Source organism: Verrucosispora sp. TAA-831 (assembly GCF_050780145.1).
GTDB lineage: Bacteria > Actinomycetota > Actinomycetes > Mycobacteriales > Micromonosporaceae > Micromonospora.
The window spans coordinates 6069190-6295993 of the sequence record NZ_CP192240.1 but is presented as its reverse complement, the minus strand read 5'-3'; the positions used below and the strand labels follow the sequence as shown (position 1 = coordinate 6295993).

Here is a 226804-nt window from a genome sequence, read left to right as displayed (position 1 = left end):
TCACCGCGATCATCACCACCAATGCCCACCCCGCAGTGGTCATGGCGCTGCTCATGTCCGACTGGCGGGACCGCCAGAGCAGGTAGAGCCCCACGACGCAGAGCGTGACGATGCCGAAGACGCTGAACACCTTCTGGTAGATCGCCTTGGTCGCCTGATCCACCAGGGGATCGGCCCAACCCCACATCGTTCCCGGCTCCCAGGCGCGCTCCCGCAGCGCGTTCGAGGCGCCGATGATCGCCGTGGCCATCATGAACTCGCCGTTGGCGACGGTGTTGGTGAACTTGTAGTCCGGGTGCAGCAGTGTGGTGGCACATCCCGACTCGACCTTGTACGTGCTGTAGCTGTAGCCGGCGTAGCCGTAGTCGGTGTAGTACCCCTTGGGGCCGGGCAGCTTGGATGCCTCGGGGCGGGAGGCGAACCAGCCGGCCATGCCGGAGTCCGGTGCGGTCGGGGTCGGGGGGTTAAGGCAGGTGGCCTCTGTCTCCGCGACCTGTTGGAGCTTCGCGACACAGGCACGGAAGTCGACCTGCCACTCCTGCACCGTGCAGAGGTCGGTGGGTGCCTGGTACGCGACCGGGGCGGCGTACGCGGGTGTGGCGGTGAGCCCGGGCCAACTGATCGTGGCTCCGGCGAGGACGCCGAGTGCCAGCAGGAACGCCGTGATCCTTGCCCGGGCCCTCGCCATGTCACGCCTCCATGTCCGGCAGGACGGTCGGCAGCACCCCGGCGGCGGCGGCGATGGCGGCGGGGGTGGTGTCGAGGTGGCTCAACAGTCCGTCCACGTAGGAGACGTCGACCCGGACCTTCTGCACCCGGCCGTCCACGTCACGCATGACGAACTCACGGAAACCGAGCCGGTGGGCGGAGGTCGCGTCGGCGGTGGAGAGCGAGGCGAGGGTGGCCTCGTATCCGTCGTCCACCGGCACACGCAGCAACCGCAGCGCCTCGGAGGCGATCTCGGCGTCCTCGGCGATCCGGCCGACGAAGACGGTGGAGACGAGGTTCTGTACGTCGAGTCCGAGGATGTCCCGTGGGTTCTGCGAGGCGACCAGCGCGGCGAGGTTCCACTTGCGGGAGTCGCGGGCGAGCCGGACCAGGAAGGACCGACCGGAGCGCCATCCCTCCATGAAGTGCGCCTCGTCCAGGCCCACGAGCTTGCGCGAGGACATCGAGCCGCCGTAGCAGCGCCGTACCGCCAGTCGGTGCGCAGTGTGCAGCATCGGCAGGGCCAACGCCTCCTCGGCCGACCAGTACTCGCGTTCGATCTTGAGGTCGGGCAGCCGGAGGCCGGCCATGGTGATCACGGTGAGGGCCGCGTCCGGACCGAGCAGCCCCTCCGGCGGCCGGCCGAAGAAGAGCATGGCCAGCGGCATCTCGGCGGTGTCCAACAGCAGGTTGGCCAGTTCCCGACCGGCGTCGTCGTCGAGCTGCCCGAGGCAGGTGACCACGTCGTCCAGCGTGGAGGTCTCCTCGGCGGGCACCTGGCGTACGGCGTGCCGGAACAGGGTGGCGGTGGACGCCTCGCGGGCCACCTGCGGCGGCACCAGCATCATGCAGATGTCCTGCACCAGCATGCGTCGTTCGGCGCGGGCGTTGGAGACCGCGATCTCGAACTCGCGGTCACCGGCCGCGCCGCTGCTGAACTCGCTGCGCAGCGGCGTGGGGATCAGCGAGTACGGCGCGAGGGTGCCGTGCTCGGAACCGGTCAGGTTGAGCACCCGCGAGTACGGGCGCAGCTCCGGCATCGCGCAGAGCCGGGCCAACGGGCCGGACGGGTCGAGCAGCGTCACCTGCACACCACGCCGCGCGGCGAGGTAGCCCAGGGCGCCGAGCAGGGTCGACTTGCCACCGCCCGGCTCGGCCACGAAGACCGCGAGCCCGGAGCGTTCGCGGACCTCCATCGGGAAGTGCAGGTCGAGGAAGACCGGCCGACGGCAGGTGCCCGCGGTACGTCCGATCAGGTCGCCCCGGCGGTCGCCGACCGTCGAGGCGGCCTGGGGCAGCGCCGCCGCCAACAGCGGGACCGGCATCCGTCGGACGTATCCGGTGTTGGCGATCGGCTCCCCGGGGATGAACTCGCGGGCCAGCCAGTCCTGGCTCTTCGGGTGCTGGAGGGAGACCCGCAGCTCGCGCGAGTAGAGCTGGATCAGCCGCCGGGCCCGCTCCAGGCACTCCTCCCGGGTACGCCCGCCCACCGCGATGCGGTGCCAGCCGTGCGCCCGGGCCGAGTCGACCGGCAACCCGGTGGTCATCTCGTCGCCGATCACCAGTGCGCGCTTGGCCAGGCGTTCCAGCTCGGGCGGGGCGTCGATACCGTGCTCGGCGTAGTCGAGCTGCTGTGACCGGATCATCCGGAGCCGGTGCTCCAGGTTCCGGAAGGAGTCGCCGGATCCGAGGATGTCGACCCGGGTGGAGAGCTCCATCGGCCACGGCAGCCGCTCGTGGAAGTGCAGCCAGGGCTCGTGTCGTTCGGGGATCTCCAGCGGCTCCATCCGGCCGACGGCGAGCACCGCCACGTGCCGTTCCTCGCCGGTCATCCGGTTGACCAGCTTCACGGTCGAACCGTAGGGGGTGCGGTAGCGCTCGACCTGCTCGGTGAGGGCCAGCAGGTCGCCGCGTTCCCAGCGCCCGTCGGTGATGGGCGAGAGCGCGCCGGGCGGGGCCATGCAGAGCGCCACCGAGCGGTACAGCAGCCATTCCAGCTCCTGCGCGGTGACCCGGCGGCCCCGCATGCCGAACGCGCCCAGGACCTCGTCGAACTGTTCGACGGTGCGTCCGAGCTTGCGGCGTTCGCCTTCGGCCACGCCTCGGCCGAAGGTGCGCAGCACCCGTTCGGTGAGCGAGTCGCCGAGCGAACGACGTGCGAAGGTGACGCCGAGGTAGGTCTGTCCCTCGGCATGGTTGACCGAGAGCAGGTGCCGTTGGGCCGCGACCAGGTGGTCGGCCCAGCTGGGGGTGTCGGGGACGTCCGGCAGCGGCGCGGCGGTGTGGGCGTCGATGGTGCGGGCCCATTCGTCGGCCGGGAAGGGCCGGGTGGTGCGCCGCAGGTGCAGCCGGAACCCGGCGAGGCCGGCGTACTGCTCGGAGATGGCCGAGAGCAGCGCCTCCCGCTCCGCGTCCGGCCGGAACGCCCAGCGCACCTCCGGCAGCCAGTACCAGGCGGTGACGGTGTTGGGGGTGAAGGTCAGGTGACCGGCGATCTCGGTGATGGCGAGTTCGACCGACGGGTCCCGGTCGCCGAATTTGATCTTCGGCGGGCGGACGCGGGCCGGCTTCACCGGGCGGTCGCGCCGCTCCACGGAGCGTTGCCGGGGCGCGGCGGTCGTCCGGGCGGTGGGGGCCGGCGTCCGGCGCGACGGCGGGGCGGTCTCGGCCGTGTGGTCCTCCTCGGTCGGCCGCCGCTCGTCGCGGGGCGGCCGAGGCTCGCGCTGCGGACGGCCGTCGCGGGCCGGACGCTCGTCGACACCGGACCGCTCGGCCCGGGTGGGCTGGTCGTCGACGGGCGGACGGGCGTTCGGGAGCCGGTCGGGGGCCGGTGCCGGCGTCCGCGTGGGTGGCGGCGCGACGGCGGGTGCGGTGGGAGGTTCGACAGCCGGTCGGGCGACGGCCGGGGCCGGGCCGGTGGCCTGCGCGGGCAGTTGCGGTGCGGCCGGACGCTGCGTCATCGGTGCCGGGGGTACGACCGGTGGCGGCGGGGGCGGTGCCTGCTGCGGCACGCTCCGCCCGGGCAGGGCACGCTGGGCGGAACCCGGTCGGGCGTAGGCGCCGCCGAACAGGTCCAGGAAGGGCGAGTCGATGTCGGCTCCGTCGCGGGGGGCCGGTGGCGGCGGCGCGGGTTCGGCCGACACCGAGCGGCGCTGCGGCGGGCGAGGCGCCTGGAAGACGCCGACGCCGCCGTGGCCGGGGGTGGTGGCGAGCGCCGGGTCCAGCTCGGCCTCGTCGAGCTCCCCGGCCTGCGGGTAGTCGAATGATCGCGCACGGTTACCGTGTGGTGCGGCCGGACGCCCGGCCGGGGATCCCGGCGTGGAGGAGGGGCTCATGCGGCCGCCCTGCCCGCGTCCGTGGTGGCCGTCGGGAAGCCGTGTGCCGTCGCGACGACACCGGGGCGGCCCGGCGACCTGTGGGACGGCCGGTACGGCGTGCAGCCGGTCATGCGAGTTCCTCCCGGATCCTGATCCTGCTGCCGACCAGGCGCGGATCGCGCTGTTCGGCGGCCGGCTCCCGGGTGCGTCGCCAGTCGGTCAGCGCGGTACGGATCACCATGCGCGCCGGCCGGTCCGGATCGACGTACCGGAAGACGAACGAGGTGGTCACGATGGCGAGGGCGATCTCCCAGGCGGGGAAGAGCTCGACCTGCAACGTGAACAACCAGTGGATGAACATGTAGAGGGGAACGAGCAGCATGAACAGCCCGTACTGGGCGTACGGCAGGTGGACCGGAAGGGTGTAGCCGGGCGGCCCGAGATAGACCAGGCGGGCCCGGTAGATGTCGTCGTCGGTGCGCAGCCGCATGTCGAGCCCGCGCCTATTCGAAGATCAGGTTGATCAGGAAGTCGCCGATGAAGAAGAGGGTGGCGGCTCCGGCGATGAAGGCCAACCCGACGATCGCGATGGCGGAGCTTGTCAGCACCTTGGAGATCTCGCCCCGGCTGGCGCGGCCGATGAAGATGACGCCGAGGACGGCGAGCAGGATCGGCGCGATCTTGCTGGCGAAGAAGGTGACGACGCCTTCGGTGTTGATCCCGCTCGGCTCGTCGGCGGCGAGCGGGATCGACGACGCCACAGTGGAGAGCAGGTGGGCGGCGTTGCTCGACGCCGTTTCCATCAGCTCGATGGCGATCACTGGAACCTCCCCAAGTCGCGGCCGGCGGTGCCGCGGTGGTGCAGTAGGTAAGCCTTGCGGGATGGGTGCTCGGTCGGTGCAGCGCCCGGGACCCTGCGTGCGTCACTCGCCACGGAAAGTGGCGATTTTTGGGCGAATTACCCCGCTTCGGCCCTCCCCTCCATGCCTCGCCATCTTGATGCTGGGCAATTCCACAGCGTACGGGCCGCCCCCCTTTGCGACAAGCCGCGAAGAGTCTGCCCGAAGTCGCCCGGACGACCGATCGTACACGCGTTCTAATCGCCTTGTCAGTGCCCGGATCCCGGGCCTGCTCAGGGCGGTGGGACGGACCGGTACCGTCTAGTCGTGACCGATCTGGTACGGGCCCCGGCCCCGGTGGTGATGGGCGTTCTGAACGTCACGCCCGACTCGTTCTCCGACGGCGGACGCTACGCCGACGTCGCCGCGGCCGTCGCACACGGCGTCCGGCTGCGTGCCGACGGAGCGGCGTTGGTGGATGTCGGTGGAGAGTCGACGCGGCCCGGCGCCGACCGGGTGGACCCCGAGACCGAGAGCGCCCGGGTACTGCCGGTGGTCCGGGAGCTGACCGCAGCCGGCGTACCGGTCAGCATCGACACCACCCGGGCACGGGTCGCCGAGGCCGCGCTCGCGGCCGGAGCGGTGGTGGTCAACGACGTCTCCGGCGGCCTGGCCGACCCGGACATGGCCCGCGTCGTCCGGGACGCCGACTGTCCCTGGGTGCTGATGCACTGGCGCGGTCACTCCCGGCGGATGAGCGAGCTGGCCAGCTACCGGGACGTGGTCGCCGACGTCCGCGCCGAACTGGGCGAGCGGGTGGACGAGGCGCTCGCCGCCGGGGTGTCCGAGAACCGACTGATCATCGACCCGGGCCTGGGCTTCGCCAAGACGGCGACACACAACTGGCAGCTCAGCGCCCGGCTGCCGGAACTGCTCGACCTCGGCTACCCGCTGCTGTTCGCAGCGAGCCGCAAGTCCTATCTCGGCCTGCTGCTGGCCGGACCGGACGGCACCCCGCGACCCGCCGGCGGCCGGGAGGCGGCCACCGTGGCGACCAGCCTGCTCGCGGTCGCCGCAGGCGCCTGGGGGGTACGCGTGCACGACGTCCGCGCCACCGTGGACGCGCTCGCGGTCTGGCAGGCCAGCGGCGCTCCCCGACTCGGCGACACGCCGCACCCCGGATCGCCCGTCGGCGCGGGCGCGGCCGGAGTCGACCGGGAGGTACGGCGATGACCGACCGGATCGAGCTGACCGGCCTGCGCGCCCACGGCCGACACGGTGTGTACGACTTCGAGCGCGCCCGGGGGCAGGAGTTCGTCGTCGACGTCGTCCTGGAGCTGGACCTGGGCCCCGCCGCGCGCTCCGACGACGTGGCCGACACGGTGCACTACGGCGAACTGGCCGACGGGCTGGTCGCGGTGGTCACCGGCGAGCCGGTCAACCTGATCGAGACGCTGGCCGACCGTCTGATCGAGGTCTGCCTGACCGATCCACGCGTGAGCGCCGCGACGGTGACCGTGCACAAGCCCGAGGCGCCGGTCCCGCACGCGTTCGGCGACGTGGCGGTGACGATGCGCCGGACGCGTACCCGATGACGCGGGCGGTGCTCTCCCTGGGCAGCAACCTGGGTGACCGTCTCGACCACCTGCGTAGCGCGGTGGCCTCGTTCGGCGAGCACGTGCTGATGGTCTCCGGGGTGTACGAGACGCCGCCCTGGGGCGACACCGCCCAGCCGGCGTACCTGAACGCGGTGGTGCTGGTCGGCGATCCGACCGCCGGAGCGTACGACTGGTTGGCGCGGGCCCGGTCCGCCGAGCGGGCCGCCGGGCGGGTCCGCGACCCGCAGCGGCGGTTCGGCCCGCGCACGCTCGACGTCGACGTGATCGCGGTCTGGGACGACGAGGGCGCACCGGTGCTCAGCGACGACCCCGAGCTCACCCTGCCGCATCCCCGGGCGCATCTGCGCGCCTTCGTGCTGCGGCCGTGGATCGACATCCAGCCCTACGGCCGGTTGCCCGGTCACGGCTGGCTGACCGATCTGCTCACCTCGGGGCCACTCGCCGCCGAGGTCGCGGAACTGAGCCCACGGCCGGATCTGACGTTAGAGTCGACGCCATGACGCGGTCCACGCCTCCCGACGACGCACGGATGGGCCCTACCCGCATCTCCACCCTGGTGGTCGCCGCCCTGGCCGCCGCCGCGGCCACCTGGCTGCTGATCAGCAGCTTCTACTACAGCGGGTTGCCGCCGTTGCCCTGGCTGCCGGTGGTGACCCTGGCCGGGCTCGCCGTGCTGGAGGCGTACGCGGCGGTCAACACCCGGGGGCGCATCGACCGTCGACCCGGCCGTGATCCGGTCAACCCGTTGATGGTCGCCCGCTTCGTCGTCCTGGCCAAGGCGTCCGCCCTGGTCGGGGCGATCTTCGCCGGGGCGTACGCCGGGTTGGTCGGTTGGTTGCTGGTGCAGAGCACCCGGGCGGCCGGCGCGGATCGGCCGGCGGCGATCGCCGGACTGGTGGCCTCGGTCGCGCTGGTGGCCGCCGCGCTCTGGCTGGAGCGCTCCTGCCGGGTCCCGGAGCAGCCGGAGGACGAGCAGGAACCGGACGACTGGGAGAGCCGTCCGCCTCGACGCTGAACGCGGGGTTACGTCCGGCTCCGCCGCGCGGGTACGGTGCCTGCGACCAGAAGGTGACGGTCACCGCCGGTGCGTCGATGGGTTCCCGGCGGCTGCTGGGAGGCAACGATCATGGCGTACGACGACCCGGGCCGGAGTCAACTCCCGGAACCGACCTCCGCCGCCCCCGTCGCGGTGACGGACCCCGGTCCCGACGAGCCGCAGTGCGAGACCGGCCCGGACCGCTTCGGTGTGCACATCGTCTGGGAGACGCTCCTGCTGTTCGGCTTCGCCGCGCTGGTCTACCTGGTCTGGCGGGAGGACCCGGCGGTCCTGCGGGGCAGTGGGCTGCGCGTACTCATCGTCGAGGTGGTGGCTCTCGGCCTGCTGGCGCTGGCCGCCGGGGTGAGCCTGCGCACGGCGGCGGTGAACCTGGCGATCGGCCCGGTGGCGGTCGCGGCCGGACTGCACTTCGCCGAGCAGTCGGACCGGGGCCTGGTCGAGGCCGTCGGGCTGGCCGGTGGCGTGGCCGCCCTCGGTGGGCTGCTGCTGGGGCTGCTCGTCGTGGTGCTGCACGTGCCCGGCTGGGCGGCCAGCCTGGCCGGCGCGGCCGGTGTGATCGTCTACATCGAGCGGCGCTCCGCTCCGGTGCTGGTGCAGGGGGACTTCGATCCGCGCGGCGTCGCCGGTCAGCTCTTCGTCGGCTTCGCCGCGATCGCGGTGTTCGGCGCGTTGTTCGGGGCGCTGGGACCGATCCGGCGGCTGGTCGGCCGGTTCCGGCCGGTCGGCGACCCGGCCCGACGGCGGGGCACGGCCGCGGCGGTCGTCACCACCCTCGGGTACGTCGTCTCCACCGTCCTGGCGATGCTCGCCGGTGCGCTGGTCGCCTCCGCCGAGGGCGCGGTGACCCCGGCCAGCGGGCTGGACTGGACGGTGTTGGCGGTGGGCGCGGCCGTGCTCGCCGGCACCAGCGCCTTCGGGCTGCGCGGCGGGGTGTTCGGCACGCTGCTGACGGCCGGCGCGATCGGCCTGTTCCTCGCGTACGCGCAGACCCGGGGCTGGACGGTCAGCCGTTGGGCGGTCGGCGGAGTGGTGCTGGCCGTCGGCCTGGTGGTCACCCGGCTGGTGGAGGCGTACGGGCGGCCGGCTCCGATGTTCCGAGCCCCGCCGCCGCCTCCGCCACCGGACGCCACCAACGGCGGCGGGTGGACGTTGCCGCAGCCGGAGCCGGTCGGTGACTGGCCGCCGATGCCTCCGGCACAGCCGCCGATGAGCAACACCGATCCGTGGGGGCCCCGCCGGTGGGAGACCGGCCCGCGTCCGTGGGACGCCGAGGACCGGTGACGGGCCGTCGTCCCCGTGTGCCGTCGACGCGCCGAATGTGATCTCGGCGGTTAGGCTCGCTTCATGACCGACACATCATCGATCTCCGGCGGCCGGTCGTTCGAGGAGTTGGACGCCCTCTCCACCGAGGAACTGCGCGAGCAGGCGTTCGCGCTCGCCCGGGAGAACCGGGACGTGAAGTTCTTCTGGTCGGTGCTGCGGCGCCTGCCGAACGCGGACGAGGCCGCCGCCCTGGACGGTGCGCCGAACTCGGTGGGCCCGACGGTCGACGAGGCCGTCGCGTTGTGGCGGGAGATGACCGGTCACGGCTACGAGGAGTCCGCTCCGCTGCTGCGTGCCGCCTTCATCGACTACCTGATGAAGCACTGACCGACCAGGTCGGTGCCGGCCGCCGAAGAGGGCGTACCACCATAAAACGCGCCTCGCGTTTGCCCATGTCGATGTGCTGGGAACTAGCGGGGCCATGGCTCTCACCAATCGGTACAAGTCCGCACCGGGCGCCGGCACGCTCGCCGCGCTCATCCTGGTCCTGGTCTTCGGCAGCCCCTGGTACGCCGACTGGGCTCGGGACAACACCGACCCGGACAGCGCCGGCGGCTGGTTCCTGAGACTTCTCGCCTGGCCGGCCTGGCGGTTCGACTCCTCCGACTCGATCCAGGAGATCTTCGCCGCTGATCTCAAGGCGATTCTCGTGGTCGTGATGACCTTCGTCTTCCTGTACCTCCTGCCGGGTTCGCAGCTCGCCCGGGCCCGGGGCACGCTCAGCCAGTTCTTCGCCGGCTGGGCGGCGTACGTCTTCGCGGCAGCCTTCGCGGCCCTGCTCACCGCGCTGATCCGCGCCAACCCGTCGCTGCTCGGCGCGCTCCAGGCCGCCGGTGACGGTGCCGAGTACGGCCTGTTCACCGGCTGGATCATCGGCATCGCCACCCTCGGTGGTTACCGGGGCCGCCGCTGACCTGTCCGTCGACCGGGACCGGGCCTGCCGCACCGGCGGGCCCGGTCCCGGTGCGGACCGAGGTGCGGCGTGGCTCAGCCGGTCGGCGCGCCTCAGACGGTCGGTTCGGCGAGGGTCAGGACGCGTTCCCGGCTGAGCAGGCCGACCGGGCGCCCCTCCTCGGTGACCAGGGCCCGGCCCTGCGCCGAGGTGAGCAGCACCGCCAACGCGTCGTACGCCGAACCGCCCAGCGGTAGCGAGGGCAGGTCCGCCGTACCGTCGGCGGGCAGCGGTTCGAGCACCTCCCGGGTCAGCGGGGTGACCGCCAGCCGGCGGATGCCCCGGTCGGCGCCGACGAACTCGCGCACGAACGGGGTGGCGGGGCTGCCGAGCAGGGCCGCCGGGGTGTCGTACTGCTCCAGCTGGCCGCCCTCGGAGAGCACCGCGATGCGGTCGCCGAGTCGTACCGCCTCGTCCAGGTCGTGGGTGACCAGGACGATGGTCTTGCGGACCTCGGCCTGCAGCCGCAGGAACTCCTCCTGCAACCGGGTCCGCACGATCGGGTCCACGGCGGAGAAGGGCTCGTCCATCAGCAGCACCACCGGGTCGGCCGCGAGCGCCCGGGCCACGCCGACCCGCTGCCGCTGACCGCCGGAGAGTTCGTGCGGGTAGCGCCGGCCGAACTGCGCCGGATCGAGGCCGACCAGTTCCAGCAGTTCGTCGACGCGCCGTTGGGCCCGGTCCCGGGGCCAGCCGAGCAGGCGCGGCACGGTGGCCACGTTGGCGGCCACCGTCTGGTGCGGGAAGAGGCCGACGTTCTGGATGACGTACCCGATCTGCCGCCGCAGCGTGACCGGGTCCACCCGGGTGACGTCGGAGTCGCCGAGCACGATCCGTCCGGCGGTCGGCTCGATCAGGCGGTTGACCATCCGCAGCACGGTCGACTTGCCGCATCCGGAGGGTCCGATCAGTACGACCAGCTCACCCGCGTCGATGCGCAGGCTGAGATCGCGGACGGCCTCCGTACCGTCCGGATACCGCTTGCCGATGCCGTCGAGAGTGATCGACGCCGCGCGCTGACCGTCGTCGGCGACCGGGGTAACGTCCACGTATGTCCTTCCGCCTGAGCTACCGGGCCGACCCGGGTAACCCGTGGTTCTCCTGGCAGTACGTGCGGGACAACTCTGACACGGTGCTGGCCGCCCTGCGCGACCACACCACGCTGACCCTACGGGCGGTGCTGATCGCGGCGCTGATCGCCATCCCGTTGGCCGTCGTGGCGTACTGGTTCCGGCCGTTGACCGGTCCGATTCTCGCACTCACCGGGGTGCTCTACACCGTCCCGTCCCTGGCGCTGTTCGCGTTCATCGCGCCGTACCTGGGCATCGGGGTGGCGACGGTGCTCACCGTGGTGGTGCTCTACGCGCTGCTGGTGATCGTCCGGAACGCCGTGGCCGGGCTCAACCAGGTGCCGACCGAGGTACGCGAGGCGGCCGAGGGCATGGGCTACGGCCGCTGGGGCCGGCTGCTAAGGGTGGAGTTGCCGCTCGCCCTGCCCGGCATCCTCACCGGCCTGCGGCTGGCTACGGTCTCCACCGTCGCGCTGGTCACCGTCGGCGTGGTGATCGGGCGTGGCGGCCTCGGGCAGATCATCTTCGCGGGTTTCCAGAACAACTTCTACAAGGCCCAGATCATGACCGGGACGCTGCTCTGCGTACTGCTGGCGCTGGTGCTCGACCTGTTCCTGGTCGGCGTCGGCCGGCTGCTCACCCCGTGGCTGCGCGGGCGGGTCGGATGAGCGCGGACGCGGCGGGCGACCGGCGGGTCGGCGGGAGGACGCGATGAACCCCGTGGAGCAGGCGGTGCTCTGGCTCAACGACCCGTTGAACTGGACCAACCCGGGCGGGGTGCTGGACCGACTCGGCGAGCACGTGAGCATGTCGGCCGCGGCCGTGCTGCTGGGCTGCCTGGTGGCCTGGCCGCTCGGGCTGTGGTTGGGCCACACCGGCCGGGGCGGCGGGCTGGTCGTACTGGTCTCCAACCTCACCCTGGCGGTGCCCACGCTGGCACTGTTGACCATCCTGCCGTTGACCTTCCTCGGTTTCGGCCGTCCGGCCGTGGTGGTCGCCCTGGCGGTGTTCGCGGTGCCGCCGCTGCTGGCGAACGCGTACACCGGGGTGCGGCAGGTGGATCCGCAGATCCGGGAGGCGGCCCGGGGGATGGGGATGACCGGCGGTCAGGTGCTGCGTCGGGTCGAGTTGCCGCTCGCGGTGCCCTACCTGGCCGCCGGATTCCGGACCGCCGCCGTACAGGTGGTCGCCACGGCGGCCCTGGCGACCTTCGTCAACGGTGGTGGCCTGGGAGAGATCATCCGATTCGGCTTCGGGCTGAGCATCGCGGTCGGCGGCGGCCAGATCCTCGCCGGTGGCCTGCTGGTGGCCCTGCTCGCGGTCAGCGTCGAACTGGTCTTCGCGTGGGTCGAGCGGATGGTCACCCCGCGTCCGTTGCGACGCGTCCGGCGTCGGGCCGCACGGCGCGCTGCGGACGCGGTCACCGGCACCTGAACCGCCCGTCCGCACCGGTCCGGACGGCTCCGCACGCTGGGCGTCGTGGACGGATGGTGACGTTCCGGTGACGAAGTTCTCTCCGAGTTGTCGGTGCCTGCCGCGACGATGTTGGGTGGGACTGCGGGCGGCCGAGGCGGATCGCCCGTCGGACACGCGGCCGGCCCGAGGGGGTCGCGCCGGGACACGGAAGGCGGGCACATGCGCGCAGGTAGAAGACTGTCCATCGCGTTCGTCGGCGCGATCGCCGCCGCGGGCGTGCTGGCCGGATGCGGCGAGGCCGGCTCGTCCGGCACCGAGGCGCCGCAGCAGGGGGCCTCGGGGGAGGGCTGCGCACCGGTGGCCGGCGAGCAGCTCATCGCGCTCGACGACGACAAGTCCCTGCAGAACGCGGACAACATCATCCCGGCGATCAACAGCGAGGTGTCCAACCCGCAGCTCGTCGCGGCGCTGGACAAGGTCTCGTCCGTGCTCGACACCCCCAAGCTGGTGCAGCTCAACAAGGCGGTCGACGTGGACCGCAAGAGCGCCCAGGTGGCCGCACAGGAGTTCGCCACGGCGAACTCGCTGGCCGACGGGGTCGAGCGGGGACCGGGCGGGCGCATCACGGTGGGTGCCGGAAACTTCACCGAGAGTGAGATCATCGCCGAGCTCTACAAGATCCAGCTCGCCGCGGCCGGTTACCAGGTCACCGTCCAGCAGATCGGCAACCGGGAGCTGTACGAGCCGGCGCTGGAGAAGGGCGAGATCCAGGTCGTCCCGGAGTACGCCGCCACCATGGCCGAGTTCCTCAACGGCAAGGCGGGCGGCGGCCAGCCGGTCTCCTCGCCGGACGTGGAGGCCACCGTGACCGCCCTGCGTGGTCTCGGCGAGAAGGCCGGCCTCACCTTCGGTGCCCCGGCCGCCGCGCAGAGCCAGAACGCGTTCGCGGTGACCCAGGAGTTCGCCGACAAGTACGGCGTACGGACCCTCTCCGAACTGGCCGAGAAGTGCTCGGGAACGGCCACCGTGCTGGGCGGCCCGCCGGAGTGCCAGGAGCGCCCGTTCTGCAAGCCCGGCCTGGAGGAGAAGTACGGCCTGACCGTGGGTTCCTTCTCGTCGCTGGACGGTGGTGGCCCGCTGACCAAGACCGGTCTGCGTAACGGCACGATCAGCGTCGGCCTGGTCTTCTCCACCGACGCGGCGTACGCACAGAGCTGACCCGTCGACACCCGGCGCCCTCGGTCGATCCGACCGGGGGCGCCGGGTCGTCGCCGGTCCCCGCCGGGTACGGCGAAATCGGCGCATCGCCCATCGAAAGGTTCTCGGCTGACCGTTCCCACCCACCACAACTCTCGGTAGTGTGGGGACCCATGCCTGCCCCGGTACCCGTCGACGCGCGCAACAAGAGAATGCTCAAAGCGCTCTTCTGGGGCGGTGTGGCCCTGGCCCCCGTCGCAGCCCTGATCCTGCTGGTCGCCGACGGCAACGGCCCGCTCCGCTTCGCCGCGGTGCTGGCGATCATGGCCGTGGTGCTCATCGGCCTCTCCATCGCGCTGCGGACCGAGGGGGACGGTTCGGCGCGGAGCGAGGAACTGCGCACGGAGCTCGACGAACTCCGGCGCGAACTGCGGGGCGAGATCGTGGCCGCCGCCCAGCGCGGCAACCAGGCGCTCGACGAGGCACAGCGGGCCCAGGAGGCGCTGGCCGGGCTGCGACGTCGGCTCGAGGCGAGCGCCGCCCAGTTGGCCGGTACCGACGAGGCGCCCGGCCCGGGGCGGGCCCGGGTCCCGGCGCCCGCCGCGGAGGCGCCGCCCCGGTACGCCGAGCGACCTGCGGCCCCGGCCGGCACGTATGGTGCGGCCCAGGTCGCGGAGCCCGCTGCCGCCGTGGTGTACGGCGCGGCGGCGTCCGCCGAACCCGACGACGCACCGGCTGGCGGATACCACGACGAGCGCCCCGCGTCGCGCGGCGGCGACGAGCGGCCGTCCGGGTACGGCACCGACCGCCCGGCCGGTGGCGCCGGGGTCTACGGCGCGGCGAACCGCCAGGACGCCGAGTACCGCTCGGGTGACCACGCGCACCGCCCGCACGGGGTGGTCCGGCACACCGAGACCGTGCACGTGACCACCCGGCACACCGTCGTGGACGGCGGTGGCGGTGAGTCCGGCGGCCGGTACGGCGGTTACGGCACGAACTGGTCGGAGGAACGGTCCCGGGGCGGGCACGCCGCCGAGCGGGACGACCGGTCGTGGTCCGACGCCGCCGAGCGGTCCCCCCGGGGCGAGAACCGCTCCTGGTCGGCCCCGCCCGGCCGCGAGGAGGAGCGGTCCTGGTCCGGCGCGGCCCGGGCGGACGACCCTCAGCGGCCCGGCCGGGCCCGCGAGGAGGACGCCGCCTGGGGGGAACCACAGCCCGAGCGGTCCTGGACCGGCCCGCGCGACGACCGCGCCGGGCACCGCGACGACCGCGCCGGGCACCGCGACGACCGCGCCGGGCACCGCGACGACCGCGCCGCCTACCGGGACGAGTACGCCGGGTACCGGGACGACCGGGAGACGGGTCGGGACGACCGTGGGTGGGACGGCGGCGCCGGGCGGTGGGAGGCGGCGCCCGAGGCCCCGGCCGCGAGTCGGACGGCCCGACCGGACGACACCGGCGAGTACTGGGCGCAGATGCGTGCCGGCGATCGCTGGGCCGCCGTACGCGACGACGAGCAGGGCCGGGAAGTACGGGTCGGTGAGCGGCGCGCCGAGGTGCACGCCGACCAGACCGGCACCGAGTATCGGATGCAGGACCGCTGGGCCAGCGTGCGGCAGGACGAGCCCCGGCGCGGCGGTGCCCGCGACGAGACGTGGCGGGAGAGTTGGGGCGAGCCGGAGGGCCAGCCGGCGCTACCGCCCGGCGGGGTCCCGGTGCCGCAGGAGTGGCGGCCACCTCGCCAGCGTGGTCAGCAGCAGCCCGAACCGGTCCGTGGGCGGACGGAACCGGAGCCGTACGGGCGGCGGCACCAGGCCGAGGAGCCCGGCTACGACGACCGGCCGGGCTACGAGCCCGACCGGGGCCGCTGGCGCTGACCGATTCCGGCCTACTTGTCGATGTCGCCGACCACGAAGAACATCGAGCCGAGAATGGCGATCAGGTCCGGCACCAGACAGCCCGGCAACAGCGTGGCGAGTGCCTGCACGTTCGCGTACGACGCAGTGCGCAACTTCAGCCGCCACGGCGTCTTCTCGCCCCGCGACACCAGGTAGTAGCCGTTGATGCCGAGCGGGTTCTCCGTCCAGGCGTAGGTGTGGCCCTCGGGCGCCTTGAGCACCTTCGGCAGCCGGGTGTTGATCGGCCCGGTCAGCCGGTCCACCCGGTCCAGGCACTGCTCGGCCAGGTCCAGTGACGCGTACACCTGGTCGAGCAGGACCTCGAAGCGGGCGTGGCAGTCGCCGGTGGTGCGGGTGACCACCGGCACGTCGAGCTGGTCGTAGGCCAGGTACGGCTCGTCGCGGCGCAGGTCAAGGTCCAGCCCGGAGGCCCGGGCGACCGGCCCGGAGGCGCCGAACGCGGCGGCGTCGGCGGCGGAGAGCACCCCCACCCCGACGGTCCGGGCCAGGAAGATGTCGTTGCGCCGGATCAGGTTGTCCAGGTCGGGCATCCGGCGGCGTACCTCGGCGATGGCGGCGCGGGCCCGGCCGGTCCAGCCCGAGGGCACCTCCTCCTTGAGGCCGCCGACCCGGTTGAACATGTAGTGGATCCGTCCGCCGGAGACCTCCTCCAGCACCGCCTGGAGCGTCTCCCGCTCCCGGAAGGCGTAGAACATCGGCGTGATCGCACCGATCTCCAGCGGGTACGAGCCGAGGAACATCAGGTGGTTGAGCACCCGGTTCAGCTCGGCCAGGGCCATCCGCAGCCAGGTGGCCCGCTCCGGCACCTCCATGCCCATCAGCCGTTCCACCGCGAGCACCACACCCAGCTCGTTGGCGAAGGCGGAGAGCCAGTCGTGCCGGTTGGCCAGCACGATGATCTGCCGGTAGTCGCGTACCTCGAACAGCTTCTCCGCGCCCCGGTGCATGTAGCCCACGATCGGCTCGGCGGCGATCACCCGTTCGCCGTCGAGGACGAGCTTGAGTCGCAGCACACCGTGGGTGGACGGGTGCTGCGGGCCGATGTTGAGCACCATGTCCGTGCCGAGCTGCTCGCCGCCGGTGCCCGCCACCAACCCGGCACCGGTGCCGACGGTCAGCTCGCGCAGGTCGCCCGTGGTCATGCCCGCCATCGTGCCATGAACGTCAGGCCCGCAGTGGCAGCCGGTCCACGGCCAGGCCGACCGGCTGCCAGAGCCACAGGTGCCCGCCGAGCCCCGCCGGATCGGTCAACTCGGCCGCCGCCGTCGCCTCGGCCAGCGCCCGCACGTACCCGGCCGGATCCTGGTAGGCCAGGCGCAACGGCGGTCGCCCGCCGTCGGCCCCGAGCGCTCGCAGCCCCTCCCGCTGAGTCCGCAGGGAGTACGCACACCGCGCGACCCGCTCACCGGCAGAGGCGACCGAGTCCATGGCGACGTGTGCGGTCACGTCACACGATCCGTCCGGCACCGGCGGCACCTGTCGCCCATTCCGGTACCCGGTCAGCGAACCCGTGAGGGGCCGCTCCGCGCGCAGGTGCCCGTAGTCCACCGCGACGGCCAGCCCCCGCTCGACGTGGCCCACCGCCGCCGCCCACGCCTCGTCCCGGGTCCGCCCGATCTCGGCCCGCGCGACTTCCGCATTCCGCTCGCTGGGGGTGCCGTCCGTCAGGGTGCCGTCCGTGGGGTGGGGCTGGTTCTGTGGGGGCCACCAGGTGGTGAGCCAGGCGGCGTCTGCTCGGCTGACCGGGTCACCTGTCGTCTCCTCGCCCGACGTCGGGTCCACGAGGAGGTAGCGCCAGCCGTCCTCGCCGTGGACAGCCAGGTCCAGCGGCACGTTGTCCAGCCATTCGGTGGCCAGCAGCAGCCCGATGACGCCGTCGGGGATCTCATCCGTCCAGGCGATCTGTTCGGGCAGCTCATCCGGTCGCGACGCCAACTCGACCGCGGTGAACCGCACCCGCTCCACCAGCGGAACCCCCGTACCCCCGACCTCCGGGGTGAAGCCTCCGGCACGGACGGCGGCCGTGGAGGTCAGGGTTTCCGGGGAGCCCACCCGCGCAGGGATCAAGCCTGACCGCCCGGAGCGGGTGGGCTCCCCGGAAACCTTCACCGCGACGGAAGGCTCCCCGGAAACCCCCACCGCAGCAGCCAACGAAGACAGCAGCTCACCCCGACCAGCCCCCACGTCCACCACGTCGAACCGCTCGGGGAAGCCGAGGGCCGCGTCGAGGTGGTGGATCAACCGGAGCAGTGCCGAGGCGAAGACCGGGGAGGCGTGCACGCTGGTGCGGAAGTGCGCCGCCGGACCGGACCCGGAGACGAAGAAGCCCGACGGTCCGTAGAGCGCCTGGTGCATCGCGGCCCGCCAAGGCATCGACATCGTGGTGCCTCCTCGGCGCCGGTGAACGATTTCACACATCCTTGTTTGAGATCCGTGTCAGCGACGCATACTTGCCCCGACCGGTACCCCATCTCGAGGACTGGATCGTGACATGAGCGCACCGCTGCGCCACCATCCGGCCGCCTTCCGGCGGCCCGCGCCCGGGCCGTCGGCCCAGGTCGCCAAGCTCACCGTCGGCGTCATCGGCGCCGGGCGGGTCGGTGCCACCCTGGGTGCCGCGCTCGCCGCCGCCGGGCACCGGGTGGTCGCCGCCACCGGGCGTTCGGGGGCCTCGAAGGCCCGACTGGCGTTGCTGCTTCCGGCCGCCTCCTGCCGGCCCGCCGAGGCGGTCGCCCGGTCCGCCGCCGACCTGCTGCTGATCGCCGTACCGGACGACGCGCTCGCCGGGGTGGTCGCCGCGCTGGCCGCCGACGGCGCGTTGCGTCCGGGCCAGGTGGCCGTGCACACCTCCGGTGCGCACGGCCTGTCCGTACTGGCACCGGCCGTCCGGGTCGGTGCCCGACCGCTGGCGCTGCACCCCGCGATGACCTTCACCGGTACGCCCGACGACCTCGGCCGGCTGCCCGGCATCTCGTACGGCGTGACCGCCCCGACCGAGCTTCGGCCGCTGGCCGCGCGGCTGGTGGCGGACCTGGGCGGGGTGCCCGAGTGGATCGGTGAGGCCGACCGGCCGCTGTACCACGCGGCGCTGGCGCACGGCGCGAACCACCTGGTGACCCTCGTCAACGAGGCGGCCGACCGGCTGCGGGACGCCGGGGTGGACCGACCCGAGAAGGTGCTGGCCCCGTTGCTGCGGGCCGCCCTGGAGAACGCGCTGCGCCTGGGCGACGACGCGCTGACCGGCCCGGTGTCCCGGGGTGACGCGGGCACCGTCGAGCGTCATCTGGCCGCGCTCGCCGCCACCGCGCCCGAGGCGGTCGGACCGTACCTGGCCCTGGCCCGGCGTACCGCCGACCGGGCGGTGGCCGCCGGCCGACTGCGACCGGTGGACGCCGAGCCGCTGCTCGGCGTGCTCGGTCGGGACCAGACCGGAGTGGCGGCGTGACGCCGGGCGGTGGCCCGGTCGGGCGGACGTCAGGGAGGTGGGCGAGGTGACGGAACTGGTGCACAGCCGGGGTGACCTGGCCCGGGCGCGGTCCGCTCTCACCGGCACGGTGGGGGTGGTGATGACCATGGGGGCGCTGCACGCCGGGCACGAGACGTTGATCCGGACCGCCCGGGACCACGCCGACCACGTGATCGTCACGGTCTTCGTGAACCCGTTGCAGTTCGGGCCGAACGAGGACTTCGACCGCTATCCGCGTACCCTCGAAAACGATCTTGAGGTTTGTCGGCGGGCCGGGGCCGACCTGGTCTTCGCGCCTTCGGTGACGGACATGTACCCGGGTGGCCAGCCGGCGGTCCGGGTCAACCCGGGGCCGCTCGGCGAGGATCTGGAGGGACTCAGCCGTCCCGGGTTCTTCCACGGGGTGCTCACCGTGGTGCTGAAGCTGCTCCAGCTCACCCGGCCGGATCTGACCTTCTTCGGCGAGAAGGACTACCAGCAGTTGACCCTGGTCCGGCGGATGTGCCGGGACCTGGACGTACCGGTCGACGTGGTCGGCGTGCCGACGGTCCGGGAACCGGACGGGTTGGCGATGTCCAGCCGCAACCGGTACCTCTCCACCGAGGAGCGGACGGCGGCGCTGAGCCTGTCGCGGGCGCTGCGTGCCGGTGCCGAGGCCGCCGAGGCGGGCGGTGACGCCGGTGCGGTGCTGACCGCCGCGCACGCGGCCTTCGGCGCCCAGGCCGCCGGTGCCCGGTTGGACTACCTGGTGCTCACCGATCCCGACCTGGCGCCCGGCCCGGTCGACGGTCCGGCTCGGCTGCTCGTCGCGGCCTGGGTGGGCGACACCCGGCTGATCGACAACGCTCCGGTCCGGCTCGCCCCGACCTCCTGACCCCGCATTCCGCGAAAGGCGATCCCGATGTACCGCACCATGCTCAAGTCGAAGATCCACCGGGCCACCGTCACGCAGGCGGATCTGCACTACGTCGGCTCGGTGACGGTGGACGAGGACCTGCTCGACGCCGCCGACCTGCTGCCCGGCGAGCAGGTGGCCATCGTGGACATCACCAACGGCGCCCGACTGGAGACGTACGTGATCCCGGGGCGGCGGGGCAGCGGGGTGATCGGCATCAACGGTGCCGCCGCCCACCTGGTGCACCCGGGCGACCTGGTGATCCTGATCTCGTACGGGCAGATGGACGACGTCGAGGCGCGGACGTACCTCCCTCGGGTGGTGCACGTGGACGCCGAGAACCGGATCGTCGAGCTGGACGCCGACCCGACGACCGCCGCCCCCGGCACCGCCGGCGCTCCCGTCTCCAACCCGCTGACGGTGTAAGGAAGGGCACCCTACTAACGCCTCGTGTATAGCAAGGGTCCCTTCCTTCATCCGAAATCCGGTCTGTCACCGGAAGGTCATTCCTGGTTACCCTGGGGGCGCCGTCGGGAGGCGGTCGCTGGCTGGGGGAGGCGGCGTCATGCAGCGTGCGACGAGAAGCCTGGTCGCGGCCTTCGCCGTGGCGGCCCTGCTGGCGGGTTGCAACGGGTCCGGCGGCCTCGACGATGACCTGACCGACGACTGGGCTGCGCTGCCGCCGCCGGGTCCGTTCACCCCGGCCGCCGGGGTCTGCCACGAGCCCGAGTTCACCCCCACGGTCTCGCTGGCCGCGTACGCGCCGGTGGACTGCGTGCAGCCACACCGGGTGGAGACGGTGCACGTCGGCGCCCTGCCGGCCGAACGTGCCGCGCCGCCCGCGGTGGGCTCCGCCGAGCTGCGTACCGCCTTCGGCGAGTGCGACAAACAGGCCAGCGGCTTCGTCGGTGACAACTGGCGGGCCGGCCGGCTGCGACTCGCCGTGGCGGTGCCGTCCGAGCCGGGCTGGGCCGCCGGCTCCCGCTGGTACCGCTGCGACCTGATGGAGGTCACCACGGCCGAGGCGGCGGCCACGGTGGTGCTGCGTACCGGTTCGCTGCGGGACGCGCTCCGGACACCGTCGCCGTTGCGGCTGGGCTGCCAGCAGACACGTGTCGACCGCAACCGGGTGGTGCAGACCCTGGTCGCGGTGGACTGCGCCACGCGCCACGACGCCGAGTTCGTCGGGGTGTGGCAGTCGCCCGAGCGGGCGTACCCGACGCGTAGCGTCCAGTGGGTGCCCTTCTACGACGGCTGCCGCTCGGTGCTCGCGCGCTACGCCGGCGTACCGGACGACGAATGGCTGGTCTTCCGCAGCGACCTGGTGGTCCGGCCGCCCGGCGCCGGCCGGTGGCGGGCCGGGGACCGCGGTGTGCGCTGCTACCTGTGGCTCGGTGACCGGAAGGTGACCGGGTCGCTCAAGGGCGTCGGCCCGGCCGGTCTGCCGCTCCGGACGAAGTAGCCGGAACCACTCGTCCGGCCCCCGCCGTCCGAGCCGAGAAGCATTCGGGTTGACTGGAGGCATGGAGCTACCGACCGTCGGCCTGCCCACGTTGCCGAGCCTGCTGGCCGCTCCGGCGCCCGGCTGGGTGGAGACCACCGACGTGATCGTGGTCGGCTCCGGGGTGGCCGGGCTGACCGCCGCGCTGCACCTGCGCCAGGCCGGTCTGCACGTCACGGTGGTCACCAAGGTCAGCATCGACGAGGGCTCGACCCGGTGGGCGCAGGGCGGCATCGCGGCGGTCCTCGACCCGGCGGACACCCCGGCGATGCACGCCTCGGACACCGAGATCGCCGGGGTCGGTCTCTGCGACCCGGCGGCCGTGCGGGTCCTGGTCGAGGAGGGGCCGACCCGACTGCGTGAGCTGATGCGCATCGGTGCCGAGTTCGACCGCAACCCGGACGGCTCGCTCATGCTCACCCGCGAGGGCGGGCACCGCGCCGACCGGATCGTGCACGCCGGTGGCGACGCGACCGGCGCCGAGGTCCAGCGCGCCCTGCACGAGTCGGTACGCCGTGACCCGTGGATCCGGTTGGTCGAGCACGCGCTGGTGTTGGACCTGCTCCGTGCCCCCGGCGACGGTCCGGACGGGCTTGGCCCGGCGTGCGGCATCACCCTGCACGTACTCGGCGAGGGCAGCGAGGACGGTGTCGGTGCCATCCTGAGCCGCGCGGTGGTGCTCGCCACCGGCGGGATGGGCCAGATCTTCGCGGCGACCACCAATCCCGCCGTTTCGACCGGCGACGGCGTGGCGTTGGCCATGCGGGCCGGCGCGGCCGTCACCGACGTGGAGTTCGTGCAGTTCCACCCGACCGCGCTGATCGTGCCGCCGACCGCCCGGGTACCCGGTGCCGGGCACGCCCAGCAGCCGCTGGTCTCCGAGGCGCTGCGCGGCGAGGGCGCGTACCTGGTGGACGCCGACGGCAAGCGGTTCATGGTCGGCCAGCACGAACTCGCCGAGCTGGCGCCCCGGGACGTGGTCGCCAAGGGCATCCATCGGGTCCTGCTGGCCACCGGCGAGGACCACGTCCACCTCGACGCCCGGCACCTCGGCGGCGACTTCCTGGCCCGACGCTTCCCCACCATCGTCGCCTCGTGCCTGGCCATCGGCGTCGACCCGGGGGCCGACCTGATCCCGGTCGCGCCGGCCGCCCACTACGCCTCCGGCGGGGTACGCACCGACCTGCACGGCCGGACCTCCATTCCCGGCCTGTACGCCTGCGGCGAGGTCGCCTGCACCGGAGTGCACGGCGCCAACCGGCTGGCCAGCAACTCGCTGCTGGAGGGGCTGGTCTTCTCCCGACGGATCGCCGACGACATCGCGTCCGGCCTGCCCGAGCAGGCCCGCCCGGCGGACACCGGAGCGTGGCGCGGCGGCACCGGCTGGGTGGTGCCCGCCGCGACGACCTCGACACTCCAAGCGGCGATGACCCGGGGCGCCGGGGTGCTCCGGTCCGCCGGGACGCTTGCCGCGACCGCCGCCGAGCTGGTCGACCTGGGCACCGGCCGGGGCACCCCGCGTACCGCCGACTGGGAGGCGACGAACCTGCTCACGGTGGCCGCCACGCTGGTCGCCGCCGCGTACGCACGGCAGGAGACCCGTGGCTGCCACTGGCGCGAGGACCACGGGACGACCGACGAACGATGGCAGGGGCACCTGGTCGGCGCGGTCAGCGCGCAGGGCCGGTTGACGACCCGGTGGGAGGAGAGCTGATGGCGGACACGGCACGGATGCTGCACGAGACCGGCCTCGATCCGGCACAGGTCCGCCGGATCGTCGAGACGGCCCTGGTCGAGGACCTCGGCCCGGACCTGCTCGACGTCACCAGCGTCGCCACCATCCCGGCCACCCAGACCGACACCGCCGACCTGGTGGCGCGGGCCGACGGGGTGGTCGCCGGGCTGGCGGTCGCCGCCGCCGTCTTCGAGCTGACCGGAGAGCTGACCGGGACGGGACGTACCGTCGAGGTGTCCCTGGTGGCCCGCGACGGCGAGCGGGTGGCCCGGGGCGACGTGCTCGCCACGGTCACCGGCCCCACCCGTGTGCTGCTCACGGCCGAGCGGACCGCGCTGAACCTGCTCTGCCGGATGTCCGGCGTCGCCACCCACACCCGGGCCTGGGCGGACGCCCTGGCCGGCAGCAAGGCGATGGTGCTGGACACCCGCAAGACCACGCCCGGTCTGCGCACCCTGGAGAAGTACGCGGTCCGCGCCGGTGGCGGCACGAACAAGCGGATGGGCCTGCACGACGTCGCCATGGTCAAGGACAACCACAAGTTCGCCGCCGGCGGTGTCGCCGCCGCCTACCGCCGGGTCCGTGCGGCGTTCCCGGACGTACCGGTGCAGGTGGAGGTGGACACCCTCGACGAGGCGGTGGAGGCGGTGGAGGCCGGCGCGAGTTTCCTGCTGCTGGACAACATGCCCCCGGCGACACTGCGCGCGGTGGTGGCGGCCGTGGGCGACCGGGCCGAGTTGGAGGCGACCGGCGGGCTGACCCTCGCCGACGCCGCCGAGGTGGGTGCCACCGGCGTCGACTTCCTCTCCGTCGGCGCGCTCACCCACTCCTCGCCGATCCTGGACATCGCCCTGGACCTGCGCACGGACTGAACCCGTCTAGGCTTCGTGCGTGCTGCTCTGCATCGACATCGGGAACACCAACACCGTTCTGGCGACCTTCGACGGTGACAAGCTGGTGCACAACTGGCGGATCAAGACCGACGCCCGATCCACCGCCGACGAGCTGGGCCTGATGTTCCGGGGACTGCTCGCCGGCGACGCCGTCGAGATCACCGGGGTGGCCGCCTGCTCGACCGTCCCGGCCGCCCTGCGCTCGCTGCGGACCATGCTGACCCGCTACTACGCGGACCTGCCGAGCGTCATCGTCGAACCGGGCGTCCGCACCGGCGTGCAGCTCGCCATCGACAACCCCAAGGAGGTCGGGTCCGACCGGGTGGTCAACACGCTGGCGGCCTACACCCTCTACGGCGGACCGTCGATCGTGGTCGACTTCGGCACCACCACCAACTTCGACGTGATCAGCGGGCGGGGCGAGTTCCTCGGTGGCGCGTTCGCGCCCGGCATCGAGATCTCCTTCGACGCGCTCGCCGCCCGTGCCGCCCAGTTGCGCAAGGTCGAGGCGACCAAACCGCGGTCGGTGATCGGCAAGAACACCGTCGAGTGCCTCCAGGCCGGGCTGTACTTCGGCTTCGCCGGTCAGGTGGACCGGATCGTCGAGCGGATGGCCGCCGAGATGGGTGAGCTGAAGGCGGTCATCGCCACCGGTGGGCTGGCGTCGCTGGTGCTGAACGAGTGCCGGACGATCACGCACCACGAGCCGATGATCACGTTGATCGGGTTGCGCATGGTGTACGAGCGGAACGTCTGACTTCTGTTTGGTTCTTGCTGGTGGGGTTTCCGGGCCGCCCGACCGGCTCCGGGCGGTCAGGCTTGATCCCTGCGCCGGTCGGGCGACCCGGAAACCCTCGGAGGGCGGCGTCATCCGTTCCGGTGAGGTGGTCGGCGGGGGTGGGCAGTGGTGGGGTGGGAGCGAGCGGTGTGGCCGTTGGTGGGAGTCAGAGTCGGGGGGTGCGGGCGGTGAGGGTGCGGTAGGGGACGGTTATCGGATCTTGGGCGCTCAGGGCGGGGTGGGTGTCTAGGAGGTGGCGGACCTGGTGGTCGACCTCGGCCCGACGGGTGGGAGTCGCGGTCAGGTAGTGGGAACGGGTCCGGACCAGGCCCAGTAGTTCGTCGCGGGTCAGCGTGGTGGTGTGGGGGAACTCGGCCCACTCCGGTGGGGCGAAGGCGTCGCCGAAGCCGGTGACGGTCTGGCGCAGGTGGTCGACGGTGTCCCCGATCCGGGCGATCCGGCTCAGCTCGGCCACCCAGTCGACGCGCTCGTCCCGGAGGTTCCAGATCGGGGCGAAGATCCCGCCGGGGCGTACCACCCGGGCGATCTCCGCGTGCGCCGACTCCGGGTCGAACCAGTGGTACGCCTGGCCGGCGAGGAGGGCGTCGGCGGACCCGTCGGCCAGCGGCATGGCCTCCGCGGTGCCGGCCTCGGCGCGTACTCCCGGGGTGGTGGCGACCAGGTGGGCGCGCATCTCGGGGTCGGGTTCGACGGCCGTCACCTGGTGCCCGAGGGCGAGCAGGCCGCGGGTGAGGATGCCGGTGCCGGCCGCCAGGTCGACCACCCGGGCGGGCCGGGTCAGCCCCTCCAGCGCCCAGTGCAGTGCGGCCTGCGGATATCGGGGCCGGTACCGGTCGTACTCGGCGGCTGCCGCACCGAACGAGCGGGCCTGGGTGGGATGCGTCATGACCGGCAGGCTATCCGGGGACGGCCGCCGGAGCGCTGAGTACGCTCGGCCTGACCTCGCCCGAAATCTCCTACTGAGGAAGCGTGCCGTGATCCAGCAGAGCCCCGTGCCAGTCGACCCCGCCGACGACCTTCCCGAGCAGATGAAGGTCCGCCGGGAGAAGCGGGACCGGATGCTCGCCGACGGCGTGGAGCCGTACCCGGTCAGCTTCCCCCGGACCAGCACCCTGGCCCAGGTACGGGAGCGCTACGCCGACCTGCCGACGGACACCGCGACCGGCGACCAGGTGTCGGTCACCGGCCGGGTGATCTTCGTACGGAACACCGGCAAGCTCTGCTTCGCCACCCTGCGCGACGGCGACGGCACCGAACTCCAGGCGATGCTCTCGCTGGACCGGGTCGGCCCCGAGCGGCTGGAGGACTGGAAGCGGCTGGTCGACCTCGGTGACCTCGTCGGGGTCACCGGTGAGGTGATCAGCAGCCGCCGGGGTGAGTTGTCGGTGCTGGCGCAGGAGTGGGCGACCACCGCCAAGGCGCTGCGTCCGCTGCCGGTGGCGCACAAGCCGCTGAGCGAGGAGGCGCGGGTCCGGCAGCGCTACGTCGACCTCATCGTGCGCCCGCAGGCCCGCCAGATGGTACGCACCCGGGCGGCCACGGTCCGCAGTCTCCGTGATTCCCTGCACGACACGGGCTTCATCGAGGTGGAGACCCCGATGTTGCAGTTGCTGCACGGCGGCGCGACGGCCCGTCCTTTCGTGACCCACAGCAATGCACTCGACACCGATCTGTATCTGCGAATCGCACCGGAACTGTTTCTCAAGCGCGCCGTGGTCGGTGGTGTCGAGCGAGTCTTCGAGATCAACCGCAACTTCCGTAATGAGGGCATCGACTCTTCGCACTCGCCCGAGTTCGCGATGCTGGAGGTGTACCAGGCGTACGGCGACTACAACACGATGGCCGAACTGACCCGCAATCTCGTGCAACAGGCGGCGGTGGCGGTCGCCGGGTCGACGGTGGTCACCCACGCCGACGGCCAGGAGTTCGACCTCGGCGGTGAGTGGCGTTCGGTGAGCCTGTACGGCGTGCTTTCCGAGGCGCTCGGCGTGGAGGTCACGGTACGCACCGAGCACGCCCGTCTGGTCGAGTACGCGGACAAGGTGGGCCTCGCCGTCGACCCCGGGTGGGGATCGGGCAAGCTGGTCGAGGAACTGTTCGAGGAGTTGGTCGTGCCCGGGTTGGTGGCACCCACCTTCGTGCGGGACTACCCGGAGGAGACCAGTCCGCTGACCCGTGGACACCGCGAGGAGCCGGGGCTGGCCGAGAAGTGGGACCTGTACGTCCGCGGGGTCGAGCTGGCCACCGCGTACTCGGAGCTGGTCGACCCGGTGGTGCAGCGGGAGCGGCTGGTCGCCCAGGCGCAACTGGCCGCCCGTGGTGACGACGAGGCGATGCGGCTCGACGAGGACTTTCTCCGGGCGATGGAGTACGGAATGCCGCCGGCCGGTGGCATGGGAATGGGAATCGATCGGCTCCTGATGGCGCTGACCGGCCTCGGAATTCGGGAAACCATCCTGTTCCCCTTGGTTCGCCCCGAGTAGTCGACACGGAACTTTCCGCCGCGATACCGGATCCTATTGACGCTACAAGCGTCTGACGGACTATTGTGCTCTGGTAAGTGGCAGGTGCACCGAACCCTGCTCGAAAGGAATGTGGGACGTGGCCAAGCAGATCATTCAGAGGCTGGTCGATGACCTGGACGGCGGGGACGCGGACGAGACTGTCAAGTTCGCGCTCGATGGTGTTCAGTACGAGATCGACCTGTCGAGTTCGAACGCCGAGAAATTGCGTGAGGCATTCGCTCCGTACATCGCCGGTGGGTCGAAGGTGGGACGCGGCGGCGTGGTCGTCGGTGGGCGTGCCGCCCGGGGTCGGGGTGGCGCCACGGCGGACCGCGAGCAGAACAAGGCCATCCGGGCCTGGGCCCGCAAGGCCGGCAAGGACATCTCGGACCGGGGCCGGATCCCCCAGGAGATCGTCGACGAGTACCACTCCAAGGCCGGTCACTGAGACCAGGTCGTCCGCCACGCCGGTTCGGAGCGCGTCTCCGGGCCGGCGCGGTCGTCTGGTGGGACGATTCGGGTCGGGTCGGACGTTGTCCACAGCCGGTGGACGCGTTGTCCACAGCCTGTGGACGGCGGATGGGAGGCGACCGTCCGGTGCCGGAAGGGCTCCGTGTGGTGCTCCCGAGGGCCCACGGCCCGTGCTCGAATTTCGCTCTGCGCGTACAGGCGCCATGCCCGGAACACCGGTTGAGCGTGGAGGGTTGTGCAAAACGACGCGTACCGGGCCACCGGCGGAGACACACGAGGTCAGCCGAGTCGGTCCGCGGCGATAGAGTAAAGAGGCGCGGACGCCCGTCCCGGGCGCTCGCGTATCCGGCCCCGCCGAGAGTCTTGACCACCAAGATCGAGTGCGCACGGCACGTGAGGAGCACGAGGGCATGTTCGAGCGGTTCACCGACCGAGCGCGACGGGTTGTCGTCCTGGCCCAGGAAGAGGCCCGGATGCTCAACCACAACTACATCGGTACGGAACACATCCTGTTGGGCCTGATCCACGAGGGTGAGGGCGTCGCGGCGAAGGCCCTGGAGAGCCTGGGGATATCCCTGGAGGGCGTCCGCCAGCAGGTGGAGGAGATCATCGGCCAGGGCCAGCAGGCGCCGAGCGGGCACATCCCGTTCACGCCGCGGGCCAAGAAGGTGCTGGAGCTTTCGCTGCGCGAGGCTCTGCAGCTCGGCCACAACTACATCGGTACGGAGCACATCCTGCTCGGCCTCATCCGCGAGGGCGAGGGCGTGGCCGCGCAGGTGCTGGTCAAGCTGGGCGCCGACCTGAACCGGGTCCGCCAGCAGGTGATCCAGCTACTCTCCGGCTACCAGGGCAAGGAGCCGGCCGCCGCCGGCACCGCCCCGGGCGAGGCGGCCCCGTCGACCAGCCTGGTGCTCGACCAGTTCGGGCGGAACCTGACCCAGGCGGCCCGTGAGGGCAAGCTCGACCCGGTGATCGGGCGGGAGAAGGAGATCGAGCGGGTGATGCAGGTGCTCTCCCGCCGCACCAAGAACAACCCGGTCCTGATCGGTGAGCCCGGCGTCGGTAAGACCGCCGTGGTGGAGGGCCTGTCCCAGAAGATCATCAAGGGCGAGGTGCCCGAGACGCTCAAGGACAAGCAGCTCTACACGCTCGACCTGGGCGCGCTGGTGGCGGGTTCCCGCTACCGGGGTGACTTCGAGGAGCGCCTGAAGAAGGTGCTCAAGGAGATCCGGACCCGGGGCGACATCATCCTGTTCATCGACGAGATCCACACCCTGGTCGGCGCGGGTGCCGCCGAGGGCGCGATCGACGCGGCGAGCATCCTCAAGCCGATGCTGGCCCGTGGTGAGCTGCAGACCATCGGTGCGACGACGCTCGACGAGTACCGCAAGCACCTGGAGAAGGACGCCGCGCTGGAGCGTCGTTTCCAGCCGATCCAGGTGGGTGAGCCCTCGCTGGCCCACACCATCGAGATCCTCAAGGGCCTGCGGGACCGCTACGAGGCGCACCACCGGGTGAGCATCACGGACGCGGCGCTGGTGGCGGCGGCGACGCTGGCCGACCGGTACATCTCCGACCGCTTCCTGCCGGACAAGGCGATCGACCTGATCGACGAGGCCGGTGCCCGGATGCGGATCCGTCGGATGACCGCGCCGCCGGACCTGCGCGACTTCGACGAGCGCATCGCCCAGGTGCGCCGCGACAAGGAGTCCGCGATCGACGCGCAGGACTTCGAGCGCGCCGCCCAGCTGCGCGACAAGGAGAAGCAGCTCCTTGGTCAGAAGGCGCAGCGGGAGAAGGAGTGGAAGGCCGGCGACCTCGACGTCGTCTCCGAGGTCGACGACGAGCAGATCGCCGAGGTGCTGGGCAACTGGACGGGCATCCCGGTCTACAAGCTGACCGAGGAGGAGACCTCGCGCCTGCTGCGCATGGAGGACGAGCTGCACAAGCGCGTCATCGGCCAGGAGGACGCGGTCAAGGCGGTCTCGAAGGCGATCCGGCGTACCCGCGCCGGCCTGAAGGACCCCAAGCGTCCGTCGGGTTCGTTCATCTTCGCCGGTCCGTCGGGTGTCGGTAAGACCGAGCTGTCCAAGGCTCTCGCCGAGTTCCTGTTCGGCAGCGAGGACGCGCTGATCCAGCTCGACATGTCCGAGTTCCACGACCGGTACACCGTGTCGCGGCTGGTGGGTGCGCCTCCCGGCTACGTCGGGTACGACGAGGGCGGGCAGCTGACCGAGAAGGTGCGGCGTCGGCCGTTCTCGGTGGTCCTCTTCGACGAGATCGAGAAGGCCCACCCGGACGTGTTCAACACGCTGCTCCAGATCCTGGAGGACGGTCGGCTCACCGACGGTCAGGGTCGGATCGTGGACTTCAAGAACACGGTCATCATCCTGACCACCAACCTCGGCACCCGGGACGTGGCCAAGGCGGTCTCGCTCGGCTTCCAGCAGTCGGAGGACTCCGAGTCCAACTACGACCGGATGAAGCAGAAGGTCAACGACGAACTCAAGCAGCACTTCCGGCCCGAGTTCCTCAACCGCATCGACGACACCATCGTCTTCCACCAGCTGCGCCAGAACGAGATCCTCCAGATCGTGGACATCATGATCGCCCGGATCGAGACGCAGCTTCGCAACAAGGACATGGGTCTCGAGCTGACCGACAACGCCAAGAAGTACCTGGCGGTCAAGGGCTTCGACCCGGTCCTCGGCGCTCGGCCGCTGCGTCGCACGATCCAGCGCGACATCGAGGACAACCTCTCCGAGCGGATCCTCTTCAACGAGCTGACCCCCGGTCAGATCGTGGTGGTCGACTGCGAGGGCGACCCGAACGACATCGACAAGTCCAAGCTCGTCTTCAAGGGCTCCGACCGGCCGGTCACCGTGCCGGACGCGGTCCCGGCCGAGCTCGGCGGCAGCACCGCTGCGGCGGGCGCGGACGAGTAGGTAACCGGCTGGTCCGACCAGCGGCGGCCGGGTGGCCTCTGCCACCGGGCCGCCGTCGTCTGTCGTCATCCTGGTGGAGCGGCGGAATCGGACATCCGGTCGGTTGGACCGCATCCAGGCGCATTCCATCACTGACGGATCGCGTGGGAGAACCCCGTCACCCGCCGGCGGGGCATGGGCGGGCACCCCGAGCGGTTGTACCGGGGTGGTCGCCGCGGCGCCCTGTGCGTAGCCGCCTCCGGCGGCCTCGCTGTTCCGCAGGGCGACTCGCGTACGCCCGGTAAGCCCGGAATGTGTGGCCCATTCGAGCCGTTGCACCCAGGGCAGGCGGCACCCCACCGATCGTGGTGCCGCCCGCCTCCTCCCTTCCGATGCGGTATCCGCACCCTCCCTGCACTTTCGGGTGTCGTGTCGATCCCCCGAGCTGGAAGGCATGATCATGACGACGTTGATGCGTAAGGCCGCCCTCACCGCCGCCGGTGCCGTCTGTGCCGGCGGGATGATCAGTGGGCCGATGGCTGCGATGGCGGCGACGACGAGCAAGACGGACGCCCTGTCCGTCGTGACGGAGCGCGGCCATGGCAAGGGCGAGCGGCAGTTGAAGGTCCGCTATCAGGCCCAGCCGAACTTCTACTACTGCGGCCCGGCGGCCGTGCGGAACGCCCTCAGCGTGATGGACAAGGACGTCTCCCAGGACGACCTGGCCCGGGAGATGGGCACCACCGAGCGGGGCACCGACTCCGCGTTCGTGATCACCAAGGCGCTGAACGGCAAGGCCGGCAAGGACGTCTACCGCACCGTCGAGATCCCCGGCCAGGTCGCCGACGAGGCCGAGACCGAGCGGTTGCGCGACGACATCGTGCGTACGGTCGACGACGGCCGGAGCGTGGTGGCCAACGTCTTCGGCACCGCGGTCGACACCGGCGGAGGCAGCCACTCCTTCGAGGGCGGCCACTACATCTCGGTGACCGGCTACCGGGACGGCGGCAGCCAGGTGAAGATCGCCGATTCGGCGGATCCCGCCAAGGCCGAGTACTGGATGGAGACCGAGGCGCTGGCGGACTGGATCGCCAGCCGCGGCTACTCCGCCTGACCGAGCCGTCGGCCGTCGCCGGCATCCCGGCGCGGATCTACACCGCGCCGAGGGCCGGGCAGCCCCGCAAGGCAGGACCACGCGGGCCGGCTCCCCAACCGGGGAGCCGGCCCACCTGTCTGTTCAGGCCGCATCCGGGTCAGGTCGGCATCGGCGCCGGTGGGCCGTCGCCGACCAGGCGGAACGCGGCCTCGCCGACCGGCTCGACCAGACCGTCGGTCACCAACCCGGACAGCGCTCGGGCCCGCTGCACGTCGTCGGACCAGACCTGGTCCAGCCGCTGGTGCGGCACCGGACCGGTCGCCTCGCGCAGCACCCCGAGCAGCAGGCCGCGTACCTGCCGGTCGGTGCCGGCGTAGCGCTGCGGTCGGCGGGTCGGGCCGTCCGGTGCGACCTGGCCCGACGCGCGCCACGCACAGCTCGTCTCGACGGGGCAGACGCCGCAGCGGGGCGAGCGGGCGGTGCAGACCACCGCGCCCAGCTCCATGAACGCGGCGCTGGCCAGGGCGGCGGCCGCCGGTTCGACCGGCAGCAACTCCTCGGTGGCGACCAGGTCCGCCGGGCGGGTCGCCGGGCCGGCGTCCGGCTCTCCGGCGATCGCCCGGCAGACCACCCGCCGCACGTTGGTGTCGACCACCGGATGCCGCTGCCCGTACGCGAAGGCCGCCACCGCCCGCGCGGTGTACGTGCCGACCCCCGGCAGGGCGAGCAACTGCTCCAGGTGATCGGGCACCTGACCGCCGTGCCGCTCCACGACGGCGACCGCGCACTCCCGCAGCCGGAGCGCCCGGCGGGGGTAGCCGAGCCGCCCCCACATCCGGATCGCCTCGGCCGGGGTGTCCTGCGCCAACGCCGCCGGGGTGGGCCAGCGGGCCAGCCACGCCTGCCAGGCCGGCAGCACCCGGACCACCGGGGTCTGCTGGAGCATGACCTCGCTGACCAGGATGGCCCACGGACTGACGTCGGGATGGCGCCACGGCAGGTCCCGGGCGTTGCGCTCGTACCACCGGCTCACCAGGCCGGCGAAAGTGGGTTCTGTCATCGCGTCGCCGATCATGTCACGGGCGTCGGATTCCGCCGACTGGACGGTCCGGGCGGGCCGCCACCGTCGGCGGACGTGGATCGGGGAGAATGCCCGGATGAACGAGCTCGCGATCACCGTCATCGGTCGGGACCGACCCGGCATCGTGGCCGACGTCGCCGAGGTGCTGGCCCGACTTGGGGCGAACCTCACCGACAGCACCATGACCCGGCTGCGCGGACACTTCGCGATGACCCTGATCTGTGTGGGCCCGGCCGCCGCCGAGGTGGAGGCGGCACTGGCCACGCTGACCGCCGACGGCCAACTGCTGGCGACCGTACGCGAGGTGACGCCGGACGGGGAGACGACCCCGGCCGGCGAGCCGTACGTGGTGGCGGTGCACGGGGCGGACCGGATGGGCATCGTTGCCGCGATGACCCGGGTGCTGACCGAGGCCGGCGGCAACGTCACCGACCTGAGTACCCGGTTGGTGGGGTCGCTCTACGTGGTGGTGGCCGAGGTCGAGTTGCCGTCCGGTGCGGCCGAACCGCTCGCCGCCCGGCTGTCCGAGGCCGCCACGAATCTCGGTGTCGACGTCACTCTCCGTCCAGCCGAACCGGATCTCCTGTGAGCGGCGACGCGGGTACGCCGGACCTGACCGCCGAGGCGTACGCCGGGTTGGGGGCGTGGACACCCGAGACGCTGGGGGCCGGTGCGGTCCTGCCGGTGGTCTCCGCCCCGCACACCGTGCTCGGTCGGGCCGGCGCGGAGGTCGACCCGACCGACGCGGAGACGATCCGGCTGGCGGCCGACCTGATCGCCACCATGCGGGTCTCGCCCGGCTGTGTCGGCCTGGCCGCACCGCAGGTGGGGGTGGGAGCGCACGTGTTCGCGGTGGACGTGACGGGCCATCCCAAGGCGGTCACGGTGCACGGCACGTTCGCGCTCTGCAACGCCCGGGTGGTGGAGGCGACCCGGTGGAAGGCGGGCCGGGAGGGGTGCATGTCGGTGCCGGACCTGACCGGTGACGTCAAGCGCGCGAGCCGGCTCGTGGTCGAGGGGGCGCTGCCGGGCAGTGGCGAGCTGGTCCGCCTGGTCACCGACGGTTTCGAGGCGCGGGCCCTGCAACACGAGATCGACCACTGCGCCGGGCTGTTGTTCCTGGACCGGGTGGCCGGCGCGCACGCGATCTACCAACGCAAGGTGTATCTCTGACCGAGGGCGGATCGACACGGTGAGTGACGAATCGGCGATGCCGACACCTCGTACCGTCGTGAATGGAGGATGGGTTCCGATGGGTCCGGTCGACCCCGGCGCGTCGCTACCGTCCGTCGTGTGCGACGCCGCTACGGTGGGGGCATCATGCGTCTGACGGTCGGCCCCCTGTCTCCCGCGGTGTACTGGCGGCGTCGTGCCGTCGTGCTCGGCGCGGTCCTGCTCCTGCTGGTTGTCGTGCTCTACTCCTGTAACGGGCAGAGCGGCGAACCCGGTGCGACCGGCGACGGTCAGCCCGATCCCGGTGTGTCGACCGGTACGCCGGGGCCGACCGGATCGGTGCTGACACCGGAGACCGGCTCACCCCCGTCCGGCGACGCCGGGGCCGATCCGTCCACGCCGTCCGGCGGCCCGGCGGCCAGTCCGTCGACCGAGCCGTCGCTCAGCAACGACCCGCCGGTCAACAACACCTCGACCGACGACGGCACCTGCGCCGACAACGAGATCGTGGTGACCGCCCAGGCGCTGCCCGGCGAGGTGGTCCGCGGAGCCGCCGTGGACCTGCACCTCAAGATCCGGAATCGGTCGGAGCGGACGTGCAGCCGGGACGTCGGCGCGGACGCGCAGGAGATCTTCATCAAGTCGGGCGCCGAGGTGGTCTGGTCCTCGGACACCTGCGGTGCGGCCTCCGGGTCGGACCCGCAGACCTTCACGCCCGGCTTCGAGCGCTCCTACCAGGTCGGCTGGAACGGCAAGGACAGCAGCCGGTGCGCCGAGGGACTGGCGAACGGCCCGGTCGTGCAGGCCGGGACGTACGAGGTCTTCGCGCGGGTGGGCACCCGACTGAGCCAGCCGGCCAAGCTCCGGCTGACCGGCTGACCGGGCGGGGAACCGATCCGGGCCGCTGATCGCGGCCCGGGTCAGACGTAGCGTTCGAGGATGGACGCCTCGGCGAGTCGGGACAGTCCCTCGCGGACGCCCCGGGCCCGCGCGTCGCCGACGCCCTCCACGGCCTGCAGGTCCTCGACGGTGGCACCGAGCAGCCGTTGGAGGCTGCCGAAGTGCAGCACCAGCCGGTCCACCACGGCCACCGGCAGCCGGGGCACCTTGGCCAGCAGCCGGAAGCCGCGCGGGCTGACCGCCGCCTCCAGCGCGTCGGAGGCGGCCGGGTAACCGATCGCCTTGGCGACCGACACCAGGTCGATCAGCTCGGTGGCGCTGAGCAGGTCCAGCTCGACCAGGGCCTCGTCGAGCGTGCGGGGCTTGCGGCCGGTGGGCAGGTAGTCCCGGATGACCAGGGTGCGGTCGGCGTCGACGCCGGCCATCAGCTCGTCGAGTTGCAGCGCGAGCAGCCGCCCGTCGGTGCCCAGCTCGACCACGTAGCCGGCGATCTCGTCGGCGATCCGGCGGACCATCTCCAGCCGCTGCACCACGGCCACCGCGTCCCGGACGGTGACCAGGTCCTCGATCTCCAGCGCGGAGAGGGTGCCGGAGACCTCGTCCAGCCGGAGCTTGTAGCGCTCCAGGGTGGCCAGCGCCTGGTTGGCCCGGGACAGGATGGCCGCCGAGTCGTCCAGCACGTGCCGCTGGCCGTTGACGTAGAGGCTGATGATCCGCATCGACTGACTGACCGAGATCACCGGGTAACCGGTCTGCCGGGCGACCCGCTCGGCGGTGCGGTGCCGGGTGCCCGACTCCTCGGTCGGGATCGTCGGGTCGGGCATCAGGTGCACGGCGGCCCGGACGATCCGGGTGCCGTCGCTGGAGAGCACCACCGCGCCGTCCATCTTGCACAGCTCACGGACGCGGGTGGCGGAGAACTCGACGTCCAGCGGGAAACCGCCGGTGCACAGACCCTCGACCACCTTGTCGTACCCGAGGACGATCAGTGCGCCGGTGCGACCGCGCAGGATGCGCTCCAGGCCGTCGCGGAGCGCGGTGCCCGGTGCCATCAGCGCCAGATTCGCGCGCAGCGGGTCACCGGCGCTGCCGCCCCCGGTCACGCTGACGCTGATCGGACGAGCGGGCGAGCCCACGGCACCGGTGCGGGCGTGGGGTGTCGCGCCGGCAGGCTTGGTGGCTTCGCGGTCGATCGGCACGGGCACAGTCTACGGACTGCCCTGCGGTGGGTGCTCCCGTGGTTACTGGGATGTGTCACGATTCGGCCCGTCCCGTCCGTCCCGTCCGCCGGAGACGCGGCTCACTCCGCCGAGGCCCGGGCCGCGGCCTGCAACGCCGCCCGGACGTCGGACACCTCCACCACCCGCATCTGCTCGGGGCCGGCGCCGGTGCTCGCCGGGCCGCAACCCGGTGGCACCAGGGCCAGCCGGAACCCGAGCCGGGCCGCCTCGGACAGTCGTCGCGGCACGGCGCCCACCCGGCGTACCTCGCCGGTCAGGCCGACCTCGCCGATCGCCACCAGATGCGGCGCGATCGCCAGGTTCAGGCCGCCGGAGGCGACCGCGAGGGCGACCGCCAGGTCCGCCGACGGCTCCACCACCCGGATGCCGCCGACGGTGGCCGCGAAGACCTCCCGGTCGTGCAGGGTGAGCCGCTCGGTACGGCGCTGGAGCACCGCGAGCACCATCGCCAGCCGGGCCGAGTCCAGCCCGGAGACGGTACGCCGGGGCGAACCGGCCACCGTGGCGCCGATCAACGCCTGTACCTCGGTCACCAGCGCCCGGCGTCCCTCCATCGCCACCGTCACGCAGGTGCCCGGCACCGGCTCGCTGTAGCGGGTGAGGAACAGCCCGGACGGGTCGGCCAGGCTGCTGATGCCGCCCTCGTGCATCTCGAAGCAGCCCACCTCGTCGGCGGCACCGAACCGGTTCTTGACCCCGCGCACCATCCGCAGCGAGGAGTGCTTGTCGCCCTCGAAGTGCAGCACCACGTCGACCAGGTGCTCCAACACCCGGGGGCCGGCCACCTGGCCGTCCTTGGTCACGTGGCCCACCAGCACGGTGGCGATGCCGCGCTCCTTGGCGACCGAGACCAGGGCGGCGGTGACCGCCCGCACCTGGGTCACTCCGCCCGGCACGCCCTCGGTGCCGGTGGTGGAGATGGTCTGCACCGAGTCGAGCACCAGCAGGCCGGGCTGGACCGCGTCGAGGTGACCGAGGACCGCCGCGAGGTCACTCTCGGCGGCGAGGTAGAGCTGGTCGTGCAGGGTGCCCATGCGCTCGGCCCGCAGCCGCACCTGGCTGACCGACTCCTCACCGCTGACCACCAGCGAGGGGCTGCCCGCTCCGGCGGCCCACTGCTGGGCCACGTCGAGCAGCAGGGTCGACTTGCCGACCCCCGGCTCACCGGCGAGCAGCACCACCGCCCCGGGCACCAGCCCGCCGCCGAGCACCCGGTCCAACTCGCTGACGCCGGTGGGGCGGGCGCGCGCCGGTGCGGCGCTGATGGTGGCGATGGGGCGGGCCGGCTCGGCGGGCATCCGGGAGCTGACCACGCGCCCGGAGACGGTCGGACCGGTGACGGTGCACTCGACCACCGAGCCCCATTCGCCGCACTCGGGGCACCGTCCCACCCACTTGGGCGGCTGGTGGCCGCAGGCGTCGCACTCGTACGCGGGGCGGGGCTCGCGGGCGGCGGCCCGGCCGCGCCCGCCACCCGCTCCCCGGGCCGGGGTCGATCGGGAGATGCTCACCCGAGCGACGCTAACCCCTTGGTACGACGACGGCACCGCCGGCATGGGTGCACCACGCCGACGGTGCCGTCGGAGACTCCGGCGGGACGGGTCAGTGGCCGCCTTCGCCCTCGAACTCGGTGTGCCGTTCGATGATCGGCGACGGCGGCGGGGCCGGGCTGAGCGGCACGGCCACCGGCGCGGGGCTGGTGATCGTGTTGCCGTCGCCGAAGTCGAAGCTGACCGTGATGTTCTGACCCGCGAGCAGGGCCGAGTTCAGCCCGAGGAGCTGGAGCACCTGCTCACCCTCGGTGTTGAGCTGTACGTAGCTCAGCGGCGGGATCTCGATCCGGGCCGGGCCGCCGGCCGGCGACTCGGTCGCCTCGGGCGACGGCGTCTCGTCCGGCGAGGGCGTCTCGTCGGGCGACGGGGAACCGCCCGGGGAGGGGCTGTTCTCCGGTGACGGCGAGCCGGTCGGCGAGGGCGAGGCGGAGGGTGACGGGCTGGTCGCGGCCTGGACCGTGGTCAGCACCACCTCGCGGGCGTCCGACGAGGTCACGGTCACGGTGACCGGGTCGGGCGAGTCGTTGTAGAAGAGCGCGTTCAGGATCGCGTCGTCACCGGCCTGGTAGCCCTCCACGCCGGGGTAGGCGATCAGCACGCTGCGTACGCCGTACCGGCCGTCCTCCGCCTGGAGGTCGACGCCCTGGATCGACGGGACCTTGTTCGCCGTCTCGGAGATCTGACCGGCGCCGCACCCGGACAGCAGCAGCAGCCCGGCTGCCGCCGCGATCCCGGGCAGCATTACGGCAGCCCGCCGGGAACCCCTGATCGAGCGCGTCACGTCGGTCCTCCTCGTCACGATCACACCCCGGCGACGTCGCCGGAACCGCTGGCCATACCCGCGCAGACCGCCTCCCAGCCTAGTTGGAGCTGATCGTGGCCCGCACGGCGACCCGGTGCTGCCACCTGCCGGGGGACCCGGTCAGATCAGGCGACCACTCGTGACCAGCAGGACGACATCGATCAGGGCCACCAGCATGACCGCCCGGAAGGCGGCCACCGGGCGGGCGCCGGGGCGGTCGTCGGTGCGTCCGGCGTACCAGGCGAGAACCAGGATGATCACGGCCGCGACGACCGCCGCGAGGCCCAGGCCGGACGGCGGGCCGGGCGGACCCAGCACCAGCGTGACGGTCGCCGCGACGAGCAGGCCGACGGCGGCTGCCCGGCTGCCCGCCGGACCCAGCCGGTGTGGCAGACCGCGTACCCCGGTCCGGGCGTCGTCGGCGAGGTCGGGCAGCACGTTGGCGAAGTGCGCACCGGCACCGAGCAGCGCCGCGGCGGCGATCAGCCACACCGGCGGCGTCGGTGCGCCGGGCAGCGCCAGCACCACGAAGGCCGGCAGCGCCCCGAAGGAGATCGCGTACGGCAGCACCGAGATCAGGGTCCACTTGAGCGGCCAGTCGTAGAGCAGGGCCGAGACCAGCGCGACGACGGCGCAGAGCGCAGCAGCCGGGTTCGTGGTCAGTGCCAGCGTCACGGTGGCGGCGGCGGCCAGCACCGCGGCCACCGCGACGGCCCGCCGGCTGACCGCACCGGCGGCCACCGGCTTGTCGGTACGCCCCACCGTGGCGTCCCGCTCGGCGTCCAGCGCGTCGTTGGTCCACCCCACCGCGAGCTGGCTCGCCGCCACCGTCAGCGCCACCACGGCGACCCCGCCGGGCGGGTGTCCGACGCCGGCCGCGAGCAGACCGGCCACTGTGGTGACGGCCATCGTCGGTTCCGGATGGCTCGCTCTGACCAGCCCTAACACCGTGGACGACATAACGGAAGTCTGGTCGTTACCCGCTAGTCGTGCCACGCTCGGTGAATGCGTGACGCCGGCCTGAGCCTGCCCCGCAACGACCCGCGTCAGTACGACGACCTGGCCGGCGAATGGTGGCGGCCGGACGGCGCATTCGCGATGCTGCACTGGCTGGCCGAGGCGCGGGCGGCGATGGTCCCACCGGCGACGCGGCCCGACGCGGTCCTGGTCGACCTCGGGTGCGGTGCCGGCCTGCTCGCCCCGCATCTGGTCGGCAAGGGCTACCGGCACGTGGGGGTGGACCTGACCCGGTCCGCACTGGCCCAGGCCGCCGCGCACGGTGTGACGGTGGTCAACGGCGACGCCACCCGGGTGCCCCTCGCCGACGGCTGTGCCGACGTGGTGGCCGCCGGTGAGCTGCTGGAACACGTCCCCGACTGGCGGGCCGTGGTGGCCCAGGCGTGCCGCCTGCTGCGTCCCGGCGGGCTGCTGGTGCTGGACACGCTCAACGACACCGCGCTGGCTCGGCTGGTGGCGGTCCGCATCGCCGAGCGGCTGCCGACCGTGCCGCGTGGCATCCACGACCCACGGCTGTTCGTGGACCACCGTGAGCTGATCGCCGAGTGCGCCCGGCACGGCGTGGACCTGCGGGTCCGGGGCGTCCGTCCGGCGGTGCCGGGCCTGCTGCGCTGGCTGTTCCGCCAGGTACGCGGCGCGGCGACGCCGCCCGGCCAGGCACCGCGCATCGTGCCGACCGGTTCGCCGGCCGTGCTCTACCAGGGCCGTGGGGTGTACGGCGGGTAGCCGCTGCGAGCGGGGGTAAGGGAAGCCGAGAAGGGGGTTCCATGAGCGAGCGCCAGCGAGCGAGTCATCGGCTCAGTGTGTGGGTGTCTCGTGGCGGTACGCAGCGCAGCGGAGTGCCGGCATGAGCGGGCGCCAGCGAGCGAGTCATCGGCTCAGTGTGTGGGTGTCTCGTGGCGGTACGCAGCGCAGCGGAGTGCCGGCATGAGCGGGCGCCAGCGAGCGAGTCATCGGCTCAGTGTGTGGGTGTCTCGTGGCGGTACGCAGCGCAGCGGAGTGCCGGCATGAGCGTGCGGTCGGTGTTGGACGCCGCGCGGCGGCTGGCGCCCCGGCTGGCGGCCCGGGCGGCCGGGCACGACCGGGACGGGTCGTTCCCGGTGGACGACTTCGCCGATCTCGGTGCGGCCGGGCTGTTCGGGCTGATGGTCCCCGCCGAGCTGGGCGGCGCCGGGGCGACGTTCGCCGGGTACGCGGCCGTCGCCACCGAGCTGGCCCGGGGCAACGGTGCCACGGCTCTGGTGTTCAACATGCACGCCTCGGTCACCGGCGCCCTGGGTGCGGTCACCGAGGAACTGGCCGAGGCGTTGGGCGTACCGGACGAGGCGCTCGCCGCCCGCGACCGGTTGCTGCGGGCGGCGGCCGAGGGGGCGTGGTACGCGGTCGCGATGAGCGAGCGCGGCGCCGGTGCCCGGTTGTCCCAGCTCGCCACCGTCTACGAGCCGGTCGACGGCGGATGGCGGATCAAGGGCAGCAAGACCTTCTGCTCGGGCGCCGGCCACGCCGACGGCTACCTGGTGGCGGCCCGCAGCGCGGCGGACCCGTCGGTGGTCTCGCAGTTCCTGGTGCCGGCCGGTGCGGGGCTGACCGTCGAGCCGACCTGGGACGCGCTCGGCATGCGCGCGACCGCCTCGCACGACCTGCACCTGGACGTCACCGTGCCGGCCGATCGGCTGCTCGGCGGGGTCGAGGGCCTGGCCCTGGTGGTCGCCCAGCTCATGCCGCACTGGCTGGTGGCCAGCTACGCCGCCGTCTACGTCGGGGTGGCACAGGCGTCGATCGACGCGGCGGCGGAACACCTGAACGCCCGAGGTCTGACGCACCTGCCGGCGGTCCGCGCCCGGTTGGGGCGGGCCGACGCCGCGGTGGCGGCGGCGCGGCTCACGGTCGCCGAGGCGGCCCGCCGGGTGGACGAGGCACCGGGCGACGCCGAGACGAACCGTTGGGTGTGGCGGGCCAAGCTGCTGGCCGGTACGACCGCGGCGGAGGTGGCCGCGTCCATGCTGGAGGCGGCCGGCACGTCCGCCACCCGGCGCGGCCACCCGTTGGAGCGCCTCTACCGGGACGCCCGTTGCGGGTCGCTGCACCCGGCCACCTCCGACGTCTGCGCCGACTGGTTGGGCATCGCCGCGCTCGGCGGTGACCCGGACCGTGACGGGTCGGCTCCTCGTTGGTGAGCGTGGGGAGCCCGAGCGAGCGGAAGGTGGGACGGTGACCGTACCGGTGATCGCGGGTGTGGGTACGGCTCATCCGCCCTCGGCCGACCAGCAGGAACTCTGGGAGCGGTTCTTCTCCCGGCACTACTCCGGCAGTACTCGTGCGCTCGCCGAACGGATCTTCGCGAACTCGGGGGTGACCCGCCGGCAGGCGGCGGTGAGTCCGCTGATCGAGGACGTCTCGGACTGGCCGACCGAGCGGCGGATGCGCCGCTACCAGGTGGAGGCGTTGCCGCTGGGCAAGGAGGCGGTCGGTCGTGCGCTGACCTCGGCCGGGCTGGACGCCGGGGACGTCGGTCTCTTCGTGGTCTGCTCCTGCACCGGGTACGCCACCCCGGGGCTGGACATCCTGCTCGCTCGTGACCTGGGCATGTCCTCGACGACGCAGCGGATGTTCGTCGGCCACATGGGCTGTTACGCGGCCCTGCCGGGGCTGGGCGCGGCGAGTGACTTCGTGGTCTCCCGGGGACGCCCGGCGTTGCTGCTCTGCGCCGAGTTGACCAGCCTGCACCTGCAACCCTCGTCGGCCCGGGTGGACACCCAGCAGATCGTCTCCCACGCGCTCTTCTCGGACGCCGCGGTCGCCGCCGTGATCATGCCCGGCGGCCGGGGGTACGCGGTACGCGAGGTCACCTCGGTCACCGACACCTCCACGGCCGACCACATGACGTGGGACGTGACCGACACCGGATTCCGGATGGGGCTCTCGCCGAAGGTGCCGCAGGTGCTGTCGACCCACGTACGCGGGCTGGTGGAGGGCCTGCTGGCCCGGCACGGCGCCACGGTGTCCGGGGTGGACGGCTGGGCGGTGCACCCGGGCGGGCCGCGCATCCTGAACGTGGTGGAGCGCGAACTGGAGCTGCCGCCGACCGGGTTGGCGGCGTCCCGGGCGACGCTGGACGAGCACGGCAACTGCTCGTCCCCGACGGTGCTGCTGATCCTCGACCGTCTGCTGCGGGCCGCGCCGTCGCCTCGCCGGGTGCTGATGCTCGCGTTCGGACCCGGGCTGACCCTCTACGCGGTCCTGCTGGAACGGCACGTCTGATCGCGCGGGCGGCTACCCTGGAACTCATGCACGTCGATCCGGTTCATCGGCTGCGCGGCGCTCTGCTCGCCGGGATCGGTGCGGTCGCGCTGGCGCTCGGAGGCTGGTGGTGGCAGGCGCAGGCACCGACACCGGCCCCGGCGCCGATCGGTCCCGGCGACGGCCCGTGGTCGGCGACGACGTGGCGGATGGAGCCCGGCATCAGGACCAGCGTCGTACTCGACGGACGAAGCGGTGCCGTCGTCTCGGCGCATCCCGGCGGCGGGTACGGGCCGCCCGGCGGCACGGCGGACGCGTCGTCCAGTGCCGACCATCGGAGCCCAGGGCGGGCGGAGGTCCGCAATGTGGTCTGGACCGAGTCGACGAAGCTCAGCGAGGGCGCGTCGGTGGTCCGACGGGCCCCGATCGGGTACGGCGAGTCGTTCCGGCTCCGCTTCCGGTGCATCGGGCCGGGAGACCTGTTGGTGACGGTCGACGGAGCGCGGGCGGCGGACCCGATCACGATCGGCTGCGACGGTGCGGCGGCCACGACGGAGGTGACCGGCACCGGCGGCCCGGTACGCATCTCGTTCTCCACCGCAGGTGCGGAGCCGCTGCAACTGGAGGCCCGCCTGATCGCGCCGTCCTGAGCCGCTCGGGCATCTACTCTTCTCGGCATGCGTGACGATCCCGTCCATCGGCTCCGAGGCGCCCTGCTCGCCGGTGTGGGGGTGGTGGCGCTCGCTGCCGGTGGCGGTTGGTGGCAGGCGACCGCACCGGCCGGGCCGACATCCAGCAGCGTCCCCCAGGCGAGCGGCTGGCAGGTGGAGCCGCTCACCGGTGGCTGGACCCGGCAGTATCGCGGTACCGACTCGCCCCGACCAGAGGCGACGGCGACATTCCGGGTGGATGCGGCGACCGGCGCGTCGTTCTGGGTGGATCCGGCCACCGGTTCCTCGCTCGTGTTCGAAACACGCGACGGCAGGAGACGCGTGCTGGCCGGGGCGGGTTCGGGTGACGTCAGCGTTCCGGAGACCGGAGAGCCGGGCCGGCGGCGGGCCGGCGGCGGCAACGTGGTGTGGTTCGACCGATCGACGTTGCGGGCGGGCGAGCCCGTGGTCCGCAGGGCTCGGGTCGCCGACGGCGACCAGTTGACGTTGCTCGTCAGCTGCACCGGTTCGGGCGAGGTCAGCGTCGCCGTCGACGGTGCCCGGGGTGCGTTCTACCCACACCGGGTCGAGTGCACGGGGGCGCTGTCGACGATCGGGATCACCGGTGCCGGTGGGCCGCTGCGGGTCACGTTCTATCCCGGCGAGGCGGCGCAGGCCCAACTGGTGGCCCGCCTGATCGCTCAGTCCTGAGATCGGTCAGACCGGCCAGGCCGGGTGTCGCGGCGGTGGCCGGGTCGGGCCCGGCCACCGGCTCACCGTCCAGCTCCGCGAGGCGCGGTCAGCCCGCCAGGCGGGCGAGTTCGGCCTGGTAGTCGGCGAGAGAGCCGACCTCGGGCACGACCAGGACGATCCGGCCGGTGCGGTCGGCGAGCAGGGCGGTCACCGTGTCCGGGCGGGCCGGCAGGTGCAGGAAGTCGCGGAGGCCACCGGCCGGATCGGCCAGCGCGCGGACCTCGGTGCCGGCCGGTGCGGCCCGAGGACGGGCGGCGGCGACGGTGACCACGCTCACTCCGGCCGGTGCCGCCGTCGCTGCCTCGGCGACCCGCTCCGGGCAGGCGCACCCGTCGACCAGCAGCACCACGGTCGGCACCAGGCCGCGCAGCGGCACCGGGGACTGCCCGCCGTCGACCAGGTCCAGGGCGGGCAACGGTCGTCCGGTGAGGCGGATCGGTGCCGGGTCGGGAGTGCCGGTGGTCGGCCCGGGGGAGCGGCCGGCGCGGGGCCAGGTGGCAGCGGCCAGGCCGGCGACCGTCGCCACGACCGCGAGCAGCAGCGCGAGCACCGGCAACGCGGACGAACGCCACCGCCGGGCTCGTCCGGCGGCGGGGCCGTGCAGCTCACGGCGTATCTGCTCGGCCTCGTTCGCGAGGGCGGCGGCGTCGTCGGGGACGACCACCCGGCCCCACTCGGGCGGCAGGTCGGGCAACCCGGGACCGTCGGCGTCGGCCTTGCCCATCACCACCCCCTCAGGGCGACCGGCGGTGGGACCGCCCTGTCGCCGGTCGGTCCCGACCCTCGCGGATGCGGGTACGCGGGCACCCCTCCAGCGTCCCGTACCAGGCCCGGGTCGCGCTACCGCTGCCCACACTCCGCAACGGCGGGATATCATGGGGCGGGTGGCGTAGGCCCTGACGTGCAATGCCAATCGTGATCTTCGATGGCTCTCGCCGGACGATGTCCGGGGGTCATCTTCTGATTACGCAGCGTGGTCGAATCATTGTTTGGGTGGTCTGTCAAGCCGAAGAAATACCTCTCACAGGGCCCCTGAGCTGCGCCAACGGTCAGGACAGCGGTGAGACATCGGTGCCTGAGCGTGTTACCCTAGACACAGCGAAAGGGGTTTCGAACCTATGGTTTTCAGTGTCGGCGAGACCGTTGTTTACCCCCACCACGGGGCCGCACTCATCGAGGCAATCGAGACTCGGGTCATCAAGGGCGAGCCCAAGCAGTACCTCGTCCTGAGGGTCGCGCAGGGTGACCTGACGGTCCGGGTGCCCGCTGAGAACGCCGAGATCGTGGGTGTGCGCGAGGTGGTCGGCGAAGAGGGTCTCGGCAAGGTCTTCGACGTTCTCCGGGCTCCGCACACCGAGGAGCCGACCAACTGGTCGCGGCGTTACAAGGCAAATCTGGAGAAGCTGGCCTCCGGCAACCCGCTGAAGGTGGCCGAGGTCGTGCGTGACCTGTGGCGCCGGGAGCGGGAGCGTGGGCTGTCCGCAGGTGAGAAGCGGATGCTCGCCAAGGCTCGCGACATTCTCGTCGGCGAGGTCGCGCTGGCCGAGAAGAGCACCAAGGACGAGGCGGAGACGCTGCTCGACAAGGTGCTGACCGAGGCCTAGTCCGCACAGCATCGTCGTACCCACTTCGTAGCGAAGAAACCATCGAGGACCGCGACGTGACCGCGCAGCTTAATCCGCGCGGTGACGTCGCGGTCCTCGTGCCTGCGGCCGGTGCCGGCGTACGCCTGGGGCCGGGCCGTCCGAAGGCGCTACGGCTGCTGGCCGGCGAGCCGCTGCTGGTGCACGCGGTCCGCCGGCTCGCCGCCGCTCCGTCGGTGCGCACCATCGTGGTGGCCGCACCGGTCGCCGACGTCCCGGCGGTGCGCGACCTGCTCGCCCCGGTCGCGCCGGTGACGGTGGTGCCGGGCGGGGCGGAACGGCAGGCGTCGGTGGCCGCCGCCCTGGCCGCCGTGCCGGAGGGCCCCGAGATCGTCCTGGTGCACGACGCGGCCCGCGCGTTGACCCCGTCGACCCTGGTGGAGTCGGTGGCTGCTGCGGTCCGGGACGGCCACGACGCGGTGATCCCCGTGCTGCCCGTGGTCGACACGATCAAGGAGGTCGACGCCGGTGAGGTGGTGCTCGGCACCGTCGACCGGGCCGCGTTGCGGGCCGTGCAGACCCCGCAGGGCTTCCGCCGGGCGGTGCTGACCGCCGCGCACGCCGCTGCCGGTGACCCGCTCACCGATGACGCCGGGCTGGTCGAGAAGCAGGGGGTACCGGTGTACTGCGTACCCGGATCGGACCACGCTCTGAAGATCACCCGGCCGTTCGACCTGGCGCTGGCCGAGCACCTGCTCTCCGCCGGGCTCTGACGCGTACCCTCGTTTCATGATCGTTCCTCGGGTGGCCATCGGCACCGACGTGCACGCCTTCGAGGCCGGTCGGCCCTGCTGGGTCGCCGGCCTGCACTGGCCCGACCAGGACGGCCTGGCCGGACACTCGGACGCGGACGTCGCCGCCCACGCCGCCTGCAACGCGCTGCTCTCCGCCGCCGGTCTGGGCGATCTGGGTGCCAACTTCGGCGTGGACCAGCCCGAGTGGGCGGGTGCCAGCGGGGTGGCTCTGCTCGCCGAGTCGGCCCGTCGGGTCCGGGCTGCCGGCTTCGTCGTCGGCAACGTGTCGGTCCAGGTCGTGGGCGTACGCCCGAAGATCGGCCCACGCCGCGCGGAGGCCGAGCAGGTGCTCTCCGAGGCGGTCGGCGCACCGGTCACCGTCTCCGCCGCCACCACCGACGGCCTGGGCTTCACCGGGCGCGGCGAGGGGCTCGCCGGGATCGCGGTCGCCCTGGTCCACGAGCAGGCGAGCTAGGCTCGCGCGATGTCCGCCGACGTCCCCACCGATCCGCCCACCGCCGACGGCTACCTTGAGCGCGCCACCCTCCTCGCCGAGCTGGGCCGCTACGACGAGGCCGCCGCCGAGCTGGGCTTCGCCCTCGCCCTCGATCCGGCCGCCGTCGAGGCGTCGACGATGCTGGCCCGGGTGCACCTGGCCGCGGACCGCCCGGCCGAGGCGCTCACCGCCGCCGAGACGGCCGTCGCGGCGGCGCCGGGGCAGGTCGCCCCACTGGTCGTGCGGGGGCTGGCCCTGGGCGACCTGGAACGGTACGGCGAGGCTGCCCGTACCGCCGACGAGATCCTGGCGCTGGGGCCGGAGGACGCGTACGCGCAGCGCAGCGGGGCGGCGATCCTGGCCGGCTCCCGTAACGGGCAGCCGGCGCTGAACGCGGCCTGGCACGGGGTGGAGCTGGCACCCGAGGAGCCGCAGGCGCATCTGGTGCTCGGTCTGGTCGCGGCCAACATGCAGATGTACGACCTGGCCGAGCGTGCCTACCGGGAGGCGCTGCGGCTGGACCCACGCCTGGCCGAGGTGAGCGGGGACGTCGGCGTGCTGCGGTTGGAGCAGCGCCGGTGGAGTGCCACGCTGGAACAGCTCGCGGAGGCGGCGGTGGCGAGCCTGCCGCCCGATTCGGGCCGCCGGGACGGGTCACGGACCGACCCGAACCGGCCGGACGCCGTCCCGGACGACCTGAGCGGTCTCGACCAGTCCCGGGACGACACCTCGGACGGGCGGAAACCGGGTCCGGGTGGGCCGGGCGGCCCGACGGCTGGCCAGAGCGGTCCGAGCTGGCCCAGCGGCGGCCCAAGTTGGCCCAGCGGCGGTCCGAGCTGGCCCACGGCGGGCCAGAGCGGGACGAGTCGGCCGGAGAACCCGACCGGGCCCGGGACGGGCCAGCCGGAGGGGCAGAGCGGCCCCGGTCGGCCGTTGGGCGGTCAGAGCGGCACGAACCAGGGCGGATCGGACCAGGCCAGCGCGGACCAGGGCGGCGCGGACCAGGCGGGGGCAAGCGCCGGGCGGTCGGCCGACGGGCGGGACGAGCCGCCGGCCTGGCCCGCCGAGAGCGGACCGGCCGAGGCGTACCGGGCTGACCCCTTCGCCGCACCGGGGGGCAGCGCGGGGCCGGTCGGTCCGGTCGCCGACCGTACCGTGCCGGCGGCGTTGCGGCAGCTTGTCGTCTGGGGCGCCGGCTGGTCGGTGATCGCCGCCGTGATGGTCGCCTGTTCGGCCGCCACCGGGCCCGGCTTCTCCCGTCTGATGGCGGTGCTGGCCGCGGCCGGCGGCGGCTTCGTGGTGTGGCGGCAGGCGTCGCGGCTGCCCGGGCTGACCCGGACCGTGCTGCCGGTGCTGCGGCGCACCGACCGGACGCTCGCGTTCGCCGTCTACGGTGCCTGCGTGGCACCCGTGTTCATCCTGCTCTACGCCCTGCTGGGCACCCCGTGGCCGCTCGTGCTGGCGATCGGGGTGGCGATGGCCGCGCAACTCGCGATCGTCACCCGACCGGTCGCCTGACCGGCCGGGGTACGGCGGCCCGGGTCAGGGGCGGCGGGCCCAGGTCCAGGCGTACGCGTCGTCCTCGCACTCGTTCGCCGCGTCGCACAGGTCGAGTGGCCGGAAGGTGTCGACCATGACCGCCAGCTCGTCGAAGAAGTCCACCCCGATCGAGCGCTCCGCCGCGCCGGGCTGCGGTCCGTGCGTGAAGCCGGACGGGTGCAGCGAGATGGACCCCTGCTCGATGCCGGAGCCGCGCCGGGCCTCGTAGTTGCCGCCGGTGTAGAAGAGCATCTCGTCGGAGTCGACGTTGTGGTGGTGGTACGGCACCGGGATGGCGCCCGGGTGGTAGTCGACCTTGCGCGGGACGAACGAGCAGATCACGAAGTTCGGCCCCTGGAAGGTCTGGTGCACCGGTGGCGGCTGGTGGACACGGCCGGTGATCGGCTCGAAGTCGTGGATGGAGAAGGCCCACGGGTACATGTGCCCGTCCCACCCGACCACGTCGAACGGGTGGTTGGCGAAGACGTGTCGTGTCCAGCCCCGGCGGTGGCGGACCAGCACGTCCACGTCGGTGCCGTCGACCAGCAGCGGCGTGTCCGGTCCCCGGACGTCGCGCTCGCAGTACGGCGAGTGCTCCAGGAACTGCCCGCGTACGGAGAGGTAGCGCTTGGGCGGGCCGATGTGCCCGGACGCCTCGACGGCGAGCAGCCGGGTCGGCGTGTCACCGGTCGGCACCAGCCGGTGCACCGTCGAGGTCGGGATGATCACGTAGTCGCCGGCGGTCACGTCCAGCACCCCGAAGGTCGACTCGACCCGCAGCGCCCCGGACTCGACGTAGAGGCAGTGGTCGCCGGTGGCGTCCCGGAACAGCGGGGAGGGCCGGTCGGCCAGCACGTACGCGATCCGGACGTCGTCGTTGGCGAGCAGGTAGCGCCGGCCGAGGACCGGGTCGGTCCCGGTGCCGTCGAGCTTGTGGGTCCGCAGGTGCCGGGGCTTGAGCGGCAGGTTGGGCACCCGGGTCACCACCGGTGGGGTGAACTCCTCGGCGGCGACGATCGCGGTCGGCGCGTACCGGTGGTAGAGCAGGGAGGAGTCGGAGGAGAAGCCCTCCTGGCCCATCAGTTCCTCGGTGTAGAGGCTGCCGTCGGGCTGCCGGAACTGGGTGTGACGCTTGCGTGGCACCTCGCCGACGCTGCGGTAGTACGGCATCTCGCCTCCCGGTCACCAGCGCGTCCGATAATCGGACGCTGTTGTCCGCTTCTTAGAGCGTCCCGTACATTCTTGTCTCGTGTCAACGCAGCTTCCCGCGCTCGTCACCGGACTCGTCGACGACGCCGCCGTCTTCCCGCCGGGCAGCGCGTCGCTGCGCGACGCCCTCGCCGCCCACCGGCAGCACCGCGCCGCCTGGTACGCCGACCTCGTCGGCCCGCTGCTGCTGCCGGCCTCCACCGTGACCGCGGGCGAGCTGGACGGCCTGGTCGATCCCGGGCTCGCCATCGGGTTGATCGGCGACACTGGTCTGGACCGCCTGCCCTTCGCGCTGTCGTTCCTGCCGCCGCTCGGCGTGACCGCCCGGCAGGTCGAGGCACCGGTCGCCCGGCGCGGTGAGGACCCGCAGCCCGGCCTGGCCGAGCTGGTGACGCTGACCGACCGGCTGGACGGCGTCCCCGTCTATGCGGAGATCCCGCTGACCTTCGGGCTGATGGGGGCGCTGGACGCGCTGGCCGAGGCGCGGTCCGGTGGGCTGCCGGTCGCCGCGAAGTTCCGCACCGGCGGGCTCGCCGCCGAGCTGTTCCCCACTCCCGCCGAGCTGGCGGCGGTGATCTGCGCCTGCCGGGACCGCGAGCTGCCGTTCAAGCTGACCGCCGGGCTGCACCACGCGGTGCGGCAGGTGGATCCGGAGACCGGCTTCACCCACCACGGCTTCGGCAACGTGCTGACCGCCACGCTGGCCGCCGCCGACGGAGCCGGGGTGGACGCCGTCGCCGAGCTGCTCTCCGTGCGCGACGAGCGCCCGCTGGTGCAGGGCACCGAGGGACGACGGGACTCGGCGCGTCCACTCTGGGTGGGCTTCGGCTCGTGCAGCATTACCGAACCACTGACCGACCTGATCCGGCTCGGGCTGGTGAACGGAGGATTCGAGGGATGAGCGAGTGGGCACTGTGGAACGGAGGGGCGGCGTGAGCTGGGTGACGGGTGCCGAGAGTTCCGGGTACGGGGTGCACCACCTGCCGTACGGGGTGTTCCGGGTGGGCTCCGGCGAGCCCCGGATCGGCGTACGCGTCGGGGACCTCGTGCTGGACCTTGCCGGCGCGGAGGAGGCCGGCCTGGTGCTGGCCGGTGGCGCGTTGCGGCAGCCCACGCTCAACGCGTTCCTGGCGCTGGGCCGCCCGCAGTGGACCGCCGCCCGCCAGCGGATCACCGAGCTGCTCACCGAGGAGACCCATCGCGCGACGGTGGAACCGCTGCTGGTGTCGCTGGCCGAGGTGACGATGGAACTGCCCTTCGAGGTGGCCGACTACGTCGACTTCTACTCCTCGGAGCACCACGCCTCGAACGTCGGACTGATCTTCCGGCCGGGCCAGCCGCCGCTGCTGCCGAACTGGAAGCACCTGCCGATCGGTTACCACGGCCGGGCCGGCACGGTGGTGGTCTCCGGTACCCCGGTGGTGCGCCCGCACGGCCAGCGCCCCGGCCCGCAGGGGCCGGTCTACGGCGCGTCCGCCCGCCTGGACATCGAGGCCGAGGTCGGGTTCGTGGTGGGCGTACCGAGCCCGCTCGGCCGACGGGTCGCCGCCGCCGACTTCGCCGACCACGTCTTCGGGGTGGTGCTGGTCAACGACTGGTCCGCCCGGGACATCCAGGCGTGGGAGTACCAGCCGCTCGGGCCCTTCCTCGGCAAGTCGTTCGCCACATCGGTGGCCGCGTGGATCACCCCGCTGGACGCGTTGCGACACGCCTTCGTGCCCGCTCCGGAACAGGACCCACCGGTGGTCGACTACCTGCGCGAGGAGTCCCGCCTGGGGTTGGACCTGCGGCTGACCGTGCACTGGAACGGCGAGGCGGTCAGCGAGCCGCCGTTCGCCGGCATGTACTGGACGCCCGCCCAGCAACTGGCGCACCTGACCGTCAACGGCGCCTCGCTGCGTACCGGCGATCTGTACGCCTCCGGCACCGTCTCCGGTCCGCAGCGGGACCAGGTCGGCTCGTTCCTGGAACTCACCTGGGGCGGCACCGAGCCGGTCGTGGTGGGCGGAGCGGAGCGAACCTTCCTCGCCGACGGGGACACGGTGACCATCACCGCGACCGCTCCCGGACCGGACGGCAGCACCATCGAGTTGGGTGCGGTCACCGGCACGGTCACGCCCGCCAACTGACCCCAACTTGACACTATTCCTTGATCGCACTCGATGTGCGATCAAGGACCGTCACCGACTTCGTTGATGACCTCGGAATCGCGTCGCCACGAGGAGCCGGGCCGGCCGGTGCCCCCCGTTCCGGTCGGCCCGGCCCCGACTGGCGACACGTCACAAACCGAGGAGATGACGATGCACGAACTCGTGGGCGCGGTCTGGCGCACCAGCAGCCGCTCGAACGACCAGGGACTCTGTGTGGAGGTGGCCGACAACCTGGCCCGTGTCCACGGCGTGGTGGGCATACGCGACTCCAAGGACCAGGCCGGGCCGGTCCTGGTGGTCAGCCCGCCGGACTGGACCTCGTTCGTCGGCGCGATCCGGGCGGGGCACTTCACCCGCTGACGCCGTAGGCCGTGTTCCGCGAGCGCCGTACCGTTCTCGTGGGACACGGCCGTTCCCGTGCCGGGACGGCCCGGTGGCGGTGGGTGTGCCGCCCGTACCGCCGGGACCGTCCCCCGGCGCACTCAGCCCGGCTGGATAGGGTGCCGGTCGGAGGTGCGGGATGGCGTTGACGACGGGCCGGCGACGGATCGTGGCGGTGGTGTCCGTGGCGGTCATGGTCGCGGTCACCGCGATCACCGCGTACCGCGTACTCGCTCCGGCCGAGGTCAGCACGACCGCGCGGGGTGAGTACCCGGCCGCCGCCGTCCGGGAGGCCGGGGTGGTCGGCCGGTTGCCGGTGGCACCGTTGATCGTCGACGGGCGCCTCCGCGTGTACGCGGCACAGCGCCAGGTGTACGCCGACGGGCCGGTGGACGCCCGGCACCGGGGCACGCCGTACTGGTCGTACCGGCGCTGGCCCGCCGAGGTGAGCGGGGTCGTGGCGGCCGGGACCACGGTGGTGAGCCACTGGTCGGACGGGAAGCTGGTGGCGCTGGACGCGCGTACCGGACAGGTGGCCTGGCAGGTCGACGGCCCGGCGCCCGCCGAGGGGTGGACCGCGCGCCGCACCGGCGCCGGTGCGGTCTGGAGCCCGGCGGGCCTGTTCCACACCGGGACCGGCGACCCGCCGACGCTCGTGGTGTCCGGGCCGGAGCGCCTCGCCGCCTTCGCGTTCGACGATGGCCGGGAACTCTGGTCCACGGAGGTGGACGGCGCATGCCGCACCGACGTCGGTACCACCTCGACCGGTCGGTTCGCCGCGGTGGACCGCTGTGCGGGCCCGGCGGTGGTCGAGTTCCGCGACGTGCGCAGCGGTGAGCCGGTGGACCGGTGGCAGCCGCCGGGTGTCACGGCCGAGTGGAGCGTCACCCCGGTCGGTTGCGTCACCGAGGGCGTCCGCTGCGGTGGTCTGCGCGTCACCGGTCCGAGCGACGACGGCGGACGCGGCTGGTTGCTGGCCGCCGACGGCCCGGTGGCCGTGCCCGCGCTCGATCCGTCCGACGCCGAGCTGACCGGCGAGTGGGTCGTCCGGGCGGCGGACGGCGTGGTCACCGGCGGGTCCGCCCGCGACGGCGAGGAGGTCTGGCGACGCACCGACCTCGGGACGGTCCGGATCGTGGCGGTCCAGGCCGACCGGGTGCACCTGGTCACCGAGACCAACGACCTGATCACCGTCGACCCGGCCACCGGTGCCGAACGGTCCCGTTTCGTGCTGAACGTGGGCGCCGACGGGGTCGGCTGGACGCCTGGCGCGGCGTACGCGAGCGGGGGCTATCTGGCGCTGGAGCGGCTCCGGCCGCCGCCCGCCCCGGACGCCGACGACCAGCGCTACTTCCTCACCTCGGAGCCGCTGGTGCTGGCGGCGACCTGAGTCGGCGGGCGCTAGCGAGTCTCGGGCAAATCGGACAAAAGTTACGTATGCTCTCGGTGGGCTTCCGGGCCGGTCCGCTGGGGGATGGCGGACCGGCCCGGCACCGCTCGTGGCTCAGCCCAGCGTGGACTCGGCGGCGGCCAGGAAGGCGTCGTTCTCCTCCGGAGTACCGATGGTCACGCGCACCCCGTCACCCGCGAACGGCCGGACGATCACGCCCCGCGACTCGCACGCCTTGCCGAACGCCACCGCCCGCTCGCCCAACGGCAACCAGACGAAGTTCGCCTGGCTGCTCGGCACGTCCGGGACGAACTTGCGCAGCGCCTCGGTGACCCGGTCCCGCTCGGCCACCACCAGCGCACACCGTCGCTGCACCTCGTCGGCCTGGGCCAACGCGGCCAGCGCGCCCGCCTGCGCCGCCATGCTCGTGGAGAACGGCGTGACGACCTTGCGTACCGCCGCCGCCACCTGCGGCTGCGCGACGAGGAAACCGATCCGCAGACCGGCCAGGCCCCATGCCTTGGACAGGGTGCGCAGCACCGCCACGTTCGGCCGGTCGGCGTAGGTCAACCCGTCCGGCACCTCCGGGTCCGTGACGAACTCCCGGTACGCCTCGTCGATGACCACCAGCACGTCGTCCGGTACCGCGTCCAGGAAACGGTCCAGCTCGGCCCGGCGGACCGCCGTACCGGTCGGGTTGTTCGGGTTGCAGACCAGGATCATCCGCGTCCGGTCGGTCACCGCCGTGGCCATCGCGGACAGGTCGTGCCCGTGCCCGGCCGCGTTGGGCACCTGCACGCTGGTCGCGCCGCTGGTCGCCGCGATGATCGGGTACGCCTCGAAGGAGCGCCACGAGTAGACCAACTCGTCACCGGGCAGGCAGGTGGCCCGGACCAGGTGCTCGGCCAGCGCCACCGAGCCGCAGCCGGTCGCGATCCGGTCCGGGTTCACGCCGTACCGGTCGGCCAGCGCCTGACGCAGCGCGACGACACCCATGTCCGGGTAGCGGTGCGTACCGGCGACCGCCTCGGCGACCGCCTCCACCACCCCGGGGAGCGGGCCGTACGGCACCTCGTTGCTGGCCAGCTTGATGGCCTCGGGCAGACCCAGCTCGCGGGCCAGGTCGGCCGGGCTGCGTCCGGGTACGTAGTTGGGCAGTGCGTCCAGGTCGGCGCGGGTCAACCGGGGTGCCGGCTGTCGTCCGGTGTCGGTCATGGGGTGTCTCCCGATGTGTCGGCACGGTCGTCGGGGCTGCGGTCGTCAGGGGTGCGGGGAAGCTGGACCACCACGGTCTGCGCCCGCTTGTCGTGCAGGGCCTGCCGTAGCGGGTGGTCGAAGAGCGGCGAGAGTGAGTCGATCAACTGGAGCACCAGGCCGAGGCCGCAGCAGTACCAGAGCAGGGTGGGCAGGCCGAGCGTGTTCCAGCGGCGCAGGGCCCGGGCGAAGCCCAGTGGTGCGTCCGCCTCGACCGGCACCGCCTTGACCCGGAGCAGCCGCTTGCCGAAGGTCTGCCCGTTGGCCGCCATCGCCGGAACCTCGTACGCCAACCACAGCGCGGTGGCGAGCAGCAGGATCACCACCACCAGCGAACCGGCCTGATCCCCGGCCGGGGGCAGTGGGTCGGTGGTGCGGTCCTGCGCCTCCACCCGCCGCCAGAACTCGTTGAGCGGCGTGGCGTACGCCTGCGCCAGCCAATAGACGAAGATCCCGTTGACGAACACGTTGAGCAGGAAGACGATGCCGAAGTCGATCAGTCGGGCGCCGAAGCGGGCACCGAACGAGGCCAGCGGCAGCCCGTGCGGCCGGGGTGGGGGTAGCTGACCGGGCCAGGTCGGATACGGCCAGCCCGGCGGCGGTCCCGAGCCGGGCGGCCAGCCCGGCTGCTGTCCGGGGTGGCCGCCGGGTTGTTCGGTGGTGCCGCCGAGTTGGCCTGGCTGTGTTCCGGGCGTGCCGCCGGGCTGGCCGGGCCAGGTGGTCTGCGGGCCCGGCTCGGTGGGTGTGCCGGTCGACGAGCCGGGCCCGGCGGCCGGGGTCGCCGGCGCGGGTTCGGGCGTCGGCTCGGGTTCCGGTGGGGGTGGGCCCTCGGGTGGGGTGGCGTCCACCGGGATGGGCGCGCCGATCCAACCCTCACCGTCCCAGTACCTGCGGGTCTCGGGGTCGGCGGGGTCGACGTACCAACCGGGTGCCACGCTCACGTCGCGGCCTCGCTGCGCTCGTTCACCTCGACACCTTAACGACGACGGTCCCGGCGAACTTGTCGTGGAGGCACTGCTGCCAGGGCTTGTCCCACAACTGCCAGAGCCCGTCGAGGTAGCTGCCGCCCGGCACCAGGGACCCGCCGACGAACTGCACGAGGTACCGCCTACCTGCCGCCCGGCGGTCCAGGGTGTGCGTCGGGTCGAGCATCACCACCCGCAGGTTCATCACCCGCTTGCCGACGCTCTGCCCGCCGTTCCGGATCAGGTACTCCACGTGGTAGACCCAGTACAGCGCGAACATCGCCACGAAGAGACCAGCCTGGAGCAGCAGGAGTGGCAGCAGGAAGTTGGTGACGATGTTCCCCGGGTCCGGTTCGACCAGGGTGCCGTCCGGGTTCGTCCGGGTCAGCGCGCTGAACATCCGGAACCAGACGTAGAGGAAGGCCGGCACGAAGAACACCAGCAGCACCGCACCGGCGACCAGCGAGTCGATCATGTACGCGGCCAGCCGGTCACCGAAGCCGGCCAGCGGCTGCCCGCCCGGTCCGAGTACCGGTGGCGCCACACCCGGCGTCCAGCCGGGCGGCGGCTGCGGTCCGGGCGGACCCGGCCAGCCCGCGCCCGGCTGCTGCGGTCCAGGCGGACCCGACCAGCCGGGCGGTGGCGGATAGCCGGGCGGCGAGTGGCCCGGCGGTGTGTACTGGGGCGGAATCGGTTGCGGCGGGCCGAGGGGCGGCGGTGCGCCGCCGGCCGGGGGCGTAGGCCCACCGGCCGGCGACGGGTGCGCGGGAGGCTGGGTCACGCTGGACAGTGTTACAGGTTGCCGCGCTTGTCCTGCTCCCGCTCGATCGCCTCGAAGAGCGCCTTGAAGTTGCCCTTGCCGAAACCGAGCGAGCCGTGCCGCTCGATCAGCTCGAAGAAGACGGTCGGGCGATCCTGCACCGGCTTGGTGAAGATCTGGAGCAGGTAGCCGTCCTCGTCCCGGTCGACCAGGATCTTGCGGGACTTCAGCTCCTCGATCGGCACCCGCACCTCGCCGATGCGGGCCCGCAGCTCCGGGTCGTCGTAGTACGAGTCCGGCGTCTCCAGGAAGTCCACGCCGGCGGCGCGCATCGCGTCGACGCTGGCCAGGATGTCGTTGGTGGCGACGGCGATGTGCTGGGCCCCCGGGCCCTGGTAGAACTCCAGGTACTCGTCGATCTGCGACTTCTTCCGGGCGATCGCCGGCTCGTTGAGCGGGAACTTCACCTTCCGGGTGCCGTTCGCGACGACCTTGCTCATCAGTGCCGAGTAGTCGGTGGCGATGTCGTCGCCGACGAACTCCGCCATGTTGGTGAAGCCCATCACCCGCCGGTAGAACTCGACCCACTCGTCCATCCGGCCCAGCTCCACGTTGCCGACCACGTGGTCGACCGCCTGGAAGAAGCGCTTCGGCTGCACCCCGGCGTCGATCATCGGCTGCCGGTCCACGATCGGCTTACGGGCGACGAACCCGGGCAGGAACGGGCCGGAGTACCGGGAACGGTCGACCAGGGTGTGCCGGGTGTCGCCGTAGCTGGCGATGGCGGCCAGCCGTACGGTGCCGTGCTCGTCGGTGACGTCGTGCGGCTCCGCGAGCCCGGTGGCGCCCTGCGCGGTGGCGTGCGCGTACGCGGCGTCCACGTCCGGCACCTCCAGCGCGATGTCCGAGACACCGTCACTGTGCCGGGCGACGTGCTCGGTGCCGGTGGCGTCCGGCCGTACCGCGCCGGTCAGCACGAACCGGGCCGAACCGCTGGTCAGCACATACTCGGCGTGGTCGCGGTAGCCCTGCTCCGGGCCCCGGTAGGCCACGCAGGTCATGCCGAACGCGGTGGAGTAGTAGTGCGCGGCCTGCTTGGCGTTGCCGACCAGGAAGCGCACGTGATCCATGCCCTTGACCGGGAACGGGTCCTTGCTGGTGTCGTGGTCGACAGCGCCGACGAGCGCGTCGACGTCGACCTCCTCGGTCGACTGGGGTCGGTCGATCGCCTGGGTCATGGTGGTGGCCTCCCTTGCGTACCGGCCGGCCTCGTGGGCCGACGGGGTCGTCTGCTGCTACGAGCATCGCGGTGACCGGGCTCACTGGGCAACACACTCCGCCTACGCTGGTCAGGTTGCGCAAACGGTATGGTGTTTCCACATGAACCCTGGGCAGGTTGTACAGCTCGACGCGTTGGACGCCAGACTGATCGAGCTGCTCGCGGCGGAACCCCGGATCGGTGTGCTGGAGTGCTCCCGTCGACTCCAGGTCGCCCGGGGCACCGTCCAGGCCCGGATGGACAAGCTGGTCGGCCGGGGCGTGATCACCGGTTTCGGGCCGGACCTCGGGCCCGCCGCCCTCGGTTTCACGGTGACCAGCTTCGTCACGCTGGAGATCAGCCAGCGGCTCGGGCACGACCCGGTGACCCGTCACCTCGCGGCGATCCCCGAGGTGCTGGAGGCGCACACCATCACCGGCTCGGGTGACGTGCTCTGCCGCATCGTGGCCCGCTCGAACACCGACCTCCAGCGGGTCATCGACCAGATCGTGGCGTACGAGGGGATCACCCGCGCCTCGACGATCATCGCGCTCGCCGAGCAGATCCCGTACCGCGTCCTCCCGCTGGTCCGCTCCGCCGCTGTGTAAGGAGGGGACCCCTGCTAACGCCTGGTGTTTAGGAAGGGACCCCTGCTTACATCCTCAGCGTTCGGCGAGGGCGTCGCCGAGCGGGGTGCGTCGGTAGCGGACGGCGCGGCCGGAACGCACCCGGCTGACCAGGCCGGCCTCGCGCAGCACGGTCAGGTGGTCACCCACCCCGCCCAGGCTCAGCCCGAGTTGGGCGACGAGCTGACTGGTGGTGGCGGGCAGGGCGAGCGCCCGCAGCACCGCCGCCCGGGACCGTCCGACCAGGCGGTCCAGCACGTCGTCGGGGCGGCTCGGGTCGGGCGGTCCGAGCAGTTCCGCCGCACCGTAGGCCGGGTAGACGATCGCGAACGGCCAGGGCGGTTCGAGGTATTTGATCAGGATGCCGAAGACGGTGGGTACGAAGAGCAGGCCCCGCCCGGCCAGCGAGTGTGTCTCCTCCTGGTGCGGGTCGTCGACCTCGATGGTGCCCACGTCGCCGCCGGGCACCCAGCGCATCCGGGGGTCCAGGTCCGCCACCGCCGCACCCCAGCCGTACGCGAGCAGCCGGCCCGCCCGGTGCAGCAGGTCGCGTTCCAGCACTGCCCGCAGGCGGGGCCAGTCCGGCTGTACGAGCGTCGTCCAAGCCGCCTCGATCGCGTCCGCGAGCAGATCCACCACGTTCGGCGACCGGTAGATCCGGCGGGCGTACCCGGGGGGTGTGGTGTGCGGGGCGACGAGGTTGCGGGCCAGTTCGTCGCGCGCCTGGGCGAGCGGGGTGGCCCGGACCACCGCTAGTTCGTCGGCGAAGTCCTGGGCGGTGTCCGCCGGTGGCGGATGGATGAAGTCGGCGTTGTAGCCGCCCCGGCGCATCAGCGCCAGCAGTGCACCGACCTCCGGCAGGTCGCGCCGTAGTCGCTCGTACACCGGCCGTTGCCGGGCCACCCAGGGGATGAGCCCGGGGGCGCTGTTCAGCCCGGCCAGCAGCCGCAGCGCGGAGGCCGTCTCACCCAGTGGCGAGATGGCGAACCGGCTCGCCGCCAGGTCGGCCGGGGTCACCTCGATCCGCATGCCCATGACCTTTCGCCTCCTGGCGAAAGGATAGAGCCCGCCCGGCCGGACCACGAAGCTTGCCGACGTGAACAGCACCAGTGCCACCGCAGCTCAGGCTGCTGCCGACCGGCCCGCGACGTTCCGGGACGCCTTCGCCGTCGCCGAGTTCCGGGTGATCTTCGCGAGTTTCAGCGTCTTCATGATCGGCGAGACGGTGAAGATGCTCGCCCTGTCCGTGCTGGTCTACGAGCGCACCGGCTCCGGACTGCTGGCTGCCCTGGCGTACGTGACCGGGTTCCTGCCGCACGCCCTGGGCGGGGTGTTCCTGCTGGCGCTGGCCGACCGGTGGCCGGCCCGGGCCATGATGGTCGGGTACGACCTGCTCCGGATGGCCATGGTGGCGGTGCTCGCCGTCGGAGCGCTATCCCCGTCGGCCATGCTCGGGCTGGTCGCGGTGGTGGCCCTGTTCGGCCCGGTCAGCAACGCCGCCCGCACCGCGCTTCTGCCCGAGGTGCTGCACGGCGACGCGTACGTGCTGGGGCGCTCGCTGCTCTCGGTCGCCTCCGGTGGGACCCAGGTGGCCGGGTTCGCGGTCGGCGGACTGCTGCTCGGGCTGGTCGGCCCGTACGGTGCGCTCTGGTTGACCGCAGTCACCTGCGGGCTCTCGGCGCTGTTGGTGCGGGTCGGTCTCACCCGACGCCCGGCCCGCATCCAGTACGCCCCGACGACCGACAAGCCGGCACGCGGGGCGGTACGCGAGACCCTGCGGGTCAACCGGAGCCTGCTCGCCGATCGCCGGATCCGGGGACTGCTGCTCGCCCAGTGGCTGCCCGGTTCGCTGCTGGTGGGCGCGGAGGGGGTGGCCGTGCCGTACGCGGCCGACCTGGGTCCGGGCGCCAGCGCGGGCGTACTGCTGATGGCCGGTGCGGGCGGCATGCTCGTCGGTGACCTGCTGGTGGGGCGGTTCGTGGCACCGGCCCGGCGGGAGCGGTGGACGCCCTGGCTCGCGCTGCTGCTCGGCGTACCGATGCTCGCGTTCGTGGCCCGGCCGTCGTTGGTGCCGGCGGCGGCGCTGTTCGCGGTGGCCACCGCGGGCTTCGCCTACCAGCTCGGGTTGGCCCGGCGGTTCCTCGACGCGGTGCCCGAGGGGCGGCGTGGGCAGGCGTTCGGGCTGGTCAGCACCGGCATGATGGCGATGCAGGGGTTGGCTGCGGCGGGCGCGGGCGCGCTCAGCGAGGTGCTCGCGCCGGGCCTCGTGATGGCGCTGGCCGGTGCCGCGTCGGCGACGGCGACGTTGGTCCTGTGGCCGGTGCTCGCCCCGACGGGCCGCACGCGTCGGGTCGCCGCGTGAGGCGGTCGTGTGAGGTCGCCGCGAGCAGTTAGGAAGGGACCCCTTTACCACCGGAGCCGTTAACAAGGTGCCCTTCCTTTCACGACACGCGGGGCGGTGCGGGCGGTTCAGAGCGCGGGTGGCTACCGTGATCCGGTGGCGAAGGGCAGCGGGCTCGGCGTGCGTGGCGGCCTGCTGCTCGGGCTGGCCGCGGTGGTGGCGCTCGCCGCGACCGGAGTGTGGAATCCGTTCCCCACGATGTGGGACTGGGTGAACCGGCGTCAGCCCATCTCCTCCCCGGACGTGCAGTGGCAGCAGCGCATCGGCGGCACCCCGCGCAGCGTCACGATCGCCGGCGAGGCGGTGGTCGTCGAGCAGCGCACCCGCGTCGAGGCCCGCAGCCTGGCCACCGGCTCGCAGCTCTGGGAACGCAAGGCCGACTGGAGCGCGGTCGCGGGCGTCGGCCCGGAGTCCGTCGTCGCCGTGGGCAAACTGCTGGTCAAGGGGTACGAGGTCCTCGACCCCAGCACCGGTGTGACGCGCCGACGCGACGCCGACGCGGTGGCCGTCTGGACGTACCGGAACATGCTGCTCGACGCGCGGTGCGTGGAGGCCACCGACTGCACACTGAGCGCCTGGGATCCGCGCGGCACCGCCCCGATCTGGACGGCGTTCCTGCCCGGCGTCAGCAGTGGTCTGCTCGCCGACAACCCGAACCTGCTGGACACCCGTCGCCTCAGCGCCAACCGCATCCATGAGGAGGTGGCCGGCCCGGAGTCGGTGCCACCGCTGCTCGGGTTCCCGGTCGACGGCCGGGTGCACGTGGTCGACACCGCCACCGGACGGGTGTTGCAGAACGTCGAGCCCGGCCGGGACGAGCGGCTGGCGGTGATCGGTGGGCGTCTGCTGCACGTCGCCGCCCGCTCACAGGACGGCAACTGCTACTTCGCCATCACCGGACGTGACCCGGCCACCGGTCAGGAGGCGTGGCGGCGGTCCGGGATCAACCTGCGGACCGCCGACAGCGCGGGCTGCGTGCAGCGGGAGGACCCGTACGGTGCCCGCAACGTGCTGATCGGGGTCGCGCCCGACGGCCGGGAGACGGTTCTCGACGGCTACGACGGACGGCTGCTGCTGGTGGCCGCCGAGGGGGAGCGGGTACTCGCCGTCGACGACCGGTACGGCGTGGTGCGGACCGCCGACGGGGAGACCGTCTCCGGCCGGGAACTCGGCACCGACCGGACCAGGTGGAACCGGCCCGCCGGGCAGAAGACGGGTGCCGCGCTGACCCAGTACGCGGCGGTACTCGCCGACGAGAAGCCGAACCGGCTGGTGGCGCTCGATCCGCGTACCGGTCGGGAACTGGCCGTGCTGCGGACCTCCGCCAACGCCCTCGCGGTCGGCCCCGCCGGCATGGTGATCGGCGAGGGCCGCGAGATCGGGTACGTCCGCTTCGGTGCCACGGGCGGCCCGGCGCGCGACGGTGACGGGGGAGTACCCGGTCCCGCCGGCAGCGGCCAGGGGCCGCAACCCCAGGACAGTTGCGGCCCCAAGAACGAACTCTGCGCCGCCCCCGATCCCGGCAAGTGAGCCGGTAACCGGGGCGGATGAGTGCGACGCCCCACCACCCCACCCGGCGGGTGGGAATGATCGACCCGTCTGCCCTAGGCTTTGCCGTCATGAGCGAGCGCCAGCGAGCGAATCATCAACTCGGTGCGGTGATGGCCTCATGGCGACACGCAGCGAAGCGGAGTGTCGTCATGAGCGAGCGCCAGCGAGCGAATCATCAGCGCAGTGCGGCGGTGCCTCATGGTGGCGCGGAGCGAAGCGGAGCGTCGTCATGAGCGGTGCTGTGGATTTCTCGTACGCCCCCCTGCTGCCGACCGGTCCCGACCAGACGGAGTACCGCCTGATCACCGACGAGGGCGTCGACGTCGTCAACGGTCCCGGTGGTCGGCGGTTCCTGACCGTGGACCCGGCGGCGCTGACCGCGTTGACCGCCGAGGCGATGCACGACATCGCGCACTTCCTGCGGCCGGCGCACCTGGCCCAGTTGCGGTCGATCGTCGACGACCCGCAGGCGTCGCCGAACGACCGGTTCGTGGCGCTCGACCTGCTGCGTAACGCCAACATCGCGGCCGGCGGGGTGCTGCCGATGTGCCAGGACACCGGTACCGCGATCGTGATGGGCAAGCGTGGGCGGCACGTGCTCACCGACGGCAGCGACGCCGAGGCGATCTCGCGCGGCGTGTGGCAGGCGTACACGCGGTTGAACCTGCGCTACTCCCAGCTCGCCCCGCTCACCATGTGGGAGGAACGCAACACCGGCAGCAACCTCCCGGCCCAGGTGGATCTGTACGCGGAGGACCCGGACGGGCACCCAGACGCGTACAAGTTCCTGTTCATGGCCAAGGGGGGCGGCTCGGCCAACAAGTCGTACCTCTACCAGGAGACGAAGGCGCTGCTGAACCCGACGCGGATGATGCAGTTCCTGGACGAGAAGCTGCGGCTGATCGGCACCTCGGCCTGCCCGCCGTACCACCTGGCGGTGGTGATCGGCGGCACCAGCGCCGAGTACGCCCTCAAGACCGCCAAGTACGCCAGCGCCAAGTACCTCGACGCGCTGCCCACCTCCGGCTCGATGACCGCGCACGGCTTCCGGGACCTGGAGTTGGAGGCCGAGGTGCTGGAGCTGACCCGCAACTTCGGCATCGGCGCGCAGTTCGGTGGGCGGTACTTCTGCCACGACGTGCGGGTGGTGCGGCTGCCCCGACACGGCGCGTCCTGCCCGGTGGCGATCGCGGTGTCCTGCTCGGCGGACCGTCAGGCGGTCGCGAAGATCACCCCGTCGGGTGTGTGGCTGGAGCGACTCGAAACCGACCCGGCCCGCTATCTGCCCGAGGTCACCGAGGCGCAGTTGGATGCCACCGAGGTGGTCCGCGTCGACCTGAATCGCCCGATGGACGAGATCCGGGCCGAGCTGTCGAAGTACCCGGTGAAGACGCGTCTGTCGCTGACCGGCCCGCTGGTGGTGGCCCGCGACATCGCGCACGCGAAGATCGCCGAGCGGCTGGACGCGGGCGAGTCGATGCCGCAGTATCTCCGCGACCACGCCGTCTACTACGCCGGTCCGGCGAAGACCCCGGAGGGGTACGCCTCCGGCTCGTTCGGTCCGACCACGGCCGGGCGGATGGACGCGTACGTGGAGAAGTTCCAGGCGGCCGGCGGCTCGATGGTGATGCTCGCCAAGGGCAACCGGTCGACCCAGGTGACCCGCTCCTGTGAGCAGCACGGCGGCTTCTACCTGGGCTCGATCGGTGGGCCGGCGGCCCGGCTCGCCCAGGACTGCATCAAGCACGTCGAGGTCCTGGAGTACGCGGAACTCGGCATGGAGGCGGTCTGGAAGATCGAGGTGGAGGACTTCCCGGCCTTCATCGTGGTCGACGACAAGGGCAACGACTTCTTCGCCGAGGTGACCAAGCCGGTCCTCAGCATCGGTCGCCGCTGACCGCGCTGCCGCGATCATCTGCACGTCCGCTGTCTGCGGGGCAGGATGGAACGCGTGACGAACACGGAGACCACGGGCTACCGGATCGAACGCGACTCGATGGGCGAGGTGGAGGTGCCCGCCGAGGCGCTCTGGCGGGCCCAGACGCAGCGGGCGGTGCAGAACTTCCCGATCTCGGGCCGGGGGATCGAGCCGGCGCAGATCCGCGCCCTCGCGCAGATCAAGGGCGCGGCGGCCGAGGTCAACGGGGATCTGGGCGTGATCGACGGGAACGTGGCCGCCGCGATCGCCGCCGCCGCCGCGCACGTGGCCGACGGCGGGTACGACGACCAGTTCCCGGTCGACGTGTTCCAGACCGGCTCCGGCACGTCGTCCAACATGAACACCAACGAGGTGATCGCCACGCTCGCCGGGCGGGAGCTGGGCGACGCCGTCCACCCCAACGACGACGTCAACGCCTCGCAGTCCAGCAACGACGTCTTCCCCTCCTCGATCCACCTGGCGGCCACCGAGGCCGTCGTACGGGATCTGCTGCCGGCGCTGGACCACCTGGCCGCCGCGCTGGAGGCGAAGGCGTCGGAGTTCGAGACCGTGGTCAAGGCCGGGCGTACCCACCTGATGGACGCCACGCCGGTCACCCTCGGGCAGGAGTTCGGCGGGTACGCCGCCCAGATCCGCTATGGCCGAGACCGGGTGGAGGGCGTGCTGCCCCGGCTGGCCGAGCTGCCGCTGGGCGGTACGGCGGTGGGCACCGGCATCAACACGCCGCTCGGATTCGCCGCCCGCGTGATCGAGAAGCTGCGTGACTCGACCGGGCTGCCGCTGAGCGAGGCGCGGAACCACTTCGAGGCGCAGGGCGCCCGCGACGCGCTGGTGGAGACGTCGGGCCAGTTGCGTACCGTCGCGGTGGGGCTTTACAAGATCGCCAACGACATCCGCTGGATGGGTTCCGGCCCGCGTGCCGGCCTGCGTGAGCTGCGTATACCCGACCTCCAGCCGGGCTCCTCGATCATGCCGGGCAAGGTCAACCCGGTGGTCTGCGAGGCGGTTCGGCAGGTCTGCGCGCAGGTCGTCGGCAACGACGCCACGGTGGCCTTCGCCGGTTCGCAGGGCGACTTCGAACTGAACGTCATGCTGCCGGTGATGGGCCGCAACCTCCTGGAGTCGATCCGGCTGATCGCCGCGTCGAGCCGCCTGCTCGCCGACCGCTGCGTGGTCGGCCTGGTCGCGGACGCCGAGGTCTGTCTGTCGTACGCCGAGGGCTCGCCGTCGATCGTCACCCCGCTCAACCGCCACCTCGGGTACGACGAGGCCGCCTCGATCGCGAAGGAGGCGCTGGAGAAGCAGATCTCCATCCGGGAGGTGGTGATCTCGCGGGGCCACGTCGAGTCCGGCAAACTCAGCGAGACGCAACTGGACGAGGCGCTCGACCTGCTCCGGATGACCCACCCCTGAGCGTGGACCTCTGCGGGGGCGCCGGTCACGGGCCGGGGGTGTGTCACGGGTCAGGCTGGTCACGGTCAGGTTGACCGCGCGGCACCCAGGCGAGGAAGCGGGCGAAGAGTGCCGCTGGAGTCGGTCCGTCGTCCGGATTCAGGCGGTACAGGTCGGCGGTGGCGTCGTGCAGCACCGCACACAGGTAGACGCTGAGCGCGACGCGGTCGTGGGCGTACTCGGCGACGAGGGGCGGGCCGCGCGGTGGCGCAGGGCCAGGGTGCGGCGCAGACCCGGCAGAGCCACAGCGGACGCAACGCCAGGTGCGGGCGGACCGGCGTGACCGGCACCGACGAGCCGGTCACCACTGGCCGCCGTCGGCCCGCCAGGACTGTGTCAGCGTGCGCCTGCCGGCCCTGCCGAACTGCGGGTTCGCCACGGCGGCCTGGGCCACGGCGGCCTGGGCCCACGAGGGACGGTTCGGCGGCGGCGCGGCGGTCGGCTCGGTCGGCACCGGGGCGTGCCGGTCCGGGCAGGTGCGCCAGCGCAGGCCACAGGAGCAGTAGCGGCGCAGCCCACGCCAGACCCGACGGTGTCGGGGCGCGAGGGGGATCGGCCGTTGATTGCGGCGGGTGCTGCGGAACCAGGTCGGTCGGGCGGGTCGGGACAGGCGCGGCGTCCTTTCGAGCTGAGTCGGATATGCCATCGCCCCGGCAGTGGTCCCGTCGGCTCCGTGTGTCTCGGGACCAAGATCATGCTCGATCCGGGATCGAGTGGCATCGGTCGCCCGCGATAACCACTTGATCCTGGATCGAGCGTGACCTTGCTCCCGAGCGTGACCTTGCTCCCGAGGACGGCGGGCGGGCGATGAACGGCTCGGGGTCGGGTCACCTCAGGAGCGGGCGGCGGCCTTTCGGGCGCGGTAGGCGCTGACGGCGGCGCGGTTGCCGCAGCCCGCTTCGCAGAACCGGCGGGACCGGTTCTTCGACAGGTCGACGAGTACGTTGTCGCAGTCGGGGTGATCGCAGGTCCGCAGTCGGCGTAGCTCGCCGCCGCGGACCACGTCGGCGATCGCCATCGCGGCCTCGACCGCCATCCGGGTGGCCAGCGGGGCGTCGCGGGGGACGGCGTGCAGGTGGTACGGCTCGTCGTCGTGCGTGATGAGCTGCGGCAGGGCGCGGTGCTCGCGGAGCAGCCCGTTGACGATCTCGACGATCTCGTCGACGTCGGCGGACCAGAATCGTCGCAGGCGGGGACGCAGGGCGCGTACCGCGCGGAGTTCGGCCTCGCTGTGCTCGTGCCGACCGCTGTAGGAGTGGGTGACGTAGAAGGCGTCCAGCGCGGCGACGTCGGGCAGTTTGTCGCCGTCCCGTCCGTCGGTGTTGACCAGCGCGGCGGCGGCGGTCAGCGAACATTCGGTGTCATGGGCGAAAAGCAACTTGACTCCTGTCGTGGCCCCGCTTTAGCGTCATCGGCGTAAGACTAGTTTGCCCATGGCGGGCGACCGTGCCAAGGAGAGTCGATGCGTCATTCCCCCGTCGCGGGGGCCGGGCTCGCCCTGGCTCTGCTCTCCGCCGTCACGTTCGCCACGTCGGGCACCTTCGCCCGTTCGCTGATCAACGAGGGCTGGTCCGCCGAGGCGGTCGTCGCCGCCCGGGTCGGCATCGCGGCCCTGGTGCTGGCCGGGCCGGCACTGCTCGTGCTGCGAGGCCGGTGGACGGTGCTCCGCCGCAACATCGGCTCGATCGGCGTCTTCGGGCTGCTCGGGGTGGCGCTCGCCCAGGTCTGCTTCTTCAACGCGGTCCGCTATCTGCCGGTCGGTGTCGCGCTGCTGCTGGAGTACCTCGGCATCATCCTCGTCGTCGGGTGGACCTGGTTGGTCCAGGGGCAGCGACCCCGCCGGCTGACCGTGGCCGGCTCGGCGGCGGCCCTCGCCGGTCTCTTCTTCGTGCTCGACCTCACCGGAGCCGGGCGACTCGACCCGATCGGGGTGCTCTGGGGGTTGGGCGCGGCGGTCGGTCTGGCCGGCTACTTCGTACTGGCCGGCCGGGTCGACGCCGCATTGCCGTCGGTGGTCATGGCCAGCGGCGGAATGGCCGTCGGTGCCGGTGCGCTGCTGGTGCTCGGCCTGCTCGGCGCGCTACCGCTGCGGGCCAGCTTCGGCACGGTCGAGTTCGCTGGACAGGAGACGAGTTGGCTGGTGCCGATCGTCGGCCTCGCGCTGGTGGCGGCGGTGGTCGCCTACCTGGCCGGGATCGCCGCGGCCCGTGTCCTGGGTGCCCGGATGGCCTCCTTCGTCGGGCTCACCGAGGTGATGTTCGCGGTGCTGATCGCCTGGCTGGTGCTGGGTGAACTGCCGACGGTCGTGCAACTGCTGGGCGGCGCGTTGATCGTCGCCGGGGTGGCCCTGGTCCGCGTCGACGAACTGCGCGCACCCGCCGCCGCGGATCAGACGAAGGCGGCGGAGCCGGCCCTCACGTAGGACGCGACAGTGTCCATGCTTGCGGAGCTGCCTGCCGTCCTGGTCGGCCTTTCCGGCGAAGCGGAACTTCCGCCGCGTTACCGACGCCGGTCTGGCGAAACGTCATGCGTTGATGTCTGATGACGCCACGTCCCTCAAAGAGAGGATTCGATGTGGTGAGCAAGCGCTTCACCGTCGGTGTCGTCGCGACCGCGGCGGCACTGGCAATCACGGTGACGGGTCTGGGCGTGCCGGCCAGCGCCGAGCCGACGACCGTCCGGACGTTCACCGTGGTCGCGGAGGACGGGTACTCCGCCGACGCGGCCCTCGCCGCGATCCGGTCGGCCGGCGGGACCGTGGTGTCCCGCACCGACGAGGTCGGCGTGTTCCAGGTGACCAGCGACCGGGCCGACTTCGCGACGAAGGCGACGGCTGCCGCCGCCCTGATCGGTGCCGCCGAGCAGAAGGCGATCGGCCGCAAGCCGAAGCTGGACCGGGTCGAGCAGGAGAACCTGCTGGCCGTGGCCGCCGCGAAGGGGGCCGGCAAGCAGCGGGGCAAGAAGCTGGACCCGCTCGACGACAAGCTGTGGGGCCTGGAGATGATCCGGGCCGACAAGGCACGCAAGATCGAGCCCGGCGACCGCCGGGTGACCGTCGGCGTGCTGGACACCGGCGTGGACGCCGCCCACCCGGACATCGCGCCGAACTTCAACTGGGCACTGTCGCGCAACTTCGCCCCGGACATTCCCGAGATCGACGGGGAGTGCGAGGTGCCGAGCTGCCTCGACCCGGTCGGCACCGACGACGGCGGGCACGGTACGCACGTGGCCGGCACCATCGGCGCCGCCGCCAACGGATTCGGCCTGTCCGGCGTCGCTCCGAAGGTCTCCCTGGTCAACCTCAAGGGCGGCCAGGACTCCGGGTACTTCTTCCTGAACCCGGTGGTCAACGCGCTGCTGCACGCCGGCCGCTCGGGCCTGGACGTGGTGAACATGTCGTTCTACGTCGACCCGTGGCTCTACAACTGCACGGCCAACCCGGCCGACTCGCCGGAGGCGCAGGCGGCGCAGCGGGCCACCATCCGTGCCATGAAGCGGGCTCTGACGTACGCCCACAACCGGGGCGTCACGCTGGTCGGCGCGCTCGGCAACAACCACGAGGACCTGGGCGACCCGCGTACCGACGTGTCCAGCCCGAACTACGGTGACGTGGCGCCGTACCCCCGGGAGATCGACAACGAGAGCTGCTGGGACCTGCCCGCCGAGGGGCCGCACGTGATCAGCGTGTCCTCGGTCGGCCCGTCCGGCAAGAAGGCCGACTACTCCAACTACGGCACCGAGCATACGGCGGTGGCCGCGCCGGGTGGGTGGTTCCGGGACGGCTTCGGCACCGACACGTTCCGCACCGACGCCAACATGATCCTCTCCACCTATCCCAAGAAGGTGCTCCAGGAGGAGGGGACGGTCGACGAGGCCGGCAACATCGTGCCGGGCGCCGAGACCTTCGTGTTCAAGGAGTGCAAGGCCAACGGGCAGTGCGGCTACTACACGTACCTCCAGGGCACCTCGATGGCCGCTCCGCACGCCTCCGGCGTGGCTGCGCTCATCGTGAGCAGGTACGGCAAGCCGCAGGGCCGGGGCGACTTCGGTCTGGCCCCGAAGCTGGTCGAGAAGCACCTGCTCCGGACCGCCACCGAGCGGGCCTGCCCCGAGCCGCGGTTGCAGACCTACACCAACGAGGGGCGGCCGGCCGAGTTCGACGCCTACTGTGACGGTTCGGTCGACTTCAACGGCTTCTACGGCCACGGCATCATCGACGCGTACGCGGCGGTGACCGCGCCGCTGCGCCGGTGACCGGATAGGACACCCGCCCTCGACGGGCGAACAGACGGCCCGGCCGGGTTGCCCCCGGCCGGGCCGTCCCCCGTTCTGCCCCGTCACCGACGCAGGCCCCCGTCGAGGAGTGCGGCGCGGATCTCGCGGGCGACCCCGGGGAGATCCTGGTGCAGACGCCGGCCGGTGACGTGCCGTATCAGCCAACCCGCCCCGGCCAGCGGATAGAGCCGCTGACCGTCGAACTCCACCGCCACCCGCTGCTCCGGCCAGGACAGGACGGGTCGCAGCACCACGCCGCCGGGCAGGCCCACCGGATGGTGGGCCACCGGGCGTGGTAGCCCGGCCAGCACCAACCCGACCCGCAGCCGCGACTCGTCGGGAGACTGCGCGGCCGGGTCGGCCAGGTCGAACACCCAGCGCGCCCGGCGTCCGCCGGGGCGGTCGTCGTTCGCGCCCGCCACCTCGGCCAACGCCGCCGTGGTGGTCAGCCCTCGGCCCAGCAGCGCGTCCACGATGCCGACCGAGCGACTCGGCTCCAGCCACACCGCGCTCTCCCAGGCGGCTCGGGCGGTGTCGGTGTGCGGCGGGGTGCCCTTGATCGTCAGCCGGGCCAGCGACTGCGGGGACTCGGTGTGCACCTGGAGCCCGCGCTGGCTGCGCAGCCCGGCCCGGGTCGGCACCAGGACGTGGACGGCCTGGTCGAAGTCGGCGGCGTGCCCGACGCCGTGCAGGTAGGCCGCGGACGGCCCGGCGACGGCCGCCCCGGCGGGCAGTTGGAGGGCCGCCGCGCGGCAGGCCAGGGTGTGGTCCCGGTCGAGTCGGGCGTCGGCGTAGACGTCGTGCCGCAGTCGGATCCAGGCGGAGTTGCGGAGTTGGTGGGCGGTGAGCAGACCTCGGCGGACGACGTCCGAGCCGCGGAAGACCTGCCACGCCAGGGCATCCGGTGGCTGTGTGCGAACTGGCATGAGAGCAGCCTGCGGCCCGTGCCACCGCCCCGGCGACCCCTGTGGACAACCGCGACGGCAACCGGGACGACCGCCTGTGGACAACGCCTACCGAGGGCGTGGGATGTGGTATGCCGCCGGATCAGCTCAGCGCGGTGGCGATCGCGGTGGCGGCGGCGAGTACCTGCGCACCGACCGCCTCGGCGTCCAGCGGAGCCAGCGCGACGACCCCCACGCTCGCCTCCAGCCCCGGCACCCCGAGCACCGGCGCGGCCACCCCGTACGCGCCGGGTTGCAGCTCACCGGCGGTGCTCACCGGGTCGGCGACGCCGGCCCGTCCGGCGAGGATGGCCTGCCCGGCGGCTCCCCGCTCCAGCGGGTGTCGGGACCCGGTCCGGTACGCCACGTGGAACGACGTCCAACTCGGCTCCACCACCGCCAGCGCCACCCCCTCACCGCCCTCCACCACGGTCAGGTGGGCGGTTGCCCCGGCCTGCTCGGCCAGCCGACGCAGGGCGGGCAGTGCCCCCTCGGCGAGCAGCGGTTGGGCCCGGCGGGCCAGGTGCAGCACACCGGCGCCGAGGCGCAACCGACCGGTGGCGTCCCGGCGCAGCATGCCGTGCCCGGCCAGCGGGCCGACCAGTCGATAGACGGCCGCCCGACCGATGCCCAGCCGGGTCGCCGCCTCGGTGACCGTCAGCCCGCCCGCCGCCTCCGCCACCAGGTGCAGCAACCGTAGGCCCCGGTCCAGCGTCTGCGACGTCTCGCCACCGGGTACGGCGGGTGCCGGCGGATCGATGTCGGGCGTCGCTGCGGAGTCCACGACCAGCAGCGTACGACCCGGCTCCGGCGGACCCGGAAAACGACGGACGGCTACCCTTGTACGGTGACGCTACGCCTGTATGACACCGCCACCCGATCGGTGCGGGACTTCGTCCCGCGGGAAGCCGGCAAGGTGGGGGTATACCTGTGTGGTCTCACCCTCCAGGCACCGCCGCACATCGGCCATCTCCGCTCCGGCGTCAACTACGACGTGTTACGGCGCTGGCTGCTGGCCGCCGGCTTCGAGGTCACCTTCGTCCGCAACCTGACCGACATCGACGACAAGATCCTGGTCAAGGCGCAGGAGCAGGCGCAGCCCTTCTGGTCGATCGCGTACGCCAACGAGTTGAAGCTCGGCGAGGCGTACCGGGCGTTGAACGTGCTGCCGCCGACCTACGAGCCGCGCGCCACCGGGCACATCCCGGAGATGCACCAGCTCATCGCGGAGTTGATCGAGCGGGGGCACGCGTACCCGGCCACCGACGACTCCGGGGACGTCTACTTCGACGTGCGGTCCTGGTCGGCGTACGGCGCGTTGTCCAACCAGTCGCCGGACGACATGCTCTCCGCCTGCGAGGGCCCGGAACGCGGCAAGCGGGACCCGCGTGACTTCGCGCTGTGGAAGGGTGCGAAACCGGACGAGCCGACCGACGCCTACTGGTCCTCGCCGTGGGGGCTGGGCCGTCCCGGTTGGCACATCGAGTGCTCGGCGATGTGCTGGCGCTACCTCGGCGCCGAGTTCGACATCCACGGCGGCGGGCTGGACCTGATCTTCCCCCACCACGAGAACGAGCTGGCCCAGTCGCAGGCCGCCGACCTGCCGTTCGCCCGGTACTGGGTGCACCACGGCCTGCTCGGCATCGGCGGGACCAAGATGGGCAAGTCGCTGGGCAACACCCTCGACCTGGCCTACGTCGCCTCGCTCGGGGTGCGGCCGGTCGAACTGCGCTACTACTACGTGGCCGCGCACTACCGCTCCCGGATCGACTACTCCGAGGACGCGTTGCGGGAGGCGGCCGTCGCGTACCGGCGGATCGAGGGCTTCGTCCAGCGGGCCGTGGAACGGGTCGGGGTCGGCCAGGTCGGCGCGGTGCCGGCGGCGTTCGCCGCGGCGATGGACGACGACCTCAACACGTCGGCCGCGCTGGCCGTGCTGCACGACGTGGTGCGCGACGGCAACACCGCGTTGGCCGACGCGGACGATGTGACCGTCCGCACGACGCTCGCCGACGTCCGGGCCATGCTGGATATCCTCGGCGTCGACCCGCTCGACCCGGTGTGGACGGGTGGTGCCCGGGCGAGCGACCTCCGTGGTGTGGTCGACTCCCTGGTCGCCCTGGCCCTCGAACAGCGCGCACAGGCCCGGGTCCGCAAGGACTGGGCCGCCGCGGACGCGCTGCGGGATCAACTCAAGCGAGCCGGTGTGGTGGTCGAGGACACCCCGCAGGGCCCGCGTTGGACAATTGGAGAACATGACTGATGGCCGGCAATTCGCAACGCCGTGGCCGGCGGATGACGTCGAAGGCGGGAGCCCCGAAGGGCTCCGGCGGCAAGAACCGGGACTCCCTCGCCGGGCGTGGCCGGACCCTGCCGGCCGACGAACGTCCCTGGCACAAGGGTTACTCGGGCACCGAGAAGCTGCCCCAACGCACCGCCTGGAAGCAGGAGAAGGAGCGTCGGGCGGCGGCCGAGGAGGGGCGCGCCCCGAAGATCGGTACGCCCGGCAGCAAGGACACCACCTGGGGTCGGGGCGGCGGTCGGGGCACCCAGGCGGCCAAGCCGACCCGGGGTAGGCAGCCCGCCGCGCGCGGTGGCCCCCGGGTCGCGCCCGGGCGCAAGTCGAACCCGGCGAAGGACTCGCCGGAGCTGCTGGTCGGGCGCAACCCGGTGCTGGAGGCGCTACGCGCCCAGGTGCCGGCCACCGCGCTCTACACCGCGCAGGGCATCGATGTCGACGACCGGATGAAGGAGATCGTCCGCACCGCGGCCGACCGGGGCATCGCGATCATGGAGGTCAGCCGGGCCGAGCTGGACCGGATGACCGGGGGCGTGCTGCACCAGGGCGTCGGCCTCCAGGTGCCGCCGTTCGCGTACCAGCCGTTCGAGGACCTGGTCGCCGCCGCGGTGGAGCAGACCGCGCCGCTGCTGGTGGCGCTGGACGGTGTCACCGACCCGCGCAACCTCGGCGCGGTGATCCGGTCGGCTGCCGCGTTCGGCGCGCAGGGTGTCTTCGTACCCGAGCGGCGGGCCGCCGGGATCACCGCGACCGCCTGGCGGACCAGTGCCGGTGCGGCGGCCCGGGTGCCGGTGGCGCAGGTCACCAACCTGACCCGGGCGCTGAAGGCGTGCCAGGACGCCGGCTTCCTGGTCGTCGGGCTGGACGCCGACGGTGAGACGGACCTCTACGACCTGGCGGCTGCGGTCGGCCCGCTGGTCGTGGTGGTCGGCTCGGAGGGGCGCGGGCTGTCCCGCCTGGTCGGCCAGACCTGCGACCTGACCGTCAGCATCCCGATGATCTCCGAGGTGGAGTCGCTCAACGCGAGCGTCGCCGCCGCGGTGACGCTCGCCGAGGTGGCGCGCCGCCGCGCCGCCGAGCTCTGACCTCCCCCCCCACCAGACCCCGGGAGTACGCGGAAGGGGCGGCCCGCCATCGGCGGACCGCCCCTTCGCGGTTGCTACGTCAGATCCGCTTGCCGTTGGCGGCGTGGAAGACGTGGCTGCGGCCGGTACGCGGCTTCACGAAGATCGTGTCGCCCATGTTCGGGCTGTGCTGCCGGTCGGTACGCACCACGAACCGCTCGGAGGAACCGTCCAGGGCGGCGTGCCCGTAGACGTTGGCGTCCGAACCGAGGTCCTCGACCAGCTCGACGACGACCGGCATGCCGCCCTCGGTCGGGCTGACGATGTCGCAGTCCTCCGGACGGAAGCCCACGGTGACCTTGCCGTCGCCGCCCTCGGCGCGGGCCGCCTCGGCCTGCTCCCGGGTCAGCGGGACGAACATCTCGGCGAACGACGCACCCTGCTCGGTGAGCGCCACGGTCTTGATGTTCATCGCGGGCGAGCCCATGAAGCCGGCGACGAAGACGTTGGCCGGGGTGTCGTAGAGCGCACGCGGGGTGTCCACCTGCTGGAGCACACCGTCGAGCATGACCGCCACCCGGTGACCCATGGTCATGGCCTCGACCTGGTCGTGGGTCACGTAGACGGTGGTGACGCCGAGCTTGGCCTGCAGCGAGGCGATCTGGGTACGGGTCTGCACCCGGAGCTTGGCGTCGAGGTTCGACAGCGGCTCGTCCATGAGGAAGACCTGCGGCTCCCGGACGATGGCGCGGCCCATCGCGACCCGCTGGCGCTGACCACCGGAGAGCGCCTTGGGCTTACGGCTGAGGTACTCCTCCAACTGGAGCAGCGCCGCCGCCTCCTTGACCCGCCGGTCGATCTCGGCCTTGGAGGTCTTGCGCAGCTTGAGCGCGAACGCCATGTTCTCGTACACCGTCATGTGCGGGTAGAGGGCGTAGTTCTGGAAGACCATCGCGATGTCGCGGGCCTTCGGCGGGAGGTGCGTGACGTCCCGGTCGTCGATGTAGATCGCGCCGTCGTCGACGTCCTCCAGGCCGGCGAGCATGCGCAGGCTGGTGGACTTACCACAACCGGAGGGGCCGACCAGGACGAGGAACTCCCCGTCGCCGATCTGGAGGTCGAGCTGGTTGACCGCCGGGCGTTCGGTGCCCGGGTAGATCCGGGACGCCTTCGCGTACGTGACCGTAGCCATGAGGGGGTGCGCTTCCTTTCACCGGCAGGAACGTGCCGGACGATCCGAGTGAAGGAGCGACCGGCACGGGAGACCCGGACCGGCGCGACGGACGACGTGAGGAAAACCCCGGTGTCGCCCGTGTCACTGCACGGTAAACGGCTTTCGCCGCGATGCCAAGGTTCGGGACGATGCATGGGACTGAGAGCATTCGCATTCCGGTCACTCGGGCACGGTCGGACACGAATCGACGCCTGCGGGTCGGGATGTTGACGTTTCCCGTGCTCGGGACCCCTGCCGAGCGGGAAAAGCAGACGTCGGTCGCTATGCTGACCGGGAAACAACGCCCCTGTAGCTCAGCTGGCCAGAGCACCCGCCTTGTAAGCGGGATGTCGCCGGTTCGATCCCGGCCGGGGGCTCCATCCGTATCGCGCACGGAACACCGGGCGACACCTCGTCGTGGCCGGGCGTTCAGGCGGGCTGGTTACCGTCCGCCTGAACGCCCCCGCCACCCCCCAGGGACACCCACACCGTGCACCACGCCAACCACTATTACGGGCACTCCCACGTGCTGGCCCGGTACTGCGGACTCGACGACCGGGAGCCGCCCCGGATACCCGGCTACCTGCAACACGGCTGGAACATCGGCGACGGGATGGCCCCCGACCACGAGTTCGTACCCGGGGTCCCGCTGTTCCTCTGGTCCGAGCGGACGCGCCGCCGCGCCTGGTCCCTCGGGCACCGGCGGACGTACGTCCTCGGTGCGCCGTTCGCGTACCTGGCCGCCCTGACGCCCGCCGGACCGTCCCGGCGCGAGGGCACCGTCTGGTACCCCTTCCACGGCTGGGAGGGGCAGCGGATCCTCGGCCACCACGGCCGGCTGGTCGACGAGATCCGGGCCGAGGAGCCGGGTCCGGTGACGGTCTGCCTCTACTGGCAGGAGTACCGGTCGACGCGGGTCCGCCGATACTACGAGCAGGCCGGGTTCCGGGTCGTCTGCCACGGCTACCGGGGCGGCCGGTGGACCGACCTGGACCCGGCGTTCCTCGGCCGGCAGCTCGCCGAACTGCGTCGGCACCGACGGGTCGCCTCCAACCGGCTGTGCAGCGCGATCCTCTACGGCGTCCTGGCCGGTTGTGAGCCCGCCGTGTACGGCGACCCGATGCGACTGGCCGGGGAGGCCCCCGTCTGGGGCGGCCAGCAACGCATCCGCCGCCAGTGGGCCGACCTGCACGGTCCCCGGGTCGACGTCACCGTGGCGCGCGCGGTCGCCGACGCCGAGTTGGGCGCCGACCGCCTGTTGACCCCCGCCGAGTTGCGCCACCTGTTCCGCTGGCCGACGCCGGCCGCCGTACCGGCCCCGCCGGATGTCCCTGCGGGCGTACCGGCCCCGCTGCCCGCCGCAGGCGCGCGGCGGGGTGCGGGGGCGGCGTCCGGCGATCGGAGTTCGGCATGACCCCCGGAAGCCCGCGGCTGCTCGGCGGCGAGATGCTCGGCTGGTCCGACCTCGATGGGTCCCGTGGGCCCGGCCCGGTGGGCGGGCCCACGCTGGCCGCGCTGCTGACCGCCGTCGGCGGACGCACCCTGGTGGTCGGACCGCACCATCCCGACCTGCTCGACGTGGTGCCCTCGTCCGACCTGACGATTCTGGTACGCGGACTGGCGGACGCCGAGACGCTGGCCGTCCGGTACGCCGATCGGCCGGAAGTGCAGGTGTGCTGCGGCAGCCCCGAGAAACTGCCCGCCTCGCCGCAGTACGACAACCTGGTGGCCCTGGACGGGCTGGGGCGGCTCGCCTCGGTGGAAGGGCCGGAGCTGAGTTGGACCGACCTGTTCGACCTGCTGACGTCGATGCTGCGCCCCACCGGCCGACTGCTGCTCGGCGCGGAGAACCCTCTCGGGCTGCACCGGTTGCCGTTTCCGCCGCCGCCACGCACCGACTCGGACTGGGCCGCACCGGACGACGAGTACGACCACACCCGTCCCGCCGGTCTGCCCCGGCTGCGGGATCGGCTGGCCGCGTCCGGCCTGTGGACCGTCGGCACCTGGGCCACCTTTCCGTCGCCGCGAACGCCGACCGCCCTGCTCGGGTCCGAGCTGCTGGCCGACGCCGACCTGACCGGCTTTCTCCAGGCCACCCTGAGCACGACCCAGCCGACCGGAGCCGCCGATTCGGACCGGCCGATCCCGGTGCCGCCGTTCGCCGATCCGGCCCGGCTGACGGCGTTGGCCGTCCGGCACGGGGGTGCCACGGAGTCGGCCCCCGGCTGGGTGGTGCTGGCCGAGCGCCTGGCCGCCGCCGACTCCACTTCGGACCTGTCCGACGAGGTCACCGATCAGGTCGAGGGTCGGCCTCCGGCGGGGGTGCTGATGCGGGACGGTCAGCGTCGAGAGGTCCGCCGTGGTCCGGCCGTCGGATGGCGGTTCGCCGACGGGACGGTGGTGCCGTCGGGGCGTACCGTCGAGGACCTGGCCTTGACCGCGACGGCCCGGCGGGATCTGCCCGGGTTGCGTGCGCTGCTCACCGGCTGGCAGGCCGGTGCGGTGGCGGACGTGCCGGCGGACCAGGTGGTGGTCGCACCTGACGGCGCCTGGCACGCCGTCGTGGCGGCCGGGTCGGCGGGGGTCGAGCTGCGGGAGGCCGGGTCGGTGCGGGTGCTGCACCGGTTGGCGGCCCGGACGGCCGATGCCGGGCTGGCGCACCTCCTGCCGTCCGGTGAACTGGCGGCCACCCTGGCCGTCCTGGCGGGGCGGGATCCGGAGTCGTTCGCCGACGACCGTGTGCAGACCACCGCACGAGGGTGGCGGGAGTTGCTGATCGACCGGGACGAGCTGGCGCGGGAACTGGGCGAGGCCCGTGCCCTGGCGCAGTGGTACGAACGGACGCTGGCCGAGCGCGACCACGAGTTGACGCGGCTGCGGCGGATCGTCTCGCTGCTCAGCGGCACCCCGACCGCCCGCGTCGCCCGAATCCTGCTGGCCGGTGCCAGGTCCGCCCGCCGCACCGCCCTCCACCACCTACGCCGCCCCACCTGACCCCCTACACCCCCATCCCTGCCCAGCCCTCTCGGCGCGTCGATCATGGAGTGGTGGCGAGTGCAAATCAGGCTCAAGGGTGCGTATCGCTCGCCGTACCTCCATGATCGATGGGGAAGGGGTGGGGTGAGGGGGCGGTCAGGCTGGTGTAGAGGGATTCCAGGGTGTGGCTTTGGCGGTGGAGGTCGAAGCGGGCGGCGGCGTGGCGGTGGGCCGCTTCGCCGAGGCGCTGGCGTAGCGGGCTGTCGGTGAGTAGTCGACGGAGGTTGGCGGCCAGGGCAGGCGGGTCGGCCTCGGGACCGAGCAGGCCGGTCACCTCGTGCCTGACCGCTTCGGGAATGCCGCTGTGGTACGTCGACACCACCGGTACGCCCCGGCTCGCCGCCTCCAGGATCGTCGTCGGCAGGCCCTCGGTGTCGCCGTCGGCGGCGGTACGTGACGGGGCGGCGAGCACCCGGGACCCGGCGATGTGCCGCAGCACCTCGTCCGGTGGCAGCGCCCCGGCGAATGTCGCGTCCACACCCGAGCGCTCGGCCTGGGCGCGTACCCGGGCGAGCAGCGGGCCGGTGCCGATGAGCAGCGTGCGGGGGCGCAGGTCGGCGAGCAGGCCCAGCGCCTCGACGAGGTCGTCCACGCCCTTCTTGTCGACGAAGCGGCCGACGAAGACCACGTCCCAGTTCTTCGGGCCGGTCGGCGGCTCGGCGGGTACCGGCACGCCGGTGTGGTGCACGCGTACCTTGGCCGGGTCCGCGCCCAGTTCCAGCGCCCGGTCGCGGATCGGGCCGGAGACGGCGAGGATCAGCGCGGCCCGGTCGAAGGCGGTCCGGAGGTGGCGTCGGTGCCGGGCACCCCGCCAGCCCGGGGCGGTCGGTTGGCGGGTGACGTCCAGCCCGTGCAGGGTGATCACCAGCGGGATGCCGAGCCGGGTGGCGGCACGGCTGACCAGCCAGCCGTCCCCGCCGAAGTGGGCGTGGACCACGTCGGGCCGCAGTCGGGCCAGCAGCCGGTGCAGTCGGGGCAGATCACCGGTCAGTCGCAGCCGGAGCCAGTCCCGGCGACCACGGGGGGTGTCCGGGCAGAGCAGCACGTCGGTGTCCCGGCTCAACGGCGAGTCGACCCGGATCGCGCCGAGGTAGACCGCACGCCAGGTGGGCAACGTGTCGCCCTGGTGGCGGACGAACGTCTCCGAGCCGGGCAGCAGGCAGCTCCGCCAGATCACGGCGACCCTAGCGTCCGACATCGGCTCCGAGCTCCGTGGCCACAGGGATCGCGGCGGAAGGTGAGGCTGTGGCGGAAGGCGGGGCCGGGCGTACGGTCCGGCGGGCGAGGATCCGGTCGCGTACCCGGTGGCGCAGGGCCGGCGGGATCAGCCAGATCTGCGCGAAGGTCAGATAGTCGACCAGGCCGGGGCTGCCGTGTCGACGTGCCTCGGCCAGCAACAGGCGGAAGACCCGGAGGCTGCGGGTGGGTGCGGCCATCGAGCTGATGATGCTCATCGTGATCGCCGCGTACGCGCGTGGGGTGATCAGCGGCCGGATGCCTTGCAGCCAGGCGAGTTGGGCCTCCCACGGCGAGCTGAGGCTGATCCGGGGCCGGTCCTCGTCCTGGTGCCAGAGCACCAGCGGCTCGGCGGCGAAGACCAGCTCGACGTCGGGGTGGCCGGTGGCGCGGACGGTCCAGTCGAGTTCCTGCTGCCGACGGAGGCCGACGGTGAACGGCACCCGCCGTAGCAACTCGGTCGGCGCCATGATCGTCGAGGTCTGGATGAAACCGTCACCGTGGAACAGGCCCCGGCGCACGGTCAGGTACTCGCTGATCGGCTCGCCCGGCTCGGGTAGCCGACGGGGCAGGACGAACTCCGCCCGGGGCGTCTTGTTGATCAGGCGGCTGGCCACCACCGGGCTGGACACACGGCTGCGTCGGGCGACGTCGAACTGGACGGCGAGCTTGGTGGGCAGCCATTCGTCGTCATCGTCGAGCAGGGCCGTCCACGGCGCGCGGGCCTCGCGTATCCCCGTGTTGCGGGCGTTCGGCGCGCCGCCCCGGCCGGGCAGCTCCACCACCCGTACCCGGGGGTCCCCGATCTCGGCGAGGGCCGCGCCCGTCGCGGCGTCCGGTCCGTCGACGACGACGATGACCTCGATGTCGGTCGCCGTCTGGGCGAGGACGCTGCGGACCGCGCGGGTCACCAACGAGGGTCGGGCGAAGGTCGGCACGACCACGCTGACCTGGGGTGTAAAAGCCATGATCACCTGCTCGCTCGGCCGGAAAGGAGACGCGCACACCGACGCTGTCAGGCGTGGGCGGCCCGTCGGTGAATGCCGGGCAGCTACCAGGCGTACAGCTCGGGTCACCGGACGGGCGGCGGGCGCGGCCACGGTGCGGGTTACCCTCAGGCCGTCGGCAGGAGGGGGTCGGTGATGGCAGACGCGGAACTCGTCGTCGAGGTGACCGGCGCGGTGGCCACGGTGGTGATCCGCAACCCGGGCCGCCGCAACGCGATGACCACGGCGATGTGGCGGCAGCTCCCGGTGCTGCTCGACGGCCTGGAGGCCGATCCGGCGGTACGCGTGCTGGTGCTCACCGGCGCCGACGGCACCTTCTGCGCCGGTGCCGACCTCGGTGATCTCGACGAGGTGCTGAACCCGGGCGACGGCAACGTGGTGGACGTGGCGGAGCGACGGCTGGCCGACTTCGCCAAGCCGACCGTCGCCGCCGTGCGGGGTGCCTGCGTCGGCGGTGGTTGCCTGCTGGCCGTCGCCTGTGACCTGCGGCTGGCCGCCGACGACGCGCGGTTCGGCGTACCACCGGCGCGGCTCGGCCTGGTCTACCCGGCGCCGGCCACCCGGCGGCTGACCCGGCTGGTCGGCCCGTCGGCGGCCAAGCACCTGCTCTTCACCGGCGAACTGGTCGACGCCGACCGGGCGTTGCGCACCGGCCTGGTGGACGAGCTGCTTCCCGGCGCAGACCTGGCCGTCCGGGTCGCCGGTCTCAGCGCGACGATCGCCGAACGCTCGCAGCTCAGCGTCGCCGCCGCCAAGGAGATCGTGGACGGTCGGGCCGACGTCGCCCGCATCGCCTGGTGGCACGGGCAGGCGCGGGACAGCGGCGAGGCCCGGGAGGGCGTCGCCGCCTTCCACGAACGCCGACCGGCCCGCTTCGGCTGGACCCCGCCCACGGCCGGCTGACCGGGCCGGTCAGGGCCGGGCGAGCAGGCCCCGGGGGCGTACCGAGTGGATCGGCTCGGCCGCGCCGCCCTCGGCCCGCAGGATGTGGTTCGCGGCCAGGATGCCGGTTGCCGCGGACCGCTCCATCAGCGCGCTGGGGAAGTCGGTGCGGATGCCGTCGCCAGCCAGGTACAGCCCGGCGGCCTCGGTGCGGACGCCGGGCCGTCCGGGCTGGCTGCCGGGGGTGAAGGCGGGTGCCTTGGCCTCCACCCGGGCGCGCCGCTCGCGGATCCGCAACCGGTGCGTCTCCGGCCAGAGCGCGCCCAGCTCGGCCCACATCCGGTCGGCCAGATCGTCGGCGGACACGTCCGGATCGCAGGCGTACGCGTGCAGCTCGACCACCGAGCCGCCGTTCTGCGCCGCCCAGCGTCGCGGCTCCTCCTCCAGCCGGTGGTACAGGGTCACCGAATCCAGGGTGGACTGCCGGGACACCCCGTTGAAGGTCGCCCGACCCGGGTCCACGTCCCCGTCGCACCAGTGCCTCGCCACCGCGTACGGCGGACCGGGCCGACCGTACGCGGGCATCGCCGCCGCCAGGGCCGGTGCCGCCTCGGCCAGGGCCGGGGAGGCGGCGACCAGGTCGGCCAGGGCCGGCGGGTCGAGGGCGAGCACCACGTGCCGGGCCGGGTACGAGCCGTCGTCGGTGCGTATCCGCCAGCCGGTGCCCTCGCGGTCCACCGTGGTCGCCGCGACGCCGGTCTGCACCCGTCCGCCGTGGCGCTCCAGGTGACGGGTCAGCGGCTGCCAGATCGCGGTCGCGTAGTCCTCGTCCGGGCAGTCGAAGGCCAGCCCCTCGGGGTTGCCGAGCAGATAGAAGTGGAACTGGGCGATCATCTCGGCGGCCGACATCTGCCCCTCGTGGTTGAAGAACGAGTGCGAGAAGACCTCGAAGAGCATGGCCCGGGCACGGTCCGGCAGCCGCAGCGAGGTGAGCAACTCGTCGGCGGTGCGGTGGTCGAACTCGGCGTACGTGCGCTCCGGGTGGTAGGTCAGCAGCGGCAGGGCGGCGTCGCGGTCCATCGTGCGCAGGTCACGCAGCCGCAGGCTGGGGCTGCGGGCCAACAGGGTGAGCAGGTTGGCCGGCGGCGCGGGTGGCAACCGTCCGAACTCCTCGGTCGGCCACTGCGCGCTGAGCACCGGGTAGCCGGGCACGGGTCGCAGGAAGCGGAGCGTCGGATCGACGCGGCGCAGGATGTTGCGCCAGTTGTAGTACTGCCGGAAGAAGGCGTGGAAGCCGTGCTCGTCGACCTGCCCGGTGCCGTCGGTCAGCGTGTCGGGCCAGGCGCCGAGCCGTCCGCCGAGAGTCGGCGCGGCCTCCAGCACCGTCACCTCGACCCCGCGTTCGGCGAGCACCACCGCCGCCGACATTCCGGCGATGCCGCCGCCCACCACCACCGCGTGCACCGGACGCGGCACGCGGGTCGCGCCACCGCCGCCCGGGTCCACCTGGTGCGGCCGTACGCCGATGAGCCGACCGAACGCCTGTGACAGCTTCACACCGCACCTCCAGATGACCTCTCAGTCTGCCCGAGCGCACGGCATCGCCGTGGGTATGGGTGTAAGGAAGGGACCCTTGTAATACACGAGGCGTTAGCAGGGGGCCCTTCCTTTTACCGGTCCTTTCACCGGTCGGAGGTCGGCCAGACGTACTCGACGTCGGTGGGGGTGTCGTCGCCGAAGATCGGGCGGTAGTGCTCGGGATCCTTGCGCAGCAGCGACGAACGGTGGCTCAGGTGCAGGTCGGCGCGGCCCAGCCAGGGCGGCAGCTCACCGGCCTCGGCCAGTTCCGGTTGGGTACGGACCCGCTCGATGCCCCGGGCGGCGGCGAGGTCGGCGGTCAACGTGGTGGCGCAGGTGTCGGCCCGTCCGGTCGCACACCAGACCGCGCAGACGTCAAGCCCGTAGCGGGTGAGGGCCTCCTCGTAACCGGTCCACATCTTGACGGCGGGATGGTGACGCCAGCCGTACCCGGGGCGGGTCAGACCGCGCAGCACCTGGATCGCCTCCACCCGCTGCTTGCCCAGCCGCCGTTGATCCAGCGCACGGGCACTGGCCAGGAAGTCCGGGTACGGCAGGAAGGTCTGCATGGGGCTGCCGTACCCGTCCTCGACCCGGACATGCCGGGAGAGGACTTTCATGATCGTCGCGGGGCTGCGCGGAATGCGATCGGCTGTTTACGATGCGAAGCATGGCGGAGCCGCTGCTCGATCGCGCTCGGCGGGCAGGCCGCCGGTTGCGGGTCAACGGGGAGCCGCGGGCGCACTACGTGGTCTGCGGCCAGGACCCACTCGCGTACTGGGTGGTGCGGGCGATGCTGGCCAGCGAGACGCAGGCCGGGCGGCTGCGGATCACCCTCATCGTGCCCGAGCGGCAGCGGTCACCCGGCCCGGACGGGCGTGACCTGCCCGGCATCGAGGTGATCCCGGCCGACCGCCTGGACGAGGCCACGTTCCGCCGGGCCGGGCTGGCCGGGGCGGCCGGGCTGGCCCTGCTGCACCAGGACGACGTGGGCAACATGCAGGCCGCCCTCTGCGCACAGGAGGTCGAGCCCCGGCTGCGGCTGGTCGTCCGGATGTTCAACACCGGCCTGGCCAACGGCGTACGACAGATCTTCCCCGACTCGTCGGTGCTCTCCGACGCCTCGATGGCCGCCCCGGCCTTCGTGGCCGCCGCGCTCGGCGAGGTCGCGCCGACGCACTTCCGGCACGGCGGGCGCACGCTGTACGTCGCCCGCCGCGACGACGTACGCCCGAGCGAGATCGTCTGCGGGGTGGCCGACACCCGTGACGCCCAGCAGGACCTGGTGCTTCCGGCCGACGACGAGGACGCCGACGTGGTGCTCGCGGAGGCCGTGGGCCGCCCGGCCGGCACCGAGCTGGCCGCCCGCCGGCTGGTCCGGGCGCGGCGTCGGCGACGCCCGGTGGCGATGTTCCTCGGGGCCGTGCGGGGCTTCGCCACCCGCAAGATCGGCATCGCGGTGATCGTGCTGCTCGCCGTGATCGCCGCGCTCGGCGGGCTCTACGGGTACGCCGCACACGTCCCGTGGGCCGACGCGCTCTACCTGACCATGGTCACCACACTCACCGGGCAGGACCCGGACACCGACAAGGGCGGTGCCGAGCAGGTCATGCAGGTGGTGCTCAACCTCGCCGGGCTGGCGTTGATCCCGCTGATCACGGCGGTGGTCGTCGACGGCGTGGTCCGGGCGCGGCTGGCCCTGCACGCCGGGCGGAACTTCATCGAGCGTTCCGGGCACGTCGTGGTGGTCGGGCTGGGCAACATCGGCACCCGGGTGATGGCCCAGCTCAACGACTTCGGCGTCGAGGTGGTCGCGATCGACAGCAACGCCGACGCCCGGGGTGCCGGGTTGGCCCGGCGGCTGGGCGTACCACTCGTGGTGGGCGACGCGGCGCAGGAGGAGACGCTGCGCGCCGCCTCGGTCGCCACCTGCCAGGCGCTGGTGGTGGTCTCCACCGACGACGGCGCCAACCTGCGGGCGGCACTGAACGGCCGCACCATCAACGACCGGCTCCGGGTGGTGCTGCGACTCTTCGACGGCGACTTCGCCGAACGGGTCCAGCGGGCCTTCGGCATCGGCACCTCACGCAGCGTCTCCTACCTGGCCGCGCCCTCGTTCGCGGCGGCCCTGCTGGACCGCGCGGTGATCGCCACCATCCCGGTCGGCCGGCACGCGTTGCTGGTCACCGAGGTCGCGGTGGCGGCCGGCTCGACGCTGGACGGCCGGACGCTCGCCAGCGTCGGCCGACCGGGCAGCGTCCGGTTGCTCGCGCACGCGAAGGTCGGGCAGCGACTCGACTGGTCGCCGGACCGGCGGATGGTGGTCTCGGCCGGGGACCGGCTGACCGTGATGGCCCGCCGCGCCGGGCTGAACTCCCTGCTCCGCGAGGTCGCACCGCCCGAGCCGGAGCCACCGGCACCGACCGGCCCGCCGGTGCCGCGCGCGACCGACGAGTAACGGTCCACGGACTCTTCGCCGACTCGTCGACGACGAACGGCGCACGGTCTGGTTCACGTCGGTCGGCACCGGCCATCCACGCGAGACGGCGTGACCGGGCCGGGTCAGGCGTGACCGGGGCGCAGGGCGTACCAGGCGGCGCCGAGGGCCAGCCCGCCGAGGCCGGCCAGCACGCTGGTCAGGGGCAGGTTGACCGCGAGCACGACGCAGCCGACCAACCCCACCACGGCGAGTGCCCGCACCGGCAGTCTCCGTGCCGGGTCCGGTCCGAGGGTCAGCGCCGCCGCGTTGGTGATCGCGTAGTAGACCAGCACGGTGACGCTGGAGAAGCCGATCGCGGCCCGGACGTCGCCGAGCGCCACCACCAGGATCACCACGGAGGCGACGGCCAGTTCGGCGCGGTGCGGCACCCGGTGTACGGGGTGCACGGCGGCCAGGGCGGCGGGCAGGTCGTGACGGCGGGCCATCGCCAGCGTGGTGCGGCCCACCCCGGCCAGCAGCGACAGCAGCACCCCGGTCACCGCGACGGTCGCCCCGGCGCGGACCACCCAGGCCAGGCCGGGCTGCCCGGCGGCGCTGACCACGTCGGCCAGCGGCGCGGTGGATCCGGCGAGTCGGTCCGGCCCGAGCACCCCGAGCGTGATCACGGCCAGCACCAGGTAGACCACCAGCACCAGGCCGAGCGCCAGCGGTACCGCCCGTGGAATGGTCCGCTCCGGCTCGCGTACCTCCTCGCCGAGGGTGGCGATCCGGGCGTACCCGGCAAAGGCGAAGAAGAGCAGCCCGGCGGCGGTGAGCACACCCCGCGCGGAGCCGCCGGACTGGTCGATCCGGGCGATCTGGACGCCGGTCGCGCCGGCCACCGCGACCAGGGCCAGCACCGCCAGCACGACCAGCACCAGGACCCGGGTGGCGCCGGCGGTCTTGGTGACCCCGCGCAGGTTCACGCCGGTGACCGCCACGACGGCGGCGACGGCCACGAGCCGGGCCTGCCCGGGCCAGAGGTACGCCCCGACGGTCAGCGCCATCGCCGCGCAACTGGCCGTCTTGCCGACCACGAACCCCCAGCCGGCGACGAATCCGGCGAACGGACCGAGTCGTTCCCGCCCGTAGACGTAGGTGCCGCCGGATTCCGGATAGCGGGCCGCCAGCCGGGCCGAACTGGTCGCGTTGCAGAACGCCACGGCTCCGGCCAGCGCCAGCGCGACCAGCAGCCCGGTGCCGCCGGCTGCCGCAGCGGCCGGGGCGAAGACCACGAAGACGCCCGCGCCGAGCATCGACCCCAGACCGATGACGACCGCGTCCGGTACGCCCAACCGCCGTGCCAACCGTTCCACGGCGGCAGCCTAGGGGCGTTCGGTGAACGGAGCGCTCCAATCGCGTAGCCGACCGGGGAGCGGCAGCCCGTCCCAGGGCACCCGGTGCAGCAGCCGGTCCAGCAGCAGGCCCAGCAGCAGGGCGGCCAGCCCGTCGGTGAGCCAGTGGAAGTTCAGATACGTGGTGGTGACCAGCAGGATCGCCGGGGGCGCGTACCGGACCAGCCGGTAGAGGCCGGTCGGGAGCCGGCCGGCGGCCAGCGAGAGCAGCAGGACGGCGATCACGCCGTACCAGACGATGGCGTTGGCGACGTGGCCCGACGGGTACGACAGCGAGTAGGCGTCCGGTGGCAGCTCGTGGAAGATCCGTACCGCCTCCTCCGGTGCCAGGTACGACTCCTTGACCGAGGCGGTCGGCGCGGCCCGGTCGGTCCAGAGCTTGAGCGGGCCGATCGTCAGCATGGTGCCCACGAAGGCGGCCCCCACCAGCAGGAACGGCCGGATCGTACGGCGTCGCCAGGCCACCGCCACGGCCAGTCCGCCGGAGAGCGGCAGCAGCAGCCCGCCGCCCTGACCGAGCAGGTTGAACGCCCGAGCGGTCCAGTACAGCGGGGTCGGTGCGTGTGTGAAGGCCCACTCGCTCACCGCGAGGTCGAGACCGTAGAACCGGCCGGTGGCGAGCACTGCGGTCAGCGCCGCGAACCCGGCGACCAGCAGGGCGTCGAACCACCAGCCGGCCGGGCGTACCGGCGCCGGGCGCAGCCTCCGGGGTGTCGTTTCCCGCACCCCGCCACGCTACCGGCCCACCCGGACGGACGGACCGCGCCTCCGCCTCGGCACTGTGGGGCCGACCACGCGGGGAAGCGTTCCGGGCGGAAAGCCGTCAGACTTGAGGCCGTGCGGATCACTTCGGCCCTCGTAGACCCGGCGTTGCTCGACCTGCCCTGGTCGACACCGCTGGAGGAGTGGCCGGCCGAGCACCTGGTCGCGCTTCCGCAGGGCATCTCCCGGCACGTGGTGCGCTTCGTCCGCCTCGGCGGTTTCGTCTACGCGGTCAAGGAGACCGGCGAGCGGGTGGCCGAGCGGGAGTACGACCTGCTGCGCGCGCTGGAACGGATCGACTTCCCGTCGGTGCAGGCGGTGGCGATCGTCGCCGACCGGCAGTCCGACGCCGGTGAGCCGCTCGACCCGGTGCTGATCACCCGGCACCTCCAGTTCTCCCTGCCGTATCGGGCGTTGTTCTCGCACACGCTGCGGCCGGAGACGATGGGCCGACTACTGGACGCGCTCGCCGCGTTGCTGGTCCGGATGCACCTGACCGGCTTCTTCTGGGGCGACTGCTCGCTGTCGAACACGTTGTTCCGCCGGGACGCCGGCGCGTTCGCCGCGTACCTTGTCGACGCCGAGACCGGGGCGCTGCGCAGCGCACTCAGCAACGGTCAGCGTGGTGAGGACCTGGAGATCGCCCGGGTCAACATCTTCGGCGAGGCGCTCGACCTCGCCGCCGCCGGTCTGCTGCACGACTCGATCGACCCGGAGGTGGTCTGCGAGGAGGTCGTGCAGCGGTACGAGCGGCTCTGGCACGAGATCACCTACGAGCAGCAGGTGGAGCGGGACGCCCGACACGACGTCGAGGGTCGGATCCGGCGACTCAACGAGCTGGGCTTCGACGTGGCCGAGGTGGCCATGTCGACGATCGACAACGGGCGGTACCTGATCCGGCCGAAGGTGGTCGACGCCGGCTACCACCACCGGCGGCTGCTCCGGCTCACCGGCCTGGACGCCGAGGAGAACCAGGCCCGCCGGCTGCTCAACGACCTCGACGCGTACCGGGCGGAGAGCGACCTGATCGACGAGCAGCAGGCGGCGCACCGCTGGCTGACCGAGGTGTTCGAGCCGGTGGTCCGCGCCGTGCCCGCGCACCTGCGGCGCAAGCTGGAGCCGCAGGAGCTGTTCGCGCAGATCATCGAGCACAAGTGGCTGCTCTCCGAGGAGGCCGGCCGGGACGTCGGCATGCGGCACGCGGTGCACTCGTTCCTCGGCGACGTGCTGGTGCACCGCCCCGACGAGCAGGCGGTGCTCGGCGTGGAGATCCCGGCGCCCCGCTGACCGACCGGGTCACTCGACCCAGTCGCCGCCGCGCATCACCCGGACGACCCGCAGGTCGTCGTCGAGCACCACCAGGTCGGCGCGCAAACCGACCTGGAGGGCGCCGACCTGGTCGGCGAGGCCGATCGCGAGAGCCGGCGTGGTGGACACCATGCGGACCGCGTCGGCTACCGGGACTCCGGCAGCCACCGCGTTGCGCAGTGCCGCGTCCATGGTCAGGGTGCTGCCGGCGATCGCGCCGTCGCGGGCCAGCCGGGCCTCGCCGCCGGTCACGGTCACCGCCTGCCCGCCCAGCTCGTACTCGCCGTCGGGCATCCCGGCGGCGGCCATCGCGTCGGTGATCAGCGCACAGCGTTCCGGGCCGGCCGTGCCGGTGGCGAACGTCAACGTGCCCTCGTGCAGGTGCACCCCGTCGGCGACCAGCTCGCACACCACGTTCGGGGCGGTCAGCAACGCCACCACCGGCCCCGGCTCGCGGTGGTGCACCGGACGCATCCCGTTGAACAGGTGGGTGCCGACGTTCGCCCCGGCCGCCACCGCCGCCACGGTCTGCTCGTACGTGGCGTCGGTGTGCCCGACCGCGGCGACCACGCCGTGCCGGGTGAGCAGCTCGATGGCCTCCAGCGCTCCCGGGCGTTCCGGGGCGAGGGTGACCATCCGGACCGCCCCGTCGCCGATCTTGATCAACTCGTCCAGTTCGTCGGTGGACGGGTCACGGAGGAACTCCGGGTTCTGCGCGCCGCACCGGGCGGCGGAGAGGTACGGCCCCTCGAAGTGGACACCGGCCAGCACCCCGTCGCCCACCAACGGCGCGAACGCGGTGGTGGCCGAGCGCATCAGCTCGAACGGCGCGCTGACCAGGCTGGCGAGCAGGCTGGTGGTGCCGTGCCGCAGGTGGAACGCGGCGGCGGCCCGGGCCTGGTCGGCGTCGCCGGTGGTGAAGGTGTGCCCGCCGCCGCCGTGGGTGTGCATGTCGACGAAGCCGGGCACCACCCAGTGACCGTCCCGGACCGACGGGTACTCGGCGACAGCGCTGATCCGGTCACCCCTGACCTCGACGCAACCCTGCCGGATCACCCCGCCCGGGGTCACCACCCTGCCGTTAACCCGTTCGGTCATCACGTCTCCAACTGGTCGAGGGCGAGCAGGGCGGCACCGAGGCAGCCCGCCTCGTCGCCGAGGGCGGCCGGGACCAGCCGTGGCTCCCGGTGGAACGTCAGCCGGTCCCGCAGCGCCGTACGCAGCGGATCGAACAGCCCGGCACCGGCCTGGGCGAGCCCACCGCCCAGGACGATCGTCTCCACGTCGAAGAGGGCCTGGCCGGTGGCCAGCCCGTCGGCCAGCGCCACGACGGCGTCCCGCCAGACCCGGCCGGCGAGCTTCTCGCCGGCCGCCGCGCGGGCGGCCACCTCGGCGGCGCTGACCATCGTCGGCGGCGTACCGGGACCGGTGGCGGACCCGCCGTCCGACCCGGCGCGCCCGGTGGTGGCGGCGCTCGACCCGGCGTGTCCGGCGGCGGACCCGTCGGTCGCCGGCGTGGCGGCGGACCCGGCCGTGCCCGGTGCGGCGGTGAGTGCGGCGTAACGGCGGGCCACGGCCGAGGCGGAGGCGATCGACTCCAGGCAGCCGGCCCGGCCGCAGCCGCAGGGCGGGCCGTCCGGGCGGACCAGGATGTGGCCGAGCTCCCCGGCCGCGCCGTGCGCGCCGGTGGCGGCCGACCCGGCGACCACGTGCGCGGCGGCGATGCCGGTGCCGATGGCCACGAACAGCACGTGCCCCGCGTCGCGACCGGCGCCGAGGCGGGCCTCGGCGAGCCCGCCGGCCCGCACGTCGTGCCCCAGCGCCGTGGGTAGGCCGAGCCGTGCCGTGGCCAGCTCCCGCAGGGGTACGTCCCGGAAGCCCACGTTCGCCGACCAGACCGCGACCCCTCGGGCCTCGTCGACGACGCCCGGGACCACGATGCCGAGTGCGGCCGGGGCGAGGCCGTCGGCGCGGGCCTTGTCGGCCAGCCCCTCGGCCACGGCGAGGATCGTGTCGACCACCGCCTCGGCACCCCGGTCCGCCTCGGTGGGGTGCCGTTCGGCGTGCACCACGGCACCGTCGGGCCGGATCAGCGCGCACTTCATCCCGGTGCCGCCGACGTCCAACGCGACGACGACCCGCTCGTGGTCAGCGGTCACGTGAGTACCACGGACCTGCTCAGGTGCCGGGGTGCGTCGGGGTCGAGCCCGCGACTGGTGGCCAGGGCGACGGCGAAGCGTTGGGCCAGGATCAGGTCGGCCATCGGGTCGACCGGCGTACGTCCGGCGGCCCAGCGGCCCAGCACGGTCCGGACGCCGTGGGTGCGGCTGTGCGCGAACGCCGCACCGGTGGCGGCGACGTCCTCGGGCAGCCCGTCGGGCAGCTCGCCGAAGGCCCAGACCAGCCGGCCGGGTGCGGCCACCGAGATCGGACCGTGCCGGTAGTCCATCGCCGGGTACGCCTCGGCCCAGAAGGTGGCCGCCTCGCGGCACTTGAGCGCCGCCTCCTGGGCCAGTCCGATGGTCCAGCCCCGGCCGAGGAAGGTGACCTGCTCGATCAGGCTCGGGTCGATCGGCAGCGGGGCGCGGACCGCGACCTCCGCGTCGGCGACCAGCGCGGTGATGTTGTCGCCCAGGTGGGCGCGGAGCAGCGCCAGCGCGGTGGTGGGGAAGCGGGTCTGGATGACCGAGCGTTCGTCGGCGAAGGGCATTGTGACGCTGGCGTCGGCGATCTCGACCGCCGGGGAGGCGGGGTCGCCGACCAGCACGGTGGTCGGGACCCGTCCGCGTACCGTGGTGAGCAGGTCGAGCACCTCGGTCGTGGTGCCGGAGCGGGTGATCGCCAGCAGCCGGTCGTACCGCCGGTCGGTGGGGAACTCGCTGGCCTGGAAGGCGTCGGTCTCGCCGTGCCCGGCGGCCTCGCGGCGGGCCGCGTACGCGGAGGCCATGAACCACGAGGTGCCGCAGCCGACGACGGCGACCCGTTCACCGGTGCGGGGTAGCCGGTCGACCACCGAGGGAGCCAGGTCGGCCGCCTGGCGCCAGCAGTCCGGCTGACTCGTGATCTCCGCGGAAACGTAGGTCATGAGAACTCCTCGCAGGCCGGCTCGCTGCCCGGGGGCAGCGTGTCGCGTCGTGCAGTGCGTCGCGCGGTGCACCTTTGCAGCGCAACGGCGGTCCGGTGCGCAGTGCAACGTGTTGCGCGATGCAGCTCACTGCGCAATACGGCTCGTTAACCGCATCTTTCGAGCGCCATTCTGCTCGAAACGCGGTGGTAATGGCAACCGCAGGGGTGAACGCGCAGTCGGAGGTTTTGCCTCATCGTAGTTTCGCGCACTACTGTGCACGCAACCAATCACGGATCGTGCAGTGACGGAGGCTCCGGGGTGGACCGCTACGCGAGATGGAACGCCCTGCTCGAAATGCTGACCGACTCCGGTCGGGTCACCGTCGAGGAGGCCGCCGAGCGCCTGGACGTCTCGCAGGCCACCATCCGCCGCGACTTCGACCAGCTCGCCCAGCAGCAGATGATCACGCGTACCCGGGGTGGCGCGGTCGCCAACGGCGTCTCGTACGACCTGCCGCTGCGGTACAAGACCGCCAAGCACTCCGCCGAGAAGCAGCGCATCGGCACCGCCGCCGCGGCGCTGGTGTCACCGGGCACCGTGGTCGGCCTCAACGGCGGCACCACCAGCACCGAGGTGGCCCGGGCGCTGGCCGTCCGCCCGGATCTCAACACCAACGCCGAGGGCGCGCAGTTGACCGTGGTCACCAACGCCCTGAACATCGCCAACGAGCTGCTGGTCCGCTCCCGGATGAAGGTCGTGGTGGCCGGCGGGGTGGTGCGGCCGAAGTCGTTCGAGCTGGTCGGGCCGTTGGGCGGGGCGCTGCTGCGCGAGGTCACCCTGGACGTGGCGCTGCTCGGCGTGGACGCGATCGACCCGCAGCTCGGGGCCGCCGCCCATCACGAGGGTGAGGCGGCGATGAACAACCTGATGGTGGCAAGGGCCAAGCGGGTCGTGATCATCGCCGACTCGTCCAAGTTGGGCGGTCACGCCTTCGCCCGCATCTGCCCGGTCGACCGGGTCGAGACGCTGGTCACCGACTCGGGTGCGGCACCCGGGGTGGTCGATGCCTTCCGGGCTGCCGGCGTGCACGTCATCTGCGCCTGACCTGCAAGGAAGGGCACCTTTCCATCGTCTGCGGTAGAGCAGGGGGCACCTGCTTGCAGAACGCCCGGCGTGGCGGTGCATACCGGGTATTGCCTTCCGCTGCATACCGCGTATGGTGTCGTCGTCGCCCACACACCAACGGGGGAGGTGCAGCTTGCCGGCTGTCCTGGAAATCGAAGGTCTACGAAAGACGTACCGGAGCCGACGACGTGGCACCCGCAACGCCTTGGACGGCTTCGACATGCGCGTCGAGGCGGGGCAGGTGCACGGCTTCCTCGGCCCCAACGGGTCGGGCAAGACCACCACACTGCGTACGCTGCTCGGCCTGATCCGGCCCGACGGCGGTCGGATGGCGATCCTCGGGCACGAGGTGCCCGCAGCGTTGCCGCAGGTCGCCGGTCAGGTCGGTGCGATCGTGGAGAGCCCGCAGTTCTTCCCGCACTTCAGTGCCCGGGACACCCTGTCGCTGCTGGCCGGCGCCGGTGACGTGCCCGCGCAGCGGGTCGACGAGGTGTTGGAACTCGTCGGCCTGCGTGACCGGGCCGTCGAGCGGGTCAAGACGTACTCGCTCGGCATGAAGCAGCGGCTCGCGGTCGCCTCGGCGCTGCTCAAGAACCCACGGCTGCTGATCCTGGACGAGCCGGCCAACGGCCTCGACCCGGGTGGCATCCGGGAGATGCGCACCCTGATGCGCAACCTCTCCGAGTCCGGCATGACGGTGGTGCTGTCCAGCCACATCCTCGGCGAGATCCAGCTCATCTGCGACTCGGTCACCATCATCTCGCTGGGTCGGCGGGTCGCCTTCGGCCCGGTCGACGAGGTGCTGGCGCAGCACTCGTCCGGCGGGGTACGGGTCCGGCTGGAGGCCGTGACCGACCTGCCGGTCGCCGCCGCCGCGCTGACCCGGGCCGGTGTACGGGTCACCACGAACGACGACCACCTGATGCTCGCCGGAGTGGACAAGCCGGCCACCGTCACCCGGCTGCTCGCCGAGCAGGGCCTCTACGTCAGCGAACTCGCACCGATCGCGGTGGACCTGGAGAGCGTCTTCCTCGAACTGACCGCCACCACACCGGTCCCCGGTCAACACCGGCAGGTCGACCAGTCCGTACGAATGGATGGGGCGGCACCGTCCGCGCCCACCGCAGGAGGTTGGGGCGCGTGAGTCTCTTCCGTACCGAGTTGCGCAGGTTGGCCAAGCGGCGCTTCGCCCGCTTCATGACGGCCGGTGGCCTGCTGGTGCTGGCCCTCGTCGTGGTCGGCATGTTCCTCAGCAATCAGAAGATCGGCGCGGACCAGTGGGCCGAAGCCGAACGCGCCGCCGACCGGCAACACCAGGAGCAGGTCCGCGGAGCCGAGCAGGAACGCGCCGCCTGCGAGCGGGCCAAGGCGGCAGGCGAGGAGTTCTGGACGGACGACTGCGCCGACATCAGCCCGCCGTTGCGCGAGGACATCCAGGCGGAGTGGTTCCTGCCCTCGACGTTCGACTTCCGGGAGAGCTTCGGCGACATGCTGATCCCGCTCGCCGCGATCCTGGCCCTGATCGGGTTCGTGGTCGGCGCCTCCTTCGTCGGCGCCGAGTGGAGCACCGGCGGGATGATGAACCTGCTGCTCTGGCGACCGAAACGGCTGACCGTGCTGCTGACCAAGCTGGGCGCGCTGCTCACCGGGCTGCTCGCCCTGGCGCTGCCCGCCACGGTGGCCTGGTTCGGCAGCCTGTGGCTGGTCGCCAACCTGCGCGGCAGCACCGCGGAGATGACCTCCGGCGTCTGGCAGTCGTTCCTGCTCACCGGGGTGCGCGGCATCGTGCTGGCGCTGGTGGCGGCGACCGTGGGCTTCGCCCTGGCGTCGCTGGGTCGGCACACCGCGATGGCGCTCGGCGGGGCGATCGGAGTGCTGGTGGTCGGTCAGGTGGCGATCGCCATGCTGCTGAGCATGATCCAGGTGCGCTACCTCGACGCGTGGCTGCTGCCCACCTACGCGTACGCCTGGATGACCAAGAAGGTCGAGCTCCAGGACTGGCGCTCCTGCAACGACTCGTACAGCGGCATGTGCGAGCCGGCCACCCTCGACATCACCTGGCAGCACTCGTCGGCGCTGTTCACGGTCGGCGTCGTGCTGGTCCTCGGCGGGGCGCTCTGGGCGATGCGCCGCCGCGACATCAACTGACCCGTCCGGGCTGCGACACCACTGCCGTCACCGACCTCACCGCCGGTGGTGGCAGTGGTGCCTACGCGTCCAGTGCGTCGGGTGATGGCCCTGGTTAGGCTGGTGGGACCCGGTCGGCGCGGCTCGTGCCGGCCGCCCCTCGCAGAGGAGCCCCATGCAGCCCGCCGACGCCGCGCAGAGCGCGGAGACCGGCCCGGACGCCGTCACGGTGCCGCCGCCACGGTCCGCCCCCGAGATGGAGTCGAACCCGGCGCCGGACACGGGTGCCGATGAACCCGACGACACTGCGGCGGAGGGTGCCCGCGAGGCGGCCGGAGGGCTCGGCGAGCGGGATCGCGAGATCCTCGCCTTCGAACGCCAGTGGTGGCGGCACGCCGGTGCCAAGGAACAGGCCATCCGGGACCGCTTCGGGCTCTCCGCGACCCGCTACTACCAGTTGCTGAACGCGTTGCTGGACAACCCGGCCGCGCTGGCCGCCGATCCGGTGCTGGTCGGCCGGCTGGCCCGGTTGCGCGCCTCCCGGGCGCGGAACAGGCGCCGCTGACCCGGGAAGAATGTCGGGCCGTCCGGCGGGTAGCCGGGGCGCGGAGGTGGCGACGATGACCGGAGCCGGCCCGGCGCGATCGAGGCGTACCGCACAGGTGACGTATCCGAGGACGGACACCGGGCTGCCCGAGGCCGTCGCCGAGGAGCGTCGGCGGGGCCCGGCGGTCGGTGCCGCACCGATCATGCGGGTACGCTCCGCGTCCGCCCCGCCACCCGGCCGGACGGTCAACGAGGATCTGGTGTTCCGGTTCGGCCCGCTGGTCGGGGTACTGGACGGGGCGACCGTGCCGGAGGGCTTCGACACCGGCTGCGTACACGGGCCGCAGTGGTACGTCCGGCACCTGGCCGCCCGGCTGGGGCTGGCCGAGGCGGCCCGTCCGGCGGCGACGCTGGTGAGCAACCTGGCGGCGGCGATCCTGGCGGTCCGCTCCGACCACGACGGGCAGTGTGACCTCGACCACCCCGGTACGCCGTCGAGCACGGTGTGCCTGCTGCGCGACGGCGGTGACCAGGTCGACTACCTGGTGCTCTGCGACAGTCCGCTGGTGCTCGACATCGGCGGCCGGGTCGGGGTGGTCACCGACGACCGGCTGGCCGCCTCGGTGGCCCGCCTGCGTGCCGTCGCCACCGCACTGCCCGACTCCGCCGATCGGGCGACCCGCTTCCGGCACGCCGTCACCGCACAGCGCGAGCAGATGAACCGTACGCACGGTTACTGGGTCGCCGCCGCCGATCCGGATGCGGCGTACCAGGCGGTGGTCGGCACCCTCCCGTTGCGTGGCCCGGAGGCGCTGCGACGCGCGGTGCTGCTCAGCGACGGCGCCTCCGCCGCCGTCGAGGAGTTCGGCCTGTTCGACTGGGCCGGCCTGCTGGACGTGGCTTCCACCGGCGGACCGGGCGCGCTCGTCGACCTGGTCCGGGCGGCCGAGCGGGACCACCCCGACCGGCTGCGCCGGCACAAGCCGGCCGACGACGCGTCCGCCGTCTACTGCGAATTCACTCCGCCGGACGACAGCGGAGCGTGAGGTAGTACGAAATCCGGTCCGACCGGTCGAACCCGTCCGCCGGAGGGGTCGGTCGACGCGGACCGGGTGGACTTGCGGCGCCGGGCGCGGGAGACTGCGGCACGTGACGGGTGCGGTCCGGTTGGAGCCGGTAGACGAGAAGAACCTCGAACCGTTGCTCTCCGTGGCGGCGGCTGAGGCGGAACCGGCCGAGGTGATGCCGCCGGTGGAGGCACCGGCGGGCTGGTCGCACGCGCGACGGGAGGCGTTCCGGGAGTTCCACCGGGCGAGCTTCGGCGGACTCGACGGGCCCACCCGCACCGCCATGTACGCCATCCTGGCCGGTGGCGAGGTGGTCGGCATGATCCGGATGACCCGGCGTGACGCCCCGGACACCGTCGAGGTGGGCATGTGGCTGGGCCAGTCCGCCCGGGGCCAGGGCATCGGGCGTGCCGCGCTGTGCGAGCTGATGAACCTCGCGCCGGACGTCGGGGTGCGGACCGTGGTCGCGGACACCACCACCGACAACCACGGTGCGCTGTACGTGCTGGAGAGGTGCGGCGCGAAACTGCGCGAGGACGGCGACCGGGTGTACGCCGAGATCTCCCTCGACCCCGCCCGCTGACCCCACCCCCACCGCCTCGTCCCCACTGCCTCGCCGGGGGTAGCCCGGGGGCAGGGTGGGTCAGGTGCGTTGGTCGGCGTATGCGGCGAGCCAGGCGACCTGGGCGGGGTCCAGGGACGGGCGTACCCGGGCACGGGCCGTGGCGACGTGGTCGGCGGTGACCGTGGCGGCGGTCAGCGACTCACGCATCGCGGCCAGCGCCGCCTCCCGGACCAGCGCCGCGCAGTCGGCGGCGGAGAAACCGTCCAACTCCGCGCCGAGCGAGGGGAGGTCGACGTCCTCGGCGAGCGGTACGTTGCGGGCGGCGGCCCGCAGGATCTCCGCCCGGGCCTCGGCGTCCGGCGGCGGCACGTAGACCAGCCGTTCCAGCCGCCCGGGACGTAGCAGCGCCGGGTCGACCAGGTCCGGGCGGTTCGTCGCGCCGATCACCACCACGTTGCGCAGCGACTCGACGCCGTCCATCTCGGTGAGCAACGCGGCCACCACCCGGTCGGTGGTGCCGCCGTCGCTGGCCTGGCCGCGCACCGGAGCCAGGGCGTCCACCTCGTCCAGGAACACCAGCGTCGGCGCGGCCTCCCGGGCCCGCCGGAACAGCTCGCGGACCGCGCGTTCGCTCTCGCCGACCCACTTGGACAGCAGTTCGGCACCCTTGACCGAGAGCACGTTCGCCCGACCGGACCCGGCCAGCGCCGTCACCAGGAACGTCTTGCCGCAGCCGGGCGGGCCGTAGAGCAGCACGCCACGGGGTGGCTGTACGCCGAGGCGGGCGAAGGTGTCCGGGTAGGTCAGCGGCCACAGCACCGACTCGGTCAACGTCTGCTTGACCTCGACCAGGTCACCGACGTCGTCGAGGGTCACCCGGGCCAACTCCAACGTGGACGCGGCCATGCTGGTCGGCCGGACCACCTCCAGGGCGGCGGTGAAGTCGGCCTTAGCGACGGTCGGGTTCTCCACCGACTTCTGCCGCAGGGCCGCGCGCACCCCGGCCTCCCGCACCAGCGCGGCCAGGTCGGCGGCGACGAACCCGGGGGTACGCCCGGCGACCTCGTCCAGCCGTACGTCCTCGGCGAGCGGCACCGGGCGGGTCAACACGGTGAGCTGTTCCCGTCGCAAAGCGGCGTCGGGCAGCGGAACGTCGATCCGTAGCGAGAGCAGGTCCGGGGCGCGCAGCGCCGGGTCCACGGCCTCCGACCGGCCGGTGGTGCAGACCACCGCCGAACCGGCCCGGACGATCTCGGCCAGGCACTGCCGGAACACGGTCGCGACCGGGCCGGGACTGTCCGCCGGGGCCAGCGCCTCCACGTCCGAGACCAGCAGCACGGCCGGGCCACCGGCGACCACCTCGGCGGTCACCGCCCGGAGCCGGGCCGCGGCCGAGGTGTTGCTCAGCGCCGCGACCTCGGGCGCCCAGAGCTGGTGCACCCGGGCACCGACCTGCGCGGCCACCGCCCGGACCAGCGCGGACTTCCCCGAGCCGGCCGGGCCGGCGACGAGTACGCCGAGCGCGACGGTGGTGCCCAGCCGGCCGAGCACCTCACCGTGGTGGAAGCCCAGGTCCAGCAGCTCGGTCAGTTCCTCGGCCTGAGAGCGCAGGCCGGGCAGCTCGTCCACCGAGGGGATCTGCTCCTCGTGCACCTCGCTGCCGGTCCAGACCTCGGCACCGGTCTCCGCGTCGGCGTCGGTGCGGTCGCCGACCACCGTCGTACGCCCACCGGCCGCTCGCCCGCGCCCGGCGGAGACGGCGGTCGCCGACCGGCGGACGTCGGTCTCACCCCGGGTCTCCGGACCGTGCTCCCAGCCGACCAGAGTGTCCATGGTGACCAGCGCCCCCGGGGCCGGGTCGGCGTCGACGACGCGGAGCAGCGTGCTGGTCCAGGCGTAGCCGACCCGGGTGGAGAGGCTGCGTCGGGCCGCCTCGACGAGCGTGCGTGTCGAGGCGTCCGGCAGGACGTCCTGGGGCAACAGGGAGACGTCGTCCCCGGCGGTGACCACCTTGCCGAGCAGCGCCAGCCGCAGCATCTCCGGGGAGACCACCGCGACGATCTGGGCCGGGCCGGAGAGCAGCACCCGGCGGGCGGCGGTGACCGGGGCCGCGCTCACCGTGACCTCTCCGCCGTCGCGGACACCGAGGTTGCCCAGCGTCAGGTCGTCGGCGTGCAGCAGACCGGCGCCGGAGCCCGGCTCGGCCTCGGCGGCGATGCCGGCGGTCACCCGCCGGCCGGCCAACCGGACCGGATCACCGGCCCGTAACCCGAGCGCGGTCAGCGCCTCGGGGTGCAGTCGGACGATGCCACGCCGGGCGTCCAGCGCGGCCGGACGCAGACTCGCGATCAGGGTCAACTCGGGTTCGCCCACCCGAGCGACCCTAACCGGCCCGGTCACCCCACGTGCGGTCAGCCCGGCGGATCCTCACCGGTGAGCAGGGACGGGTCACGACGGATCAACTCGGCCAGCCGGGCCGCCGGGTCCGGCTCCGGGGCGTCCGGAGGGCCGGACCACCCGGCCGCGTCGCTGGTCGGCATCGGCCAGGCCGGCGGTGGCGTGGCGGGCTGCCCGCTGACCGCGATCTCCTGGCCGACCCAGGCCACCCGCAGGTCGTACGCGGTGCCGTCGTGGTCGACCCGGGCGGTGACGCTGCTGCCCGGATGTGCCGCGACCACGGCGCGCAGCGCCTCGGCGACCTCCTCCGCGACGTGTCGCGGCGGCGTCGCGGGTACGCGTTCCGGCGCGCCCACCCAGCCGGGTCCCGCGTTCCGGCTGTCCGTCCGGCTCACCGTCGCACCGGGCGGCACGTCCGGGCCCGGATCGGGCTGGTCGTCGGCCGACGGATCCGTGGACCGGCGGCGCAGCGCCTCCTCGCGCCGACGCATGCGGGCCAGTGTCTCGTCCAGTCCGCCTCTCATCCGCCTCACCCCTTCCCACGAGCGGCCGTGAGCCGGTCGACTCAGGCCCGCTTGTCCCGGATCGCCCGGTCCAGCGCTCGATCGAGGACGACCAGCAGGGCGTCCCGCACCGAGAGCCGATCCCGGGCGTCGAACTGCACCAGAGGTACGTGCTCACCGATGGCCAGGGCCCACCGGATCGCGTTGAGGTCGTGCGCCAGCCGCCCGTCGAAGGCGTTCACCCCGACCACGAAGGGCAGGCCGGCCCGTTCGAAGAAGTCGATCGCCGGATAGCAGTCGTCCAACCGGGCGCTGTCCACCACCACCAGCGCGCCGAGCGCACCCCGGGCCAGGTCGTCCCACATGAAGCCGAAGCGGGCCTGGCCGGGCGTACCGAACAGGTAGAGCTTCAGGCTGCGGTCGATGGTGACGCAACCGAAGTCCATCGCCACCGTGGTCGTCGTCTTGTCCGAGCGCTGGCCGGGGTCGTCGACCCCGATACCCGCGATCGTCATCTCCGCCTCGGTGGTCAACGGCACGATCTCCGAGATGGCGCCCACGGTGGTCGTCTTACCCACTCCGAAGCCGCCGGCCACCAGGATCTTGACCGGGATCGGCGGGGTCCGGCGGTGTGCACCCGTGCCGCCGGTCGCCGCCGGAGGCAGGTACGGCGGTGGCGGGGTCACCGGGGCGGGGGGCGGCGGCGGAGTGGCCCGTCCCACCGGTGGTGGGACCGGCGCGGAGCCACCGTAGCGGGCCGCGGCGCTGTTGGCGGAGAGCGCGCCCTGCGGGGCGACCGGCCAGTCAGGAGATTGCACGAAGTCCATCAATCACTCGCAGGATGACGTCGGGGTCGAGGGCGTCGTCGGCATCGTTGACGTGTACGTCCAGATGGCCGGCGGCCCGCAGGTCGCCCACCAGGACCCGGGTCACACCGAAGTGCAACCGGGTCTTGGCGGAGATCTCGGCGACCGAGATCGGGTCGCCGCAGAGTGCCACGATCGCCTGGAGTTCCGGGGTCAGCCGAGCGGTCACACTGGTCCACGGCTCGGGGCCGGGCCGGGCGGTCACCTGGGTCTCCAGGCCGATCGACGGGTCCGCGCCGGCCACCCGCCCGGCCGTGAGCACGAACGGGCGGAGTCCGGTCGGACCGGCCGTCTCGGGTTCCGATCCGACCGCCGCCGGTGCGTCCACCGGGCCGGCGTCGCCGCCGACCGGGGAGGGCTCACGCAGGTAGGGCCGGATCCGGAGCACCGGCTCCGGTTCCGCACCGGCGGCGTCGGGATTCATTGCTGAACGGAGTTCTTGAGTTCGGCGATCAGGCGCGGGGTGAGTGCGCTTCCGGCCCGACCGGCGAACAGGGTCATCTCGTACGCGACGGTGCCGAGGTTGGCCGACCGGTCGGCGACCACACCGAGTACCGAGCCGCTGCTGATCGCGCTGATCAGCAGATAGCCCTCGGCCATGTCGACCACGACCCGGTTGAGCCCGCCCAGCGCGTACCAGCTCGCGGCACCGCCGGCCAGGCTGGTCATGCCGGAGACCACCGCGGCGAGCCGTTCCGCGTTGGACCGGTCCTTGATCGCGGACATGGCCATCAGCAACCCGTCGGACGAGACGGCGATCGCCTCCAGCACCCCTGCCGTGCTCGAGGTGAAGGTGTCCAGGAGCCAGTTGAACGTGCGGGCCTCGGGGCTGAGGTCGCCGGCCGGGTGACTCTGGTGGTCGAGGTTCTCGTGTACGTGCGGGCTGGTCAAAGTGGCGTTCCTTCTTCGTCGCTGCGGTCGGGACGGACATCGCGCAGAGCCCGGGCGACGCCGGTCTCGAACGCGTTGAGGAGATCGCGGACCTCGGCCGGGTCACCGGGGTTCTGGGCCACCGTCTGACGGGGAGCCGTGACGATCAGGTTCGCGCCCGGCACGCGCCGGGTCAGTTCGGTGGGGGTACCGGACGGTGCGGGCGCGACCGGCTGTGGGAGCGCCGCCGCGCGGCTCAGCTCGGCCCGGCGTACGCCCGACTCGAACTGCTCGACGAGGGCGCGGGCGGCGACCGGGTCGGCACCGGTGGCGTCCACCGGCCCCACCCGGGGCGCGCTCCGGGACAGGCTGGCGCCGGGGACGCGCTGCCGGACACCGGGCAGCCGGCCGGTCGGTGCGGGCGACGGTGCCTCCGCCCGCGCCGGCTCGGCCCCGGCCGGTACGGCGGGGTCGCCCTCGGTTGGACGGTCCGGCGCGACGGTGTGGTCCGGGGCGGGAGCGTGGCCCGGTGCGACGGTGTGGTCCGGTGCGACGGTGTCCGGAGCGGTGGCGAAGGCGTCCCAGGACTCACCCAGCTCCATGCTCTCGGTGGCCCGGCTGAGCAGTTTCTGGTCGAAGCCGGGCAGTGCGGTGGCCTCGACCGGGGGCCGGGTCGGACCGCCGACCCCGACCGGCACCGGTTCGGCCTGCGCCGGGCCGTCCGGCATCGGCGGGGTGCCCGGGTCGGGTTGGTGCCGGGTCGGCAGCGCGACGGCGGTGCCGACCCGGACGGTCGTGGTCACGCCGCCGGTGCCGAAGACCAGTGACACCCGGGGGATGAGCAGGGTGGCGGTGACGCCGCCGCCGGGCGTCGCGGACAGGCCGACGCCCCAGCCGTGTCGCCGGGCCAGTCGGCCCACCACGAAGAGTCCGAGCACCTCGGTCGGGGCGAGGTCGAGCCGTTCCCGGCGGGTGAGTCGGACGTTCTCGTCGGCCAGCCGCGCCTCGGTCATGCCGATCCCGTGGTCGACCACGGTCAGCCGGGCACCGTCCTCGGTCACCTCGCCGCCGACCACCACGCGGGTGTGCGGCGGGGAGAAGACCGTGGCGTTCTCCATCAACTCGGCCAGCGCCAGCACCAGGTCACCGATGATCGCCGGAGCCGCCGAGACCTCGGCCGGGACCGCGACGTCGACCCGGGTGTAGTCCTCGATCTCACCGAGGGCGAGGCGGACCGCGTCGGCCAGCGGGACCGGCGCGACGTGGGTGACGTCGCCGGTGGCACCGGAGAGCACCACCAGGTTGCCGGCGTTGCGCCGCAACCGGCTGGAGATGTGGTCGAGCCGGTACAGGCTCTCCAGCCGACCCGGGTCCGCCTCCTGCTGCTCCAGCCGGTCGATCAGCGCGATCTGCCGGCCGACCAGGTTCTGCGTACGTCGGCCGACGTGCCCGAACATCTGGGCCACGTTGCGCCGGCTGGCCACCTGCCGTTCCACCAGCCGGGCGGCGGTGCTCTGCACCCGCTCGAAGGCGCGGGCCAGGTCACCGATCTCGTCCCGGGCGCGGACGTCGACCCGGTCGAGCCGGATCGGCTGGGCGTTGTCGGTCTCGTCGTCGGCCACCCGCACCAGCTCGGACTCGGCGACCCGGGCGACCCGGTCGGCGGAGCGGGTGAGGCGGGTCAGCGGTCGGGCCACGGTCCGGCCGATGGCCAGGGCGAGCAGCACCACCACGACCAGGATCAGCAGCACCAGGGCGGTCACCCAGTACGCCTCGGCGAGCGCTGCCTGCCGGTCCGCCCGCACCTCGGCGGTCACGTCGGCGACCAGCTTCTTCTCCACGAACTGGCCGAGGGTGATCAGTGAGGAGATGGTCGGGTAGAGGACCTCGACGGGCGTCTGGGACACCGCACCGACCGGGTCCAGCGAACTCTGGTCCAGGAAGCCCGGCCCGGTCCGGGCGTCCAGGGCGGCCTGCTCGATGTCCATCAGTGCCAGTTGCTCGGGCGTGATCAGGCCGAGCAACTGGTTGGTCTCCGACTGGAGGGTGGCCATGTTGGCCACGAAGACGGTGGCGAGCTGCGGGCTGGGCCTCGCCGCGACCAGCACCAGCAGAGCGGCGCCGCTGCCGAGCCCCTCGCTCTTGCGCAGGATCCCGTCCAGCGCCAACACCTGTCGTCCGGCCGAGGTGCGGGTGTCCACGTCGTACGGCAGCCGCAGCGAGTCGATCAGGTTGAGGTTCACCGGCCCGTACGCGCCGATGACCTGGTCCGGGGTGGCCTGTCCAGCGAGCGTGGCGGTGCGTACCGGGGCGAGTTGCCGGACGCCGTCGAGCGCGGTCGACACCTCGCCGGGCAGTTCGTCGCCCAGCTCGGTGCGCAGGTCGACGATCAGGTCGTCCACCTCCGCGATCTCCTGGACCAGGTCGGTGCGCTCGACCTGTCGCAGCAGCAGTCCGATGGCGAGCATCCGCTCCCGCTGGAGGTGTTGGAGCAGGGTGCCGACCCGGCTGGCGACTCGGACGGTGCTCTCGATGTCACCGGCCCGCTGGGCCACCCCGGCGCGTTCCCACACCACCGGCAGCGTCAGCCCGAGCATGCAGAGCAGGGGGATGAGCACCAACAGGGCCAGCTTGCCCCGGATCCGGAGCCTATCGAGCAGCATCGAAGGGCCTCCACCGATCCGGGTCGTGGCCGTGCCCGACCGGCTGGAGCGCGCGGTCGCCCGGCGTACGCATGGGCTCCCACCGGGTGTCGGCAGGGTGCTCCAGGTCGCCGGCTTCGTCGTCGGTGGTGTGCGGTCGACCGGTGGTGTCACTCGGGCGAGACAGCCACCCGGCCACCGCCAGGGCGATCAGGAGCAGGCCGGCGACACCGCCCGCGACCATGGTCAGCACGTCGTCCCGGTCGAGCTGGTCGATCCGCTCCACCAGCAGTCGGTCGATCTCGTCGAGCAGGATCGGCTGGAGCTGTCCGGCGGCCCGCTGGGCGTCGTCCCGTGCGCTGGTCAGCCGGACCAGGTTGATCGTGCCGGTCCGGTTGTCCGGCTGGGAGTGCAGCGCCATCGCCTCGGCGGCCCGCTGGTAGGCGTCGAACGGCGTGAGCACGCTCGCGCCGAGGTCGGCGCTCGCCGAGCTGTCCACCACCGCGCGCAGGTTGTTGACCAGGTCGTTGGCGGGTTGCAGGGCGGCCAGCCGCAGCGTGGCCAGCTCGCTGAGGGTGCGTACCTGGTCGCTGGCGGGCCGCTGCCCGGCCAGGACGGCCGCGTCGACGAGCCGCCCGGCGGCCACCGTCGCCTCCGGCATCTCCTCGCCGACACCGTCCTGGAGGAAGTACGAGGCGGCGCCGGAGTCGCGGATCAGGCCGGAGGTCTCGCGTACCTTGCCGTGCAGGGCCAGCAGCAGGTCGGTGACCTCCCGGTAGGCGCTGAAGGCCGCCTCCGGGTCGAGCGACCGCTCGGGCAGCGCCTCCAGCTTGGCCCGGATCCCGGCCCACCGTTCGTTGGTGCTCAGCTCGGCACCGATGCGGGCGTCCACGGCGGCGACCTGCTCGACGGCCTTCTGGAGGTTCTCGCGGGGCGGTCGGCGGTCGGCCACGGCGGCGCTCTGCGCGTCCACCAGGGCCTCGGTCACCGGTCCGAGGGCACGCAGGTACTCCACGCCCAACCGCTCCTGCTGGAGGGCCTCGCGGTCGGCGTCGATGTACTGGTGGGCGCGTATGACGAGGAACGCCACCGGCAACAGCAGCGCGGTGGCGAGTATCAGCGGCAGGATGCGGCCCGGTGTCCGGGGCCGGCGACGGACCCGCGAAGCGGGAACGGTCATGGTTTCTCCTCCGGGTGGCGCAGCGGTCGGGGGATGGCGTCAAGGAGCCGGTCCCGTGCGCCGGACCGGAAAACTAATCGAACCGGGACTGTCTGTATCGGTCTCTCCGGGTCAGGTTTGCGTCACTTCGAGCGATGTGACGGAGGATTAACTGATTGACTACGGTGGGTGGCTCTTTCCATGGAGATACGTCGTAGTAACGCGTAGTTTCCAGTGAAAGGCATTAATTTCCATGATGCGAAGTCATCCCAAAGGTTCGCCTACGGAGGATGTGCGGTCGACCTCTTGCGGATGACGATCGGCCGAGTAGGACGGACGTACGGCGGATCTCAGCTACCACTCAGGTTGCGGGCCGTACCGTGTGCCGAATGAGATCGCCGTTCTCGGCCGAGCGGATTCGCCGTGCCCTGCCCACCGGCCGCCGGGCCGTCGCCGCGTCGGTGGCTGTCGCACTGCTGGCGGCGGTCGTCGTCTGGGCGGTGTGGCCGGACCGGCCGAGCTTCCGGACCGAGGCCGCGATGCTCACCGTGCGATCCGGGCCGACCGGCGACGAGCCCGTCGACCTGGACACCACGCTGTACCTGCCGCGCGAGGCCGCCGCCGACCGGAAGGTGCCCGCGGTACTGCTCGCGCACGGGTTCGGCGGCACCAAGAACTCGGTCCGCACCGACGCCGAGGACCTCGCCGACCGGGGTTACGCGGTGTTGACCTGGACCGCCCGGGGCTTCGGTCGCAGCGGTGGCCAGATCCACCTGGACAGCCCCGACCACGAGGTCCGCGACGCGCAGCGACTGCTGGACTGGCTGGCCGACCGTCCGGAGATCCGGACCGACGCGGCGGGCGACCCCCGGGTCGGCGTGGTCGGCGGCTCCTACGGCGGCGCGCTGGCGCTGCTGCTCGCCGCCCAGGACCAGCGCGTGGACGCGATCGTCCCGATGATCACCTGGAACGACCTGTCCCGGTCCTTCCTGCCGGAGAGCGCCGGTGGGGAACCGACCGCCGGGGTGTTCAAGTCCGGCTGGGCCGGCATCTTCTTCGGTGGTGGCGGCGCCGTCGGCTCCGGACCGGCCGGTATCTCCGGCACCGGCGCCGAGTCGCCGGAGGGTGCGCCGGACGCCGGCCCGCCCAGCCCCGCGCCGGGTCAGGGGCCGGGCACCGCGCCGGGCGCCCCGGCCGCCGGTGCCCTGCCCGATCCCTCCTGCGGCCGGTTCGCCGCCGACGTCTGCGCCGCGTACCTGCGCATCGCCGCCACCGGTCAGGCCGACCAGGCCGCCGTCGACCTGCTGCGCCGGTCCAGCCCGGCCGGTGTGCTGGACCGGATCGAGGCGCCCACCCTGCTGGTCCAGGGCGCGGCGGACACGCTCTTCCCGCTGGGCGAGGCCGACGCCAACGCCCGGGGCATCGCCGCCAACGGCACCCCGGTGCGGGTCGCCTGGTTCACCGGCGGCCACGACGGCGGCGCCGGACCGCAGACCGACTCCGACCGGGTGAAGTTCCTGACCGCGCAGTGGCTCGACCACTACGTCGCGGGCACCGGGGACGCACCCGGCGACACCTTCACCTTCTCCCGGATCGCCGGCTTCGACGCGATGGACCGGGGGCTGGTCGCCACCGGTTACCGCACCGACGACTACCCCGGTCTCGGCGGCGACTCCCGCCGCGAGGTGACCGTGGCCGGGCCGCCCCAGCCGGTGGCCAACCCACCGGGCGGCAACCCCGCCGCGATCTCCTCGGTGCCGTTCGCCGGCTCGTTGAGTTCACTGCTCAGCGGGGTGGCCGGCGACATACCGGGGCAGCATGCCCGGTTCGAGTCCGAGCCGCTGACCGAGGCGGTCGACATCGTCGGTGCGCCCACGGTGTCGCTGCGGGCCGCGTCGAGCAGCGGCGAGGCGGTCCTCTTCGCCAAGCTCTACGTGGTCGACCCGGAGGGGGCGGCCACCCTGCCGAGCGGACTGATCGCGCCGATCCGGCTCAGCGGTCTGCCGGCCACCGTCGACGCCGCCGCGCCGGTCACCGTGACCCTGCCGGCGATCGTGCACCGGGTGGAGGCCGGGCACCGGCTCCGGCTGGTGGTGGCCACCTCGGACCAGGCGTACACCACCCCGATCGAGCCGGCCGTCTACACGGTCGCGGTCGGTGACACGCCGGTCGGCCTGCCGACCGTCGACAGCGACCCGATCCCCACCGAGGCGGCGCTCTGGCGCTGGGTGCTGGTCGGGCTGATCGCCGCGATCGTGATCGGGCTCGTCGTGCTCGTGGCCGTGCTGCGCCTGCGGCACCGCCGCCAGGACACCTCGATCCATCCCGAGTACGCGGACACCCCGCTGGCCGTGCGCCATCTGCGCAAGGAGTACGCCGACGGCTTCGTGGCCGTCTCCGAGGTGGACTTCGAGGTGCACCCCGGTCAGGTGGTCGGCCTACTCGGGCCCAACGGTGCCGGCAAGACCACCACCCTGCGGGTGCTGATGGGGCTGACCCAGCCGACGGCCGGGGAGATCTACGTCTTCGGGCATCGGCTGGTGCCGGGATCGCCGGTGCTCTCCCGGATCGGCGCGCTCGTCGAGGGGCCCGGCTTCCTGCCGCACCTGTCCGGTCTGGAGAACCTCAGGGCGTACTGGCGGGCGACCGGGCGGCCGGAGGCCGACGCGCACTTCGCACAGGCGCTGGAGATCGCCGGGCTGGGCTCGTCGGTGCACCGGCGGGTCCGCAAGTACAGCCACGGCATGCGGCAACGGTTGGCCATCGCCCAGGCCATGCTCGGCCTGCCCGAGCTGCTGGTGCTCGACGAGCCGACCGACGGGCTGGACCCGCCGCAGATCGCCGAGATGCGTCGGGTGCTCCAGCGGTACGCCACCGACGGCCGCGCGGTGCTGGTCTCCAGCCACCTGCTCGCCGAGGTGGAACAGACCTGCACGCACGCCGTGGTGGTCAACAAGGGCCGGATCGTGGCCTCCGGGCCGGTGGAGGACATCGTCGGCGACTCGCCGAGCGTGCTGTTCGAGGTGAGCGACCCGCGCGCGGCCCGGGACGTGCTCAACGACCTCGGCGGCGTACGGGTGCTGGACGACGCCGACGGGCACCTGGTGGTGGACACCAACGGCACCGCCCGCAGCGAGGTGGTCGCCGAACTGGTGCGGGCCGGTATCGGGGTGGACCGGGTGGTGCCCCGGCGCCGCCTGGAGGACGCGTTCCTCGCCCTGGTGGGCGAGAACTCTCGGGGAAGCGGGGACCGGTGATGGCGGGATCGACCGTGCCGACGCGGGAGGAGTCCGAGGTGGCTCCGTCGGGCGCCGCCGCCGGCTACCGGCCGTCGAGGACGCTGCCGTTCGGTGCCGAGTTCCGCCGACAGGCGGCGCGGCGGCGCACCCAGTTGGCGCTCGGCTTCATGGTGCTGCTGCCGTTGATCATCCTGATCGCGTTCCAGTTCGACTCGGGTGACGACGACAACGGCCGGGGCGAGTTCGGCAGCCTCGTCTCGTTCGCCACCTCCGGCGGGCTGAACTTCACCCTGTTCACCATCTTCGTCTCCGCCTCGTTCCTGCTGGTCGTGGTGGTGGCGCTGTTCTGCGGCGACACGGTGGCCAGCGAGGCGAGCTGGGGCAGCCTGCGTTACCTGTTGGCGGTGCCGGTGCCCCGGGCCCGGCTGCTGACGGTGAAGCTGCTGGTGGCGCTCGCGTACTCGGCGTTCGCGCTGGTGCTGCTCGCCGGCACGGCCCTGCTGATCGGCACCCTGCGGTACGGCTGGTCACCGCTGCGTAGCACGGTCGCCGCGCAGCTCGAACCCGGCGAGGGGCTGCTCCGCCTGCTGGCGGTGCTCGGCTACCTGGCGGTCGTGCTGCTGGTCGTCGCCGGTCTGGCGTTCCTGCTCTCGGTGGTCACCGACGCCGCGCTGGGCGCGGTGGGCGGTGCGGTGCTGCTGTGGATCCTCTCCAGCATCCTCGACCAGATCACCGCGCTCGGCGCGATCCGGTCGTTCCTGCCGACCCACTACAGCACCGCCTGGCTGGGGCTGCTCTCCACGCCCGTGCAGACCGACGACATCGTCCGAGGGGCCATCTCGGCGATCTGCTACGCCACCCTGTTCTGGGGGCTCGCCTTCTGGCGCTTCACCCGCAAGGACATCACGAGCTGAGTGCGGCGTCGACGCCGTCGTCCGCCGAATCGGTGGGCGTCGGTGTCGGGCCCGTCCGCTTCTTCCAGGCGCTGACTCCGATCCGGTCGGTGTTGCCGAGGTCGATCGGCCCCTCCATGTCGAGTACCTGCCCCGGCTGCCCCTTGCCCGCCGCGATCTCCACCCGCGTGGCCTCGGTGGCGGCCACGGTCGGGTCGTCGACCAGGTTGCGCCAGATCACGGCAGCTCCGGCCGCGTCGCCCGGTGCCACCACCAGTCGCCGGGGTGGGTCGTCGAAGCCCGAGGCGATCCCGGCCGCCCCGGGGACCACCCGGACGCTGAGCGGTCGCCCCTCGCCGTCGTAGAGCCGTAACGCCGGATAGCCGTGCAGCGGGTACGGCCGGTCGCCGCAGTTGACCAGTTCGACGCCCATCGCCCGGAGCCCCATGGCCGCGCTGACACCGAGGTAGCGGATCCGTACGCCGGACTCGGGGCAGACCTCCGGCCCGGCCGAGGTCGGTGCCGGGGCGGTGGCCGCGCCGAGCGGCTCCGGCGGCGGGTCGCCCGGGGCGTTGTGCGACGCGTCGGTCGGCGCGCAGCCGGCGAGCATCGTGACGGCGGTCAGCAGCGCGGCGTGCCGCGTACGCCGGTCACCCGGGCCGTGTCTCGGGGTCGTCTCCGGAATCGATCCCCCGTGGATGTCTCGCATCGGGCCATCGTCGCATCACGGTGCTCGATCGCTCGCCCGGCTGTCGGCGTGGCGAGGCGGGTGGTTCGGGAGGGCGTCGCGGTCGGCCGGGGGCCGCTCGGTGTACCGGCTGGTGGGACGACGGTGGCCGCTTCCGGACCCGGGTGGGCGCGCGGCTCCGGCTCGGATGACCGCGACTTGTTGCGGTCACATGTCCAGGGTGTACAGGGAGTCGTTACGGAGGGTGATCGAAACGATCTTCGTCGAGGGGGGTTCCTTCGGAAGTTCCAGTCGCTACCATCGATGTGGGAGCGTTCCCAAAGGAAGAGATTGCATCGACAAATATTTATCAATCCCGCATTCTGGTTGCCCTCGTCCATCCACAATGGAGGTTCCGGAATGCGTACTGACCGGTTCGGCGGGCCGGCCCTGTCCCTGTTCCGCATGGTCATCGGCCTGCTGTTTCTCTGCCACGGGTTGTCGTCTCTGTTCGGCGTCTTCGGCGGTGCCCGGGGGAGCGGTGAACCCGTCCCGCTCGGCACGTGGCCGGGCTGGTGGGCCGCGCTGATCCAGGCCGTCTGCGGCGCCCTGGTGCTCGTCGGTCTGCTCACCCGGCCGGCGGCCCTGGTGGCGTCGGGCTCGATGGCCTACGCCTACTTCGTCGTCCACCAGCCCGAGGCGCTGCTGCCGCTGCGCAACAACGGCGAGCTGTCCGTGCTGTTCTGCTGGTCGTTCCTGCTGATCGCGATACTCGGTCCGGGTAGCTGGGCGCTGGACAACCTGCTGCGCCAGCGCAACGGGGCCGCACTGGACGTGAAGGCGGCCGAACGCAGGTCCGTACCGGCCTGATCCGGCTGGTGCGGCGGCCAGGCCGACGCTCGTGCGCGACCCTGGACCGGGTCTCCTCCGGCACCGCCGGAGCCGTCCGGTCCAGGGTCGTCGCCGTCCCTCAGGCGGTGGCGGCGGTGAGGAATCGCTCACAGGCTGAGATCGAACGCTGACGAGCGCGGCGCGATTGCCTAGACTCGGCGGCACAACTGAATACCTCATCCAGAGGGGCTGAGGGATACGGCCCGACGACGCCCCGGCAACCACCCCACGCGCTCATCGCTGAGCGTCCCGTGGGGCAGGTGCCAATTCCGTCCCCGCCGCAGGGTGCGATGTGGGGGAAGATGAGAGGACTCGGACATGACGTCGACGCTCGCCCCTACCGGGATCGACACCACCGCCAGCCCCGCCCGCGCCCTGGTCTGCCGCGCCTGTTCGGCCCGCTACCCGTTGGCCGCGCAGCACGCCTGTTACGAGTGTTTCGGCCCGCTGGAGGTCGACTACGACCCGGCGGCCCTCGCCACCGTGACCCGCGAGCAGATCGAGGCGGGCCCGCAGAACATCTGGCGCTACGCGGCGCTGCTCCCCGCCGGGCAGGACCCGGCCACCCGGGTCAGCCTGGACCCCGGTTTCACGCCGCTGGTCGCCGCCGACCAGCTCGCCGCCGAGCTGGGCATCACCGGCCCGCTCTGGGTCAAGGACGACAGCGCCAACCCCACCCACTCGTTCAAGGACCGGGTCGTCTCGGTCGCGCTGACCGCCGCCCGGGCGCTCGGCTTCGCCCGGTTCGCCTGCGCCTCCACCGGCAACCTGGCCAACTCCGTCGCCGCCCACGCGGCCCGGGCCGGCACCCCGTCGGTGGTCTTCATCCCCAGTGACCTGGAGCAGGGCAAGGTCGTGACGACCGCCGTGTACGGCGGTGAGCTGGTCGCCATCGACGGCTCGTACGACGACGTGAACCGGCTCTGCGGCGAACTGGTGGAGACCGACGAGTTCGAGGACACCGCCTTCGTCAACGTCAACGTCCGGCCGTACTACGCCGAGGGGTCCAAGACGCTCGGCTACGAGGTCGCCGAGCAACTCGGCTGGCGGATTCCGGCCCAGGTCGTGATCCCGATGGCCTCCGGCGAACTGCTCACCAAGGTCGACAAGGCGTTCAGCGAGCTGGTCGAGATCGGCCTGGTCGAGGCACCGGCCGGCGGGTGGAAGGTCTTCGGTGCCCAGTCGGCCGGCTGCAACCCGATCGCCACCGCCCTGCACGGCGGCGGGGACACGATCACCCCGGTCAAGCCGACCGGGATCGCCAAGTCGCTCAACATCGGCGACCCGGCCGCCGGCCTGTACGCCCTGGAGGCGGTACGCCGTACCGGCGGCTGGATGGACTACGCCGACGACGACGAGATCCGTGCCGCCGTGCGGCTGCTGGCGCGTACCACCGGGGTCTTCGCGGAAACGGCCGGCGGGGTGACCGTCGCGGTGCTGCGCAAGCTGGTCGAGTCCGGAAAGTTGGACCCGACCGCGGAGACGGTGGTCTACAACACCGGCGAGGGGCTCAAGACGCTCGACGCGGTCGCGGGCGAGGTCGGACCGACCCACCGGATCAAGCCGTCGCTGCGGGCCGCCCGCGACGCCGGCCTGCTCGGCTGAGGCACACCGCGAACTCGTCGGCTGGTCGGCATGTTGCACGCCGACCGATCCGCCGGGTAACGGGCTTTTCGCGGTGAGTGCCGAAAACACGCCGTCGAGTACTTGACGGCAGGAACCGGGCGGCGCAAGATGCTTCGTGCGGGAGGGCGCTTCGCCGTAGACTTTCAGTCTTTACGACCCAGCGCCGGAGGCGTTGTGCGATCGTCCCTCCCGACCAAGCTTCCCGACGGGGCCAGCGAATAATCGCTGGCCCCGTCGCTCGTCGTCCCGCAGGCTGCGGAGATGGCCATCACCATCACCCCCTTCGGTGCCGACGACGAGTCGGCCATCGAGCAGGCGTTCCAGGTCGGTGCCGACTACAGCGCCGCGGAACTGCCGGACTACCCACCGTTCAGTCGGCAGCGGTTCGCCGCGCTGTTCCACCAACCGATGCCGGGCACCGAGACACTCGCACTGCTGGCCCACGTCGACGGCGTCGCCGCCGGATACCTGCTGCTCCACCTGCCGCAACTCGACAACACCGAGAACGCCTCGGCCGAGCTCGTCGTCCATCCGGACCACCGCCGCCAGGGGGTCGGTCGGGCGCTGTTCGAGCGCGGCCTGCGCGTGCTGCGGGAGCGTGGACGTAAACGGGTCAGCGCGATGAGCCGGGCACACCTGCGCGGCGAGCCCCACCAGCCGGGTCCGGCCACCCGGTTCGCCGCCACCGTCGGCGCGGTCGACGCCCTGGCCGACGTACGGCGGCGACTGCACGTCGCCGAGCTGGACCAGACCGCCCTGGACGCGCTGCTCGCCGACGCCCGGTCCCGGGCCACCGACTACGAGGTGCTGTTCTGGCGCGGGAACACGCCGGACGACCTGATCGCCGACGTCGCGTATCTGGACGGGCGGCTGCTGGCCGACGCGCCGATGGGCGGCCTGGAGTGGGAGCCCGAGCAGGTCGACGCGGAGCGGGTACGCGGCACCGAGCGGGCGCTCGAAGCGCGCGGCAAGCGGCGGTACCACGCGGGCGTACGGCACCGGGGGTCCGGCCGACTGGTCGCCTGGACCCTGCTCGACATGTCACCGACCGCCGACTGGCACGCCTTCCAGCAGATCACCATCGTCGACCCGGAGCACCGGGGGCGCCGCCTCGGCCTGCTCACGAAGATCGAGAACCTTCGTCACCTGCTCGACCACGAGCCCGCTGTCCAGGTGATCGACACCTTCAACGCGGACAGCAACGACCACATGATCGCGATCAACGAGCAGCTCGGGTTCCGGGTGATGGACCGGTGGAGCAACTGGCAGCTCGACGTCTGAGGTGTGACACGCCCCTACTGATCGCGGGGCTTCCTGTTGCATGATGGCGGGCATGACGGAGACCCCGCACCCCCTCTACGACAGGCACGCCGACACCCTCGACCGCGCGCTGACCGCGATCGCGGAGCGCGGGTACTGGTCCGCCTACCCGGAATCACCCAGCCCCCGGGTGTACGGCGAGACCGCAGCCGCAGACGGCAAGGCCGCGTTCGAGGCGTACCTGGGCGGGGACTTCCCGCTCGACCAGCCGGGCGACGGCGACCGGGTCGCCACCGAGACCAGTCCGTTCGGTGTGCCGCTGAACGTCCGGTACCCGCACGCCACCGCCGACCAACTCGTCGCCGCCGCGTCCACGGCGCTGCCCGCGTGGCGGGACGCCGGTCCACAGATCCGGGTCGGGGTCTGCCTGGAGATCCTCGCCCGGCTGCACAAGCACGTCTTCGAACTGGCCAACGCGGTGCAGTTCACCAGCGGACAGGCGTTCGTGATGGCGTTCCAGGCCGGTGGCGCGCACGCGCTCGACCGGGCGCTGGAGGCCGTCGCCTACGCGTACGCGGAGATGACCCGGCACCCGGGGACCGCCGCCTGGGAGAAGGCCGCCGGCAAGGGCGACCCGTTGCGGATGACCAAGACGTTCCACGTGGTGCCGCGCGGCGTCGCCCTCGTCATCGGCTGCAACACGTTCCCGACCTGGAACTCCTACCCGGGCCTGTTCGCCTCGCTGGTGACCGGCAACCCGGTGGTGGTCAAGCCGCACCCGCGCGCCGTACTCCCGCTGGCCGTGACGGTCCGCTACGCCCGGGAGGTGCTCGCCGAGGCCGGCTTCGACCCGAACCTGGTCCTGCTCGCCCCCGAGGCGCCCGGCGAGAAGCTGGCCTCGACCCTGGCTCTGCACCCGGCCGTCAAGATCGTGGACTTCACCGGGTCCACCGAGTACGGCGACTGGCTGGAGGCCAACGCCCGCCAAGCGGCGGTCTACACCGAGAAGGCCGGACTCAACACGGTCGTGGTCGACTCCACCGACGACTTCGCCGGCATGTGCCGCAACCTCGGCTTCACCCTGACGCTCTACAGCGGTCAGATGTGCACCACCTCGCAGAACATCCTCATCCCCCGGGACGGCATCGACACCGACCAGGGGCACAAGAGCTTCGACGAGGTGGCCGCCGGGATCGCCGCCGCCGTCGGCAAGCTCACCGCCGACCCGGCCCGGGGGGTCGAGCTGACCGGCGCCATCGTCAACGACGGCGTCCTGGACCGCCTCGACGAGGTGACCAAGGTCGGTACGCCGGTGCTGGAGTCGCGTGCCGTCACGCACCCGTCGTTCCCGGACGCGGTGGTGCGTACGCCGACGGTCGTCAAGCTGGACGCGGGCGACACGGCGACCTACTCGCGGGAGTGGTTCGGGCCGATCTCCTTCGCCATCGCCACCGACTCCACCACGCACAGCCTGGACATCCTCCGGGCGACCGTGGGGGAGAAGGGTGCGCTGACCGCAGCCGTCTACTCCACCGACGAGGCGGTGTTGGACGCCGCCGAGAGCGCCGCGATCGAGGTCGGGGTGCACCTGTCCGGCAACCTCACCGGCGGCGTCTTCGTGAACCAGTCGGCGGCGTTCTCCGACTTCCACGGCAGCGGCGCGAACGCGGCGGCCAACTCGGCGCTGACCGACGGCGCGTACGTCGCCAACCGTTTCCGCATCGTGCAGAGCCGCCGCCACGCCTAGGGGTATCGGTTTCGATTGCTTGCGGTGTGGGCTGCCCCGGAACCCCGGCGGTACTCCCGCCTGCCGCTTTCGCTCTGCTTCACTCCACGCAACACTTCCGGGAAAGCGTGCTGGTTCTGGGCAACTGCCAGGGCTCTGCCAGTGCGCTTTCTGTCAGAAGGAACGAATCGCCCTGTTCGTTGCGTGGGTTGACGCAGAGCAAAGGCGGCGCAGGGGACCTGGCGCGCGCCGCACCCGCCGGGACAACCCGGCCGTTCCGCCTCCCCACGACCGTCAGGGGTCGCCCCAGCAGGGAGAGGGCGAGTGGGGCCAACCCGAGGACGACCCACGAGACCAGCCGGACCACGTCGGGTTTCCGGGCAGCCCACCCTGCGGAGGGATCAAGCCTGACCGCCCGGAGCAGGGTGGGCTGCCCGGAAACCCCCACCCCACTCCCAACTACGCGCGTCGGCGCATCTGGAGTTCGCGGAGGGCGGGGACGGTCGGGTGCGGGACTCGTACGCCCGTGTCGGCGAAGCCGATCCGTTGGTAGGCGCGGTACGCGCGGTCGTTGCCCACCACGACTTCGAGCATCAGCTCGCGCCGCCCGCAGTCCCGGGACCAGGCGCCCACCGCTTCGATCAGGTCCGCGAGCAGGCCCGTGCCGCGCCAGGTCGGGGTGACGTAGACCGCGTAGACCACGGTGACCGCGAGTTCCGTGGGGTGGGCGACACCGCCGGCGTGCCCGACCAGCCGGCCGCCGGGGTCGGCCACGAACTGGGCGGTGTGGGTGCCGGCCGAGACCTGGGCGATTCGGGCGGCGTACTCGGCGTGCGGGCGGGCTGCGGCCTCCGCGATGGTCTCCAGGAAGGCCAGCGGGGCGTCGGCGAGCATCTCCAGACGGAGGGCCCGCATCCGGGCTGCGTCCGTCGGCTCGACCCGGCGGACGTCCGCGCGCAGGGTGTCGGCCCCGTCCATGGTGCTGGTCATGTCGGCATGCTTACCACAATGACGTACGGCGATGCCGTCAGTCGGAATACGCCCGATTTGTGGTCGTGCGCGGTCGTCACGCCTCGTGTACCGTGCGATTTCGGTCACCGTTTTCGGGGTCGTCGCGGATCGCTGAAACCGGTGGTCTCCGGGTGCTCGGCGTGCCGGTGCCCGGAGTTGTGGTACGCCGCGCAGAGTGAGGACAACACCGTGGCACAGGGCACCGTGAAGTGGTTCAACGCCGAAAAGGGCTACGGCTTCATCGCCGTCGACGGCGGGCAGGACGTCTTCGTCCACTTCTCCGCGATCGAGATGGACGGTTACAAGGCGCTGGACGACGGCCAGCGGGTGGAGTTCGAGATCGGCCAGGGCCAGAAGGGCCCCCAGGCCGAGCGGGTCCGCGCCATCTGAGCACCGACCCCGTCCGCCTCGCCGACTGATCGTCTGGCGGGGTTATGGGATCGTGGCCGGTGCAGGGCTGCGGCGCCGGGGCCGACCAGGGAAGATCATGGGCCGATCCAGCCATCGCTGAGGAGCGTCCATGTCCGACCAGCCGCCCCCGGCGGGTCCGTCCTCGTCCTCCGACGAGCCGGGCCGGCCCTCGCCTGCGAACGAGCCGACCCCGTCGACGGACGGGTCCGACTCACGCGCGAACGAGCCTGAGTCGTCCGTGACCGGGCCCGACTCGTCCGTGACCGGGCCTGATCGGCACGCCGACGTGTCCGGCCAGCCGGGCGCACCGACGCCCCATCCGGGCCAGTCCTACCCCGGCCAGCCCTACCCCGATCAGCCGTACCCGGGCCAGCCCTATCCCGGTCAGCCCTATCCGGGCCAGCCGTATCCGGCCTCGGCCCATGGTGGGTATCCGCAGCCGGGGTACGGCCTCGACCCGGCCAGCCCGCTGGTGAATCCGCCCGGTGCCGGAGTGGGCGGCTGGTACGCGCGCAGCATCGGCGCGCTCCGCCGGGGCTGGCCGGTGCTGCTGCCGATCGTGCTGGTCACCCAGGTGTTGCCGGCGGTGGTGGTGGCGGTGCTCGGGCTGGTGGTCGATCCCTCCGCGCGCTGGGAGGAGCAGCTCGCCCGCGACAGTGAGGCGCTGCCCGCCGGGTTCTGGGCCGACGCCGTCATCTGGGTGGGCAGCCTGTTCGGGGCCGGTCTGGTCGCCAGCCTGGCGCAGTGCGTGGGGTGGGCGGCCGGTACCTGGGTGATCGCCCGGCAGGCGGCCGGTGCGCCGGTCGACCTCGGCACCGCCCTGCGCTACGGGCTCCGGCGGGCGCTCGGGCTGTGGGGCTGGACACTGCTGGTCGGCATGATCGTGCTGTTCGGTCTCTGCCTCTGTTTCCTGCCCGGCATCTACGCGGTCTTCGCGCTGGCCATGGTCGGCCCGGTCTATCTCTTCGAGCGGGACAACCCGATCGGCCGTTCGCACCAGATGCTGCGGCAGCGGCTGGGTCTGCTGCTCGGCCGGTTGGCGCTGGTGATCGGCGCGGTGATCGCCGTGTCGCTGGTGGCGGCCGGGATCGAGCAGGTGGGGCTGTTGCTCATCGGCACCGGCCCGATGGACACCCGGACGGTGACGGTCGGCACGGTCCTGGTGACGGTGATGGCGGCGCTGCTGACCCTGCCGGCCCACCTCGCCCAGTTGGTCGGGCTGGTCGTCACGTACGCCGAGCAGCGGGCACACGAGGGGCCGGTGAACGACGCCCAACTGGCGCACGAACTCGGCTGATCGCGGCGGTCGTGCTTGCACTCGGCAGGGCAGAGTGCTAAACAAGTCATTGGCACTCGCATGGCGTGAGTGCCAGTTGGTCGGGACGGTGGGGCCACCGTCGCACTCGGGGGACCACCCCGGGCGGGGCAGTGGCCGGTCGTCGCGGGCTATCCGGCCCGGCCGAGGAGACGTCGCCGTCGCCAGGTGGCGACGTCCCAAGGTGCGTACACCAGACGGCCCGTCCGGGGCACACCCCGGCTGGTCCGTGAGTGTCCAGGAGGACAACGCCGTATGGCCAAGATGATCGCGTTCGACGAAGAGGCTCGCCGCGGCCTCGAGCGGGGCATGAACCAGCTCGCCGACGCCGTGAAGGTGACCCTCGGCCCCAAGGGCCGCAACGTCGTGCTCGAGAAGAAGTGGGGTGCCCCCACCATCACCAACGATGGTGTGAGCATCGCCAAGGAGATCGAGCTCGAGGACCCGTACGAGAAGATCGGCGCCGAGCTGGTCAAGGAGGTCGCCAAGAAGACCGACGACGTGGCCGGTGACGGCACGACGACGGCGACCGTCCTGGCCCAGGCTCTCGTTCGCGAGGGTCTGCGCAACGTGGCCGCCGGCGCCAACCCGATGGCCCTGAAGCGGGGCATCGAGTCGGCCGTGGCCAGCGTCTCGGAGGAGCTGCTGAAGCTCGCCAAGGACGTCGAGACCAAGGAGCAGATCGCCTCCACCGCCTCCATCTCCGCTGGTGACACCAGCGTCGGCGAGATCATCGCCGAGGCGATGGACAAGGTCGGCAAGGAAGGCGTCATCACCGTCGAGGAGAGCAACACCTTCGGGCTGGAGCTGGAGCTCACCGAGGGTATGCGCTTCGACAAGGGCTACATCTCGGCCTACTTCATGACCGACCCGGAGCGTATGGAGGCCGTCTTCGACGACCCGTACATCCTGATCGCCAACAGCAAGATCTCGTCGGTCAAGGACCTGCTCCCGATCCTGGAGAAGGTCATGCAGGGCGGCAAGCCGCTGCTGATCATCGCCGAGGACCTGGAGGGCGAGGCCCTGGCCACCCTGGTGGTCAACAAGGTCCGGGGCACCTTCAAGTCGGTCGCCGTCAAGGCGCCGGGCTTCGGTGACCGCCGCAAGGCCATGCTGACCGACATCGCCATCCTCACCGGTGGCCAGGTCATCAGCGAGGAGGTCGGCCTCAAGCTGGACGCCGCCGGTCTCGACATGCTGGGCCGCGCCCGCAAGGTCGTGGTGACCAAGGACGAGACCACGATCGTCGACGGTGCCGGTGACGCCGAGCAGATCCAGGGCCGGGTCAACCAGATCCGGGCCGAGATCGACAAGAGCGACTCCGACTACGACCGGGAGAAGCTGCAGGAGCGTCTGGCCAAGCTGGCCGGCGGTGTTGCGGTGATCAAGGTCGGCGCGGCCACCGAGGTCGAGCTCAAGGAGCGCAAGCACCGCATCGAGGACGCCGTCCGCAACGCGAAGGCCGCCGTCGAGGAGGGCATCGTCCCGGGTGGTGGCGTCGCGCTGGTGCAGGCCGGCAAGACCGCCTTCGACAAGCTGGACCTGGCCGGCGACGAGGCGACCGGCGCGCAGATCGTGAAGATCGCGCTGGACGCCCCGCTGCGGCAGATCGCCGTCAACGCCGGCCTGGAGGGTGGCGTCGTCGTCGAGCGTGTCCGCAACCTCGACGCCGGTCACGGCCTCAACGCCGCGTCCGGTGAGTACGTCGACCTGCTGGCCGCGGGCATCATCGACCCGGCCAAGGTGACCCGGTCGGCGCTGCAGAACGCCTCGTCGATCGCCGCGCTGTTCCTCACCACCGAGGCCGTCGTGGCGGACAAGCCGGAGAAGACCCCGGCCGCCCCGGCTGGTCCGGGTGGCGGGGACATGGACTTCTGAGTCCAGCTCCAACGCCGGAAGGGGCGGACCGCGTCAGCGGTCCGCCCCTTCCCTATGTCGGCAGTGGCCGTTCGTCGCGCTGGTGCCGCGCCCGCTCGTACGGCCCGTGGTGCGGTGCCGGTTCGTCGACCAGGATGAGCGGCTCCTCGGGGGGCTCGGCGACCCCGAACATCTCCGCCAACTGCTCGGCGTCGCCGTAGTCCAGCCGGTCGATCGGCAGTTGGGCCGGGAGTTCGGGAACCGCGACCAGGGGCACCGCCAGGGTGTCCCGGGTCTGTTCGTCATCCGTGGTCATGGCTGCCTCCTCTACGCAAAACCGTAGGGGGCGTCGATGACCGGGGTGGGGGAACGGTGCTATCGGCGGCTATGCGCCGGTTGACTCGTTCCGACCGGTGAGCGCCCTGCGGTACAGGAAGAAGACCCGCTCGATCCGGGCCCCGGCGCTGCGCGAGTAGAAGGGCACCGGCCCGACCCAGCCGATCTGGGCGAACTCGACACCGGCCGCCCGCTGGTCCCGTAGGCAGCGGCGGAGCAGGACACCACCGATGCCCGACCCCTCGGCGGCGGGCGCGGTGCCCATCGGCCCGAACCAACTCGGCCGGGACGACCCGTACGCGGCGAAGCCGAGCAGTGCACCGTCGCGCTCGGCCAGGTGGCAGCCGGCGTCGGGGCGGCCCACCGAGCCGGCCAGTTCGGCGTCCCACGCACCGCCGAAGGTCGTCTGCGCGAACGCGGCGAGCGTCGGCAGGTCGGCCGGCTCGGCCCGGCGTACCGTCACGCCCTGCCCGGCCAACCGGGCCTCGGCCGCTTCGGTGGAGCGCAGCGCCGGTGACGAGTCGGACGACAGGTCGGCGGTCATGTTCCAGGCGGTACGGTCCTGGCGGTAGCCGAGCGCGAGGGCGAGACAGATCGCCGGGGTGTAGCGGACGTCGACGCCGGGCCAGCCGTAGTGGGGCGGGTTCCCGGCGAGCACCATCTCGGCCGCGCCCGCCTCGGCCAGCACCCGCTCGGCGTGCCCGAGCAGGGCCCGGGCCACGCCCTGACGACGGACCTCGGGGTCCACCGCCAGCAGGTCCACGTGCCCGGCCTCGCCGGAGAGCGACCCGATCAGGACCCCGACCAGGTCTTCACCCCGGTACGCGCCGAACACCCGCACCGGCCGGTCGGCGGCGGCCCGGTGCCAGAGCGTCGCCACGAGCGGCTCCGCCTCGGCCGCGTCCTCCGGCAGGTCGAGCGCCCGGCGGCAGACCTCCACCACCTCGGCGGCCCGCTCGACGCTCAACTCGGCGATGGTGGTCCCGTCCATGGCTGCCGACCCTAGATCACATCCGGTCCGGTGTCAGACCCGATCGGACGTCAGCCCCGGGCGGCCTCGACGGCGGCGTACGCGTCGACCAGCCCGGCGCCGGCCACGTTCGCCGTACCGCCGCAGGTGCCGGTGCCGCTCGGGACGTCGATCGGGGTGGCCGTCTCGCGCAGGATGCGTCGGGTCCGGTCCAGGTCGCCGACGAGGTCCGGGTTGGCCGACCACATCAACGCCACCACGCCGGCCACCTGCGGGGTCGCCATCGACGTGCCGGCGAGCGCCGCGTAGCCACCTCCGGGCATCGCGGAGAGGATCTCCTCGCCCGGCGCCACCAGGTCCGGTTTGTGCACTCCCGACGGGGTGGGTCCCCGGGACGAGAAGTCGGTGACGCGTCGCCGCTCGTCCACCGCGCCGACCGTCAGCACGTTCGGGTAGGGGGCCGGCGGGTCCTGGATGGATCGACAGAACGGGCCGGTGTTGCCGGCGGCGGCCACCACGAGGATCCCGGCGGCCTCCAGGGCGTCGACGGCCGGCAGCAGTGTCCGGGGGGCGCAACCCTCGATCGACGGGCAGCCCCACGAGTTGGTCAGGATCTCCGGTGCCCGGGCCGGGCGTCCCTGCGCGAACGGGTCGCCGCCCGGCGGGAAGGGCGCCAGCATGAACTGGAGACAGTCCAGGTACGCGGCGGGGTTGCCCAGGTTGCGGTCGAGGTTGACGCAGCCCACCCACTGCGCTCCCGGTGCCACGCCGATGCCGTCCCGCCCGACGGCGCTGCCCGCCGTGTGGGTGCCGTGCCCGCTGCGGTCGGTCGGCGTACGGGTGTCGTTCCACGGGTCGAACCACGAGTCGTCGCCGCCCCGGAAGCCCGGGGTCAGCGCCGGGTGCCCGGCGTCCACCCCGGAGTCCGAACTGCCCACGGTCACCCCGGCACCGGTCACCCCCAGCTCGGACCAGACCCGGTCCGCGCCGATCATGGTGATGTTCCAGGGCGGCCCGGTCGGCGCGGGGGCGTCGCCGCGGGTCGTACCGTCCGGCACCGGCAGTGGGCGCAGCCGCTGGCTGACCAGGACCCTCGCCACTTCGGGCCGGGTGGACAGCCAGGCCCGCGTCACCGGCCCGCCGTCCACCTCGATCGCGTTGACCAGGTAGTAGGCGGTGTGGTCGAGCCGCAGTCGGCGCAGGTCGCGGCGCAGGTCGGCCTGGGTCCGCTCGGCGGTGTCGACCAGCCGACGGTAGACCTCCTCGGCGCGGGCGTCCCGGCCCGCCCGGCCCGTCCCGGCCGGCAGGCCGGTCAGGTCGGCCTGCTCCCGCAGCACCACGAACAACCGTTCGCCGTGCAGCCCGGGCTGGCCGGCGACGACACCTCCGACGCCGACCGTCAGCAGCATCACCACGGCGGTCGCCCATGCCGTGGCCCGACGTGGCGGGCGCGCCGAGGGCCGGGCCAGCGTCAGCGCGTACGCGGTCGACAGCAGCAGCGCGATCAGGAGCCCGGCACCCGTGGTGACGGCCACCCAGAACGGGATGTCCCGGCTGCCCGACAGGAGCAGGGTGACCTCCTCCGGGTCGGTGAAGGCCAGCGGACCGAACACACCCAGCCCGACCAGCGTCGCGGTGGGGAGGCGACCGCGTCCCGGGTCGGTACGCCGGGCCAGGGCCCGCAGCGCGGCCAGCGCGAAGCCGGCCGGTGGCAGGGTCAGCAGCAGCGGCAACTGGGCGCCCGACTGGCCGGTACCGGCACCGACCAGCAGCAGCACCACACCGGCGACGAGACCGCCGAGCAGCACCAGCCGGGCCGGTCGGGGTGGCTCGCCGACCTCGTGGTGGCCCCAGAAACGGGCGTCCAGCAACTCACCGGCCAGCACTCCCACGGCGGCGGCGGCCAGCCCGGCCAGCAGCGTCTCCAGCAGCCCGCCGAGCGCCCCGAACCGGACCCAGGGCATCAGCAGGACCAGCCCGCCCGCGATGCCGAGCAGGGTCACCACGGTCGGCCGGGGAGCCGGTGGGGCGGCCCGGTCGGGCTCGGGGCGGGCGGGGTGGGGAGCGGGGGCCAGGCGGGGGGAGAGCCGGTGCGCGAGCAGCGCCAGCAGCGCGGCGGTCACGGCCAGTGCGGCGAGGTACGCCTCGTGGTGCACCGGCGGGATCGTCCGCAGCAGCCCGAGTACGACCATCGCGAGCGTCCCGGCCAGCCAGGCACGGCCGGCGGCCCGGATCGCGGCCGAGCGGGGGACCAGGGCCAGCGGCAGCGTGGCGGCACCGACGAGGAGCACGGTGAACAGACCGGCCAGAGGCCAGAGCGGTACGAACCGGTCCAGCCCGCTGAGCAGCAGCACCTGGTCGACCAACCAGCCACCGGCCTGTGTCAGCAGGGTGATGGTGACCGTGGCGCCGCCGACCAGCACCGCCGCGACAACGGCCCAGGGACTGCCGGCGTCACCGGACGTCAAGTGATCGTCACGCATCCGCACACCCTACGGTCCGGGCTCCACCGGCCGTCCCCGACGGCCGTCGTATGCCACCAGGTGATCGCTGCGGCTACCGTGGACGGGTGCGCGATCCCCACGTCTTGCGATCCGTTGCCGGCCAGCTCTCGCCCGCCCGCCGGGCCGACGACCTGCGTCGGCTGCGTGCCGAGCGCTTCGACGTACTCGTCATCGGCGGTGGTGTGACCGGAGCCGGCGCGGCCGTCGACGCGGCCTCCCGGGGGCTGAAAGTGGCCCTGGTCGAGGCCCGCGACTTCGCGGCCGGTACGTCCAGCCGATCCAGCAAGCTGATCCACGGCGGCCTGCGCTACCTGGAGCAGTTGGAGTTCAACCTGGTGCACGAGGCGCTCACCGAGCGGGGCCTGCTGGCCACCCGGTTGGCGCCACACCTGGTGCGTCCGGTGCCGTTCCTGGTGCCGCTCCCCGCCGGGCAGGGCGTACGCGACCTGCCGGCCCGGGTGCTGCGCCGGGCGTACTACGGCGCCGGGGTGGCCGCGTACGACGCCTTCGCGGGTCTCTTCGGCGGTGGCCGGGGCATGCCGCTGCACCGGCACCTCAGCCGCGAGGGTGCCCGCCGGGTCTTCCCGAGCCTGCGCAACGAGGGGCTGGCCGGCGCGATCCGCTACTACGACGGCCAGGTGGACGACGCCCGGCTGGTGGTGACGCTGGCCCGGACCGCGGCGAGCCTGGGCGCGACGGTGGTGAGCAGCACCCGGGCGGTCGGGCTGATCCGGCAGGCCCGGGAGGTGACCGGGGTACGGGTCCGCGACCTGGAGGCGCCCGCCGGTTCCCCGGAGGCCGAGTTCGAGGTACGCGCCCGGACCGTGATCGCCGCCACCGGCGTGTGGACCGACGACATGTCGCGGATGCTCGACGACGTCGGGTTGCGGCGCGGCATCCGGGTCCGGGCGTCCAAGGGGGTGCACCTGGTGGTGCCCCGCTCGGCGATCACCGGCGAGACCGGGCTGATCCTGCGTACCGCCCGCAGTGTGCTGTTCGTGATCCCCTGGGGTGGGCACTGGATCATCGGCACCACGGACACCGACTGGCGACTGGACCGGTCGCATCCGGCGGCCTCCGCCAGCGACATCGACTACCTGTTGCAGCAGGTGAACACCGTGCTGGACCGGCCGCTCACCACCGCCGACATCGAGGGCGTGTACGCCGGGCTGCGCCCGTTGCTGGCCGGCGAGGCGGACTCCACCTCGAAGCTGTCCCGGGAGCACGCCGTCATCGAGCCGATGCTCGGGTTGTTGCTGGTGGCCGGCGGCAAGTACACGACGTACCGGGTGATGGCCTCGGACGTGGTCGACCGGGCCGCGCACCGGCTCGGGGCGCAACGTCCCTCGCGCACCGCCGACCTGCCGTTGCTCGGGGCGGACGGGTACGCGTCGATGTGGCGGGACCGGGCCGATCTGGCCCGTCGGCACGGGGTGCCGGTCGGGGTGGTCGAGCACCTGCTGGAGCGCTACGGCAGCCTCACCCTGGACCTGCTCGCCCTGATCGACGCCGACCCGTTGCAGGCGTCGCCGCTGGCCGGTGCGCCGGAGTACCTCGCGGCCGAGGTGACCTACGCGGCCCGTGCCGAGGGCGCGCTGCACCTGGAGGACGTGCTCACCCGGCGTACCCGGATCTCCTTCGAGACCACGCACCGGGGGCTGGACTCGGCCGAGCACGCGGCCGAGCTGATGGGCGCGGTGCTGGGCTGGGACGCGGCCCGGCGCGAGCGCGAGGTGACGCACTACCGGGCGCGGGTGGAGGCGGAGCGGCAGTCCCAGTTGATGCCGGACGACGCGACGGCGGACGCCGCCCGGCTGGGTGCGCCGGACGTGCGCGGCTATCCGGCGGACCGTGGCGCGGACGACGGTGCGGCGGGGCTGCCACGCTGACCAGGTCCATTCTGGATATCGCTGTCGATGGATGTCCGTCCGGACGCTTCCGTGTCCTACCTACGGTAGGGTAGGTTCCGCGCGTGATAGCGCAACCCTGGTCACGGCTGGTGTCCCTGCCCGTCACGGCCCTGGTGGTGGTCGCCCTCAGCGGATGCGCCTCGTTCGGCCAGCGCGCCGCACCGGAGAGGTCGGCGAGCGGGCCGGCCGCCGACCAGCCCGGTGCCGGTGGCGCCGCGACCAGCGGCCAGGGGCGGGTCAGCCTGTTGCAGAACCTCGGCAGCGACGGGCCGCTGCGCACCCTGAACGTGACCCCCGACGGCCGGTGGGAGTGCATCGACTGTGCCGGCGACGGCGTCACCTCCACCGGCACGCTCAGCGAGGAACACCGCCAACGGTTGCAGCAGTTGCTCGCCGACCCGAGGCTGGCGAAGGAGACCGACGAGGCCCGGGGCTACCGGGTCACCTGCGTCGGCGCGTTGACCTCCAGCCTGCTCACCTCGGCCGGTCTGATCACCTCGCAGGACTGCCCCGGCGAGGAACGGCCCGAGGTGGCCGAGGAGATCCTGCTGCTGCTCACCCAGAACACCCCGGCCGAGATGGTCGGCTGAGGCCGCCCGTCAGAAGCACCTCGCCCGGGCGGCGCAGTCCGGACGGCCCGGATCAGAGCACCTTGCCGGGGTTGAGCAGCCCGGACGGGTCGAGGGCGTGCTTGATCGCCTGATGCACCCGGACGCCCACCGGCCCGATCTCGCGGGCCAGCCACTCCCGCTTGAGCAGCCCGACGCCGTGCTCGCCGGTGCAGGTGCCACCGAGCGCCAGGCCGAGCCGCATGATCTCGTCGAAGGCCCGGCGGCCCCGCTCCAGACTGGCCGGATCGGCCCGGTCGACCACGATGTTCGGGTGCATGTTGCCGTCACCGGCGTGACCGACCACACCGATCGGCACCTCGCACTCGACGGCGATCCGGGCGACCCCGTCGAGCAGCGCGGCCAGCGCCGCCCGGGGCACCGCCACGTCGTCGATGACCAGGCCGCCGTTGCCGCCCGGGTACGTGTCCGTCGCGTACCTCTCCATCGCCGGGTGGGCCAGGCGTCGGGCCTGGAGCAGAGCGGCGGCCTCCACCGCGTCGGTGGCCGCGTACACCTCGGCGGCACCGGCGGCCGTGCAGACGGCGGCCAGTTCGGCCAGGTCCTCGGCGGCCCGGGGACCGGTGTCGGCGGCGGCCAGCAGCAGCGCCTCGGCGTCGGTGCGCAGCCCCATCGGCCGGTACGCCTCGATCGCCACCAGGTGCGTGCGGTCGAGCAGTTCGAGCAGGCTGGGGGAGAGCCCACGAGCGGCGATCCGGGCCACCGCGTCACCGGCCTCGGCGGTGGAGCCGAAGACCGCCACCAGCGTCAACGACTCCGCCGGGGCGGGCCGCAGCGCCACGGTCACCTCGGTGATCACCCCCAGGGTGCCCTCGGAGCCGACGAAGAGCCGGGTGAGGTCGTACCCGGCCACCCCCTTGGCGGTACGCCGACCGGTGCGCAGCACCTCGCCGGAGGCGAGCACCACCTCCATGCCGAGCACGTACTCGGTGGTGACGCCGTACTTGACGCAGCACATCCCGCCCGCGTTGGTGGCGACGTTGCCGCCGATGGTGGAGGACTCCCAGGAGCCCGGGTCCGGTGGATACCACAGGCCCTGCTCGGCCACGGCGGCGCTGAGCGCCGCGTTGACCACGCCGGGCTGGACCACGGCGATCCGGCTCACCGGGTCGATCTCCAGGATCGCGTCCATCGCCACGGTGCTCAGCACCACCGCGCCCGCGACGGCGTTCGCCGCACCCGCCAGGCCGGTCCGCGCGCCCTGCGGCACCACCGGTACGCCGTGCCGCCCGGCCGCCCGCACCACGGCGGCCACCTCCTCGGTGCTGCGCGGCCGGACGACCGCCAGCGGGGTGCCGGACGCGCACAGGTCGGCCTCGTCCCGCTCGTGCCCGCGCAGCAGGTCCGGGTCGGTGAGGACCGCGTCCGGGCCGAGCGCGGCGCGGAGGTCGTCGAGGAGGCTGGCCATGGGCCGAGGCTACGACCGGCCGATGGTGATCATCAACCTCGGGTCGTCGCCGGGTACCGTGGCTGCCGTGATCTACCTGGACCGGCCGGCCTGGCCGGCACGGGGTCGACTCTGGTCCCACCTGATCAGTGACGTCTCCGTCGCCGAACTGCACGCCTTCGCCGAGGCGCTCGGCGCTCCCCGGCGCGGCTTCGACCGGGACCACTACGACATCCCGGCGGAACGTTTCGCGATGGCGGTCTGGCTCGGCGCGCAGGTGGTGCCGAGTCGCGAGATCGTCCGGCTCCTGCGGGCCACCGGCCTACGTCGCCCCAAACACCTCGCCGCCCGCGCCCCGGCCGGTGAGGGCGGCCAGCTCGCGGGTCAGGTTGGCCCGCGCCCGCGCCTGTCCGGCGTCGGCCAGCGGGGCTAGCCGGAACAGCGCGGGCAGGGCGAGCAGCCCGGAGAGCACCCGGGTCCGACCGACCCGGTAGTCCGGCTCCGGCACGTGGGCGTACTCCCGGCGGATCGCCGCCGCGTACCTGTCGTACTCCGGCTCGGGCGCGGCCAGCACCGCCAGGTCGGCGTCGCAGAGCAGCCCGCCGTCGCGGTCCGCCGGGTCCACCGCGTGCCCGGCGGTGAGCAGGACCAACCGGCCGACCTCGGCCACCTCGGCGGCGGGCAGTCCGGCCCGGGTGAGCAGGGACTCGGCGAGCGCCGCGCTGTCGCGTTCGTTGCGGTCGCCGGGTGCCCGGGGGTCGTACACCGCGTCGTGGCACCAGGCGGCGAGCCGGACCAGGTCGGGCCGGGACGCGGCCGGTGCGTACCGGTCGACGAGGTCGAGCACGGCGGTCAGGTGGTCGACCGTGTGGTAGTGACGGTGCGGCTCCCGCCAGCGGGTGAGCAGCTCGGCCCCGGCGTCGTCCACCGCCGCCGACCGGGTCGCGCCCGCCGAGCGGGCGGCGGCCCGCCACCGTTGCGTCAGCCCCGTCACCCGGACGAGTCTGCACCACCGGGGGGTTTCTCGGGTCACGGCGGGTCCGTCACCCGTTGGGTGGGCGCACCCGCCCGGCGAGGATTGTCCCTTCGTGCCGTGGGTAGTCGCGGCCATGGCGGTGGCCCGGGACCGACGATTCACCCTGCTGCGCGGCAACCGCATGCGCGAGGGCCTGTCGGACGTGGACACCCAGCGGATCTCGGAGACGGTCGCGCAACTGCACCACCGGGGCAAGGCCACCCTCAAGGACCGCCTGCACCGGGTACGGATGTCGCTCGCCCTGGCCCTCCAGGCGGGTCTCGCGGCCGGGCTGGCCTGGGTGGCCGCGCACGAACTGCTGGGCAACCCGCAGCCGGTCTTCGCGCCGATCTCGGCGGTCGGCACCCTCGCCGTCTCGGTGGGCCAACGGTTCCGTCGCACCGCCGAACTGATCATCGGCGTGGGAGTCGGGGTGTTCGTCGGTGACCTGCTGGTCTATTTCCTGGGCACCGGTCCGTGGCAGCTCGCGCTGATCGTCACCTCGGCGATCCTGCTCACCATCTTCGCCGGTGGCAGCGTCGCGATCGTCATCCAGGCGGCGGCCACCGCGGTGCTGATCGCGACGCTCAGTCCCTCGGTCGAGGACCTGGAGATCCCCCGGTTCATCGACGCGCTCGTCGGCGGCAGCATCGCGTTGCTGGTCACCGCGGTCCTGCTGCCACTCAACCCGCTGCGGGTGCTCAACCGGGCCGCCCGCCCGGCCCTGGACCTGCTCGCCGAGCAACTCGACAACGCCGCCCACGGCCTGCGCGACCGGAACCGCGACCGGATCCAGGAGGCGCTGGACCGGCTGCGGGACAACAAGGAGGAGCTGACCGCGCTCTCCGAGGCGATCGAGGGCGCCAAGGAGACCGCCCTGCTCTCTCCGGCGCGCTGGCACCGGCGCAGCGAACTGACCCACTACGCGGAGGCGGCCGAGCCGATCGACCGGGCGATGCGTAACAGCGGCACGCTGATCCGGCGGGCCGTCACCCTGGTCGAGGACGACGAACCGGTCCCCGGGCCGATGCCGGACGCGGTCGCGCACCTCGCCGAGTCGGTCCGCCTGCTCAAGAAGGAGTTCGCCCAGGGCGAGGAGCCCGAGCAGGCCCGGGAGCGGTCGCTGCGCGCGGTGAGCGAGGCCGGTCGGGCGTACGCCGAGGGGGTCGGGTTCTCCGGCAGCGTGGTGGTCGCCCAGGTGCGCACCACCGCCAGCGACCTCATGGTGGCCTCGGGGATCAGTCAGGAGGAGGCGAACCGGCTGGTCCGGCAGTCCTTCGGTGAGCTGGACCGACCCGGTGCGCCGGCCGGTCCGGAACCGGCCGCCAAGGCACCCACCGCGCCCCCGGTCGGCTGAGTCGCGGGCGTGGTGCCGATGCGTCGGGCCGGGTGGGCTCGGCATGACTACGCTGACCGCATGGCCGACACCCCGTCCGGCGGATACCTCCCGCCGTCGCCTCCCGTGCCCGGCGCACCACCCGGTGGCCCCGGCACGCCCGGCATGCCACGTCGCCGGTTCGGCTGGCGGCGGGCACTGGTACTGGCCGGGGTGATCCTGCTGATCGCCGTCGGCGCGATCTTCATCATCTTCAGCATCGGTGCCAGCATCGGTACGGAGGCGTTGCTGGTCGGCACCGCCGCCGCGATCCTCCCGGTGCCGGTGCTGGTGGCCTGTTTCCTCTGGCTCGACCGGTACGAACCCGAGCCGCTGAAGTATCTGATCTTCTGCTTCGCCTGGGGCGCCTTCGTCTCCACCTCGATCTCGCTGCTGGTCAACGAGACGGCCGCCAACTGGTTCGACGACCAGGGACTGCCCGCCGGCCTGACCGCGGTGCTGGTCGCGCCGTTCATCGAGGAACTGACCAAGACCCTCGGCCCGATCCTGCTGCTGATCTTCCGGCGGCGCGAGTGGTCGGGCATCACCGACGGACTGGTCTACTGCGGACTCTCCGCGATCGGCTTCGCGATGGTGGAGAACATCCTTTACCTCGGTGGCCTCGGCTACGCCTCGGGCGTCGAGCAGTACGGCCCGGCGACCGGTGCGCAGCAGGTCATCGCCATCTTCATCGGCCGGATCCTGCTGTTCGGCTTCGCCCACCCGCTGTTCACCTCGCTGGCCGGTATCGGACTCGGTATCGCCGCCCGGTCGGCGGACCGGCGGGTGCGTTTCTTCGCCCCGGTCGCCGGTTTGCTGCTGGCGATGATGTTGCACGGCGCGTGGAACCTGCTGCCGACGCTGGCCGAGGCCACCGGCGAGGTGCTGATCTCGGTGGTCGGCATCGTCGGGGTGATGGTGCCGATCTTCTTCGGCATGGTCGGCTTCGCGGTCTGGCTGCGGGCCTGGGAGGGCCGGCTCACCGAGCGGGTGCTGCCCGACTACGTCCGCGCCGGGTGGCTGACCCCGCCGGAGGTGGCGGCGCTGAGCAGTCTCGGGCGGCGGCACGCGGCCCGGGTGTGGGCACAGCGGGTGGGTGGCGAGGCCGGGCTGCGGGCGATGCGCGGCTACCAGTTCGCGGCCACCCGGCTGGCGTTGCTGCGCGACGGCGCGACGCGGGGCCTGGACCGTCGGCCCGCCGACCGGGAACGGACGGCACGGGAGGAACGGGAGCTGTTGGACTCGATCAGCCTGTACCGGTCGTACTTCGTGGGCCGGGACCCGCAGACCCCGGTGGGCGTCTGGGACGGACAGCGGTATCTTCTGCGCTTCCCGGACGGCTCGCAGCGGGCGGTCGAGGCACCGGAGGAGCCGGTGGTGCCGATCCCGGTGGTGCTCGCGCCCCCGCAGCCCCCGCCGCCACCGGTCCACCACGGCGGCTACGGCCCGTACGGCTGGCACGGGCAGCACCCGCCCGCGCACTGGCCGCCGGGCCACCGCTGAGCGGGCGGGTGCCCGTTCAGGCCATCAGGCTGGTCAGGAAGTCCCCGAGCCCCTGCGCCATCATCATCAGGGCCGCCCCGATCGACCGGAACATCTGGGCGGCGCCCTCCGGTCGGAAGGCCATGAAGTAGATCAGGAACGCGAGGCTGCCCCAGGCCAGCACCTTCTTCACGAGAACCGGCATCGTCCCTCCCCAGGGCCGGTGGTGCGGCTGGCTTCCCGCCGGGGAGCGTGGCAAACGACGCGGACGGTGTCAGGCCCGGTGAACCGGTGCCGTCGGGGTCACAGGTAGAGCCCGGTGGCGTTCTCCTCGACCCGCTCGGCGGCCACCGCGTGCACGTCACGCTCGCGCAGCAGCACATAGCCGCGCCCGTGCAGTTCGACCTCCGAGCGGTCGTCCGGGTCGAATAGCACCCGGTCGCCGGAGACGATCGAGCGTACGTTCGGCCCGACTCCCACGGCCGTGGCCCAGGCCAGGCGCTTGCCCACGGCGGCGGTGGCGGGGATGACGATGCCGGCGGTGGAACGGCGCTCGCCCTCGCTGCCCTCCACCCGGACCAGCACGCGGTCGTGCAGCAGCCGGATGGGCAGGCCGGAGTCGAGATTCGGGTCGGCTGTCACGCCGCAGACGCTACCGTGTCGCCTCCGGCGCACCGGTCGGTGGTCACCCGGGTTGGGCAGCCGTCCGCGGGGGCAATGTGTGGCGGAAGTTTGCCCTACCGTGGAGCGGTCGGACGTATCCTGTCCGCCGCTGGCGCCCATGCGCGGGCCGAGAATCTGCCTGGAGGTGCCCCGTGAGCCGGTTCGAGCGGATCCGCAGCCGCGTGCGGCGCGCGTACGAGTCGGGTCGGGATTCCGTGCGGGCGGCCCGCAACCGGCCGCCGGACGTGCCGGAGCCGGCCGTCACGGCCTCGCCGTCGCGACCGGGTCCGGCGGCGTCACCGGCCACCACCGTGGTCGACGAGGAGTCCCCGGAGTCCGGGCACGTCTCCACCTCCAGTCGCGACGACGCGGACGTGCCGCACGCGTTACGCATCGCCGCCGGGTGGTCGTGGCGGCTGATCGTGGTCGGCGTCGTGTTCTGGGCGCTGATGAAGGTCGTCAGCACGATCAGCATCGTGATCATTCCGCTCGCCGTGGCCCTGCTGCTGTCGGCGTTGCTGGCCCCCGCCGTCGGGTGGCTGCTGCGGGCCCGGTTCCCGAGGTCGCTGGCGACGGCGGTGGTGCTGGTCGCCGGTCTGGCCGCGGTGATCGGCACGCTGACCCTGGTGGTCAACGAGTTCATCAAGGGTGTGCCGGAGCTGGCCGCGAAGTCGACCCAGGGTCTGCAACAGATCCAGGACTGGCTCAAGACCGGGCCGCTGCACCTGTCCGACAACGACCTCGACCGGTACATCGAGGAGCTCCAGCAGTTCGTCAACAACAACACCGAGCGGTTCACCAGCGGCGCGCTCTCCACCGCCGCGACCCTGGCCGAGGTGCTGACCGGTACGGTCCTGGTGCTCTTCGCGGCGTTCTTCTTCCTCCGTGACGGCACCATCATCTGGCGGTTCCTGGTCCGGTTGCTGCCGGTGGCGGCCCGCTGGAAGGTCGACGACGCCGGTCGGGCCTCCTGGGCGACGCTGGGCGCCTACGTGCGGGCCACGGTGCTGGTCGCCTTCATCGACGCGGTCGGCATCGGGATCTTCCTCGTCATCTTCGACATCCCGTTCGCGTTCCCGCTGGCCGCGCTGGTCTTCCTCGGTGCGTTCATCCCGATCGTCGGTGCCACCCTCTCCGGTGGCGTGGCGGTGCTGGTCGCACTTGTCGACAGCGGTCCGGTGACCGCGTTGATCATCCTCGGCGTGGTGATCGGCGTGCAGCAGGTGGAGGGCCACATCCTCCAGCCGCTGATCATGGGTCGGGCGGTGGCCATCCACCCGCTCGCGGTGATCATCGGTCTGGCCGCCGGTGTGGTGCTCGCCGGGATCACCGGCGCGCTGGTCGCCGTGCCGCTGATCGCGGTGCTCAACACGGCGGTGCGTCGGCTCGCCGCGCGCAGCGTGCCGGACACCCCGCCGGATGCGGTGGTCGTCGCCTCCCGCGCGCCCTGACCCATGGTGGTCCGGCGCGGCCCGGTCGGCGTCAGTCGGCGGCGAGCCGGGTCAGCGCGCCCTGGACCACCTCACGACGGGTCGTGTACCAGAACGGCGGCAGCGAACGACGCAGGAACGGGCCGTACCCACGGGCGGTCTCCAGCCGGGAGTCCAGCACCGCCACCACGCCCCGGTCACCGGTGGCCCGGATCAGTCGCCCGACCCCCTGCGCCAGGCGGACCGCCGCGATCGGCACGCTGACGGCGGCGAAGCCGGAGCCGCCCTGGGCGTCCACCGCCGCTGCCCGCGCGGCGGCCAGCGGCTCGTCCGGCCGGGGGAAGGGCAGTCGGTCGATCACCACCAACTGGCACGAGTCACCGGGCACGTCCACCCCCTGCCACAGCGACATCACCCCGAACAGGCAGCTCGACCGCTCCTCCCGGAACCTGCGCACCAGCAGTGGCAGCGCCTCCTCGCCCTGTAGCAGCACCGGCAGGTCGGTGCGCGCCCGCAGCAGCTCCGCCGCCTGCTGCGCGGCCCGCCGCGAGGAGAACAGCCCGAGCGTACGGCCGCCGAGCGCGGTGACCAGGGAGAGCAGTTCCTCGCCGGCGGCGTCCGGTAGCCCGGAGACACCCGGTCGGGGCAGGTGCGAGGCCACGTAGAGGATGCCCTGGCGCGGGTAGTCGAAGGGGGAGCCGACGTCCAGCGACCGCCATCCCGCGCCGGAGTCGGTCGCCGCCCCGGCCGTGGACCCGGTGGGATCGCCGCCCGACCCGGTGTCGACCGGCGTTGCGCCGCCCGACGCCGTGCGGGGGCGGCGGGTGGTGTCGGCGAGCGCGGCGGCGGCCGGTGTCGGCGGGGCGGGCGGCGGTGCGTCCAGCCCCAGGGCCCGGGCCACGGTGTCGAAGCGCCCGCCCAGGGCCAGGGTCGCCGAGGTGGCCACCACGGTCCGCTCGTCGTACAGGTGCGTGGCGAGCGTGCCGGCGACGGACAGGGGCGCGACGACCAACGCGCGCCGCCCGCTGTTGTCGTTGCGCTCCACCCACGCCACGTCGTGCTCCGCCTCGTCCAGCAGCCGCTGGGCGGTGGTGGAGAGCTCGTCCAGCACGGACTTGGCCTGCTGCTTGCGCACCGGGTCGGGGTCGTCGGCCTTGACGTCGCCGATGCTGTCCAGTGCTGCCCGGGTCGCCGCGTCGAGCAGCGTGCAGGCTTCCCGCAGCGGGGCGGGCAGGCCGCCGGTGATCCGCCCGACCGGCGCCTCGGCCAGCCCGACCGCGAGGGCGTCACCGGACGCGGTCAGCGCCTCGGCGGTCTCCGGCCGCAGCAACGGGCGGGCCCGCCGGGCGGACCGGTCGATCAGCTCCGGGGTCAACTCGGCCTGCGCCGCCGAGGAGACCCGGTCGGCCAGCTCGTGGGCCTCGTCCACCACCAGCAGCTTGTGCGGCGGGACGATGTGCCGTCCGGCGAGCATGTCGACGGCGAGCAGGCTGTGGTTGGTGACCACGATGTCTGCCTCCCGGGCGCGGGCCCGGGACGCCTCCGCGAAGCACTCCGCGCCGTACGGGCAGCGGCTCGCGCCGACACACTCCCGGGCCGGCATGGAGACCAGCCGCCAGGCATGGTCGTCGACGCCCGGGTCGAGTTCGTCCCGGTCACCGGTGTCGGTCTCCATCGCCCAGTCCCGCAGGCGCTGGATCTGCTTGCCGAGTCGGCCGGCCTCGCCCAGCCACTTGGTGCCGCCGCCGGGGCGCTCGGTCGGGGCGTCGAAGAGGGTGTCCTCCGGCTCGTCCTCGTTGGAGTTCTCCAGGCGGGCCATGCAGAGGTAGTGGTGGCGGCCCTTGAGCACGGCGAAGGTCGGCCGACGGCCGAGCACCGGCTCGACCGCGTCGGCCAGTCGCGGCAGGTCGTGCTCGACCAGTTGGGACTGCAACGCCAGGGTGGCGGTGGAGACCACCACCGGACCGTCGACGGTCAGGGCGGGCGCCAGGTAGGCCAGCGACTTGCCGGTGCCGGTGCCGGCCTGCACCAGCAGGTGGTCGCCGGAGGCGACGCACTCCTCGATCGCCGTGGCCATCTGCTGCTGACCGGGACGGGCGGCGCCGCCCGGCACCGCGCCGACCGCGGCGGCGAGCAGGTCGGCCCCGCCGGGCCGGTCACCTCGACGGCGGGCCTTGGCGCGGGCGGAGCCGGTGGCGGTGCGGGGCGGAGTCACCGTGGCACGGTACCCGCCGGGGCCGACGCGGACCGTACCGATCGGCCGTGTTGCGGTGTCACGGTGCGGGTACTTCTCTCCCCGTCGTCCGGTAACTTCCTGACGGCGACGGGTGGGCGGAATCGGTTAGGGTGCGACTCATGCCGAGCGACGTGGTCCGCGTGATCTACCGCAAGTACGACGGCAGCGCCCACCGCGACTACCCGGCCCGGCGACTGGCCGAGGACGACCTCGGCGTCTGGCTCGGCGTGTCGGCCGGCACCAGTTCCGTCTACCACGGTCGTCCGTCGGTCGAGCAGATCCCGTTCGTGCTGCTCGTGCCGCACCACGCCTGGTGGACCGGCATGTTCAACCCGCCCCCGCGCACCAGCGAGGTCTACTGCGACATCACCAGTCCGGCCCGCTGGGAGGGCGAGGACACGGTGCACCTGATCGACCTGGACCTGGACGTGGTCCGGCGTCGGGAGACCGGCCTGGTCGAACTGCGCGACGAGGACGAGTTCGCCGAGCACCGGGCCCGCTTCGGCTACCCCGACGACCTGGTGGTGGAGGCCGAGGCGGCGGCACGGTGGCTGCTCGGCGCGCTGGGCGACGGCACCGAGCCGTTCGCCGCCTCGTACCGCAAGTGGTTGGCCCTGGTGGTCTGAGCCCGGCCTGCCCCGGCGTCGCCGCGCGCCACCACCGTGGTCGCGCGATGATGCTGCGATGGGCTAGGAGGGAACTGACGTGGTGGCGCCGGTCGGCGGCGCGGTACGCGATCTGCTCCGGGTGCCACCCGGAGGGCCGGTCGACCTCGGGGCGATCGATCCGCGCGCGACGCCCGGGTTGCCCGGCCCGGAGGTGACCGGGCCGGACCGCAAGGGGTGGGCCCGTCGGCAGGTGAGGTTCGTCGGCGACGGGTTGGCCCGCCAGCAGGAGATGCTGTTCGCCGGTGCGAAGGCCGACCCGGGGTTGGGGCGGCGGGTGCTGCTGGTGCTCCAGGCGATGGACTGCGGTGGCAAGGACGGCACGGTCAAGCGGGTGGTCGGCGCGATGAACCCGCTCGGGGTGCACATCCGGGCGTTCGGGCCGCCGACCGCCGAGGAGCTACGGCACCACTTCCTGTGGCGAATCCGACAGGCGCTGCCGCCCGCAGGCCACCTGGGGGTGTTCAACCGCTCGCACTACGAGGACATCCTGGTGCCCCGGGTGCAGGAGCGCGCGCCGGAGCGCGTCTGGCGCCCCCGGTACGCCGAGATCGACGACTTCGAGCGGGAGCTGACCGAGGGCGACGTGGCCGTCGTCAAGGTCTTCCTGCACATCTCGAACACCGAGCAGGCGCGCCGCCTGCTGGCCCGGTTGGACGACCCGACGAAGCACTGGAAGTACCACCCCTCCGACGTCGACGCCCGCGCACGCTGGGACGACTACCAGGCCGCGTACGCGGAGCTGCTGGGTCGGTGCGGCAGTGACGCCGCGCCCTGGTACGCGGTGCCGGCCGACCGGAAGTGGTACCGGGACTGGGCGGTGGCGCACCTGCTGCGTGAGACGTTCGACACCCTCCCGCTCGGGTATCCGCCCGCGGACTTCGACGTCGCGGGGGAACGGGAGCGATTGCTGAGGACAACGGGTCTGCTGAAGGTGAACAGAAGTTGAACGAGCGGTGAATGGCACCTGGCCAGGGGTGGGCCGCCGAAGGGCCGCGTCGGGGGTTCCCTAGCATTCCCTCAGCAGGGCGCCGGACGGCGGCTGCACCCCTACCACCGACACGACGAGGTCCGTGCTGTGAGGTTTTCATTCCGCCCCAACGAGGGCGCCTTCTACGAGCTCTTCACCAGGGCCGCGCAGAACCTGGTCCGGGGTACCGCGCTGCTGAACGAGCTGGCCCTGCCCGATGTCGAGGTGCAGTCGGTCAGCGAACGGCTCACCGAGGTCGAGCACGACAGCGACCAGATCACCCACGAGTTGTTCAAGAAGATCAACTCGACGTTCGTCACTCCGTTCGACCGGGAGGACATCTACCGGCTGGGGTCGCTGCTGGACGACGTGATGGACCACCTGGAGGCGGTCGGCAACCTGCTCTACCTGTACGGGCTGACCAAGCTGCCCTCGCTGCCCCGGGAGATGCACGAGCTGGTGCACGTCCTCGACCAGCAGGCCAAGTTGACCGCCGAGGCGATGCCCCGGCTGAAGTCGATGAAGGACCTGGAGGACTACTGGATCGAGATCAACCGGCTGGAGAACGACGGCGACCAGGCGTACCGGATGCTGCTGGTGCGGCTCTTCTCCGGCGAGTACGACGCCCTGACCGTGCTCAAGATGAAGGAGGTCGCCGACGAGCTGGAGGCCGCGTGCGACGCCTTCGAGCACGTGGCGAACACCGTCGAGACCATCGCGGTCAAGGAGTCCTGATCCTGTGAGTCCCGAGCTCATCGCGGTGCTTGCGGTGATCGGGGTGGCCCTGGTGTTCGACTACACCAACGGCTTCCACGATGCCGCCAACGCGATCGCGACCAGCATCTCCACCCGGGCACTCACACCCCGGGTCGCGCTCGCCATGGCGGCGGTCGGCAACTTCATCGGTGCCCACTTCGGCGCCGAGGTCGCCAAGACCGTCGGCAGCGGGCTGGTGGCTCTGCCCACCGGTGTGTCCAGCCTCGGCATCGTCTTCGCCGGTGTCATCGGCGCGATCACCTGGAACATCATCACCTGGTATTTCGGACTGCCCTCGTCCTCCTCGCACGCCCTGATCGGTGGCCTGGTCGGCGCCACCGTCGCGGCCTCCGGCACCGTGCTCTGGTCGGGCATCGGCGAGAACGTGATCATCCCGATGATCCTGTCGCCGATGGTCGGCTTCATCCTCGGCTACATCGCGATGATCGCCGTGCAGTGGATCTTCCGGAAGGGGCACCCGGGTAAGCTGAACCGGGGCTTCCGCTGGGCGCAGACCGCCTCGGCGGCGGCCATGTCGGTCGGCCACGGCATGCAGGACGCCGCCAAGACCATCGGCATCGTGGTGCTCGCCCTCTTCGTCGGTGGCTACCAGGACGACGCCACCTACATCCCGGAGTGGGCGTTCTGGACCTCGGCCGCAGTGCTGGCCGCCGGCACGTACGCCGGTGGGTGGCGGATCATCCGGACCCTCGGTCGGAAGATCATCGACCTGCGCCCGCCGGAGGGCTTCGCGGCCGAGACCGTGGCCAGCGGCGTGCTCTACTTCAACGCGCTGGTCCTCGGCGCGCCCATCTCGACCACCCACACGATCACCTCAGCGATCATGGGCGTCGGGGCGACCAAGCGGCTCTCCGCCGTACGGTGGGGCGTGGCCGGCAACATCGTCGGCGCCTGGATCCTGACCTTCCCGGCGGCCGGTTCGATCGGCGCGCTGATGTACTTCGTCGTCCGCCCGCTGTTCGGCTCCTAGATGTAAGGAAGGGTCCCCTGCTAACGCCTCGCGTATAGCAGGGGACCCTTCCTTACATCCGGTCAGAGGTACGAGACGCCGATCTGCGCGCGGACGTCGTCCAGCAGAGTCATGATCTCCAGGGTCGCCGAGTGCGGCACCAGGGGGCTCTCGGTCAGCCCCTCGGCGAGGCAACGCTGCACCTCGATCGCCTCGTACTGGTAGCCGTTGCCGACCAGGTCGGCGGCGATCGTCTCGGCCGGTGCGTCCGCCCGGTGCAGGGTGAAGCCGTCCGGCCGGAAGAACGGATCCGGCAGCTCGATCCGCCCGGTGGTGCCGACGATCGAGGCGGTGAGCCCGGTCGCTCCGACCATGCCGCAGCTCAGCGTGGCGACGGCGCCGGAGTCGTACCCGAGGACGATGCCGGTGTTCTCGTCCGTGCCCTCCGGCCCCAGCTTCGCCCACGACCGGACGTGCTGCGGCACACCGAGCACCAGGTGGGCCAGGCTCACCGGGTAGACGCCCAGGTCCAGCAGGGCACCCCCGCCCAGCGCCCGCGCCCGCATCCGGTGCTCGGGCGGGAACGGCCCGGCCACCCCGAAGTCGGCCCGTACGCCGGTGACGGTCCCGATCGCCCCGTCGGCGATCAGCTCGCAGGCGCGCAGGATGAGCGGGTTGCACCGCATCCACATGGCCTCCATCAGGAAGACCCCGCCCGCGCGCGCGATCTCCACCAGCTCGGTGCTGGTGGCCAGGTCGAGCGTGAACGGCTTCTCCACCAGCGCCGGCTTGCCGGCGGTGAGGCAGGTGCGAGCCGCCTCGTGGTGAGCGGCGTGCGGGGTGGCGACGTAGATCACGTCCACCTCGGGGTCGGCCGCCAGGTCGCTCCAGGTGCCGTACGCCCGCGTCGCACCGTGCTGTTCGGCGAAGCGCTCGGCGCTCTCGGCGGTCCGTGAGCCGACCGCGACCAGTTCCGCGCCCGGCACCAGGCGGAGGTCTTCGGCGAAGCGAGCGGCGATGTGGCCGGTGGCCAGGATGCCCCAACGAGTCATGGCGTGACGCTACCGAAGATCACCTTCGGGCGGCACCGCTGATCCACCGGTCGGGAACCCGACCTAAGCTCGGCATATGACCGTGGATCGTGGTTATCCCGCGCCGCCCGCACTGGTGGAGCACGCCCGCCGGTTCCAGGCGACGGGCGGGGCCCCCGCGACGCCCCGGACGGCCGCCACCGTGCTGCTGCTCCGCCCCGCCGACGAGGGCTTCGAGGTCTACCTGATCCGCCGGGTCGCGGCGATGGCCTTCGGCGGCATGTACGCCTTCCCCGGCGGCGGGGTCGACCCCTCGGACTCGACCGCGCACCTCGGCTGGGCCGGGCCCGAGCCGGCCGACTGGGGCGTACGACTCGGCGTGGCGCCGCAGGCCGCGCAGGCCGTGGTCTGCGCGGCGGCCCGGGAGGTGTTCGAGGAGGTCGGCGTGCTGCTCGCCGGTCCGGACGAGGGGCGGGTCGTCGGTGACGTCAGCGACGACGGCTGGGAGGCCGCCCGGGTGGACCTGGAGCAGCGGCGCACCGGCTTCGCCGAGTTGCTGGCCACGCGGGACCTGACGCTGCGGTCCGACCTGCTGCTGCCGTGGAGCCGCTGGGTGACCCCGGACTTCGAGCCGCGCCGCTTCGACACGTACTTCTTCGTGGCGTTGCTGCCCGAGGGGCAGCGGACCCGGGAGGTCTCCGGCGAGGCCGACCACGCCCTGTGGATCAGGCCCGGGGACGCCTGCGAACGCGCTGCGGCCGGTGAGCTGACGATGCTGCCGCCGACCCGGGTCACCCTCGCCGAGGTGGCCGCCTGTGCCGACCTGGCGGCGGTGGCGCGGGCGGCGGCGGCCCGGGACGCCGGCAGCCCGATCACGCCGGTCCTGGACCTCTCCGACGAGGCTGATCCCCGCTTCTATCTGGAAACCCCGCCGACGCGCTGATCCGTCTCAGCCGAGCTGGTAGTTGACGTGGGCGGACCACCGGGCGAACCCGGTCCGCTCGTAGAGCGCCACCGCGCCGGTGTTGGACTCGTCGACGTAGAGCATCACCCGGTCCAGACCGCGCTGCTCCCGCAGGTACGCCAACCCGGCCGTGGTCAGTGCCCGACCGAGCCCGCCGCCGTGCGCGGACGGGTCCACCCCGAGTACGTACACCTCGCCGATGCGGGCCGAGCCCTCCCGCTCGTGCACCTTCGTCCAGTGGAAGCCGAGCAGTCGGCCGGTCGACGACTCGACGGCGAGCAGGAAACCGGCCGGGTCGAACCACGGCTCGTCGAGGCGTACCCGCAGGTCGTCGGTGGTCCACCGGCCCTGCTCGGGATGGTCGGCGAAGGCCCGGGCGTTCAGGGCCAGCCAGGCGTCGTCGTCCTGGCCGGGGCGGTACGCGCGCAGTTCCACCCCGTCGGGCAGGCGCGGTGCGTCCAGGGGGGCGGTCAGCGGCCGGCGCAGTTGCCAGAGCACCCGGGCGCGGAGGAAGCCGAGGTCCACCGCGAGCGCGGCGGCCGACGGGTGGTCACCGTGCGCCCAGGCGCGCAGCGGCCCGGTGGCGGCGGCGACCACCGCTCGGGCCAGCGACCGACCGAGGCCGCGTCGCCGGTACGCGGGGTGCACCACGAGTTCCGCGCCGATCCCGCCGGCCGGGTCACCGGTGTCCAGGTGGGCGTACCCGGTGAGAGTGCCGTCGTCGGCGCGGGTCAGCAGGTGGATCGCGGGCGCCCGCTCGTCGCGCAGCCGGAGCAGGACGTGTTCGTCCAGCGGGTCTGCGCCGTCGGAGTCGCCCGCCGTCCGGGCCAGCGCCAGCACCTCGGCGATCTCCGTCGGCCCGAGCCGCTCGGTGCGGTGGACCTGGTCGTCGGTCGATCGAGTGCCGCTCATCCCGTCACGGTATCCGGATCACCGGCGGCATCGCGGCGGTGGGCGGGACGGAACCGGTCAGAAGCCGTGACGTGGCAGCGCCTGGACGTCGAGCCGACCACTCAGTTCGGGCAGGATGCGGTACAGCGCGTCCACTGTGCCCTGTCGATCGCCTCCGGCATCGTGCAACAGGACGATCGAGCCGGGTTGCACCCCGTCGAGCACCGACGCGGCGATCCGGGTCGCACCGGGCCGCTGCCAGTCGGAGGTGTCCAGCGTCCAGTGCAGCGGCGTCATGCCGAGTTCGCGGGCGGTGGCGACCAGGGAGTACGTCCAGGCGCCGCCGGGCTGGCGGTACCAGGCGATCGGGGCGTCCGGCACGGCGGCGCGGATCGCCTCGCTGGTGCGCAGCAGGTCGTTCCGGATCTGTTCCGGTGACCGCGCGCCCAGCGTCACGTCGTGTTCCCAACTGTGGTTGCACAGGGTGTGTCCGTCGGCCACGATCTGCTGGACGAGCCACGGGTACGCCTGGGCGTTCTGGCCGACCAGGCAGAAGGTCGCGGTGACGCGGTGTTCCCGCAGCAGGGCGAGCACCTGCGGGGTGTAGTCCGGGTTCGGTCCGTCGTCGAAGGTGAGGGCGACGGTGCCGGTGCCGGTGGTGACCTGGGTGCCCATCGGACCGAAGTTGGGGTCCTCGGTCGTGCCGTGGTCCGGGTCGCGCGGAGCACCGCTGGACGGGACGGCACCGGGCGTGCCGGTGGGTACGTCAGCCGAGGGCGGGGCCTGGTCGGCGTACTCGGGATGCTCGGCACCGGTCGCGGTGACCGCGGAGTCGTCGCGCGGCTCCTGGGGCAGTAGGTTGCGCCCGAGCAGGTACGTCGAGCCGAGCACCGCGGACACCACGAGCACGATGATGCCGACCGCCTGTGTCGTACTCACCGACCGTCGTGCCGAGCTCCCGTAATACGTGCCCACCGCAGCCCCTTTTGCTGGTCAACTCGGCAGTCACCATAAAACTGCCGAGTCGCCCAAAAGGGGCATATGGGGGAATTAGCCCTCGACGGTGAGGGGGTGCATCGCCAGGGACGCGTGCTCGGTCGCCTCGGCCAGGGCGCGGTTCGACGGCACGACGAACTTGTAGCCCACCTGGCGCACGGTGCCGATCATCGACTCGTACTCGGAGCCGAGCTTGGCCCGCAGCCGACGGACGTGCACGTCCACCGTCCGGGTGCCGCCGAAGTAGTCGTAGCCCCAGACCTCGCGCAGCAACTGGTCGCGGGTGAACACCCGGCCCGGGTGCTGGGCCAGGAACTTGAGCAGCTCGAACTCCTTGTAGGTGAGGTCGAGCGGGCGGCCCTTGAGCTTGGCGGCGTAGGTGTCCGGGTCGATCATCAGCTCACCGGCCCGGATCGAACCGCCGGCACCGGCCGTGGCGTTGCTCAACCGGCCGACCGCGAGTCGCAACCGGGCCTCCACCTCGGCCGGACCGGCGGAGGCGAGGATGACGTCGTCCACGCCCCAGTCGGCGTTGAGCGCGATCAGTCCGGCCTCGGTGACGACCGCGACCAGCGGAACGCCCAGCCCGGTGGCGTGCAGCATGCGGCAGGTCGCCCGCGCCTCGCTCAGCTCGGAGCGGGCGTCGACGAGCACGGCGTCCGGGCTCGGACCGGCGACCAGGGTGCGGACGTCGCGCGGTGCGGTGCGAACCGAGTGCGGCAGCAGGTCGAGTGCGGGTAGCACTGCGGATGGTTCGCCTGCTCGTGCGGTCACCAGCAGCAGGATCTCCACGATCACCTCCGTCCCGGCGGCCGGTGTGGCCGCACGCGACCAGCGGCACTCAGGGCGAGTGGGCGCTGGGAACTTCCGTGGGTCCCGGCGTCGCTGACGGGCGGGTTTCGGCTTGAGAGTAGCCGATGGGTCCGCTCGGACCCTGACGCGGTTTCCTGTTTGCCCCTTCTGCCCCTGATCGCGGCCCAGGTTTTAACGTCGCCGAAACCGTGACACCCGAGTTGTGCGGAAGGTCTGGCACGATCGGTGCGTGTTTCCCTCCAACTCGCCCGAGGCCGACCGAGACCCGTGGGTGGACGACGCGCCCCCCGGCGACGGCGCGGCACCGCGTACCGGTCCGGACGTCGAGCCCGAGGAGCGGGGCCGCTCCCGGGGCCCGCGACGGCTGCGCCGCGGCGGTTCGCCCCGGCGTGCCGACGACGCGCTCGACGAGGAGGAGGACGAGGACGAGGTACCACCGGTCGACGTACCCAAGAAGCTTTCCCTCGCCGTCGGCGGGTTCGCCGCGCTGCTCGGCGTCGGTCTGATCGTCGGCGCACAGACCTCCGGGCCCGGCGACCGGGTGCCCTTCGCCATCGTGGTGTTCCTCGTCCAGGTGCTGTTCGTACTCGCCTGGACGGTGGTGAACCGGCCGCCGGCCTCCGCGGTGGTGATCGGCGTCGGCGTGCTGGTCGCCGCCGTGGCGGACACCGTGGCCATCCGGACGGCCGAACCCCGCCTGCTGCCGCTGTTCTACGTCGCGGTCGGCGGGGTGCTCGTCGCGGTGCTCGGCCAGTTGGTCCGACGGGTCGACCGGGTGCGGGTGACCGACTCGGTGCGGACCACCGCGACCATCGTGCTCGGCCCGGTCGCCTTCGCCACGCTCATCGTGCTCACCCGGATTCCCGCCGGCACCCAGGCGATCGCGGTCTGCCTCGCGGCGAGCACGGTCGCGCTCACCGTCGCCCGGCTGACCGACGCCGTCGCGGCCTGGCCCCGGCTCGCACCCCAGGTGCCGCGTGGGGCCGCCGGGGTGGTCGGTGGCGCGATGGTGGGTACGCTCGTGAGCGCGTTGCTCGGCGGCTACCTGGTCACCCCGTTCACCCCGACCCGCGCCGCGATCATCGGTCTGGTCACCGCGGTCGTCGCCGTCCTGGCGGACCTGGCCTGCGGGTACGCCGAGGCCGGTCGAATGATGGCGGGCGAACTGCCCGACGCGTGGGCGGCCCGGCACGTGCAGGGTCCGCTCGCCGGCTTCGCGATGGCCGCCCCGGCCGCGTACCTGATGTGCCGACTGGCGTTGTAGCCGACCGCTGCGGCGGCGGTTGAGGAATCCGGACATCGGGTAACACCGGTGCGCCGCGGGGCGTCCCGGCGATGCGACCGGGATCGACGGTCGGCCGGGATCGATGTTCGACAGGACAGGAGAAGGCGTGGAGCACGAGCAGACCTATGGACGGCGCCCGCGGCGACGGGGGCGCAAGGTACTGATCGGCTTCGTCGTCCTGCTGCTCGTCCTCGTCGGGCTGCTGGTGATCGCCGACCGGGTCGCGGCGAACGTGGCCGAACGCACCATCGCCGACGAGGTCCGCCAGCAGGTGGCCCAGCAGGGTGCGCAGTCCGCCCCGCCCGAGGTCGAGGTGGGCGGGTTCCCCTTCCTCAACCAGGTGCTCGACGGCCGGTACGAACGGATCACCATCCGGCTGCGCGACGTGCAGGGCTCGGTGCAGGGTGACGCGGTCGCGCTGCCCAGCCTGGACGTGGACGCCCGCAACGTCCGCGCCTCGCTGGACACGCTGCGCACCGGCCAGGGCGACGTCGTCGCCGAGACGGTCAACGGGACCGGCACGATCAGCTACCAGAGTCTCGCCGCGTTGCTCGACCGGGACGGGCTGGCCCTCGCCGAGCAGGACGGGAAGCTCGCGGTGACCGCGCCGCTGGAGGTCCTCGGCCAGCGCCTCACGGTCACCGGCATCGCCGAGATCGTCGTCGGGGAGCAGGGGCAGATCGCGCTCCGTTTCGACGACCTGAACGCCGAGGGCCTGCCCAACGTCGCGATCGCCCGCACTCTGCTGAACAATTTCGCCCGCAGCATCTCGGTCGACGTACCCCTGCCGGAACTGCCGTTCCAGCTCACCGTCCGGGAGGTCGTGCCGAGGCCGGAGGGGCTGACGGTGACCGCGGACGCACGGGACGTACCGATCAACTCGGTCGGCTGACCATCCGGGCCAGTCCCGGATGGTGGTCGGGCCCCTGGAGATTCGTGAGATCGCTGGTAGGCTCCCTGGTCATGGGGACGCTCCTCACCAAACGGCGCGCGGTCGACCTGTGCCGCGTGGCCACCTGCCTGTGTCGCCCCGTCATCTGACGGCGGGGCTGTTTCGGGCCGCCTAGCGGCCTACGGCACCAGGGGTACGCGTACCTGATCCCGGTGCACCCCACCGGACGCCCGGCAGCGGCGCCGTCGCACGAATCCCGTGATCCGTTCCTAGCTATGGGTCCCGCGCGTGGTGCGACTCCTTTCGAACAGCGATTTCCGCGCGCTGGCTCACCATCCATCCTCACCAGGGAGTGATCTGATGAGTCGCGACACCGCACTCGTCTCGGCCGAGTGGGCCGAGAAGAACCTCGACGCCCCGGGCGTCGTCTTCGTCGAGGTCGACGAGGACACCTCGGCCTACCACACCGGTCACATCGCCGGCGCGATCAAGCTCGACTGGAAGAACGACCTGCAGGACCCGGTCCGCCGGGACTTCGTCAACAAGACCCAGTTCGAGGCGCTGCTCTCCGAGCGCGGCATCGGCAACGACGACGTCGTCGTCCTGTACGGCGGCAACAACAACTGGTTCGCCGCGTACGCGTACTGGTACTTCAAGCTCTACGGCCACGGCGACGTCAAGCTGCTCGACGGCGGTCGCAAGAAGTGGGAGCTGGACGGCCGTCCGCTGGTCCGCGACGAGGTGACCCGCCCGGCGACGCAGTACGTCGCGCAGGAGCCGGACAACACCATCCGGGCCTTCCGCGACGAGGTCGTCGCCGCGATCGGCGTCAAGAACCTGGTCGACGTGCGCAGCCCCGACGAGTTCGCCGGTCGCCTGCTCGCCCCCGCCCACCTGCCGCAGGAGCAGGCCCAGCGGGGTGGCCACATCCCCACCGCGATCAGCGTGCCGTGGTCGAAGGCGGCCAACGAGGACGGCACCTTCAAGTCCGACGACGAGCTGCGCAAGATCTACGGCGAGGCCGGGCTGGACGACGGCAAGGAGACCATCGCGTACTGCCGGATCGGCGAGCGCTCCTCGCACACCTGGTTCGTCCTCCAGGAGCTGCTCGGCCACCGCAACGTGAAGAACTACGACGGATCCTGGACCGAGTACGGCTCGCTGGTCGGCGTGCCGGTGGCGCTCGGCGACGAGCCCGGGGAGGCCTGAGATGACCGCTCCGACCGCCGCCGGTTGCGCCGCACCGGATCAGGCCGCGCCGTTGCCGGCCAGCATCGACCTGGAGAAGGAGACGGTCATCACCGGCCTCGTCCGCTCCGCCGAGGGTGACCCGGTGCCGGGCGCGTACGTCCGGCTGCTCGACTCGACCGGCGAGTTCACCGCTGAGGTGGTGACCTCTCCGGCCGGTCAGTTCCGGTTCTTCGCCGCTCCTGGGAACTGGACCCTGCGCGCCCTGTCCCGGCACGGCAACGGCGACACCGCCGTGGCCGCCGGACGGGGTGTCAACGAGGTGACCGTCACGGTCACCGACTGACCCACGCTCTGATCGGCCTCGTGGCCCGCGTCCCCCTGACCACGGGGGGATCCGGGCCACGAGCCGTCTCCGCCCTTCCGCGACCGGGACCGGCGCGTCGAACATGGGAACGGCCGCCGGCATGATGCCGGCGGCCGTTTCACGTCGGGCCGTGCTGGCAGTACGTCAGCCGATCTTGCGACGGGCCTTGGCGCCCCACTTGGCGGCGGTCACCAGCAGGGCACCGAGCCCCAGCAGGATGCTGCCGAGCAGGCCGACGGTGGCGGTGGAGGCACCGGTCAGCGGGAGGTCCTGGTTCGCGGACATGTTGTCACCTCCCTCAGCCCTTCACGCCGACCGCCATGCGCGCCGGGGAGTCCCAGACGCACCGGTCGACAGTTGGCGCTCGGATCGCCTTCACCAGGGCGTGCACCAGGATCACCCGGTACAGCAGGTCGGCGACGATGATCACGGGGAGGAACAGCGGTAGGTGGGGGTGCCGCAGACGCCACGCGGCGAGGCCGACCCAGAGGCTCTGCCCGGCCAGCATGAGTCCCAGCCCGGCCAGCAGTCCGGGTCCGGCGGTGGCGAGCAGCCAGAGGGTCACCGGGCCGCCGGCCACATAGAGCACCCAGTGCAGCATCAACAGCAGGTACGCGAAGTCGAAGCGGCTGGTGTGCCGACCCACCCGGTGCCCGATGACCCCCTGGAAGGTGCCCCACATCCAGCGCAGGTTCTGCCGGTACCAGTCGCGCAGCGTGGTCGGGTCCTGGAGGTGCGCCAGGGCACGTGGCGCGTACACGACCCGGCCGAGGTTGCGCCGGTGTGTCTCCAGCACCCAGTACGTGTCGTCGACGATGTAGGGCGGCTGCTGCGGCAGCACGGTGTCCAGCAGTTCGGTGCGGTACACCGAGTTCGAGCCGGAGATGCAGTTCATGACGTTGAAGTGGCTCTGGATCCGGCGGATCACCGCCTGGTACATCCAGTAGCTGTAGGCGCGCTTGGCCAGCCACGGGTTCCACCGCCGCTCCGGCGGCCACCACGTGACGTTGTGGCCGACCGCGATGCCGACCTCCTCGGTCAACTCGGCCAGGGCGGCGGTGACGAAGTCCGGTGCGACCACCACGTCGTCGTCGAGGATGGCGACGGCCCGGTAGTGCGTACCGAGACCGAACTCGACGTACCCGGCGTGCAGGGCGGCCGGCTTGCCGACGTTGCGGGCCAGGGCCAGCACCCGGGCACCGGCCGACTCGGCGAGGCGCGCGGTGTCGTCGGTCGAGGCGTCGGAGACCAGGAACACGTCGCTCCCGGTGGCGCGGGCCGCGCGTACCGTCTCGGCGATGGTCGCGGCGCCGTTGCGGCAGGCGATCAGGACCGCCACCTGGTCGGCGCGTACCGGGCCGTAGCGCGGCGGCCGAATCCCGTGACGCGGCCGGTGGGCCACCTCGGGGCGGACGAAGCCGTACCCGAACGACCCGACGATCAGCAGCAGCGCGAGGGCACTCACAGTGATGGTCGAGGCCAGGAGAACTTCCAGCATGGCAGCCAATCCGCAGGCGGGAGGGGTTGTGAACGCCGCTCGCGTTGAGGCGTGCTGCTAACGCTAAGTGATGTACCGGCGGTCGCCAAGAGCGATGATCTCTTTCGTCCGTTCGGCCGACGGTCGGATGACCCTCCGGTCGGTCGAAAACGCCGATGACCAGGAGAAACAGTCGGCTGGGCGGACGCGCGACAGGGGCTGCCGGGTGCGCGCCATGTCGAAGGTGCGCCCTGTCGAGCTGATCTCGTGACCGATCCGAGCACCTGGCTTCGCAAGCCCTGACCTGGATTCTGCGCGGACAGGGTGATGGCCGCCGGTTCGTCACGAACCGGCGGCCATCACCGGTGGTGTGTCAGATGCCGGTCGCTCTGGTGCAGGTCGACACGGGATCGAGGGCGAAGTCGAGCGAGCCGACGATGCCCGCCTCGATCTGGTGCCGCTTGACCTGCGGCACCCAGCCGTCCTTGGCGACGATCACCTCGTACCGGCCCTTCGGCAACCACCAGGCGTACTTCCCGTCGGGGCCGGAGGTCAGCGTCGTGCCCGTGCCGGCCGAGATCAGGTTCACCCGGACGGTCGCCACCACCGGCACCGTGACCCCACCGCAGGTGGTGCCGGTGACGCTGCCCTGGATCTTGCCCCAGCTCGACGGCGGCGAGACGTTCATCTCCACCGACACCGGCGTCACCGGGTACGGGGTGTCCGAGGCGATCGCCAGGTCGGCGTCGTACCGCCCCGGCTGCTGCAACCCGGCCGCCGCGGTGGCGGTGAGCGTCACCGTGACCGTCCGGGACGCGCCCGGTGCCAGGGTGAAGGTGGTCGGCGAGGTGGACAGCCAGGGTACGTCCGCCTCGGCGGCACACTGCTCCAGGCCACCGAGCCGCTCGCTGTCCGCCGAGCCCACGAAGGAGCTGGGCGAGCCACCGATCTTGTACGCGCCGCAGGCGGCGGCGCCCCGGTACCGGCCGAACTGGGCGTTGGGCAGGTCCCGCCAGGCCCCGGCGGCCGGGTCGTAGGCGATGGTGCGGTTGCTGACCGCCGTCGAGCCCGCCGTCACGCCACCGGCCAGCACGAGCATCCCGCCGGCTGCCGCGTACTGGGAGCCCCACAGCTCGGTGGGCATGTTCGGCAGCGGACTCCACGCGTCGGTCGCCGGGTCGTACCGGTGGGCGTCGGTGTACTCGGTGCTGCCGGTGCCACCGGCGCAGTGCACCGTCTCGCCGAGCCCGCCGCAGGCCAGCCAGGACACCGGGTGCGGGTACGCGGCCCGGGTGCCGAAGGTGCCGGTCGCCGGGTCGAAGACCACCAGCCGGGCGGAGTCCGTGCAGGTGGCGTCGGCACAGCCACCGACCAGGTACACCTTCCCGTCGACCACCGCCCCGCCGGCTGCCGCAGTCGGTGCCGGGTTGGTCGCCCCGGGCACGGTGCTCCAGGTGCCGACGGCCGGATCGAAGACGTCGACGGTGGCGACCGTGCGGTCGTCCGCGCCCCAGCCGCCGAGTACGTACAGTTTGCCGTCGACCGCTGCCGCGACCGGCTTGGAGCGTGCCACCGGCAGGTCCGGCAGCGCGGTCCAGGCGTCGGCACCCGGGTCGTACGCCCAGGCCCGCCGCTCGGTGCCGGTGCCACCGCCACCACCGACGGAGTAGATCTTCCCGTCCAGCCACGCGGCGGCGTTGTCGTAGATCGCGGCCGGCAGCTTGGCGACCGGACTCCACGCGTCGTCGGCCGCCGTACGCGCCTCGGGTGCCGCCCCGCCGTACGCGACACCGGTGCGGGTCTTGCTGATGCCCTTCATCGTCTGTTCCCGCAACGGTGCGCCGGAACGGTTCAGCAGCTCGAACCCGCCGGTGCGCTCCAGCAGCTCGACGGCGGCCGGTGCGCTGCCGGTGTTGCGCACGGTCAGCTTGGTGGTCCGGGTGCTGTTGTAGGGCTGGTGCGACACCACCGACGCGGAGCTGACCGTGAGCCGCCCGGCGCCGAGGGCGACGTCGGCCCGCTTGACCCGGTCGGCGACGACCGTGACCTGCTTGGTGGCCGGCTGGTACGGCGGACGGCTGGCGGTGAACGGGTGGGCGCCGGTCAGGCCGGAGAACAGCCAGTAGAAGCCGTCCGGCTCGGCGGTGTCCTCCGGGGTCGCCGCCGACACGGCCCGGTCCTGCGGCCGGTCGTCGCTGACGACGGTCACACCGTCCACGGGTGCGCCGGTGTTGCGGTCGGTGGTGGTGCCGACCACCAGTCCACCCGGCACCGGCGTGCACTCGCGGTTGACCACCTCCACGTCGTCCACCTGCCACCACCAGGCGAAGGTGCCCTTGAACCGGAAACGGACCAGGGCCGAGGCGGCGTTCGCCGCCGGGGTCAGTGCCACCTCCTCCACGCGGGGGCCACGCCGGCTGGTGGTCTGGTGCCAGACGTTGGTCCAGGTCGCGCCGGAGTCGACGGAGACGTCGACGTCGGCGGTGTCGGAGACTCCGACGGCCCGCCAGTCGCTGCGGAACCGCAGCACCGGCGCGCCGGTGCCGGAGAGGTCGAGCGGCGGGGCGACCAGATCGGTGTCCTGGGTGTTGCCGCTGCCCAGGGCGTCGCTGTCGACGATGGCGAATCCGCCGGCACCACCGGTCAGGTTGCCGCGCGACCGGGTGTCGGTGAAGGTCCAGCCGCCGGAGGCGGTGCGGTTGTCGACCCGCCAGCCGGCCGGGGTGCCGGTGCCGTCGAAGCTCTGGGTCAGCAGCGGGGTCCCGAACCGTCCGGTGTAGCCGGCGGCGGTGCATCCGGCCTCGACCGGGACGGTCACGTCGGCCGTGGTGTCCGTGGTGCCGACCGGCACCTCCCGGGTCACGGTCCGGTAGCCCGGGTACCGGGCGGTCACGGTGAGCCGGTACCCGGTGCCGCCCGGCGCGGTGAACGAGTAGCGACCGGTGACCGGGTCGGTGAAGACCGGCCCACCGGGCCGTCCGGCCACCTCGACCTTCGCGTACAGCGGCCAGCCGTGTCCGGAACCGTCGGTGACCTTTCCGCTGATCGTGACCGTCGGGTTCGCCGTCAGCGCGAAGTTCCGGGTGACGGCCTCGCCCTCGGCCACCGTGACGGTCGCGGACCGATCGGCGTAGCCGTACGCGCTGACCGTCAGCCGGGTCTCGCCGGCCGGCACGTTGAGCGCGTACCGGCCGTCGGCGCCGGTGGTGGCGGTGCGGGTGCCGTCGGTCACGGTGGCTCCGGCCACCGGGTCGTCGTCGGCCGCGTCGGTGACCATGCCGCTGACCCGGCCCACCGGGCCGCGCGGGGCGTCCCGCACCGCCGCGTACGCGTCCAGGCGTCCCTCGCCGAAGACGTTGTTGTCGGCCGGGGTGCCGCCGCAGGTGGTGGCGTCGACGTCCCGGGCGGTGCGGTCGAGCAGTCCCTCGGTGCCGGCCACGTCCCCGCGCAGGCTCGGTGCCGCCGCCCAGACCAACGCGACGGTGCCGGCCACGTGCGGGGCGGCCATCGAGGTACCGCTGAACGAGGCGTACCCGCCGTTGCGGACGCTGGACCGCACGTTGCTGCCGGGGGCGGCGATGTTCGGCTTGATCCGGTCGGTGCCGAACCCCCGGCCGGAGAAGTCGGCGATGGCGTTGTTCACGTCGTACGCGCCGACCGCGTACGAGTCGGCGTAGTCGCCGGGCGAGCCCGCGCTGCCGCAGGCCGGTCCGTCGTTGCCGGAGGAGAAGACCGGGAACATGCCGGCGGCCCGCCAGGCCGCCACGGTCTGCTGGTACCACGGGTCGCCCCCGTCGCCGCCCCAGGAGTTGTTGACGATGTCGGGGCGCAGGTCCGGTCGGGGGTTCTGCCCGGCGGCGTCGGTCGGCGCGAGCACCCACTGGCCGGCGGCGAGCAACGAGGCGTCCGCGCAACTGTTCGAGCCGCAGCCCTTGGCGGCGATCCACCGGGCGCCCGGTGCCACGCCGATCTGGTTGCCGGCGCCGTCGTCGCCGACCATGGTGCCCATGGTGTGCGTGCCGTGGTCGTTGTTGTCGCACGGCGCGGTGCCGGCGCAGACGCCGGTCGGGTCGAACCAGTTGTACGCGTGGTCGAAACCGTCGCCGAGGTTGCCCCGGTAGGAGCCGACCAGCGCGGGGTGGTCGTACCGCACGCCACTGTCGATGTTGGCGACCACGATGCCCTCACCACGGTCGCCGAACTCGTCCCACACCCGGGGCGCGCCGATGTTGGTCAGGCCCCACTCGACGGCCGTGGTGCGGGCCCGGGTGTCGGTGGCGGTCGGCCGGACCAGCGGGTAGCTGCGGCTGGGGGAGATCCGGGCCACCTCGGGCCGCCGGGCGAGTTCGTCCAGCAGCGCCTTGTCGCCCTCGACCCGGATCGCGTTGGCGATCCAGTACGCGGTGTGCGGCACCTTGCGCTCGTCGAGCATCGTCCGCAGGTCCCGTTGGGTGCGGTCGGCGGTGTCGGTCAGCAGCCGGTGCACCTCGTCCGCCCGACGGTCGGCGTCGCGCAGCCGGGCGGTGTCGGCCAGCGGGGCGGTCTCGCGCAGGTAGACCAGGAACGTCGCGGTCGACGCGGTGCCGAACCGGTCGAGCAGCCCCTGGTCGACGGCGGCCCGGTGTGCCGTCGGCTGCGAGGCCGGCGCGGCCACGGCGGGCTGGGCGGTGACCGCGAGTACGGCGGCGGCCAGCAGCGTCACCGCCCGCCACCGTGGTGACCGTGCGGATGGTCGTGTGAACAAGGTTCCTCCCCCACGTCGTCGGACCCGATCCGTTCGGGGCCGGAGACCCGCGCGCCGGAATGCGACGTCGCGGAGCGGACGAGGCGATGTGGGTGGCTGATGGTGAGCGCCCGCCCGCTGAGAGTCATGCTCTTGCCCCGACAGTCAGTGATCAATGGACGGCGTCGGTCAGTACTCGGTCAGTGACGGGGCGGGATCCTGACCGTTAGTCTTCAGGCGGGGGCTCCATCGGTGACTGTCGTTGGCGACTGGTGGAAAGTCGCAGGTCAGCACGGTGCTCTCGGGGGAGGCAACGTGTCCGTTGAGGAGATACCGATCCTGGTCTGCGTCAGCTCCGACGCGTCCGTACGGCATCGGGTGGTGCAGCGGTTGGACGGCGTCGGGCCGGTGGTGATCTGTAGTGACCTCGCGCAGTTGCGCGCGATGTTCCCGGCTCCGCTGGCCGAGCCCGCCGGGTCGACCGACGAGCCGACCGGCCGACCGACGAGCTGGGGCGATCTCGTGGTGGACCGGGCCGGGCACCTGGTCACCTGGCGGGGTGCGCCGGTGGGCCTGACGCGTACCGAACGGGAGCTGCTGGCCCGGCTGATGAGCCCGCCGCTCGCGCTCTGGAGCTACGAGCGGCTGTTCGCCTCCGTCTGGGGCGGCGCGTACCTCGGCGACACCGCGATCCTGCACTCGGCGGTGAAACGGCTGCGGCGCAAGCTGCGGGCGCTGCCCGACGGCCCGCAGGTGCAGACGGTCCGTGGGGTGGGCTACCGGTTGAGCCCTCCGCCGGAGGCCGCCGACGGGCGTCCCGGCGAGGCGGTACACCGCGCGTGACACCATGACCCGGTGAGCGGCGCTGTCCAGACGGGGTTTCCCCCGCCCGCAGGTCCCCGGCCCCCGGCCCCCGAACCCCGGTGGCCGCGCTGGCTGATCGTGGCGACCGTGGCATGGGCGGTGCTGCTCGCCGGTCTGACCTGGCGCTCCGCCCGAAACGATCCGCCGACCGTCCGCGAGCAGCGCACCCTCGCGGAGGCCGGCCCGGTGGTGGACGCCGCCGTCGGCGAGCTGGTGGCGGCGAGCTGGGGTGCGGTGCCCGCGCTGGTCGCCCCCGAGGTGGACCGGGGCTGCCGGATCACCCCCTTCGCCGAGGGCGCCGAGCTGGTCCGCGCCGTCGACCTGGCGGTGCCGGTGGGTGAGGAACGGGCCGCGCTCGAGGAGATCTCCGACCGGCTGCCCACGGTGTGGCGGGCCGGGGTCCGGGTCACCTCCGAGGGGCCCCGGCTGCGCGCCGACGCGGGCGAGTTCGTCACCGTGCTGGGGCGACCCGTCGCCGACGGCCGGATCCGGTTAACCGCCGACACCGGGTGCCGGATGGTCGGCGACGGCTACTCCGCGCCGGGCGCGGACGCCACCGGCGCCGAGGTCGGTGCCCTGACCGAGGCGCTGCGGACGCTCGGCAGCACGGCGACCGGGCCCGACGAGGTGGTGGCCGCGCCGTGTCCGGGCGGCGGGTCGGCGCGTACCGTCCGGTCCGCTGTCGGTGCGCTGCCCGCGTCGCCGCAGGCCACGCTCGCACCGCTGGCGGGCGGCACGCCGGTGGTCGACACCGACGAGGTGTACGCCTTCCGGCGCGACGGCGTCGCGGTCCTCGCCGACCTGGGCGCGGACGAGGTGGTGCTCGCCGCCACCACCGGCTGCGCCGGCTGACCCCTACACCGGCTGACCGTTCCCGTCGTCCCGCCTGCGGCTGCGGCCCAGCGCGTCCGCACGGCCCCAGCGGCCGGGGATGTCCAGCAACTCGACGCGCCCGATGCCCTGCGGCACGTGTGGGTCGATGATCAGGTGCTCGCCCTGCGGTTCGAGCCCGAGCATCACCCGCAGCAGCATCAGCGGTGTCCCCGCCGACCACGCCTGTGGGCTGCACGCGGTCGGATACTGCACCGGATACTCGGTGAGGTCACGCTCGTACCCGGCGAACGCCTCCGGCAGCCGACCGTCGAAGTAGCGCGCCGCCGCCAGGATCGACTCGCAGATCTGCCCGGCCTGCTCGCGGAAGCCGTACTTCCACAGGCCCCAGGCGATGATCGAGTTGTCGAACGGCCAGACCGTGCCGACGTGGTAGCCGATCGGGTTGTACCGCCCCTGGTCGTCGGCGAGGGTACGGACGCCCCAGCCGGAGAAGAGGCGCGGCCCGACCAGGTGGTCGGCGATCCGCCGGGCCCTCGACTCCTCGACGATGCCGCTCCAGAGCAGGTGCCCGATGTTGGAGCTGAGCGCGTCCACCGGCGTGCCGTCGGCGTCCAGGGCCAGCGCGTAGTACTCCTTCTCGGGCAGCCAGAAGTCCCGGTTGAACCGTTCCTTCAGCTCGGCGGCCTCCCGTTCCAGCCGGTCGGCGTACTCCGGGTCGTTCCAGAACAGCCGTGCCATCCGGGCGCCGCGCAGCTTGGCGTCGTACGCGTAGCCCTGCTGTTCGCAGGTGGCCCGGGGGAAGCTCGGCAACCGACCGTCGGAGTAGGAGATCGCGTCCCACGAGTCCTTCCAGCACTGGTTCTCCAGGCCGGTCTTCGGGTTGCGGGTCTGGTACCAGAGGTAGCCGGTGCCGAGCAGGTCGCCGTACGTGTCGATCCAGGCCAGCGCGGCCCGCACGGCCAGTTCCAGACGCTTGACCAACGCCACGTCGCCGGTCCACCGCTCGTACTCGTCGAGCAGGATCACGAACAGCGGAGTCGAGTCGGCGGCGCCGTAGTAGGGCGAGTGCGGCTGTTCCTCGAAACCGGCGCTCTCGCCGTAGCGCAGCTCGTGCAGGATCTTGCCGGGATCCTCGTCGCGGAAGTCGTCCAGCCGGTGGCCCTGGAGACCGGCCAGCATGGTCAGCGTCGGCGGGATCAGCTCCGGTTGGAACGGCAGGACCTGGAGCGAGGTGATGATGCTGTCCCGGCCGAACAGGGTCATGAACCAGGGCAGTCCGGTGGCCAGCAGCCGGACGCCGAGCGCGATCGACTCGTACCGGAGCGCGGCCAGGTCGTCGAGGCTGCGCCGGTACGCCTCGGTCAGCGGCTGATAGTCGCAGCTCAGCTTCGGCGCCTTGGCGATGAACTCGGCGTGCTCGGCCTGGATGACGGCGGTCGTCCGGCTGCCGGAGAAGGGGAGTTTGCTGCGGACGTCCTCGCCACGGGCACCGTAGATCGTGGTGGCGACGGTGAGCCGGGTGGTCCACTCGCCGTGCGGCCCGATCTCGATCGGAAAGGTCATCCCGGTCAGGTCTACCTCCGCCGGTGCGCTGCTGCTGATCACCGTCTCCCGGTGGAACGCCTCCCGGCGGTAGTCCAGGCGCAGCGCGTTCTCGCCGGGGGCGGAGGTGTGCTCCCCGCGCTTGCGCTGGGTGTCCTTGATCTCGAAGAGGTCGGCGAAGTCGGCGCCCATCTCCATCCGGACGGTGAACGTCATCGGCTGCCCGGAGTGGTTGAGTACGGTCAGCTCCTCCTCGAAGCTGCCGCTGATGGCCCGGCTGCGGATCACCGAGACCTTCGCGTCCAGGAAGTGGGTGGGCTCGCCCGGCACCAGGAAGTACCGGGTCCGATGCGACTCCGAGTCGTCCATCGACAGCGCGTGCAGCCGCTCGCCGTCGAGCAGCAGCAGCCAGGTGGAGAGGAACCGGGTGTCGAAGGAGAAGAGTCCGGTGGGGAAGTCGATCGCCGGCTCGATGTCGCCGCGCCTGTCGCTGACCAGGAAGGTGTTGCCGTCCAGGATGCTGACGAGTTCCTTCACCGGGTCCGCCTGACGTGCTCGCGGGCCACCTCACGGGGGTCCCGGGTGCCGGGCGGCGGTGGGAAGAAGCGCCGGAAGGCGAGGAACAGGACCACGTCCCCGGTGTACGTGCTCTCGTTGCGGAACACCGCGGAGATGCTCTGCGCCTGGCCGGTGACCAGCCGGTCGAACAGGTTGACGCCGCAGTACCAGACGGCGTCGGCGGACTCCGGGCCCTGGCCCACCTCGGCCGCGCCCGGCCGCATCCGGACCAGCCAGTGTTCGGTGCGCCCGTCCAGGCTGAGGTCGATCCGGAGCGTGCCCGCCACGGGGGACCGGAGTACCTCCGGGGCGCGGGCGGGCAAAGCCGCGAAGAACTGCTCGGTCGCCTCGGTCACACCCGAATCGTAGGCATTAGCCCGAGTTGTCGGGCCGGTTCCGGCGCGCTGCCCTCAGTACACGAGTGCCTGTGCGCCCTCGGTCATCGTCTCCTCCACGAAGACGGCGGCACCGGCGATCCGCACGCCGGGGATCACGTCGCCGGTGCCGATGTCCCGGCGGGCGGCGCACTGGGTGCAGGCGGTCACCGTGCCGGTCGCCAGGATCACGTGCAGCAGCTCGGCCAGTGGCGCGGAGTGCGGCAGCTCGAAATTCTGGGCGCGACCGGGCAACGCGAACCAGGTCGACTCACCGGTGAGCCAGAGCGAGACGTGTACTCCGGCTGCCGCCGCAGTGGCGGCGACGGTGAACGCCTGGGCGCATCGCTCCGGCGCGTCGGCGCCGGCGGTGGCCTTGACGACGAGAGAGCGGGCCATGCCGTCCAGCATAAGATGACCCGGATGGTCACCGAGATCGGGTTCGTCAGCCTGCTGGTCGCCGGCCTTGGCGCACTCGCCGGTGGTCTGGTGTACGTGGCGGTCCTCATAGCGAGAGGGAAACAGTGAGCGCGAGCGCGTCGGACGACAATCCGCTGGCACCGCCGCCGTGGCTGAACGCGCCGCCGGTCGAGCCGTACCCCTTCGAGGAGAGTCACGACCTGCGGGTCGGACCGAAGCTGCACCCGAGCCTGGACGGGCTGCTGCCGTACGTCGGCGTCTGGCGGGGACGCGGCCGGGGCGGTTTCCCCACCATCGAGGACTTCGACTTCGCCCAGGAGATCCGGATCAGTCACGACGGCCGGCCCTTCCTGCACTACGAGTCGCGGGCGTGGATCCTCGACGAGCAGAGCCAGCCGGTGCGTCCGGCCGGTCGGGAGGTCGGCTGGTGGCGTCCGGTGCTCGACGGTGACCGGGTCACCGACGAGTTGGAGGCGTTGCTGACCGTCCCCACCGGTGTGATGGAGCTGCACGTCGGGCGGCGCAAGGGCACGCAGATCGAGTTCGTCACCGACGCGGTGGTGCGCAGCGCCACCGCCAAGGAGGTGACGGCCGGGCACCGGCTCTTCGGCATCGTCGAGGGGGCGCTGCTGTACGCGCAGGACATGGCCGCGGTCGGTCAGCCGCTCTCGCCGCACCTGTCGGCACGCCTGATCCGGGTGGCCGGCTGAGCCGTCCGGCCCCGTCGGCCGGGTCGGCCCGGTGCGGGTCGGCCGTCAGGGCAGCGGGAAACCGAGCAGTTCCTGCACCGCCCCAGTACGCGTACCGGGCGGCAGCGGAATCCCGTCCAGACTGCGCACCGCCACCGCGCCGCGTACCGACGAGGTGAGCCAGACGCCGTCGGCGGTCCGCAGCCCGGCCGGGGTGACCATCCGCTCGTCGGCCGCGCAGCCCAGCTCGGCGGCGTGCGCCAGCAGCCACGCGACGGTGGTGCCGGGCAGGATGCCGGTGTGCCGGGCGGGCACCGTGCACAGGGTGTCCCCGTCCAGCCAGACCACGTTGGCGGTCGGCCCCTCCAGCACGTACCCGTCGGAGGAGACCCAGAGCACGTCGTCCACGCCCGTCCGGGCGGCCCAGCGGCGGGCGGCGGTGCTCGCCCGGTACGAGGTCGACTTGAGGCCGGCGGGGAGCCAGTGGAGTTCCCGCCGGGCCTGTGCGGGTACGCCGAGCGGAAGCGTGGCCACCCGAACCCCGTCCCGGCGGGCCTGCCGAGCCGCCGCCGGCACCTCGGCGAGGGTCGCGTACACGGTGGGTCCTCCGCCGCCCTCGGGGCCGCGGGTGCAGACCAGCCGGAGCGCGCCCTCGACCTCGGTCGGCCAGTCGGCGGCGACGTCGTCGAGCAGCGCGATCAGGTCGGCGTCGGGAGGCAGGGGGAGCTCGACGGCGGCTGCGCCGGCCCGCATCCGGGCCAGGTGCTCCTGCCGTAGCCACGGCCGACCGCCGCGCAGGTGCATGGTCTCGAACAGTCCGTCGCCGTGCAGGACGCCGAGGTCGTCGCCGCGCAGCAGCGGCTCGCCGGGCGGTCGCAGGCCCTGGCCCAGTACGCCGATCCGCGACGCCACCATGCGGCCGAGCCTAGTGCCGACGCCCGTGACCGGAGGTACGCGCATCTCCGAACTATGATCGGAGGGTGTCCGAATCCTCCCTGGCGGAACTGCTCCGCGCCCGTGGGCTGCGGCTGACGGCGCAGCGGCAGCTGATCCTGCAAGCGGTGCTGGACCTGGGGCACGCCACCCCGGAGCAGGTGCACACGGCGGTCCGCGAGGTCGCCGCCGGTGTCAACATCACCACCATCTATCGCACGCTGGAGCTGCTGGAGCGGCTCGGCCTGGTCACCCACACCCATCTGTCGCACGGGTCGCCGACCTACCACGCCGCCGGTGAGGACCAGCACGTCCACCTGGTCTGCCGGGAGTGCGGCGCGATCGACGAGATGGAACCCGAGCTGCTGCGCCCGCTGGCCGACCAGTTGGCGGCCGAGCGTGGCTTCCGGGTCGACATCGGCCACGTCTCCTTCTTCGGCGTGTGTGAACGGTGCGGAGACGGAGACGGGGACCAGAAATGATCGACATCGCGGGCGCAGTGGCCGTGGAGAGCATCGACGAGGCCAGCCGGGACCAGCCGGAACCGGCGCACGTGGCGGCCGGCGTACGGTCGGTGGCCGCGCACTACGGCGACCCGATGCGTGAGCAGCGGCTGCTGGACACCGAGGTCGGCCTGGTGGACCGCTCGCACCGGGGCGTCGTCGCGGTGCCGGGCGCGGAGCGGATCTCCTGGCTGCACACGCTCACCACCCAACACCTGGCCGACCTGGGGCCCTGGCAGGGCACCGAGTTGCTGGTGCTCTCGCCGCACGGGCACGTCGAGCAGCACGCCATGGTGACCGAGGACGGCGACACCACCTGGCTGGACACCGAGCCCGGCGCCACCGGGAGCCTGCTGGGCTACCTGGAGAAGATGCGCTTCTTCAGCCGGGTCGAGCCCCGCGACGCCACCGCCGAGTACGCGCTGCTGTCCCTGGTCGGACCGAAGGCACCCGACGCGCTGGCCCTGCTGGACGTGCCGCCGCTCGCCGAGCCCGAGGTGCTCGGCGTACCGGGGGCCAAGTTCCGCTCCGGTGAGCTGCCCGCCCGCCCGACCGCCCGGTACGACGTCAAGCCGCTGCCCGGTGGCGGATGGGCTCGCCGGGTGCCGCTCGGGGTGGACCTGCTGGTGCCCCGGGCCGCCATGGACCAGGTGGTGCACCGGCTGCGCGACGGCGGTGTGCGGCCCGCCGGGCTGTGGGCGTACGAGGCGGTGCGGGTCGCCGCCCATCGGGCCCGGGTCGGCGTCGACACCGATCACCGCACGATCCCGGCCGAGGTGGACCTGATCGCCCCCGCCGTGCACCTCGACAAGGGCTGCTACCGGGGGCAGGAGACGGTCGCCCGGGTGCACAACATGGGCCGTCCGCCGCGTCGGCTGGTCCTGCTGCACCTGGACGGGGTGATGACCGACCAGCTTCCGGCCGCCGGTACCCCGATCACGCTCGACGACCGGACGGTCGGCTTCGTCGGCACCGCCGTGCACCACCACGAGCAGGGCCAGATCGCGCTGGCCGTGGTGAAGCGCTCGGTCGCCGACGACGCCACGCTGCGGGTCGGCGAGAGCACCGCCGCCATCGACGTGATGTAAGGAAGGGCACCTTGTTAACGCCTGCTGCATAGCAGGGGTCCCCTGCTCACACCGGCTCCCCGCTCGCGCTGACGGCACCTGCTCACGCCGACGCTCCCCGCTCGCGCTGACGGCACCTGCCTGCGCCGAAGGCCGGGCTCGGGGTTCTAGGATCGCCGGCATGACGACAGCGACGTTGATCACGGTTGCCCCCACCGGCGCGGAGTCGGCCAAGACGGAGGTGCCGGCGCTGCCGGTGACCCTGGACGAGCTGCTGCTCACCGCCAAGGAGTGCGAGGCGCTGGGTGCCTCCGTGATCCACGTCCACATCCGTGACGGCCAGGCGCGCCCGACGCTGGACCAGGGACGACTGCGGGAGACGGTGGCGGCGCTGCGGGAGAGCACCGACCTGATCGTGCAGCTCTCCACCGGCGGGGCGGTCACCGACCCGGAGACCGACCGGCTGGCCGTGCTGGAGGCGGGACCGGACATGGCCTCGTGCACCATGGGCACGGTCAACTTCGGCGACGACGTCTTCCTCAACCGGTGGGAGTTCATCGTCGACCTGCACACCCGGATGCAGGAGCGGGGCGTCGTGCCCGAGTACGAGATCTTCGACCTCGGCCACCTGACCGCGTTGCAGCGGCTGCTCGGTCGGTACGGGCTGCCGCACGGCGGGCACGTGCACGTCGACTTCGTGATGGGGGTGCCGGGCGGGATGCCGGGCACCACGGCGACCCTGGTGGCGGCTCAGCAGATGCTGCGGGATCTGCCGGAGGGGACGACGTTCTCGGCGACCGGTGTCGGCCGCACCAGCATCCCGGTGCTGCTCGCCTCGCTGTCGGCCGGTGGTCACCTGCGGGTCGGCATGGAGGACACGATCACGTACGCCAAGGGGCGGCCGGTGGAGTCCAACATGCAGCTCGTCGCCCGCGCGGTCGGGTTCGCACAGCTCGCCCAGCGTCCGCCGATGACCACCGCCGAGGCGCGCGAGATGCTCGGAATGTAAGGGGGGAACTCCCCACCGTCGCTGTACACCCGGTGGTGGCGTCCCTGCTCACCCCGGTGCCGGCCCACCCCACCTCGTCGGTACCGTCCACGTTGTGGGAGAGACGTACGAGGGCGGCGTGGCCCTCGCCGAGGTGGTCCGGTCCGGGTTCGTGGAGGGCGTACACCGGGGATCGGTGGTGGTGCTCGACGCCGACGGCGCGGTGGTCGCCGCGGCGGGTGACGTGACCGCGCCGGTCTTCCCGCGTTCGGCGAACAAGCCGATGCAGACGGTCGGGATGATCGACTCCGGGCTGCCGCTGACCGGCTCGGCCGACCTGGCCCTGGTGTCGGCCAGCCACGCGGGGGAGGAGTTCCACCTGGCCCGGGTCGCCGCGCTGCTCGCCACCGCGGGCCTGGGCGAGGACGCGCTGCACTGCCCGCCGGAGTTGCCGGTCGGCGAGCAGGCCCGCGAGGCGGTGCTGCGTGCCGGCGGCGGTCCCACCCGGATCCAGATGAACTGTTCCGGCAAGCACGCCGGGATGCTGCTGACCTGCCGTGCCGCCGGTTGGCCGCTGGAGGGGTACTGGCGGCCGGAGCACCCGCTCCAGCGGCGGCTACGGGACGCGGTCGAGGAGTCGACCGGTGAGCCGGCCGTGGCGGTCGGTGTGGACGGCTGTGGCGCGCCGGTGCTGTCGGCCTCGTTGACCGGGCTGGCCGGGGCGTACCTGCGGCTGGTGACGGCGGAGGAGGGCACGGCGGCGCGTACGGTGGCCGACGCCATGCGCGGGCATCCGGAGATCGTCGGTGGCACGGAGGCCGACGACACCCGGCTGATGCGTGGCGTACCGGGGCTGCTGGCGAAGGTGGGCGCGGAGGGCGTGATCGCCGCCGCGCTGCCCGGTGTCGGCGCGGTGGCCCTGAAGATCGACGACGGCGCCGGTCGTCCCCGGATGCCGGTGCTGGTCTCCGCGCTGCGTCGACTCGGTGTCGACGCGCCGGTGCTGGCGGAGTTCGCCGAGGTGCCGCTCTTCGGCGGCGGCCTGCCGGTCGGCGCCGTCCGTCCGCTCTGGTGACACGTCGGCGGCCGTCGTCGTTCGCCGCCGGCTGAGTGGTGAGGAAGGGACCCCTGCTCTACCGCAGGCGTTAGCAGGGGGCCCTTCCTTTCATCCCTACACCGCGGGCAGGAAGTCGAGCAGGGCGGCGTTCACCGGCGCCGGGCGCTCCAGGGGGAGCAGGTGAGCGGCGTACGGCACGTCGGGCAGGCGTACCGCCTGCGGGGCCTCTGCCGCGATGCGGTCGGCCAGGTGCCGGATGTCGGGTACGTCCGCCGCGCCGGCCATGACCAGCACGGGCATGGTCAGCTCGTCGAGCCGCCCGGTGGCCGGCGGATCCAGTTCGGCGATGTCGACCGCGCTGAGCGCCAGTTCGGCGGCGAGGGCGCGTTCGTCCATCGCGGTGGCGAAGGCCACCAGGTGCGGGTCGACGTCCGCCGGGTCCCGTTCCGGGCCGACCACCCAGAACCGCACCTCACCGGCGGCGGTGGCGGCGAAGTCCTCCGGGTCCACCTCGCCGACGAGGCTCTCCCAGAGGTCGTTCGTCTGCTCGGACCACTCGTGGCCGGAGACGGCGGTGCCGAGCAGACCGAGTGCGCTGACCCGCGTCGGGTAGGCCAGGGCGGTGTCGATCGCCACCGCGCCGCCGAACGAGCAGCCGACCAGGGCGGCCCGGGGCAGGTCGAGTGCGTCGAGCAGCCCGGCCACGTCGTCATGGTGGGCGAAGGCGGTGTCCGGCAACTCGGACTCGCCGTAACCCCGCAGGTCGACGGCGATCACCCGGTGCCGGACGGCGAGCGCGTCGAGCTGCGCGTGCCACATCCGGCGGTCCGCGATGCCGGCGTGCAGCAGGACGACCGGCGATCCGGAGCCCGTCTCGTCGTACGCCAGCCGTGCGCCATTCACTTCGATCTTGGTCACGGCGAGACGGTACGACCGCCCGCGCGCGGGCGCAAACCCGCACCCTGAGACCTTGCTAACTCGGGCAAGCGTTTTGCTTGCAGTAGCTAGCAGGGCCGGTTAGCGTGGAGTCATGGCCACTTCCAAGGACCTTCCCGACGTCGGCGGGTTCATTCGTGACCTGCGGCGGAACGCGAAGATCTCACTGCGGCAGCTCGCCGAGCAGGCCGGGGTGAGCAACCCCTACCTGAGCCAGATCGAGCGGGGCCTGCGCCGCCCCAGCGCCGAGGTGCTCCAGCAGCTCGCCAGCGCGTTGCGGGTCTCCACCCCGGCGATGTACCTGCGCGCCGGGCTCCTCGACGACAAGGAGGGTCAGGGCGTACTGGCGGCCATCGCGGTCGACCCCGACCTGACCATGGCCCAGAAGCAGTCCCTGACCCAGATCTACGAGACGTTCCGTCGGGAGAACGCCCGGCTCGCCGACGCCACCGCCGCGGCGGACGCCGCCCGGGAGAGCAGCGCCGACACCGAGGCGGCCGGCGGGACGAACGCTGCGAACGACGTACCCGACCTCACCTCGCCCGACGTGGCGAACCTGGCCGCCACCGGTCCCACCACCGCCGAGGGATCGCCGACCGAGGCCGTCCTCGAATCGGTCGCCGTGACGGAGGCCGGTCCGGCCCCCGCGCCGACCCGCACCCCAGCCAAGAAGGCCGCCCGCACGGTGGTCCGCAAGGCCGCTGCCGCGGCCCAGGAGGAGAAGTCATGACCCAGCCGAAGACCGACCGGATCCCCGCCCCGCTCTATGCCGCCGCCGGTGCCGGCGACCTCGCCCTGAAGCAGTTGCGGCGACTGCCGACCGTGGTCGGCGAGCTGCGTGACCGGGTCACCGCCGACGGTGGCCGAGTCGTGAGCGACCTCGGTGGCAAGGCCGTCGTCGCCGGGTTCGAGCTGCGGCAGAAGGCCAACGACGCGCTGCGCAACGCCAACCAGACCGCCGAGTCGCTGCGGCAGAAGGCCACGCCGGCCGACCTCAACCGGCTGCGCGAGGCGGCCGACTTGAACCGGCTGCGCGAGGTCGCCGACCCGGCGAAGCTGCGCGAGGCCGCCGACGTGCAGAAGCTGCGCGAGGCCGCCGACCTGGACCGGCTGCGCGAGCTGGCCACCCGCAACGCCGCCGTGGTCGTCGCCGGTGCGCACGCCGCCCAGGAGCGGGCGCTGGCCGCGTACGGCGCGTTGGTCGCGCACGGTGAGCGGGTCGTCGGGGCGGGCGTGATGGAGGCCGCCGAGACGGTCAACGCCGACATCGAGGCCACCGACGCCACGGTGGAGCCCGCCGCGATCACGCCGGACGCCGAGCCGGTGTCGCCGCGCAAGCCGGCCGAGGTGCCCAGCCCGGCCGAGGTCGCCGAGATCGTGGAGGCCAAGCCGGCTGCCGGGAAGGCCGTGGCCAAGAAGACCACCCCGGCCAAGGCGGGCACCCGGCAGACGGCCGCCGCCAAGAAGACCACGCCGTCGGCGAAGCTGCCCCGCGCCACGAAGCGGACCCGCCCCGCGGGCGAGTGACCACGGCAGACACATCGACCACGGCGACCCCGGTCATCGTCCTGTCGGACGGGACCGGGGTCGCCAGCATAAGCTTGCCGTCATGGCCAACGCCGCGCCGATCTTCGTCTTCGACGTCCGCTACGTGATCGAACTGATCCTGTTCGTGTTCGCGCTGGTCGTGCAGGGGGTCGCACTCGTGCACGCCGTCACCCAGCGCTCCGACGCCTTCCCCGCCATCGGCACCCTGCCGAAGGGTGGGTGGATCGCGATCCTGGCGGTCACCACCCTGCTGACCCTGCTGACCCGCAGCACGCTGAGCATCTTCGGGCTGATCGGTGTCGCCGCCGCCCTCATCTACCTGCTCGACGTGCGCGTCGGCCTGCGTGAACTGGGCGACGGTAGAGGATCCTGGTGAGGGCCTTCCGCTGGCCACCTCCACCGGACGGCGGACCTCGCACCTGCGGGCCGGGGCCGGGCGCACCGCGCACCGGCCGCCCGCCGCTGCCCGACCCGGACACCGAGCTGGTCGACACCCCGCACGGCGTACGCCTGGAGCGGCTGGTCACCGGCGTCGGTGACCCGGTCACCGTGTTCGCGCACGGGTTCGGCAACGGCATCGCCACCACCCGCCCGTTCGGCAGTGGAGTCACCGGGCGCAAGGTCTTCTTCCAGTTCCGTGGCCACGGCCGCTCGGACGCGCCGGACGGTCCGTGGAGTTACCTCGACCTCGCCCGGGACCTGCGCGCCGTCGCCGATCTCAGCGGTGCCACCCGCGCCTTCGGGGTCAGCCTCGGCGCGGGCGCACTGTGTCGCCTGCTCGTGGAGAGCCCGGACCGCTTCGACCGGCTGGTCTTCTTCCTGCCCGCCGCACTGGACCGGCCCCGGGGACCGCTGGCCCACGCCCGGCTGACCGAGCTGCTCGCGGCGGTGGCGGACGGGGACGCCTCGGCGGTGGCCGAGGTGGTCTCGGTCGAGATGCCGCCGGCCGTACGCAACACTCCGGCCGGCTGGGCGTACCTGCGGCAGCGGCTCGATCACCTGCTCCGCGACGGACTCGCCGACGGACTGGCCGACCTGCCGGGGCAGGTGCCGCTGCCGGACGCCCGGGCGTTGGCGGCGGTGACCGCACCGGCCCTGGTGATCGCCGCCGAGGGCGACGACCTGCACCCGGTGGAGGTGGCCGAGGAGCTGGCCGCCGTGCTGCCGGGCGCCATCCTGCACCGGTACGAACGCCCCGGCGTGCTGTGGACGGAACGCGCCGATCTCCGCGCACGGATCTCCGAGTTCCTGAACGGGTAGCCTGCGCTGTCATGGGCGTCACACACCATGGCCGCACCCACCGCCTCGACCTGGCCGACCCGACCCTGCGCGAGTGGCAGTGCACCGTCCTGCACAGCGACCCCGAGCAGGGCATCGTGGTGGACCGTTCGGCCTTCTACCCGGGCGGTGGCGGCCAGCCGCCGGACCACGGCGTCCTGCTGTGGCAGGGGGTGCAGACCCGGATCGTGGGCACCCGCAAGGGCGACGATCTCTGGCTGATCCCCGCTGAGGGTGACCCGTTGCCGCCGGTCGGCGGCACGGTCACCGGCGCGGTGGAGGACGAGCGGCGCAGTCGGTTGATGCGTACCCACTCGGGGTTGCACGTGCTCTGCGGGGTGGTCTTCCGCGACTTCGGTGCGTTGGTCACCGGCGGCAACATGGAACCCGGCGAGGCCCGGATGGACTTCAACCTGCCCGAGGTGCCGCCGGACTTCAAGGCCCGCATCGAGGAGCTGGTCAACGCCGAGGTGGCGGCCGACCGTTCGGTGGCGACCCGGGTGCTGCCGCGTGCCGAGGCGTTGGCGTTGCCGGACATCATCCGCACCCAGTCGAACCTGATCCCGCCGGACGAGGCCGAGGTGCGCATCGTCGACATCGTCGGCTTGGACGTGCAGGCCGACGGGGGCACCCACGTCGCCTCGACGGCGCAGATCGGCCAGGTCCGAGTGGTGAAGGTCGAGAGCAAGGGCCGGGCCAACCGCCGGGTACGCATCCGCCTGTCCGACTAGCGCCTGCCGCCCGGCCTCGGCATCCTTTACCCGATCGACATGACAGATTACAAGATCATCTCATCTTCGGTGGCGATTTCTGCTGTACGGTCTGTGGGTGAGAACCGAGCGTCACTGGTGGAACGGCGACCGCACCGTGCGAGGCCGTCGCGACGTGTACATCCGCACCGACGGCGAGTCGTGGGAGGTCGAGGCCCGGGCCGGCGGCGGCGCCGGCGGGTCGAAGATCATCCCGTGTCCTGGTCTGCGGTCGGCGGAGATCCTGGCCGGAGCATGGATGGACGGCCAGCGCAAGTGGCAGGACGTCGCCACCTGAGCGGATCGTGCTCCCACACGTCGGCGGGCGGCAGGGGGTAGACTGACCTTGCGGCCCTGTCCTGGCGGGCCGGCTCGATGTTCCCAGGCCACGCGCCGCGACCGGTAAGCGGTCAGCGCCGGGCGGGATCTCTCTTCGACGTTCGGAGCATTCATGGCGGCACGCCGCCCACAGCAGCAGAACACCTCCTCGACCACTTCCACCTTCGCCGACCTCGGCGTGCCCGAGGCGCTCACCAGCGTCCTCGCCGCGGCCGGGGTGGACCGGCCGTTCCCGATCCAGGCGGCGACGCTGCCCGACGCGATCGCCGGACGCGACGTGCTCGGCCGTGGCCGCACCGGTTCGGGCAAGACGTACGCCTTCGTGCTTGCGGTGCTGACCCGCCTGGCGGCCACCCCCGCGCCCCGACGGGCCGGGCGTCCCCGGGCGCTGATCCTCGCGCCCACCCGTGAGCTGGCCTCCCAGATCGACGCCGTGATGGCACCGCTGGCGCAGGCACTGTCGCTGCGCACGATGACCGTTTTCGGCGGTGTCGCCGCCAACCCGCAGATCAAGGGCCTTCGTGCCGGGGTCGACGTGGTGGTGGCCTGTCCGGGCCGCCTCGCCGACCACGTCGACGCGGGGCACGCGCACCTGGACGCGGTCGAGATCACCGTGCTCGACGAGGCCGACCACATGGCCGACCTGGGCTTCCTGCCCACCGTACGGCGGTTGATGGACCAGACCCCGCGCGGCGGTCAGCGTCTGCTCTTCTCCGCCACCCTGGACGCCGGTGTCGACGTGCTCGTCCGCCGGTTCCTCACCGACCCGGTCACGCACAGTGTCGACTCGGCGCGGTCCCCGGTCACCGCGATGACGCACCACGTGTTGCACGTGCTCGCCGACGAGCGGTTCGCCGTGCTGGTCGACCTGGTCGCCACGCCGGGCCGCAGCGTGGTGTTCACCCGCACCAAGCGGGGGGCCAAGACGCTCACCCGTCGCCTGGTCGCCGCCGGGGTGAAGTCCGTGGAACTGCACGGCAACCTGGCCCAGGGGGCGCGGGCCCGCAACCTCCAGGCGTTCTCCGACGGCGAGGTGCAGACACTCGTCGCCACCGACATCGCCGCCCGGGGCATCCACATCGACGACGTGGCCCTGGTGGTGCACGCCGACCCGCCCGCCGAGCACAAGGCGTACCTGCACCGGTCGGGTCGTACCGCCCGGGCGGGGGCGGCCGGCACGGTCGTCACTCTGATGACCGACCAGCAGGCGTCCGAGGTGCGGGAACTGACCCGCAAGGCGGGCATCCGGGCGACCACCACCCGGCTGCGTCCAGGTGACGCGTTGCTGCGCGAGATCGCCCCGGGGGAGCGGACGCTGGTCGCCCAGCCGGTGGAGTCCGCCGAGCCGGTACGCGAGCCACGGTCGAACCGGGGCGGCCGTCGCGGTGGCACGTCGGCACCGGCCAAGAGCGGTGCGGCCCGATCCCAGACGGCACAGCCCGGCACCGGCCGGTCCCACGGCGGCCAGGCGGGTGCCGGGCGGTCACGTGGTGCGCAGAGCAGCCCGGGCCGCTCCCCGGAGACCCAGACCGGTGCGGGCCGGGCCCAGGGGACGCAGGCCGGTTCCGGTCGCTCCCAGGGCGGACGGTCGCAGTCGGCCCGAGCCGGTGCGGTCCCTGCCGGCGGGGCGCGCTCCGGAGCGGCGGCCTTCTCCGCCCGTGCCCGGCCCGGCGGACGCCGCCGGCAGGGCTGACGGCAGCACGGTGTCGACGGCGGCGGGACTGACGGCGGCGGGCTGACGCCGCCCCCGTGCGGTCCGGCTCGTCGTCGAGAGCCGGCGGGATGTCGTCGCCAAAGCTGACGTCGGTTGTCAGGTATTGCTGGCAACGTGACCGTCATGACGACATCGTTGACGGGGAAGGTGGCGCTGGTCGCCGGGGCCACCCGGGGCGCCGGCCGGCAGATCGCGGTGCAACTCGGCGCGGCCGGTGCCACCGTGTACGCCACCGGCCGCAGCAGCCGGGCGGCACGTTCCGAGCTGAACCGGCCGGAGACCATCGAGGAGACCGCCGAGCTGGTGACCGCCGCCGGAGGCGCCGGGATCGCGGTCCGGACCGACCATCTGGTGCCGGACGAGGTGCGGGCCCTGGTCGAGCGGATCGACGCCGAGCAGGGCCGCCTCGACGTGCTGGTGAACGACGTGTGGGGTGCCGACCCGCTGATCACCTGGGAGAAGCCGGTCTGGGAGCAGCCCCTCGACGCCGGTTTCCGGACGCTGCGGCTGGCGGTCGAGACCCACGTGATCACCAGCCACTTCGCGCTGCCGCTGCTGATCCGCCGTCCGGGTGGACTGGTCGTGGAGATCGGCGACGGCACGAAGGCGTACAACGACGAGAACTACCGGTTGTCGGTCTTCTACGACCTGGCCAAGACCTCGGTCAACCGGCTCGCCTTCATCTGGGCGCACGAGCTGAAGGAGCACGGCGGCACGGCCGTCGCGCTCAGCCCGGGATGGCTGCGGTCCGAGGCGATGCTGGAGCACTTCGGCGTCACCGAGGAGACCTGGCGCGACGGCGCCGCGACCGACCCGCACTTCCTCATCTCCGAGACGCCGGCCTTCGTCGGCCGGGCGGTCGCCGCACTCGCCACCGACTCCGACCGGCACCGCTGGAACGGCCGGTCCGTCTCCGCCGGGGAACTGTCCCGGGTGTACGGCTTCACCGACGTCGACGGCAGCCAGCCGGACGCCTTCCGCTACATCAGCGAGGTGGTCGACGCCGGTCGCCCCGCCGACGTCACCGGCTACCGCTGACCCCTCGCCCGCCGACCGGCGGTGCACCCGGTCGGCGGCTACGGTCGGCTGTCCCCGGCGGATCCGGGGCGGGAGTCCTCGCCGGTCGGCGGCGCAGGATCGGTGGCGTAGAGCGCGACCGTCCGGGCCGCCGCCTCGGCCAGCCGGGCGCGCAGCTCGGGCGGGTCGCAGACCTCCACCTCCGGCCCGAGCCCGAGCAGTTGGGCGTACGCCACGTCGACGGACTCGACGGGCAGCCGGATCGTCGACCAGCCCTGGTCGTCGGGTCCGTCGGCGGCGGCGACCGCCTCGTCGTACCCGAACGGGGCGTCGACCAGGTGCCGGAGCACGCGCAGGCCGACCGGGCTCAGCCGGAGCGTCACCTCGGCCCGCAGCATGCTCCGCAGGAACGACGCGGCCTGCCGCTGCCAGTGCGCCGCCAGGTCGAAGTCCGGTTCCCGGTCGAAGGTCTCCCCGTGTGGCTCGACGGCGGTGACCCGGTCCACCCGGTAGGTGCGGACGTCCTCGCCGACCCGGGCGACGAGATACCAGGTCCCGCTCTTGAGCACGAGACCGTACGGGCGGACCCGGCGGGTCACCTCGTGCTCCCCGCGCCGGTAGCGCAGCGTCACCACCCGGTCCCGCCATACCGCGCCCGCCAGCTCGGTCAGCCACTCCGGCGGGGCGGTCCGGTGGTGGTACCAGCCCGGCACGTCCAGGTGGAACCGCTGCCCGGTGCGGGCCGGGGCGTCGCGCAGACTCGGCGGCAGCGCGGCGAGCACCTTGAGTTCGGCGGCGGCCACCGCGTCGGCGAGTCCCATCTCCCCGGCCGGGCCGGGCAGCCCGGCCAGGAAGAGGGCCTCCGCCTCGTCCCGGGTCATCCCGGTCAACCGGGTCCGGTAGCCGCCGAGCAGCCGGTAACCGCCCGTCGGCCCCCGGTCGGCGTAGACCGGCACCCCGGCGGCGGAGAGCGCCACCACGTCCCGGTAGACGGTGCGTTCGGAGACCTCCAACTCGCGGGCCAGCTCCGCCGCCGTCATCACCTCCCGGGACTGCAACAACAGCAGCAACGAGATCAGTCGGGCGGCGCGCACCGGTCACCGCCCGCCGGGAGTGAGCAGGCCCCGGTCGTACGCGGTGGCCACCGCCGCCGCCCGGTCGTTGACGCCGAGCTTGGCGTAGACGTGCAGCAGGTGCGTCTTGACGGTGGCCTCGCTGATGAACAGGCGGGCCGCGGCCTCGCGGTTCGACGAACCTCGGGCGACCAGCGTGAGCACTTCGAGTTCCCGCTGACTCAACGGCTCCTCGGCGGGCGTCCGCGGCGTCCGCAGCCGCCCCATCAACCGTCCGGCGACGCTGGGGGAGAGCACCGACTCGCCCCGGGCGGCGGCGCGTACCGCCCGGACCAACTCCTCGCGGGGCGCGTCCTTGAGCAGGTAGCCGGTGGCGCCCGCCTCGATCGCCGGCAACACGTCCGCGTCGGTGTCGTAGGTGGTCAGCACCAGCACCTTCGCCGGGCTGCCGGAGGCGGCCAGCCGCCCGATCGCGGTCACCCCGTCCATGCCCGGCATCCGCAGGTCCATCAGCACCACGTCCGGTCGCAACGCCTCGGCCAGTGCCAGCGCCTCAGCACCGTCGGCCGCCTCGCCGAGCACCTCGAACCCGGGGTCGCCGGTGAACATGCCGCGCAGCCCGTCCCGGACCACCGGATGGTCGTCGACGATGAGCAGGCGTACCGGGGCGGTCATGCGGCGGCTCCGGGCAGGGCGGGTACGGACGCCGAGACGGCGGTGCCGGTACCCGGTTCGGACTCGACGGCCAGCCGACCACCGACCCGGGTCACCCGCTGGCGCATCGCGGTCAGACCGTAGCCGCCGTCCCGGTCCGGTGCGACGCCACCGTCGACGTCGAACCCCGACCCGTCGTCGCGGACGTCCAACGTCACCACATCCGACATGTACGACAGAGTCAGTCCGACCCGGGACGCGGCGGCGTGCCGGGCCACGTTGGCCAGGGCCTCCTGGGCGGCCCGCAGCAGCGTCACCTCGATCTCCGGGTGCAGCGGTCGGGGCGTGCCGGTGGTGCTGACGCTGGCCGCCACCCCGTGCCGGGACGACCAGCGCCCGCCCAGTTCGGCGAGCGCGTCGGGCAGCCGGGCGGTCTCCAGCGGCTCCGGGCGCACGGCCCGGACCGAGCGGCGGGCCTCGGTGAGGCTCTCCCGCGCCAGGTCCAGCGCGTTGTCCACGTGCCGCCGCCAGTCGGCCGAACGGTCCCGGGACTGCTCGGCCGCCTCCAACTGGGTGATGATGCCGGTCAGCCCCTGGGCCAGGGTGTCGTGGATCTCCCGGGCCATCCGCTGGCGCTCGTCGCGCACACCGGCCTCCCGGGCCTGCGTGATGAGCTGTGCGTGCAACCCCTCGTTCTCCCGTACGGTCTCGGCGAGCCGTTCGTTGGCCGAGGTCAGCTCCGCCACCAGCCGCTTGCGCTTCTCACCCTCCCGGTCGGCGACGAAGGCGAACCAGCTCACGCCCCCGGCGACCACCAGGTTGAACAGCACCATCACCAGCCAGACCAGCCAGTGTGCGGAGACCGACGGCAGCCCGCCGCTCTGCGAGGTGCCGAGCAACACGGCGGTGACGACCACTCCGGCCATCGGCCACCGGCCCGGCAGGAAGAACGCGTAGACGAAGCCGATCCAGGCGAAGAAGCCGTACCACGGGCTGGCGATCACCAGCGTGGCGGCGAACCCCAGCAGCCCCACGTAGAAGAACGCCATCGGACCCCGCCGGTCGTGCCAGTCCGGATGCAGGGTGACGAACCAGGCGACCCAGCAGGCGGCGGCTGCGACGACGGGCAGGATGACCGTCAGCGGGAGACTGCGCGGGGTCGGCGCGAGAGCGGCCAACAGAGTGCCCACGGCCAGCCCGCCGAAGGGCAGCACCCGGTAGAGCCGCTCCTGCCAGATCTGTGGCCGGTCGCCGGTCTCGCCGCTGCTGGTCATCCGGCCCCCGTTCACTGCCAGCGGAACAGTCTCGCCGCGACGGTGCCGGCCGTCAGGGCGATCGCCGCCATTATCCCCAGGTGCAGCGGGTCCGGTGCGGTGCCGGTCCAGGCGTCCAACAGCGCCTGCACCCCGGGCGGGAGATACGCACCGAGGTCGGCCAGCACGTCGGGCAGCAGGAACCGGGGCAGGTAGACCCCGCCGAAGAACATCACCACCATGAACAGCGGTACCGACATCGCCTGCGCCGACCGGCCGGAGCCGGCCACCGCCGCGATCACCAGACCCAGCGCCAGCAACGCCGCCGTACCCAGGACCAGGGCGGCGGCGAACCCCCAGGGACGCTGCGGCAACGGCGAGCCGAACGCGAACCGGGCGACCAGGGCGAGCAGCACCGCGCTGGTCAGGATCCCGGTGAGCGCCAGGACGAGCTGGGCGACCAGCAGCGCCACCGGGCTCGCCGGAGTGGTCGCCAGCCGTCGCAGGATGCCGCGCTCGCGGTAGGTGGCCAGCACCGACGGGAGTACGTTCACCCCGACCATCGCCACCGAGGCGACCAGCAGCGACGGGGTGAAGTACGTGAGGAAGGACCGCCCACCGAAGTTCGGGTCCGGTACGCGGAACGACGGGACCAGCCCGAGCACCAGCAGGATCCCGGTGGGCAGCAGGATGGTGAGCAGCAGCGTCGGGAGGTCCCGCAGATAGAGCTTGGTCTCGGTCTTGAGGATCTGTCCGAAGGCGTGCATCGTCGTCCCTTCAGTCGGTGAGCCGGTGCCCGGTCAGCTCAACGAACGCGTCGTCGAGGCTCGCCTGCTCCACCCGCAGGTCGGCGGCGGTGATCCGGTGCCGGGCGAGTATCGAGGTGACCGCGTGCAGCAGCTCGCCGGTGCCGGTGACCACCACCTGCGTCCCGGTCCGCGTCACTGCGCTGACCTGCGGCAGGTCGGTGAGTAGTCGGTCGTCGAGCGGTGCCGAGGGCCGGAACCGCACCCGTCGTTCCGGTGCCACCGCCGCGACCAGCCCGGCGGGCGTGTCCAGCGCCGCCACCCGCCCCCGGTCGATCACCGCCACCCGGTCGCAGAGCCGTTCGGCCTCCGCCATGAAGTGGGTGACCAGCACGATCGTCACGCCCCGGTCGCGTACCCGCTCGATCAGGTCCCAGGTGTCCCGCCGGGCCTGCGGGTCCAGACCGGTCGTCAGCTCGTCCAGGATGGCGATCCGGGGCCTGCCGACCAGCGCCAACGCGATGGAGAGCCGCTGCTTCTGCCCGCCGGAGAGCTTCGCGTACGGCGTGTGCCGCTTCTCGCCGAGGCCGAGTTCGTCGATCAGCCGCGCCGGGTCGTCCGGCTCGCGGTAGAACGACGCGTACAGCTCCAGCGCCTCCGCGACCCGCAGCCGGTCCGGCAGTTGGCTCTCCTGGAGTTGCACCCCGACTTGCTGGCGTAGCCGGGCACCGTCCCGGCGGGGGTCGAGCCCGAGGACCGACACCCCGCCCCCGTCAGGGACACGCAGCCCGGCGACGCACTCCACCGTGGTGCTCTTGCCGGCACCGTTCGGCCCGAGCACGCCGAAGATCTCCCCGTCCGCCACGGTGAACGACACGTCCGCCACCGCCACCGTCTCGCCGTACCGCTTGTGCAGACTGGTCACCTCGATGACCGACATGCCGCCTCCCCGCCGCCGTGTTCGCGTACCCCTCAAGCGTCGCGGCGGCGGCCCGGCAGCGGATCGACCAACGGGCGACGCCCGGCGGCGGCCCCGGTTGATCCCGGCGATCCGTCAACCGGTGGATGTGGCGGCGGTGACTAGGCTCTGCGGCGTGAACGCATCCGCGATCCCCGGTGCCGCCGTGGGCAGCGCCCGCCGGTTCGTCGGCGGTGCCGCGCTGCTGCTGCGCGGGCTCGCCCTGTACGTCCGCAGCCCCGGCCTGATGCTGCTCGGCATCGTGCCCGCGCTGATCTCCGGGACGATCTTCCTCGCCGCGTACGCCGCCCTGGTGTACTTCGTCGGCGACCTGGCCCGCTTCGTGACCCCGTTCGCCGACGACTGGGCGACGACGGCCCGCAACGCGGTCCGGGTGATCGCCGGCCTGGCGATCCTCGGCCTCGGCGGCCTGCTCACGGTGCTCACCTTCACGGCGGTCACGCTGGTCATCGGTGACCCGTTCTACGAGAAGATCTCCGAGCGGGTGGAGCAGCGGTACGGCGGCACCCCGGACGCGGTCGACGTGCCGTTCTGGCCGTCGCTGCGGCGCAGCATCGCCGACTCGCTCCGCCTGGTGGCGCTGGCCGTCCTGGTGGGCGTCCCGCTGTTCGCGGCCGGGTTCATCCCGCTGCTCGGCCAGACCGTCGTCCCGGTGATCGGCGCGGCGGTCGGCGGCTGGCTGCTCGCCGTCGAGCTGGTGGGGGCACCCTTCTACCGCCGGGGCAAGGGCCTGCGGGACCGGCGGGCCGTGTTGAAGGCGGACCGACCCACCGCGCTCGGCTTCGGTGTGGCCGTCTTCGTCTGCTTCCTGATCCCGCTCGGTGCCGTCCTCCTGATGCCGGCGGCGGTGGCCGGTGCCGCCCTGCTGGCCCGCCGCACGCTCGGCCAACCCATCACCGAGGCGTGAGCATGGACGTCACGCTGGTCGAGGGGGACATCACCGCCGAGCGGGTCCACGCGACCGGCTGACGCCTTGTAGGGCGGGGCAGACGTGCCGCCCCGCCCCTTCTCAACGCCGTGCGGACGCTGCGGACCCGCTCAGCGGGCGATCAGTGCGAAGACGCCCCAGCCCAGGTATTCACGCTGGTAGCGCGTATAGCGGACAGGCTCGGTGGTGAGTTCCGCCCGTACCGTGTCGGCCAGTTCGTCGTCGGGGTTCGCGTCGAGCCAGCGGCGCAGGTTCAACCACTGTGCCGCCTGGTAGCGGTCCCAACTGTCCTGATCGGCCAGCAGCATCTCCACGACGTCGTACCCGAGGTCGCCGAACTGCTCGACCAACTCCGGCAGCAGCCGGAAGTCGTCCACTCTCTGCGCGAGACATGCTTCGGCGGTCTGCTGGTCCGGCACCTCCCGACGCCAGTACGGCTCGCCGACGAGCATCAGACCGCCGGGGCGGAGACTGCCGCTCAGGAGTTCGACGGTGCCGGACACGCCACCACCGATCCAGGTGGCGCCGACGCAGGCGACGAGATCGACCGGCTCGTCCGCCACGTAACCGGAGGCGTCGTCGTGCACGAAGGTGACCCGGTTGGCGACGCCGAGTTCCGCCGCGCGGGCGCGGGCCTGCTCGGTGAAGACCGTGCTGATGTCCACCCCGGTCCCGGTGACCTGATGGTCCCGGGCCCAGGTGCACAGCATCTCGCCCGAGCCGCTGGCCAGGTCGAGCACACGGGTGTCAGGGGCCAGACGCAGCGCCTGGCCCAGGGCGGCGAGCTTGCCGGGGGTGAACGGGTTGTGAATGCGGTGGTTACTCTCGCGAATGGTGAAGATGCGTGGCAGATCCACGGGAGATGCTCCTTTGCGGTGATGCGGTCATGGCGTGCGCGAAAGGCGGTCGACCGGAGCCGGTCGCCGCTGCTCGGACCGTCATCAATGCACCTCGCTCAGCACGTCCTCTTGAGTCCGGCCAGCGTAGGCACGCTGTCCCCGACACTTCCACCGATTTGCGCCGAGCTGCTCGCCTTCTCGACGATGAAGCGCCCGCCACGATCGGGCGGGCGCTTCGTCGTAGGTCTGGGTCAGGCTCGCTCGGCGAGCTGGGCGATGAACGTCCGCCACGCCGTCGGTCCGAAGGCCAGGGTGCGGCCGGTGGGGTCCTTGCAAATCTCCCCACCCCACCCGTCAGCCCTGCCAGCCGGCAGCCTCCAGGGCCGCGCGGAGCTGGGTTGCCACCTCGGCCGGGCGGTGTCGGACGTCGAAGGCGGTGAAGCGGAGGATACGGTCGCCCTCGATCCAGATCTTGTTCTGTCGGCGTAGGTCAGCGGCCCAGTGCCGGACGTCCATGTGGTGCCCGCCGTCGATCTCCACATGCAGCCGCCAGCGCGGCCAGTAGGCGTCCAGGTAACGCACCCGCCCGTCGGTGTCCCGACGCCGATGTTGTCCCTGCGGCGGTGGCAGCCCATGGCGACGGCACAGCCGGGTCAGGTCGATCTCGGAGAGCGCCTCCGCGCCGCCCGCGATGTCGTGCAGCGTCTCCCGGATCAGCGCGCCCCGGCGGGCCTGGGGCATCCGGTCCAGCACTGCCCCGATCTCCGCCGGGGTCGTCCGCCGCTGGTGGCAGCCGGCCGCGAGGATCTGTTGCGCCTCGTCGTCGGTACGCACCCACTGCGCCGCGTCGACCAGGGACCGTGCCATCGACGTACGGTCGGGGCGGCCCCGCTGGCGGTCGGTGTCGGGGAGATGGCGGGCCCGGCGTACCCGGACCGCAGGCAGGCCGAGTGGTAGCCGGCGCAGCAGGTCGGCGCGCTGGCGATCGTGCGGGATCAGCACGTCGACGGTGTCGTAGCGATAGGTGCCGCGCAGCCCGCCCGCCGTCGCCGCCGCCAGCCCGGCGAGGAGCGCGCCCTCCCCGGCCGCGAGCACCGCCACCCACTGTGCCTGTGCCCGGGAGTACGCCCCGTCGGGCGGCTCGGCCCGCAGGATGCCCCGGCACACCCGGCTCCATCGCCCGGAGGCCAACAGGTGGCGTACCCGTGACGGGCTCAGCGTGGCGGTGGCCTGCGCCGAGGTGATGATCGCCGCCTGCTCGAACAGCAACCACTGCAACGGGTCGGCGTCATCTCGGGGTATCCGCACGAATCGATTGAATCGGGAGGTGGGTAGATTTGTTGTCGCTGGAACGACAGTAAATCTACCCACCTTCGTGTCGCCGCCGCCTTCCCGTGACTGGCAAGCCGAGGTACGGCAAGCTGCGCCGCTCGCACCGATCGCGCCCCTGGCCGACGGCTGCGGCGTCGTCAAGATCACGGCTGGCGTCGTCGTCGGGAACGCGTCCGGTGCCGCTCGCGCGGAGCGCGGCTGGTGACGTCCTCAAGGGTGGCGGTCGGCAACGCTGTCACGGATGGCACCGCGGAGGCGGCGGACCGTAGCCCCGTCAGCCCGTCAGCCCGTCAGCCCGTCAGCCCGTCAGCCCGTCAGCCCGTCAGCCCGTCAGCCCGCCGGGACGGCGGCGACGGCCTCGACCTCGACGAGCTGGTCGGCGTAGCCGAGCACGGCCACGCCGAGCAGCGTGCTCGGTGCGTCGTGGTCGCCGAAGGCGTCGCGTACCACGTCCCACGTCGCGATCAGGTCGGCCTGCTCGGACGAGGCCACGTAGACGGTGCTCTTGACCACGTCGGTGAGCGTGGCGCCGGCGGCGCGCAGCGCGGTCTCCAGGTTGGCCATGACCTGTCGGGCCTGGGCCGCATAGTCACCGGGGGCGACCGTGTTCCCGTCGGCGTCCAGCGGGCAGGCGCCTGCGGTGTAGATCAGGCGGGTGGAGGGTTCCACGGTGGCCAGATAGGCGTACGGGGCGGCGGTGGTGAGGGCAGGCACGGGCAGCAATCGGATGGAGCTGGACATGCGCGGCAGGCTAACCAGTCCGGCGAGCCGGTCACCACCTGGTTTCCGTGTAAGGAAGGGACCCTTTCTCTACACGAGGCGTTAGTAAGGTGCCCTTCCTTACACCCGCACCCGCACCCCTCAGGCGGACTCGCGGACGATCAGCTCGGTGGGGAGGATCAGCGCCGGTTCGACGTCCTCCCCGGCGGCCAGACGCAGCAGCAGGCGGGTGCCCTGCCGACCCAGCTCGACTATCGGCTGGCGCACGGTGGTCAGCGGCGGATCGGTGTAGGCGGCGGTCTCGATGTCGTCGAAACCGATCACCGCCACGTCGTCCGGCACCCGCCGTCCGGTCTCGCGGAGCGTACGCATGGCGGCGTGCGCCATCAGGTCCGACGCGGCGAAGACGGCGTCCAGGTCGGGGTGGGCGGCGAGCAGTTCCCGCATGGCGGCCGCCCCGGATTCGCGGGTGAAGTCACCGACGGCCACCATCTCCGGCAGCCCGGCGGCGGCCACCGTCTCCCGGTAGCCGGTCAACCGCTCGATCCCGGCGACCATGTCCTGCGGACCGGCGATGGTGGCGATCCGGCGGCGGCCCCCATCGATCAGGTGCCGGACCGCGCGGGTCACCCCGGCCACCTGGTCGACGTCGACGTACGGGATGTCCGCCCCGTCGAGGGGACGGCCGCTGCACACCACCGGGATGCCGAGCGCGGCCAGCTTGGCGGGGAGCGGGTCGGCGCCGTGCAGCGAGGCGAACAGCACTCCGTCGACGTGCCGGCCGGTGGTGTACCGCTCCACCCGCTCGTGACCGGCCGGTGAGCCGGCCAGCATCAGCACGAGCTGTTTGTCGGCGGCCTCCAACTCCTGCGCGGCGCCCCGGATGATGCCCGGGAACACCTGGTCGTCGGAGAAGACCCGGGTGGCCTCCTCCGGCATGACCAGGGCGATCGAGTCGGTGCGTTGGGTGACGAGGGTGCGGGCGGCCAGGTTCGGCACGTACCCCAACTCGGCCACCGCCTGGCGGACCGCCTCCTGGATCGGCTCGGCGACCGTGGTCGAGCCGTTGACCACCCGGGAGACGGTGGCCCGGGACACCCCGGCCCGTCGCGCCACCGCTTCCAGAGTGGGCCGCTGCGCCCCCGTCATAGGAGAAACCACCATCTCGTCACAGCCCGTTCCGGGAGATCACCTCCTGGTACCACCGGGCACTCGACTTCGGTGTACGCCGCTGGGTGAGGTAGTCGACGTGCACGATGCCGAACCGCTTCCGGTACCCCTCGGCCCACTCGAAGTTGTCCAGCAATGACCATACGAGATAGCCCCGCAGGTCGACGCCCCGGGCGATGGCCTCGTGCGCGGCGCGCAGGTGGCCGTCGAGGTAGGCGATCCGGTCCGAGTCCTGGAGCGGGCTGGACGGGTCGGCGGTCTTGTCCGGAAAAGCCGCACCGTTCTCGGTGATCAGCAACGGCACGCCGGGGTAGTCGGCGGCGATCCGCTCCAGCAGCCGGGTCAACCCGGCCGGCTCGATCATCCATCCCATGTCGGTCAGCGGACCGACCGCCGGCAGGAACTCCACCGCGCCCTCGGTGCCCGGGTACGCGCCACCGCCCCCGCCGCCGTCCGGACGGCCCGCGACGTACGTGGGGGAGTAGTAGTTGATGCCGAGCAGGTCGATCGGTGCCGCGATGATCTTCTCGTCGCCGTCCCGGACGAAGGTCGGCTCGACCAGCCGCGCCACGTGCTCGCGGACGTCGTCCGGGTACCCGCCGACCAGCAGTGGATCGAGGAAGATCCGGTTGTGCAGGCCGTCGACCAGGCGGGCGGCGGCGGCATCGGCCGCGCTGTCCGCGTCGGCGGGCTGCACGTCGGCGGGGTTGAGCGTGATGCCGACCCGGGCCGCACCGCGGCTGCGCAGGGCCTGGGTGGCCAGGCCGTGCGCGAGCAGCAGATGGTGTACGGCCGTGAAGGCCGCCCCCGCGTCCTGCACGCCGGGCGCGTGCACCCCGTTGCCGTACCCGAGGTACGCGGAGCACCACGGCTCGTTGAGCGTCGTCCAGGTGTCGATCCGGTCGCCGAGCCGGGTGTGCACGGCACTGGCGTAGGTGGCGAAGTGCTCGGCGGTGTCCCGGTCGGTCCAGCCGCCCCGGTCCTGCAACGTCTGCGGCAGGTCCCAGTGGTAGAGGGTGACGATCGGGTCGATGCCCCGCCCCAGCAGCGCGTCCGTCAACCGGTCGTAGAAGTCCAGGCCGCGCGGGTTTACCGGCCCGCTGCCGTCGGGCTGGATGCGGGGCCAGGACACCGAGAAGCGGTACGCCTGGAGGCCCAGCTCCGCCATCATCGCCACGTCGTCGGCGTACCGGTGGTAGTGGTCGCAGGCGACGTCGCCGGTGTGCCCGGCGTGGACCTTGCCCGGCGTACGGCTGAAGGTGTCCCAGATCGAGTCACCGCGCCCGTCGTCGCGGGCCGCCCCCTCGATCTGGTACGCCGCCGTGGCCGCACCCCACAGGAAGTTCTCCGGGAAACTCAACTCGCTCATGCCGGCACTCCGCTTCGCTGCGTGTCTGCCTGAGCCACCCGGGTGTTGATGGCTCGCTCGCTGACGCTCGCTCACGCCTTCACCGCACCTTCCATGATCCCGCCGATGATCTGGCGGCCGAACAGGACGAACACCAGCAGCAACGGCAGCGTGGCGATGGCCGTACCGGTGAACACCTGGGACATGTCCTGGTAGTAGCCGTCGGACAGGGCACGCAGCGACAACTGCACGGTGGGATTCTCCGGATCGTTGAGCACCGCGTACGGCCAGAGGAAATCGTTCCACGTGGTCATGAAGGTGAGCAGGCCGAGCACGGCGGCGGCCGGCCGCAGTGCCGGTACCACCACGTTCCAGTAGATCCGGGCGGTGCCGCATCCGTCCACCCGGGCCGCCTCGATCAGCTCGGTGCTGACCGCCTGACCGGCGTACTGCCGCATCATGAACACGCCGAAGCCGGTGACCAGGGCGGGCAGGATCACGGCGGGCAGCCGGTCGTTCAGGTTCAGCTTCGTCATCAGGATGTACAGCGGGATGACGCCGAGCTGGGTGGGCACCATCATGGTGGCGATGATCACCATCAGCATCGCGTTGCGGCCCCGGAACCGCAGCTTGGCGAAGGCGAACCCGGCCAGGCTGCAGAAGAACACCACCGAGACGGTGACCGTGGTCGCCACGATCGCGGAGTTGATCAGACCGGTCAGGAAGTAGGCGTCGGTGTTGTCGAACAACCGGGCGATGTTGGCGCCCAGGTTGCCGCCGGGCGTCATCGGTGGCGGCAACTGCCCCATCGCGTCGCTGCTGCGGCTGGCCACCACGAACATCCAGTAGATCGGGAAGAGCGACATCACGGTGGCGGCGATCAACGCGCAGTACGTGAGCGGGCTGGCCCGCCAGAGCCGGCTCATCGCGCCACCTCGCTTCGCTCGGCGTCGCGACGAAGCCTCAACGCGCTGAACCGATGGACTCGCTCGCTGCGCTCGCTCATCGCGCCACCTCGCTTCGCTCGGCGTCGCGACGAAGCCTCAACGCGCTGAACCGAAGGACTCGCTCGCTACGCTCGCTCATCGCGGGCCTCCCTTCCGCCCGCCGACGTTCGGGCGGGCACCGGCCCCGAGCCGGCGGATGATCAGTACGTTGATCGCCGCGACGATGGCGATCAGGGCGAAGAGGAGCCACGCCACCGCCGAGCCGTAGCCGAAGTTGTAGTAGGGCGCGAAGGCGTTCTCGAACATGTACATGGTCAGCGTCTGCGACTCGCGCATCGGGCCGCCCCGGATCGCGTTGGTGCCGGAGTGGAACAGCCGGGGCTCGGTGAAGAGTTGGAGCCCGCCGATGGTGGAGATGATGACGCAGAAGATGATCGTGGGCTTGAGCAGCGGCACGGTGACGGCCCAGAACTGCCGGGCCCGGTTCGCGCCGTCGATCGCCGCCGCCTCGTACAGGTCGCGGGGGATGGCCTGCATGGCGGCCAGGAAGATCAGCGCGTTGTAGCCGGTCCAGCGCCAGTCGACCATGGCGGAGATGGCCACCCAGGAGGCGAACCGGTCGGACTTCCACCCGATCGGATCGAGGCCCACCAGGTCGAGCATCCAGTTGACCATGCCGAACTCGCGACCGAACAGCACCCCGAAGACGATCGCCACGGCGGCCGTGGAGGTGACGTTGGGGACCAGCACCGCCATCCGCCAGCCGGTCCGGAAACGCAGGTGCCGGTTGAGCAGGTTGGCCAGCCAGAGCGCCAGGAGCAACTGCGGCACGGTGCTGATCACGAAGATGCCGAGCGTGTTCACCACCGAGTGCCAGAAGTCGCCGTCGACCAGCAACTGGGTGTAGTTGTCCGCGCCGATGAAGGTGGGATCGCTGCCGAGCAGGTCCCAGTCGTGCAGCGAGACCCAGAAGGTGTACGCCAGCGGCCACGCCCCGAAGATCGCGAAGATCACGAAGAACGGGGCGATGTAGAGGTAGGGCGAGTACTTCGCGTCGATCCGGCTCAGTCGGCCGGACCGGGGCGGGCGGGTGTTCCGCGGTGCCGGGGTGGCCGGCGGGTGCGCGTCGAGCTGCAACGCCATGACCCGTGACTCCTTTCCACGCCCCCGCCCCGCGCCGATCCGCCGGCCTCCGTCGCGTCGGGGTGGACGCGTCGGGTGCGGTGGATCGGCGACGGGGTGGGGACCGTCGGGCCGGCTACTTGGCGGCGGCCTTCTTGGCGTTGGCGATCGCGTCCTGCCACCCCTGCTCGGGGTTGCGCTGTCCCAGCTCGACGGTGCGGACGGCGTTCTCGACCTCGGTGCGTACGGCCTGGTTCTTCGGGCCCATGTAGACCGGCTTGAGGGTCTTGGCGCCCTCACCGAAGATCCGGCCGACCGGCGCGCCGGAGAAGTACGCGTTCGTGGCCTCGGTGATGGCCGGGTCCTCCAGCGCCTGCGGCGACGACGGCAGCGGACCCTTGAGCTTGAAGGCACCGATGTGGCCCTCGGCGCTGGTCAGGAACTTGACCAGCTTGATCGCCTCGTCCTGGTTCTTGCTCTGGCGCGGCACGGCCAGGTGCGAGCCGCCCCAGTTGCCGCCGTCACCGGGCACCCGGGCGATGTCCCACTTGCCGTTGGCCTCCGGACCGGCGTTGCCCTCGATCACCCCGGTCATCCAGGCGGGGCAGGCGATGGTGGCGAACTTGGACTGCTTGAAGGCGGAGACCCACTCGTCGGACCAGGAGCCGTACTTGCCGGAGAGGCCGGCGTTGATGATGGCCATGGTGGTGTCCCAGGCCTGCTTCACCGCCGGGTTGCTGTCCACCACCAGGTTGTCGCTGGTGTCGTAGTAGTGGTAGCCCTGCGCGTTGCCGGCGGTCTGGAGCACGATCGTGTTGAACGTGTTGGTCGCCGCGTCCAGGAACGCGGCGCCGGTGTTCGCCGCCTTGAACTTCTCACCGGTGGCGATGTACTCCTGCCAGGTCGGCCAGAGCTTGGAGACCTCTTCGCGATCGGTGGGCAGCCCGGCCTTGTCGAACAGGTCGGTGCGGTAGCACATGGCCATGCCGCCGACGTCGGTGCCGAGGCCGATCAGCTTCTGGCCGTCGGCGGTGAGCCCCTGGTTCCACTTCCACTCCAGGAAGTTGCCCTTGAGGTCGGCGGCGCCGTGGTCCAGCAGGTTGACGAAGTTGTCCGGGTTGGCCTTGTACTCGACCATCAGACCCTCTTCGATGGCGACCACGTCACCGGCGCCCTTGCCCGCCGCGAGCCACTGGGTCAGCTTCGGCGAGTACTCGTCGAGGTTGCCGCCGGTGCCCCGCTCGACGATCTTCACGCCGGGGTTGGCGTCCATGTACTGCTTGTACAGCTCCTCGTAGCCGAACTGTCCGAAGACGTCGACGGTGAGGGTTATCGTGCCGTCCTCGGCGTCGTCGCCGCCACCGCAGCCGCTGGTGACGAGCAACGCGCCGACGGCGGCCAGGGCGACCGCAGCGAGGCGGTGGCGCGGGAAGGTGCCCATGTCTGGTGACCCCTCTCAGGTCGGGGGTGGTGGTGGATAAGGCCCAGAGAGCGCTCTCACGAAGCTTGCGGTCCGCCGTCGATCGATGTCAAGAGAGCGCTCTCTCGACGAGGTCACAGAATGGCCACGGGCGGCTCTCCCGATCGGGAGGGCCGCCCGTGGCGTGCCGTACGGTGGGACTCAGGCGGCGCGGACCCCGTCCAGCAGGGCGCGGTCACCGGCCACGGTCAGGGTGTCGAAGCTGACCCGCCCCCAGAGCGCCAGCAGCAGGTCGCTCGCGGTGCCGTTGACGTGCACCCGGGCGTGGTGCTCGTCGTGGTCGAGGATGGTGCCGGTGTCGAGCAGGGCCACCCCCTCGCCACGCAGCCGCAGAAACCACTCCTGTGCGGCGTCGCTCGCGCTCAACCGGACCACACCGCGCCACTGCCCGGTCGCCGCCCGCCGGCCCGCCGGCAGCCAGGTGTCCAGCACCTCGCTCACCCCGTCGGCCGCGAGCTTGGCCTCGATCGGTTCACCGGCGGCGATGGCGAGCTGGGCGTCCCAGCGGTGCACCGCGGTCTCGTGGGCCATCCGACGCGGCCAGAAACCCGCCCTCTTCGGCTGGGGCGCCCAGTTCCACGCCGGAGCCTCCGGGTCGAGGGCGTCGAGGAGGGTCATCAGCTCGTCGTACGCCTGCTGCCACTGCGCCGCGGGGGTCACACCCGGCACCGGCTCGACCGGCTGTGCCCGGCGCTCCGGGGCCGCCGTCCCGCCCGAGCCCACGATCCCGTGCGCCCACCGGTAGACGCCGGCGAGATGCAGGGCCAGGTCGGCGACCGTCCAGCCGGGGCAGGAGAGCACGGGTGTCTCGGGCGGGGCTTCGGCCACCGCGGCGGCGAACGCCGGACCCTCCGTCCGAAGCGCGCCGATCCAGAAGTCCTTGCTGCCCTGCAATCTGCTCATCGCCATCCTCCCGGGGGTGACCCGGCCACCAATGGGTGCCGCGGCTACCCACCAGCCTAGGGTGAAAGGCGTGTTCGACGCCTACGCCCAGCCGACAGTCGCCACTGAACCCGCCAGCACCGGCGATCTGGCGCAATACACGACATTACGCTTGGGCGGCCCGGCTCGCCGGATCGTCACCGCCACCACCGCCGACGAGATCGTCGCCCGGGTACGCGCGGCACAGGACGAGATCCTCCTGCTCGCGGGCGGTAGCAACGTGGTGGTCAGCGACGCCGGCTTCCCCGGCACCGTGGTCCTCGTCCGCTCCCGGGGCCTGCGCGTGCTCGCCGAGGACGAGGCGAACGTCACCGTACGGGTCGAGGCCGGCGAGCCGTGGGACGACCTGGTCGCCGCGACCGTGGCCAACGGCTGGTCCGGGTTGGAGTGCCTGTCCGGCATCCCCGGCTCGACCGGAGCGACCCCGATCCAGAACGTCGGGGCGTACGGGCAGGAGGTCGCCGACACCATCGTCGGCGTGCAGGTGTACGACCGCGTCACCGGGGAGGTGTCGACGGTCCCCACGGTGGACTGTGGCTTCGCCTACCGGGCCAGCGTCTTCAAGTACAGCCAGCGGCTGGTGGTGCTCTCGGTCGACTTCCGGCTGGCCCGCTCGCCGCTGTCCGGCCCGGTGCGCTACGCGGAACTGGCCCGTACGCTCGGTGTCTCCGTCGGTGACCGGGTGCCGGCGAGCCAGGCGCGGGACACCGTGCTGCGGCTGCGCGCCGGCAAGGGCATGGTGCTGGACCCGGCCGACCCGGACACCCGCTCGGTCGGCTCGTTCTTCACCAACCCGGTGCTGGACACCGCCGGCTACGAGCTGCTGCGGCAACGGGCCGCCGACATCGGGGAGCCACCGGCCTGGCCGGGTGTCGGGGACCGGGTCAAGGTCAGCGCCGCCTGGCTGATCGACAAGGCGGGCTTCGGCAAGGGGCACCCCGGTCCCGAGGGTGTCGCCATCTCCAGCAAGCACACCCTGGCGCTGACCAACCAGTCCGGCACCGCCAGCACCGAAGCCCTGATCACGCTGGCCCGCGAGATCCGTGACACCGTCGAGGCGAGGTTCGCGGTGACCCTGCACCCCGAGCCGGTCCTCGTCAACTGCACCATCTGACGCCGCGCCGGCACCCACACCCGCCGCGCCGCGGTCGTGGGCGGGCTGGCTGAGATGTAAGGAAGGGACCCTTGCTATACACGAGGCGTTAGTAGGGGACCCCTCCTTACACGCGTCCCTGCGGGGCGACCGCGAGCCAGGGGATCGTCAGTTGGCCCTGACGCCACTCGCGGGGACGGCGCAGCACGGGCCAGCCCTGCGTGCGCACCGTGGACACCGCACGCAGCCAACGTTGGCGCGGGCCGAACGGGGCGTAGCCGGCGGCGGCCCGCCAGGCGTCGTCGAGGGCCCGGATCAGGGCGTGGATCGGCTCGCCCGGCACGTTGCGGTGGATCAACGCCTTGGGCAGCCGTTCGGCCAGCTCGGCCGGGCTCTCCAGAGTGGTCAGCCGGGCGGCCAGGGTCAGCGTACGTGGGCCGGTGACGTCGAGCAGGATCCAGCCGCCGAGTCGACCCGGCTCGTCACAGGTGCCCTCCACCAGCAGCCCGCCCGGAGCCAGCCCGGCGAGCATGGTGGTCCAGGCGGCGGCCACCTCGCTCTCGTCGTACTGCCGCAGGACGTTGAACGCGCGGACCACGGTGGGCCGGAGCCCGGCCAGCTCGAAGCCGCCCCGGGCGAAGGTGAGACCGGGTGGGTCGGCGGCCGGCTGGGCGGCGTCGACGCGTACCGGATCGATCTCCAGCCCGACCACCCGCACGTCGGCGCGGACCCGCGCGGCCAGCCGGGCGCGCAGCTCCACCGCCGTCACCGGTGTGGCGCCGTAGCCGAGGTCGACCACCAGCGGGTCCGGCGCGGCCCGCAGCGTGTCGGCGCAGTTCTCCACCATCCAGTTGTCCACCCGGCGCAGCCGGTTGGGATTGGTGGTGCCCCGGGTCACCACACCGAGCGGCCGGGACCTCAGTCTCGCCATCGCACGGACCCGGTGACACGGCTCATCCGGCCATTCTCGCCGCTGCCGTCGTCCCCGGACAGCGGCACCCTGGTGATGAGGTCGGTCACGCCGGGCCGCCTGGACGGCGTATTTCCGGCCGCCGATCGGGAAGATGACATCCGGCGTGGAGGTTGACGCAGGAGCGCCGGTGGCGCGCGTCGGCATCAACCGTGGCAAAGGGAGCGGACGTGGCGGAAATGCACACCGGTGTCGGACGTCAGCGAGGTGCCCTCCCGTGGCCCCGTCCCCGACGGATCGCGACGCTCTCGGTGCACACCTCACCCCTGCACCAGCCAGGCACCGGCGACGCGGGCGGCATGAACGTCTACATCCTGGAGGTCGCCCGGCGGCTCGCCGAGGCGGACGTGGCGGTGGAGATCTTCACCCGTGCCACCTCCGGCGACCTGCCCCCGGTGGTGGAAGTCGCCCCGGGCGTGCAGGTCCGGCACGTGATGGCCGGTCCGCTGGAAGGACTGACCAAGGAGGAACTGCCCGGCCAACTCTGCGCCTTCACCGCCGGAGTGCTGCGTGCCGAGGCGGCCCGCCCACCGGGCCACTACGACCTGATCCACTCCCACTACTGGCTCTCCGGCCAGGTCGGCTGGCTGGCCAAGGAGCGCTGGGGCGTACCGCTGGTGCACACCGCGCACACCCTGGCCAAGGTGAAGAACGCGCGGCTCGCCGTCGGGGACCGGCCGGAACCCAAGGCCCGGGTGATCGGCGAGGAGCAGGTGGTCGCCGAGGCCGACCGGCTGGTGGCGAACACCCAGGTCGAGGCGCGGGACCTGATCGACCGGTACGACGCCGACCCGGCCCGGGTCGCGGTCGTCGAACCCGGCGTGGACCTGGACCGGTTCCGCCCGGTCACCGGCGACCGGGAGGCCGCCACCGTCGCCGCCCGTACCCGGCTCGGCCTGCCCGTCCGGGGGCATCTGGTCGCCTTCGTCGGTCGGATCCAGCCACTGAAGGCCCCGGACGTGCTGATCCGGGCGATCGCGGCGTTGCGTGACCGGGACCCGGCCCTGGCACAGGAGGTGGCGGTGGTGATCTGCGGCGGTCCCAGCGGCAGCGGACTGGACCGGCCCACCGCGCTGATCGAGCTGGCTGCCACGCTCGGCGTCACCGACCGGGTGCACTTCCTGCCGCCGCGCACCGGCACCGACCTGCCCCTGCTCTACCAGGCGGCCGACCTGGTCGCGGTGCCGTCGTACAACGAGAGCTTCGGACTGGTCGCGCTGGAGGCCCAGGCCTGCGGTACGCCCGTGGTGGCCGCCGCCGTGGGCGGCCTGGTGACCGCGGTACGCGATCAGGTCAGCGGCGTACTGGTCGGTGGGCACGATCCCGTCGACTGGGCGCGTACGCTCGGCCGCCTGCTGCCGGACCGGGCCCTGCGGGCGGAGCTGTCCGTGGCGGCGGCCCGACACGCTCGCGACTTCTCCTGGCACCGCACCGCCGAGAGCCTGCTGACGGTCTACGGCGAGGCGATCGCCGCCCACCGGGCCCGTCTCACCGCCGAACTCACCGCATCCCGCTCCTGGTAGCGCTGCGCGTGAGGTTGGATGTAAGGAAGGGCACCTTACTAACGCCTCGTGTATAGCAGGGGTCCCTTCCTTACATCCGTAGAGTTGATCCGATGAGTGACCTTGGGGCCCTGATCGAGTCGGTCTGCGCCGAGCGGGAGTTGGACTGGGAGTCCACCGGCCCGGGGTCGTACGCGGTGACCCTGCCCGGCACGCACAAACTCAAGACGATCTGCAACCTGATCGTCGGCGAGCACGCGCTGCGGATCGAGGCGTTCGTGATGCGCCAGCCGGACGAGCGCCGCGAGGAACTGTGGGCCTGGCTGTTGCAACGCAACGCCCGGATGTACGCGGTGTCCTTCTCCGTCGACGCGGTCGGGGACGTCTACCTGACCGGCCGGGTCAACCCCGCCGGTGTCGACGCCGACGAACTCGACCGGCTGCTCGGCGCGGTCCTCACCTATGCCGACGAGTCCTTCGACACGATGCTGGAGATCGGCTTCGGCGGTTCCATCCGGCGGGAGTGGGAGTGGCGGGTCAAGCGGGGCGAATCCACCGCGAACCTCGCCGCCTTCGCTCACCTCTTCGAGCCGTCGCCGCAGGCCGAGCGGTCTCCGCAGGCCGAGCGGTCTCCGCAGGGTGAGACATCTCCGTAAGTCGAGCGGACTCCGCACGGTGAGCCGTCTCCGCACGGTCAGCCGTCGGCGTCGCAGGGCGGGACGTTGCCGCAGCGAGGCGAGCCGTTCGGCACGAACGGGGATTCGGATCGCTCCTGACGGGTAAGCCGCCGCACCGCGCGGTGCGGCGTTGGGACCCGCCGCGCCGAGACCGAGTGTCGAGGAGCGTGAGCGTCCATGGCTCAGCGAAGCAGCTCGGGTCGCGGCGGGACCGCGACCAGCACCACACGACGGAACAGCAGCACCGCCCGGATGTCGGAGTCGGAGATCTCGCAGATGCGGGCGGAGGACATCCGGGGCCAGTTGCGGCGGTACGGCGTCTCGGGCATCTCCGCGTTGCGTAAGCCGGAGCTGGTGAAGGCGCTGGCCAAGACCATGCGGTCCGGTGGCGCCGCCCGCCGCAGCAGTGGCCCGGCCGGTCGGGCCAAGGCCACGAAGGCGTCCGGGACGCGGCAGACCACGTCGGCCCGTACCGCGCCGGGCCGGGCGAAGGCGGCACCCGCCAAGCGCGCCACGTCGGCCCGCAAGGCGACGACCGCTGCGGCCCGCAAGACGACCACCGCCCGCAAGAGCACGACCGCCCGCACGAGCACCACCACGGCGCGCAAGAGCACCGCTGCGGCTCGGAGCACCAGCCCGGCCCGGAGCACCACCGCAGCCCGCAAGACGACTCCGGCCCGGAAGGCCACGACGGCCCGGAAGGCCACGACGGCCCGGAAGGCCACGACGGCCCGGAAGACGACCGGTACGGCCCGCAAGAGCACCACGGGTACGGCCACGCCGGGCCGGGCCGGGGCGGCGAAGGCCACGTCGTCGCGGGGCGGGGCGGTGCGTACCGGCCGGTCGACCGCTCGGTCGATCCGGTCGTCGCAGGTCATCGCCTCGCTCCAGGATCGGCCGGAACGTCCCGGCCGCAGCCTGGTCACCAGCAACCACGACGTGATCCAGCGGTGGGCCCGGGCGCGTGGCGCGAAGCCGGCGACGATCAGCGGTACGGAGCGGGACGGTCGGGCCGGGGTGCTGACGTTCAACATCCCGGGGTACCGGGAGAGCAGCCGGATCCGGGAGATCACCTGGGAGGAGTGGTTCCGTACCTTCGATCTGCGGCGACTGAACCTGATCTTCCAGGAGCAGTTGCGGGACGGTCGGCCGAGCAACTTCTTCCGTACCGAGTCACCCGATCGGGAGGACGGCTGAGGTTTGCGGGAATCGCGGTCGGGTACCCGCTGTTGGCGCCAGGTAGGGGTGAACGCGCTGGTCCTGGGACCGGAACGGCGCGTTGTGACGGGCGAGACAGCCGTTCGAGTTGAATCGCCCCTGCTGGCCGAACTAACTTTATTGCACCGCGCCACGCTCGGAACCGTTCGGGGGAGCGGCGGACCGATCAGGTCCGTGCACCGAGTGGGGTGTCGGGGGACGGGTGGATCAACACCGTTGGGGGACGGTGCCCCACCTGTTTGGACCGGCGGCGCGAGCGGGCGTCGCTTACGGGGGTGAGTGCCGCCCGCCGCCGCCGGTCGTACGACGCGAGTGCCCGGTACGCCCCGCGTACCGGGCACCACGCGTCTCGCGGGGCGTCTCAGGACGCGGCGGCGACCGGTTCCACCGGAGCCTGCCGCAGCGCGGCCACCCGGCGTTCCCGAGGCGGCCCGGCGAGCAGGTGGCCACCGGCCGCCACCAGTCCCAGCGCGCCGACGATCAGCCAGTGTGCGTCGCCCCACTGCTGGAGGCTGAACCCGCCGAGCGTCGGTGCCACGAACGACGCCGCCGGGAAGGCCAGATAGAACACGGACTGGTAGCGGGCCCGCAGGGCCGGTGGTGCCAGGTCGGCGTTGATCTGCGCGTTCGGCGGCGCGGCCAGCATGGAGCCGACCGTCCAGACCACGCACGCGCCCAGGTAGAAGACGAGGTCGTCGGCGACGGCCAGCGCACCGAAGCCGATCGCCAGCAGTGCCGTGGAGAGGGCCAGGACGCTGCCCTTGCGGTGCCGGTCGATGAGCCGGGGCACGAAGAGTTGCCCGAGCACGATCAGCACCCCGCCGAGGGCCACCACCGTGCCGTACGCCGACGGGCCGAGCCCGTCCGCGCGCATCGCCAACGGCATGATCGTCGACGCCTGCATGGTCAGGACCGCCAGCACGAAGGTCAGCCCGACGAAGACCAGGAAGTGACGGTCGGTGAGCGCGGTGTGTAGCCCGGGGCGACGCGTACGCCGGACGGAGGTCGGCGGTTCCGGTGTCGTACCCGCTGCCGGTGCCGACCGGGCGGGCAGCGTCTCCGGGACCTTCCAGGCGATCAGCAGCGCGGTGGCCAGCGTGGCGGCGGCGTCCACCAGGAAGAGCGCGACGTAGCTCGCCTCGGCCAGCAGCCCGGCGAGCAGCGAGGCCACCGCCATGCCCAGGTTGAAGGCCCAGAACTGGAGGTTGAAGGCGCGCGAGCGGCGGTGTTCCGGGACCACGTCGACGATCGCCGCGACGAACGCCGGGCTGGGCATCGAGTGCGTCACGCCGACCAGCAGGGCGAGCGCCGCGATCACCGCGAGGTGCTGGCTCAGCGCGAGCGCGACCATCAGCCCGGCGGTGACCAGGTGCGCGAACACCAGGGTCGACCGTCGCCCCCAGCGGTCGGCCAGCACCCCGCCGAGCAGCACCCCGGCCGCCCCACCGGCGCCGTACGCCCCGACGACCACCCCGGCCAGCGACTCGCTCGCGCCCCGGGCGGCGGTCAGGTAGAGCGACAGGAACAGCATCGCGAACGCGCCGGCCCGGTTGATCAGCAGCCCGGCCCAGAGGTACCAGAAGGTGGCGGGCAGTCCACCCGCGGTGTCGGCGAGCCAGCGGCGCGACCCGGTGGCCGTACCGCCGTCGTGCTGGTCTGCGGCCCGCACCCCGACCTCCTCGATCTGTTCGGACACCTAACAGATCTTGCCTGAGCCGCCCGGAGGGGTGGGGCCAGGGGCGGGCTCAGCTCTTGCCGGTGGCCACCGGCTCGGCCGCCTGGGGCGCCGCCGGTTGCGGGGCGGTCGACTGCACGGTCACCACGGGGGCGGCCCCGGCGGTACGCAGCGCCAGCGCGCGCCGTTCCCGGGCCGGTCCGGAGACCAGGTGACCCACCGCCATCACCGCGCCGATGACGGCACAGCCCAGCCAGAGGGTGGCGTTGCCGGCCTGCTCCCGGACCAGGCCGCCGAGGATCGGTGCCGCCGCCCCGGCGAGCTGCCAGGAGAGCGAGAAGACGCCCTGGTAGCGACCGCGCAGCTCGCCGGGGGAGAGTTCGGCGATGAGGGTGGCGTTGGACGGCGAGTTGAGCATCTCGCCCAACGTCCAGATCAGCACGGTGAGCCCGTAGAACCAGGCCACGTCGGCGAAGGCGGTCAGGCCGAAGCCGACGCCCATCACCACCGCCGCCAGGGCGAGCACGTGCGAGCGGTTACGACCCCGGATCAGCCGGGGTACGAAGAGTTGGCCGGCGACGATGAGGACCCCGTTGAGCGCGATCACCGAGCCGTACGTGGCCGGGGTCAGGCCGGAGTCGGCCATCGCGATCGGCAGCATCGAGATGTGCTGGAGGAAGACCAGCGCGCCGAGCAGGTTGAGTGCCACGAAGCCCAGGTACACCCGGTCGGTGAGGATGGTGCGCAGTGCGCCGGTGGGCTTGCCGTCGCGGGGCACGCTCACGGTGACCGTGCGGGTCTCCCGTACCCGGTTGAAGATGATCAGTGCGGTGACCAGCGTGGTAGACGCGTTGACCACGAACAGCAGCAGGTAACCGGCCTGGGCGGCGAAGCCGGCCAGCACCGCCGCGCAGGCGAAGCCGAGGTTGATCGCCCAGTAGTTGAGCGAGAAGGCGCGCAGCCGGTCCCGTTCCGGCACCACGTCGATCATCATCGCGCCGAACGCCGGCCGGGCGGCCTCGGCGAAGAGGCCGAGCAGCAGCGCGCCCGCCGCGATGGTCCACAGGTCCCGGGCGAAGCCGAGGGCGAGCATCATGGTCGCCGCGCCGAGATGGGCGGTGAGCAGGGTGGGCCGCCGTCCCCAACGGTCGGTGAGCGTACCCCCGGCGGTGGTGCCGAACGCACCGCCGACGCCCCACGCGCCGATCACCAGGCCCGCCTGCGAGGCCGAGAAGCCGCGTTCCTGGGTCAGATAGATGGCGAGGAAGACGAGGACGAACGAGCCGAGGCGATTGATCAGCGTCCCGGTCCAGAGATACCAGAACGTCTTCGGTAGCCCGCCTGTGGTGTCCCGGAACCAGCCCCGTATCGCGCGCACCTGGGCGCACCCCCGTTTCGGTAATGACCAATAATCGAGATGATCCATTACAACTTAGATGTCGGCCGGAAGACCGGTCACCCCGTTTTCCACGTGGTGGTCGTCACCCCCCTTCCCGCGCGTCCGATCGCGGGTTGCGGCAGGATGATCCGCATGACAGCTAGCGAGGGACCCACCGTCGGGACGCTGGTCCTGCTGCGGCACGGCGAAAGCGACTGGAACGCCAAGAACCTCTTCACCGGCTGGGTCGACGTGGACCTGACCGAGAAGGGGGAGAACGAGGCGCGCCGCGGCGGCGAGCTGCTGCGCGAGCACGACCTGCTTCCCGACGTGGTGCACACGAGCGTGATGCGCCGCGCGATCCGCACCGCCGAGCTGGCCCTGAACGCCGCCGACCGGCACTGGATCGCGGTGCGGCGGTCGTGGCGGCTCAACGAGCGGCACTACGGCGCCCTACAGGGCAAGGACAAGAAGCAGACCCTGAACGAGTACGGCGAGGAGCAGTTCATGCTCTGGCGCCGGTCGTACGACACCCCGCCGCCCCCGATCGCGGACGACGACGAGTGGTCGCAGGTGGGTGACCCCCGGTACGCGTTGCTGCCGACCGAGCTGATGCCGCGTACCGAGTGCCTCAAGGACGTCGTCGAGCGGATGCTGCCGTACTGGTACGACTCGATCGTGCCGGACATCCTGGCCGGCCGGACCGTGCTGGTGGCGGCGCACGGCAACTCGCTGCGGGCGCTGGTGAAGCACCTGGACCAGATCAGCGACGAGGCGATCGCCAAGCTCAACATCCCGACCGGGATCCCGCTGCGCTACGACCTGGACCCGCAGTTGCGTCCGCAGACGCTGGGCGGCACCTACCTCGACCCGGAGGCCGCCAAGGCCGCCGCCGCCGCGGTGGCCAACCAGGGCCGCTGATCGCACCCGGCCCGTCGGGCTCGGGCTCGGACGTTAGGAAGGGTCCCCTGCTATACGCGAGGCGTTAGTAGGGGACCCTTCCTTCGGTCTCAGGCCGGGGTCACCGGCTCGCCGGTGATCAGGTAGACCACGTGCTCGCCACTGTTCACCGCGTGGTCGGCGAACCGCTCGTAGAAGCGCCCGAGCAGGGTCGCGTCGATGGCCGTCTCCACGCCGTACGGCCAGTCCTCGCCGAGCAGCACCCCGAACAGCCCCTTGTGCAGCTCGTCCATCGCGTCGTCGTCGCCGTCCAGTTCGGCGGCGACGGTGGCGTCCGGACGCGCCAGCACCGAGGCGATCTTCTCGGCCATCCGGTCGGCGATGCCGGCCATGTCGGTGAAGACCGGTCGCAGCTCGGCCGGGACGGCCGGCGACGGGTGCCGGCGCAGCGCGGTCTTGGCGACGTGGTCGGCCAGGTCACCCATCCGCTCCAGGTCGGCGGCGACGTGCAGCGCGGTGATCATGGCGCGTAGGTCGGAGGCGACCGGTGCCTGGCGGGCCAGCAGGTCGCAGACCCGCTCCTCCACCTGCCGGTAGAGCGCGTCGATCCCGGCGTCGCCCGCGATCACCGATTCGGCCGCCTGCCGGTCGGCGGTGAGCAGGGCCCGGGTCGCCTGGCGCAGCGCCGCCCGTACCCCCTCGGCCATCTCCACCAGCATCTGGCTGACCGTGTCGAGATCGGCCCGGAACTCGTCGCGCATGCTCACGTCCTGTCGGTCGGCGCCGGCAGCGGGCCGGCGGGGGTTCGTGCAGGTACGCCGCCCAAGCTAGGAGCACCGGGAGGACCTCAGGTGAACGCCGATGAACTGAGCCGGACGCGCAGGTGAACTTTCCCGGAAGTGAGAGTGCTTCGTCCCGTTCCGTACGGTAGCCGGGTTAACAATGACCCTACGATCGCCGGGTGACGTGGGCGGTGACGGTGGGAGCGGCCTCGGCCCTGGTGGTGGGCGTGGTCGCCGGACTGTCGCTGTCCCGGTTCGTCCCGGCGGCGCGCCGGTCGGCGGGCTCCGCCGGACGTGGGTGGGCCGGTCTCCGGCTCGGTAGGGGGAGGCACACGATCGCCGACGAGGTGCAGGTCGGGCTCGGCCGCCGCGCGATCGACTCGCTGCGTGCCGGAGTGGTGGTGCTCGACCCCGAGGACGTACCCGTACTCGTCAACCCGGCGGCCCGTGCGCTGGGCCTGCTGCGTACCGGCGGGCGACCGGGTTCGATCATCGCCCATCCGCTGGTCCGTACGCTGGCCGGGCAGGTACGCCGCACCGGCGTGCGCCGCGAGATCGAGCTGGACCTGCCCCGGGGCCGCGACAACGTCGGGGACAACCCGCTCGGCGTGCACCTGCGCGCGATGGGCCTGGGCGGCGGCTACATCGCCGTGGAGGCGGCCGACGTGACCGAGTCGCACCGGCTGGCCCGGGTGCGGCGCGACTTCGTGGCCAACGTCAGCCACGAGCTGAAGACCCCGATCGGCGCGCTGCAACTGCTCGCCGAGGCGCTGCTGGACGCCACCGAACCACCCGACGGGGACCGGCCGGACCTCTCCGAGGACATGGTGGCGGCCCGGCGGTTCGCCGAGCGGATCCAGCACGAGTCGACCCGGTTGGGGCGGCTGGTGCAGGAGTTGCTGGAGCTGACCCGGCTCCAGGGCGCCGAGCCGCAGCCCGCGCCGGAGCCGGTCGCGCTCGACTGGGTCATCTCCGAGGTGGTGGACCGGACCCGGACCACGGCCGCCGCCCGCCGGATCCAGGTGACGGCCGACTCCGGCCGGGGACTGACCGTGTACGGCAGCGACAGCCAACTGGCCACGGCGGTGGCGAACCTGGTGGAGAACGCCGTGAACTACTCGGGCGAGGACACCACGGTATGGATCACCACGCGGGCCACCGACGACCACGTGGAGATCGCCGTGACCGACCAGGGCATCGGGATCGCGCCCACCGACGTGGACCGGATCTTCGAGCGGTTCTACCGGGCCGACCAGGCGCGGTCCCGCTCCACCGGCGGCACCGGCCTGGGGCTGGCCATCGTCAAACACATCGCGAGCAACCATGGCGGCCGGGTGGACGTGACGAGCACTCTTGGTGGTGGGTCGACGTTCACCCTCCGGCTGCCGGCCCGACCGCCGGACGACCTGCTGGCGACACTGCCGGCTGCTGGGATCGAGGCCGGTTCGGCCGACCTCCGGCAGGTCTGACCGCACATGGATCAGGCCGGGCGTCGCCCGGTCCGACCCGGAAGGAAGGAAACACCGTTGAGCCGCGTACTGGTGGTCGAGGACGAGGAGTCCTTCTCCGACGCCCTGTCGTACATGCTCCGCAAGGAGGGGTTCGAGGTCTCCGTGGCCGCCACGGGCACGTCGGCGCTGACCGAGTTCGACCGGGCCGGGGCCGACATCGTCCTGCTCGACCTGATGCTGCCGGAGATGTCCGGGACCGAGGTCTGCCGGCAGCTCCGGCAGCGGTCGCACGTGCCGATCATCATGGTCACCGCGCGGGACAGCGAGATCGACAAGGTGGTCGGCCTGGAGATCGGCGCCGACGACTACGTCACCAAGCCGTACTCGCCCCGGGAACTGGTCGCCCGGATCCGGGCGGTGCTGCGCCGGCAGACCCCCGAGACGACCGAGTCGGGCCTGCCGACGCTGGCCGCCGGCCCGGTCCGGATGGACATCGAACGGCACGTGGTCACCGTCGACGGCGGTGCGGTGCAGTTGCCGCTCAAGGAGTTCGAGCTGCTCGAACTGCTGCTGCGCAACGCCGGCCGGGTGCTCACCCGGGGACAGTTGATCGACCGCGTCTGGGGCGCCGACTACGTGGGCGACACCAAGACGCTGGACGTACACGTCAAGCGCCTGCGTTCCAAGATCGAGCCGGAGCCGTCCACCCCGCGCCACATCGTCACGGTGCGCGGCCTGGGCTACAAGTTCGAGCCGTGATCCGCCGCCCGGCGACCGGCTGTCAGGCCGGGTCGGCCGGGTGCGGTGCGACCAGGCCCTGCCGGATCCGCGCCGCGCACAGCTCGGCCAGCCGGGCGTACGCGGCGGCGCCGACCAGGGCGGTCAACTCCGGGCCGTAGGAGAGGTACATCGGCTCGGTGCCGACGTGAGCGTCGGTGGAGGACGTGCACCACCAGTCGAGGTCGTGTCCGCCCGCGCCCCAGCCCCGCCGGTCGAACTCGGCCAGCGTGGAGACCAGCACCTTGGTGTTGTCCGGCCGCTTCACCCACTCCTGGTCCCGGCGGACCGGCAACTGCCAGCAGACGTCCGGCTTGTACTCCAGTGGGTGCACCCCGTCGCGCAGCGCCTGGGCGTGCAGTGCGCACCCGCCCCCGCCGGGGAAGTCGGCGTCGTTGAGGAAGACGCACGGCGCGTCCGGCCCCTGGGTGGCGGTACGCCGCGCCGGGTTCTTGCCGTCCACGGTGTCGTTCTCGGTCCAGTTCTTGGTGCCGCGCCGGTAGTGCTGCCAGGTCTGCGGGGTGAGTCGCTTCACCGCGCCGCGTACCCGCTTCTCGTCGTCGGAGTCGGTGAAGAACGCGCCGTGCGAGCAGCAGCCGTCGGCGGAGCGGCCGGCGATGATGCCGTGACAGCCCTGCCCGAAGACGCAGGTCCACCGGGACAGCAGCCAGGTGAGGTCGGCCCGGATCAGGTGCCGCTCGTCGGCCGGGTCGGTGAACTCGATCCACTCCCGAGGGAAGTCCAGCGGCACCTCACGGCTGCGCGGGTCCGCCGGGTCGTCCACCAGCACGCGGAGTTCGATCTGCCCTGTCACTCGGCCCAGCGTACGCGTGGTGTACGGGGATGGCCGGTGAGTGACGCGATCCGATCTCCCCTAGTGTTTCCCCATGCGACTGGGTGTCCTCGATGTCGGTTCGAACACGGTGCATCTGCTGGTGGTGGACGCCCATCGTGGGGCGCACCCGTGGCCGGCGCACTCGGAGAAGGTGGTGCTGCGGCTCGCCGAGCAGATCGGCCCGGACGGCGCGCTGCGCGACACCGGCGCGGACGCCCTGGTGGAGGCGGTCGGCGCGGCGCGTGTCTCGGCCGAGGCCCTGGGCGTGGACGAGCTGCTCGCCTTCGCCACCTCGGCGGTACGCGAGGCCACCAACGCCGCCGAGGTGTTGGCCCGGGTCCGGGACGCCACCGGCGTACGCCTGGAGGTCCTGCCCGGCGCGGACGAGGCGCGGATGACGTTCCTCGCGGTGCGGCGGTGGTTCGGCTGGTCCGCGGGGCGGCTGCTGGTGCTGGACATCGGCGGTGGCTCCCTGGAGATCGCGGCCGGCATCGACGAGGACCCCGACCTGGCGGTCTCGCTGCCGCTGGGTGCCGGTCGGCTGACCCGGGACCGGCTGGGCGTGGATCCGTGCAGTGACCGCCCGCCCGCGCCGGAGACCGTGGACGAGCTGCGCGAGTACGTCGACGGCCTGCTGGAGCCGGTGGTCGAGCGGATGACCGAGGTGGGTTGGGACCGTTCGGTGGCCACCTCCAAGACGTTCCGCACCCTGGCCCGGCTCGCCGGTGCCGCGCCCAGCGGTGCCGGGCTCTGGGCCAAGCGCCGGTTGACCCGGTCCGGGCTGCGGCAGGTGCTCGGCTTCATCCGGCACATCCCACCGGCCCAGCTCGTCGAGCTGGAGGGGGTGAGCGCCGGCCGGTCGCACCAGCTCCTGGCCGGTGCCGTGGTGGCCGAGGCGGTCATGCGTCGGCTCGGCGTCGACTCGGTGGACGTCTGCCCGTGGGCGCTGCGGGAGGGTGTGATCCTGGACCGGCTGGATCGGATCGCACCGGTGTGAGGCCGGTGGGTGACCCGGTGTGAGACCGGGTGTCCGTAGAATCCGATTCGCGGATTATCATCGGATTGGTGCAATGGCCGGCGGCTACCCTCGGTGGTGTGACTTCCCGCGTCCCGGTGCTCCTCTCCAGTTCCTCGGTCTTCCCTGAGCGGACCGCGGCGGCGTTCCAGCTCGCCGCGGAGCTCGGCTACGACGGGATCGAGGTGATGGTCTGGACCGACGCCGTCAGCCAGGACGCCGGCGCGCTGCGCGGGCTGGCCGACCACTACGGCGTGCCGGTGCTCAGCGTGCACGCCCCCTGCCTGCTGGTGACCCAGCGGGTGTGGAGCACCGACCCGTGGGAACGGCTGCGGCGGGCGGCCGTGCTGGCCGAGACGCTCCAGGCGCCGACCGTGGTGGTGCACCCGCCGTTCACCTGGCAGCGGGACTACGCCCGCACCTTCGGCGAGGGGCTGGACACGGTGGCCGACGAGTTCGGCGGGCTGCGTTTCGCGGTGGAGAACATGTACCCGGTGCGGATGGCCGGTCGGCAGTTCGTGCCGTACGCGCCGGGCTGGGACCCGACCGAGACGGGCTACCGCTCGTACACGCTCGACCTGTCGCACTGCGCCGCCTCGCACGTCGACGCGCTGGAGATGGCCGACCGGATGGGGTCCGGGCTGGCGCACGTGCACCTCGGTGACGGCACCGGCGAGGGGCGCGACGAGCACCTGGTGCCCGGGCGCGGCACACAGCCCTGCGCCGACCTGCTGCGCTCGCTGGCCGGGCGCGGCTTCACCGGCTCGGTGGCGGTCGAGGTCACCACCCGGGGCGCGAAGAGTCGTCAGGTGCGCGAGGCGGACCTGCGGGAGGCGTTGGCCTTCGCCCGCCAGCACCTGAACACGCCGTCCCCGGTCGAGGCGGCCTGACCTCGGCCGAGTCCGGCGCGGCGACCCGACCCCGGTCGCTTCGCCGCCGGGTCGGTCAGGAGACCGAGGTCAACGGGTCGCTCTGGGCCGGCACGGCGGCCCGCTTGCGGGCGCGGTGGGCGGCCACGTGCGAGCGGGTGGCGCAGCGTTCCGAGCAGAACCGGCGGCAGCAGTTCGACGAGGTGTCCAGGTAGACGTTGCCGCAGCGGTCGTCGGCGCAGACCCCGAACCGGGCGCTGCCGTACTCGCACAGCCAGACCGACAGGCCCCAGACCGCGCCGGCCAGGTACTCCGAGCTGACCGAGGCGCCCCGGCCGGTCGCGTGCATGTGCCAGTCGCTGGAGTCGTGCCCCGAGATGCGCGGCTGCACCGGGTGGACCTCCAGCAGCGAGTTCAGCTCGGCGACCGCCTCGCCGTCCCGCCCGGTGGTGCCGTACTCGAAGACGTCCCGGAGCCGCTTCTGTGCGCGCCGGAAGGTGGCCAGATCCCGCTCCGCGACCTCGTCGCGCATCCACTCGTGGTCGTCGCAGAAGAGGGCCCGCAGGTCGTCGAGGTCGTCCAGGCGGGCGTTGACGAGGTCAACTCCGGTCCGGGCGTACGCGTCGAAGTTCACACTCCAACGGTAGACGACTCATCCCGGACGTGGCGCGTCGATGTAGTGCGGAAGGAATCTGGCGTAACCATCAGTGATCAGGCTGGCGCTCTCCCGCAACCCCGCCCCGGCCGATTCGCCGTCCACCACCCACGCGCCCAGGACCAGGTGACTCCCGTTGAATTCGGGCAGCGCGCGGAACTCCTGATAGCAGAACCCCTCGCTGCCGTAGTCACCCGGATTCGTGATCTCCTCACTTTCCGTGACGATCCGTACGGCTGCGCCCTCCCGGCCGAGCAGCGGTTTGGCGACGTACTCGGTCATCCCGCGCGGCGAGTCCAAGTATGCCGGCAGCAGCAGTTCGTGCCCCGGGTACAGCTCCCAGAGCACGGCCAGCAGCGCCTTGTTGGACAGCAGCAGCTTCCAGGCCGGTTCGATCCAGGTGGTCGGCGTACCCGGGTCCAGCGCCAGCGGCCCGTACGGCTCGGCCAGCATCCACTCCCACGGGTAGAGCTTGAAGCAGGTGGTGACCGGCCGGTCGGCGGCGTCGACGAAGCGGTGCCCGTCCCAGCCGATCTCCTGGATCGGCAGCAGCTTCACCTCCAGCCCGGCCTGACGGGCGGTCTCGGCCAGGTAGCCGGCGGTCATGTGGTCCTCGCCGCTCTCCTCCTCGTTCGACCAGACCACGTGCACCCGGCGCTCGTGCAGACCCGCGCCGATCTTCGCCCAGGCGCCCACCAGCCGCTCGTGCAGGCTGTTCCACTGATCCAGCTCCGGGCGGGTGTGCTCCAGCCAGTACCACTGGATGATGCTCGCCTCGACCAGCGCGGTCGGGGTGTCCGCGTTGTACTCCAGCAGCTTCGGCGGCCAACTGCCGTCGTACCAGAGGTCGAACCGGCCGTAGAGGGTCGGCGGCGTCTCGCGCAGCGACCGGGCCACCGCCTCGGTCGCCCACTGCGGGATGCCGAACTCGGCGTACCGGTTGCGGGCGACCACGTGCTCGGCGGCGGCGACCGACATCCGGTGCAGCTCCTCGGTGGCCTCCTCCAGCCGCAGCACCTCGTCCAGCTCGAAGGCGTACGCGGCGGTCTCGTCCCAGTACGACATCACCCCGCCGTCGGGCAGCTCGGTGTCGACGTACACCAGCCCCTGCGCGCGGATGGTCGCGTCCCAGTCGGGTCGCGGCGTGACCTGCTCCCGACGCACCGTCAGCCGCCGCAGGAGGCGAGATGGGTGCCGAAGCCACCCCGGTCGGGCACGGACGCGCCGACCGGCTCCGGGGCGCCTCGGGTGGCGGCGGTGTCGACCGACGGTGTCGGGATCCGCATCGCCAGGGCGACTGTCTCACCGCCCCCGGCCGGGCCCATGGCGCAGTCGTCATCGTCGTCGTCGGAGGACATGTTGCAGCCGGAGAGGGCGAGCGCGAGGGCGGTGAGCGCGCCGAGCTGCACGGAGGCCGACCGGAGTCGGCGACGGGGGCGGTTTTCCACGTTCATCGTTGTAACCGATGCACGCCAGGCGTGTCGCCCGGGGTCCGGGCACACCTCGGGCGGGGCGCGCTGGCCGGGGGCTCGGGCGTTACGCTCGGCTCATGCTCCGTTCCGTCATCCTCGCCGCCTCCCGGTCAACCCGGGTCGAGCGGCTCGTCGCGACGGCCCCGTTCTCCCGGGACGTCGTGCGCCGGTTCGTCGCCGGCGCCGGGACCGACGACGCGTTGCGCGCGACCCGCGCACTCGTCGGCGACGGTCTCGCGGTCACCCTCGACCACCTCGGTGAGGACACCGTCACCCCCGAGCAGGCCAACGCCACCCGGGACGAGTACCTCACCCTGCTGCGGAGTCTCGCCGCGGCGGGCCTGACGCCGGCCGCCGAGGTGAGCGTCAAGCTCTCCGCGCTCGGCCAGGCCTTCGACGAGCACCTCGCGTCCGACAACGCCCGCGCGATCTGCGCCGCCGCCGCCGAGGCCGGCACCACGGTCACGCTGGACATGGAGGACCACACCACCACCGACTCGACGCTGGACGTCCTGACCGACCTGCGCAAGGACTTCCCGTCGACCGGGGCGGTGCTCCAGGCGTACCTGCGGCGGACCGAGTCGGACTGCCGTGAGCTGGCCTCGGCCGGATCGCGGGTCCGGCTGTGCAAGGGCGCCTACAAGGAGCCGGAGTCGGTGGCGTACCAGTCACCCCGCGAGGTGGACAAGTCGTACATCCGCTGTATGAACATCCTGATGTCCGGCGAGGGCTATCCGATGCTGGCCACCCACGACCCGCGCCTGATCGCCATCGGCGAGGACCGGGCGCGCTGGTTCGACCGGGGGGCGGACGGCTTCGAGTTCCAGATGCTCTACGGCATCCGGCCGGAGGAGCAGGCCCGCCTGGTCGGCGAGGGCTACACGGTCCGCACCTACGTCCCCTACGGCGACGACTGGTACGGCTACCTGATGCGCCGGCTCGCCGAGCGCCCTGCCAACCTGGCCTTCTTCGCCCGCGCCGTGGCCTCCCGGAAGTAGCCCGGCCAGCCGTCGTCCACCGGCCCCGGAACCGTCGACCCGACGGGTCCGGGGCCGTTGTCTTGACGATTGAAGCTAATGTCATTAGCCTTCTGGCTATGACTGTTAGCTTTGTCGAGCGCGACGGCGGACGCGTCGCCTACGAGGTGCACGGGCAGGGGCCGCTCGTCGTCCTGTCGCACGGCATGGGGGAGAACCGCCACTCCTACCGCCACCTGGTCCCGCTGCTGGTGTCGGCGGGCTACCGGGTGGCGTCGGTCGACGTCCGGGGACACGGTGACTCCAGCGTCGGCTGGTCGTCGTACGCTCCGGCCGAGGTCGGCGCCGACCTGCTGGCCGTGGTCCGGGACCTCGGCGCTGGCCCGGCGACCCTGGTCGGCAACTCATCCAGTGGCGCGGCGGTCGTCTTCGCCGCCACCGAGGCGCCGGAGCTGGTCGAGGGCATCGTGCTGGTCGGCGCTTTCGTCGCGCAGCGCAGGCTCAACCCGTTCATGCGGCTGGGCATCGGTGCGGTGCTGCGTAGCGCCCGCCTGTTCGGGCTGTTCCACCGCACCCTCTTCCCGGTCCACCGGCCCGCCGACGACGCGGCGTACCGCAGGGCGATGGTGGCCGCGCTACGCCGACCCGGTCGGATGGCGGCGGTCCGCGGCCTGATCGTCCCGGTCGAGCCGTACTGGACCGCCGTCGCGCCCCGGGTGCGGCAGCCGGTGCTCGTGCTGATGGGCACGAAGGACCCGGACTTCGCCGACCCGGCCGCCGAGGCGCGTGCCGCCCGACGACTCTTCCCGGTCGCCGAGGCGCGCATGATCAGCGAGGCCGGACACTACCCGCACGCCGACCGGCCCGAGGCGATGGCCGGTGAGCTGACCGAGTTCCTCGCGGTGATCGACCGTGCCTAGGGCCGGGCTCAACTCCCAGGTGGTGGTCCGCGAGGCGGCCCGACTGGCCGACGAGGTCGGCCACCACAAGCTCACCCTCGCCGCGCTCGCCGCTCGGCTCGGCGTCGCCCTGCCCAGCCTCTACAAGCACGTCAGGGGTGCCGAGGCACTCGCGCAACAGCTCTCCGCGCTGGCCACCGCCGAGATCGCCGACGAGATGACCACGGCTGCCGCCGGTCGCAGTGGCGAGGACGCGTTGCGTGCCGTCGCCGCCGCCTACCGGTCGTACGCCCGCCGCCACCCCGGCCGCTACCCGGCGACGCAACGGGTGCCCGACCCGGACGACCCCGCACACGTGGTGGCGGGTCGGCGCGCGGTCGAGGTGGTCTACGCCATCCTGCGCGGGTACGGGATCGAGGGCGACGCGGCGGTGGACGGGGTCCGGATGTTCCGCGCCGCCGTGCACGGCTTCGTGTCGCTGGAGGCGGGCGGTGACTTCGGCCTGCCGCGCGAGGTCGACCGCTCGTTCGACCAGATGGTGACCGCCCTCGGTGTCGCCTACCGGAGCTGGCCCGGGTCCGAGGGCTGACCGCCCCGCACACCCGGCGCGACGCGGCACTTCCGCGCGCGCAGACGGACCCGTACTCTGCGCCGGTGACCGACGGGGGATCCACGGCCGGCGACCATCCGACGCCGGCCGACACGACGCGGGCTGGAACGACGCCGGCCGACCCGAAACCGGCTGACGCGACGCCGCGTCGGCGGTGGCGACTGTGGACGGCGCTGGTCGCGGTCGTGCTGGTGCTGGCCTGTGGGGTGCCGGTGGTGCTGCTGGCCGGCGGGTTGCCGGACACCGACCTCGCCCAGCCCGCCACCGCCGCCTCGCCGACCGAGAACCCCACCACGATCGCCGCCCGGCAGGTGGCCGAGCGGATCAGCGTGCAGTTGGACCGGCAGTCGGCCGCGCTGCTCGGCCGCGACCGGGCCGCCTTCCTGTCGGTTGCCGCACCCGCCGCGCAGAAGGACCTGCGCCGCCGGTACGGCGCACTCACCGCGCTGCGGGTCACCCGCTGGGAGGCGCGTCCGAGCGGACTGCCCACCTCGGCCGGGCGGGCGGGCGAATGGCGGTTGCCGGTCGAGTTCCGGTACTGCTTCGTGCTGCCGGACTGCACACCCAGCCCGGTGGTGATGGAGACCCGGTGGCGCGACGGCGCGGAGCCCCGCCTGCTCGCGGTCTCCCGGTCGAGGCCCTCGCACCACGTCAGCGGCCGGTCCAACGGGCAGCCCGGCAGCCTGCCCTGGGAGGTCAGCGAGCTGGTCGTGGCGGTGGGCGAGCGGACGGTCGTGGCCACCACACCGGCGTACCGCAAGCGGCTGCCGGGTCTGCTGCGCCGGGCCGAGGCGGCGGCGACGGTGGCCGACGCGTACGTGGTGACGGGCGGCCCGCCCGACCGGTACCGGATCTTCTACGCCGGGCCGAAGGAGTGGAAACGCTGGTACGGCGGCGAGCAGCCGGAGTGGGGCGCCGGGTACGCGATCAACGTCGGCGGTGGCCACTACGAGATCGTGCTCGGCCCGGAGAGCTTCGAGTACGGCCCCTACCTGGACGAACTGCTACGGCACGAGCTGGCCCACGCCGCCTCGCTGCCGGAGAAGGACTACGCGGACGAGTCGACGTGGTGGCTGAGCGAGGGGTTGGCCGAGCAGGCGGGCGTCGACGGTCAGCCGGTCGGCCGGTACGAGGGGCTGGACTCGGTCCGTCGGCTGGTCGAGGGCGACTGGGACGGGAAGCTGGAGAGCCTGATCCCCGACGCCGACACCCCGCAGGAACAGGTGAACGGCAGCTACGGTGCCGCCTTCCTGGCGGTCCGCTACTTCGTCGACCGGTTCGGCGAGGAGCGGGTGCGCGCCTTCGTCAAGGCCGTGCTGCACGACCTGCGCGTGCCGGCGCAGGTGAGCGAGGAGATCTTCGAGGAGGAGTGGAGCACCCTGCACAAGGAGTGCGTCGCGTACATCCGCGCCACGGTGCGCTGACCAGGCGGCGTTCCGCAGCAGCGTCGGGGGCGGCTCGTAGCATGGGCGGGTGCGCCGCACCGACTCGCCGCGGCTGCCCGCAGTCACGCGGCCCCGCCTGCTCACCGCCCTGACCGCCGTCGTCGTCCTGACCCTCACCGGTGCCGCCTCCTGCGGCGGCGACCCGCCGTCGATCTCGCTCGCCGCCGCCACGCTCGCCCCGGTGGCCGAGGAGATCGACGCCCCGGCGACCGTCACCGCCCGGGCGGCGGCCACCCTCACCGCCCCCGCCGACGGCACCCTCGCCAGCCTCCGCGTGGAGCCGGGCGAACGCGTCCGGCGTGGCCAGGTGCTCGCCGTGGTCGAGTCGCCGACGGCCCGGGAGCGGCTCCGGCAGGCGCGTACCGCGCTCAACGCCGCCAAGCGGGCCGGTGCCGGTGGTGGCGGCGGCGACCTCGCCGGCAGCCTGCGCGGCACCGACCGCGCGGCCGACGAGGCACACGAGGCGGCCCGCACCGCCGCCCGCAAGATCAGTGACCCGGAGCTGCGCAAGGCCCTGTTGGCCCAGGTCAAGGCCGCACAGAAGCGCTACGACGCCGCCGCCCGCACTGCCGAGGCGGCGGTACGCGAGGTGCAGCGCGGCGTCCGCAACCTGAACTCCGCCGTCGGCGCGCTCGCCACCGCCCAGCGCCTCCAGGCCCAGCAGGCGTACGACCTGGCCAAGGCGACCGTCGACGCGTTGACCTTGCGCGCGCCGATCGCCGGGGTCGTGCAGCCGGGCGGCGTCGGTGCCGGTGCCGACCCGTCGGGTGCGCTGGCCGGTCTGCTCGGATCGGGCGGGCTGCCGCCCGGGCTGGACCCGGCCGCACTCGGTGCCGCCCCGGCGGGACCGCCGCCCGGCGTGGACTCCGCCGTTCCGGAGGGCGGCCGGGTCACCGCCGGCACTCCGGTGCTGACCGTGGTCGACACCGGCGAGCTGGGCCTGCTGGCCGAGGTCGACGAGACCGACGTGCTGCTGGTCCGGACCGGGCTCACCGGCACGGTGGAACTGGACGCGGTGACCGGCGCGGTGTACGAGGCCACCGTGAAGTCGATCGACGTGCTGCCCAGCACCTCGGCCCGGGGCGGGGTCAGCTACCGCGTCCGGCTCGCGCTCGGGCCGGGCCGGTTCGGTGAGGCGGAACCGGCACCGGCGCCCCGCCCCGGCATGAACGCGGTGCTGCGGCTGCGGGTCCGGGAGGCGGCCGACGCGGTGACCGTACCCGCCTCGGCGGTCTTCTCGGTCGACGGTCGGGACACGGTCTGGCTGATCCGCGACGGTCGGGCCGGGCAGGCGGCGGTCACCGTCGGCGTGCAGGGCCAGGACCTGGTGCAGATCGTCGACGGGGTGCAGGCCGGGGACCGGATCGTGGTGCGCGGCACCGACCAGGTCCGCAACGGCCAGGAGGTCGGGTGAGCCGGGCTCCGGCGATCGAGGCGGTCGACGTCTCCCGGACGTACCAGCTCGACGGGATCTCGGTACCCGCCCTGCGCGGGGTCACGCTGACCGTGGCGGCCGGCGACTACGTGGCGCTGATCGGGCCGTCCGGCTCGGGCAAGTCCACGCTGATGCACCTGCTCGGCGGCCTGGACCGGCCGACCGGCGGTCGGCTGGCGATCGGCGGACGGCAGGTCGGCACGCTCTCCGCACCCGAGTTGGCCCGGCTGCGCAACGAGACCATCGGTTTCGTCTTCCAGGCGTTCCACCTGCTGGCGCGTACCTCGGCAGTGGACAACGTGGCGTTGCCCCTGGTCTATCGCGGGGTGGGCGCGCGCGAACGCCGGACCCGGGCCGCCGCGATGCTCGGCCGGGTCGGTCTCGGGCACCGCCTGGACCACCGGCCCAACCAGCTCTCCGGGGGTGAACAGCAGCGGGTGGCGATCGCCCGGGCGCTGGTCACCGATCCGACGGTGCTACTCGCCGACGAGCCGACCGGAAACCTGGACAGCAGCACCGGAGCGGCCGTCCTGGAGCTGCTGGAACAGCTCAACGCGGAGTCCGGCGTGGCGCTGGTGATGGTCACCCACGACGCGGAGGTCGCGGCCCGGGCCCGCCGTCGGATCACCATGCGCGACGGGGTGATGGTCGCGGACAGTGCGGCCGGTACGCCGGACCAGGTCGGCGGTGGCCCGTCCGGTGGCCCGGCCGACCGGGGCGGCGACGGGGGACAGGCGTGAGGCTCGCGGAGGCGTGGCGGGTGGCCTGGGACGCGCTGCGCGCGAACCGGATGCGCAGCGCGCTGACCATGCTCGGGGTGATCATCGGAGTCGCCTCTGTGGTGCTGCTGGTGGCCATCGGCACCGGCACCAAACAGACGGTGGAACAGCAGGTCGAGGGGCTCGGCTCCAACCTGCTGCTGGTCGTGCCGGGGCGGCTCGACGTCGGGTCCGCCCCGGCGGTCTCCCCGCTGACCCTCAAGGACGTGGACGCGGTCGGTCGGGTGGTCGGGGACCCCAGCCGGGTGGCCGTGACGGTCGCCTCCGGCGCCACCGTCCGCGCCGGCACCCGGCAGGACTTCACCACCGTGCAGGGGGTGTTGGAGACCACCCCGGAGGTCTTCGCCCGGGATCTGGGCCGGGGCCGCTATCTGACCCGTTCCGACGTGGACACCGGCCGCCGGGTCGCGGTGCTCGGCGACTCGGTCGCCCGGGCGCTGTTCCCCGACCGGGAGGCGGTCGGTCAGCAGGTCAACGTGGCCGGCGTCCGGTTCCGGGTGATCGGGGTCTTCACGCCGCTGGGGCAGAGCCTCGGCGTGGACCGGGACGACGAGGTGCACATCCCGGTGACTGCGGCCCAACGGTTGTACGGCACCCAGCGGGTCGACGCCATCGCGGTCAAGGCACCGGACCGGGAGCGCATCGACGAACTGGGCGCGCGGATCGTGGCCGAGTTGAACGGCCGGCATCCGGGCACCGAGTTCAGCGCGGTCACCCAGGAGCAGATCCTCGGCGTACTGGGCGACATCCTCGGCATCCTGACCGGCGTACTCGCCGCCATCGCCGGGATCTCGCTGCTGGTCGGCGGCGTCGGCGTCTCCAACATCATGCTCGTCTCGGTGCGCGAGCGCACCCGGGAGATCGGGTTGCGCAAGGCGGTGGGGGCGCGTCCGCGCGACATCGGCGTGCAGTTCCTGCTGGAGGCGGTGCTGCTGACCTCGGTCGGCGGGGTCACCGGGATGGCCCTCGGGGTGGGCGGCGCGTTGCTGGTGGCCGCCCTGTCGCCGATCCCGGCGGCGGTGACCTGGTGGTCGCTGGCGCTGGCCTTCGGCGTCTCGGCGGCGGTCGGGATCGTCTTCGGGGTGCTGCCCGCGCAGCGGGCCGGTCGACTCGACCCGGTGGTGGCGCTGCGCGCCGAGTGACGGTTTCCGCCAGGTGGCCGAGGATGATCGGTTGCCGAATCCGCCAGCATCCACCCGACCAGGGGTTTTTCGCCCCGGTGTGCCGGTCGAATCATGATCAGTTGCAGGAAGGGATCGCGCCGGTCACAGCCGTCCCGCTACCGTACTGATAACACGCGCGTCGCCGGCCGCGCGGGAGGACCCGTGTGGCGGCCGCGCCGGGCATGGGATGGGTCGGTGAGCCATGGCCGGGTCGCAATCCGACGGTCGACTGTCGGATGTCAAGTTCCTGACCGTCGCCGAGGTGGCAACGGTCATGCGGGTCTCCAAGATGACGGTCTACCGTCTCGTGCACAGCGGTGAGCTGACCGCGGTACGGGTGGGCAGGTCGTTCCGGGTGCCCGAGCACGCGGTGCACGAATATCTCCGTGGCGCCTTCCAGGAGACCGCCTGACCCGCGAGCCTGACCCGGTCGCGGCGGGCCCGGTGAACGGGCATCGACCGGGGGCGCGTTGGTCCTGCTGACGCATCCCCGCTACGCTGGACTGGCGATCGTGACCGCTGGTGCGCTCTGCCGCCCACTCCGCCGGTCCGGTCCGTTGTCCGCAAGCGGTCGCCGACGCCACGGATCCGTGGTGTCTTACCGGTCGCGCCGCACGTTGCATCGAAAGGCTTTTTTATGGGCTCGGTGGTCAAGAAGCGCCGCAAGCGCATGGCTAAGAAGAAGCACCGCAAGCTGCTGCGCAAGACCCGCGTCCAGCGTCGCCGTCTCGGCAAGTGACCGTGTGCCGGGCCGTGGCCCGGCATTCGTCGCTTGCCAACTGTCGACCCTCGGAGGCTCAGGTGATCAGGCCGTGGCTGTCCCGGCTCGGTCCCTCCGGCCGGGGTAGGTGCGAGACATGACCCCCGGTGGCTCATCGAGCCTTCCGGGGGTTGTCGTCGTGACCGGGGTCAGCCGTTACCTCGGCGCACACGTCGCCGCCCGCCTTGCCGCCGATCCCCGGATCGCCCGCGTCATCGGCGTCGACCTGCCCGAGCCCGGCCCCGAGGTGGCCGAGCTGTTGGCGCAGGTGGAACGGGTCCGGGTGGACGCCGGGTCGATCGGTGGCCTGCTCGCCGACCTCGACGTCGACACCGTGGTGCACCTGGCCCTGGTCAGCGCCCCGGATTCGCAGCACGGCGGCCGTGCGGCGATGAAGGAACAGAACGTCATCGGCACCATGCAACTCCTCGCCGCCTGTCAGCGGGCGCCGCAGTTGCGCAAGATCGTGGTCCGGTCCTCCACCGCGGCGTACGGCGCCTCGTTCCGGGACCCGGCCGTCTTCACCGAGGAGACCGAACCCCGTGAGGTGCCGCGCGGCGGTTTCGGCCGCGACATCCTCGACATCGAGGGGTACGTCCGTGGTTTCCGTCGCCGACGCTCCGACGTCACCGCCACGGTGCTGCGCTTCGCCCCGTTCATCGGCTCGACGGCCGACACCACGCTGACCAGGTACTTCTCCCAGCCGGTGGTGCCGACCATCTTCGGCCGCGACGCCCGGTTGCAGTTCCTGCACTTCGACGACGCCCTTGAGGTGGTGCACCGGTCGGTCGTCGAGGACCATCCGGGCACCTACAACGTCGCCGGCCGCGGTGTGCTGTCGCTGTCGCAGGCGATCCGGCGGGCCGGTCGGATCTCGGTGCCGGTGCTGGAGCCCGGTGTCGCCGGTGCCATCGCGCTGGCCCGGACGATGGGCTTCGGGCGGTACGGGCTCGACCAGGTCGACCTCTTCGTGCACGGCCGGGTGGTGGACACCTCCCGCCTGGAGCGCGAGTACGGGTTCACCCCCCGCTCGACCGCAGCCGCCTTCGACGACTTCATCAACGCCCACCACGGCCGGGCCGTGGTGACCCGGGAGCAGTTGGCCGCCGCCGAGCGGATGGTGCTCGACAGCATCCGCCAGGCCCGGGCCGCCGTACGGGAGCGCTCGTGACCGGGCCGGAGGAACAGCGCGACGAGGCGTACCTGGACGACCGGTACGCCGTACCGCCTCCGGTGTCGGAGGACCTCGACCCCGTCCGGCGCAACGGACACCGTCCCGCCGAGGCGGCGGTGCCGGACCGGACCGGTGACGTCTGGGACCGGCGGGTCGCCGGTGGGCTCGCGTTCCTGCGTCGGCGGCTGTCCGGCGACTACGAGGTGGACGAGTTCGGCTTCGATCCGGAGCTGACCGAGGCGGTCTTCCACCCGCTGCTGCGCCGCCTCTACCGCGACTGGTTCCGGACCGAGGTCACCGGGTTGGCGAACGTACCCGCCGACGGGGCGGGGCTGGTGGTGGGCAACCACTCCGGCACCGTGGCGCTGGACGCGCTGATCCTCTCCACGGCGCTGCACCACGAGCACCCGGCCAACCGGTATCTTCGCCTGCTCGGCGCCGACCTGGTCTTCCGGATGCCGGTGGTCTCCGAGATCGCCCGCAAGACCGGTGGCACGGTGGCCTGCAACCCGGACGCCGAACGGCTGCTGCGCGGCGGCGAACTGGTCGGTGTCTTCCCGGAGGGCTTCAAGGGCATCGGCAAGCTGTACGCGGACCGCTACAAGCTGCAACGCTTCGGGCGGGGTGGCTTCGTGTCGGCGGCACTGCGCACCGGCACCCCGATCATCCCGGTCGCCATCGTCGGTGGCGAGGAGATCTATCCGATGCTCGCCGACCTCAAGCCCCTCGCCCGACTGCTCAAGCTTCCGTATTTCCCGGTGACGCCGACCTTCCCCTGGCTCGGGCCGCTGGGCATGGTGCCGCTGCCGAGCAAGTGGCTGATCGAGTTCTGCCCGCCGATCCCGACGGCGCATCTGGTCGACTCGGCGGACGATCCGCTGGTCGTGTTCAACCTCGCCGACCAGGTCCGGGAGACCATCCAGCAGACCGTGCACCAGCTTCTCGAACGCCGCCCGGACCCGTTCGGCCCGTAGTCGTCTCCGGTGTGGACGGGGGCGGGTCCTACGGTCCGGCGTTGCGTCGGGTGCGTCCGGAGGCGGCGTCGGCCGCGCGGCGGCGGCGCTGCAAGGCGACTCCGGCGGTGACCGCTCCGGCCACCAGTCCCGCCGCGGCGGTGGACGGGAGAGCGATCTTGACCGCCCGTCGTCCGGTGCGGAAGTCGCGTACCTCCCAGCCGCGCTGCCGGGCCTGACGCAGCAGTGTGCCGTCCGGGTTGACCGCCACCGCGCGTCCCACCAGCGACAGCATCGGCAGGTCGTTGGCGGAGTCGCTGTAGGCGGCGCACCGGCTCAGGTCGAGACCCTCCACCATGGCGAGTTGGGTGACCGCCTCCGCCTTGAGCGGGCCGTGCATCAGGTCCCCGACCAGCCGACCGGTGTACGCCCCGTCCACGATCTCGGCGACCGTACCGATCGCGCCGGTCAACCCGAGCCGGGTGGCGATCACCCGGCCGATCTCCACCGGGGCGGCGCTGACCAGCCACACCCGCTCACCGGCGTCCAGGTGCCCCTGCGCCAGCCGCCGGGTCCCGGCCCAGATCCTCGGGGCCATCAACTCGTCGAAGATCTCCTCGGCCAGCCGCTCGACGTCCTGGACCCGCCAACCCTCGACGAAGGCGAGCGCGGCCTCCTTGGCCTGGGACATGTCCCCGGCGTGCTCGCGGGCGAGCAGCCGGAACCGCAGCTGCTGCCAGGCGAACCGGGCCAGGTCCCCGGTGGTGAAGTAGTTGCGGGCGGCGAGCCCACGGGCGAACCAGTAGATCGAGGCACCCTGCATCATCGTGTTGTCCACGTCGAAGAAGGCGGCGGCGCGGGGGTCGGGCGTGGCCGGGGGAGCGGGCTCGGTCTGCGCCCAACCGGCGGTGTGCCCGTGCACGTCGGTGCTGACGGTCACCTTGCGGCTGCGCGCCACCTGCGCCCCCTCACTGTCGCTCGCCCTGCCCCGCTGCCCTCAGCGAGGGTATCCGGAGCAGCGGAAACCGCTGCCGGACGCGGGAACGACGGACGCCGGTCGGGTCAGGAGCAGACGCCGGGGGTGGGGCCGAGGTCGTCGCTGACGGTGCCGGCCGACTGGCCGCAGGCGATGGCGGTGCGCAGGGCCTCGGTGCGTTCGGTGACCAGGTCCAGCAGCTTCAGCGACCTGGCGGTCCGCTCCTGGTCGGCGCGGGAGCCCCGGTCGGCCAGCGCGTCGAGCGTGCGGCGCTGCCCGGTGACGAAGGCGTCGACCGTGTTCAGTGCCGCCGGGTCCGCACGCCGCACGGCGGCACCGTTGAGCTGGCGTACGCCCTGACGGATGTCCGCGTCCATGTCGTCGAGCACGGCGCGGTAACCGGCCCGGTTGCCGCTGAGCGAGGACGCCTCGGCCAGCCGGGTCCGGGCGAAGTCGAGGAAGAGCTGGCCACGGCTGATCTCGGAGCTGGCGAGCGCCAACTGGGCCCGCTCGGTGCTGCGCTTCATGCCGTACAGCGCGTCACCGGGCACCGCGTTCTCGCTCGCGGCGGAGATGCCGGAGACGGCGATGGCGCCGGCCGCGATGCCGACCAGGATCGCGCCCCGGGCGCGGGCCCGGCGGGCGGTGACGGCCGGTAGCAGCGATCCGCGACCGGTGGTGGCCTTCTCGGCCGGGGCGGCGACGGTGGACCCGATGCCCTCCCGGTCGGCGGTGGCCAGCAGCATCGCCCGCAGGCCGGTCCGGAACTCCGGGTCGACCTCGGGACTCGGCGGATTGACGCCGAGTTGTCGGCCGAGCGCGACGAGCGGTGCGAGCCGGTCGTCGGCGCTGGACCGGACGTGATGACGTAGGCCACCGTTGGCTTCGTCGAGAAGCTGCGCGAAGCGCTCGGTGCGCCGACGGGAGAAGAGGGCGTTGTCCACCGCGGCACCTCCTCTCGCTGGTCGCGGCCGGTCGGCCGCGTTCACCACCAGCGACCGACCACCGCATGACACCGGGACGGAAGCCCTCGTCGGCACCGCCGCCGGTCCACCTCGGAGGTTTCCGGCCGGTCATCGGTCGCACCCGGAGAAACGCGCCGTGCCGGGGCCGGGTTACGGGCCGACCGGCGGCGAAATCACGCAAAGTGATCGGCTACGGCTGGAAGCCGTCCGGGAGGAGGCGAGCCAGCGCCCGCACCGCGCGGTACTGCAACGCCTTGATCGCACCCTCGTTCTTGCCCATCGCGCGGGCGGTCTCGGCAACCGAGAAGCCCTGGAGGAACCGCAGCACGATGCACTCCTGCTGCTCCGGGTTGAGCCGCTTGACGGCTGTCAACAAGGCGACGTTCGTGATGTGCTCCACCACCGCCGCCTCCGGGCTGCCCTCGGGGCCGCGGTCCTCGCGGTCGGCGTCGAGGACGTCGCCGGTGGTGACCTCCAGCCGGTACCGACCGGACTTGAAGTGGTCGGCGACCAGGTTGCGGGCGATCGTCACCAGCCAGGCACCGAGGTCGCGGCCCTGCCAGGTGAAGCTGCCGATCCGTTTGAGGGCCCGCAGGAAGGTGTCCGAGGTGAGGTCCTCGGCGAGTTGCCGGTTGCCGACCCGGAAGTAGACGAAGCGGAAGACGGTGTCCACGTAGCGGTCGTAGATCAGTCCGAACGCCTCGGACTCACCGGCCTGGGCGCGTTCGACCAGGCCCCAGACCTCGGTGGCCGGGTCGGAGGGGTCGGGTCGGCTCGGGAACCCGGTGGAGGTACCGGCCGAGGAGACCGCGGGCAACACCGCCGTCTCCGAGGTGGACACCTCGGTGACCGGGGTGTCCCCACTGCGGCGGGCCTGGGCCGGCATGGTCGGTCGGCTCGGCGAGGCGACCCGGCCACCGGAGGGTTTCGCGTTTGCGCCGGGCGTCGATGGTCGGTGCGGCGGATCGTTCTGATGTGGTCTGCTGCCCACCCGGTTGGCGGCGCCCTCGCCGCGTGCGGGCACGTTGCCCGTGTTGTCCTGCTGGCCGTGCGCGTTGCCGCGCTCGTTGACCGGTGTACGTGCCTGCGGGCCGGGCAGGCCGACCGGGCGGGATACGAAGCCGAAGGCGGTCATCAGGCCACCTCCGTCGCACCGGTCGCCGTGCCGACGGTGCCCGGTCGATCGATCGGGCCTCCGGCGGGCAGGGCGACTCCGGGGTGTGCCGACGGGCGGCAGTTCCCCTTGAGGTGCTGGTCCAATGCGCTCACGGGCACGGGGGCCTCCTCGGGCTGAGGGGTGTCGACTCACGGCAAAATGGGGTGAGCCGACCCGAGTGATGATAGGGCCAACGTCACCCGCGCGTGGCAAGTCCGTTACACAGGGCCAAAGTATTTCTCGGCGGGTCGCACCCCTGGCGGACCGGTTGTCCGTCGGGGGTCGTTGACAACTGGCCGGCGGGCTGTTCCGGCACGTATTGCCAGTTCAGGGTCGTGGCAGGACGGTGCGTACGGCGGCTTGCGCGACCCGTGCGGCACCGCACGTGGCCGGCTGCGGCGGCGATTCGCCGGGGCTGTCGCACACCGACGGTGACCTTGCTTGAGTTCCGTGCACGGGACCGGGCGGGTCCTCGGTGGCCGGTGCGGTGTGCCCCGGACGGGAGCGCACCGGGATCGACGTACCGGTATCTCCGGATCGGTGTCGGTCATCGCCCGTCGGGCATGGCCGGGCGGCCCCGGCTGTGCCAGACTCAGCCACCGTGCAGGACCGAGACGCAGCCGTCGGGCCGGGGGCGCACCCCGCCGCCGACGCGGACGCAGGCACTGCCGGTCGGCCGCAGGCGGCCGACGGCGCCGGGCCGAATCTCGCCGAACGGCTGACCTGGGCGGCCCGGAGCAGTCCGGGCAAGCCGGCGCTGTACCACTCCGGCCGGACGATCACCTGGTCCGCACTGGACGAGGTGGTGACCGGAGTCGCCCGGGCGCTGGCCCGGACGGCCCCGGACGCGGCGGGCGGACCGGCCCGGGTCGCGGTGGCCCTGCCCAACTCACCGGATTTCGTGGTCGGGCTGCTCGGTGCGCTGCGGGCCGGACTGACGGCGGTACCGGTCAACCCCGCGCTGACGGCCCGCGAGCTGTGCCAGGTGCTGGCCGACTCGGCCGCGTCGGTGCTGATCGGCACCGAACACGTCCGTGACCTGGTGGCCGACGTCGAGTTGCCCGCACTGCGGGCCGTGCACACCAGACCTCCGGTCGTGGACGGCGCAACGCCGACCTTCCCGGCGCGGGCCGCCGACGACCTGGCGGTGCTGCTCTACACCTCGGGCACCGAGGGCCGGCCGAAGGGCGCGATGCTCTCGCACGGTGCGCTGGCCGCCAACCACGAGCAGGTCGGCCGGATCGCACCGCCGGTGGTCGGGTCGGACGACGTGGTGCTGCTGGCGTTGCCGCTGTTCCACGCGTACGGGCTGAACGCCGGACTGGGCGCGGTGCTGCACCACGCGGCGACCGGCGTACTCGTCGACGACCCGGGTGCCGACGCGGCGCTGACCGAGATCGCCCGGCACCGGGCCACCGTGCTGATCGGCGTGCCGTCGATGGTGCAGTCCTGGTCGCGGGCGGATCCCGACGTGCTGGCCGAGGCGATGACCGCAGTACGCGTCGTGGTCTGCGGCGCGGCGCCACTCGATCCGGCGGACGCGGCGCGCTTCACCGAGGCCACCGGTCGGCCGGTGCAGATCGGCTACGGCCTGACCGAGACCGCGCCGGTGCTCACCTCGACGCTGGTCGGCGGGGAGCCGAAGCCGGGCTCGATCGGCCGCCCGCTGCCCGGCGTCGAGCTGCGGCTGGTCGGGGCGGACGGGACCGAACTGTGGCGCGACGGCCTGGCCGCGCCCGACGACGACGCCGAGGAATGGGACCTGTCCGACCCGATGGCGGGCACCGATCCCGGTCAGATCGTGGTGCGCGGGGCGAACCTCTTCGCCGGGTACTGGCCGGACGGTGCGGGTGGGCCCGACCCGGACGGCTGGTGGGCCACCGGCGACGTCGCGTACGCGGACGCCGACGGTGATCTCTTCCTGGTCGACCGGCTCGGGGAGCTGATCCTGGTCAACGGCTTCAACGTGTACCCGCACGAGGTCGAGTCGGTGCTCTCGGCCCATCCGGCGGTGGCGGAGTCGGCGGTAGTGGGCGTGCCGCACCCCCGGACCGGGGAGACTGTCCGGGCGTACGTGGTGCCGAGGGCGGGGCATCGGGCGACCGGTGCCGAGCTGATCGCGCACTGCGCGCGTAATCTGGCCAGATTCAAGTGCCCCACCGACGTCGAGTTCGTCGACCTGCTGCCGCGCTCGGTGATCGGGAAGGTACGCAAGACCCTGCTCCGACCCACCGGCACCACGGAGGAGACCGATGCGTGAGCCCCGCCTGACCCTGATCACCCGACCCGGCTGCCACCTCTGTGAGGACGCCAAGGCGGCCCTCGACCGGGTCGTCGCGGTCACCGGCGACCGGTGGATCGAGCAGGACGTGAGCGGCGACGCCGAGATGGAACGCGAGTACGGCGACCGGCTGCCGGTGGTGCTGCTCGACGGCAAGGAGCACGGCTACTGGCGGGTCGAGGAGCAGCGGCTGCTCAAGGATCTGACCACCCCGCAGCTCTGAGGCCGCCGGTAGGGTGCGGTGATGACCCCTGCGCGCACCCATCTGGTGTGGGACTGGAACGGCACCCTGCTCAACGATCTCGATCTGGTGGTGGCCTGCACGAACGCCGCCTTCAGCAGCGCGGGCGGGCCGTCGGTGACGGTGGCGGAGCACCGGGTGCGGTTCCGTCGGCCGATCGCCGACTACTACGCGGACGTACTCGGTCGGGCCGTGGACGCGCAGGACTTCGGCCGCCTCGACAAGATCTTCCACGACGCGTACCGGCTGGGGTTGACCGGCTGTGAGCTGGCCCACGACGCGGTCGACGCGATGGCGGCCTGGCCGGGCAGCCAGTCGCTGTTGTCCATGTGGTTGCACGACGAGTTGGTGCCGGCGGTCCGGACGTACGGGCTGACCGGCCGGTTCGTCCGGGTCGACGGATGGCGGGACCGGGTCGGCGGTGATCGCAAGGCGGAGTCGCTGGCCCGCCACCTGGCCGAGATCGGCGTGGACGGCCGGTCGGTGGTGGTGATCGGTGACTCGATCGACGACGCCGACGCGGCGTACGCCGTCGGCGGGCGGGCCGTCCTCTACAGCGGCGGCTTCACCGACCGGGCCCGGCTGGAGGGCTCCGGTCACCCGGTCGCCGACAGTCTGGTGGAGGCCGTGACTCTCGCCACCGCGCTGGCCGACGTCCCGACGGTGGAATCGCCCACCTGAGCGGAAACGGGTGTCACCGTGCGTGGTCGCGGTCTCCCGATCGCTGTGTTCGATCAATGATTGGCGTGTGTGATTGGTCAGAGAAGTCGGGATTGAGCAATAATCGCGCCGGTAGTCGTGGTGGAGGGGTCTCCGGTCGATCTTGCGGGACGGAGGGGCTGGTGGAGGCGCGGCACGTGCCGACAAGATCGCGATTTGTGCACGTCTTCACAAGCGCCTACTCTGTAATTCCGACGCGCCCTGCTAGCACAGCCGGCAATTTCGGTCGCCAGCGGGAGTCCCGAAACGACCGGCCGGTGGAGTTGGTCGAGGATCGCACCGCACGGAGTCTCATGAGTCAGCACCGTCACCCAGGCGCGCCCGGCCGCGCCGGTGCCGTACCGGCGCTCCCGGACCTGCCCGAGGCAACGGTCGCCCGGCTCCCCGAGTACCTCCGTGCCCTGCACAACCTCGCCGAAACCGGTCACGAGACGATTTCCAGCGAGGGCCTGGCCAACGCCGCCGGGGTGAACTCGGCGAAGCTCCGCAAGGACCTGTCCCACCTCGGCTCGTACGGCACCCGGGGCGTCGGCTACGACGTGGCCCTGCTGGTCGAGCAGATCGAGTACGTCCTCGGGCTCACCCAACGTCGGGCGGTCGCCCTGGTGGGCGTCGGAAACCTCGGTCACGCGCTGGCCGGTTACGACGGGTTCGCCGGGCGCGGATTCCGGATCGCCGCCCTCTTCGACGCCGACCCCCGCCGTGTCGGCGAGGAGATCAACGGGCTCGTCGTGCGGCACATCGACGAGTTGCCCGAGGTCGCCGCCGCGGAGGCCGTCGCGATCGGCGTCATCGCCACCCCGGCCGCCGCCGCGCAGCGGGTCGCCGACCAGTTGGTCGCCGTCGGCGTGACGAGCATCCTGAACTTCGCACCGTGCGTACTCTCGGTTCCGGAGGGGGTCGACGTGCGCAAGGTCGACCTCGCCATCGAACTGCAGATCCTGTCGTTCCACGAGCACCGCAAGGCAGCACTGACCGCGCTCCCCGCCGCCGGTGGGTCCGCTCTCACCGCCCTGCCGGGCGGTTTCGCGGTCACCGAGAGCCAGGAGGCGATCGGCACGTGAAACTCATCGTCGTCGGCGCCTCCTACCGCACCGCGCCGGTCGCCACCCTGGAACGGCTCGCGGTGCCGCCGGCCGAACTGGGCGCCACCCTGGACCGGCTGTTGGCGCAGCCGTACGTCAGCGAGGTCGTCCTGGTCTCCACCTGCAACCGGGTGGAGGTCTACGCGGCCGTCTCCGGTTTCCACGGCGGCCTCGGTGACATCTGCGCCGTCCTCGCCGAGCAGGCCGGCTGCCCGCCCACCGCGCTGGCCAACAACCTCTACGTGCACTTCGACTCCGCCGCGGTCGAGCACGTCTTCCGGGTCGCCGCCGGGCTGGACTCCATGGTCATCGGCGAGGCGCAGATCCTCGGGCAGCTCCGGGACGCCTACCACTGGGCCGGTGAGACCGACGCCGCCGGCCGCCTGCTGCACGAGCTGATGCAGCAGGCGCTGCGGGTGGGTAAGCGGGCCCACTCCGAGACCGGCATCGACCGGGCCGGGCAGAGCGTGGTCACCGCCGCGCTGGGGCTGGCCGCCGGTCATCTCGGCAACGACCTCGTCGGCCGTCCCGCGCTGGTGGTCGGGGCCGGGGCGATGGGCTCGCTGGGCGTGGCGACGCTGTCCCGGCTCGGTGCCGGGCCGCTGACCGTGACCAACCGCAGCACCGACCGCGCGGTCCGACTGGCCGAGTCGTACGGTGCCGCCGCACGGGAGCTGACCGAGCTGGCCGACACGCTGTCCACGGTGGACATCGTAGTGGCCGCCACCGCGTCCACCGAGCCGGTCCTCACCCGTCCGGTCGTCGCCGAGGCGGTGGCCGCCCGCGAGCCGGAGCGGGGCCCGTTGGTCCTGCTCGACCTGGCCGTACCCCGCGACGTCGGGCCCGGTGTGGCCGAGCTGCCCGGCGTCGAGGTGATCGACATCGACCGGATGGCGGCGCTGCTCGCCGACGGACCGGTCGCCGCCGACGCCGCCGCCGTCGAGCGGATCGTGGCCGCCGAGGTCGAGTCCTTCCTCACCTGGCTGCGCGGTGCCGACGTGGCGCCGACCGTGGCCGCCCTGCGCGGCCGGGCCGACGACGTGGTCACCGCCGAGTTGCGCCGCCTCGCGCAGCGCCGCCCCGACCTCACCGACGACCAGCGCGCCGAGGTGGCCCGCACCGTGCACCGGGTGGTCCAGCGACTGCTGCACCAGCCGACCGTACGGGTCCGGCAGCTCGCCGCCGAACCCGGCGGCGACCAGTACGCCGCCCTGCTGCGCGAGCTGTTCGACCTCCAGGTCCCGCAGACCTCGCCGGTGGACACCGTCCCCGACATCACCCCACCCGGAGGTGAGCAATGAGCGAGCGTCAGCGAGCGAATCGTCGGCTCAGTGCGAAGGTGCCTCATGGCGGCGCGCAGCGGAGCGGAGGGCCGGCATGAGCGCGCGCCAGCGAGCGAATCGTCGGCTCAGTGCGAAGGTGCCTCATGGCGGCGCGCAGCGGAGCGGAGGGCCGGCATGAGCGCCGACGTACTGCGTCTCGGTACCCGTGGCAGCAAGTTGGCGATGGCCCAGTCCGGGCAGGTCGCCGACGCCCTGACCGCCCGCACCGGACGCCCCGTCGAACTGGTCGAGGTGGTCACCGCCGGTGACCGGTCCAGCGCGCCGGTGCACCGCCTCGGGGTCGGCGTGTTCGTCTCCGCGCTGCGGGACGCGCTGGTCGCCGGCACCATCGACTTCGCCGTCCACTCGTACAAGGACCTGCCCACCGCCACCGCGGCCGGGCTGCACATCGCCGCGGTGCCGCCGCGGCAGGACCCGCGCGACGCGCTCGTCGCCCGCGACGGGAAGACGTTGGCCGAGCTCGCCCCCGGAGCGAACATCGGCACCGGCGCGCTGCGCCGGATCGCCCAGCTACACGCGCTGGGCCTGCAACTGTCGGTCACCCCCATCCGGGGCAACATCGACACCCGGCTGAACCGGGTGCTCGGTCCGGAGGCCGACCTGGACGCCGTCGTCCTGGCGCGAGCGGGCCTGGCCCGCATCGACCGGGTCGACGTCGTCACCGAGACGCTCGACCCGATGCTGATGCTGCCCGCCCCCGCGCAGGGAGCGCTGGCGGTGGAGTGCCGGGTCGACGACCCGGACCTGGTCGAACTGCTCGCCACGCTCGACGACGCACCGTCGCGCGCCGCGGTCGTCGCGGAGCGGGCGATGCTGGCCACCCTGGAGGCCGGATGCTCCGCTCCGGTCGCCGCCTACGCCGAACTCGCCGAGGGCGAGACCGGTGAGGAGATCTACCTGCGCGGGGCGGTGATCAGCCCGGACGGCACCCGTGACATCCGGCTGTCCCGCACCGGTACGCCCGCCGAGGCGGCGGAGATCGGCAAGGCACTCGCCGCCGAACTCCTCGACCTCGGCGCCGACTCGATCCTCGGCCCGCAAGGACACGACGGCCCGGGGACCCAGCAATTTGGGAGCACAGAATGACCCGCACCCGTAAGCCCGTAGGCCGGATCGCATTCGTCGGGGCCGGTCCCGGCGACCCGGGCCTGCTGACCCGCCGGGCGCACGACGCCCTGGTCGACGCCGACCAGGTGGTGTACGACCGGGGAGTCCCCGAGTCGTTGCTCGACGTCGTCCGGGCCGAGGCCAGGGAAGACGCCCAGTTCACTCCGGCCGAGGGCGCGCCGGGCGACGTGGCGAAGGTACTGATCTCGGCTGCCCGCTCCGGGCAGAACGCGGTGCACCTGGTGGCCGGCGACCCGTTCGGTCACGACTCGGTCGTCAAGGAGGTGCAGGCGGTGGCACGTACCGCCGCGCACTTCGAGGTGGTGCCCGGCGTCGGCCAGGCCGAGGGCGTGGCCGCGTACGCGGGGGTGCCGCTGCCCGGCGTACGCACCGCCGCCGACGTGGAGGATGTCGGCACGCTCGACTTCGAGGCGCTGGCCGGAGCGGTGCAGCGTGGCTCGCTGGCGCTCGCGGTGGACGCCGGTGACCTGGCCGCGATCCGTGACGGGCTGCTCGCCGCCGGGGTCGACGGCACCACCGACGTCGGGGTGACCGGTGACGGCACCGGCGAGACGCAGTACACCACCACGTCGACCGTGGACTCCTTCGTCGCGGCGGCACTCGGCTTCACCGGCCGGGTCGTGCTGACCGTCGGCGAGGGCGTCGGCCAGCGCGACAAGCTGAGCTGGTGGGAGAACCGCCCGCTGTACGGCTGGAAGGTGCTGGTGCCCCGCACCAAGGAGCAGGCCGGCGCGATGAGTGCCCGACTGCGGGCGTACGGGGCCATCCCGTGCGAGGTGCCGACGATCGCGGTGGAGCCGCCGCGTACCCCGGCGCAGATGGAGCGTGCGGTCAAGGGCCTGGTCGACGGCCGGTACGCCTGGGTCATCTTCACCTCGGTCAACGCGGTGCGCGCGGTCTGGGAGAAGTTCGCCGAGCACGGCCTGGACGCCCGGCACTTCGGTGGCGTCAAGATCGCCTGCATCGGTGAGGCCACCGCCGACGCGGTCCGCGCCTTCGGCATCCAGCCGGAGCTGGTCCCCTCCGGGGAGCAGTCGTCCGAGGGGCTGCTGGCCGAGTTCTCCCCGCACGACGAGGTGCTCGACCCGGTCGGCCGGGTGTTGCTGCCGCGCGCCGACATCGCCACCGAGACGCTCGCCGCCGGGCTCACCGAGCGCGGCTGGGAGGTCGACGACGTGACCGCGTACCGGACGGTCCGGGCGGCCCCGCCGCCCGCCGAGATCCGTGACGCGATCAAGTCGGGTGGGTTCGACGCGGTGCTGTTCACCTCGTCGTCCACGGTCCGGAACCTGGTCGGCATCGCCGGCAAGCCGCATGCGCGTACCGTGGTAGCCGTCATCGGGCCCAAGACCGCGGAGACCGCGACGGAGTTCGGCCTGCGGGTCGACGTCCAGCCGCCGCACGCCTCGGTGCCGGACCTGGTGGAGGCGCTCGCCGGCTACGCCGTCGA

Annotated in this window: 213 protein-coding genes, 1 tRNA gene, 6 pseudogenes and 1 riboswitch (2 of these 221 running past the window's edge); of the genes and pseudogenes, 128 read left to right on the top strand and 92 right to left on the bottom strand. The window is 72.6% G+C overall.

Annotated elements, in window-relative coordinates; genetic code table 11:
- The 4 genes from ACQVFL_RS28090 to ACQVFL_RS28075 all read right to left on the bottom strand — a co-directional run.
- A protein-coding gene (locus tag ACQVFL_RS28090) for an MFS transporter (RefSeq protein ID WP_396689779.1) crosses the window boundary here: on the bottom strand, window positions 1-688 show its 5' portion. Its footprint begins 1268 nt before the window's first position; only the first 688 of its 1956 coding nucleotides appear in the window; the start codon lies at window positions 686-688; its stop codon lies off the left edge, out of view.
- A 1-nt stretch (window position 689) separates the two neighbouring features.
- Window positions 690-4043: an ATP-binding protein gene (locus ACQVFL_RS28085; protein WP_431727938.1), complete on the bottom strand. Its 3354-nt coding sequence runs from the start codon at window positions 4041-4043 to the stop codon at window positions 690-692.
- A gap of 109 nt (window positions 4044-4152) precedes the next feature.
- Window positions 4153-4515: a hypothetical protein gene (locus tag ACQVFL_RS28080; RefSeq protein WP_093409867.1), complete on the bottom strand. Its 363-nt coding sequence runs from the start codon at window positions 4513-4515 to the stop codon at window positions 4153-4155.
- A 13-nt stretch (window positions 4516-4528) separates the two neighbouring features.
- Window positions 4529-4846, bottom strand: coding sequence for a hypothetical protein (locus ACQVFL_RS28075; RefSeq protein ID WP_396689784.1), 318 nt, complete (start codon window positions 4844-4846; stop codon window positions 4529-4531).
- A gap of 345 nt (window positions 4847-5191) precedes the next feature.
- On the opposite strand from ACQVFL_RS28075, the gene folP reads away from it, so the two are divergent.
- The 7 genes from folP to ACQVFL_RS28040 all read left to right on the top strand — a co-directional run bounded on the left by folP (window position 5192) and on the right by ACQVFL_RS28040 (window position 9776).
- Entirely contained in the window at window positions 5192-6097 is a 906-nt protein-coding gene (folP, locus tag ACQVFL_RS28070) for a dihydropteroate synthase (RefSeq protein WP_396689786.1), read from the top strand.
- Window positions 6094-6459 carry a dihydroneopterin aldolase gene (gene folB, locus ACQVFL_RS28065; protein ID WP_396689788.1) on the top strand — a complete coding sequence of 122 codons (366 nt, stop codon included), beginning with the start codon at window positions 6094-6096 and terminating at the stop codon, window positions 6457-6459. Before folP ends, folB begins: the two co-directional genes overlap by 4 nt.
- A complete protein-coding gene (gene folK / locus ACQVFL_RS28060; RefSeq protein ID WP_396689790.1) occupies window positions 6456-6983 on the top strand; it encodes a 2-amino-4-hydroxy-6-hydroxymethyldihydropteridine diphosphokinase in 528 nt (175 codons plus the stop codon). The genes folB and folK overlap by 4 nt, the downstream gene beginning before the upstream one ends.
- 29 nt (window positions 6984-7012) lie before the next feature.
- Window positions 7013-7498: a DUF3180 domain-containing protein gene (locus ACQVFL_RS28055; RefSeq protein WP_396690935.1), complete on the top strand. Its 486-nt coding sequence runs from the start codon at window positions 7013-7015 to the stop codon at window positions 7496-7498.
- A 111-nt stretch (window positions 7499-7609) separates the two neighbouring features.
- Window positions 7610-8821, top strand: coding sequence for an ABC transporter permease (locus ACQVFL_RS28050; protein ID WP_431727937.1), 1212 nt, complete (start codon window positions 7610-7612; stop codon window positions 8819-8821).
- 63 nt (window positions 8822-8884) lie between these two features.
- Window positions 8885-9190, top strand: a complete 306-nt coding sequence (locus ACQVFL_RS28045) for a hypothetical protein (RefSeq protein WP_396689792.1) — start codon at window positions 8885-8887, stop codon at window positions 9188-9190.
- Between the two features lie 94 nt (window positions 9191-9284).
- The gene (locus ACQVFL_RS28040; RefSeq protein WP_396689794.1) at window positions 9285-9776 is read left to right on the top strand and encodes a hypothetical protein; all 492 of its coding nucleotides are present in this window, start codon (window positions 9285-9287) and stop codon (window positions 9774-9776) included.
- 92 nt (window positions 9777-9868) lie between these two features.
- On the opposite strand, the gene ACQVFL_RS28035 is transcribed toward ACQVFL_RS28040, so the two are convergent.
- Window positions 9869-10864, bottom strand: coding sequence for an ABC transporter ATP-binding protein (locus tag ACQVFL_RS28035; RefSeq protein WP_431727936.1), 996 nt, complete (start codon window positions 10862-10864; stop codon window positions 9869-9871).
- A gap of 2 nt (window positions 10865-10866) precedes the next feature.
- Here ACQVFL_RS28035 and ACQVFL_RS28030 point away from each other — a divergent pair, with 2 nt between their 5' ends.
- The 4 genes from ACQVFL_RS28030 to ACQVFL_RS28015 all read left to right on the top strand — a co-directional run bounded on the left by ACQVFL_RS28030 (window position 10867) and on the right by ACQVFL_RS28015 (window position 15375).
- A complete protein-coding gene (locus tag ACQVFL_RS28030; RefSeq protein ID WP_396689798.1) occupies window positions 10867-11553 on the top strand; it encodes an ABC transporter permease in 687 nt (228 codons plus the stop codon).
- Window positions 11554-11596: 43 nt separating this feature from the next.
- Window positions 11597-12319 (top strand): ABC transporter permease, encoded by a 723-nt coding sequence (locus ACQVFL_RS28025; RefSeq protein WP_396689799.1) that lies wholly within the window; start codon window positions 11597-11599, stop codon window positions 12317-12319.
- A gap of 201 nt (window positions 12320-12520) precedes the next feature.
- Window positions 12521-13519: a glycine betaine ABC transporter substrate-binding protein gene (locus ACQVFL_RS28020; RefSeq protein ID WP_396689801.1), complete on the top strand. Its 999-nt coding sequence runs from the start codon at window positions 12521-12523 to the stop codon at window positions 13517-13519.
- A 152-nt stretch (window positions 13520-13671) separates the two neighbouring features.
- Complete coding sequence (locus tag ACQVFL_RS28015) at window positions 13672-15375, top strand: hypothetical protein (RefSeq protein WP_431727935.1); 1704 nt, start codon at window positions 13672-13674, stop codon at window positions 15373-15375.
- A gap of 11 nt (window positions 15376-15386) precedes the next feature.
- On the opposite strand, the gene ACQVFL_RS28010 is transcribed toward ACQVFL_RS28015, so the two are convergent.
- Entirely contained in the window at window positions 15387-16568 is a 1182-nt protein-coding gene (locus ACQVFL_RS28010) for an NADH-quinone oxidoreductase subunit D (protein WP_396689805.1), read from the bottom strand.
- Between the two features lie 13 nt (window positions 16569-16581).
- Window positions 16582-17796 carry an SAM-dependent methyltransferase gene (locus ACQVFL_RS28005; protein ID WP_431727934.1) on the bottom strand — a complete coding sequence of 405 codons (1215 nt, stop codon included), beginning with the start codon at window positions 17794-17796 and terminating at the stop codon, window positions 16582-16584.
- Window positions 17797-17908: 112 nt separating this feature from the next.
- Here ACQVFL_RS28005 and ACQVFL_RS28000 point away from each other — a divergent pair, with 112 nt between their 5' ends.
- The 7 genes from ACQVFL_RS28000 (at window position 17909) to ACQVFL_RS27970 (ending at window position 24664) form a co-directional block, all read left to right on the top strand.
- Window positions 17909-18862 (top strand): Rossmann-like and DUF2520 domain-containing protein, encoded by a 954-nt coding sequence (locus tag ACQVFL_RS28000; protein WP_431727933.1) that lies wholly within the window; start codon window positions 17909-17911, stop codon window positions 18860-18862.
- Window positions 18863-18908: 46 nt separating this feature from the next.
- Entirely contained in the window at window positions 18909-19757 is an 849-nt protein-coding gene (panC, locus tag ACQVFL_RS27995) for a pantoate--beta-alanine ligase (RefSeq protein WP_431727932.1), read from the top strand.
- A gap of 27 nt (window positions 19758-19784) precedes the next feature.
- Window positions 19785-20204 carry an aspartate 1-decarboxylase gene (gene panD, locus ACQVFL_RS27990; RefSeq protein WP_396689812.1) on the top strand — a complete coding sequence of 140 codons (420 nt, stop codon included), beginning with the start codon at window positions 19785-19787 and terminating at the stop codon, window positions 20202-20204.
- A gap of 139 nt (window positions 20205-20343) precedes the next feature.
- Complete coding sequence (locus ACQVFL_RS27985; protein ID WP_396689814.1) at window positions 20344-21240, top strand: septum formation family protein; 897 nt, start codon at window positions 20344-20346, stop codon at window positions 21238-21240.
- A gap of 61 nt (window positions 21241-21301) precedes the next feature.
- Window positions 21302-22993, top strand: a complete 1692-nt coding sequence (locus ACQVFL_RS27980) for an L-aspartate oxidase (protein WP_431727931.1) — start codon at window positions 21302-21304, stop codon at window positions 22991-22993.
- Window positions 22993-23886 carry a carboxylating nicotinate-nucleotide diphosphorylase gene (gene nadC, locus ACQVFL_RS27975; RefSeq protein ID WP_431727930.1) on the top strand — a complete coding sequence of 298 codons (894 nt, stop codon included), beginning with the start codon at window positions 22993-22995 and terminating at the stop codon, window positions 23884-23886. Before ACQVFL_RS27980 ends, nadC begins: the two co-directional genes overlap by 1 nt.
- A gap of 19 nt (window positions 23887-23905) precedes the next feature.
- The gene (locus ACQVFL_RS27970; RefSeq protein WP_396689819.1) at window positions 23906-24664 is read left to right on the top strand and encodes a type III pantothenate kinase; all 759 of its coding nucleotides are present in this window, start codon (window positions 23906-23908) and stop codon (window positions 24662-24664) included.
- 187 nt (window positions 24665-24851) lie between these two features.
- On the opposite strand, the gene ACQVFL_RS27965 is transcribed toward ACQVFL_RS27970, so the two are convergent.
- Window positions 24852-25592, bottom strand: coding sequence for a class I SAM-dependent methyltransferase (locus ACQVFL_RS27965; RefSeq protein ID WP_431727929.1), 741 nt, complete (start codon window positions 25590-25592; stop codon window positions 24852-24854).
- 142 nt (window positions 25593-25734) lie between these two features.
- Between ACQVFL_RS27965 and lysS the strand changes: the two genes are divergently transcribed.
- The 4 genes from lysS (at window position 25735) to ACQVFL_RS27945 (ending at window position 31719) form a co-directional block, all read left to right on the top strand.
- Window positions 25735-27189 (top strand): lysine--tRNA ligase, encoded by a 1455-nt coding sequence (lysS, locus tag ACQVFL_RS27960; RefSeq protein WP_396690939.1) that lies wholly within the window; start codon window positions 25735-25737, stop codon window positions 27187-27189.
- A 118-nt stretch (window positions 27190-27307) separates the two neighbouring features.
- Window positions 27308-27658: an Lsr2 family protein gene (locus ACQVFL_RS27955; protein WP_396689823.1), complete on the top strand. Its 351-nt coding sequence runs from the start codon at window positions 27308-27310 to the stop codon at window positions 27656-27658.
- A gap of 433 nt (window positions 27659-28091) precedes the next feature.
- Window positions 28092-30626, top strand: coding sequence for an ATP-dependent Clp protease ATP-binding subunit (locus ACQVFL_RS27950; RefSeq protein WP_396690940.1), 2535 nt, complete (start codon window positions 28092-28094; stop codon window positions 30624-30626).
- A 436-nt stretch (window positions 30627-31062) separates the two neighbouring features.
- Window positions 31063-31719 (top strand): C39 family peptidase, encoded by a 657-nt coding sequence (locus tag ACQVFL_RS27945; RefSeq protein WP_396690942.1) that lies wholly within the window; start codon window positions 31063-31065, stop codon window positions 31717-31719.
- Window positions 31720-31858: 139 nt separating this feature from the next.
- Here the strand turns inward: ACQVFL_RS27945 and ACQVFL_RS27940 are convergent, their stop codons facing one another.
- Window positions 31859-32761 (bottom strand): A/G-specific adenine glycosylase, encoded by a 903-nt coding sequence (locus ACQVFL_RS27940; protein WP_431727928.1) that lies wholly within the window; start codon window positions 32759-32761, stop codon window positions 31859-31861.
- Window positions 32762-32858: 97 nt separating this feature from the next.
- Here ACQVFL_RS27940 and ACQVFL_RS27935 point away from each other — a divergent pair, with 97 nt between their 5' ends.
- The 3 genes from ACQVFL_RS27935 to ACQVFL_RS27925 all read left to right on the top strand — a co-directional run bounded on the left by ACQVFL_RS27935 (window position 32859) and on the right by ACQVFL_RS27925 (window position 34834).
- Window positions 32859-33371, top strand: a complete 513-nt coding sequence (locus ACQVFL_RS27935; RefSeq protein WP_396689826.1) for a glycine cleavage system protein R — start codon at window positions 32859-32861, stop codon at window positions 33369-33371.
- 23 nt (window positions 33372-33394) lie between these two features.
- Window positions 33395-33955: a peptide deformylase gene (locus tag ACQVFL_RS27930; protein WP_396690944.1), complete on the top strand. Its 561-nt coding sequence runs from the start codon at window positions 33395-33397 to the stop codon at window positions 33953-33955.
- A 147-nt stretch (window positions 33956-34102) separates the two neighbouring features.
- On the top strand, window positions 34103-34834 hold the full coding sequence (locus ACQVFL_RS27925; protein WP_396689827.1) for a hypothetical protein: 732 nt from the start codon (window positions 34103-34105) through the stop codon (window positions 34832-34834).
- Between the two features lie 41 nt (window positions 34835-34875).
- Here ACQVFL_RS27925 and disA read toward each other — a convergent pair whose 3' ends face one another.
- From disA to ACQVFL_RS27905, 4 genes are all read right to left on the bottom strand, one after another.
- On the bottom strand, window positions 34876-36054 hold the full coding sequence (disA, locus tag ACQVFL_RS27920) for a DNA integrity scanning diadenylate cyclase DisA (RefSeq protein ID WP_396689828.1): 1179 nt from the start codon (window positions 36052-36054) through the stop codon (window positions 34876-34878).
- 101 nt (window positions 36055-36155) lie between these two features.
- Window positions 36156-37607, bottom strand: coding sequence for a DNA repair protein RadA (gene radA / locus ACQVFL_RS27915; RefSeq protein WP_396689829.1), 1452 nt, complete (start codon window positions 37605-37607; stop codon window positions 36156-36158).
- Between the two features lie 91 nt (window positions 37608-37698).
- Window positions 37699-38430, bottom strand: a complete 732-nt coding sequence (locus tag ACQVFL_RS27910; RefSeq protein ID WP_396689831.1) for a hypothetical protein — start codon at window positions 38428-38430, stop codon at window positions 37699-37701.
- A gap of 141 nt (window positions 38431-38571) precedes the next feature.
- Window positions 38572-39447: a UbiA family prenyltransferase gene (locus tag ACQVFL_RS27905; protein WP_396689833.1), complete on the bottom strand. Its 876-nt coding sequence runs from the start codon at window positions 39445-39447 to the stop codon at window positions 38572-38574.
- A gap of 9 nt (window positions 39448-39456) precedes the next feature.
- Here ACQVFL_RS27905 and ACQVFL_RS27900 point away from each other — a divergent pair, with 9 nt between their 5' ends.
- From ACQVFL_RS27900 to ACQVFL_RS27880, 5 genes are all read left to right on the top strand, one after another.
- Window positions 39457-40194 (top strand): methyltransferase domain-containing protein, encoded by a 738-nt coding sequence (locus tag ACQVFL_RS27900; protein ID WP_396689834.1) that lies wholly within the window; start codon window positions 39457-39459, stop codon window positions 40192-40194.
- 281 nt (window positions 40195-40475) lie between these two features.
- Window positions 40476-41645, top strand: coding sequence for an acyl-CoA dehydrogenase family protein (locus tag ACQVFL_RS27895; protein WP_431727927.1), 1170 nt, complete (start codon window positions 40476-40478; stop codon window positions 41643-41645).
- Window positions 41646-41679: 34 nt separating this feature from the next.
- Window positions 41680-42729, top strand: a complete 1050-nt coding sequence (locus ACQVFL_RS27890; protein ID WP_396689838.1) for a type III polyketide synthase — start codon at window positions 41680-41682, stop codon at window positions 42727-42729.
- A 26-nt stretch (window positions 42730-42755) separates the two neighbouring features.
- Window positions 42756-43358 carry a hypothetical protein gene (locus tag ACQVFL_RS27885; protein WP_396689839.1) on the top strand — a complete coding sequence of 201 codons (603 nt, stop codon included), beginning with the start codon at window positions 42756-42758 and terminating at the stop codon, window positions 43356-43358.
- Between the two features lie 27 nt (window positions 43359-43385).
- Window positions 43386-44069 carry a hypothetical protein gene (locus ACQVFL_RS27880; RefSeq protein ID WP_431727926.1) on the top strand — a complete coding sequence of 228 codons (684 nt, stop codon included), beginning with the start codon at window positions 43386-43388 and terminating at the stop codon, window positions 44067-44069.
- Window positions 44070-44157: 88 nt separating this feature from the next.
- Here ACQVFL_RS27880 and ACQVFL_RS27875 read toward each other — a convergent pair whose 3' ends face one another.
- Window positions 44158-44835, bottom strand: coding sequence for a hypothetical protein (locus tag ACQVFL_RS27875; RefSeq protein WP_431727925.1), 678 nt, complete (start codon window positions 44833-44835; stop codon window positions 44158-44160).
- Window positions 44836-45229: 394 nt separating this feature from the next.
- On the opposite strand from ACQVFL_RS27875, the gene ACQVFL_RS27870 reads away from it, so the two are divergent.
- The 4 genes and pseudogenes from ACQVFL_RS27870 to ACQVFL_RS27855 form a co-directional block, all read left to right on the top strand.
- Entirely contained in the window at window positions 45230-45715 is a 486-nt protein-coding gene (locus ACQVFL_RS27870) for a CarD family transcriptional regulator (RefSeq protein ID WP_007073334.1), read from the top strand.
- A 56-nt stretch (window positions 45716-45771) separates the two neighbouring features.
- Window positions 45772-46467 (top strand): 2-C-methyl-D-erythritol 4-phosphate cytidylyltransferase, encoded by a 696-nt coding sequence (gene ispD, locus ACQVFL_RS27865; RefSeq protein WP_396689845.1) that lies wholly within the window; start codon window positions 45772-45774, stop codon window positions 46465-46467.
- A 16-nt stretch (window positions 46468-46483) separates the two neighbouring features.
- Window positions 46484-46963 (top strand): 2-C-methyl-D-erythritol 2,4-cyclodiphosphate synthase, encoded by a 480-nt coding sequence (gene ispF, locus ACQVFL_RS27860; RefSeq protein WP_396689847.1) that lies wholly within the window; start codon window positions 46484-46486, stop codon window positions 46961-46963.
- Between the two features lie 9 nt (window positions 46964-46972).
- Window positions 46973-47647, top strand: a pseudogene (locus tag ACQVFL_RS27855) (tetratricopeptide repeat protein); the annotation flags it as partial.
- An 879-nt stretch (window positions 47648-48526) separates the two neighbouring features.
- Here ACQVFL_RS27855 and ACQVFL_RS27850 read toward each other — a convergent pair.
- Window positions 48527-49693: a homogentisate 1,2-dioxygenase gene (locus ACQVFL_RS27850; RefSeq protein WP_431727924.1), complete on the bottom strand. Its 1167-nt coding sequence runs from the start codon at window positions 49691-49693 to the stop codon at window positions 48527-48529.
- A 79-nt stretch (window positions 49694-49772) separates the two neighbouring features.
- On the opposite strand from ACQVFL_RS27850, the gene ACQVFL_RS27845 reads away from it, so the two are divergent.
- From ACQVFL_RS27845 to ACQVFL_RS27830, 4 genes are all read left to right on the top strand, one after another.
- The gene (locus ACQVFL_RS27845) at window positions 49773-50633 is read left to right on the top strand and encodes a hypothetical protein (RefSeq protein WP_396689851.1); all 861 of its coding nucleotides are present in this window, start codon (window positions 49773-49775) and stop codon (window positions 50631-50633) included.
- Window positions 50634-50664: 31 nt separating this feature from the next.
- Window positions 50665-51861, top strand: a complete 1197-nt coding sequence (gene fahA, locus ACQVFL_RS27840; RefSeq protein ID WP_396689853.1) for a fumarylacetoacetase — start codon at window positions 50665-50667, stop codon at window positions 51859-51861.
- A gap of 171 nt (window positions 51862-52032) precedes the next feature.
- Entirely contained in the window at window positions 52033-52242 is a 210-nt protein-coding gene (locus ACQVFL_RS27835) for a DUF397 domain-containing protein (RefSeq protein WP_131054730.1), read from the top strand.
- A 160-nt stretch (window positions 52243-52402) separates the two neighbouring features.
- Window positions 52403-53653 carry a PQQ-binding-like beta-propeller repeat protein gene (locus tag ACQVFL_RS27830; RefSeq protein ID WP_431727923.1) on the top strand — a complete coding sequence of 417 codons (1251 nt, stop codon included), beginning with the start codon at window positions 52403-52405 and terminating at the stop codon, window positions 53651-53653.
- 114 nt (window positions 53654-53767) lie between these two features.
- Here ACQVFL_RS27830 and hisC read toward each other — a convergent pair whose 3' ends face one another.
- Genes hisC through hppD form a run of 4 tightly spaced genes read right to left on the bottom strand, consistent with a single transcriptional unit; the run spans window position 53768 to window position 57870 of the window.
- On the bottom strand, window positions 53768-54868 hold the full coding sequence (gene hisC, locus ACQVFL_RS27825) for a histidinol-phosphate transaminase (RefSeq protein ID WP_431727922.1): 1101 nt from the start codon (window positions 54866-54868) through the stop codon (window positions 53768-53770).
- Entirely contained in the window at window positions 54865-55848 is a 984-nt protein-coding gene (locus ACQVFL_RS27820; protein ID WP_431727921.1) for an RDD family protein, read from the bottom strand. The genes hisC and ACQVFL_RS27820 overlap by 4 nt, the downstream gene beginning before the upstream one ends.
- 22 nt (window positions 55849-55870) lie before the next feature.
- Window positions 55871-56653, bottom strand: a complete 783-nt coding sequence (locus ACQVFL_RS27815; RefSeq protein ID WP_431727920.1) for an RDD family protein — start codon at window positions 56651-56653, stop codon at window positions 55871-55873.
- An 11-nt stretch (window positions 56654-56664) separates the two neighbouring features.
- Window positions 56665-57870: a 4-hydroxyphenylpyruvate dioxygenase gene (gene hppD, locus ACQVFL_RS27810; protein WP_431727919.1), complete on the bottom strand. Its 1206-nt coding sequence runs from the start codon at window positions 57868-57870 to the stop codon at window positions 56665-56667.
- 142 nt (window positions 57871-58012) lie between these two features.
- On the opposite strand from hppD, the gene ACQVFL_RS27805 reads away from it, so the two are divergent.
- A complete protein-coding gene (locus ACQVFL_RS27805; RefSeq protein WP_396689863.1) occupies window positions 58013-58498 on the top strand; it encodes an Lrp/AsnC family transcriptional regulator in 486 nt (161 codons plus the stop codon).
- A gap of 54 nt (window positions 58499-58552) precedes the next feature.
- Here ACQVFL_RS27805 and ACQVFL_RS27800 read toward each other — a convergent pair whose 3' ends face one another.
- Complete coding sequence (locus ACQVFL_RS27800; RefSeq protein WP_431727918.1) at window positions 58553-59545, bottom strand: helix-turn-helix domain-containing protein; 993 nt, start codon at window positions 59543-59545, stop codon at window positions 58553-58555.
- A gap of 67 nt (window positions 59546-59612) precedes the next feature.
- Here ACQVFL_RS27800 and ACQVFL_RS27795 point away from each other — a divergent pair, with 67 nt between their 5' ends.
- The 4 genes from ACQVFL_RS27795 to ACQVFL_RS27780 all read left to right on the top strand — a co-directional run bounded on the left by ACQVFL_RS27795 (window position 59613) and on the right by ACQVFL_RS27780 (window position 65820).
- Window positions 59613-60878, top strand: coding sequence for an MFS transporter (locus ACQVFL_RS27795; RefSeq protein ID WP_431727917.1), 1266 nt, complete (start codon window positions 59613-59615; stop codon window positions 60876-60878).
- A 135-nt stretch (window positions 60879-61013) separates the two neighbouring features.
- Entirely contained in the window at window positions 61014-62447 is a 1434-nt protein-coding gene (locus ACQVFL_RS27790; RefSeq protein WP_431727916.1) for a PQQ-binding-like beta-propeller repeat protein, read from the top strand.
- Window positions 62448-62697: 250 nt separating this feature from the next.
- Entirely contained in the window at window positions 62698-64365 is a 1668-nt protein-coding gene (locus ACQVFL_RS27785; protein WP_396689870.1) for a fumarate hydratase, read from the top strand.
- A gap of 54 nt (window positions 64366-64419) precedes the next feature.
- On the top strand, window positions 64420-65820 hold the full coding sequence (locus tag ACQVFL_RS27780; RefSeq protein ID WP_431727915.1) for a class II fumarate hydratase: 1401 nt from the start codon (window positions 64420-64422) through the stop codon (window positions 65818-65820).
- 43 nt (window positions 65821-65863) lie between these two features.
- Here ACQVFL_RS27780 and ACQVFL_RS27775 read toward each other — a convergent pair.
- From ACQVFL_RS27775 to ACQVFL_RS27765, 3 genes and pseudogenes are all read right to left on the bottom strand, one after another.
- A pseudogene (locus ACQVFL_RS27775) lies at window positions 65864-66149 on the bottom strand (hypothetical protein).
- 11 nt (window positions 66150-66160) lie between these two features.
- Window positions 66161-66505 carry a hypothetical protein gene (locus tag ACQVFL_RS27770; protein ID WP_431727914.1) on the bottom strand — a complete coding sequence of 115 codons (345 nt, stop codon included), beginning with the start codon at window positions 66503-66505 and terminating at the stop codon, window positions 66161-66163.
- A 186-nt stretch (window positions 66506-66691) separates the two neighbouring features.
- On the bottom strand, window positions 66692-67237 hold the full coding sequence (locus ACQVFL_RS27765; RefSeq protein WP_396742074.1) for a CGNR zinc finger domain-containing protein: 546 nt from the start codon (window positions 67235-67237) through the stop codon (window positions 66692-66694).
- Window positions 67238-67321: 84 nt separating this feature from the next.
- Here ACQVFL_RS27765 and ACQVFL_RS27760 point away from each other — a divergent pair, with 84 nt between their 5' ends.
- Window positions 67322-68281: an EamA family transporter gene (locus ACQVFL_RS27760; RefSeq protein WP_431727913.1), complete on the top strand. Its 960-nt coding sequence runs from the start codon at window positions 67322-67324 to the stop codon at window positions 68279-68281.
- A 155-nt stretch (window positions 68282-68436) separates the two neighbouring features.
- Complete coding sequence (locus tag ACQVFL_RS27755) at window positions 68437-70113, top strand: S8 family serine peptidase (protein WP_431727912.1); 1677 nt, start codon at window positions 68437-68439, stop codon at window positions 70111-70113.
- 83 nt (window positions 70114-70196) lie between these two features.
- Here ACQVFL_RS27755 and ACQVFL_RS27750 read toward each other — a convergent pair whose 3' ends face one another.
- Both ACQVFL_RS27750 and ACQVFL_RS27745 read right to left on the bottom strand, forming a co-directional pair.
- Window positions 70197-71060 (bottom strand): hypothetical protein, encoded by an 864-nt coding sequence (locus ACQVFL_RS27750; RefSeq protein WP_431727911.1) that lies wholly within the window; start codon window positions 71058-71060, stop codon window positions 70197-70199.
- Window positions 71061-71181: 121 nt separating this feature from the next.
- Window positions 71182-71862: an IclR family transcriptional regulator gene (locus tag ACQVFL_RS27745; protein ID WP_396689881.1), complete on the bottom strand. Its 681-nt coding sequence runs from the start codon at window positions 71860-71862 to the stop codon at window positions 71182-71184.
- Window positions 71863-71925: 63 nt separating this feature from the next.
- Between ACQVFL_RS27745 and cysS the strand changes: the two genes are divergently transcribed.
- Complete coding sequence (gene cysS, locus ACQVFL_RS27740) at window positions 71926-73341, top strand: cysteine--tRNA ligase (RefSeq protein ID WP_396689882.1); 1416 nt, start codon at window positions 71926-71928, stop codon at window positions 73339-73341.
- Entirely contained in the window at window positions 73341-74462 is a 1122-nt protein-coding gene (rlmB, locus tag ACQVFL_RS27735; protein WP_396689884.1) for a 23S rRNA (guanosine(2251)-2'-O)-methyltransferase RlmB, read from the top strand. Before cysS ends, rlmB begins: the two co-directional genes overlap by 1 nt.
- Before the next feature lie 79 nt (window positions 74463-74541).
- On the opposite strand, the gene ACQVFL_RS27730 is transcribed toward rlmB, so the two are convergent.
- On the bottom strand, window positions 74542-75633 hold the full coding sequence (locus ACQVFL_RS27730) for an ABC transporter ATP-binding protein (protein ID WP_396689886.1): 1092 nt from the start codon (window positions 75631-75633) through the stop codon (window positions 74542-74544).
- A 324-nt stretch (window positions 75634-75957) separates the two neighbouring features.
- On the opposite strand from ACQVFL_RS27730, the gene ACQVFL_RS27725 reads away from it, so the two are divergent.
- The 3 genes from ACQVFL_RS27725 (at window position 75958) to ACQVFL_RS27715 (ending at window position 78648) form a co-directional block, all read left to right on the top strand.
- Window positions 75958-76034: transfer RNA gene (locus ACQVFL_RS27725), tRNA-Thr, on the top strand.
- Between the two features lie 110 nt (window positions 76035-76144).
- On the top strand, window positions 76145-77068 hold the full coding sequence (locus ACQVFL_RS27720; protein WP_396689888.1) for a hypothetical protein: 924 nt from the start codon (window positions 76145-76147) through the stop codon (window positions 77066-77068).
- Complete coding sequence (locus tag ACQVFL_RS27715) at window positions 77065-78648, top strand: hypothetical protein (RefSeq protein ID WP_431727910.1); 1584 nt, start codon at window positions 77065-77067, stop codon at window positions 78646-78648. The genes ACQVFL_RS27720 and ACQVFL_RS27715 overlap by 4 nt, the downstream gene beginning before the upstream one ends.
- A 73-nt stretch (window positions 78649-78721) precedes the next feature.
- Here ACQVFL_RS27715 and ACQVFL_RS27710 read toward each other — a convergent pair whose 3' ends face one another.
- Window positions 78722-79888, bottom strand: coding sequence for a glycosyltransferase (locus ACQVFL_RS27710; RefSeq protein ID WP_431727909.1), 1167 nt, complete (start codon window positions 79886-79888; stop codon window positions 78722-78724).
- Window positions 79875-80894, bottom strand: a complete 1020-nt coding sequence (locus tag ACQVFL_RS27705; protein WP_431727908.1) for a glycosyltransferase family 2 protein — start codon at window positions 80892-80894, stop codon at window positions 79875-79877. The genes ACQVFL_RS27710 and ACQVFL_RS27705 overlap by 14 nt, the downstream gene beginning before the upstream one ends.
- A gap of 174 nt (window positions 80895-81068) precedes the next feature.
- On the opposite strand from ACQVFL_RS27705, the gene ACQVFL_RS27700 reads away from it, so the two are divergent.
- On the top strand, window positions 81069-81836 hold the full coding sequence (locus ACQVFL_RS27700) for an enoyl-CoA hydratase/isomerase family protein (protein ID WP_431729903.1): 768 nt from the start codon (window positions 81069-81071) through the stop codon (window positions 81834-81836).
- Between the two features lie 9 nt (window positions 81837-81845).
- On the opposite strand, the gene ACQVFL_RS27695 is transcribed toward ACQVFL_RS27700, so the two are convergent.
- Window positions 81846-83372 carry a hydroxysqualene dehydroxylase gene (locus ACQVFL_RS27695; protein ID WP_431727907.1) on the bottom strand — a complete coding sequence of 509 codons (1527 nt, stop codon included), beginning with the start codon at window positions 83370-83372 and terminating at the stop codon, window positions 81846-81848.
- A 125-nt stretch (window positions 83373-83497) separates the two neighbouring features.
- Window positions 83498-83962, bottom strand: coding sequence for an MSMEG_6728 family protein (locus ACQVFL_RS27690; protein ID WP_396690947.1), 465 nt, complete (start codon window positions 83960-83962; stop codon window positions 83498-83500).
- 92 nt (window positions 83963-84054) lie between these two features.
- On the opposite strand from ACQVFL_RS27690, the gene ACQVFL_RS27685 reads away from it, so the two are divergent.
- Window positions 84055-85851: a potassium channel family protein gene (locus ACQVFL_RS27685; RefSeq protein WP_396689897.1), complete on the top strand. Its 1797-nt coding sequence runs from the start codon at window positions 84055-84057 to the stop codon at window positions 85849-85851.
- 104 nt (window positions 85852-85955) lie between these two features.
- Here the strand turns inward: ACQVFL_RS27685 and ACQVFL_RS27680 are convergent, their stop codons facing one another.
- Window positions 85956-87188 carry an APC family permease gene (locus ACQVFL_RS27680; RefSeq protein ID WP_396689899.1) on the bottom strand — a complete coding sequence of 411 codons (1233 nt, stop codon included), beginning with the start codon at window positions 87186-87188 and terminating at the stop codon, window positions 85956-85958.
- A gap of 9 nt (window positions 87189-87197) precedes the next feature.
- Window positions 87198-87929: a phosphatase PAP2 family protein gene (locus ACQVFL_RS27675; protein ID WP_431729902.1), complete on the bottom strand. Its 732-nt coding sequence runs from the start codon at window positions 87927-87929 to the stop codon at window positions 87198-87200.
- A 135-nt stretch (window positions 87930-88064) separates the two neighbouring features.
- Between ACQVFL_RS27675 and ACQVFL_RS27670 the strand changes: the two genes are divergently transcribed.
- Window positions 88065-89276 (top strand): DUF4032 domain-containing protein, encoded by a 1212-nt coding sequence (locus ACQVFL_RS27670; RefSeq protein WP_396689901.1) that lies wholly within the window; start codon window positions 88065-88067, stop codon window positions 89274-89276.
- A gap of 9 nt (window positions 89277-89285) precedes the next feature.
- Here the strand turns inward: ACQVFL_RS27670 and nagA are convergent, their stop codons facing one another.
- The 3 genes from nagA to ACQVFL_RS27655 are packed head-to-tail and all read right to left on the bottom strand — an operon-like array spanning window position 89286 to window position 92382.
- Window positions 89286-90395: an N-acetylglucosamine-6-phosphate deacetylase gene (gene nagA, locus ACQVFL_RS27665; RefSeq protein ID WP_396689902.1), complete on the bottom strand. Its 1110-nt coding sequence runs from the start codon at window positions 90393-90395 to the stop codon at window positions 89286-89288.
- The gene (locus ACQVFL_RS27660) at window positions 90395-91456 is read right to left on the bottom strand and encodes an ROK family protein (RefSeq protein ID WP_431727906.1); all 1062 of its coding nucleotides are present in this window, start codon (window positions 91454-91456) and stop codon (window positions 90395-90397) included. The genes nagA and ACQVFL_RS27660 overlap by 1 nt, the downstream gene beginning before the upstream one ends.
- Window positions 91453-92382, bottom strand: coding sequence for an SIS domain-containing protein (locus ACQVFL_RS27655; RefSeq protein WP_431727905.1), 930 nt, complete (start codon window positions 92380-92382; stop codon window positions 91453-91455). Before ACQVFL_RS27655 ends, ACQVFL_RS27660 begins: the two co-directional genes overlap by 4 nt.
- A gap of 300 nt (window positions 92383-92682) precedes the next feature.
- Here ACQVFL_RS27655 and ACQVFL_RS27650 point away from each other — a divergent pair, with 300 nt between their 5' ends.
- The 6 genes from ACQVFL_RS27650 to ACQVFL_RS27625 all read left to right on the top strand — a co-directional run bounded on the left by ACQVFL_RS27650 (window position 92683) and on the right by ACQVFL_RS27625 (window position 97812).
- Window positions 92683-93468 (top strand): DeoR/GlpR family DNA-binding transcription regulator, encoded by a 786-nt coding sequence (locus ACQVFL_RS27650; protein ID WP_396689907.1) that lies wholly within the window; start codon window positions 92683-92685, stop codon window positions 93466-93468.
- 154 nt (window positions 93469-93622) lie between these two features.
- Window positions 93623-94633, top strand: a complete 1011-nt coding sequence (locus tag ACQVFL_RS27645; RefSeq protein WP_396689908.1) for an ATP-binding cassette domain-containing protein — start codon at window positions 93623-93625, stop codon at window positions 94631-94633.
- Entirely contained in the window at window positions 94630-95637 is a 1008-nt protein-coding gene (locus ACQVFL_RS27640) for an ABC transporter permease subunit (protein ID WP_396689910.1), read from the top strand. The genes ACQVFL_RS27645 and ACQVFL_RS27640 overlap by 4 nt, the downstream gene beginning before the upstream one ends.
- 154 nt (window positions 95638-95791) lie before the next feature.
- On the top strand, window positions 95792-96181 hold the full coding sequence (locus ACQVFL_RS27635) for a DUF3263 domain-containing protein (RefSeq protein ID WP_396689912.1): 390 nt from the start codon (window positions 95792-95794) through the stop codon (window positions 96179-96181).
- A gap of 55 nt (window positions 96182-96236) precedes the next feature.
- Window positions 96237-97208, top strand: a complete 972-nt coding sequence (locus tag ACQVFL_RS27630) for a hypothetical protein (protein WP_431727904.1) — start codon at window positions 96237-96239, stop codon at window positions 97206-97208.
- Between the two features lie 103 nt (window positions 97209-97311).
- On the top strand, window positions 97312-97812 hold the full coding sequence (locus tag ACQVFL_RS27625) for a GNAT family N-acetyltransferase (RefSeq protein WP_396689915.1): 501 nt from the start codon (window positions 97312-97314) through the stop codon (window positions 97810-97812).
- Between the two features lie 60 nt (window positions 97813-97872).
- Here ACQVFL_RS27625 and ACQVFL_RS27620 read toward each other — a convergent pair.
- The 8 genes and pseudogenes from ACQVFL_RS27620 to ACQVFL_RS27585 form a co-directional block, all read right to left on the bottom strand.
- Window positions 97873-99432, bottom strand: a pseudogene (locus ACQVFL_RS27620) (AAA family ATPase); the annotation flags it as partial.
- A 149-nt stretch (window positions 99433-99581) separates the two neighbouring features.
- A pseudogene (locus ACQVFL_RS27615) lies at window positions 99582-100167 on the bottom strand (AAA family ATPase); the annotation flags it as partial.
- A gap of 38 nt (window positions 100168-100205) precedes the next feature.
- Window positions 100206-100715, bottom strand: coding sequence for a hypothetical protein (locus tag ACQVFL_RS27610; RefSeq protein ID WP_396689917.1), 510 nt, complete (start codon window positions 100713-100715; stop codon window positions 100206-100208).
- A 41-nt stretch (window positions 100716-100756) separates the two neighbouring features.
- Window positions 100757-101521, bottom strand: coding sequence for a GTP-binding protein (locus tag ACQVFL_RS27605; RefSeq protein WP_396689919.1), 765 nt, complete (start codon window positions 101519-101521; stop codon window positions 100757-100759).
- On the bottom strand, window positions 101499-101984 hold the full coding sequence (locus ACQVFL_RS27600; protein ID WP_396689920.1) for a DUF742 domain-containing protein: 486 nt from the start codon (window positions 101982-101984) through the stop codon (window positions 101499-101501). The genes ACQVFL_RS27605 and ACQVFL_RS27600 overlap by 23 nt, the downstream gene beginning before the upstream one ends.
- Complete coding sequence (locus tag ACQVFL_RS27595) at window positions 101981-102451, bottom strand: roadblock/LC7 domain-containing protein (RefSeq protein WP_131055729.1); 471 nt, start codon at window positions 102449-102451, stop codon at window positions 101981-101983. The genes ACQVFL_RS27600 and ACQVFL_RS27595 overlap by 4 nt, the downstream gene beginning before the upstream one ends.
- Window positions 102448-105093, bottom strand: a complete 2646-nt coding sequence (locus ACQVFL_RS27590) for a nitrate- and nitrite sensing domain-containing protein (RefSeq protein WP_431727903.1) — start codon at window positions 105091-105093, stop codon at window positions 102448-102450. Before ACQVFL_RS27590 ends, ACQVFL_RS27595 begins: the two co-directional genes overlap by 4 nt.
- A complete protein-coding gene (locus tag ACQVFL_RS27585; protein WP_431727902.1) occupies window positions 105080-106252 on the bottom strand; it encodes a hypothetical protein in 1173 nt (390 codons plus the stop codon). Before ACQVFL_RS27585 ends, ACQVFL_RS27590 begins: the two co-directional genes overlap by 14 nt.
- A gap of 368 nt (window positions 106253-106620) precedes the next feature.
- Here ACQVFL_RS27585 and ACQVFL_RS27580 point away from each other — a divergent pair, with 368 nt between their 5' ends.
- The gene (locus ACQVFL_RS27580) at window positions 106621-109488 is read left to right on the top strand and encodes an alpha/beta fold hydrolase (RefSeq protein ID WP_431727901.1); all 2868 of its coding nucleotides are present in this window, start codon (window positions 106621-106623) and stop codon (window positions 109486-109488) included.
- Complete coding sequence (locus tag ACQVFL_RS27575; RefSeq protein WP_396689925.1) at window positions 109488-110384, top strand: ABC transporter permease; 897 nt, start codon at window positions 109488-109490, stop codon at window positions 110382-110384. Before ACQVFL_RS27580 ends, ACQVFL_RS27575 begins: the two co-directional genes overlap by 1 nt.
- Here ACQVFL_RS27575 and ACQVFL_RS27570 read toward each other — a convergent pair.
- Window positions 110374-111072, bottom strand: a complete 699-nt coding sequence (locus ACQVFL_RS27570; protein ID WP_431727900.1) for a DUF4232 domain-containing protein — start codon at window positions 111070-111072, stop codon at window positions 110374-110376. The genes ACQVFL_RS27575 and ACQVFL_RS27570 overlap by 11 nt on opposite strands.
- A 378-nt stretch (window positions 111073-111450) precedes the next feature.
- Here ACQVFL_RS27570 and ACQVFL_RS27565 point away from each other — a divergent pair, with 378 nt between their 5' ends.
- The 4 genes from ACQVFL_RS27565 (at window position 111451) to paaN (ending at window position 116554) form a co-directional block, all read left to right on the top strand.
- Window positions 111451-111900: a DoxX family protein gene (locus ACQVFL_RS27565; protein WP_431727899.1), complete on the top strand. Its 450-nt coding sequence runs from the start codon at window positions 111451-111453 to the stop codon at window positions 111898-111900.
- A gap of 194 nt (window positions 111901-112094) precedes the next feature.
- Window positions 112095-112230, top strand: a riboswitch (SAM riboswitch).
- 9 nt (window positions 112231-112239) lie between these two features.
- On the top strand, window positions 112240-113526 hold the full coding sequence (thrC, locus tag ACQVFL_RS27560) for a threonine synthase (protein WP_396689930.1): 1287 nt from the start codon (window positions 112240-112242) through the stop codon (window positions 113524-113526).
- A gap of 282 nt (window positions 113527-113808) precedes the next feature.
- The gene (locus ACQVFL_RS27555; RefSeq protein WP_431727898.1) at window positions 113809-114828 is read left to right on the top strand and encodes an N-acetyltransferase family protein; all 1020 of its coding nucleotides are present in this window, start codon (window positions 113809-113811) and stop codon (window positions 114826-114828) included.
- A gap of 52 nt (window positions 114829-114880) precedes the next feature.
- Complete coding sequence (paaN, locus tag ACQVFL_RS27550; protein WP_396689933.1) at window positions 114881-116554, top strand: phenylacetic acid degradation protein PaaN; 1674 nt, start codon at window positions 114881-114883, stop codon at window positions 116552-116554.
- A 438-nt stretch (window positions 116555-116992) separates the two neighbouring features.
- On the opposite strand, the gene ACQVFL_RS27545 is transcribed toward paaN, so the two are convergent.
- Entirely contained in the window at window positions 116993-117523 is a 531-nt protein-coding gene (locus ACQVFL_RS27545; protein ID WP_396689935.1) for a GNAT family N-acetyltransferase, read from the bottom strand.
- A gap of 210 nt (window positions 117524-117733) precedes the next feature.
- On the opposite strand from ACQVFL_RS27545, the gene ACQVFL_RS27540 reads away from it, so the two are divergent.
- The 3 genes from ACQVFL_RS27540 (at window position 117734) to groL (ending at window position 121148) form a co-directional block, all read left to right on the top strand.
- Window positions 117734-117934 (top strand): cold-shock protein, encoded by a 201-nt coding sequence (locus ACQVFL_RS27540; RefSeq protein ID WP_131053053.1) that lies wholly within the window; start codon window positions 117734-117736, stop codon window positions 117932-117934.
- Between the two features lie 280 nt (window positions 117935-118214).
- Window positions 118215-119252: a hypothetical protein gene (locus tag ACQVFL_RS27535; RefSeq protein ID WP_431727897.1), complete on the top strand. Its 1038-nt coding sequence runs from the start codon at window positions 118215-118217 to the stop codon at window positions 119250-119252.
- 273 nt (window positions 119253-119525) lie between these two features.
- The gene (groL, locus tag ACQVFL_RS27530) at window positions 119526-121148 is read left to right on the top strand and encodes a chaperonin GroEL (protein WP_396689938.1); all 1623 of its coding nucleotides are present in this window, start codon (window positions 119526-119528) and stop codon (window positions 121146-121148) included.
- A 52-nt stretch (window positions 121149-121200) separates the two neighbouring features.
- Here the strand turns inward: groL and ACQVFL_RS27525 are convergent, their stop codons facing one another.
- The 3 genes from ACQVFL_RS27525 to ACQVFL_RS27515 all read right to left on the bottom strand — a co-directional run bounded on the left by ACQVFL_RS27525 (window position 121201) and on the right by ACQVFL_RS27515 (window position 124916).
- Window positions 121201-121443, bottom strand: coding sequence for a hypothetical protein (locus ACQVFL_RS27525; RefSeq protein ID WP_431727896.1), 243 nt, complete (start codon window positions 121441-121443; stop codon window positions 121201-121203).
- A gap of 69 nt (window positions 121444-121512) precedes the next feature.
- Window positions 121513-122454 (bottom strand): GNAT family N-acetyltransferase, encoded by a 942-nt coding sequence (locus tag ACQVFL_RS27520; RefSeq protein WP_396689941.1) that lies wholly within the window; start codon window positions 122452-122454, stop codon window positions 121513-121515.
- Window positions 122455-122504: 50 nt separating this feature from the next.
- The gene (locus ACQVFL_RS27515; RefSeq protein WP_431727895.1) at window positions 122505-124916 is read right to left on the bottom strand and encodes a S8 family serine peptidase; all 2412 of its coding nucleotides are present in this window, start codon (window positions 124914-124916) and stop codon (window positions 122505-122507) included.
- Window positions 124917-124966: 50 nt separating this feature from the next.
- Between ACQVFL_RS27515 and ACQVFL_RS27510 the strand changes: the two genes are divergently transcribed.
- Window positions 124967-126826, top strand: coding sequence for a glycerol-3-phosphate dehydrogenase/oxidase (locus ACQVFL_RS27510; RefSeq protein ID WP_396689945.1), 1860 nt, complete (start codon window positions 124967-124969; stop codon window positions 126824-126826).
- Window positions 126827-126909: 83 nt separating this feature from the next.
- Window positions 126910-127437, top strand: coding sequence for a hypothetical protein (locus ACQVFL_RS27505; protein WP_431727894.1), 528 nt, complete (start codon window positions 126910-126912; stop codon window positions 127435-127437).
- 52 nt (window positions 127438-127489) lie between these two features.
- Here the strand turns inward: ACQVFL_RS27505 and ACQVFL_RS27500 are convergent, their stop codons facing one another.
- Entirely contained in the window at window positions 127490-128884 is a 1395-nt protein-coding gene (locus tag ACQVFL_RS27500; protein WP_431727893.1) for an FAD-binding oxidoreductase, read from the bottom strand.
- On the opposite strand from ACQVFL_RS27500, the gene ACQVFL_RS27495 reads away from it, so the two are divergent.
- A complete protein-coding gene (locus ACQVFL_RS27495) occupies window positions 128883-129296 on the top strand; it encodes a DUF4031 domain-containing protein (RefSeq protein ID WP_396689950.1) in 414 nt (137 codons plus the stop codon). The two genes, ACQVFL_RS27500 and ACQVFL_RS27495, sit on opposite strands and share 2 nt — an antisense overlap.
- Here ACQVFL_RS27495 and ACQVFL_RS27490 read toward each other — a convergent pair.
- Window positions 129186-129857 carry an HD domain-containing protein gene (locus tag ACQVFL_RS27490; protein ID WP_431727892.1) on the bottom strand — a complete coding sequence of 224 codons (672 nt, stop codon included), beginning with the start codon at window positions 129855-129857 and terminating at the stop codon, window positions 129186-129188. The two genes, ACQVFL_RS27495 and ACQVFL_RS27490, sit on opposite strands and share 111 nt — an antisense overlap.
- A gap of 163 nt (window positions 129858-130020) precedes the next feature.
- On the opposite strand from ACQVFL_RS27490, the gene ACQVFL_RS27485 reads away from it, so the two are divergent.
- Together ACQVFL_RS27485 and ACQVFL_RS27480 are read left to right on the top strand one after the other, a co-directional pair.
- Complete coding sequence (locus ACQVFL_RS27485; RefSeq protein WP_396690951.1) at window positions 130021-131235, top strand: aromatic acid exporter family protein; 1215 nt, start codon at window positions 130021-130023, stop codon at window positions 131233-131235.
- A gap of 18 nt (window positions 131236-131253) precedes the next feature.
- Window positions 131254-132756 carry a PrsW family intramembrane metalloprotease gene (locus ACQVFL_RS27480; RefSeq protein ID WP_396689954.1) on the top strand — a complete coding sequence of 501 codons (1503 nt, stop codon included), beginning with the start codon at window positions 131254-131256 and terminating at the stop codon, window positions 132754-132756.
- Between the two features lie 16 nt (window positions 132757-132772).
- Here ACQVFL_RS27480 and ACQVFL_RS27475 read toward each other — a convergent pair whose 3' ends face one another.
- Window positions 132773-132940 carry a hypothetical protein gene (locus ACQVFL_RS27475; RefSeq protein WP_396689955.1) on the bottom strand — a complete coding sequence of 56 codons (168 nt, stop codon included), beginning with the start codon at window positions 132938-132940 and terminating at the stop codon, window positions 132773-132775.
- A 98-nt stretch (window positions 132941-133038) separates the two neighbouring features.
- Window positions 133039-133377 carry a GroES family chaperonin gene (locus ACQVFL_RS27470; protein WP_117229104.1) on the bottom strand — a complete coding sequence of 113 codons (339 nt, stop codon included), beginning with the start codon at window positions 133375-133377 and terminating at the stop codon, window positions 133039-133041.
- Between the two features lie 173 nt (window positions 133378-133550).
- Here ACQVFL_RS27470 and ACQVFL_RS27465 point away from each other — a divergent pair, with 173 nt between their 5' ends.
- Window positions 133551-134849, top strand: coding sequence for an AI-2E family transporter (locus ACQVFL_RS27465; protein ID WP_396689957.1), 1299 nt, complete (start codon window positions 133551-133553; stop codon window positions 134847-134849).
- A 31-nt stretch (window positions 134850-134880) separates the two neighbouring features.
- Here the strand turns inward: ACQVFL_RS27465 and ACQVFL_RS27460 are convergent.
- A pseudogene (locus ACQVFL_RS27460) lies at window positions 134881-135558 on the bottom strand (ATP-dependent DNA helicase); the annotation flags it as partial.
- Between the two features lie 123 nt (window positions 135559-135681).
- A pseudogene (locus ACQVFL_RS27455) lies at window positions 135682-137085 on the bottom strand (ATP-dependent DNA helicase); the annotation flags it as partial.
- A 98-nt stretch (window positions 137086-137183) separates the two neighbouring features.
- Here ACQVFL_RS27455 and ACQVFL_RS27450 point away from each other — a divergent pair.
- The 4 genes from ACQVFL_RS27450 to ACQVFL_RS27435 all read left to right on the top strand — a co-directional run bounded on the left by ACQVFL_RS27450 (window position 137184) and on the right by ACQVFL_RS27435 (window position 140446).
- Window positions 137184-137690 (top strand): DUF402 domain-containing protein, encoded by a 507-nt coding sequence (locus ACQVFL_RS27450; RefSeq protein WP_396689959.1) that lies wholly within the window; start codon window positions 137184-137186, stop codon window positions 137688-137690.
- Between the two features lie 79 nt (window positions 137691-137769).
- On the top strand, window positions 137770-138678 hold the full coding sequence (locus ACQVFL_RS27445) for a PPK2 family polyphosphate kinase (protein ID WP_431727891.1): 909 nt from the start codon (window positions 137770-137772) through the stop codon (window positions 138676-138678).
- Window positions 138679-138807: 129 nt separating this feature from the next.
- Window positions 138808-139434, top strand: coding sequence for a DUF47 domain-containing protein (locus ACQVFL_RS27440; protein ID WP_350699318.1), 627 nt, complete (start codon window positions 138808-138810; stop codon window positions 139432-139434).
- A 4-nt stretch (window positions 139435-139438) separates the two neighbouring features.
- A complete protein-coding gene (locus ACQVFL_RS27435) occupies window positions 139439-140446 on the top strand; it encodes an anion permease (protein WP_396689963.1) in 1008 nt (335 codons plus the stop codon).
- 62 nt (window positions 140447-140508) lie between these two features.
- Here the strand turns inward: ACQVFL_RS27435 and ACQVFL_RS27430 are convergent, their stop codons facing one another.
- Window positions 140509-141477, bottom strand: a complete 969-nt coding sequence (locus ACQVFL_RS27430) for a Gfo/Idh/MocA family protein (protein WP_396689964.1) — start codon at window positions 141475-141477, stop codon at window positions 140509-140511.
- 76 nt (window positions 141478-141553) lie between these two features.
- On the opposite strand from ACQVFL_RS27430, the gene ACQVFL_RS27425 reads away from it, so the two are divergent.
- Complete coding sequence (locus ACQVFL_RS27425) at window positions 141554-142399, top strand: NUDIX hydrolase (RefSeq protein WP_396689966.1); 846 nt, start codon at window positions 141554-141556, stop codon at window positions 142397-142399.
- Between the two features lie 6 nt (window positions 142400-142405).
- On the opposite strand, the gene mshD is transcribed toward ACQVFL_RS27425, so the two are convergent.
- The 3 genes from mshD to ACQVFL_RS27410 form a co-directional block, all read right to left on the bottom strand.
- Window positions 142406-143332, bottom strand: a complete 927-nt coding sequence (gene mshD, locus ACQVFL_RS27420) for a mycothiol synthase (protein WP_396689968.1) — start codon at window positions 143330-143332, stop codon at window positions 142406-142408.
- 57 nt (window positions 143333-143389) lie between these two features.
- Window positions 143390-144250: a polysaccharide deacetylase family protein gene (locus ACQVFL_RS27415; protein ID WP_396689970.1), complete on the bottom strand. Its 861-nt coding sequence runs from the start codon at window positions 144248-144250 to the stop codon at window positions 143390-143392.
- Window positions 144251-144361: 111 nt separating this feature from the next.
- Window positions 144362-145099 (bottom strand): winged-helix domain-containing protein, encoded by a 738-nt coding sequence (locus tag ACQVFL_RS27410; RefSeq protein ID WP_396689972.1) that lies wholly within the window; start codon window positions 145097-145099, stop codon window positions 144362-144364.
- Window positions 145100-145349: 250 nt separating this feature from the next.
- Here ACQVFL_RS27410 and ACQVFL_RS27405 point away from each other — a divergent pair, with 250 nt between their 5' ends.
- The 5 genes from ACQVFL_RS27405 (at window position 145350) to ACQVFL_RS27385 (ending at window position 148831) form a co-directional block, all read left to right on the top strand.
- Window positions 145350-146384, top strand: coding sequence for a hypothetical protein (locus tag ACQVFL_RS27405; RefSeq protein ID WP_431727890.1), 1035 nt, complete (start codon window positions 145350-145352; stop codon window positions 146382-146384).
- 127 nt (window positions 146385-146511) lie between these two features.
- A complete protein-coding gene (locus ACQVFL_RS27400) occupies window positions 146512-147297 on the top strand; it encodes a DUF2993 domain-containing protein (protein ID WP_396689976.1) in 786 nt (261 codons plus the stop codon).
- A gap of 71 nt (window positions 147298-147368) precedes the next feature.
- Window positions 147369-147446, top strand: coding sequence for an Ms5788A family Cys-rich leader peptide (locus tag ACQVFL_RS27395; RefSeq protein ID WP_311202345.1), 78 nt, complete (start codon window positions 147369-147371; stop codon window positions 147444-147446).
- 211 nt (window positions 147447-147657) lie between these two features.
- The gene (locus ACQVFL_RS27390; RefSeq protein ID WP_431727889.1) at window positions 147658-148506 is read left to right on the top strand and encodes a sulfurtransferase; all 849 of its coding nucleotides are present in this window, start codon (window positions 147658-147660) and stop codon (window positions 148504-148506) included.
- Between the two features lies 1 nt (window position 148507).
- Window positions 148508-148831, top strand: coding sequence for a DUF1416 domain-containing protein (locus tag ACQVFL_RS27385; protein WP_396689979.1), 324 nt, complete (start codon window positions 148508-148510; stop codon window positions 148829-148831).
- Between the two features lie 165 nt (window positions 148832-148996).
- Here the strand turns inward: ACQVFL_RS27385 and ACQVFL_RS27380 are convergent, their stop codons facing one another.
- The 3 genes from ACQVFL_RS27380 to ACQVFL_RS27370 all read right to left on the bottom strand — a co-directional run bounded on the left by ACQVFL_RS27380 (window position 148997) and on the right by ACQVFL_RS27370 (window position 155073).
- The gene (locus ACQVFL_RS27380; RefSeq protein WP_191088575.1) at window positions 148997-149137 is read right to left on the bottom strand and encodes a hypothetical protein; all 141 of its coding nucleotides are present in this window, start codon (window positions 149135-149137) and stop codon (window positions 148997-148999) included.
- Window positions 149138-149150: 13 nt separating this feature from the next.
- Window positions 149151-150350 carry a glycosyltransferase gene (locus ACQVFL_RS27375; RefSeq protein WP_396689980.1) on the bottom strand — a complete coding sequence of 400 codons (1200 nt, stop codon included), beginning with the start codon at window positions 150348-150350 and terminating at the stop codon, window positions 149151-149153.
- 352 nt (window positions 150351-150702) lie between these two features.
- Window positions 150703-155073 (bottom strand): S8 family serine peptidase, encoded by a 4371-nt coding sequence (locus ACQVFL_RS27370; RefSeq protein ID WP_431727888.1) that lies wholly within the window; start codon window positions 155071-155073, stop codon window positions 150703-150705.
- A gap of 294 nt (window positions 155074-155367) precedes the next feature.
- On the opposite strand from ACQVFL_RS27370, the gene ACQVFL_RS27365 reads away from it, so the two are divergent.
- Together ACQVFL_RS27365 and ACQVFL_RS27360 are read left to right on the top strand one after the other, a co-directional pair.
- A complete protein-coding gene (locus ACQVFL_RS27365) occupies window positions 155368-155895 on the top strand; it encodes a winged helix-turn-helix domain-containing protein (protein WP_396689984.1) in 528 nt (175 codons plus the stop codon).
- A gap of 12 nt (window positions 155896-155907) precedes the next feature.
- Window positions 155908-156768 carry a hypothetical protein gene (locus ACQVFL_RS27360; RefSeq protein ID WP_431727887.1) on the top strand — a complete coding sequence of 287 codons (861 nt, stop codon included), beginning with the start codon at window positions 155908-155910 and terminating at the stop codon, window positions 156766-156768.
- Window positions 156769-156771: 3 nt separating this feature from the next.
- On the opposite strand, the gene ACQVFL_RS27355 is transcribed toward ACQVFL_RS27360, so the two are convergent.
- From ACQVFL_RS27355 to ACQVFL_RS27345, 3 genes are read right to left on the bottom strand one after another with little or no spacing between them, the layout of a single operon-like run.
- Complete coding sequence (locus ACQVFL_RS27355) at window positions 156772-158829, bottom strand: amylo-alpha-1,6-glucosidase (protein WP_431727886.1); 2058 nt, start codon at window positions 158827-158829, stop codon at window positions 156772-156774.
- Window positions 158826-159206 carry an SCP2 sterol-binding domain-containing protein gene (locus tag ACQVFL_RS27350; protein WP_431727885.1) on the bottom strand — a complete coding sequence of 127 codons (381 nt, stop codon included), beginning with the start codon at window positions 159204-159206 and terminating at the stop codon, window positions 158826-158828. Before ACQVFL_RS27350 ends, ACQVFL_RS27355 begins: the two co-directional genes overlap by 4 nt.
- A gap of 54 nt (window positions 159207-159260) precedes the next feature.
- Window positions 159261-159635, bottom strand: coding sequence for a DsrE family protein (locus tag ACQVFL_RS27345; protein WP_431727884.1), 375 nt, complete (start codon window positions 159633-159635; stop codon window positions 159261-159263).
- A 12-nt stretch (window positions 159636-159647) separates the two neighbouring features.
- Here ACQVFL_RS27345 and mtfM point away from each other — a divergent pair, with 12 nt between their 5' ends.
- Together mtfM and ACQVFL_RS27335 are read left to right on the top strand one after the other, a co-directional pair.
- Window positions 159648-159752: a small membrane protein MtfM gene (gene mtfM, locus ACQVFL_RS27340; protein WP_267899546.1), complete on the top strand. Its 105-nt coding sequence runs from the start codon at window positions 159648-159650 to the stop codon at window positions 159750-159752.
- Entirely contained in the window at window positions 159749-160354 is a 606-nt protein-coding gene (locus ACQVFL_RS27335; protein WP_396689993.1) for an FABP family protein, read from the top strand. Before mtfM ends, ACQVFL_RS27335 begins: the two co-directional genes overlap by 4 nt.
- A gap of 45 nt (window positions 160355-160399) precedes the next feature.
- On the opposite strand, the gene ACQVFL_RS27330 is transcribed toward ACQVFL_RS27335, so the two are convergent.
- On the bottom strand, window positions 160400-161248 hold the full coding sequence (locus tag ACQVFL_RS27330) for an aminotransferase class IV (RefSeq protein WP_431727883.1): 849 nt from the start codon (window positions 161246-161248) through the stop codon (window positions 160400-160402).
- A gap of 65 nt (window positions 161249-161313) precedes the next feature.
- Between ACQVFL_RS27330 and ACQVFL_RS27325 the strand changes: the two genes are divergently transcribed.
- The 4 genes from ACQVFL_RS27325 (at window position 161314) to ACQVFL_RS27310 (ending at window position 164899) form a co-directional block, all read left to right on the top strand.
- Window positions 161314-161748 carry a Fur family transcriptional regulator gene (locus tag ACQVFL_RS27325; protein ID WP_396689997.1) on the top strand — a complete coding sequence of 145 codons (435 nt, stop codon included), beginning with the start codon at window positions 161314-161316 and terminating at the stop codon, window positions 161746-161748.
- On the top strand, window positions 161745-162857 hold the full coding sequence (locus tag ACQVFL_RS27320; protein WP_396689999.1) for a YgfZ/GcvT domain-containing protein: 1113 nt from the start codon (window positions 161745-161747) through the stop codon (window positions 162855-162857). The genes ACQVFL_RS27325 and ACQVFL_RS27320 overlap by 4 nt, the downstream gene beginning before the upstream one ends.
- Window positions 162858-163017: 160 nt before the next feature.
- Window positions 163018-163845, top strand: a complete 828-nt coding sequence (locus ACQVFL_RS27315; RefSeq protein WP_396690000.1) for a 3-keto-5-aminohexanoate cleavage protein — start codon at window positions 163018-163020, stop codon at window positions 163843-163845.
- Window positions 163846-163939: 94 nt separating this feature from the next.
- Entirely contained in the window at window positions 163940-164899 is a 960-nt protein-coding gene (locus ACQVFL_RS27310; protein ID WP_431727882.1) for an asparaginase, read from the top strand.
- 96 nt (window positions 164900-164995) lie between these two features.
- Here ACQVFL_RS27310 and ACQVFL_RS27305 read toward each other — a convergent pair whose 3' ends face one another.
- Entirely contained in the window at window positions 164996-165799 is an 804-nt protein-coding gene (locus ACQVFL_RS27305; RefSeq protein WP_431727881.1) for an alpha/beta fold hydrolase, read from the bottom strand.
- A gap of 112 nt (window positions 165800-165911) precedes the next feature.
- Between ACQVFL_RS27305 and ACQVFL_RS27300 the strand changes: the two genes are divergently transcribed.
- The 8 genes from ACQVFL_RS27300 to ACQVFL_RS27265 all read left to right on the top strand — a co-directional run bounded on the left by ACQVFL_RS27300 (window position 165912) and on the right by ACQVFL_RS27265 (window position 172483).
- Entirely contained in the window at window positions 165912-166547 is a 636-nt protein-coding gene (locus ACQVFL_RS27300; RefSeq protein WP_396690006.1) for a helix-turn-helix domain-containing protein, read from the top strand.
- Complete coding sequence (locus tag ACQVFL_RS27295) at window positions 166544-167344, top strand: hypothetical protein (RefSeq protein WP_396690007.1); 801 nt, start codon at window positions 166544-166546, stop codon at window positions 167342-167344. The genes ACQVFL_RS27300 and ACQVFL_RS27295 overlap by 4 nt, the downstream gene beginning before the upstream one ends.
- A gap of 82 nt (window positions 167345-167426) precedes the next feature.
- The gene (locus tag ACQVFL_RS27290; protein WP_350693103.1) at window positions 167427-167741 is read left to right on the top strand and encodes a DUF2516 family protein; all 315 of its coding nucleotides are present in this window, start codon (window positions 167427-167429) and stop codon (window positions 167739-167741) included.
- The gene (locus ACQVFL_RS27285) at window positions 167738-168625 is read left to right on the top strand and encodes an alpha/beta fold hydrolase (protein ID WP_396690009.1); all 888 of its coding nucleotides are present in this window, start codon (window positions 167738-167740) and stop codon (window positions 168623-168625) included. Before ACQVFL_RS27290 ends, ACQVFL_RS27285 begins: the two co-directional genes overlap by 4 nt.
- An 11-nt stretch (window positions 168626-168636) precedes the next feature.
- Window positions 168637-169374 (top strand): alanyl-tRNA editing protein, encoded by a 738-nt coding sequence (locus ACQVFL_RS27280; protein ID WP_431727880.1) that lies wholly within the window; start codon window positions 168637-168639, stop codon window positions 169372-169374.
- Between the two features lie 97 nt (window positions 169375-169471).
- Window positions 169472-169690, top strand: coding sequence for a hypothetical protein (locus ACQVFL_RS27275; RefSeq protein WP_396690013.1), 219 nt, complete (start codon window positions 169472-169474; stop codon window positions 169688-169690).
- Between the two features lie 153 nt (window positions 169691-169843).
- A complete protein-coding gene (locus ACQVFL_RS27270) occupies window positions 169844-171424 on the top strand; it encodes a DEAD/DEAH box helicase (RefSeq protein WP_396690015.1) in 1581 nt (526 codons plus the stop codon).
- Window positions 171425-171568: 144 nt separating this feature from the next.
- Window positions 171569-172483, top strand: a complete 915-nt coding sequence (locus ACQVFL_RS27265; RefSeq protein WP_431727879.1) for an SDR family oxidoreductase — start codon at window positions 171569-171571, stop codon at window positions 172481-172483.
- Between the two features lie 38 nt (window positions 172484-172521).
- On the opposite strand, the gene ACQVFL_RS27260 is transcribed toward ACQVFL_RS27265, so the two are convergent.
- From ACQVFL_RS27260 to ACQVFL_RS27240, 5 genes are read right to left on the bottom strand one after another with little or no spacing between them, the layout of a single operon-like run.
- On the bottom strand, window positions 172522-173556 hold the full coding sequence (locus tag ACQVFL_RS27260; protein WP_431727878.1) for a helix-turn-helix transcriptional regulator: 1035 nt from the start codon (window positions 173554-173556) through the stop codon (window positions 172522-172524).
- 3 nt (window positions 173557-173559) lie between these two features.
- Complete coding sequence (locus tag ACQVFL_RS27255) at window positions 173560-174210, bottom strand: response regulator (protein WP_396690021.1); 651 nt, start codon at window positions 174208-174210, stop codon at window positions 173560-173562.
- Window positions 174207-175463 carry a sensor histidine kinase gene (locus ACQVFL_RS27250; RefSeq protein WP_396690023.1) on the bottom strand — a complete coding sequence of 419 codons (1257 nt, stop codon included), beginning with the start codon at window positions 175461-175463 and terminating at the stop codon, window positions 174207-174209. Before ACQVFL_RS27250 ends, ACQVFL_RS27255 begins: the two co-directional genes overlap by 4 nt.
- Before the next feature lie 11 nt (window positions 175464-175474).
- Window positions 175475-176209 (bottom strand): ABC transporter permease, encoded by a 735-nt coding sequence (locus tag ACQVFL_RS27245; RefSeq protein ID WP_431727877.1) that lies wholly within the window; start codon window positions 176207-176209, stop codon window positions 175475-175477.
- 10 nt (window positions 176210-176219) lie between these two features.
- On the bottom strand, window positions 176220-177128 hold the full coding sequence (locus tag ACQVFL_RS27240) for an ABC transporter ATP-binding protein (RefSeq protein ID WP_396690028.1): 909 nt from the start codon (window positions 177126-177128) through the stop codon (window positions 176220-176222).
- Between the two features lie 154 nt (window positions 177129-177282).
- Here ACQVFL_RS27240 and ACQVFL_RS27235 point away from each other — a divergent pair, with 154 nt between their 5' ends.
- Complete coding sequence (locus ACQVFL_RS27235; protein WP_431727876.1) at window positions 177283-178074, top strand: EI24 domain-containing protein; 792 nt, start codon at window positions 177283-177285, stop codon at window positions 178072-178074.
- Between the two features lie 131 nt (window positions 178075-178205).
- Here ACQVFL_RS27235 and ACQVFL_RS27230 read toward each other — a convergent pair whose 3' ends face one another.
- The 9 genes from ACQVFL_RS27230 to ACQVFL_RS27190 all read right to left on the bottom strand — a co-directional run bounded on the left by ACQVFL_RS27230 (window position 178206) and on the right by ACQVFL_RS27190 (window position 187956).
- Window positions 178206-178952 (bottom strand): SAM-dependent methyltransferase, encoded by a 747-nt coding sequence (locus tag ACQVFL_RS27230; protein WP_431727875.1) that lies wholly within the window; start codon window positions 178950-178952, stop codon window positions 178206-178208.
- 336 nt (window positions 178953-179288) lie between these two features.
- Window positions 179289-180242: an endonuclease domain-containing protein gene (locus ACQVFL_RS27225; RefSeq protein WP_431727874.1), complete on the bottom strand. Its 954-nt coding sequence runs from the start codon at window positions 180240-180242 to the stop codon at window positions 179289-179291.
- Between the two features lie 354 nt (window positions 180243-180596).
- The gene (locus tag ACQVFL_RS27220; RefSeq protein ID WP_396690036.1) at window positions 180597-181007 is read right to left on the bottom strand and encodes a RidA family protein; all 411 of its coding nucleotides are present in this window, start codon (window positions 181005-181007) and stop codon (window positions 180597-180599) included.
- A 120-nt stretch (window positions 181008-181127) separates the two neighbouring features.
- Window positions 181128-182135: a LacI family DNA-binding transcriptional regulator gene (locus ACQVFL_RS27215; RefSeq protein ID WP_431727873.1), complete on the bottom strand. Its 1008-nt coding sequence runs from the start codon at window positions 182133-182135 to the stop codon at window positions 181128-181130.
- Window positions 182136-182154: 19 nt separating this feature from the next.
- Window positions 182155-183525: a GH1 family beta-glucosidase gene (locus ACQVFL_RS27210; RefSeq protein ID WP_431727872.1), complete on the bottom strand. Its 1371-nt coding sequence runs from the start codon at window positions 183523-183525 to the stop codon at window positions 182155-182157.
- A gap of 71 nt (window positions 183526-183596) precedes the next feature.
- The gene (locus tag ACQVFL_RS27205) at window positions 183597-184430 is read right to left on the bottom strand and encodes a carbohydrate ABC transporter permease (RefSeq protein ID WP_131051540.1); all 834 of its coding nucleotides are present in this window, start codon (window positions 184428-184430) and stop codon (window positions 183597-183599) included.
- A gap of 156 nt (window positions 184431-184586) precedes the next feature.
- Window positions 184587-185594 (bottom strand): carbohydrate ABC transporter permease, encoded by a 1008-nt coding sequence (locus ACQVFL_RS27200; protein WP_431727871.1) that lies wholly within the window; start codon window positions 185592-185594, stop codon window positions 184587-184589.
- A gap of 115 nt (window positions 185595-185709) precedes the next feature.
- The gene (locus ACQVFL_RS27195; protein WP_431727870.1) at window positions 185710-187014 is read right to left on the bottom strand and encodes an ABC transporter substrate-binding protein; all 1305 of its coding nucleotides are present in this window, start codon (window positions 187012-187014) and stop codon (window positions 185710-185712) included.
- Between the two features lie 180 nt (window positions 187015-187194).
- Window positions 187195-187956 carry a maleylpyruvate isomerase family mycothiol-dependent enzyme gene (locus ACQVFL_RS27190; RefSeq protein WP_396690047.1) on the bottom strand — a complete coding sequence of 254 codons (762 nt, stop codon included), beginning with the start codon at window positions 187954-187956 and terminating at the stop codon, window positions 187195-187197.
- Between the two features lie 31 nt (window positions 187957-187987).
- Here ACQVFL_RS27190 and ACQVFL_RS27185 point away from each other — a divergent pair, with 31 nt between their 5' ends.
- Window positions 187988-189109, top strand: a complete 1122-nt coding sequence (locus tag ACQVFL_RS27185; RefSeq protein WP_431729901.1) for a UDP-N-acetylmuramate dehydrogenase — start codon at window positions 187988-187990, stop codon at window positions 189107-189109.
- 106 nt (window positions 189110-189215) lie between these two features.
- Here ACQVFL_RS27185 and ACQVFL_RS27180 read toward each other — a convergent pair whose 3' ends face one another.
- A complete protein-coding gene (locus ACQVFL_RS27180; protein WP_431727869.1) occupies window positions 189216-190019 on the bottom strand; it encodes a class I SAM-dependent methyltransferase in 804 nt (267 codons plus the stop codon).
- 209 nt (window positions 190020-190228) lie between these two features.
- Here ACQVFL_RS27180 and mshA point away from each other — a divergent pair, with 209 nt between their 5' ends.
- From mshA to ACQVFL_RS27165, 3 genes are all read left to right on the top strand, one after another.
- The gene (mshA, locus tag ACQVFL_RS27175) at window positions 190229-191581 is read left to right on the top strand and encodes a D-inositol-3-phosphate glycosyltransferase (RefSeq protein WP_396690053.1); all 1353 of its coding nucleotides are present in this window, start codon (window positions 190229-190231) and stop codon (window positions 191579-191581) included.
- A 92-nt stretch (window positions 191582-191673) separates the two neighbouring features.
- A complete protein-coding gene (locus tag ACQVFL_RS27170; protein ID WP_431727868.1) occupies window positions 191674-192216 on the top strand; it encodes a YbjN domain-containing protein in 543 nt (180 codons plus the stop codon).
- 297 nt (window positions 192217-192513) lie between these two features.
- Window positions 192514-193434, top strand: coding sequence for a hypothetical protein (locus ACQVFL_RS27165; protein ID WP_431729900.1), 921 nt, complete (start codon window positions 192514-192516; stop codon window positions 193432-193434).
- A 382-nt stretch (window positions 193435-193816) separates the two neighbouring features.
- Here the strand turns inward: ACQVFL_RS27165 and ACQVFL_RS27160 are convergent, their stop codons facing one another.
- Entirely contained in the window at window positions 193817-195151 is a 1335-nt protein-coding gene (locus ACQVFL_RS27160; RefSeq protein ID WP_396690057.1) for an MFS transporter, read from the bottom strand.
- Between the two features lie 49 nt (window positions 195152-195200).
- Window positions 195201-196508 carry an MDR family MFS transporter gene (locus tag ACQVFL_RS27155; protein WP_396690059.1) on the bottom strand — a complete coding sequence of 436 codons (1308 nt, stop codon included), beginning with the start codon at window positions 196506-196508 and terminating at the stop codon, window positions 195201-195203.
- A gap of 153 nt (window positions 196509-196661) precedes the next feature.
- Here ACQVFL_RS27155 and ACQVFL_RS27150 point away from each other — a divergent pair, with 153 nt between their 5' ends.
- A complete protein-coding gene (locus ACQVFL_RS27150; RefSeq protein WP_350693055.1) occupies window positions 196662-197429 on the top strand; it encodes a phosphoglyceromutase in 768 nt (255 codons plus the stop codon).
- 89 nt (window positions 197430-197518) lie between these two features.
- On the opposite strand, the gene phoU is transcribed toward ACQVFL_RS27150, so the two are convergent.
- Complete coding sequence (phoU, locus tag ACQVFL_RS27145) at window positions 197519-198169, bottom strand: phosphate signaling complex protein PhoU (RefSeq protein ID WP_350693054.1); 651 nt, start codon at window positions 198167-198169, stop codon at window positions 197519-197521.
- Window positions 198170-198369: 200 nt separating this feature from the next.
- Between phoU and ACQVFL_RS27140 the strand changes: the two genes are divergently transcribed.
- A complete protein-coding gene (locus ACQVFL_RS27140; RefSeq protein ID WP_431727867.1) occupies window positions 198370-199659 on the top strand; it encodes an ATP-binding protein in 1290 nt (429 codons plus the stop codon).
- A gap of 57 nt (window positions 199660-199716) precedes the next feature.
- Window positions 199717-200400, top strand: a complete 684-nt coding sequence (locus tag ACQVFL_RS27135; RefSeq protein WP_396690063.1) for a response regulator — start codon at window positions 199717-199719, stop codon at window positions 200398-200400.
- A 22-nt stretch (window positions 200401-200422) separates the two neighbouring features.
- Here ACQVFL_RS27135 and ACQVFL_RS27130 read toward each other — a convergent pair whose 3' ends face one another.
- Window positions 200423-201232 carry a hypothetical protein gene (locus ACQVFL_RS27130; protein ID WP_396690065.1) on the bottom strand — a complete coding sequence of 270 codons (810 nt, stop codon included), beginning with the start codon at window positions 201230-201232 and terminating at the stop codon, window positions 200423-200425.
- A gap of 73 nt (window positions 201233-201305) precedes the next feature.
- Between ACQVFL_RS27130 and ACQVFL_RS27125 the strand changes: the two genes are divergently transcribed.
- Window positions 201306-202250: a Ppx/GppA phosphatase family protein gene (locus ACQVFL_RS27125; RefSeq protein ID WP_396690066.1), complete on the top strand. Its 945-nt coding sequence runs from the start codon at window positions 201306-201308 to the stop codon at window positions 202248-202250.
- A gap of 98 nt (window positions 202251-202348) precedes the next feature.
- Window positions 202349-203158: a sugar phosphate isomerase/epimerase family protein gene (locus tag ACQVFL_RS27120; protein WP_396690068.1), complete on the top strand. Its 810-nt coding sequence runs from the start codon at window positions 202349-202351 to the stop codon at window positions 203156-203158.
- 55 nt (window positions 203159-203213) lie between these two features.
- Here the strand turns inward: ACQVFL_RS27120 and ACQVFL_RS27115 are convergent, their stop codons facing one another.
- From ACQVFL_RS27115 to ACQVFL_RS27105, 3 genes are read right to left on the bottom strand one after another with little or no spacing between them, the layout of a single operon-like run.
- Window positions 203214-203771, bottom strand: a complete 558-nt coding sequence (locus ACQVFL_RS27115; protein ID WP_396690070.1) for a CGNR zinc finger domain-containing protein — start codon at window positions 203769-203771, stop codon at window positions 203214-203216.
- Between the two features lie 18 nt (window positions 203772-203789).
- Window positions 203790-204956, bottom strand: a complete 1167-nt coding sequence (locus ACQVFL_RS27110; protein ID WP_431727866.1) for a glutathionylspermidine synthase family protein — start codon at window positions 204954-204956, stop codon at window positions 203790-203792.
- 2 nt (window positions 204957-204958) lie between these two features.
- Entirely contained in the window at window positions 204959-205246 is a 288-nt protein-coding gene (locus tag ACQVFL_RS27105; protein ID WP_431727865.1) for a hypothetical protein, read from the bottom strand.
- Window positions 205247-205341: 95 nt separating this feature from the next.
- Here ACQVFL_RS27105 and ACQVFL_RS27100 point away from each other — a divergent pair, with 95 nt between their 5' ends.
- The 11 genes from ACQVFL_RS27100 to ACQVFL_RS27050 all read left to right on the top strand — a co-directional run bounded on the left by ACQVFL_RS27100 (window position 205342) and on the right by ACQVFL_RS27050 (window position 215480).
- Complete coding sequence (locus tag ACQVFL_RS27100) at window positions 205342-206262, top strand: proline dehydrogenase family protein (protein WP_431727864.1); 921 nt, start codon at window positions 205342-205344, stop codon at window positions 206260-206262.
- A gap of 98 nt (window positions 206263-206360) precedes the next feature.
- Window positions 206361-207161 carry an alpha/beta fold hydrolase gene (locus ACQVFL_RS27095; protein ID WP_396690076.1) on the top strand — a complete coding sequence of 267 codons (801 nt, stop codon included), beginning with the start codon at window positions 206361-206363 and terminating at the stop codon, window positions 207159-207161.
- Window positions 207154-207729: a TetR/AcrR family transcriptional regulator gene (locus ACQVFL_RS27090; protein WP_396690078.1), complete on the top strand. Its 576-nt coding sequence runs from the start codon at window positions 207154-207156 to the stop codon at window positions 207727-207729. Before ACQVFL_RS27095 ends, ACQVFL_RS27090 begins: the two co-directional genes overlap by 8 nt.
- A gap of 65 nt (window positions 207730-207794) precedes the next feature.
- Window positions 207795-209174: a hypothetical protein gene (locus ACQVFL_RS27085; RefSeq protein WP_431727863.1), complete on the top strand. Its 1380-nt coding sequence runs from the start codon at window positions 207795-207797 to the stop codon at window positions 209172-209174.
- A 49-nt stretch (window positions 209175-209223) separates the two neighbouring features.
- Complete coding sequence (locus tag ACQVFL_RS27080) at window positions 209224-210609, top strand: efflux RND transporter periplasmic adaptor subunit (RefSeq protein ID WP_396690082.1); 1386 nt, start codon at window positions 209224-209226, stop codon at window positions 210607-210609.
- Entirely contained in the window at window positions 210606-211370 is a 765-nt protein-coding gene (locus ACQVFL_RS27075) for an ABC transporter ATP-binding protein (RefSeq protein WP_396690084.1), read from the top strand. Before ACQVFL_RS27080 ends, ACQVFL_RS27075 begins: the two co-directional genes overlap by 4 nt.
- Window positions 211367-212551 carry an ABC transporter permease gene (locus ACQVFL_RS27070; protein ID WP_396690086.1) on the top strand — a complete coding sequence of 395 codons (1185 nt, stop codon included), beginning with the start codon at window positions 211367-211369 and terminating at the stop codon, window positions 212549-212551. The genes ACQVFL_RS27075 and ACQVFL_RS27070 overlap by 4 nt, the downstream gene beginning before the upstream one ends.
- Window positions 212552-212774: 223 nt before the next feature.
- Complete coding sequence (locus ACQVFL_RS27065; RefSeq protein ID WP_091079691.1) at window positions 212775-212984, top strand: helix-turn-helix domain-containing protein; 210 nt, start codon at window positions 212775-212777, stop codon at window positions 212982-212984.
- 225 nt (window positions 212985-213209) lie between these two features.
- Complete coding sequence (locus tag ACQVFL_RS27060; RefSeq protein WP_007465623.1) at window positions 213210-213311, top strand: 30S ribosomal protein bS22; 102 nt, start codon at window positions 213210-213212, stop codon at window positions 213309-213311.
- Window positions 213312-213429: 118 nt separating this feature from the next.
- Window positions 213430-214503 (top strand): NAD-dependent epimerase/dehydratase family protein, encoded by a 1074-nt coding sequence (locus ACQVFL_RS27055; RefSeq protein WP_431727862.1) that lies wholly within the window; start codon window positions 213430-213432, stop codon window positions 214501-214503.
- 119 nt (window positions 214504-214622) lie between these two features.
- Window positions 214623-215480, top strand: coding sequence for a lysophospholipid acyltransferase family protein (locus ACQVFL_RS27050; RefSeq protein ID WP_396690958.1), 858 nt, complete (start codon window positions 214623-214625; stop codon window positions 215478-215480).
- A gap of 28 nt (window positions 215481-215508) precedes the next feature.
- Here ACQVFL_RS27050 and ACQVFL_RS27045 read toward each other — a convergent pair whose 3' ends face one another.
- The 4 genes from ACQVFL_RS27045 to ACQVFL_RS27030 all read right to left on the bottom strand — a co-directional run bounded on the left by ACQVFL_RS27045 (window position 215509) and on the right by ACQVFL_RS27030 (window position 218669).
- A complete protein-coding gene (locus ACQVFL_RS27045) occupies window positions 215509-216417 on the bottom strand; it encodes an HAD family hydrolase (protein WP_431727861.1) in 909 nt (302 codons plus the stop codon).
- A 104-nt stretch (window positions 216418-216521) separates the two neighbouring features.
- Window positions 216522-217379 (bottom strand): DUF5667 domain-containing protein, encoded by an 858-nt coding sequence (locus ACQVFL_RS27040; RefSeq protein ID WP_396690091.1) that lies wholly within the window; start codon window positions 217377-217379, stop codon window positions 216522-216524.
- 211 nt (window positions 217380-217590) lie between these two features.
- Window positions 217591-218535 (bottom strand): ECF subfamily RNA polymerase sigma factor, BldN family, encoded by a 945-nt coding sequence (locus ACQVFL_RS27035; RefSeq protein ID WP_396690093.1) that lies wholly within the window; start codon window positions 218533-218535, stop codon window positions 217591-217593.
- Window positions 218535-218669, bottom strand: a complete 135-nt coding sequence (locus ACQVFL_RS27030; protein ID WP_431727860.1) for a hypothetical protein — start codon at window positions 218667-218669, stop codon at window positions 218535-218537. The genes ACQVFL_RS27035 and ACQVFL_RS27030 overlap by 1 nt, the downstream gene beginning before the upstream one ends.
- Window positions 218670-219157: 488 nt before the next feature.
- Between ACQVFL_RS27030 and ACQVFL_RS27025 the strand changes: the two genes are divergently transcribed.
- From ACQVFL_RS27025 to ACQVFL_RS26995, 7 genes are all read left to right on the top strand, one after another.
- Window positions 219158-220816: an AMP-binding protein gene (locus ACQVFL_RS27025; protein WP_431727859.1), complete on the top strand. Its 1659-nt coding sequence runs from the start codon at window positions 219158-219160 to the stop codon at window positions 220814-220816.
- Window positions 220809-221060, top strand: a complete 252-nt coding sequence (locus ACQVFL_RS27020; protein WP_131051867.1) for a glutaredoxin family protein — start codon at window positions 220809-220811, stop codon at window positions 221058-221060. The genes ACQVFL_RS27025 and ACQVFL_RS27020 overlap by 8 nt, the downstream gene beginning before the upstream one ends.
- 21 nt (window positions 221061-221081) lie before the next feature.
- Window positions 221082-221759, top strand: a complete 678-nt coding sequence (locus tag ACQVFL_RS27015; RefSeq protein WP_431727858.1) for an HAD family hydrolase — start codon at window positions 221082-221084, stop codon at window positions 221757-221759.
- Window positions 221760-222091: 332 nt separating this feature from the next.
- Window positions 222092-222862, top strand: a complete 771-nt coding sequence (locus tag ACQVFL_RS27010) for a redox-sensing transcriptional repressor Rex (RefSeq protein WP_396690100.1) — start codon at window positions 222092-222094, stop codon at window positions 222860-222862.
- A complete protein-coding gene (locus tag ACQVFL_RS27005) occupies window positions 222859-224184 on the top strand; it encodes a glutamyl-tRNA reductase (protein WP_431727857.1) in 1326 nt (441 codons plus the stop codon). Before ACQVFL_RS27010 ends, ACQVFL_RS27005 begins: the two co-directional genes overlap by 4 nt.
- Before the next feature lie 156 nt (window positions 224185-224340).
- Entirely contained in the window at window positions 224341-225312 is a 972-nt protein-coding gene (gene hemC, locus ACQVFL_RS27000) for a hydroxymethylbilane synthase (RefSeq protein ID WP_431727856.1), read from the top strand.
- Window positions 225309-226804, top strand: partial view of a uroporphyrinogen-III synthase gene (locus ACQVFL_RS26995; RefSeq protein WP_396690104.1) — the 5' portion only. 85 nt of this gene lie beyond the right edge of the window; only the first 1496 of its 1581 coding nucleotides appear in the window; it begins with the start codon at window positions 225309-225311; its stop codon lies off the right edge, out of view. Before hemC ends, ACQVFL_RS26995 begins: the two co-directional genes overlap by 4 nt.

Bases quoted from the DNA above. Each gene is read 5' to 3' on its own strand.
- ACQVFL_RS27985 (WP_396689814.1), top strand. From the start codon at position 20,344: ATGCAGCGTGCGACGAGAAGCCTGGTCGCGGCCTTCGCCGTGGCGGCC.
- nadC (WP_431727930.1), top strand. From the start codon at position 22,993: ATGGCGGACACGGCACGGATGCTGCACGAGACCGGCCTCGATCCGGCA.
- ACQVFL_RS27245 (WP_431727877.1), bottom strand. From the start codon at position 176,209: ATGCACGCCTTCGGACAGATCCTCAAGACCGAGACCAAGCTCTATCTG.
- ACQVFL_RS27830 (WP_431727923.1), top strand. From the start codon at position 52,403: ATGGCGTTGACGACGGGCCGGCGACGGATCGTGGCGGTGGTGTCCGTG.
- ACQVFL_RS27705 (WP_431727908.1), bottom strand. From the start codon at position 80,894: ATGGCTTTTACACCCCAGGTCAGCGTGGTCGTGCCGACCTTCGCCCGA.
- ACQVFL_RS27700 (WP_431729903.1), top strand. From the start codon at position 81,069: ATGGCAGACGCGGAACTCGTCGTCGAGGTGACCGGCGCGGTGGCCACG.
- ACQVFL_RS27885 (WP_396689839.1), top strand. From the start codon at position 42,756: ATGCACGTCGATCCGGTTCATCGGCTGCGCGGCGCTCTGCTCGCCGGG.
- ACQVFL_RS27525 (WP_431727896.1), bottom strand. From the start codon at position 121,443: ATGACCACGGATGACGAACAGACCCGGGACACCCTGGCGGTGCCCCTG.
- ACQVFL_RS27785 (WP_396689870.1), top strand. From the start codon at position 62,698: ATGAGCGGTGCTGTGGATTTCTCGTACGCCCCCCTGCTGCCGACCGGT.
- ACQVFL_RS28080 (WP_093409867.1), bottom strand. From the start codon at position 4,515: ATGCGGCTGCGCACCGACGACGACATCTACCGGGCCCGCCTGGTCTAT.
- ACQVFL_RS27095 (WP_396690076.1), top strand. From the start codon at position 206,361: ATGACTGTTAGCTTTGTCGAGCGCGACGGCGGACGCGTCGCCTACGAG.
- ACQVFL_RS27395 (WP_311202345.1), top strand. From the start codon at position 147,369: ATGGGGACGCTCCTCACCAAACGGCGCGCGGTCGACCTGTGCCGCGTG.
- ACQVFL_RS28025 (WP_396689799.1), top strand. From the start codon at position 11,597: ATGAACCCCGTGGAGCAGGCGGTGCTCTGGCTCAACGACCCGTTGAAC.
- ACQVFL_RS27565 (WP_431727899.1), top strand. From the start codon at position 111,451: ATGCGTACTGACCGGTTCGGCGGGCCGGCCCTGTCCCTGTTCCGCATG.
- panD (WP_396689812.1), top strand. From the start codon at position 19,785: ATGTACCGCACCATGCTCAAGTCGAAGATCCACCGGGCCACCGTCACG.
- folK (WP_396689790.1), top strand. From the start codon at position 6,456: ATGACGCGGGCGGTGCTCTCCCTGGGCAGCAACCTGGGTGACCGTCTC.
- ACQVFL_RS27215 (WP_431727873.1), bottom strand. From the start codon at position 182,135: ATGACGGGGGCGCAGCGGCCCACTCTGGAAGCGGTGGCGCGACGGGCC.
- ACQVFL_RS27715 (WP_431727910.1), top strand. From the start codon at position 77,065: ATGACCCCCGGAAGCCCGCGGCTGCTCGGCGGCGAGATGCTCGGCTGG.
- ACQVFL_RS27450 (WP_396689959.1), top strand. From the start codon at position 137,184: ATGCCGAGCGACGTGGTCCGCGTGATCTACCGCAAGTACGACGGCAGC.
- ACQVFL_RS27880 (WP_431727926.1), top strand. From the start codon at position 43,386: ATGCGTGACGATCCCGTCCATCGGCTCCGAGGCGCCCTGCTCGCCGGT.
- ACQVFL_RS27575 (WP_396689925.1), top strand. From the start codon at position 109,488: ATGGCGGGATCGACCGTGCCGACGCGGGAGGAGTCCGAGGTGGCTCCG.
- ACQVFL_RS27330 (WP_431727883.1), bottom strand. From the start codon at position 161,248: ATGGTGGCGTCGCGGATCGGCGTACTGGGCCAGGGCCTGCGACCGCCC.
- ACQVFL_RS27800 (WP_431727918.1), bottom strand. From the start codon at position 59,545: ATGCGGATCGAGGTGACCCCGGCCGACCTGGCGGCGAGCCGGTTCGCC.
- ACQVFL_RS27240 (WP_396690028.1), bottom strand. From the start codon at position 177,128: ATGTCGGTCATCGAGGTGACCAGTCTGCACAAGCGGTACGGCGAGACG.
- hisC (WP_431727922.1), bottom strand. From the start codon at position 54,868: ATGACCGACACCGGACGACAGCCGGCACCCCGGTTGACCCGCGCCGAC.
- ACQVFL_RS27485 (WP_396690951.1), top strand. From the start codon at position 130,021: ATGCGCGAGGGCCTGTCGGACGTGGACACCCAGCGGATCTCGGAGACG.
- ACQVFL_RS27935 (WP_396689826.1), top strand. From the start codon at position 32,859: ATGAACGAGCTCGCGATCACCGTCATCGGTCGGGACCGACCCGGCATC.
- ACQVFL_RS27430 (WP_396689964.1), bottom strand. From the start codon at position 141,477: ATGACTCGTTGGGGCATCCTGGCCACCGGCCACATCGCCGCTCGCTTC.
- ACQVFL_RS27940 (WP_431727928.1), bottom strand. From the start codon at position 32,761: ATGACAGAACCCACTTTCGCCGGCCTGGTGAGCCGGTGGTACGAGCGC.
- ACQVFL_RS27510 (WP_396689945.1), top strand. From the start codon at position 124,967: ATGCCACCAGGTGATCGCTGCGGCTACCGTGGACGGGTGCGCGATCCC.
- ACQVFL_RS27965 (WP_431727929.1), bottom strand. From the start codon at position 25,592: ATGACGCATCCCACCCAGGCCCGCTCGTTCGGTGCGGCAGCCGCCGAG.
- ACQVFL_RS27925 (WP_396689827.1), top strand. From the start codon at position 34,103: ATGCGTCTGACGGTCGGCCCCCTGTCTCCCGCGGTGTACTGGCGGCGT.
- ACQVFL_RS27380 (WP_191088575.1), bottom strand. From the start codon at position 149,137: ATGTCCGCGAACCAGGACCTCCCGCTGACCGGTGCCTCCACCGCCACC.
- ACQVFL_RS27270 (WP_396690015.1), top strand. From the start codon at position 169,844: ATGGCGGCACGCCGCCCACAGCAGCAGAACACCTCCTCGACCACTTCC.
- ACQVFL_RS27375 (WP_396689980.1), bottom strand. From the start codon at position 150,350: ATGCTGGAAGTTCTCCTGGCCTCGACCATCACTGTGAGTGCCCTCGCG.
- rlmB (WP_396689884.1), top strand. From the start codon at position 73,341: ATGGCCGGCAATTCGCAACGCCGTGGCCGGCGGATGACGTCGAAGGCG.
- ACQVFL_RS27580 (WP_431727901.1), top strand. From the start codon at position 106,621: ATGAGATCGCCGTTCTCGGCCGAGCGGATTCGCCGTGCCCTGCCCACC.
- ACQVFL_RS27895 (WP_431727927.1), top strand. From the start codon at position 40,476: ATGAGCGTGCGGTCGGTGTTGGACGCCGCGCGGCGGCTGGCGCCCCGG.
- ACQVFL_RS27610 (WP_396689917.1), bottom strand. From the start codon at position 100,715: ATGAGAGGCGGACTGGACGAGACACTGGCCCGCATGCGTCGGCGCGAG.
- ACQVFL_RS28045 (WP_396689792.1), top strand. From the start codon at position 8,885: ATGACCGACACATCATCGATCTCCGGCGGCCGGTCGTTCGAGGAGTTG.
- mshD (WP_396689968.1), bottom strand. From the start codon at position 143,332: ATGAGCGGCACTCGATCGACCGACGACCAGGTCCACCGCACCGAGCGG.
- ACQVFL_RS27015 (WP_431727858.1), top strand. From the start codon at position 221,082: ATGACCCCTGCGCGCACCCATCTGGTGTGGGACTGGAACGGCACCCTG.
- ACQVFL_RS27635 (WP_396689912.1), top strand. From the start codon at position 95,792: ATGCAGCCCGCCGACGCCGCGCAGAGCGCGGAGACCGGCCCGGACGCC.
- paaN (WP_396689933.1), top strand. From the start codon at position 114,881: ATGACGGAGACCCCGCACCCCCTCTACGACAGGCACGCCGACACCCTC.
- ACQVFL_RS27425 (WP_396689966.1), top strand. From the start codon at position 141,554: ATGACCGTGGATCGTGGTTATCCCGCGCCGCCCGCACTGGTGGAGCAC.
- ACQVFL_RS27300 (WP_396690006.1), top strand. From the start codon at position 165,912: ATGGCCACTTCCAAGGACCTTCCCGACGTCGGCGGGTTCATTCGTGAC.
- ACQVFL_RS27980 (WP_431727931.1), top strand. From the start codon at position 21,302: ATGGAGCTACCGACCGTCGGCCTGCCCACGTTGCCGAGCCTGCTGGCC.
- ACQVFL_RS28020 (WP_396689801.1), top strand. From the start codon at position 12,521: ATGCGCGCAGGTAGAAGACTGTCCATCGCGTTCGTCGGCGCGATCGCC.
- groL (WP_396689938.1), top strand. From the start codon at position 119,526: ATGGCCAAGATGATCGCGTTCGACGAAGAGGCTCGCCGCGGCCTCGAG.
- ACQVFL_RS28055 (WP_396690935.1), top strand. From the start codon at position 7,013: ATGGGCCCTACCCGCATCTCCACCCTGGTGGTCGCCGCCCTGGCCGCC.
- ACQVFL_RS27385 (WP_396689979.1), top strand. From the start codon at position 148,508: ATGACCGCTCCGACCGCCGCCGGTTGCGCCGCACCGGATCAGGCCGCG.
- folB (WP_396689788.1), top strand. From the start codon at position 6,094: ATGACCGACCGGATCGAGCTGACCGGCCTGCGCGCCCACGGCCGACAC.
- ACQVFL_RS27210 (WP_431727872.1), bottom strand. From the start codon at position 183,525: ATGAGCGAGTTGAGTTTCCCGGAGAACTTCCTGTGGGGTGCGGCCACG.
- ACQVFL_RS27545 (WP_396689935.1), bottom strand. From the start codon at position 117,523: ATGACCAGCACCATGGACGGGGCCGACACCCTGCGCGCGGACGTCCGC.
- ACQVFL_RS27190 (WP_396690047.1), bottom strand. From the start codon at position 187,956: ATGAGCAGATTGCAGGGCAGCAAGGACTTCTGGATCGGCGCGCTTCGG.
- ACQVFL_RS28040 (WP_396689794.1), top strand. From the start codon at position 9,285: ATGGCTCTCACCAATCGGTACAAGTCCGCACCGGGCGCCGGCACGCTC.
- ACQVFL_RS27255 (WP_396690021.1), bottom strand. From the start codon at position 174,210: ATGACCGCCCCGGTACGCCTGCTCATCGTCGACGACCATCCGGTGGTC.
- ACQVFL_RS27480 (WP_396689954.1), top strand. From the start codon at position 131,254: ATGCGTCGGGCCGGGTGGGCTCGGCATGACTACGCTGACCGCATGGCC.
- ACQVFL_RS27950 (WP_396690940.1), top strand. From the start codon at position 28,092: ATGTTCGAGCGGTTCACCGACCGAGCGCGACGGGTTGTCGTCCTGGCC.
- ACQVFL_RS27265 (WP_431727879.1), top strand. From the start codon at position 171,569: ATGACGACATCGTTGACGGGGAAGGTGGCGCTGGTCGCCGGGGCCACC.
- ACQVFL_RS28030 (WP_396689798.1), top strand. From the start codon at position 10,867: ATGTCCTTCCGCCTGAGCTACCGGGCCGACCCGGGTAACCCGTGGTTC.
- ACQVFL_RS27515 (WP_431727895.1), bottom strand. From the start codon at position 124,916: ATGCGTGACGATCACTTGACGTCCGGTGACGCCGGCAGTCCCTGGGCC.
- ACQVFL_RS27710 (WP_431727909.1), bottom strand. From the start codon at position 79,888: ATGTCGGACGCTAGGGTCGCCGTGATCTGGCGGAGCTGCCTGCTGCCC.
- ACQVFL_RS27685 (WP_396689897.1), top strand. From the start codon at position 84,055: ATGCGAAGCATGGCGGAGCCGCTGCTCGATCGCGCTCGGCGGGCAGGC.
- ACQVFL_RS27280 (WP_431727880.1), top strand. From the start codon at position 168,637: ATGGGCGTCACACACCATGGCCGCACCCACCGCCTCGACCTGGCCGAC.
- thrC (WP_396689930.1), top strand. From the start codon at position 112,240: ATGACGTCGACGCTCGCCCCTACCGGGATCGACACCACCGCCAGCCCC.
- ACQVFL_RS27630 (WP_431727904.1), top strand. From the start codon at position 96,237: ATGACCGGAGCCGGCCCGGCGCGATCGAGGCGTACCGCACAGGTGACG.
- ACQVFL_RS27345 (WP_431727884.1), bottom strand. From the start codon at position 159,635: ATGCTGGACGGCATGGCCCGCTCTCTCGTCGTCAAGGCCACCGCCGGC.
- ACQVFL_RS27390 (WP_431727889.1), top strand. From the start codon at position 147,658: ATGAGTCGCGACACCGCACTCGTCTCGGCCGAGTGGGCCGAGAAGAAC.
- ACQVFL_RS28050 (WP_431727937.1), top strand. From the start codon at position 7,610: ATGGCGTACGACGACCCGGGCCGGAGTCAACTCCCGGAACCGACCTCC.
- ACQVFL_RS27200 (WP_431727871.1), bottom strand. From the start codon at position 185,594: ATGGCGTTGCAGCTCGACGCGCACCCGCCGGCCACCCCGGCACCGCGG.
- ACQVFL_RS27170 (WP_431727868.1), top strand. From the start codon at position 191,674: ATGAGTGACCTTGGGGCCCTGATCGAGTCGGTCTGCGCCGAGCGGGAG.
- ispF (WP_396689847.1), top strand. From the start codon at position 46,484: ATGATCGTTCCTCGGGTGGCCATCGGCACCGACGTGCACGCCTTCGAG.
- ACQVFL_RS28000 (WP_431727933.1), top strand. From the start codon at position 17,909: ATGAGCGCACCGCTGCGCCACCATCCGGCCGCCTTCCGGCGGCCCGCG.
- phoU (WP_350693054.1), bottom strand. From the start codon at position 198,169: ATGCGCGACGAGTTCCGGGCCGATCTCGACACGGTCAGCCAGATGCTG.
- ACQVFL_RS27750 (WP_431727911.1), bottom strand. From the start codon at position 71,060: ATGCCAGTTCGCACACAGCCACCGGATGCCCTGGCGTGGCAGGTCTTC.
- ACQVFL_RS27500 (WP_431727893.1), bottom strand. From the start codon at position 128,884: ATGGCCAGCCTCCTCGACGACCTCCGCGCCGCGCTCGGCCCGGACGCG.
- ACQVFL_RS27690 (WP_396690947.1), bottom strand. From the start codon at position 83,962: ATGCAGACCTTCCTGCCGTACCCGGACTTCCTGGCCAGTGCCCGTGCG.
- ACQVFL_RS27105 (WP_431727865.1), bottom strand. From the start codon at position 205,246: ATGAACGTGGAAAACCGCCCCCGTCGCCGACTCCGGTCGGCCTCCGTG.
- ACQVFL_RS27205 (WP_131051540.1), bottom strand. From the start codon at position 184,430: ATGAGCCGGCTCTGGCGGGCCAGCCCGCTCACGTACTGCGCGTTGATC.
- hemC (WP_431727856.1), top strand. From the start codon at position 224,341: ATGAGCGCCGACGTACTGCGTCTCGGTACCCGTGGCAGCAAGTTGGCG.
- ACQVFL_RS28085 (WP_431727938.1), bottom strand. From the start codon at position 4,043: ATGAGCCCCTCCTCCACGCCGGGATCCCCGGCCGGGCGTCCGGCCGCA.
- ACQVFL_RS27035 (WP_396690093.1), bottom strand. From the start codon at position 218,535: ATGACCGCCTTCGGCTTCGTATCCCGCCCGGTCGGCCTGCCCGGCCCG.
- ACQVFL_RS27520 (WP_396689941.1), bottom strand. From the start codon at position 122,454: ATGGACGGGACCACCATCGCCGAGTTGAGCGTCGAGCGGGCCGCCGAG.
- hppD (WP_431727919.1), bottom strand. From the start codon at position 57,870: ATGACCCAGGCGATCGACCGACCCCAGTCGACCGAGGAGGTCGACGTC.
- ACQVFL_RS27020 (WP_131051867.1), top strand. From the start codon at position 220,809: ATGCGTGAGCCCCGCCTGACCCTGATCACCCGACCCGGCTGCCACCTC.
- ACQVFL_RS27600 (WP_396689920.1), bottom strand. From the start codon at position 101,984: ATGAATCCCGACGCCGCCGGTGCGGAACCGGAGCCGGTGCTCCGGATC.
- ACQVFL_RS27655 (WP_431727905.1), bottom strand. From the start codon at position 92,382: ATGACCTACGTTTCCGCGGAGATCACGAGTCAGCCGGACTGCTGGCGC.
- ACQVFL_RS27055 (WP_431727862.1), top strand. From the start codon at position 213,430: ATGACCCCCGGTGGCTCATCGAGCCTTCCGGGGGTTGTCGTCGTGACC.
- ACQVFL_RS27220 (WP_396690036.1), bottom strand. From the start codon at position 181,007: ATGTCCAGCTCCATCCGATTGCTGCCCGTGCCTGCCCTCACCACCGCC.
- ACQVFL_RS27770 (WP_431727914.1), bottom strand. From the start codon at position 66,505: ATGGCATATCCGACTCAGCTCGAAAGGACGCCGCGCCTGTCCCGACCC.
- ACQVFL_RS27290 (WP_350693103.1), top strand. From the start codon at position 167,427: ATGGCCAACGCCGCGCCGATCTTCGTCTTCGACGTCCGCTACGTGATC.
- ACQVFL_RS28015 (WP_431727935.1), top strand. From the start codon at position 13,672: ATGCCTGCCCCGGTACCCGTCGACGCGCGCAACAAGAGAATGCTCAAA.
- ACQVFL_RS27065 (WP_091079691.1), top strand. From the start codon at position 212,775: ATGGCCGGGTCGCAATCCGACGGTCGACTGTCGGATGTCAAGTTCCTG.
- ACQVFL_RS27060 (WP_007465623.1), top strand. From the start codon at position 213,210: ATGGGCTCGGTGGTCAAGAAGCGCCGCAAGCGCATGGCTAAGAAGAAG.
- ACQVFL_RS27100 (WP_431727864.1), top strand. From the start codon at position 205,342: ATGCTCCGTTCCGTCATCCTCGCCGCCTCCCGGTCAACCCGGGTCGAG.
- nagA (WP_396689902.1), bottom strand. From the start codon at position 90,395: ATGACCGAACGGGTTAACGGCAGGGTGGTGACCCCGGGCGGGGTGATC.
- ACQVFL_RS27250 (WP_396690023.1), bottom strand. From the start codon at position 175,463: ATGACCAGCAGCGGCGAGACCGGCGACCGGCCACAGATCTGGCAGGAG.
- ACQVFL_RS27570 (WP_431727900.1), bottom strand. From the start codon at position 111,072: ATGCGAGACATCCACGGGGGATCGATTCCGGAGACGACCCCGAGACAC.
- ACQVFL_RS27900 (WP_396689834.1), top strand. From the start codon at position 39,457: ATGCGTGACGCCGGCCTGAGCCTGCCCCGCAACGACCCGCGTCAGTAC.
- mtfM (WP_267899546.1), top strand. From the start codon at position 159,648: ATGGTCACCGAGATCGGGTTCGTCAGCCTGCTGGTCGCCGGCCTTGGC.
- ACQVFL_RS28010 (WP_396689805.1), bottom strand. From the start codon at position 16,568: ATGGCGGGCATGACCACGGGCGACCTGCGCGAGCTGACCGTCGGCACC.
- lysS (WP_396690939.1), top strand. From the start codon at position 25,735: ATGAAGGTCCGCCGGGAGAAGCGGGACCGGATGCTCGCCGACGGCGTG.
- ACQVFL_RS27805 (WP_396689863.1), top strand. From the start codon at position 58,013: ATGAACCCTGGGCAGGTTGTACAGCTCGACGCGTTGGACGCCAGACTG.
- ACQVFL_RS27180 (WP_431727869.1), bottom strand. From the start codon at position 190,019: ATGGCGAGACTGAGGTCCCGGCCGCTCGGTGTGGTGACCCGGGGCACC.
- ACQVFL_RS27315 (WP_396690000.1), top strand. From the start codon at position 163,018: ATGACGACAGCGACGTTGATCACGGTTGCCCCCACCGGCGCGGAGTCG.
- ACQVFL_RS27195 (WP_431727870.1), bottom strand. From the start codon at position 187,014: ATGGGCACCTTCCCGCGCCACCGCCTCGCTGCGGTCGCCCTGGCCGCC.
- ACQVFL_RS27835 (WP_131054730.1), top strand. From the start codon at position 52,033: ATGCACGAACTCGTGGGCGCGGTCTGGCGCACCAGCAGCCGCTCGAAC.
- ACQVFL_RS27590 (WP_431727903.1), bottom strand. From the start codon at position 105,093: ATGCTGCTCGATAGGCTCCGGATCCGGGGCAAGCTGGCCCTGTTGGTG.
- ACQVFL_RS27475 (WP_396689955.1), bottom strand. From the start codon at position 132,940: ATGCCGGTTCTCGTGAAGAAGGTGCTGGCCTGGGGCAGCCTCGCGTTC.
- ACQVFL_RS28005 (WP_431727934.1), bottom strand. From the start codon at position 17,796: ATGTCGATGCCTTGGCGGGCCGCGATGCACCAGGCGCTCTACGGACCG.
- ACQVFL_RS27165 (WP_431729900.1), top strand. From the start codon at position 192,514: ATGCGGGCGGAGGACATCCGGGGCCAGTTGCGGCGGTACGGCGTCTCG.
- ACQVFL_RS27870 (WP_007073334.1), top strand. From the start codon at position 45,230: ATGGTTTTCAGTGTCGGCGAGACCGTTGTTTACCCCCACCACGGGGCC.
- ACQVFL_RS27150 (WP_350693055.1), top strand. From the start codon at position 196,662: ATGACAGCTAGCGAGGGACCCACCGTCGGGACGCTGGTCCTGCTGCGG.
- ACQVFL_RS27295 (WP_396690007.1), top strand. From the start codon at position 166,544: ATGACCCAGCCGAAGACCGACCGGATCCCCGCCCCGCTCTATGCCGCC.
- ACQVFL_RS27585 (WP_431727902.1), bottom strand. From the start codon at position 106,252: ATGACCGTTCCCGCTTCGCGGGTCCGTCGCCGGCCCCGGACACCGGGC.
- ACQVFL_RS27125 (WP_396690066.1), top strand. From the start codon at position 201,306: ATGCGACTGGGTGTCCTCGATGTCGGTTCGAACACGGTGCATCTGCTG.
- ACQVFL_RS27760 (WP_431727913.1), top strand. From the start codon at position 67,322: ATGCGTCATTCCCCCGTCGCGGGGGCCGGGCTCGCCCTGGCTCTGCTC.
- ACQVFL_RS27320 (WP_396689999.1), top strand. From the start codon at position 161,745: ATGATCGACATCGCGGGCGCAGTGGCCGTGGAGAGCATCGACGAGGCC.
- ACQVFL_RS27605 (WP_396689919.1), bottom strand. From the start codon at position 101,521: ATGGACTTCGTGCAATCTCCTGACTGGCCGGTCGCCCCGCAGGGCGCG.
- ACQVFL_RS27850 (WP_431727924.1), bottom strand. From the start codon at position 49,693: ATGCCGTACTACCGCAGCGTCGGCGAGGTGCCACGCAAGCGTCACACC.
- ACQVFL_RS27495 (WP_396689950.1), top strand. From the start codon at position 128,883: ATGGGCCGAGGCTACGACCGGCCGATGGTGATCATCAACCTCGGGTCG.
- ACQVFL_RS27010 (WP_396690100.1), top strand. From the start codon at position 222,092: ATGAGTCAGCACCGTCACCCAGGCGCGCCCGGCCGCGCCGGTGCCGTA.
- ACQVFL_RS27185 (WP_431729901.1), top strand. From the start codon at position 187,988: ATGGGTGCCGCGGCTACCCACCAGCCTAGGGTGAAAGGCGTGTTCGAC.
- ACQVFL_RS27730 (WP_396689886.1), bottom strand. From the start codon at position 75,633: ATGGCTACGGTCACGTACGCGAAGGCGTCCCGGATCTACCCGGGCACC.
- ACQVFL_RS27555 (WP_431727898.1), top strand. From the start codon at position 113,809: ATGGCCATCACCATCACCCCCTTCGGTGCCGACGACGAGTCGGCCATC.
- ACQVFL_RS27875 (WP_431727925.1), bottom strand. From the start codon at position 44,835: ATGGGCAAGGCCGACGCCGACGGTCCCGGGTTGCCCGACCTGCCGCCC.